The organism is Rhodococcus sp. P1Y, from assembly GCF_003641205.1.
Taxonomy (GTDB): domain Bacteria; phylum Actinomycetota; class Actinomycetes; order Mycobacteriales; family Mycobacteriaceae; genus Rhodococcoides.
The window spans coordinates 113,912-343,179 of record NZ_CP032762.1 but is presented as its reverse complement, the minus strand read 5'-3'; the positions used below and the strand labels follow the sequence as shown (position 1 = coordinate 343,179).

General features: G+C 63.3%; 218 protein-coding genes, 3 tRNA genes, 1 other RNA gene and 2 pseudogenes (2 of these 224 running past the window's edge). 134 read left to right on the top strand and 90 right to left on the bottom strand.

Features of this window, described 5'->3' with window-relative positions; all coding sequences use genetic code 11:
• Nucleotides 1-791: the 3' portion of a MadC family VWA domain-containing protein gene (gene madC / locus D8W71_RS01650; protein ID WP_121110424.1), read on the top strand. The gene continues 709 nt to the left of window position 1, outside the view; the window shows 791 of its 1,500 coding nt (coding positions 710-1,500); its start codon lies off the left edge, out of view; its stop codon occupies nt 789-791.
• 14 nt (nt 792-805) lie between these two features.
• Here the strand turns inward: madC and D8W71_RS01645 are convergent, their stop codons facing one another.
• Together D8W71_RS01645 and D8W71_RS01640 are read right to left on the bottom strand one after the other, a co-directional pair.
• Nucleotides 806-2,026, bottom strand: coding sequence for an MFS transporter (locus D8W71_RS01645; RefSeq protein WP_121110422.1), 1,221 nt, complete (start codon nt 2,024-2,026; stop codon nt 806-808).
• Nucleotides 2,019-2,777, bottom strand: a complete 759-nt coding sequence (locus D8W71_RS01640; RefSeq protein ID WP_121110420.1) for a DeoR/GlpR family DNA-binding transcription regulator — start codon at nt 2,775-2,777, stop codon at nt 2,019-2,021. Before D8W71_RS01640 ends, D8W71_RS01645 begins: the two co-directional genes overlap by 8 nt.
• 108 nt (nt 2,778-2,885) lie before the next feature.
• Between D8W71_RS01640 and D8W71_RS01635 the strand changes: the two genes are divergently transcribed.
• The 4 genes from D8W71_RS01635 to D8W71_RS01620 all read left to right on the top strand — a co-directional run bounded on the left by D8W71_RS01635 (nt 2,886) and on the right by D8W71_RS01620 (nt 7,299).
• A complete protein-coding gene (locus D8W71_RS01635; RefSeq protein WP_121110418.1) occupies nt 2,886-3,839 on the top strand; it encodes a LysR family transcriptional regulator in 954 nt (317 codons plus the stop codon).
• A gap of 228 nt (nt 3,840-4,067) precedes the next feature.
• Nucleotides 4,068-5,039 carry a putative oxygenase MesX gene (locus tag D8W71_RS01630; protein WP_121110416.1) on the top strand — a complete coding sequence of 324 codons (972 nt, stop codon included), beginning with the start codon at nt 4,068-4,070 and terminating at the stop codon, nt 5,037-5,039.
• Between the two features lie 25 nt (nt 5,040-5,064).
• A complete protein-coding gene (locus D8W71_RS01625; RefSeq protein WP_121110414.1) occupies nt 5,065-6,093 on the top strand; it encodes a methionine synthase in 1,029 nt (342 codons plus the stop codon).
• A 57-nt stretch (nt 6,094-6,150) separates the two neighbouring features.
• Nucleotides 6,151-7,299: an epoxide hydrolase family protein gene (locus D8W71_RS01620; RefSeq protein WP_121110412.1), complete on the top strand. Its 1,149-nt coding sequence runs from the start codon at nt 6,151-6,153 to the stop codon at nt 7,297-7,299.
• A gap of 44 nt (nt 7,300-7,343) precedes the next feature.
• Here D8W71_RS01620 and D8W71_RS01615 read toward each other — a convergent pair whose 3' ends face one another.
• Nucleotides 7,344-8,561 carry a PucR family transcriptional regulator gene (locus tag D8W71_RS01615; RefSeq protein ID WP_161965378.1) on the bottom strand — a complete coding sequence of 406 codons (1,218 nt, stop codon included), beginning with the start codon at nt 8,559-8,561 and terminating at the stop codon, nt 7,344-7,346.
• A gap of 121 nt (nt 8,562-8,682) precedes the next feature.
• Between D8W71_RS01615 and D8W71_RS01610 the strand changes: the two genes are divergently transcribed.
• The 7 genes from D8W71_RS01610 to D8W71_RS01580 all read left to right on the top strand — a co-directional run bounded on the left by D8W71_RS01610 (nt 8,683) and on the right by D8W71_RS01580 (nt 16,172).
• The gene (locus D8W71_RS01610) at nt 8,683-10,347 is read left to right on the top strand and encodes an FAD-binding dehydrogenase (RefSeq protein WP_121118388.1); all 1,665 of its coding nucleotides are present in this window, start codon (nt 8,683-8,685) and stop codon (nt 10,345-10,347) included.
• Between the two features lie 112 nt (nt 10,348-10,459).
• A complete protein-coding gene (locus D8W71_RS01605; RefSeq protein WP_121118386.1) occupies nt 10,460-11,224 on the top strand; it encodes an SDR family oxidoreductase in 765 nt (254 codons plus the stop codon).
• Between the two features lie 177 nt (nt 11,225-11,401).
• Nucleotides 11,402-12,448 (top strand): ferritin-like domain-containing protein, encoded by a 1,047-nt coding sequence (locus D8W71_RS01600; protein ID WP_121110408.1) that lies wholly within the window; start codon nt 11,402-11,404, stop codon nt 12,446-12,448.
• Between the two features lie 23 nt (nt 12,449-12,471).
• On the top strand, nt 12,472-14,202 hold the full coding sequence (locus tag D8W71_RS01595) for an FAD-dependent oxidoreductase (protein WP_121110406.1): 1,731 nt from the start codon (nt 12,472-12,474) through the stop codon (nt 14,200-14,202).
• 2 nt (nt 14,203-14,204) lie between these two features.
• On the top strand, nt 14,205-14,573 hold the full coding sequence (locus D8W71_RS01590) for a hypothetical protein (protein WP_121110404.1): 369 nt from the start codon (nt 14,205-14,207) through the stop codon (nt 14,571-14,573).
• Nucleotides 14,574-14,642: 69 nt separating this feature from the next.
• Nucleotides 14,643-15,524 (top strand): RNA polymerase sigma-70 factor, encoded by an 882-nt coding sequence (locus D8W71_RS01585; protein ID WP_121110402.1) that lies wholly within the window; start codon nt 14,643-14,645, stop codon nt 15,522-15,524.
• A gap of 54 nt (nt 15,525-15,578) precedes the next feature.
• Nucleotides 15,579-16,172 carry an FKBP-type peptidyl-prolyl cis-trans isomerase gene (locus D8W71_RS01580; protein ID WP_236077662.1) on the top strand — a complete coding sequence of 198 codons (594 nt, stop codon included), beginning with the start codon at nt 15,579-15,581 and terminating at the stop codon, nt 16,170-16,172.
• A gap of 83 nt (nt 16,173-16,255) precedes the next feature.
• Here D8W71_RS01580 and D8W71_RS01575 read toward each other — a convergent pair whose 3' ends face one another.
• The 3 genes from D8W71_RS01575 to D8W71_RS01565 are packed head-to-tail and all read right to left on the bottom strand — an operon-like array spanning nt 16,256 to nt 17,701.
• Entirely contained in the window at nt 16,256-16,699 is a 444-nt protein-coding gene (locus tag D8W71_RS01575; RefSeq protein ID WP_121110400.1) for a hypothetical protein, read from the bottom strand.
• Between the two features lie 33 nt (nt 16,700-16,732).
• Nucleotides 16,733-17,152 carry a MarR family winged helix-turn-helix transcriptional regulator gene (locus D8W71_RS01570; RefSeq protein WP_121110398.1) on the bottom strand — a complete coding sequence of 140 codons (420 nt, stop codon included), beginning with the start codon at nt 17,150-17,152 and terminating at the stop codon, nt 16,733-16,735.
• Nucleotides 17,153-17,161: 9 nt separating this feature from the next.
• Entirely contained in the window at nt 17,162-17,701 is a 540-nt protein-coding gene (locus D8W71_RS01565) for a DUF2867 domain-containing protein (protein ID WP_121110396.1), read from the bottom strand.
• A gap of 87 nt (nt 17,702-17,788) precedes the next feature.
• On the opposite strand from D8W71_RS01565, the gene D8W71_RS01560 reads away from it, so the two are divergent.
• From D8W71_RS01560 to D8W71_RS01525, 9 genes and pseudogenes are all read left to right on the top strand, one after another.
• Nucleotides 17,789-18,358: a TetR/AcrR family transcriptional regulator gene (locus D8W71_RS01560; RefSeq protein ID WP_121110394.1), complete on the top strand. Its 570-nt coding sequence runs from the start codon at nt 17,789-17,791 to the stop codon at nt 18,356-18,358.
• A 342-nt stretch (nt 18,359-18,700) separates the two neighbouring features.
• On the top strand, nt 18,701-19,951 hold the full coding sequence (locus D8W71_RS01555) for an aminotransferase class I/II-fold pyridoxal phosphate-dependent enzyme (RefSeq protein WP_121110392.1): 1,251 nt from the start codon (nt 18,701-18,703) through the stop codon (nt 19,949-19,951).
• Nucleotides 19,948-21,150, top strand: a complete 1,203-nt coding sequence (locus D8W71_RS01550) for an MFS transporter (protein WP_121110390.1) — start codon at nt 19,948-19,950, stop codon at nt 21,148-21,150. Before D8W71_RS01555 ends, D8W71_RS01550 begins: the two co-directional genes overlap by 4 nt.
• A complete protein-coding gene (locus D8W71_RS01545) occupies nt 21,137-22,738 on the top strand; it encodes a carboxyl transferase domain-containing protein (RefSeq protein WP_121110388.1) in 1,602 nt (533 codons plus the stop codon). The genes D8W71_RS01550 and D8W71_RS01545 overlap by 14 nt, the downstream gene beginning before the upstream one ends.
• Before the next feature lie 7 nt (nt 22,739-22,745).
• Nucleotides 22,746-24,743, top strand: a complete 1,998-nt coding sequence (locus D8W71_RS01540) for an acetyl/propionyl/methylcrotonyl-CoA carboxylase subunit alpha (RefSeq protein ID WP_121110386.1) — start codon at nt 22,746-22,748, stop codon at nt 24,741-24,743.
• Between the two features lie 79 nt (nt 24,744-24,822).
• The gene (locus tag D8W71_RS01535) at nt 24,823-25,752 is read left to right on the top strand and encodes an SDR family oxidoreductase (protein WP_121110384.1); all 930 of its coding nucleotides are present in this window, start codon (nt 24,823-24,825) and stop codon (nt 25,750-25,752) included.
• A 70-nt stretch (nt 25,753-25,822) separates the two neighbouring features.
• Nucleotides 25,823-26,374 (top strand): annotated as a pseudogene (locus D8W71_RS28325) (LysE family translocator); the annotation flags it as partial.
• Between the two features lie 87 nt (nt 26,375-26,461).
• Entirely contained in the window at nt 26,462-27,322 is an 861-nt protein-coding gene (locus tag D8W71_RS28320; RefSeq protein ID WP_236077882.1) for an SDR family NAD(P)-dependent oxidoreductase, read from the top strand.
• 27 nt (nt 27,323-27,349) lie between these two features.
• Nucleotides 27,350-27,811: a MerR family transcriptional regulator gene (locus tag D8W71_RS01525; RefSeq protein ID WP_121110380.1), complete on the top strand. Its 462-nt coding sequence runs from the start codon at nt 27,350-27,352 to the stop codon at nt 27,809-27,811.
• Between the two features lie 16 nt (nt 27,812-27,827).
• Here the strand turns inward: D8W71_RS01525 and D8W71_RS01520 are convergent, their stop codons facing one another.
• Nucleotides 27,828-29,132: an aspartate aminotransferase family protein gene (locus D8W71_RS01520; protein ID WP_121110378.1), complete on the bottom strand. Its 1,305-nt coding sequence runs from the start codon at nt 29,130-29,132 to the stop codon at nt 27,828-27,830.
• Between the two features lie 252 nt (nt 29,133-29,384).
• Between D8W71_RS01520 and D8W71_RS01515 the strand changes: the two genes are divergently transcribed.
• Together D8W71_RS01515 and D8W71_RS01510 are read left to right on the top strand one after the other, a co-directional pair.
• Nucleotides 29,385-29,699, top strand: coding sequence for a cupin domain-containing protein (locus D8W71_RS01515; protein WP_201265224.1), 315 nt, complete (start codon nt 29,385-29,387; stop codon nt 29,697-29,699).
• Nucleotides 29,700-29,914: 215 nt separating this feature from the next.
• Nucleotides 29,915-31,243, top strand: a complete 1,329-nt coding sequence (locus tag D8W71_RS01510) for an FAD/NAD(P)-binding protein (protein ID WP_161965377.1) — start codon at nt 29,915-29,917, stop codon at nt 31,241-31,243.
• Here the strand turns inward: D8W71_RS01510 and D8W71_RS01505 are convergent.
• Nucleotides 31,229-32,122 carry a LysR family transcriptional regulator gene (locus D8W71_RS01505; protein WP_121110372.1) on the bottom strand — a complete coding sequence of 298 codons (894 nt, stop codon included), beginning with the start codon at nt 32,120-32,122 and terminating at the stop codon, nt 31,229-31,231. The two genes, D8W71_RS01510 and D8W71_RS01505, sit on opposite strands and share 15 nt — an antisense overlap.
• Before the next feature lie 72 nt (nt 32,123-32,194).
• Between D8W71_RS01505 and dapA the strand changes: the two genes are divergently transcribed.
• The 3 genes from dapA to D8W71_RS01490 are packed head-to-tail and all read left to right on the top strand — an operon-like array spanning nt 32,195 to nt 35,222.
• Nucleotides 32,195-33,172: a 4-hydroxy-tetrahydrodipicolinate synthase gene (gene dapA / locus D8W71_RS01500; protein ID WP_121110370.1), complete on the top strand. Its 978-nt coding sequence runs from the start codon at nt 32,195-32,197 to the stop codon at nt 33,170-33,172.
• 28 nt (nt 33,173-33,200) lie between these two features.
• Nucleotides 33,201-34,502: a lipase family protein gene (locus tag D8W71_RS01495; protein WP_121110368.1), complete on the top strand. Its 1,302-nt coding sequence runs from the start codon at nt 33,201-33,203 to the stop codon at nt 34,500-34,502.
• Between the two features lie 36 nt (nt 34,503-34,538).
• Nucleotides 34,539-35,222 carry a YoaK family protein gene (locus D8W71_RS01490; RefSeq protein ID WP_121110366.1) on the top strand — a complete coding sequence of 228 codons (684 nt, stop codon included), beginning with the start codon at nt 34,539-34,541 and terminating at the stop codon, nt 35,220-35,222.
• Nucleotide 35,223: 1 nt separating this feature from the next.
• Here the strand turns inward: D8W71_RS01490 and D8W71_RS01485 are convergent, their stop codons facing one another.
• The 4 genes from D8W71_RS01485 to D8W71_RS01470 all read right to left on the bottom strand — a co-directional run bounded on the left by D8W71_RS01485 (nt 35,224) and on the right by D8W71_RS01470 (nt 39,464).
• Entirely contained in the window at nt 35,224-37,254 is a 2,031-nt protein-coding gene (locus D8W71_RS01485) for a hypothetical protein (protein ID WP_121110364.1), read from the bottom strand.
• Entirely contained in the window at nt 37,251-38,492 is a 1,242-nt protein-coding gene (locus D8W71_RS01480; RefSeq protein WP_121110362.1) for an ATP-grasp domain-containing protein, read from the bottom strand. The genes D8W71_RS01485 and D8W71_RS01480 overlap by 4 nt, the downstream gene beginning before the upstream one ends.
• Before the next feature lie 115 nt (nt 38,493-38,607).
• A complete protein-coding gene (locus tag D8W71_RS01475) occupies nt 38,608-38,949 on the bottom strand; it encodes a DUF1801 domain-containing protein (protein ID WP_121118382.1) in 342 nt (113 codons plus the stop codon).
• Nucleotides 38,950-38,966: 17 nt separating this feature from the next.
• Complete coding sequence (locus D8W71_RS01470; protein ID WP_121110360.1) at nt 38,967-39,464, bottom strand: hypothetical protein; 498 nt, start codon at nt 39,462-39,464, stop codon at nt 38,967-38,969.
• Between the two features lie 176 nt (nt 39,465-39,640).
• On the opposite strand from D8W71_RS01470, the gene D8W71_RS01465 reads away from it, so the two are divergent.
• From D8W71_RS01465 to D8W71_RS01455, 3 genes are read left to right on the top strand one after another with little or no spacing between them, the layout of a single operon-like run.
• Complete coding sequence (locus tag D8W71_RS01465; protein ID WP_121110358.1) at nt 39,641-40,117, top strand: NUDIX domain-containing protein; 477 nt, start codon at nt 39,641-39,643, stop codon at nt 40,115-40,117.
• A gap of 55 nt (nt 40,118-40,172) precedes the next feature.
• The gene (locus D8W71_RS01460; protein WP_121110356.1) at nt 40,173-41,387 is read left to right on the top strand and encodes an acyl-CoA dehydrogenase family protein; all 1,215 of its coding nucleotides are present in this window, start codon (nt 40,173-40,175) and stop codon (nt 41,385-41,387) included.
• Nucleotides 41,384-42,409: a phosphotransferase family protein gene (locus tag D8W71_RS01455; RefSeq protein WP_121110354.1), complete on the top strand. Its 1,026-nt coding sequence runs from the start codon at nt 41,384-41,386 to the stop codon at nt 42,407-42,409. The genes D8W71_RS01460 and D8W71_RS01455 overlap by 4 nt, the downstream gene beginning before the upstream one ends.
• Before the next feature lie 62 nt (nt 42,410-42,471).
• Here the strand turns inward: D8W71_RS01455 and D8W71_RS01450 are convergent, their stop codons facing one another.
• Complete coding sequence (locus D8W71_RS01450; RefSeq protein WP_121110352.1) at nt 42,472-43,344, bottom strand: LLM class F420-dependent oxidoreductase; 873 nt, start codon at nt 43,342-43,344, stop codon at nt 42,472-42,474.
• A gap of 270 nt (nt 43,345-43,614) precedes the next feature.
• Between D8W71_RS01450 and D8W71_RS01445 the strand changes: the two genes are divergently transcribed.
• Nucleotides 43,615-44,565 (top strand): alpha/beta hydrolase, encoded by a 951-nt coding sequence (locus D8W71_RS01445; RefSeq protein WP_236077881.1) that lies wholly within the window; start codon nt 43,615-43,617, stop codon nt 44,563-44,565.
• Here the strand turns inward: D8W71_RS01445 and pdxR are convergent.
• The gene (gene pdxR, locus D8W71_RS01440) at nt 44,537-45,946 is read right to left on the bottom strand and encodes a MocR-like pyridoxine biosynthesis transcription factor PdxR (protein ID WP_121110348.1); all 1,410 of its coding nucleotides are present in this window, start codon (nt 45,944-45,946) and stop codon (nt 44,537-44,539) included. The genes D8W71_RS01445 and pdxR overlap by 29 nt on opposite strands.
• A gap of 48 nt (nt 45,947-45,994) precedes the next feature.
• On the opposite strand from pdxR, the gene D8W71_RS01435 reads away from it, so the two are divergent.
• Complete coding sequence (locus D8W71_RS01435; protein ID WP_121110346.1) at nt 45,995-46,456, top strand: carboxymuconolactone decarboxylase family protein; 462 nt, start codon at nt 45,995-45,997, stop codon at nt 46,454-46,456.
• Between the two features lie 49 nt (nt 46,457-46,505).
• Here the strand turns inward: D8W71_RS01435 and D8W71_RS01430 are convergent, their stop codons facing one another.
• The 4 genes from D8W71_RS01430 to prpD form a co-directional block, all read right to left on the bottom strand.
• On the bottom strand, nt 46,506-47,966 hold the full coding sequence (locus D8W71_RS01430) for an HNH endonuclease signature motif containing protein (RefSeq protein ID WP_121110344.1): 1,461 nt from the start codon (nt 47,964-47,966) through the stop codon (nt 46,506-46,508).
• Between the two features lie 139 nt (nt 47,967-48,105).
• Nucleotides 48,106-49,251, bottom strand: a complete 1,146-nt coding sequence (locus D8W71_RS01425) for a bifunctional 2-methylcitrate synthase/citrate synthase (protein WP_121110342.1) — start codon at nt 49,249-49,251, stop codon at nt 48,106-48,108.
• Nucleotides 49,248-50,159, bottom strand: a complete 912-nt coding sequence (gene prpB / locus D8W71_RS01420) for a methylisocitrate lyase (protein WP_121110340.1) — start codon at nt 50,157-50,159, stop codon at nt 49,248-49,250. Before prpB ends, D8W71_RS01425 begins: the two co-directional genes overlap by 4 nt.
• Nucleotides 50,159-51,661 carry a 2-methylcitrate dehydratase PrpD gene (gene prpD / locus D8W71_RS01415; RefSeq protein WP_121110338.1) on the bottom strand — a complete coding sequence of 501 codons (1,503 nt, stop codon included), beginning with the start codon at nt 51,659-51,661 and terminating at the stop codon, nt 50,159-50,161. Before prpD ends, prpB begins: the two co-directional genes overlap by 1 nt.
• A 151-nt stretch (nt 51,662-51,812) precedes the next feature.
• On the opposite strand from prpD, the gene D8W71_RS01410 reads away from it, so the two are divergent.
• Both D8W71_RS01410 and D8W71_RS01405 read left to right on the top strand, forming a co-directional pair.
• Nucleotides 51,813-53,210, top strand: a complete 1,398-nt coding sequence (locus tag D8W71_RS01410; RefSeq protein WP_121110336.1) for a short-chain fatty acyl-CoA regulator family protein — start codon at nt 51,813-51,815, stop codon at nt 53,208-53,210.
• 85 nt (nt 53,211-53,295) lie between these two features.
• Nucleotides 53,296-53,943 (top strand): HAD family hydrolase, encoded by a 648-nt coding sequence (locus D8W71_RS01405; protein WP_201265222.1) that lies wholly within the window; start codon nt 53,296-53,298, stop codon nt 53,941-53,943.
• Nucleotides 53,944-53,975: 32 nt separating this feature from the next.
• Here D8W71_RS01405 and D8W71_RS01400 read toward each other — a convergent pair whose 3' ends face one another.
• Genes D8W71_RS01400 through pnuC form a run of 3 tightly spaced genes read right to left on the bottom strand, consistent with a single transcriptional unit; the run spans nt 53,976 to nt 56,390 of the window.
• Nucleotides 53,976-54,674, bottom strand: coding sequence for an NUDIX hydrolase (locus D8W71_RS01400; protein ID WP_121110334.1), 699 nt, complete (start codon nt 54,672-54,674; stop codon nt 53,976-53,978).
• The gene (locus D8W71_RS01395; protein ID WP_121110332.1) at nt 54,671-55,759 is read right to left on the bottom strand and encodes an AAA family ATPase; all 1,089 of its coding nucleotides are present in this window, start codon (nt 55,757-55,759) and stop codon (nt 54,671-54,673) included. The genes D8W71_RS01400 and D8W71_RS01395 overlap by 4 nt, the downstream gene beginning before the upstream one ends.
• Before the next feature lies 1 nt (nt 55,760).
• Entirely contained in the window at nt 55,761-56,390 is a 630-nt protein-coding gene (pnuC, locus tag D8W71_RS01390; RefSeq protein ID WP_121118378.1) for a nicotinamide riboside transporter PnuC, read from the bottom strand.
• Nucleotides 56,391-56,569: 179 nt separating this feature from the next.
• Here pnuC and D8W71_RS01385 point away from each other — a divergent pair, with 179 nt between their 5' ends.
• From D8W71_RS01385 to lpdA, 5 genes are all read left to right on the top strand, one after another.
• The gene (locus D8W71_RS01385; RefSeq protein WP_121110329.1) at nt 56,570-57,913 is read left to right on the top strand and encodes an MFS transporter; all 1,344 of its coding nucleotides are present in this window, start codon (nt 56,570-56,572) and stop codon (nt 57,911-57,913) included.
• A gap of 127 nt (nt 57,914-58,040) precedes the next feature.
• Nucleotides 58,041-59,144, top strand: coding sequence for a pyruvate dehydrogenase (acetyl-transferring) E1 component subunit alpha (gene pdhA, locus D8W71_RS01380; RefSeq protein WP_121118376.1), 1,104 nt, complete (start codon nt 58,041-58,043; stop codon nt 59,142-59,144).
• Entirely contained in the window at nt 59,141-60,139 is a 999-nt protein-coding gene (locus tag D8W71_RS01375) for an alpha-ketoacid dehydrogenase subunit beta (protein ID WP_121110326.1), read from the top strand. The genes pdhA and D8W71_RS01375 overlap by 4 nt, the downstream gene beginning before the upstream one ends.
• The gene (locus tag D8W71_RS01370; RefSeq protein WP_121110324.1) at nt 60,136-61,401 is read left to right on the top strand and encodes a dihydrolipoamide acetyltransferase family protein; all 1,266 of its coding nucleotides are present in this window, start codon (nt 60,136-60,138) and stop codon (nt 61,399-61,401) included. The genes D8W71_RS01375 and D8W71_RS01370 overlap by 4 nt, the downstream gene beginning before the upstream one ends.
• Nucleotides 61,398-62,738: a dihydrolipoyl dehydrogenase gene (gene lpdA / locus D8W71_RS01365; protein ID WP_121110322.1), complete on the top strand. Its 1,341-nt coding sequence runs from the start codon at nt 61,398-61,400 to the stop codon at nt 62,736-62,738. The genes D8W71_RS01370 and lpdA overlap by 4 nt, the downstream gene beginning before the upstream one ends.
• 68 nt (nt 62,739-62,806) lie before the next feature.
• Here the strand turns inward: lpdA and D8W71_RS01360 are convergent, their stop codons facing one another.
• Nucleotides 62,807-64,180, bottom strand: coding sequence for an FAD-binding oxidoreductase (locus D8W71_RS01360; RefSeq protein WP_121110320.1), 1,374 nt, complete (start codon nt 64,178-64,180; stop codon nt 62,807-62,809).
• 70 nt (nt 64,181-64,250) lie between these two features.
• Between D8W71_RS01360 and D8W71_RS01355 the strand changes: the two genes are divergently transcribed.
• Entirely contained in the window at nt 64,251-66,026 is a 1,776-nt protein-coding gene (locus D8W71_RS01355) for a helix-turn-helix domain-containing protein (protein WP_121110318.1), read from the top strand.
• Between the two features lie 48 nt (nt 66,027-66,074).
• On the opposite strand, the gene D8W71_RS01350 is transcribed toward D8W71_RS01355, so the two are convergent.
• Both D8W71_RS01350 and D8W71_RS01345 read right to left on the bottom strand, forming a co-directional pair.
• On the bottom strand, nt 66,075-66,881 hold the full coding sequence (locus tag D8W71_RS01350) for an alpha/beta fold hydrolase (protein WP_121110316.1): 807 nt from the start codon (nt 66,879-66,881) through the stop codon (nt 66,075-66,077).
• A gap of 78 nt (nt 66,882-66,959) precedes the next feature.
• On the bottom strand, nt 66,960-67,376 hold the full coding sequence (locus tag D8W71_RS01345) for a rhodanese-like domain-containing protein (RefSeq protein WP_121110314.1): 417 nt from the start codon (nt 67,374-67,376) through the stop codon (nt 66,960-66,962).
• A 94-nt stretch (nt 67,377-67,470) separates the two neighbouring features.
• Here D8W71_RS01345 and D8W71_RS01340 point away from each other — a divergent pair, with 94 nt between their 5' ends.
• The 3 genes from D8W71_RS01340 to D8W71_RS01330 all read left to right on the top strand — a co-directional run bounded on the left by D8W71_RS01340 (nt 67,471) and on the right by D8W71_RS01330 (nt 69,822).
• Nucleotides 67,471-67,932 (top strand): Lrp/AsnC family transcriptional regulator, encoded by a 462-nt coding sequence (locus D8W71_RS01340; protein WP_121118374.1) that lies wholly within the window; start codon nt 67,471-67,473, stop codon nt 67,930-67,932.
• A 111-nt stretch (nt 67,933-68,043) separates the two neighbouring features.
• Nucleotides 68,044-69,144 carry a GAF domain-containing protein gene (locus D8W71_RS01335; RefSeq protein WP_121110312.1) on the top strand — a complete coding sequence of 367 codons (1,101 nt, stop codon included), beginning with the start codon at nt 68,044-68,046 and terminating at the stop codon, nt 69,142-69,144.
• 135 nt (nt 69,145-69,279) lie between these two features.
• Nucleotides 69,280-69,822 (top strand): gamma carbonic anhydrase family protein, encoded by a 543-nt coding sequence (locus D8W71_RS01330; protein WP_121110310.1) that lies wholly within the window; start codon nt 69,280-69,282, stop codon nt 69,820-69,822.
• A gap of 55 nt (nt 69,823-69,877) precedes the next feature.
• Here D8W71_RS01330 and D8W71_RS01325 read toward each other — a convergent pair whose 3' ends face one another.
• From D8W71_RS01325 to D8W71_RS01315, 3 genes are all read right to left on the bottom strand, one after another.
• Nucleotides 69,878-71,278, bottom strand: coding sequence for an amino acid permease (locus D8W71_RS01325; protein ID WP_121110308.1), 1,401 nt, complete (start codon nt 71,276-71,278; stop codon nt 69,878-69,880).
• A complete protein-coding gene (locus D8W71_RS01320) occupies nt 71,275-72,207 on the bottom strand; it encodes a universal stress protein (RefSeq protein ID WP_121110306.1) in 933 nt (310 codons plus the stop codon). The genes D8W71_RS01325 and D8W71_RS01320 overlap by 4 nt, the downstream gene beginning before the upstream one ends.
• A gap of 117 nt (nt 72,208-72,324) precedes the next feature.
• Entirely contained in the window at nt 72,325-73,110 is a 786-nt protein-coding gene (locus D8W71_RS01315; protein ID WP_121110304.1) for an IclR family transcriptional regulator, read from the bottom strand.
• 156 nt (nt 73,111-73,266) lie between these two features.
• Here D8W71_RS01315 and D8W71_RS01310 point away from each other — a divergent pair, with 156 nt between their 5' ends.
• Entirely contained in the window at nt 73,267-74,028 is a 762-nt protein-coding gene (locus tag D8W71_RS01310; RefSeq protein ID WP_201265221.1) for a CoA transferase subunit A, read from the top strand.
• Complete coding sequence (locus D8W71_RS01305) at nt 74,025-74,654, top strand: 3-oxoacid CoA-transferase subunit B (protein WP_121110302.1); 630 nt, start codon at nt 74,025-74,027, stop codon at nt 74,652-74,654. The genes D8W71_RS01310 and D8W71_RS01305 overlap by 4 nt, the downstream gene beginning before the upstream one ends.
• A gap of 3 nt (nt 74,655-74,657) precedes the next feature.
• Here D8W71_RS01305 and D8W71_RS01300 read toward each other — a convergent pair whose 3' ends face one another.
• The gene (locus D8W71_RS01300; protein WP_121110300.1) at nt 74,658-75,221 is read right to left on the bottom strand and encodes an isochorismatase family protein; all 564 of its coding nucleotides are present in this window, start codon (nt 75,219-75,221) and stop codon (nt 74,658-74,660) included.
• A gap of 21 nt (nt 75,222-75,242) precedes the next feature.
• Nucleotides 75,243-75,716, bottom strand: a complete 474-nt coding sequence (locus D8W71_RS01295) for a hypothetical protein (RefSeq protein WP_121110298.1) — start codon at nt 75,714-75,716, stop codon at nt 75,243-75,245.
• A 173-nt stretch (nt 75,717-75,889) separates the two neighbouring features.
• On the opposite strand from D8W71_RS01295, the gene D8W71_RS01290 reads away from it, so the two are divergent.
• Nucleotides 75,890-77,008 carry a CaiB/BaiF CoA transferase family protein gene (locus tag D8W71_RS01290; protein WP_121110296.1) on the top strand — a complete coding sequence of 373 codons (1,119 nt, stop codon included), beginning with the start codon at nt 75,890-75,892 and terminating at the stop codon, nt 77,006-77,008.
• Nucleotides 77,009-77,017: 9 nt separating this feature from the next.
• Entirely contained in the window at nt 77,018-78,679 is a 1,662-nt protein-coding gene (locus D8W71_RS01285; RefSeq protein ID WP_121110294.1) for a dihydroxyacetone kinase family protein, read from the top strand.
• Here the strand turns inward: D8W71_RS01285 and D8W71_RS01280 are convergent.
• From D8W71_RS01280 to D8W71_RS01250, 7 genes are all read right to left on the bottom strand, one after another.
• Nucleotides 78,665-79,153 carry a GAF domain-containing protein gene (locus D8W71_RS01280; protein WP_121110292.1) on the bottom strand — a complete coding sequence of 163 codons (489 nt, stop codon included), beginning with the start codon at nt 79,151-79,153 and terminating at the stop codon, nt 78,665-78,667. The genes D8W71_RS01285 and D8W71_RS01280 overlap by 15 nt on opposite strands.
• A 9-nt stretch (nt 79,154-79,162) precedes the next feature.
• Entirely contained in the window at nt 79,163-79,333 is a 171-nt protein-coding gene (locus D8W71_RS01275; RefSeq protein ID WP_236077661.1) for a DUF1049 domain-containing protein, read from the bottom strand.
• 65 nt (nt 79,334-79,398) lie between these two features.
• Complete coding sequence (locus tag D8W71_RS01270; RefSeq protein ID WP_121110288.1) at nt 79,399-80,061, bottom strand: DUF998 domain-containing protein; 663 nt, start codon at nt 80,059-80,061, stop codon at nt 79,399-79,401.
• 204 nt (nt 80,062-80,265) lie between these two features.
• Entirely contained in the window at nt 80,266-80,670 is a 405-nt protein-coding gene (locus tag D8W71_RS01265; RefSeq protein ID WP_121110286.1) for a very short patch repair endonuclease, read from the bottom strand.
• A gap of 78 nt (nt 80,671-80,748) precedes the next feature.
• A complete protein-coding gene (locus tag D8W71_RS01260) occupies nt 80,749-81,576 on the bottom strand; it encodes a hypothetical protein (protein WP_121110284.1) in 828 nt (275 codons plus the stop codon).
• Complete coding sequence (locus D8W71_RS01255; RefSeq protein ID WP_201265345.1) at nt 81,573-82,721, bottom strand: DNA cytosine methyltransferase; 1,149 nt, start codon at nt 82,719-82,721, stop codon at nt 81,573-81,575. The genes D8W71_RS01260 and D8W71_RS01255 overlap by 4 nt, the downstream gene beginning before the upstream one ends.
• Nucleotides 82,722-82,826: 105 nt before the next feature.
• Nucleotides 82,827-83,813 (bottom strand): NAD-dependent epimerase/dehydratase family protein, encoded by a 987-nt coding sequence (locus D8W71_RS01250; RefSeq protein WP_236077660.1) that lies wholly within the window; start codon nt 83,811-83,813, stop codon nt 82,827-82,829.
• Between the two features lie 173 nt (nt 83,814-83,986).
• On the opposite strand from D8W71_RS01250, the gene D8W71_RS01245 reads away from it, so the two are divergent.
• Entirely contained in the window at nt 83,987-85,777 is a 1,791-nt protein-coding gene (locus tag D8W71_RS01245) for an ABC transporter ATP-binding protein (protein ID WP_121110280.1), read from the top strand.
• Nucleotides 85,770-87,608 (top strand): ABC transporter ATP-binding protein, encoded by a 1,839-nt coding sequence (locus tag D8W71_RS01240; protein ID WP_121110278.1) that lies wholly within the window; start codon nt 85,770-85,772, stop codon nt 87,606-87,608. The genes D8W71_RS01245 and D8W71_RS01240 overlap by 8 nt, the downstream gene beginning before the upstream one ends.
• 100 nt (nt 87,609-87,708) lie before the next feature.
• On the opposite strand, the gene D8W71_RS01235 is transcribed toward D8W71_RS01240, so the two are convergent.
• Nucleotides 87,709-88,032, bottom strand: a complete 324-nt coding sequence (locus D8W71_RS01235) for a hypothetical protein (RefSeq protein ID WP_121110276.1) — start codon at nt 88,030-88,032, stop codon at nt 87,709-87,711.
• 299 nt (nt 88,033-88,331) lie between these two features.
• On the opposite strand from D8W71_RS01235, the gene D8W71_RS01230 reads away from it, so the two are divergent.
• Entirely contained in the window at nt 88,332-88,847 is a 516-nt protein-coding gene (locus tag D8W71_RS01230; RefSeq protein ID WP_236077880.1) for a putative glycolipid-binding domain-containing protein, read from the top strand.
• Here the strand turns inward: D8W71_RS01230 and D8W71_RS01225 are convergent.
• A complete protein-coding gene (locus tag D8W71_RS01225; protein ID WP_442972006.1) occupies nt 88,820-89,773 on the bottom strand; it encodes a prephenate dehydrogenase in 954 nt (317 codons plus the stop codon). The genes D8W71_RS01230 and D8W71_RS01225 overlap by 28 nt on opposite strands.
• 69 nt (nt 89,774-89,842) lie before the next feature.
• On the opposite strand from D8W71_RS01225, the gene D8W71_RS01220 reads away from it, so the two are divergent.
• From D8W71_RS01220 to D8W71_RS01185, 8 genes are all read left to right on the top strand, one after another.
• Nucleotides 89,843-90,406: a tRNA adenosine deaminase-associated protein gene (locus tag D8W71_RS01220; protein WP_121110272.1), complete on the top strand. Its 564-nt coding sequence runs from the start codon at nt 89,843-89,845 to the stop codon at nt 90,404-90,406.
• Between the two features lie 2 nt (nt 90,407-90,408).
• The gene (locus D8W71_RS01215) at nt 90,409-90,861 is read left to right on the top strand and encodes a nucleoside deaminase (RefSeq protein WP_121110270.1); all 453 of its coding nucleotides are present in this window, start codon (nt 90,409-90,411) and stop codon (nt 90,859-90,861) included.
• 93 nt (nt 90,862-90,954) lie between these two features.
• Nucleotides 90,955-91,152, top strand: coding sequence for a CsbD family protein (locus D8W71_RS01210; protein WP_019662842.1), 198 nt, complete (start codon nt 90,955-90,957; stop codon nt 91,150-91,152).
• 59 nt (nt 91,153-91,211) lie between these two features.
• Nucleotides 91,212-91,302: transfer RNA gene (locus D8W71_RS01205), tRNA-Ser, on the top strand.
• 179 nt (nt 91,303-91,481) lie between these two features.
• A complete protein-coding gene (locus D8W71_RS01200; RefSeq protein ID WP_161965376.1) occupies nt 91,482-91,967 on the top strand; it encodes a GNAT family N-acetyltransferase in 486 nt (161 codons plus the stop codon).
• A 14-nt stretch (nt 91,968-91,981) separates the two neighbouring features.
• Nucleotides 91,982-92,698, top strand: coding sequence for a siderophore-interacting protein (locus D8W71_RS01195; protein WP_121110266.1), 717 nt, complete (start codon nt 91,982-91,984; stop codon nt 92,696-92,698).
• A gap of 244 nt (nt 92,699-92,942) precedes the next feature.
• Nucleotides 92,943-93,515: a TetR/AcrR family transcriptional regulator gene (locus D8W71_RS01190; protein ID WP_121110264.1), complete on the top strand. Its 573-nt coding sequence runs from the start codon at nt 92,943-92,945 to the stop codon at nt 93,513-93,515.
• Nucleotides 93,516-93,538: 23 nt separating this feature from the next.
• A complete protein-coding gene (locus D8W71_RS01185) occupies nt 93,539-94,027 on the top strand; it encodes an FBP domain-containing protein (RefSeq protein ID WP_121110262.1) in 489 nt (162 codons plus the stop codon).
• A 25-nt stretch (nt 94,028-94,052) separates the two neighbouring features.
• Here the strand turns inward: D8W71_RS01185 and D8W71_RS01180 are convergent, their stop codons facing one another.
• From D8W71_RS01180 to D8W71_RS01170, 3 genes are read right to left on the bottom strand one after another with little or no spacing between them, the layout of a single operon-like run.
• Nucleotides 94,053-94,514: a hypothetical protein gene (locus tag D8W71_RS01180; protein WP_121110260.1), complete on the bottom strand. Its 462-nt coding sequence runs from the start codon at nt 94,512-94,514 to the stop codon at nt 94,053-94,055.
• A gap of 19 nt (nt 94,515-94,533) precedes the next feature.
• The gene (locus tag D8W71_RS01175; protein ID WP_121110258.1) at nt 94,534-95,442 is read right to left on the bottom strand and encodes an alpha/beta hydrolase family protein; all 909 of its coding nucleotides are present in this window, start codon (nt 95,440-95,442) and stop codon (nt 94,534-94,536) included.
• Nucleotides 95,439-96,449 carry a PHP domain-containing protein gene (locus D8W71_RS01170; protein ID WP_121110256.1) on the bottom strand — a complete coding sequence of 337 codons (1,011 nt, stop codon included), beginning with the start codon at nt 96,447-96,449 and terminating at the stop codon, nt 95,439-95,441. Before D8W71_RS01170 ends, D8W71_RS01175 begins: the two co-directional genes overlap by 4 nt.
• Nucleotides 96,450-96,692: 243 nt before the next feature.
• Here D8W71_RS01170 and D8W71_RS01165 point away from each other — a divergent pair, with 243 nt between their 5' ends.
• Nucleotides 96,693-97,382: a YceI family protein gene (locus D8W71_RS01165; protein WP_121110254.1), complete on the top strand. Its 690-nt coding sequence runs from the start codon at nt 96,693-96,695 to the stop codon at nt 97,380-97,382.
• Here the strand turns inward: D8W71_RS01165 and D8W71_RS01160 are convergent.
• A complete protein-coding gene (locus D8W71_RS01160; protein ID WP_121110252.1) occupies nt 97,363-98,262 on the bottom strand; it encodes a sterol desaturase family protein in 900 nt (299 codons plus the stop codon). The genes D8W71_RS01165 and D8W71_RS01160 overlap by 20 nt on opposite strands.
• A 332-nt stretch (nt 98,263-98,594) precedes the next feature.
• Here D8W71_RS01160 and D8W71_RS01155 point away from each other — a divergent pair, with 332 nt between their 5' ends.
• The 6 genes from D8W71_RS01155 (at nt 98,595) to tgt (ending at nt 107,126) form a co-directional block, all read left to right on the top strand.
• The gene (locus tag D8W71_RS01155; RefSeq protein ID WP_121110250.1) at nt 98,595-99,050 is read left to right on the top strand and encodes an RrF2 family transcriptional regulator; all 456 of its coding nucleotides are present in this window, start codon (nt 98,595-98,597) and stop codon (nt 99,048-99,050) included.
• Between the two features lie 93 nt (nt 99,051-99,143).
• Nucleotides 99,144-99,776: a TetR/AcrR family transcriptional regulator gene (locus D8W71_RS01150; protein WP_121110248.1), complete on the top strand. Its 633-nt coding sequence runs from the start codon at nt 99,144-99,146 to the stop codon at nt 99,774-99,776.
• A 12-nt stretch (nt 99,777-99,788) separates the two neighbouring features.
• On the top strand, nt 99,789-102,092 hold the full coding sequence (locus D8W71_RS01145) for an MMPL family transporter (protein WP_121110246.1): 2,304 nt from the start codon (nt 99,789-99,791) through the stop codon (nt 102,090-102,092).
• Between the two features lie 83 nt (nt 102,093-102,175).
• Nucleotides 102,176-103,906, top strand: a complete 1,731-nt coding sequence (locus tag D8W71_RS01140) for an ABC transporter ATP-binding protein (RefSeq protein WP_121110244.1) — start codon at nt 102,176-102,178, stop codon at nt 103,904-103,906.
• A complete protein-coding gene (locus D8W71_RS01135; protein WP_121110242.1) occupies nt 103,903-105,810 on the top strand; it encodes an ABC transporter ATP-binding protein in 1,908 nt (635 codons plus the stop codon). The genes D8W71_RS01140 and D8W71_RS01135 overlap by 4 nt, the downstream gene beginning before the upstream one ends.
• A gap of 74 nt (nt 105,811-105,884) precedes the next feature.
• Nucleotides 105,885-107,126: a tRNA guanosine(34) transglycosylase Tgt gene (gene tgt, locus D8W71_RS01130; protein WP_121110240.1), complete on the top strand. Its 1,242-nt coding sequence runs from the start codon at nt 105,885-105,887 to the stop codon at nt 107,124-107,126.
• On the opposite strand, the gene D8W71_RS01125 is transcribed toward tgt, so the two are convergent.
• The 4 genes from D8W71_RS01125 to D8W71_RS01110 form a co-directional block, all read right to left on the bottom strand.
• Nucleotides 107,080-107,823 (bottom strand): MerR family transcriptional regulator, encoded by a 744-nt coding sequence (locus D8W71_RS01125; RefSeq protein WP_121110238.1) that lies wholly within the window; start codon nt 107,821-107,823, stop codon nt 107,080-107,082. The two genes, tgt and D8W71_RS01125, sit on opposite strands and share 47 nt — an antisense overlap.
• 175 nt (nt 107,824-107,998) lie before the next feature.
• The gene (locus D8W71_RS01120; RefSeq protein WP_442972035.1) at nt 107,999-108,748 is read right to left on the bottom strand and encodes a queuosine precursor transporter; all 750 of its coding nucleotides are present in this window, start codon (nt 108,746-108,748) and stop codon (nt 107,999-108,001) included.
• Nucleotides 108,749-108,809: 61 nt separating this feature from the next.
• Complete coding sequence (gene gluQRS / locus D8W71_RS01115) at nt 108,810-109,706, bottom strand: tRNA glutamyl-Q(34) synthetase GluQRS (protein WP_121110234.1); 897 nt, start codon at nt 109,704-109,706, stop codon at nt 108,810-108,812.
• Nucleotides 109,707-109,712: 6 nt separating this feature from the next.
• Nucleotides 109,713-110,693 carry a LysR family transcriptional regulator gene (locus D8W71_RS01110; RefSeq protein WP_121110232.1) on the bottom strand — a complete coding sequence of 327 codons (981 nt, stop codon included), beginning with the start codon at nt 110,691-110,693 and terminating at the stop codon, nt 109,713-109,715.
• Nucleotides 110,694-110,794: 101 nt separating this feature from the next.
• Between D8W71_RS01110 and D8W71_RS01105 the strand changes: the two genes are divergently transcribed.
• Nucleotides 110,795-112,207 carry an MFS transporter gene (locus D8W71_RS01105; RefSeq protein ID WP_121110230.1) on the top strand — a complete coding sequence of 471 codons (1,413 nt, stop codon included), beginning with the start codon at nt 110,795-110,797 and terminating at the stop codon, nt 112,205-112,207.
• Complete coding sequence (locus D8W71_RS01100; RefSeq protein WP_121110228.1) at nt 112,204-112,950, top strand: 3-hydroxybutyrate dehydrogenase; 747 nt, start codon at nt 112,204-112,206, stop codon at nt 112,948-112,950. Before D8W71_RS01105 ends, D8W71_RS01100 begins: the two co-directional genes overlap by 4 nt.
• A gap of 98 nt (nt 112,951-113,048) precedes the next feature.
• Here the strand turns inward: D8W71_RS01100 and D8W71_RS01095 are convergent, their stop codons facing one another.
• The gene (locus D8W71_RS01095) at nt 113,049-113,627 is read right to left on the bottom strand and encodes a TIGR03086 family metal-binding protein (RefSeq protein ID WP_121110226.1); all 579 of its coding nucleotides are present in this window, start codon (nt 113,625-113,627) and stop codon (nt 113,049-113,051) included.
• A gap of 122 nt (nt 113,628-113,749) precedes the next feature.
• Nucleotides 113,750-113,837 (bottom strand) — tRNA-Ser (locus tag D8W71_RS01090).
• A gap of 96 nt (nt 113,838-113,933) precedes the next feature.
• On the opposite strand from D8W71_RS01090, the gene ffs reads away from it, so the two are divergent.
• An RNA gene (gene ffs / locus D8W71_RS01085) (signal recognition particle sRNA small type) lies at nt 113,934-114,028 on the top strand.
• Between the two features lie 39 nt (nt 114,029-114,067).
• Complete coding sequence (locus D8W71_RS01080) at nt 114,068-115,354, top strand: aminotransferase class I/II-fold pyridoxal phosphate-dependent enzyme (protein ID WP_121110224.1); 1,287 nt, start codon at nt 114,068-114,070, stop codon at nt 115,352-115,354.
• An 89-nt stretch (nt 115,355-115,443) separates the two neighbouring features.
• Here D8W71_RS01080 and D8W71_RS01075 read toward each other — a convergent pair whose 3' ends face one another.
• Nucleotides 115,444-116,967, bottom strand: coding sequence for a DHA2 family efflux MFS transporter permease subunit (locus D8W71_RS01075; RefSeq protein WP_121110222.1), 1,524 nt, complete (start codon nt 116,965-116,967; stop codon nt 115,444-115,446).
• A 105-nt stretch (nt 116,968-117,072) separates the two neighbouring features.
• Between D8W71_RS01075 and D8W71_RS01070 the strand changes: the two genes are divergently transcribed.
• Together D8W71_RS01070 and D8W71_RS01065 are read left to right on the top strand one after the other, a co-directional pair.
• Nucleotides 117,073-117,768 carry a TetR/AcrR family transcriptional regulator gene (locus tag D8W71_RS01070; RefSeq protein WP_121110219.1) on the top strand — a complete coding sequence of 232 codons (696 nt, stop codon included), beginning with the start codon at nt 117,073-117,075 and terminating at the stop codon, nt 117,766-117,768.
• 179 nt (nt 117,769-117,947) lie between these two features.
• Complete coding sequence (locus tag D8W71_RS01065) at nt 117,948-119,255, top strand: lipase family protein (protein WP_236077659.1); 1,308 nt, start codon at nt 117,948-117,950, stop codon at nt 119,253-119,255.
• A gap of 19 nt (nt 119,256-119,274) precedes the next feature.
• Here D8W71_RS01065 and D8W71_RS01060 read toward each other — a convergent pair whose 3' ends face one another.
• Complete coding sequence (locus D8W71_RS01060) at nt 119,275-119,604, bottom strand: YnfA family protein (protein WP_121118364.1); 330 nt, start codon at nt 119,602-119,604, stop codon at nt 119,275-119,277.
• Nucleotides 119,605-119,772: 168 nt separating this feature from the next.
• Here D8W71_RS01060 and phoU point away from each other — a divergent pair, with 168 nt between their 5' ends.
• From phoU to D8W71_RS01040, 4 genes are all read left to right on the top strand, one after another.
• Nucleotides 119,773-120,426 (top strand): phosphate signaling complex protein PhoU, encoded by a 654-nt coding sequence (phoU, locus tag D8W71_RS01055; RefSeq protein WP_121118362.1) that lies wholly within the window; start codon nt 119,773-119,775, stop codon nt 120,424-120,426.
• A gap of 37 nt (nt 120,427-120,463) precedes the next feature.
• Nucleotides 120,464-121,267 carry a transglutaminase-like domain-containing protein gene (locus D8W71_RS01050; protein ID WP_121110217.1) on the top strand — a complete coding sequence of 268 codons (804 nt, stop codon included), beginning with the start codon at nt 120,464-120,466 and terminating at the stop codon, nt 121,265-121,267.
• Between the two features lie 36 nt (nt 121,268-121,303).
• Entirely contained in the window at nt 121,304-121,879 is a 576-nt protein-coding gene (locus D8W71_RS01045; RefSeq protein WP_201265220.1) for an HhH-GPD-type base excision DNA repair protein, read from the top strand.
• Nucleotides 121,880-121,954: 75 nt separating this feature from the next.
• The gene (locus D8W71_RS01040) at nt 121,955-124,252 is read left to right on the top strand and encodes a DNA polymerase III subunit gamma and tau (protein ID WP_121110215.1); all 2,298 of its coding nucleotides are present in this window, start codon (nt 121,955-121,957) and stop codon (nt 124,250-124,252) included.
• A 132-nt stretch (nt 124,253-124,384) separates the two neighbouring features.
• On the opposite strand, the gene D8W71_RS01035 is transcribed toward D8W71_RS01040, so the two are convergent.
• Complete coding sequence (locus D8W71_RS01035; protein WP_121118358.1) at nt 124,385-124,627, bottom strand: hypothetical protein; 243 nt, start codon at nt 124,625-124,627, stop codon at nt 124,385-124,387.
• Nucleotides 124,628-124,872: 245 nt separating this feature from the next.
• On the opposite strand from D8W71_RS01035, the gene D8W71_RS01030 reads away from it, so the two are divergent.
• Nucleotides 124,873-126,084: an acetyl-CoA C-acetyltransferase gene (locus tag D8W71_RS01030; protein ID WP_121110213.1), complete on the top strand. Its 1,212-nt coding sequence runs from the start codon at nt 124,873-124,875 to the stop codon at nt 126,082-126,084.
• A 9-nt stretch (nt 126,085-126,093) separates the two neighbouring features.
• Complete coding sequence (locus D8W71_RS01025; RefSeq protein ID WP_121110211.1) at nt 126,094-128,244, top strand: 3-hydroxyacyl-CoA dehydrogenase NAD-binding domain-containing protein; 2,151 nt, start codon at nt 126,094-126,096, stop codon at nt 128,242-128,244.
• Between the two features lie 74 nt (nt 128,245-128,318).
• On the opposite strand, the gene D8W71_RS01020 is transcribed toward D8W71_RS01025, so the two are convergent.
• The 6 genes and pseudogenes from D8W71_RS01020 to D8W71_RS00995 all read right to left on the bottom strand — a co-directional run bounded on the left by D8W71_RS01020 (nt 128,319) and on the right by D8W71_RS00995 (nt 133,610).
• Entirely contained in the window at nt 128,319-128,999 is a 681-nt protein-coding gene (locus D8W71_RS01020; protein WP_201265219.1) for a GntR family transcriptional regulator, read from the bottom strand.
• 60 nt (nt 129,000-129,059) lie between these two features.
• Nucleotides 129,060-130,220, bottom strand: coding sequence for a cation:proton antiporter (locus tag D8W71_RS01015; protein WP_121110207.1), 1,161 nt, complete (start codon nt 130,218-130,220; stop codon nt 129,060-129,062).
• 2 nt (nt 130,221-130,222) lie between these two features.
• Nucleotides 130,223-130,705 (bottom strand): cation:proton antiporter regulatory subunit, encoded by a 483-nt coding sequence (locus D8W71_RS01010; protein WP_121110205.1) that lies wholly within the window; start codon nt 130,703-130,705, stop codon nt 130,223-130,225.
• 58 nt (nt 130,706-130,763) lie between these two features.
• A complete protein-coding gene (gene mihF / locus D8W71_RS01005) occupies nt 130,764-131,078 on the bottom strand; it encodes an integration host factor, actinobacterial type (RefSeq protein WP_026347388.1) in 315 nt (104 codons plus the stop codon).
• 202 nt (nt 131,079-131,280) lie between these two features.
• A pseudogene (fadD5, locus tag D8W71_RS01000) lies at nt 131,281-132,824 on the bottom strand (fatty-acid--CoA ligase FadD5).
• 3 nt (nt 132,825-132,827) lie between these two features.
• On the bottom strand, nt 132,828-133,610 hold the full coding sequence (locus D8W71_RS00995; RefSeq protein ID WP_121110203.1) for an enoyl-CoA hydratase: 783 nt from the start codon (nt 133,608-133,610) through the stop codon (nt 132,828-132,830).
• Nucleotides 133,611-133,842: 232 nt separating this feature from the next.
• On the opposite strand from D8W71_RS00995, the gene D8W71_RS00990 reads away from it, so the two are divergent.
• Nucleotides 133,843-135,048 (top strand): TetR/AcrR family transcriptional regulator, encoded by a 1,206-nt coding sequence (locus D8W71_RS00990; RefSeq protein WP_121110201.1) that lies wholly within the window; start codon nt 133,843-133,845, stop codon nt 135,046-135,048.
• Here D8W71_RS00990 and D8W71_RS00985 read toward each other — a convergent pair.
• Nucleotides 135,045-135,989, bottom strand: a complete 945-nt coding sequence (locus D8W71_RS00985; protein WP_121110199.1) for a DUF808 domain-containing protein — start codon at nt 135,987-135,989, stop codon at nt 135,045-135,047. The two genes, D8W71_RS00990 and D8W71_RS00985, sit on opposite strands and share 4 nt — an antisense overlap.
• 95 nt (nt 135,990-136,084) lie before the next feature.
• Between D8W71_RS00985 and D8W71_RS00980 the strand changes: the two genes are divergently transcribed.
• Nucleotides 136,085-137,146: an alpha/beta hydrolase gene (locus tag D8W71_RS00980; RefSeq protein ID WP_121118356.1), complete on the top strand. Its 1,062-nt coding sequence runs from the start codon at nt 136,085-136,087 to the stop codon at nt 137,144-137,146.
• Here the strand turns inward: D8W71_RS00980 and D8W71_RS00975 are convergent.
• Both D8W71_RS00975 and D8W71_RS00970 read right to left on the bottom strand, forming a co-directional pair.
• Nucleotides 137,096-138,022 (bottom strand): oxygenase MpaB family protein, encoded by a 927-nt coding sequence (locus D8W71_RS00975; RefSeq protein ID WP_121110197.1) that lies wholly within the window; start codon nt 138,020-138,022, stop codon nt 137,096-137,098. The two genes, D8W71_RS00980 and D8W71_RS00975, sit on opposite strands and share 51 nt — an antisense overlap.
• 2 nt (nt 138,023-138,024) lie before the next feature.
• Nucleotides 138,025-139,521, bottom strand: a complete 1,497-nt coding sequence (locus tag D8W71_RS00970) for an aldehyde dehydrogenase family protein (protein ID WP_121118354.1) — start codon at nt 139,519-139,521, stop codon at nt 138,025-138,027.
• 138 nt (nt 139,522-139,659) lie between these two features.
• On the opposite strand from D8W71_RS00970, the gene D8W71_RS00965 reads away from it, so the two are divergent.
• Nucleotides 139,660-140,835 carry an acyl-CoA dehydrogenase family protein gene (locus D8W71_RS00965; RefSeq protein ID WP_121110195.1) on the top strand — a complete coding sequence of 392 codons (1,176 nt, stop codon included), beginning with the start codon at nt 139,660-139,662 and terminating at the stop codon, nt 140,833-140,835.
• Entirely contained in the window at nt 140,832-141,485 is a 654-nt protein-coding gene (locus tag D8W71_RS00960) for a GntR family transcriptional regulator (protein ID WP_121110193.1), read from the top strand. Before D8W71_RS00965 ends, D8W71_RS00960 begins: the two co-directional genes overlap by 4 nt.
• Before the next feature lie 47 nt (nt 141,486-141,532).
• Here the strand turns inward: D8W71_RS00960 and D8W71_RS00955 are convergent, their stop codons facing one another.
• The 3 genes from D8W71_RS00955 to D8W71_RS00945 are packed head-to-tail and all read right to left on the bottom strand — an operon-like array spanning nt 141,533 to nt 144,772.
• Nucleotides 141,533-143,887: an FdhF/YdeP family oxidoreductase gene (locus tag D8W71_RS00955; protein WP_121110191.1), complete on the bottom strand. Its 2,355-nt coding sequence runs from the start codon at nt 143,885-143,887 to the stop codon at nt 141,533-141,535.
• A 27-nt stretch (nt 143,888-143,914) separates the two neighbouring features.
• Complete coding sequence (locus D8W71_RS00950) at nt 143,915-144,172, bottom strand: acyl-CoA-binding protein (protein ID WP_121110189.1); 258 nt, start codon at nt 144,170-144,172, stop codon at nt 143,915-143,917.
• A 12-nt stretch (nt 144,173-144,184) separates the two neighbouring features.
• The gene (locus D8W71_RS00945; protein WP_201265218.1) at nt 144,185-144,772 is read right to left on the bottom strand and encodes a TetR/AcrR family transcriptional regulator; all 588 of its coding nucleotides are present in this window, start codon (nt 144,770-144,772) and stop codon (nt 144,185-144,187) included.
• Between the two features lie 53 nt (nt 144,773-144,825).
• Here D8W71_RS00945 and D8W71_RS00940 point away from each other — a divergent pair, with 53 nt between their 5' ends.
• Nucleotides 144,826-145,764, top strand: a complete 939-nt coding sequence (locus tag D8W71_RS00940) for an oxygenase MpaB family protein (RefSeq protein WP_121110185.1) — start codon at nt 144,826-144,828, stop codon at nt 145,762-145,764.
• Nucleotides 145,765-145,794: 30 nt separating this feature from the next.
• A complete protein-coding gene (locus D8W71_RS00935; protein WP_121110183.1) occupies nt 145,795-146,574 on the top strand; it encodes an alpha/beta fold hydrolase in 780 nt (259 codons plus the stop codon).
• Nucleotides 146,575-146,622: 48 nt separating this feature from the next.
• Here the strand turns inward: D8W71_RS00935 and D8W71_RS00930 are convergent, their stop codons facing one another.
• Both D8W71_RS00930 and D8W71_RS00925 read right to left on the bottom strand, forming a co-directional pair.
• Nucleotides 146,623-147,939 (bottom strand): class I SAM-dependent methyltransferase, encoded by a 1,317-nt coding sequence (locus tag D8W71_RS00930; protein ID WP_121110181.1) that lies wholly within the window; start codon nt 147,937-147,939, stop codon nt 146,623-146,625.
• Nucleotides 147,936-149,372: an FAD-binding oxidoreductase gene (locus D8W71_RS00925; RefSeq protein ID WP_201265217.1), complete on the bottom strand. Its 1,437-nt coding sequence runs from the start codon at nt 149,370-149,372 to the stop codon at nt 147,936-147,938. Before D8W71_RS00925 ends, D8W71_RS00930 begins: the two co-directional genes overlap by 4 nt.
• A gap of 258 nt (nt 149,373-149,630) precedes the next feature.
• Here D8W71_RS00925 and D8W71_RS00920 point away from each other — a divergent pair, with 258 nt between their 5' ends.
• A complete protein-coding gene (locus D8W71_RS00920) occupies nt 149,631-150,065 on the top strand; it encodes an SRPBCC family protein (RefSeq protein ID WP_121110177.1) in 435 nt (144 codons plus the stop codon).
• Here D8W71_RS00920 and D8W71_RS00915 read toward each other — a convergent pair.
• Nucleotides 150,062-150,712, bottom strand: coding sequence for a TetR/AcrR family transcriptional regulator (locus D8W71_RS00915; RefSeq protein ID WP_236077657.1), 651 nt, complete (start codon nt 150,710-150,712; stop codon nt 150,062-150,064). The genes D8W71_RS00920 and D8W71_RS00915 overlap by 4 nt on opposite strands.
• 124 nt (nt 150,713-150,836) lie before the next feature.
• Between D8W71_RS00915 and D8W71_RS00910 the strand changes: the two genes are divergently transcribed.
• From D8W71_RS00910 to D8W71_RS00895, 4 genes are all read left to right on the top strand, one after another.
• Entirely contained in the window at nt 150,837-151,547 is a 711-nt protein-coding gene (locus D8W71_RS00910; RefSeq protein ID WP_236077656.1) for a siderophore-interacting protein, read from the top strand.
• A 63-nt stretch (nt 151,548-151,610) separates the two neighbouring features.
• Nucleotides 151,611-151,949 carry a YbaB/EbfC family nucleoid-associated protein gene (locus tag D8W71_RS00905; protein ID WP_121110173.1) on the top strand — a complete coding sequence of 113 codons (339 nt, stop codon included), beginning with the start codon at nt 151,611-151,613 and terminating at the stop codon, nt 151,947-151,949.
• 1 nt (nt 151,950) lies between these two features.
• A complete protein-coding gene (gene recR / locus D8W71_RS00900; protein WP_121110171.1) occupies nt 151,951-152,559 on the top strand; it encodes a recombination mediator RecR in 609 nt (202 codons plus the stop codon).
• 132 nt (nt 152,560-152,691) lie between these two features.
• Nucleotides 152,692-153,720 (top strand): type IV toxin-antitoxin system AbiEi family antitoxin domain-containing protein, encoded by a 1,029-nt coding sequence (locus D8W71_RS00895; protein WP_121110168.1) that lies wholly within the window; start codon nt 152,692-152,694, stop codon nt 153,718-153,720.
• Between the two features lie 8 nt (nt 153,721-153,728).
• Here the strand turns inward: D8W71_RS00895 and D8W71_RS00890 are convergent, their stop codons facing one another.
• Together D8W71_RS00890 and D8W71_RS00885 are read right to left on the bottom strand one after the other, a co-directional pair.
• On the bottom strand, nt 153,729-154,436 hold the full coding sequence (locus D8W71_RS00890) for a type 1 glutamine amidotransferase (protein ID WP_121110166.1): 708 nt from the start codon (nt 154,434-154,436) through the stop codon (nt 153,729-153,731).
• On the bottom strand, nt 154,429-155,694 hold the full coding sequence (locus D8W71_RS00885) for a Mur ligase family protein (RefSeq protein ID WP_121110164.1): 1,266 nt from the start codon (nt 155,692-155,694) through the stop codon (nt 154,429-154,431). Before D8W71_RS00885 ends, D8W71_RS00890 begins: the two co-directional genes overlap by 8 nt.
• 96 nt (nt 155,695-155,790) lie before the next feature.
• Between D8W71_RS00885 and D8W71_RS00880 the strand changes: the two genes are divergently transcribed.
• Nucleotides 155,791-156,168, top strand: coding sequence for a nuclear transport factor 2 family protein (locus D8W71_RS00880; RefSeq protein ID WP_121110162.1), 378 nt, complete (start codon nt 155,791-155,793; stop codon nt 156,166-156,168).
• Nucleotides 156,169-156,208: 40 nt separating this feature from the next.
• On the opposite strand, the gene D8W71_RS00875 is transcribed toward D8W71_RS00880, so the two are convergent.
• Nucleotides 156,209-157,108 carry an EamA family transporter gene (locus tag D8W71_RS00875; protein WP_121110160.1) on the bottom strand — a complete coding sequence of 300 codons (900 nt, stop codon included), beginning with the start codon at nt 157,106-157,108 and terminating at the stop codon, nt 156,209-156,211.
• A 72-nt stretch (nt 157,109-157,180) separates the two neighbouring features.
• On the opposite strand from D8W71_RS00875, the gene D8W71_RS00870 reads away from it, so the two are divergent.
• Nucleotides 157,181-158,080: a LysR family transcriptional regulator gene (locus tag D8W71_RS00870; protein WP_121110158.1), complete on the top strand. Its 900-nt coding sequence runs from the start codon at nt 157,181-157,183 to the stop codon at nt 158,078-158,080.
• Nucleotides 158,081-158,154: 74 nt separating this feature from the next.
• On the opposite strand, the gene D8W71_RS00865 is transcribed toward D8W71_RS00870, so the two are convergent.
• The 4 genes from D8W71_RS00865 to D8W71_RS00850 all read right to left on the bottom strand — a co-directional run bounded on the left by D8W71_RS00865 (nt 158,155) and on the right by D8W71_RS00850 (nt 163,763).
• The gene (locus tag D8W71_RS00865; protein ID WP_121110156.1) at nt 158,155-158,532 is read right to left on the bottom strand and encodes an SHOCT domain-containing protein; all 378 of its coding nucleotides are present in this window, start codon (nt 158,530-158,532) and stop codon (nt 158,155-158,157) included.
• Between the two features lie 219 nt (nt 158,533-158,751).
• Nucleotides 158,752-160,563 carry a 2-isopropylmalate synthase gene (gene leuA, locus D8W71_RS00860; protein WP_121110154.1) on the bottom strand — a complete coding sequence of 604 codons (1,812 nt, stop codon included), beginning with the start codon at nt 160,561-160,563 and terminating at the stop codon, nt 158,752-158,754.
• A 175-nt stretch (nt 160,564-160,738) separates the two neighbouring features.
• Entirely contained in the window at nt 160,739-160,972 is a 234-nt protein-coding gene (locus tag D8W71_RS00855) for a hypothetical protein (RefSeq protein WP_121118350.1), read from the bottom strand.
• Between the two features lie 136 nt (nt 160,973-161,108).
• Entirely contained in the window at nt 161,109-163,763 is a 2,655-nt protein-coding gene (locus D8W71_RS00850) for a LuxR C-terminal-related transcriptional regulator (protein ID WP_121110152.1), read from the bottom strand.
• Nucleotides 163,764-164,175: 412 nt separating this feature from the next.
• On the opposite strand from D8W71_RS00850, the gene D8W71_RS00845 reads away from it, so the two are divergent.
• Both D8W71_RS00845 and D8W71_RS00840 read left to right on the top strand, forming a co-directional pair.
• Entirely contained in the window at nt 164,176-165,441 is a 1,266-nt protein-coding gene (locus D8W71_RS00845; RefSeq protein WP_121110150.1) for an aspartate kinase, read from the top strand.
• Between the two features lie 2 nt (nt 165,442-165,443).
• Nucleotides 165,444-166,466 (top strand): aspartate-semialdehyde dehydrogenase, encoded by a 1,023-nt coding sequence (locus D8W71_RS00840; protein WP_121110148.1) that lies wholly within the window; start codon nt 165,444-165,446, stop codon nt 166,464-166,466.
• A 55-nt stretch (nt 166,467-166,521) separates the two neighbouring features.
• Here the strand turns inward: D8W71_RS00840 and D8W71_RS00835 are convergent, their stop codons facing one another.
• Complete coding sequence (locus D8W71_RS00835) at nt 166,522-167,598, bottom strand: ABC transporter ATP-binding protein (protein WP_121110146.1); 1,077 nt, start codon at nt 167,596-167,598, stop codon at nt 166,522-166,524.
• Nucleotides 167,599-167,735: 137 nt separating this feature from the next.
• Here D8W71_RS00835 and D8W71_RS00830 point away from each other — a divergent pair, with 137 nt between their 5' ends.
• Nucleotides 167,736-169,484: a multicopper oxidase family protein gene (locus tag D8W71_RS00830; RefSeq protein ID WP_442972034.1), complete on the top strand. Its 1,749-nt coding sequence runs from the start codon at nt 167,736-167,738 to the stop codon at nt 169,482-169,484.
• A gap of 463 nt (nt 169,485-169,947) precedes the next feature.
• Nucleotides 169,948-171,837: an AfsR/SARP family transcriptional regulator gene (locus D8W71_RS00825; RefSeq protein ID WP_161965375.1), complete on the top strand. Its 1,890-nt coding sequence runs from the start codon at nt 169,948-169,950 to the stop codon at nt 171,835-171,837.
• 4 nt (nt 171,838-171,841) lie between these two features.
• On the opposite strand, the gene D8W71_RS00820 is transcribed toward D8W71_RS00825, so the two are convergent.
• Entirely contained in the window at nt 171,842-172,582 is a 741-nt protein-coding gene (locus D8W71_RS00820) for an LpqN/LpqT family lipoprotein (RefSeq protein ID WP_121110140.1), read from the bottom strand.
• Nucleotides 172,583-172,796: 214 nt separating this feature from the next.
• Here D8W71_RS00820 and D8W71_RS00815 point away from each other — a divergent pair, with 214 nt between their 5' ends.
• From D8W71_RS00815 to D8W71_RS00760, 12 genes are all read left to right on the top strand, one after another.
• On the top strand, nt 172,797-174,149 hold the full coding sequence (locus D8W71_RS00815) for a neutral zinc metallopeptidase (RefSeq protein WP_121110138.1): 1,353 nt from the start codon (nt 172,797-172,799) through the stop codon (nt 174,147-174,149).
• 120 nt (nt 174,150-174,269) lie between these two features.
• Nucleotides 174,270-174,851: a TetR/AcrR family transcriptional regulator gene (locus D8W71_RS00810; protein ID WP_121110135.1), complete on the top strand. Its 582-nt coding sequence runs from the start codon at nt 174,270-174,272 to the stop codon at nt 174,849-174,851.
• On the top strand, nt 174,848-176,335 hold the full coding sequence (locus tag D8W71_RS00805) for a flavin-containing monooxygenase (protein ID WP_121118348.1): 1,488 nt from the start codon (nt 174,848-174,850) through the stop codon (nt 176,333-176,335). The genes D8W71_RS00810 and D8W71_RS00805 overlap by 4 nt, the downstream gene beginning before the upstream one ends.
• The gene (locus tag D8W71_RS00800) at nt 176,332-178,020 is read left to right on the top strand and encodes a GMC oxidoreductase (protein WP_121110133.1); all 1,689 of its coding nucleotides are present in this window, start codon (nt 176,332-176,334) and stop codon (nt 178,018-178,020) included. Before D8W71_RS00805 ends, D8W71_RS00800 begins: the two co-directional genes overlap by 4 nt.
• A 3-nt stretch (nt 178,021-178,023) precedes the next feature.
• The gene (locus D8W71_RS00795) at nt 178,024-178,680 is read left to right on the top strand and encodes a hypothetical protein (protein WP_121110131.1); all 657 of its coding nucleotides are present in this window, start codon (nt 178,024-178,026) and stop codon (nt 178,678-178,680) included.
• 50 nt (nt 178,681-178,730) lie between these two features.
• Entirely contained in the window at nt 178,731-179,201 is a 471-nt protein-coding gene (locus D8W71_RS00790) for a Fur family transcriptional regulator (RefSeq protein WP_121110129.1), read from the top strand.
• Nucleotides 179,202-179,275: 74 nt separating this feature from the next.
• The gene (locus tag D8W71_RS00785; protein WP_121110127.1) at nt 179,276-180,793 is read left to right on the top strand and encodes a catalase; all 1,518 of its coding nucleotides are present in this window, start codon (nt 179,276-179,278) and stop codon (nt 180,791-180,793) included.
• An 87-nt stretch (nt 180,794-180,880) separates the two neighbouring features.
• A complete protein-coding gene (locus D8W71_RS00780; RefSeq protein WP_121110126.1) occupies nt 180,881-181,354 on the top strand; it encodes a Dps family protein in 474 nt (157 codons plus the stop codon).
• Between the two features lie 102 nt (nt 181,355-181,456).
• Nucleotides 181,457-182,134 carry an HAD family hydrolase gene (locus D8W71_RS00775; RefSeq protein WP_121110124.1) on the top strand — a complete coding sequence of 226 codons (678 nt, stop codon included), beginning with the start codon at nt 181,457-181,459 and terminating at the stop codon, nt 182,132-182,134.
• A complete protein-coding gene (locus tag D8W71_RS00770) occupies nt 182,131-183,915 on the top strand; it encodes a glycoside hydrolase family 15 protein (RefSeq protein ID WP_121110122.1) in 1,785 nt (594 codons plus the stop codon). The genes D8W71_RS00775 and D8W71_RS00770 overlap by 4 nt, the downstream gene beginning before the upstream one ends.
• Before the next feature lie 15 nt (nt 183,916-183,930).
• Entirely contained in the window at nt 183,931-184,731 is an 801-nt protein-coding gene (locus D8W71_RS00765) for an SDR family NAD(P)-dependent oxidoreductase (protein WP_121110120.1), read from the top strand.
• An 8-nt stretch (nt 184,732-184,739) separates the two neighbouring features.
• Entirely contained in the window at nt 184,740-185,711 is a 972-nt protein-coding gene (locus tag D8W71_RS00760) for an LLM class F420-dependent oxidoreductase (RefSeq protein WP_121110118.1), read from the top strand.
• Nucleotides 185,712-185,770: 59 nt separating this feature from the next.
• Here the strand turns inward: D8W71_RS00760 and D8W71_RS00755 are convergent.
• Together D8W71_RS00755 and D8W71_RS00750 are read right to left on the bottom strand one after the other, a co-directional pair.
• Nucleotides 185,771-185,844 (bottom strand) — tRNA-Pro (locus tag D8W71_RS00755).
• 18 nt (nt 185,845-185,862) lie between these two features.
• Nucleotides 185,863-186,786, bottom strand: a complete 924-nt coding sequence (locus D8W71_RS00750) for a metallophosphoesterase (RefSeq protein WP_121118346.1) — start codon at nt 186,784-186,786, stop codon at nt 185,863-185,865.
• 197 nt (nt 186,787-186,983) lie between these two features.
• Between D8W71_RS00750 and D8W71_RS00745 the strand changes: the two genes are divergently transcribed.
• Nucleotides 186,984-187,448, top strand: a complete 465-nt coding sequence (locus D8W71_RS00745) for a GatB/YqeY domain-containing protein (RefSeq protein WP_121118344.1) — start codon at nt 186,984-186,986, stop codon at nt 187,446-187,448.
• Between the two features lie 62 nt (nt 187,449-187,510).
• Here the strand turns inward: D8W71_RS00745 and D8W71_RS00740 are convergent, their stop codons facing one another.
• Nucleotides 187,511-189,871 carry a penicillin-binding protein gene (locus D8W71_RS00740; RefSeq protein ID WP_121110116.1) on the bottom strand — a complete coding sequence of 787 codons (2,361 nt, stop codon included), beginning with the start codon at nt 189,869-189,871 and terminating at the stop codon, nt 187,511-187,513.
• Between the two features lie 294 nt (nt 189,872-190,165).
• Here D8W71_RS00740 and D8W71_RS00735 point away from each other — a divergent pair, with 294 nt between their 5' ends.
• The gene (locus tag D8W71_RS00735; protein WP_121110114.1) at nt 190,166-190,489 is read left to right on the top strand and encodes a WhiB family transcriptional regulator; all 324 of its coding nucleotides are present in this window, start codon (nt 190,166-190,168) and stop codon (nt 190,487-190,489) included.
• Nucleotides 190,490-190,498: 9 nt separating this feature from the next.
• Here the strand turns inward: D8W71_RS00735 and D8W71_RS00730 are convergent, their stop codons facing one another.
• The gene (locus D8W71_RS00730) at nt 190,499-191,641 is read right to left on the bottom strand and encodes an ArsA family ATPase (RefSeq protein ID WP_121110112.1); all 1,143 of its coding nucleotides are present in this window, start codon (nt 191,639-191,641) and stop codon (nt 190,499-190,501) included.
• Nucleotides 191,638-192,645 carry an ArsA family ATPase gene (locus tag D8W71_RS00725; RefSeq protein WP_121110110.1) on the bottom strand — a complete coding sequence of 336 codons (1,008 nt, stop codon included), beginning with the start codon at nt 192,643-192,645 and terminating at the stop codon, nt 191,638-191,640. Before D8W71_RS00725 ends, D8W71_RS00730 begins: the two co-directional genes overlap by 4 nt.
• A 71-nt stretch (nt 192,646-192,716) precedes the next feature.
• Here D8W71_RS00725 and D8W71_RS00720 point away from each other — a divergent pair, with 71 nt between their 5' ends.
• Both D8W71_RS00720 and D8W71_RS00715 read left to right on the top strand, forming a co-directional pair.
• Nucleotides 192,717-192,884: a DUF4177 domain-containing protein gene (locus D8W71_RS00720; protein WP_121110108.1), complete on the top strand. Its 168-nt coding sequence runs from the start codon at nt 192,717-192,719 to the stop codon at nt 192,882-192,884.
• 2 nt (nt 192,885-192,886) lie between these two features.
• Nucleotides 192,887-193,339: a RidA family protein gene (locus tag D8W71_RS00715; RefSeq protein WP_236077655.1), complete on the top strand. Its 453-nt coding sequence runs from the start codon at nt 192,887-192,889 to the stop codon at nt 193,337-193,339.
• A 37-nt stretch (nt 193,340-193,376) separates the two neighbouring features.
• Here D8W71_RS00715 and D8W71_RS00710 read toward each other — a convergent pair whose 3' ends face one another.
• Complete coding sequence (locus D8W71_RS00710; RefSeq protein WP_121110104.1) at nt 193,377-194,240, bottom strand: Gfo/Idh/MocA family protein; 864 nt, start codon at nt 194,238-194,240, stop codon at nt 193,377-193,379.
• A 17-nt stretch (nt 194,241-194,257) separates the two neighbouring features.
• Here D8W71_RS00710 and D8W71_RS00705 point away from each other — a divergent pair, with 17 nt between their 5' ends.
• Nucleotides 194,258-195,037 (top strand): MBL fold metallo-hydrolase, encoded by a 780-nt coding sequence (locus tag D8W71_RS00705; protein ID WP_121110102.1) that lies wholly within the window; start codon nt 194,258-194,260, stop codon nt 195,035-195,037.
• On the opposite strand, the gene D8W71_RS00700 is transcribed toward D8W71_RS00705, so the two are convergent.
• Together D8W71_RS00700 and D8W71_RS00695 are read right to left on the bottom strand one after the other, a co-directional pair.
• The gene (locus D8W71_RS00700) at nt 195,034-195,708 is read right to left on the bottom strand and encodes a Crp/Fnr family transcriptional regulator (RefSeq protein ID WP_019662947.1); all 675 of its coding nucleotides are present in this window, start codon (nt 195,706-195,708) and stop codon (nt 195,034-195,036) included. The two genes, D8W71_RS00705 and D8W71_RS00700, sit on opposite strands and share 4 nt — an antisense overlap.
• 247 nt (nt 195,709-195,955) lie before the next feature.
• Entirely contained in the window at nt 195,956-196,207 is a 252-nt protein-coding gene (locus tag D8W71_RS00695) for a hypothetical protein (RefSeq protein WP_121110100.1), read from the bottom strand.
• 161 nt (nt 196,208-196,368) lie between these two features.
• On the opposite strand from D8W71_RS00695, the gene nth reads away from it, so the two are divergent.
• From nth to marP, 4 genes are read left to right on the top strand one after another with little or no spacing between them, the layout of a single operon-like run.
• A complete protein-coding gene (nth, locus tag D8W71_RS00690; protein ID WP_236077877.1) occupies nt 196,369-197,055 on the top strand; it encodes an endonuclease III in 687 nt (228 codons plus the stop codon).
• Nucleotides 197,052-197,711: a TlpA family protein disulfide reductase gene (locus D8W71_RS00685; protein WP_121110096.1), complete on the top strand. Its 660-nt coding sequence runs from the start codon at nt 197,052-197,054 to the stop codon at nt 197,709-197,711. Before nth ends, D8W71_RS00685 begins: the two co-directional genes overlap by 4 nt.
• Nucleotides 197,708-198,415, top strand: coding sequence for an NUDIX hydrolase (locus tag D8W71_RS00680; protein WP_121110094.1), 708 nt, complete (start codon nt 197,708-197,710; stop codon nt 198,413-198,415). The genes D8W71_RS00685 and D8W71_RS00680 overlap by 4 nt, the downstream gene beginning before the upstream one ends.
• Nucleotides 198,412-199,602, top strand: a complete 1,191-nt coding sequence (marP, locus tag D8W71_RS00675) for an acid resistance serine protease MarP (RefSeq protein ID WP_121110092.1) — start codon at nt 198,412-198,414, stop codon at nt 199,600-199,602. The genes D8W71_RS00680 and marP overlap by 4 nt, the downstream gene beginning before the upstream one ends.
• Nucleotides 199,603-199,613: 11 nt before the next feature.
• Here marP and D8W71_RS00670 read toward each other — a convergent pair whose 3' ends face one another.
• Nucleotides 199,614-200,537 carry an alpha/beta fold hydrolase gene (locus D8W71_RS00670; RefSeq protein WP_121110090.1) on the bottom strand — a complete coding sequence of 308 codons (924 nt, stop codon included), beginning with the start codon at nt 200,535-200,537 and terminating at the stop codon, nt 199,614-199,616.
• 15 nt (nt 200,538-200,552) lie between these two features.
• Nucleotides 200,553-201,056, bottom strand: a complete 504-nt coding sequence (locus tag D8W71_RS00665) for a phage holin family protein (protein ID WP_121110088.1) — start codon at nt 201,054-201,056, stop codon at nt 200,553-200,555.
• A gap of 206 nt (nt 201,057-201,262) precedes the next feature.
• Between D8W71_RS00665 and D8W71_RS00660 the strand changes: the two genes are divergently transcribed.
• Complete coding sequence (locus D8W71_RS00660; protein ID WP_201265216.1) at nt 201,263-202,636, top strand: MFS transporter; 1,374 nt, start codon at nt 201,263-201,265, stop codon at nt 202,634-202,636.
• A gap of 115 nt (nt 202,637-202,751) precedes the next feature.
• Here the strand turns inward: D8W71_RS00660 and acs are convergent, their stop codons facing one another.
• Complete coding sequence (acs, locus tag D8W71_RS00655) at nt 202,752-204,695, bottom strand: acetate--CoA ligase (RefSeq protein WP_121110084.1); 1,944 nt, start codon at nt 204,693-204,695, stop codon at nt 202,752-202,754.
• A gap of 429 nt (nt 204,696-205,124) precedes the next feature.
• Here acs and D8W71_RS00650 point away from each other — a divergent pair, with 429 nt between their 5' ends.
• From D8W71_RS00650 to D8W71_RS00630, 5 genes are all read left to right on the top strand, one after another.
• Nucleotides 205,125-206,753 carry a peptide ABC transporter substrate-binding protein gene (locus tag D8W71_RS00650; RefSeq protein WP_121110082.1) on the top strand — a complete coding sequence of 543 codons (1,629 nt, stop codon included), beginning with the start codon at nt 205,125-205,127 and terminating at the stop codon, nt 206,751-206,753.
• A 143-nt stretch (nt 206,754-206,896) separates the two neighbouring features.
• A complete protein-coding gene (locus tag D8W71_RS00645) occupies nt 206,897-207,823 on the top strand; it encodes an ABC transporter permease (protein WP_121110080.1) in 927 nt (308 codons plus the stop codon).
• The gene (locus D8W71_RS00640; protein WP_121110078.1) at nt 207,816-208,775 is read left to right on the top strand and encodes an ABC transporter permease; all 960 of its coding nucleotides are present in this window, start codon (nt 207,816-207,818) and stop codon (nt 208,773-208,775) included. The genes D8W71_RS00645 and D8W71_RS00640 overlap by 8 nt, the downstream gene beginning before the upstream one ends.
• A complete protein-coding gene (locus tag D8W71_RS00635; protein ID WP_121110076.1) occupies nt 208,772-210,490 on the top strand; it encodes a dipeptide ABC transporter ATP-binding protein in 1,719 nt (572 codons plus the stop codon). The genes D8W71_RS00640 and D8W71_RS00635 overlap by 4 nt, the downstream gene beginning before the upstream one ends.
• 140 nt (nt 210,491-210,630) lie before the next feature.
• Nucleotides 210,631-211,368 carry an oxidoreductase gene (locus D8W71_RS00630; RefSeq protein ID WP_121110074.1) on the top strand — a complete coding sequence of 246 codons (738 nt, stop codon included), beginning with the start codon at nt 210,631-210,633 and terminating at the stop codon, nt 211,366-211,368.
• Nucleotides 211,369-211,760: 392 nt separating this feature from the next.
• Here D8W71_RS00630 and D8W71_RS00625 read toward each other — a convergent pair whose 3' ends face one another.
• Nucleotides 211,761-212,594, bottom strand: a complete 834-nt coding sequence (locus D8W71_RS00625; RefSeq protein WP_121118342.1) for an HAD-IB family hydrolase — start codon at nt 212,592-212,594, stop codon at nt 211,761-211,763.
• A 370-nt stretch (nt 212,595-212,964) separates the two neighbouring features.
• Between D8W71_RS00625 and ssd the strand changes: the two genes are divergently transcribed.
• The 7 genes from ssd to D8W71_RS00590 are packed head-to-tail and all read left to right on the top strand — an operon-like array spanning nt 212,965 to nt 217,495.
• Entirely contained in the window at nt 212,965-214,050 is a 1,086-nt protein-coding gene (gene ssd / locus D8W71_RS00620) for a septum site-determining protein Ssd (RefSeq protein WP_121110073.1), read from the top strand.
• Nucleotides 214,047-215,228, top strand: coding sequence for a TadA family conjugal transfer-associated ATPase (locus D8W71_RS00615; protein ID WP_121118340.1), 1,182 nt, complete (start codon nt 214,047-214,049; stop codon nt 215,226-215,228). The genes ssd and D8W71_RS00615 overlap by 4 nt, the downstream gene beginning before the upstream one ends.
• Entirely contained in the window at nt 215,225-216,022 is a 798-nt protein-coding gene (locus D8W71_RS00610; RefSeq protein ID WP_121110071.1) for a type II secretion system F family protein, read from the top strand. The genes D8W71_RS00615 and D8W71_RS00610 overlap by 4 nt, the downstream gene beginning before the upstream one ends.
• Entirely contained in the window at nt 216,019-216,591 is a 573-nt protein-coding gene (locus D8W71_RS00605; protein ID WP_201265214.1) for a type II secretion system F family protein, read from the top strand. The genes D8W71_RS00610 and D8W71_RS00605 overlap by 4 nt, the downstream gene beginning before the upstream one ends.
• A 57-nt stretch (nt 216,592-216,648) precedes the next feature.
• Nucleotides 216,649-216,849 (top strand): DUF4244 domain-containing protein, encoded by a 201-nt coding sequence (locus D8W71_RS00600; protein WP_121110067.1) that lies wholly within the window; start codon nt 216,649-216,651, stop codon nt 216,847-216,849.
• A 20-nt stretch (nt 216,850-216,869) separates the two neighbouring features.
• The gene (locus D8W71_RS00595) at nt 216,870-217,157 is read left to right on the top strand and encodes a TadE family type IV pilus minor pilin (RefSeq protein ID WP_121110065.1); all 288 of its coding nucleotides are present in this window, start codon (nt 216,870-216,872) and stop codon (nt 217,155-217,157) included.
• Complete coding sequence (locus D8W71_RS00590) at nt 217,154-217,495, top strand: Rv3654c family TadE-like protein (RefSeq protein ID WP_121110063.1); 342 nt, start codon at nt 217,154-217,156, stop codon at nt 217,493-217,495. Before D8W71_RS00595 ends, D8W71_RS00590 begins: the two co-directional genes overlap by 4 nt.
• A gap of 40 nt (nt 217,496-217,535) precedes the next feature.
• Here the strand turns inward: D8W71_RS00590 and D8W71_RS00585 are convergent, their stop codons facing one another.
• On the bottom strand, nt 217,536-218,078 hold the full coding sequence (locus tag D8W71_RS00585) for an FAS1-like dehydratase domain-containing protein (RefSeq protein WP_236077654.1): 543 nt from the start codon (nt 218,076-218,078) through the stop codon (nt 217,536-217,538).
• Nucleotides 218,079-218,193: 115 nt separating this feature from the next.
• The gene (locus D8W71_RS00580) at nt 218,194-220,557 is read right to left on the bottom strand and encodes a DEAD/DEAH box helicase (protein WP_121110061.1); all 2,364 of its coding nucleotides are present in this window, start codon (nt 220,555-220,557) and stop codon (nt 218,194-218,196) included.
• A gap of 448 nt (nt 220,558-221,005) precedes the next feature.
• On the opposite strand from D8W71_RS00580, the gene D8W71_RS00575 reads away from it, so the two are divergent.
• From D8W71_RS00575 to D8W71_RS00550, 6 genes are all read left to right on the top strand, one after another.
• A complete protein-coding gene (locus D8W71_RS00575; protein WP_005248460.1) occupies nt 221,006-221,209 on the top strand; it encodes a cold-shock protein in 204 nt (67 codons plus the stop codon).
• A gap of 156 nt (nt 221,210-221,365) precedes the next feature.
• Nucleotides 221,366-221,953 (top strand): hypothetical protein, encoded by a 588-nt coding sequence (locus D8W71_RS00570; RefSeq protein ID WP_121110059.1) that lies wholly within the window; start codon nt 221,366-221,368, stop codon nt 221,951-221,953.
• Nucleotides 221,954-222,095: 142 nt separating this feature from the next.
• Nucleotides 222,096-225,113, top strand: coding sequence for a type I DNA topoisomerase (gene topA, locus D8W71_RS00565; RefSeq protein ID WP_121110057.1), 3,018 nt, complete (start codon nt 222,096-222,098; stop codon nt 225,111-225,113).
• 369 nt (nt 225,114-225,482) lie between these two features.
• Nucleotides 225,483-225,995, top strand: coding sequence for a DUF3558 domain-containing protein (locus D8W71_RS00560; RefSeq protein WP_153275282.1), 513 nt, complete (start codon nt 225,483-225,485; stop codon nt 225,993-225,995).
• A gap of 49 nt (nt 225,996-226,044) precedes the next feature.
• Nucleotides 226,045-226,584, top strand: coding sequence for a DUF3558 family protein (locus D8W71_RS00555; protein ID WP_121110053.1), 540 nt, complete (start codon nt 226,045-226,047; stop codon nt 226,582-226,584).
• Between the two features lie 45 nt (nt 226,585-226,629).
• Nucleotides 226,630-227,817 (top strand): DNA polymerase III subunit delta', encoded by a 1,188-nt coding sequence (locus tag D8W71_RS00550; RefSeq protein ID WP_121110051.1) that lies wholly within the window; start codon nt 226,630-226,632, stop codon nt 227,815-227,817.
• Between the two features lie 175 nt (nt 227,818-227,992).
• Here D8W71_RS00550 and D8W71_RS00545 read toward each other — a convergent pair whose 3' ends face one another.
• The gene (locus tag D8W71_RS00545; RefSeq protein WP_121110049.1) at nt 227,993-228,502 is read right to left on the bottom strand and encodes a CGNR zinc finger domain-containing protein; all 510 of its coding nucleotides are present in this window, start codon (nt 228,500-228,502) and stop codon (nt 227,993-227,995) included.
• An 87-nt stretch (nt 228,503-228,589) separates the two neighbouring features.
• Between D8W71_RS00545 and D8W71_RS00540 the strand changes: the two genes are divergently transcribed.
• Nucleotides 228,590-229,268, top strand: the 5' portion of a protein-coding gene (locus D8W71_RS00540; RefSeq protein ID WP_121110047.1) for an SDR family oxidoreductase. It continues 23 nt past the right edge of the window; only the first 679 of its 702 coding nucleotides appear in the window; its start codon is at nt 228,590-228,592; its stop codon lies off the right edge, out of view.

Sequence of the window (229,268 nt, the reverse complement as noted above, 5' to 3'; positions counted from 1 at the left end):
ATGCGGTCGAGGCGTTCGTCGACGCGATAGCAGCCACCGAGCGCAGCGTTGCGAGTACATCCGCGGCTCCCGAAGCCGATATGCCCTCCCGCGCAGAAGTGAACGATGCGTGCCGAGAAGTGCTGCGGCGCATGCGGGGAACACCCAGGCCGCGGCCGAGGGAGGCGACCAACGGTCGGCTGAACATGCGTCGAACGGTACGGGCAAGCATGCGCACCGACGGCATCCCGTTCCACCTCATGGTGGACAAGCCTGTACCGGAACGAGTTCGATTGCTCATTCTTGCCGACGTATCGCTGTCGGTGCGGCCGATTACAGCGTTCACGCTGCGCCTGGCGCAGGCGATGCGACACCGCGTCAGCAGGTGCACAGTCTTGGCGTTCGTGGACAGTCCGGTCGACGTCACGGATTTGCTTGCGCGCAGTACAGGTGACGACGCGCTCGCGTCGGTTCTTGCCGCGCCGGAACTGGATCTGGAGGCCAGCAGTGACTACGGGCGAACCTTCGAGGAACTCCTGACGACGCATGGCTCGAAGGTCACCTCACGAACCTCGGTATTGATCGTCGGTGACGGTCGGTGCAACGGTCTTCCTCCTCGCGTCGACAAGCTCGAGGAACTCGCCCGTAAGGTCCACCGTCTGGCGTGGGTCACTCCTGAGCAGGAGCGGTACTGGCATCAGGCGTCGTGCGCGATGGGCGACTACGCCGAGGCATGCGATGGAGTAGTCACGGCGAGGGATGCGCGCCAACTCGTCCAACACGCACCCGAGCTCGGAAATGCTCTGCGCTGAACCGACGATGCCTCTCACCCCCGAGTGGGAGTGTTCTCGGTGGTGTTCGTTTCGCCGATGGGGCGAAGGGCCTTCATGACTGCGAGCGAGCACAACAGAAGCAGGGCGACGAGGAGTAGCGCACGCAGGACGTCCCCGTGGCCTCCGAGGAATCCGATGAGAGGCGGACCGGCGAGGAAGGCGAAGTAGCCGATGGACGCCACGACGCTCACGCGGGCAGCAGCAGCGGCAGGTTCGTCCGCCGCTGCGCTCATCGCCACCGGGAAGCCGAGTGACACACCCGAACCCCACAGGAAGGCTCCCAGAAATGCAAGCGGCACAAACGGGCTGAACACGAACAGCACTACACCTACCGCGGATACAGCTGCGAGAACCCGAAGCACCGGGACGCGCCCGTACCGGTCGAGGAGCCCGTTGCCGAACCACCGTACGAGAGTCATGGCGACCAGGAACGTGGTGAACGCGAGTGTGCCGGTCACGGGAGAAGAGTCGTAGCCGTCGATCAACGCGATATTGAGCCAGTCGTTACCGCTGCCTTCGGCGAACGCAAAGGACAGAGCAACCAGACCGATGAGAAGGGTCCGCGGTTCCTTCCACCGTGCCAGGGCGTGCGGCTTCTTCGCTGGTCGAGAAGATTCGACCGGTTCCTGCGCTTCCTCGTCGAGAAACTTGCGCACTCCCAGGGGAATTGCGACGGCGATTATCGCCGCGACGGCCAGCAGGTGCACCGTGACCGAAATGCCCAGCGCCACCATCAATGCGCCGATCAAGGCCCCGAGAACCGTTCCGGCACTGAAGCCGGCGTGGAAACGCGGCATGATCGAACGCCCCAACTGCCGCTCGGCGACGGCCCCGTGCACGTTCATCGCGACATCCCAAGCGCCCATGGCGAAGCCGAGTACGAACAACCCTATGAGCAGCGGGACGACGCCGAGGAGATATCCCGTGGAGATGATCACCAAGCCGATCGCAAGTACGATCGACATCACAGTTACGGTGCTCCGGGAACCGAAGCGGTTCACGATCATTCCCGCTGTCGGAAGAGCGATGAGGGAACCGACGGCGATGGCAAGCAGCACAATTCCTAGATCGGCCGAGGTGAGCTCGAGTCGGTCCCGGACCTGCGGTATCCGCGACGCCCAACTCGCGAAAGCGCTTCCGGCTCCGATGAAAGCGACGTAGGTAGCTCGTACCGCCGACGTCGTACGGGCAGTTGCACGGACGAGCTCAGACACTGTGGACCACGATTCCGTTCTCCTTCAGTCGGGCGAGCGTTGCGGGTGGTGCTGTGCTGTCGGTGACGACGATGTCGTAGGTGGTGACAGGACCCACGACGGCCATCGCGGAACGTCCGAACTTCGACCCGTCGAGAACCAGGATTCGCCGTGTCGCCGCGGCACCGATTGCTTGTTTGACGGCGCAGTCGCCGAGGTCGTAGGCCGTGACGTCGCCGCTGTCGGTGACGCCGCAACAGCCAAGGACCGCAGTGTCGAAGCGAAGGGCGGCGATCGACGCGAGAGCCAGCGGCCCGGTCATGGTCAGCTCGCCCATCCGAACCTCCCCGCCCGGCAGTATCAGTCGGGTGTCGGCATCCGACGCCAACGCCGATGCCACGTGAAGCGACAACGGCATGATGGTCATTCGACGTCCCGACAACGCCCGCGCGACCTCGAAGGTGGTGGTGCCGCTGTCGAGCGCCACCGCTTCGCCGTCACCGATCAGTTCTGCGACCGCTTGCCCCAGCTTCTTCTTGGTCGAGGTGGACTCGATCGTCCGCATGGAGTACGGCAGCTCGTCCCCTCGCATCAGGGTGCTGACCGCGCCCCCTCGAACACGTCTCGCAACCCCACGCTCGACGAGTTGATCGAGGTCTCGCCTGATGGTCATCTCTGCAGTCCCGAACCGAACTGCCGCATCGGCGACCAGAATCCTGCCGTCGTGTCTGAGAATATCGACCAGTGCACTGGCGCGGTCGTGTGCGTCCATGGTTCGAATGGTACATCCATGATGTTCATACGCACTCGACAGGTGTTCGTTTGTGGGGGGTGTGGCTACCGTTCCTGGAGCTAGGCAGGAAGTGCAATAGTTTCTGCCATGGCACGGGACGTCGCGAGAACGGTGCGAGGCATTACCCTTCAGCAGTTGCGCTACTTCGTAGAAGTGGCCGCCGAGGGGTCCATCAGTGCCGCGGCGGACTTGCTTTACGTCGCGCAGCCGACCATGTCGGCCGCGCTGAAGGATCTCGAACGTCGCGTGGGTCGTACGCTCTTCGTTCGCTCGACGCGTGGGGTGACGCTCACTGAGGACGGGGCCGAATTTCTCGGCTACGCGCGCCAGGTGGTCGAGCAATCGGAACTCCTGGAACAGCGGTACCTCGGCCGAGGGCCCGCCCGCCGACTCTTGGCCGTCTCGACTCAGCACTACTCGTTCGTCGTCGACGCCTTCGTCCGCATGGTGGAAGCGTCCGAGGCTCCGGAGTATTCGTTCAGTCTTCGAGAGACCCGCACGTGGGACATCATCGAGGATGTTCGTACGCTCCGAAGTGAACTCGGTGTGCTCTATCGCAACGAATTCAATGCGAACGTCATCAACAAGCTTATTCGCGAAGCAGGGCTGGTTTTCACGCCGCTGTTTCTGGCATCACCGCATATCTTCATCGCCCGCACCAATCCCCTGGCGGGTCGAAAGAGCGTAGCGCTGAGTGATCTCGAAGATTCTCCGCGTCTCACGTTCGACCAGGGCGCGAACAATTCCTTCTACCTCTCCGAAGAGATTCTCTCGACCCGTTCGTCCAAGCGAGACATTCGGGTGAGCGATCGTGCCACCATCTTCAACCTCATGATCGGACTGGGCGGGTACACGATTTCCACCGGCATTGTCTCGGATGATCTCGATCCGTCCATTGTCGCCGTTCCGCTCGACGTGGACGATCGCATCGAGATCGGTTGGATCGGTCATGCCTCGGTGTCGTTGACCGTCCAGGCTCAGCGCTTCGTCGCGGAGATGCGCGACGTCGTTTCGGGCTTCGGTGTCGATCTGCTGACATAGCCTTTGCCTATAGCCAGTCATAATGTGCGGCAATTAGGCTATGCCTGCTGGTCTAGCTAGGTTGGTACTCAGTCCGCTTCGGACAGCCGCCTTCCCGTTTCTCGACCTGAGAATTCGGCCCGACCATCGAGTAGTTCGGTCGAAGTGCGCGAAGACTCAGGCAGTGAACCTGTGTGGTGACGCACTCGTCGCCGCACTTGCCGCAAGTGATTGGGGTTACTGGTCAGCATGACGACCGACTGTGCATTCAGCATCAGCACGACGCGCTTCGACGAGGATTACACCCCGTCGGCCAACTCGCGTACCACGACGAACTTCGCGAATCTCGCGCGCGGCGAGGGTGCCCGACAGAACTTGCGTAACGCGGTGACGATGATGGATGCCCGTCTCAACGAGCTTGCTCACCGGGACAATCCACGTGGCGACCGCTACGCACTCGAACTCGACATCATCTCGGTGGACCTGCATCTAGCGTCCGCTGGGGCCGGCGCCGCGTTTCCGATATTCGAAATTCTCGATGTCGACATAGTCGATACCACCACAGGCGCCCGCACAGAGGGCATCGTCGGAAACAACTTTTCCTCGTACATACGCGACCACGATTTCAGTATTCGGCTTCCCAAGCACCGCGCGGCGGGAATTCCCAGCGATTTCGGCGATGTGCACGGGCAGGTTTTTCAGCGTTTCGTCGATTCGCGCAAGTACCGTGAACGGTTCTCGCAACCACCGGTCATCTGTATCAGCGTGTCGACGTCCCGGACATATCGCCGACTCGCCAATCACCACCCGGTCCTCGGGTTCGAGTACGAGGCGGACGAGACGTCGATCACCGATCAGTACTTCGGGAAGATGGGTCTCGGGGTTCGCTACTTCATGCCTCCGGGGTCTGTCGCTCCATTGGCCTTCTACCACTGCGGTGACTTGCCCCGGGACTATTCGTTCCTGGCACTCGCGGGAACGATCGCGACGATGGAGACCTTCCAGAAAATCTATCGTCCTGAAATCTACAACGCGAGTACTGCGGCCTCGGAGGTTTATCAGCCGAGCCTCGACAACGAAAACTATTCACTTCCGCAGGTGAGCTACGACCGCGACGAGCGCACTCAACTCGCAACGACACAGGCACGGTTCACCGAAGTGAATCTCATGCAACCGTATGGCTCAGTTTTGGAGCGGTGGGCTTCCGAGCAATCCGCCTGACCGTGCGAAACCGAAAGGTAGTGGAATGAACCCACTCTTGCCCACCTCGATCGTCGGCAGCCTACCCAAGCCGTCGTGGCTCAGTGAGCCGGAGAAGCTCTGGTCGCCGTGGAAATTGCGAGACGATGAACTGCGCGAAGGGAAACTCGACGCGCAGGCGCTCGCCGCTCATGAGCAGCATCGTGCCGGGCTCGACATCATCAGCGATGGTGAACAGACGCGTCAGCATTTCGTGACCACGTTCATCGAGCATCTGGGCGGTGTCGACTTCGACCGGCGCGAGACCGTGCGAATTCGCGACCGATACGATGCGAGCGTCCCGACGGTCGTTGGCGCGGTGGGCCGCGAAAAATCAGTGTTTGCCGCAGATGCCTCGCGCCTTCGAGCAGCGACCGACAAGCCGATCAAATGGGCACTGCCTGGCCCAATGACCATGATCGACACGCTTTACGACGACCACTACAAGAGTCGCGAGAAGCTCGCCTGGGAGTTCGCGACTCTCTTGAACCAAGAGGCAAAGGACTTGGAAGCGGCAGGCGTCGACATAATTCAGATCGATGAGCCCGCATTCAACGTGTTTTTCGACGAGCTCGAAGACTGGGGAATAGCGACACTCGAGCGTGCAACAGAGGGCCTGAACTGCGAAACTGCCGTGCATATCTGTTACGGCTACGGCATCAAAGCCAACACCGACTGGAAGGCAACGCTCGGCGCCGAGTGGCGCCAGTACGAACGGTCCTTCCCACTGCTGCAACAGTCGTCGATCGACATCGTGTCGCTGGAGAGTCACAATTCGCGCGTACCTGTCGACTTGATCGAACTGCTTCGAGGCAAGAAGGTCATGCTGGGTGCGATCGATGTCGCAAGCGGTACCGTCGAGACTGCCGAAGAAGTAGCTGAAACCCTCAGTCGCGCACTTCCGTTCGTCGACGCAGACAAGCTCTACCCGAGTACCAACTGCGGTATGGCACCACTCGACCGACGCGTCGCACGAGACAAGATGGTCGCGCTCACCGCAGGCGCGGAACTCCTGCGGCGTCAGTTGTCCGAGTAACTCGGGACCTCCTATCGCGGACGGCGGTTGTCCGCAATTGCCGACATGCTATCGGCCATGACTCAAACAGATGCGGTGACGCCTTTCCTGATCGAGATCCATCAATCAGAGCTCGACGACCTCGCGGCCAGGCTCGAGCGCACTCGATTTCCGAGCCCGCTCCCCGGCGACGGCTGGGACACGGGTGTGCCTGTCGAGTACCTGCGCGAACTGGTCGCTTACTGGAGGAGTGAATATGACTGGCGTGCAGCCGAAAAAGAGCTGAACCGGTTGCCGCAGTTCACGACGACGATCGACGGCCAGCTGATCCACTTCCTACACATCCGTTCCTCGGCAGCGGATGCGACACCGTTGTTGCTGACTCACGGTTGGCCCGGATCGTTCGTCGAGTTTCTGGACTTGATCGAGCCTCTCACGGACCCAATCGACGGAGAACCGGCTTTCCATCTGGTGATTCCCACCCTGCCCGGTTTCGGATTCTCGAATCCGGTCGTCGAGTCCGGCTGGACCACAACCCGTATTGCTCGTGCGTGGGATGCGTTGATGGATCGGCTCGGATACCACCGTTACGGAGTGCAGGGTGGAGATATCGGCGCTGCCGTATCACCCGAGATCGCTCGACTCGTGCCGGACCGAGTGATCGGGGTGCACATCAACGGCAACGTAGGTGCGCCTGTCGACGGCGTGAGCGACGAAGAGAAAGAACAACTGTCGGAGATCGAGCGTGACCGTGTCGCGCGCATCGAAGCTTTCATGATCGAGGAGTTCGGCTACATCGCGATTCAGGGCACCCGGCCCCAAGTTCTCGCTGCGGGACTGACCGATTCGCCGGTGGGGCAACTGGCCTGGATCGTCGACAAGTTCAGACAATGGACGTATCCCCTTTCCGCGTTGCCCGACACGATCGTCGATCGAGACCGCATGCTGACCAATGTGATGTTGTACTGGCTCACCAGCGCTGCGGGTTCCTCGGCGTATGTGGGATATGCCAGCGACTCTTCGTGGGGTGCGGCCCCTGCCGTGTCGGGTGTGCCTACGGGTGTCATCGTCTTCGCGCACGACGTAGGCATCAGGCGCTATGCCGAGCTGGAACACAACATCACCCGGTGGACCGACGTCGAAGATTTGGGAGGGCATTTCGCAGCCCTCGAAGAGCCTGGCATGCTCGTCGACGACATCAGGTCGTTCTTCGCCGATCTTCGGTAGATCGGGAGGTCGAGTTCGCACTTATGCAGAGGAATACTGCAGTTTCACCTGCATAAGTGCGAACTCGGCGTGGTGCCGCGAGTGATGTGTTGCAACTGGATGGCAGTGTCGAACGCGAGTCGGTCCCAGGCGAGTCGAGGGTCCCGACCCGTCAGCTCGCGGGCACGTCGTAGCCGGTAACGCAGAGTCTGCGGATGAATGTGCAATGCGGCGGCGGCAGCAGTCGCGGTCCCGGAGGATATGAACGCAGCCACCCCTTCGAGGAGATGTTCGTTGGCGGCGTCGGTCAGGGCGCCGAGCACGGATTCGACCACAGCTGATGTGTCTGCGGTGGGCCGGGCCGTCAGCAACGCCAACAGCTGGCCGTCGCCTTCGTCGAGTACCGAGCGCTCGTGAAAGGCATGCGCCGGCGCGTTGTCGAGTGCATCCGAGGCCAGTCGAAACGATGTGTTGACACGGGATATCGCTTTCCCTTCGACGAGGCACCCATGCAGCAGAATTTCTCGGCACGTTGCGTCGACCACCGATCGTTTCGCGGTGAGCGGCAGCAACAGAACTGCGCGTCGACCACGGCGTGTGGCCAGATAGGCGGGCTTGTGGTGCCCCGTCGGACCGAGAGCGAGAAGCATCTTCTCGACGTTCTCGTCGGACACGAGGCCAGCAGGATCTTCCGGTTGCACGACTAGGAGGTGCGGGTGCGACGGCAATTCCAGGCCCAGTTCGCGCGTCCGATCGGCAAGTGCGCCGGGGGAGGTGCGGCGGCCTGCGATGAGATCGTCGAGCAGCGCCGCCTGTGCTTGATCTCGGTTCGACGTGATGTGCTCACGAGTGGCGGTGTACGCGTCGATGATCTCCTCGGAAATTGCCTCTATCGCTTCGAGTACGACGACGCTGAGCTCGGCAATGTCGGCGGGCTCCAGGTCTGCGGTGTGTTGCGCGACGACGTGCCGGACGAACACGCTCGACGCCACCCGATAGGCGCGGAGGACGTCGGTCAGCGGTCGTCCGTCAGCTGCCCGCGCTGCGCCGATGGCCCGGAAACGTGCCCGGTCCTGGCCGTCCATCGACTCCGAGCCAGTCGACCACAGCCCGATGAGACGTCGCATCGCCCAGCTCGCGATCGCCTCGACGTCGGCCAGCTGCGGGCCGTGGAGGTCTCGGTAGGCAGGGACTGCCACACGGATCGCATCGAGCGAAGCGTCGACGACGGAGCCCAGCTCGCCTTCGATTCGTGCGACGACATCGTGACGTTCGAGAGGCATGCGATTCTCCAGTCGGTTTGTCATTCGATGACAAACCGTATCGTCACTTCGCGCATTTCCGTTGAGTTCTTCCTCGATCATGAGCACAGTCGAGGACGACGGGTCGAGGAAAGAGTGGGTAATGGACGCAGACGTGATCGTGGTGGGCGCGGGTCTCGCAGGTTTGGTGGCGACTGCCGAGTTGGCCGACGCCGGTAAGAAGGTTCTGCTCCTCGATCAGGAGCCGGAGCAGAACCTGGGCGGACAAGCGTTCTGGTCGCTGGGCGGGTTGTTCATGGTGGACACCCCCGAACAGCGGCGTATGGGCATTAAGGACTCGGCGGATCTCGCCTGGCAGGACTGGCTCGGCAGTGCCACCTTCGATCGGGGCATCGACGATCCCGCAGGCGAGGACTACTGGGGTCACAAATGGGCGCGTGCCTATCTCGATTTCGCTGCGGGCGAGAAGCGATCATGGCTGCACGCGCAGGGTGTGCGATGGGTCCCGATCGTCGGTTGGGCAGAGCGAGGAGGCTATCTCGCCGAAGGGCACGGCAATTCGGTCCCACGCTTCCATCTGACCTGGGGGACGGGACCAGGCGTCGTAGCGCCGTTCGAACGTCGAGTGCGAGAGGCGGCAGACAAGGGCTTGGTGCGCTTCGGTTTTCGTCACCGCGTCGACGAACTGACCGACACCGATGGCGTCGTCGACGGTGTCCGCGGTGCGATACTCGAACCGAGTAGCTCCGATCGTGGCGCTGGAAGTACGCGGGTGGAAGTCGGCGACTTCGAGTTACGCGCAGGCGCGGTACTGGTGACGGCGGGCGGCATCGGCGCCAATCACGAACTGGTGCGGGCTAATTGGCCTGAACGCCTGGGGACGCCGCCTAAGTCGCTGATCTCGGGGGTCCCCGAACACGTCGACGGCAGGATGCTCGGTATCACCGAACGCGCGGGCGGGCGAATCGTCAACAAAGACCGGATGTGGCACTACACCGAGGGAATCAAGAACTGGAACCCGATCTGGAAGAACCACGGTATCCGAATCATTCCTGGGCCGTCGTCGATGTGGTTCGATGCACGTGGTCAGCGATTCCCCGTTCCGAACTTCCCCGGATTCGACACGCTCGGCACCTTGAAAGCCATTCAAGACAGCGGATACGAGTACTCGTGGTTCGTCCTCACGCAGAAGATCGTCGAAAAAGAATTCGCATTGTCGGGCTCGGAGCAGAACCCCGACATCACTGGCAAGAATCTCAAACTCGTTCTCGGACGCGTCCTCCCCGGTGCAAGTGAACCGGTCGAAGCATTCAAGAAGAACGGCGAGGACTTCGTCGTCGCAGACACTATCGCCGAACTCGTCGCGGGAATGAACAAGATAACCGGCGACGATCTGATCGACCTCGCGGATCTACAGCGTCAAATCACGGCCCGCGACCGTGAAGTCGACAATCCGTTCACGAAAGACCTGCAGATTTCCGCTATCCACAACTCACGACGATCCCGCGGTGAACGGATCGCACGTACGGCGTCGCTGCACAAGATTCTCGATCCGAAGTCGGGTCCGTTGATCGCGGTGCGCCTGAACATCATCACCCGAAAGACCCTCGGCGGAATCCAGACCGACCTCGACGGACGAGTACTCGACACCGATGGTTCTGTGGTTCCCGGACTGTGGGCGGCAGGGGAGATAGCCGGCTTCGGCGGCGGTGGTGTGCACGGGTACCGATCGTTGGAGGGCACGTTCCTCGGCGGCTGCATCTTCGGCGGGCGCCAGGCCGGACGTGCGTTGGCTGGCCAGGTCTGAGGGTTCGACCAGCAGAAACTACAACGCTTGTCACACAACGATGGGCTACCCGGTCATTACGTACGACCGGGTAGCCAGAAAGGCCTCCGGCGACCAGCGGGAGGAACTACCCATGAAGATCGTTGTCATCGGCGGCACTGGACTCATCGGCTCCAAGCTCGTCACCAAGCTGGGCGAGCACGGGCACGAGGCAATCGCCGCATCACCGAACTCCGGCGTGAACACACTGACCGGTGAGGGCCTCGCCGAGGTGTTGACGGGTGCCGACGTCGTTGTGGACGTTTCGAATTCTCCATCGTTCGAGGACGCTGCCGTACTCGAGTTCTTCACCACGGCTACGACGAACATCCTGGCGGCAGAAGCCGTCGCAGGCGTCGGACATCATGTCGCCCTCTCGGTCGTCGGCACCGAGCGACTGACCGACAGCGGCTACATGCGTGCAAAGGTCGTGCAGGAGAGCCTGATCAAGGAATCGAAAATCCCGTATTCGATTGTGCATGCGACTCAGTTCTTCGAGTTCTTCAAGTCCATTGCTCGCGGCGCAACCGTCGGCGACGAGGTTCGACTTTCTCCGGCTCGAATCCAACCGATGGCCGCCGACGATGTGGCGAGTGCCGTCGGACGCGTCGCGGTCGGTGCACCCCTGAACGGAACCGTCGAGGTCGGTGGACCCGAGGTGTTCCAACTCAACGACTTCGTTGCTCACGGTCTGAAGGCCCACGGCGATCCGCGGACGGTGGTTGCCGACACCCAGGCTCGTTATTTCGGAGCGCTCTTGGCTGACAGGGAACTCATTCCCGCAGACGATGCCACGCGCGCCGAGACATCGTTCGAGTCGTGGCTGGCGGTCGACGTCGTCAGCGGCCCCAAGCCCTGATCGAAAGACACCCACAGAACCTGCAGTCCGGACGAAGTCGTGACGTAGGAGCGGGCACACCGGGTTTCAGACGGCCTTTCAGTTCAGGCATGCGTCAAGCAGATCGCGATTGGTCCCACCCGCCGTCGGACGCAGAAGTTTTCGTAATTCGAATAGCCACACGAAATGAGGTAATCCGTGGACACCCTTGACGCGGCTCGGATCGAGACGGTGTCTGATCTCCGTGAGCATTTGCAATGGGCGATCGAACTCGAGCACGCCACGATCCCGCCGTACATGTATGCGCTCTATTCTTTGGACCTCAGTCGTAATGCCGAGGCCGCGCAGGTGATCAGCAGCGTGTTCGTGGAGGAGATGCTGCACCTGGCTCTTGCAGCCAACCTGTTGAATGCTGTTGGTGGACAACCGAGGATCGATTCCCCCGACTTGTTGCCGGTGTACCCGCACTCGCTGCCACACAGTGACGGCTCGGTACACGTGAACTTGGCGCCGTTCGGACACGATGCGCTCGAACTGTTCATGCAGATCGAGAAGCCGGCATCTGCCACTGCACCAGCGCAATCCGACGGGTATCGAACCATCGGACAGTTCTACGCGGCTATCGAGGTCGGAATCCGCACGTTGTGTGATTCTCTCGGCGAGGACGTAGTGTTCTGCGGCGACCCTGAACGCCAGCTCCACGAGATCCACTTCAGCAGCACTGCGGGAAACATTGTCCCGGTAACGAATCTCGCGTCCGCGCTGTCGGCCTTGAAAGAGATCGTCGAGCAGGGCGAGGGTGCTGCGCGGACCGATGCCTGGGATGGCAGCAAAGACGTCTTCCATCCGCAGCTCGATGAGGTGGCACACTACTACAGATTCGTAGAGCTCAAGAACGGCAAACGATTTCGAATAGGCGACACGCCGCAGACGGGTCCGACAGGTGGCGACATTGCAGTGGACTTCGACGGGGTCCGCCCGCTACGAACCAATCCGACGGTCGGTGACCACGCGCCGGGGAGCGCAATTCGTCTGGCGCAGGAGGAGTTCAACAACTCTTACTGTCTTGTGCTCTACCTCTTGGACGAGACCTTCAACGGCAATCCGAGGGAGATGAACACGGCGATCGGTGCGATGTTCACGCTCAAAGCGCAAGCGCTGGCATTGACATCGATGCCGACGGGCGACGGGCACACGATGGCTGGACCGACTTTCGAATACGTACCCGTAGAACAGCGGACGTAACACCAACGGCACGAGGAGCAGTCATGAAAGCCACAGAGCGGAGCGTCTCGACCTCGGTGTTGGTCATCGGGTCCGGCGGATCGGGCCTGCGAGCAGCAATCGAATTGTCCGAACACGGAACTGACGTGCTCGTTGTCGGCAAACGGACGAAGATGGACGCGCATACTTCGCTCGCTGCGGGAGGGATCAACGCTGCGCTGTCGACGATGGACCCAGAGGACTCCTGGCAGCAACACGCTGCGGACACACTGAAGGAAAGCTACTTTCTCGCCAATCCCCACACGGTCCAGATCGTCGCGGAGGGCGCCGAACGCGGCATTGCCGACCTCGTTCGGTACGGAATGCCGTTCGCGCGGGAAGAGGACGGACGCATCTCGCAGCGATTTTTCGGCGCTCACACCTACCGTCGAACTGCATTCGCAGGCGACTACACCGGTCTCGAGATTCAGCGAACCCTCATCACACGCACCGAGGCACTCGGCATCCCGATCCTCGACAACGTCTACATCACGAAGCTTCTCGTGCAGCACGATACGATCTTCGGTGCCTACGGGTTCGATCTGACGACGGGCGATCGGTACGTCGTCCACGCAGATGCGGTCATTCTCGCCGCAGGTGGTCACAATCGAATCTGGCGACGGTCGTCCTCGCGCCGCGACGAGAATACTGGTGACTCGTTCCGTCTGGCAGTCGAGGCGGGAGGTCGAATTCGCGACCCCGAGCTGGTTCAATTTCATCCGTCGGGGCTGATCGAGCCCGAAAACGCGGCGGGCACCCTCGTGTCGGAGGCCGCGCGCGGTGAGGGCGGCATCCTGCGCAACGCCCTTGGCGAGCGGTTCATGAAACGCTACGACCCGGAACGAATGGAACTGTCCACCCGTGACCGTGTCGCGCTTGCGGCGTACACCGAAATCCAGGAGGGAAGAGGTACCGCCAACGGCGGTGTTTGGCTCGATGTCTCGCATCTGGATCGCGAACTCATCATGCGCAGGCTTCCGCGGGTCTATCAGACGCTGATGGAACTACAGATGCTCGACATCACTACCGACCCGATCGAGATCGCTCCTACCGCGCACTATTCGATGGGTGGGGTGTGGGTGCGACCCGAGGACCACAGCACCGACGTCGCTGGCCTCTTCGCAATCGGTGAGGCGTCGAGTGGTCTGCACGGCGCCAATCGGCTCGGTGGAAATTCGCTCATCGAGCTCCTGGTGTTCGGACGAATCGTCGGACAAGCTGCAGCGGCGTATTCGGAAAGTCTGGATGCGCAGGTGCGTTCGCACGGTGCAATCGTCGAGGCAAGGGCCGAAGTCGATTCCTTGCTGGCGGCGGACGGACGCGAGAACGTCCGCGCACTTCAGCGAGCAGTCCGCAACATCATGACCAAGCATGCAGGTGTGGTTCGGGACGAGGTGGGCCTCCGAGCAGGCCTGGTCGAGCTCGACGATGTCGAGCGACGCGTCGCCGAGGTCGGAGTGCATCCGGATATCGCAGGGTTCGCTGACCTCGCTCATGCTTTCGATCTGAAATCGGCTGTACTCGCCGCTCGGGCCACGTTGGAAGCAGCCCTCGAACGCCGCGAGAGCAGAGGCGCTCACAACCGGTCCGACTATCCGGACCTTGACGAATCGCTTCGGGTCAACCTCGTCTGGTCGGGACCGGGGAAGATATCGCACGAATCGATTCCGCCGATTCCACCGGAGATCGAAGCCCTCATTCGTACCGTCGACACCACCGGCAAGCTCGTCGAATAGGGATGAGAAGCGATACCTCCCACGACGAGGTCGTCTTCGCGTTGGCTGCCGCATGTCGAGATGGGGCGATCAGGGTGATCCATGAGCTGCTGGCAGCGGGCGTCGTTGCGATAGTCGATGGCCGGGGCCAATATTCCGGTCGTACGGCGGTCGGTGCTCTTCTTCTCGACACGGCCGCGAGGGGCGATGCGGTGAGTATGGAATCGGTCAACGGCCGGGCCGGGTTGGTGTACCGGAACGGTACGCGTGTATTCGGAGTGTCGACCTTCTCCATCGGCGTTGGGTCGATCGATCGGACATGGCTCGTACTCACCCCCGAGAAGCTGCATCAATGGACTCATTCGATCGGCCGAGAGGAAGGACGCTCGTGACGGAAGAACCGGCACGTGTAACACTGTCCGGATACCAAGGGTGTTCTGCCTGCGTAGGAGTTGACCTGCATGCCTGAGAGTAGTCGGTCCGAGCTCGACGATGTCGCAATCGTTTTCGACTCCATTCGTCCGCGTTTGTTCGGAATTGCCTATCGTATGCTGGGCAGCGCGTCCGAAGCCGAAGACGTCGTGCAGGACGCGTGGCTGCGGTGGCAGACGTACGATCGATCGAAGGTCGAGAGACCGGTAGCGTTTCTGTCCACCACCACGACACGGCTTGCGATCAATGCCGTTCAGTCGGCTCGGGCGCGTCGTGAAACCTACATCGGCCCTTGGCTTCCCGAACCAGTCGACACCAGCGCCGACCCTGCACTGGGCGCCGAGCGAGGTGAGGCGTTGAGTTTTGCAGTGCTGCTCTTGCTGGAGAAGTTGTCTCCGACCGAGCGCGCTGCGTACGTTCTGCGCGAATCTTTCGAGTATCCGTATCGGCAGATTGCCGACACCATCGAGGTGTCGGAGGCCAACGCGCGTCAACTCGTCACTCGGGCGCGCAAACACATCGCAGCGGGCAGTAGTGCGTCGGTGAGTACCGAGGACCACCGACGGTTACTCGCTGCGTTCGTCGACGCCGCACAGAACGGAGACCTGGCAGGTCTGACTGCGCTGTTCGCCGAGGACGTCGTCAGTTCGTCCGACGGCGGGGGTGTCAAGGACGTTCTCGCGGCTCGTATTTCGGTCGAAGGCGACGTGCGCGTCGCGAAATTCGTCGCGGCATTCTCGTCGCACTTCTGGACCGCCGCCACGATCACGTGGGTGCAGGCCAATGGTGCGCCCGCGATCGTTCTTGCACGCGAGGGGATTCCCTACACACTGCTGACGATCGCGCCGACGCCGGCGGGGATAGCGCAACTGCACTGGGTGATGAACCCGTCCAAACTTGGTGCGTTCTGACCCAGCACCGTGCTCGGGATAGTCACCCACGGCCATGTCTGTACCGTGGTCGCCGTGAACTCAACCCGTGTATCGATGTCCCGAGCCCTCGTCGCAGGTGCTGCGCTAGCCCTGACGCTTACCGCGTGCGGGTCCGATTCGGAGTCCGCTCCGGCCGGTTCCACCACCGCGTCGGCGGCTGCAGCGAGTACGTGCCCATCAGCTGCTCCTGATGATGCGGGTGACCCGGAATGGACGCTCGACGGAACCACGGGGAGCGTCTCAGTGATCGGATCCACGGATTCGGCGTCCCCGGTGGTCGACGTCGAAGCGCCGTTCGCAGTGGCGGAGACTCAGGTCCAGACGCTGCAGGCCGGCGATGGACCGGTCGTGGCAGACGATGCAGAGGTGTCCGTCTGCTACATGGGCGTCAACGGTCGGGACGGGTCGGTGTTCGACAGCAGCTACGAGAGCGGCGCGCCCGTCGAATTCCCACTCGGAGGCGTCGTACCGGGATTCCAGAAGGCGATTGCAGGACAGACCGTCGGATCCACGGTGGCCGTCGCAATGAATTCCGCCGACGGCTACCCGGACGGTCAGCCTCGCGCAGGCATCGAAGCCGGCGACAGTCTCGTCTTCGCGATCAAGATCCTCGACGTCACCGGCTAGCCGAGTTTGTACTTGTGCAGGCGAAAATACCCAATTCGTCTGCACAAGTACAACCTCGCGGGTTCGCAGATTGTGCCGGAAGCTCATGCGTAGCTCGATCCAGGGCGCACGATCATGAGGACGACGACGATCACCCATAGCAGGTTGAACACGCCGGAACTCATGCCGATCATCTTCATTTCTCCTGTGCTGCTGCCTGATTCGAGCGCATCTTTCTGTAGCGGAGCGATCAGCAACGCCAGTAACCCGCCGGCAACTACCGTCAGTACCAAAGCCGTTGTGATCCATACTTCGCCGATTCGGCCCTGCACGGCTGCAAGTATCAGACCGACCACCGGAACGACGATTGCCAACAATCCGTAGACGCGGGTGATGCGATGCAACAGCTGAGCGATATCGGCTTTGCGTTCGGCGCTCTCACGCCCCGCGACCGGCGCATAGCGGGGGAACAGACTCGTCACCACAGCGACCGGGCCGACGAAGAGGATGCCCGCCACGACGTGGATGGACAGAAGCAACGATTCCATACCTTCAGGCTAACTGAAGGTTGCGCGAAGTCGTCAGTCGGTGGGCGACATCACCCGACGCATATGGGCACGCAGGGCCTCCGTCAGTTCGGGATGCTGAGCGGCGAACTCGCGGTCCAAGGTGTCGACCACTGCGCCTGCCCTGGTCAGCAGGGCTTCGCCCTCGGGGGTGATGCGTAAGGTCGATGCAGCCCCGGCCTGCGCTGTGGCGTCGTCGACCAGGCTGGACGCCACGAAACTGGCTACGACGCTGTGTGCACTCTGCACGGTGATGCGCGAACGCCGAGCAAGCTCACTGAACGAGATACCAGGGGTCCGCCGAATGTGCCCCAGCAGCCCGTATTTGCGGGTCGTCAGTCCGAGCGGTTTGAGTGCATCCGCATACTCCGATTCCCAGACGCGTCCGACCGTCAGCAACGTGATGGTCGGGCTGAACGGAAGCGGGTCGGACATGAGGGAAGGTTACCCAGGCGGGATCTCTCGTGCGATGGCGGCAATGGCGTCGGTCAGTACAGACGGCGCGAGTCGGCGATGAACTGCAGACAGCGGAGTCCACATCCATTGCCCGAGAGGGCGGTCGTAACGGACGAGCGTCGTCAGCTGGAGTTCGTTCGGTAGCACGACGACGACGAGATTTACCGTCAGCGAGTGGGAGCCAGTCTCCAGTCTTATCCATTCCGGTGAACGTTCTACGATCTGCCAGCCGGCTACGGTGTCCGGTGACTCTCCTGGGCTCAGGCGAAGTTGTAGCAGTCCGCGCCAGATGAATATCTCCGAGGTGGTTGGAGTATCGCCGAACATGGCACGGGCATACTGCTCGGGCGTCGCGCGGGTTTCGACTGTCCGTGTGAAGTGGTCGGCGTAGTCGGGGGACAGGGGTGAGCGTGTCAATGCCTCGTGGGGGACCTCGTTCAGGCCTACCGACGCTGATGTGAGCGAAAATGCATAGCCTGCTGTGTATTTCCGTTCACGGGAGGTCTGGGGTTCAGGGTGGTCGGTCATCGCTGGCTCCTTGCTGATATACGGTGGCGTACAGAAGGCACGCTACCCGTTTTATACGGTGCCGTATAGATCTATCGTGGAGGAAATGTGGGTACCGCACGCACAACGCGAGAGCGCTGGATCGACGAGGGATTGGCCGCGTTGGTGGCGGGCGGTCCGGATGCGGTTCGGGTCGAAGTGCTGGCCAAGCGTATCGGCGTAACCAAGGGCGGCTTCTATGGCTATTTCGCGGATCGGCAGGCTCTGCTCGACGCGATACTCGATCGATGGCGAGCGGACAGCGTCGACGACGTGCTTGCAGCCGTCGAACGTACGGGAGGGGAGCGGACCGCACAGGCAGTCCTGGCGGGACAGCTGACGTTCGGTGACAAGGTCTTACCGATCGACATGGCAGTTCGAGAATGGGCGCGGCGGGACGTTGGCGTCGCCGAACGTTTGCGCGATGTCGACAACCAGCGCATGAACCTGCTGAGGCGAGTGTTCGCGGACCGCTGTGCAGACGAGGACGAGCTCGAAGCGCGGTGCCTCATCGCATTTTCGGTGGCGATCGGTAGTCGCCTACTCCATGCCGACCATGGCGGTCGTAGTCGAGAACAGGTGCTGGAAACGGTCACGCGCATGATTGTCGACCCTGTCACCAAACCTGAGTCCGACTAGTTCAGCCGAGCGCAACCGGAAGTAGTCCGCGAGGAGTCTGCGATTGCACCCGGACCGAGTGGGCCGCGGACGCAATACTTGCGATCACGCTGATTCGAAATTGTCGTCTGTTGCTGTGACACAGGACATTCCGAGACGAATAGCCGAAATTTCTAGTTCAACTACCCGCCCGGTAGTGCGCAAACGCAGTTCTCGAGATTCGAACCGGAGGAACGAAGCGGACCAAACGGACGGTCGAAGGAAAAGCGCAGGCGGTACTTGTTGACAGAACTGCACTCTCGCAGTGTTATTCATCTCGTAAGCGGCCGGAACACGAACGAGAAACGTGATGAGGGTGCACCGATGACATCAACCGATTCGGCAGCGTTGCCGAACGCGGAACGAGTCAAGAACAAGTACTCCAATATCCGACGAGCAGCAGATCTGAGCAACCCGTTCTGGGACCGCGCAGTGCTGGAAGGTCTCGCCGATATAACCGCGGACAAGGTCGCTGGGTTCGCTCAGACGACCACCGACGACGTCGACATTCATAACTTCTCGACCTATTCCTATCTCGGGCTCGACACCGACGACAGGATCCGCGCCGGAGCGATCGAGGCCCTGGAACGCGAGCGAACGCTCAACAGTTCCATCTCGCGGATGCGAGTGCATTCGAGGCTCCTCGACGACACCGAAGCGGGCCTGGGCGAACTGTTCGACGCCCACGTGCTCACTCTCGGGTCCGCGGCAAACGCGGCATGGTGCTTGTTGCCGCTGGTGGCGTCTGGGTTGTTGACGGGTGGGACGCCGCCGTTGATGGTGTTCGACAAGAACGCGCACTTCTGCCTCAACGCCATGAAGGCGAGCGTCGCCGACGAGGCGGACGTCGTCACCATCCGTCACGACGATGTCGATGAGCTGGAATCGTTGTGCCGGAACAATCCTCACGTCGCCTACGTGGCCGACACCGTCTACAGCACCGGCGGCAAAGCCCCACTGAAAGAACTGTTCGCGCTACAGGATAAGTACGGACTGATCTTGATCCTGGACGAGGCTCACAGCACCTCGGTCCTCGGTGCCCGCGGGCGTGGGGCCGTCATCGACGAGTTCGGCCCGCTCGGCGACCGCACGTTCTTGTTAACATCGCTGAACAAGGGGTTCGGTGCGTCTGGCGGCGCAATCATATTGGGCCGCAGAGGTATCAACGGAACCAGGAACCGCGACGCGGCACTACGATTCGGTGGTCCACTGACGTGGTCTCAGCGCGTCAACGTTGCCGGTCTCGGTGCGATTTCCACCTCCACCCAGATCCACCTCAGCGGTGAGGTCGAGGTTCTTCAGCAGCGGCTACGCGATGTCGCCGCGCAATTCGACAATCTCATCGCCACTCCGGCGGCAGGCGATGGTCTACCGATCAGATTCGTGACTCTGAAGGAAGAGGAAAGAACGATCGATGCCGCGCAGAAGCTGCTTGCCGGTGGCTTCTACACCTCGGCCGTGTTCTTCCCCGTGATTGGACGAGGCAAGGCGGGTCTGAGGCTGATGCTTCGTGCAGACATGTCCGACGAGATCATCGAGGCCTTCGCTCGTGAATTGAGCGATGCGACGTCATGAGCACATCCTCGGAGAAGTCGATTACCCCTCTCGCCTGCGCCATCGTGTTCATGGCGCAGATGGCCACGACCATCTACCTACCGTCGCTGCCGGACGTTGCCATCGACCTCGGGGTCTCCGAATCGGTGACCAAACTGTCGGTGACTCTGTTCGTCATCGCTGCGGCGCTTCCCGTCGTCGCCTGGGGAAGGGTCGCAGACCGGTACGGGCGTCGAACCGCATTGCTCTCCAGCCTCGGAATCTTCTTGATCGCCTGTGTTGCCCTGGCATTCGCGTCCAACGCAGCTGTTCTGCTCGGTGGACGGATCGTGCAGGGTGTGGGTGCGGGAGGGGCCGCAATCGTCGTCCGCATGATCGTCAAAGACCGCTTCGCCGGTGATGAACTTGCCGCGAAATTGTCATTGTTGTCGATGGCGTTCGTCGTCGCGCTCGGCGGAGGACAGCTCGTGGGAGGCGTCATCGCGTCGTTCGGTTCGTGGCGAATCGGATTCGTGGTCCTCGCGGTGGTCGCGGCCCTCGCGTTCGTCGTCTCCTCGCGCACCGATAACCACAAGGTCCTGATCAAGGGCGAGCAAGCGGTGTCGTGGCAGACGATCGTGCTGAACTCGAAGTTCTACAAACCTGCCATCGCAGGCGGACTCGGGTTCGGGGCGATCGTGCTGGTGCAGCAACTGAGTCCGTTCCTCTTCGCCGGTAGATTCGGGTTGCAACCGTGGGCGTTCGGGGCCTTCGGAATCCTGTACGGCGGTGCGTATTTCGCGGGTGCGGTGTACGTCAACCGATATGCGAAGAAGATCGGCTCCAGGCCGGTCATGAAGCAAGGTGTCGTCATCATGGTGGCGGCAGGAGTCCTACTCGCTGCCATCTGGTACCCGCCCATCGGCGGACACACACTTCTCGTGTTGTTCGTATTCGGCTATATCGCTTTGACTTTCGGGCAATCACTGCTGTTCCCCAACTCGGCGGCGACGGCAGTGACGCACTTCGCGCAGGGCGGCGCTATCGCGGTCGCCTACTGCGGGCTCGTTCAGCAGGGACTCGCAGGGGTTGCGTCGGTGATCGGACCCCTCGCCTCCGACGAGCGGGTATGGACAGCAGTGATCGCAGGCGTCACCGTCCTCGCAGCCGCACTGGTGTTCACCCTTCGCGACGTCACCACATCCACCACGGCAGGAGCTGGCGCAGATGCCCGTCATTGACGACGTCACGGTGATCGGATTCGACACCGAGGAAGAGAACCGGCTCTCCTACAAAGCCATTCGAGCACGGGTCAGCACCGCGCGGAATGCCTCTGTTCGCGGCGGGTCGGACCGTGCAATTGCCAAACACCGGTCGCGCGGCAAGCTGACGGCACGTGAACGAATCGACGTCTTGCTCGACGTCGAATCGCCGTTCTTCGAGATCGGCCAAATCGCAGGATACGAGGTCTACGACGACTCGGTACCCTCGGCGGCGTTGGTCACGGGCATCGGCACAGTCCGTGGCTCGCTGTGTGCAATCTTCGCCAACGACGCGACCGTCAAAGGCGGCACCTACTACCCGTTGACGGTGAAGAAGCAGCTTCGCCTGCAGGCGGTCGCACGCAAGCTGCGTCTGCCGTGCGTGTACCTCGTCGACTCCGGCGGCGTCTTTCTTCCGATGCAGGACGAGATCTTCCCGGACGAGCATCATTTCGGCGAGATGTTCAAGAACATTGCCGAGATGTCCGCCGACGGCATCGTCCAGGTCGCAGCCGTCATGGGGCAGTGCACCGCAGGCGGTGCCTACATCCCGGCGATGTGCGACGAGACGGTCATCGTGCGGGGCACAGGAACGATCTACCTGGGTGGACCCCAGTTGGTCAAAGCAGCGACAGGTGTCGACGTCGAGCCCGAGGAACTCGGCGGAGCCGATGTACACGGCGTGGTCAGCGGGGTCGTCGACCACATTGCAGGTGACGACCACGAAGCGCTGTCGATCGTTGCCGACATCGTCAGCAGAGGGGAGCGGCGTGAGGTTCGTTCGCCCGCACGTCTCGCCCAGCAACCCCTCCATTCCCCCGACACACTCGAGTCGATAGTTCCGTCCTCGTCGAAGACACCGATGATCGCACGCGACATACTTGCGCGTCTGCTCGACGGCAGTGAATTGGTCGAGTACAGGGCCAATTACGGCCGCACGATCGTGTGCGGGACCGGCCACATCGAGGGCTTCCGAGTCGGGGTCATCATCAACGACGGAGTGCTGTTCTCCGAGGACTCGCTGAAAGCCGCGAACTTCGTCGAACTGTGCTCACAACGCGACATCCCACTGTTGTTCCTGCACAACATCAACGGATTCATGGTCGGCAAGCAGTACGAGGCCGAAGGTATCGCCAAGCACGGCGCCAAACTCGTCAATGCGGTGTCGTGCGCGCGGGTACCCAAACTCAGCATCGTGATCGGCGGTAGCTACGGCGCAGGCAACCTCGCGATGTGCGGGCGGTCGATCGGTCCAGACTTCATGGCGGTGTGGCCCAACGCCAAGACGACGGTTGTCGGTGCCGAGCAGGCTGCATCGGTGATGGCGCTGATGAAGATCGAGTCGGCGCGAGCGTCGGGTAATCCGTTGACCGAGGACGAGATCGAAGAGATCAAGCGGCCGATCCGCGAGAACTACGAGCGTCAGGGCGAATCGGTGTACGTGGCATCGAGGCTGTGGGTCGATGCGATCGTGGATCCGGTCGACACTCGATCGTGGATCGGTTTGGCCCTGTCAATGCTCCCCGTCAATCATGGACCGACGCGCTTCGGCGTGTTCAGAATGTGAGCCCGCAATGACTCGATTGCTGATAGCGAACCGTGGGGAGATCGTGGTTCGGATCGCGGCCACCGCGCGCAGACTCGGCCTCTCGGTGGTCACGATTTCCTCTGCTGCAGACGCGAATGCGCCGTGGCACAGCGTCGCCGACGACACCGTGGTGTTCGACGCCGACGCGTCCTCGGCAACCTACGCCAACCGGGATGCCGTGATCGCGGCCGCTCTCGAAACCGAATGCGACGCGATCCATCCCGGCTACGGATTCCTCTCGGAGGACGCGGAGTTCGCGTCGGCCGTGGAACGGGCAGGTCTCGTCTTCGTGGGGCCACCCGCAACGGCAATCGCGTTGCTGGGTGACAAGGCTGCGGCGAAGACGGCGGCGGCAGCGCTGGGGATTCCGACGCTCGACGCTTTCGGCTCGGCGAGCGCCGACGTCGACACCATCGTGCAGGATCTCGCCGGTGTGAGCGATCCCGTTCTGCTCAAGCCGGTGTACGGCGGCGGTGGTAAGGGCATGGTTGCGGTGCATCCGGGAGACGATGTCCGCGAGGCCGTATCCTCGGCAGTTCGATTGAATCAGCGCAACTTCGGTCGTGGCGACGTCATGATCGAGCGATACGTACCGCGACCACGGCACGTCGAGGTGCAGGTGTTGTTCGATTCTCACGGACACGGAGTGCACTTCTTCACCCGCGAGTGCTCGCTCCAGAGAAGAAATCAGAAAGTCATCGAGCAAGCACCCGCATCGTCGGTGCCTGCCGCCGTGTTGGACTCACTGCAGACCGATGCGGTGGCGCTCCTGGACAGTGTGGGATACGTCAACGCAGGCACAGTCGAGTTCCTCGTCGACGACGCGGGAAAGTACTACTTCCTGGAGGTCAATACCCGACTGCAAGTGGAGCACACCGTCACAGAGGAAGTGACCGGAGTCGATCTCGTCGAGCTACAACTCGACGTAGCACTCGGACGTGCTTTGCCCTTGGCTCAGAATGACATCGAGGTCAACGGATTTGCAATCCAAGCCCGCATCTACGCCGAAGACCCCCTGGATGATTTCAGGCCTGCACCGGTAGTCGACGTGTTCACCGAATGGCCGTCGGACACCAGGGTCGACGCGGCTTTCACCGGGCCCGGCTCGGTACCTCCGTTCTACGATCCGATGCTCGCGAAGGTGATCGCGACGGGCAAGACCCGCGCGGTCGCCCTCGAAGCGCTCGACAGAGCTCTGCTCGCAACCCGATACTTCGGCGGGGCGTCGAACATCGGTTTTCTGCGGGCTTTGCTCGCCGACCCCGCTGTACGAGCGGACGATGTGCACACGAGCTATATCGACACCACCATTCGCAGCCTCCTGCCCGACGTCGACGATCTACGCGAGAAGGCAGCCGCCGTCGCCGTGGTCGCCTACGCCGTCGGTATCCGCTCTGCCGACACCACATCCCCGTGGGCGGGTGCGGCAGGGACGCTGGACCGCAAGCATCTACGCTCGGCGCACCCCGAGCCGTCGGGAACAGACGTCGAGGTCGACGGTGTTCTCCTCACGCTCTCGGCGGTTCGTGTCGACGAATTGAGGTGGACGGTCGACATCGGCGAACGTCGTGTGTTCGTGACGACCGAGGCCACGGTCGAGTCGAGTTCTCGTCGAACAACGATCGTCGGGACCGCAGACGGTGTGGACTTCAGCGCGCGGTCGAACGGAACCGAGAGCTGGGTGTCCATCGCGGGATGGTCCCACCGCGTGGCAAAGCGGCTCTTCTCCGGCGACGGATCCGACGCTGCAGGCGACGGCATCACCTCGCACATGCCTGGCACCGTCATGTCGGTGTTGGAGAGCGGATCACGCGTGTCCGCGGGTGATGTGGTGGCTGTCGTCGAGGCAATGAAGATGGAGTCCGCGCTACGAAGTCCAGTGGACGGCGAGGTGGTCGAGGTGACCGTCAAACCAGGCGACGTGGTCGATGCCAACAAGACGATTGCCAGGGTCGTCGCGGTGATGGAAGCAGTTCCCGCGTGAGCTTGGCAATCGCGCCTGTGGTCAGGGTAGAGCTGACGATTCCTTGTCATTCCCGTCGTCGTCTGGGAGTCTGGCGACCATGGCCGAGTCATGGTCGCCGAACGTCGACGCTCTTCGGGGGCGCGTCGCGGTAGTTGCTGGGGCCACCCGAGGAGCAGGCCGAGGGATCGCGGCCGCTCTCGGAGAGGCCGGTGCCACCGTTGTCTGTACCGGTCGGAGCAGCAGCGTCACCAGATTGAAGTCTGATTACGATCGGCCGGAGACGATCGAGGAGACCGCCGAACTGGTGACTTCGCTCGGCGGCGTGGGAATCGCTGTTCCGGTGGACCACCTGGAATCCGATCAGGTTGCAGCTCTGGCCGAGCGCGTGCGGACGGACTTCGGGCACATCGACATTCTCGTCAACGACATCTGGGGTGGCGAGGTCCTCAAAGGCCCACCACCGCAGTGGAACACGCCGTTGTGGGAACTGGATCTCGACGACGGGTTCCGGATTCTACGATTGGCGATCGATACCCACATCGTCACCTCTCATCATCTGCTTCCGCTGATGATCGACCGCCCCGGTGGCCTGGTTGTCGAGATGACCGATGGCACAACCGAATACAACGCGTCGAAGTATAGGATCTCCGTGTTCTACGACCTGGCCAAGACTGCGGTCAACCGCCTCGCATTTTCCCAGGGCCATGAGCTTGCGCAGTTCGAAGGGACGGCCGTCGCTTTGACCCCGGGGTGGATGAGATCGGAGATGATGCTCGAGGCGTTCGGCGTCGAGGAAAGTTCTTGGCGTAAGGCACTCGATCCAACTCGAGGAGACGGGCCGACCGCGCCACCGGGATTCGCGCAGTCCGAGTCGACCCGTTTCGTCGGACGTGGTGTCGCCGCGCTCGCCGCCGACCCACAGCGGGCCAGATGGAACCAAAGTTCGGTCACAGTTGCCCGATTGGCGTCGGAGTACGGCTTCACCGACCTCGACGGTACGCAGCCCGACGCCTGGGCGGATATGTGAGGTCCCGCGGGGGAGTTGTTTGCAACCTGAGTTCGGTGAGCACGCTCTCGGGGTAAGGGGGCGTGTTCGTATGGAGTTGTCGCTGCTGGCTGGTTTCGTGGGTGTGGCGCTAGTGGCCTACGCGGTTCCAGGGCCCGATTGGCTGATGGTGCTGCGCGGGGCGACCGAAGGCCCGCGTCACGGCGCGGTTACTGGGCTCGGATCCCAGGCCGGGCTTCTTGTACACGGCCTGCTCGCGACGGCAGGCGTGTCCGCGTTGATTGCCGCTGCGCCGCAGGCGCTGGTGGTCATTCAGGTTATCGGCGCGCTCTACCTCCTCTACCTGGCCATCGCCGGTGTTCGGCGAAATACGTCCGAGGGCGATGTCAGCTCGGTTGGATGGAAGCAGGCGTTCGTCACCAGCATCACCAACCCGAAAGTCATCGTCTTCTTTGTCGCAATCGCGCCTCAATTCGTGACGCCGGGACAACCGGTCTGGGTCCAGATGCTCGCGCTGACCCTCGTGGACGTCGCCCTCGGCGTGGTCTGGTGGACCGTACTCGCCTACGCCGTGAGTCCCGTTGTAGTTCGCGTCGGTACCGCGCGAATCAACGTCGTCGCGTCTATCGCACTGGGCGTGATCGCACTCGGTTTCTGGTCTTCACCGTCGTCGAGAATGTTTGATCTCGCGCTTGCGTTGGAGCGCGCTCGAAGGCATAGCTTTTCCGTCATGACACAACGACACTGGATCATCACCGGGGCATCATCGGGATTGGGCAGGGCGCTCGCAGAAGCGGCGTTGGACAGCGGTGACACCGTGGTAGCCGCGGTACGTAGGCCCGAGCGTCTCGATGATCTGCTCAGCCGGTACCCCGAGTCGATCTTGCCGGCCAAGTTCGATGTTCGGGACATACCGGCGGCCAAGGACCTGGTCAGCGCGGCAACGGAGCGATTCGGGCCCGTCGATGTGCTCGTCAACAACGGAGGCGTCGGGCAGATCGGCGCCGCCGAGGAGGTCGACGACGCGCAGTTGCGGGACATGCTGGAGCAGCACCTCTTCGGTCCCGCTGCCCTGACACGCGCGGTGCTGCCCGGTATGCGTGAGCAGCATCGAGGGACCATCGTCCAGATCAGCAGCCAGGGAGGACGAGTTTCCTTCCCCGGTGCAGGTTCGTACTCGGCGGGCAAGTTCGCTTTGGAAGGCTGGTCGGAAGCATTGGCGGGAGAGGTCGCCCAGTTCGGCATCAGGGTCCTCATCGTCGAACCCAGTCGTTTCCGAACGGGATTCAACGACGCCGACGTCCTGAAGATCGCCGCGCCGTCCGACGTGTACGCGGATCTACTGAATGCTGTTCGAGCCGACATGCGCGCGGTGAGCGGACGGCAGGAAGGAGATCCGATTCGGGCTGCCGAGATCATTCGTGGCTTCGTCGATGCCGAGTCGGCACCGCTACGAGTCCCTCTGGGGCGCGAAGCTGTCCGCCGGTTGAGGGATGGCTACCGGCAGAATCTGGCAACCGTCGAAGAGTTGAGCGACATTGCGGCCGACGCGGACTTCCCGGGCCTTGCGGAATCCGTTCGTCCGGTCTGAGCAGCGAAGCAGGGTTAGGTTGGGCAGATGGCCACAGTGGATTTGATGGGTAGAGCCCTGGCCGCGTCGGCGGGGTCGGACACGGCTATCGACGCCCTCCACGGGCTGATCGACACCGGTGAAATAGTCACGCCCATAGGTATCGCGGAGGCGGCAGAACTCCTCGATGTCACAGCGCACACGCTGCGCTACTACGAGCGAGCCGGGTTGATCGTCGTCGATCGGGACGGCCAGGGTTACCGGCAGTACGACGCCAATGCCGTGCGCAGGCTCGTCTTCATCTCGCGAATGCGACTGTCGGGTATGCCGATGCGAGACCTGCAGCATTACGTCGAACTGGTCGATCGTGGTGATTCCACTGTGCCGGAGCGGCTCGAGTTCCTCGTGAAGCATCGCGAGACGATCCGTCGTCGAATCCAAGAACTCCAGTTGTCGCTTGCCGCAACGGAGTACAAAATCGAGACCTACGGCGGTGCGACAGGACCGTAGAACCGCCGCTCACGCGTCAGGAGCCTGCGAGCACAGCCTTGATGGACGCGTCGAGGATGTCGATGCCGTCGTGGAGTTCGTTCTCACTTGCGGTCAAGGGAGGCGCGATGCGGAAGATACCGCCCATACCGGGGAGTTGGACGATGTTGAGATGCAGGCCGCGTTCGAGGCATGCGGTGGTGACGGCTTGGCCCAGTGCATCGGCCGGTGCTTTCGTCGCCTTGTCGGTGACGAACTCTATGCCGCGAAGCAAACCGCGACCGCGAACATCGCCGACCACCTCGTACGTATCACGAAGCGCATCAAGCCGATCCGCTAATTGCTCACCGAGCTTGGCTGCGCGTTCCGCGAGCGATTCGCGCGCGATGACGTCGAGAACAGTGTTCGCGACCGTCGCAGCCAGAGGATCCGACGCGTGGGTGGTGAGGAAGAGAAACCCGCGTTCTCGGCAGCGAGCTTCGATGTCGTCGCCCGTCACCACCGCGGCTACCGGCAGGCCCGCGCCGAGTGTCTTCGAGAGCGTCAGAATGTCGGGTACGACGCCGTCGCGCTCGAACGCATACATCTGACCGGTGCGGCCCAACCCGGTCTGCGCTTCGTCGAGAATCAGCAGCATCCCGCGTTCGACGCACAGCTCCTTGAGCCGGGCGAGGTAACCGAGCGGCGGATCGATGATGCCGCCCGAGGACAGGATCGGTTCTATGAGACAGGCGGCCAGCGCGCCGGTGGACTGCCTGTCGATCAGCGAGAACCCGTAGGAAAGCTCCGATTCCCAATCGTACGAACCGTCGGCGTTGCGAAACTGCGGCCTGTACGAATCGGGTGTGGGCAACACCAGGTTGCCCGGCATCGTCGGTCCGTATCCTCGGCGACCTGCGGAGAACGTGGCTGCCGCGGCGCCCGACGTCATCCCGTGCCAGGAACGGTCGAAGGAGACAACCTCGTATCCGCCGGTGTAGAGCTTCGCCATCTTGAGCGCAGCCTCGTTGGCCTCGGCGCCCGTGGTGAGCAGCAGCGTGCGGCTCAAGGTGGGCGGGAGCGTCGCAGCGAGTTTCTTCGCCAGATCGACAACCGGCCTGCTCAACATGCCGCTGAACAGGTGATCGAGCGAGGCCACCGACCCCGAGACCGCCTTGACGATGTCCGGATGGGAATGGCCGAGGACCGCGCTCATCTGACCCGAGGTGAAGTCGAGGATCGCGCGCCCGTCGCTGTCGTACACGTACGAACCCGCGGCCCTCTCGATGATGCGCGGGGTGAAGCTCGCGCCGTAACGAATCAGATGACGATCGGCGTCGTCCCAAAAGGTTTCTGTACTCACGGCGACTCCTCGGTGGCGGCAGAACAACCACAGACTATGTCAATCGCCCCTGCTCCGCCGGGTATATAGGTCTCCCAATGCAATTAGAACACAGCAGATTTCACCGCAACGGCTGATCGATGACGGTGTGGAACGACGCGCCTGAGTCTTGCCGGACCGATGCGGCGAGCAAGCCGTGTTTACGACTTTCTCGACGTAGGGTCGATCAGGCGTCTATCTTGTATACATTTCATATACAGATTGGAGATCGGCGTGGCCGGAAAGCCAGAACTCGAATTTCACACCCCTCAGGCTCCGTGGCACCGTCCCGACGGGTCCGCCGACGGGGTCTGGGAGCAGGAACTCGCACGCGACGAGGCCGACGGTTCGGCGACGGTGTTACAGCGCTACGACCCTGGAGTCGACGCCACCCACCTCGGTGTTCTCTCGCATACGTTCTGGGAGGAGGTCTACCTCATCAGCGGACACCTCACGGACGTGACACTAGGGCAGACGTTCGGGCCGGGAACATACGCGTGCCGCCCGCCGGGCATGCGGCATGGACCGTACTCCAGTTCGGCGGGATAGCTTGATGCTGGTGACGATCCGGACGGTATGACGGGCCGGTCATCTCGCGTGGGACTGATTGCCCACAATTCCCAGATTCGCAGGGGAAACCCGACGCTCGCTGAAGTATCGGGCAATCAGGCCCACACAGCCCGAGCGTAATCACCTCAGGCCCCCACACCTTCGATGGCCGACCGCAGCACCACCGAGGGCGCACGCCCACTACTGTCAGCCAGGTGGAGACTGTGATCGTAGGTGGAGGCGCTGCAGGCGTCATCGCCGCGCTGACCCTGCTCGACCGTGCGCTTCCCGGTGACCGGGTGCACCTGGTGGAGCGGTCGGAGCAGGTGGGCGCTGGTGTCGCCTATTCGACGATGGTTCCGGTTCACCGAGTGAACGTCCCGGCCAACCGAATGAGCGCATGGCCGGACTTCCCGGACCACTTCGTCCGGTACCTCGAATCGACCGGGCAGGGTTCGGAGTTCACCTACGCCTCGCGGCACGTGTATGGAGAATATCTGCGCCACTCACTGGAATCGGCCGTCTCCGCATCCTCGGGAGACTTTGTGCAATGGCATGATTCGGTGGTCTCGGTCGACAGCACTCTCGGTGTACACCTGGCGTCGGGCGTCACGATCGCAGCCGACAACGTCGTGCTCGCTGTCGGTCACGGCGCCTTCTCGGTACCGGTCGCCGCTGCTCGCGAAGTGGTCACTCATCCTTGGCGTGTAGACCTGCACGCGGTGGTCGACGATCTCGACGCTCGGAACAAGCCCATCGTCGTAGTCGGAACCGGCTTGAGTGCCGCAGACGTCGTCGTCGAACTCGATACCTACGGCTGCACCGACATCACGGCGATCTCTCAGCGTGGTCGGTTCCCGGAGGCGCAACTCGTCGAACCCGAGCAGCCACTTCTGTACGAACAGGTTCAGCATCTCGTCGGCGCAACCACGGCAGCCGAGATCATCCGAAAGACGCGGTTGGTCTTCGACGAACACGCCGACCTCGACTGGCGTCGTGTGGTCGACGGTCTGCGCCTGGTCATTCCCGAGATGTGGCCCGAGGTGTCGGATGCGGAGCGAGACAAGCTGTTTCGACGGGTGCTGCTGATCTGGGAACAGCACCGCAACCGGATGCCGCCGGAAACGGCGGAGGTGTTGGGCCGCCTGATTGCGGATGGATCGTTGCGCCTGGTGTCGGGACGTGTGCACGAGCACAGCGACGGCGTGGTGGGAGTTCGCCGATTCGAGGAGTACTGGACCGAACCCGCGGGCCTCGTGATCTGCTGCACCGGGCCGTCGATGTTTGCGCGAAAGATGGAAGAACCGCTCGTCGACGATCTTCTCGACGCCGGGTTCGCACGTCCTGGCCGAACGAATATCGGCTTGGACACCGATTTCGACGGAAGGGTGACGGGCCCACTCGAAGCGCAATTGTGGGCAGTGGGCTCGCTACGGCGCGGATCGAACTGGGAGAGCTTCAACATCAGCGAAATCCGCACGCAGGCAGAGGTAGTCGCCTCTCTGATAGCTGCGAATCGCGACGTTACGCTACAGGCTTTCTAAGCGGGCGATCAGTGCCCGAATGGACGGGCTCGAATCCGCGCTTCGACGCCACACCGCGTGCACGTCGCGCTTCGGCGGGCGCGCCAAGTCGAGAGCGACGAGATCGTCACCCAACGGTGGGCGAGCCAGTCGCGGAATGAGGGCGACGGAATCGGTCGACGCCACCAACGCCAGTTGGCTGGAGAAATCGTCGACGAGGTGGCGAACGTCGGGTGGATCGTCGAGCTCGGCGACCACCTGCCGAAACCATTGATGGCACACCGTTCCCGGAGGACTCGTCACCCATGTCCGGTCGTTCAGCGCAGCAGTCGGTATCGGCGTCGAAACCTGAGCCAATGGATGGCGCCGGTGAACGACTATGTCGCCGAAGTCGGTGTGGAGTGCATGGCTACGCACCGACTCCGGTAGCGGCGCGGGTAGTCCATCGGCGTCGTGAATCAGCGCGACATCCGCGGTGCCCGCATCGACACTGTGTAGAGCCTTGTCCGGGTCCTGTTCGGTTATCAGGACGACCACGTTCGGGTAGTCCGCAGTGAACCGATGCAGCACCGGAGCCAGGAGTCCGCGAATGGCGGTGGAGAAAGCCGCGACGCGCACGGTGCCGCGAGGGGCGCCCTCGGCTACCGATCGCGCGGCTTCCTCGCAGCGTTCCAGAGCGTCGAACACGTCCGGCGTCGAGTCGACCAACGCTCGACCCGCCGGGGTGAGGACGACGCCGCGTCCCGACGGCGCCAGCACCTGCACCCCGAGCTGGCGTTCGAGCCGTTTGATCTGCTGAGACACAGCCGAGGCGGTGAAGCCGAGTTCGTCCGCGGCGCGCGCAAGGGTGCCCAGCGCTGCAACGGACCGGAGGGACTGCAACGCGGCGACATCGATCATGAAGTCAGGCTAATTGGTATTGGTGAAAAACCATCGCTGGACCGCAGGAATCTTTCGCCCCACACTCGTGAAATGACCACAGAGCAGCTCTTCGGCACCAACCTCGTCGCGATGGTGACTCCGATGCGATCCGACGGGACTCTGGACGCTGCAACAGTGGGCAGCCTCGTCGAACACCTGATCACGACGAGGTGCGACGGACTGGTCGTGGCCGGCACGGCCGGCGAGGCCCCGACTCTGTCGGAAAGCGAGACGCGCTGGCTCGTCGGCGAGGTGGTGACGAGGGCGGCGGGACGCGCGAGAGTGATTGCAGGCGTCGGGACCAACGACACTGCGTCCAGCATCGCGCGTGCGGGCCAGGCCCACGACGCGGGTGCCGACGGCCTGCTCGTCGTGTGTCCGTACTACTCGCGGCCCACCCAGGCGGGAATCGCCCAGCACTGCGTTGCGGTTGCGGATGCCACCGATTTGCCGGTCATGCTCTACGACGTGCCGGCCCGCACCGGCGTCGCGATGGAATCGGCGACGTTGGTCGAACTCGCGAACCATCCGCGCATCAGAGCGGTCAAGGACGCGAAAGGTGATCTGTACGAGGCGATGGCCGTCATGTCGAAGACATCGCTCGCGTACTACTGCGGCATCGACGAGTTGAATTTGCCGTACCTGGCGAGCGGTGCGGTGGGACTGGTCAGCGTGGTGGGGAACATAGTGGCCGACCGAAACGCTGATCTGACTCATGCGGTGAGTCTGGGCGATCTGGACACAGCCCGACGAATCCAGACCGAGCTGCTGCCGTTGATCGATGCCGTGATGCGCACGTCTCAAGGCGCGATCATGGCCAAGGCGGCACTGCACGCATCGGGAATCATAGACTCTGCCGCAGTGAGGCTTCCGCTTCTTCAGTCGCCGCCCGAGCATCGTGTTCGGCTTCAGGATGCGCTGACGGATTCTCGGGTTCTGAGTGCCGATTCGACGTCGCTGAGTGCGACCACGGCGACCGGTGTTTCACCCCCGCCGAGAAGAGGTGACAGCTGCGCGGGGTTAGTGTGACGGAAAGACTCGGACAAAGGGTGTGGGGATGAGCGTCGACAGAGATACCGGCAGTGCGCCGTGGGAAACCGAGGAATCACCTCGGCCGAAGCGGGCAATACTGCCTGGCGACGACCCGTTCTACAGCCCACCAAACGGCTTCGAGGCTCTCGAACCGGGCACCATTCTTCGCAGTCGTGAGGTCGAGATAGCGCTGTACGGCTCGATCCCGCAGCAGGTCGACGCGTGGCAGTTGCTCTACCGAACCAACGATCTCCACGACGAGCCGCAGGTCAGCGTTACCACAGTGCTGATGCAACGCGGAAGCGTCGCCGAGACGCCGCGCCTGCTGTCGTATCAGTGTGCGATCGATGCGGTGTCTGCGACCTGCTTTCCGTCGTATGCGCTCCAACGCGGCGCCAAGGCGTTCGGCTCGGTGCCGCAGTTCGAATTCGTGCTCGTGCTCCACGCGCTCCGACGAGGTTGGGTCATTTCCATCCCTGACCACGAGGGACAGGACGGGCACTGGGGATCGCCGCGAGAGCCCGGTTTCTGCACGCTCGATGCTGTGCGCGCATCGTTGCGTTTCGCGCCGCTAGGACTGTCCTACGACACCAAGGTAGGGCTGTGGGGCTACTCCGGCGGGGGTCTTGCGACGTCGTGGGCTGCGGAGATGGCACCGGAGTACGCGCCGGAGATCGAACTTGTGGGGGCGGCCCTCGGCTCACCCGTCGGCGATCCGGCGTCTGCGTTCACCCGGCTCAATGCGACGCTCCATGCTGCGCTGCCCACCTTGGTCGTCGAGGGGCTTCGTCGGACGTACCCCGATCTCGATCGTGTGGTCCGGACGCATGTCAACGCGGACGGCCTCGCATTGCTCGAATCCGTCGACGATCTCACCACCGTCGCGGCTGTCCGAAAGCTCGCCAAGCACGACCTCGACAACTACATCGACATTCCGTTGGCGGACCTGCTCGCCAAGCCCGAGATCCTGCAGGTCTTTCAGGACATCCAGCCCGGCCGCACTGCGCCCACAGTCCCGCTCCTGGTCGTCCAGGCCGTCCACGACCAGATCATCGCGGTCGACGACGTCGACGGACAAGTCGATCGTTACCTCGAGAACGGCGTGCACGTCACGTACCTGCGCGACCGCCTGAGCGAGCATCTGTCCCTGCACCCGCTTTCGGCCCCGTTGACACTCGACTGGTTGGAGGACCGTTTCGACGGCAAGCCGCCTCCGCCGTCGGGCGTCACAACGGTCTGGTCGACGGCCGCCTCCTTCGGGGCCGTCCGTGATCTTCTCGCGCTGGCCTGGTCTACCACGCTGGCGTTGCTCGGCCGGAAGCTCTAGGCGCTCCGCGGTAGCGAGGCCGCCTATGGTTTCCGCATGAACGACACGACGGACGCTCAGGTCCGCTCACCGTGGCTCCTACTGGTCCTGTCGTTCGGGGCAGGGGCCACCGATGCCTTCGCGTTTCTCGCGCTCGGTGGGATCTTCACCGCGAACATGACCGGGAACCTGGTGCTCGTCGGGCTGGTCGGGCGCGAGGACTACCTGGCGACCCTGATCGGCGCTGTCGTTGCGATCATGGTGTTCCTTGTCGTGCTGCTCATCGGCTTCCGGTACGCGCATAGGTCGACGAAGCAGCCCGCGCACGTGACGACGGTTGTACTGTCAGTCGCGGCTGCGATTCAGGTCGGCACGCTGGTGGCATGGTGGATTCTGGACAGCCCGACCGGAGAGATCGTCATCGACGTGCTCGTCGCACTGTCGGCGTCCGCTATGGCGTTGCAGACGGTCGTGGCGCGTACGTCGGCGGTAGGCGGAGGGCTGTCGACGACCTTCGTCACCGGAACGATGGTGAGCATCGTCGACGATCTGGCCAGTGGCAACACCGAGTACCTTGCGCTGCGTGTGGGGGCCATCGCTTCTCTGGTCGCAGGATCGTTCGCGGGAGCCGTGTCCATTCTTGCGGCGCCGGAGCACGGCCCCGTCGTGTCGGCCGCAACGGGATGTATTGCGCTGGTGCTGAGCGTATTCGGAGCTCGCCGCCGGGTGAGTCGACGGTGAGCTAGCTGTCGGCCGCAGGCATCCGATCCGCACCCCAGCTTCGCTGGATGTACCCGATGACGTTGTCGATGTCGGCGGACGGAATCTTGTCCGGCTCGCCGTGCTCGAGTGGGTCGGTGTGGTAGATGTACAGCCGAGATACGAACTGCTCGAACGGAAGTGAGCCTTCCCCTGCCCGTTCGCCGTTACCGGCCGTCCCGACGACGACGCCGTCGCCCCAGTCCTGTCCGCTGTCGTTGTTCGGATTGAAGAAGTAGACCCGAGTGACGGCGTCGGGATCGACGGCGACACGCAGGATGGTGATGGCGTGCCAGCCGATATAGCGGGCAGCGCTGTCGGTGACGGCAACTCCCGCGGGCTGCGGGTGGATCAGCGGTTGACCACCGTTGAAGTCCAAGTGGTACGACGCATAGAACGCGCGAAGGAAATCGTCGAGATCGATCAAATTGCCCGTCGCCACATCGACATTGATGTGGAAGCCGCGAGCGGACCACCAACCGTGGAACTCGGGGTTCACCCATCGATGCGGGTCGCCTGGTCGATCGGCGCAGCGTCGACCCATTTCGGCGTAGATCCGGTCCAGGTGCGGTACCAACAGTTGCGACACCGGGTCCAAGTCGACGGGCGAGGACGTAGCGACGCCGCCCTCACTGTCCTTCGAGGACAGCGACTGCCCTTCGAAGTGCATGACGATCTCGTCGTCACGTGCAGCCCAGACGACCATCTGCAGCAGGTAGTCCGGGTCGTTGTACGCCCACATCGACAACGCCCGCGCAGACTGGCACGTCGGGTTGTCGCCCTGTCCGATGCCGAGAGGCTGTCCGAGCATCGACAACAGCCCGCCCAGAAGTCGCGCTTCCGGATCGGGAGTCGGGCCGAAGATGTCGATCAAACGCTGGCGAACGCCCGGCTCGAGCCGCAGGGCCAGCTGGCGCCACAGCGACGGGACGATGGGCGGTTGATGCAGAATTCCGCGGTCGAGCATCAGCGCGATTCCGTAGAGACATTGTGCCGATTCCGGGTGCACTGCCTCGTTGATGATGCAGTGCACCAGTTCTGGATACCGCTGGAGGCACGTCCGGCCGGTCTCCGAGACACCGAGTGCCTCACCGAGCAGGTACGTGTTGTGCTCGATCAGAAAACGCACCAGCGTCGCGTGATATGGCGACACCAATCCGGTGTCGTGCATCGCACGAGCGAATCCGCGTGCTTCGAACTCGAGGCCCTCGGAGTCCATTGCGCCGAGGCGTGAGCGATAGACATCGACGCCCGGATCCTCGCGGCACGCTTCCGTCGGCCCGAACAATGCGGAGATCAGTCGGTCGAGACCCTGGCCGGATGCGCCGAGGTCGACGTCCGGGTCCTCGCGGTACACCGCGATACGGGTGACCATCGCTTTGACGTTGTCGACCTGAATCGGCCTCTGCCGCAACACTCGCCAGATCTCGTCGCCGAGCTCCTCCAGCACGCTGTCGTAGCCGATCTGGTCGGCGACATAACCGAACAGATCCCGAATCAGGTGTGCGACGGGACCTAGCCGGACACGCTCTGCCTCGGACGGTGAGGAGAAAAGCGCCTCCAGGTTCATGGCCAGGACCTGGGACAGGAATCTCTTCGCGTCCTCAGCACTGATCGACGAGTGCGCGTACTCGCCGGAAGCTATTGCCACCAAGCGCAGTTCGCTCGTCGCTTCGAGTATCACCGTGTCGATGACGCCACTGCGCAGCGAGGGTCCGACGAACCCGGGCACAAGAATATCCGGATGCGCCCAGTCCGTCCCGGCGAACAATCCTGCCCCGTCGAGGGCGGCGGCACGGCTGCGAACGGCCGCGCAGCCCCCGGGCCTCGTGAGCACCCGGTGAAGCGAGTCGAGGACCCGTCGCACCTTGGTGTTCTTGGAGAAGTCGGGCGCAGCCCCCAGCGCCTCGGTGGCATGGTCGAGTTGCGCCAGTCTCGTGACGAGCGCCTGGTCGACGGGTGGGTCGAGGGTCTGCGACGGACCGTGAGATGCGTTCCCGAAATCTTGCCTCACACGTAGAAGTCCAGTTCTTCCTGGTGCTTGAGCAGGTCGCGCATGCGATACGGATCGTCGCCGAAGAAGTACAGCAGACCCCAGTGGGTGCCGAAAGCTGTTCGCTTGGTGACGGTTTCCTCCATCGGTGCGGCCAGGTCGTTCGTCTCGTAGTAGTCGTGTTCGGATGTTTCGGTGGGGATTTCGAGATTGCTGACAACGCGTCGCCGCGGGTACACACCGAAACATCCTGCGACACCGGTGGCGTCGACGACTTCGGTCGGGAAGAACGCGTCGATCTCCTCCTCGGTGGTCTTGGGGTCGAACGCCAGCGCGAGACCCTGGTAGGCGTTGAAACCGTAGGCGCGCTCGAGCAGTTCGAAGACCTTGAAGCCCGGCGGCCGGTACGCGACCTCGCCGAAGTACATCTCGCCGTCGCTGGTCACGAAGTACTCGGGGTGAATGAAGCCGAACTCGATGTCGAAGGTCTTGATGAGCTTCTCGATCTGAGCTGTGATCGCCGGACGATACTTCTCCAACTCCGGTGTCGCTGGAACGAATACGGAGTATCCGAGCGTCACGTATTCGGAGATGTTGAGGAACTTGATCTTTCCGTTGTGGATCCAGGCCTCGACCGCGAACTCCCAACCGTCGAGGTGCGATTCCATCAGGACCGGGAATTCGTCGTCCGGGATGGAGTCGACTTCGTCGGGGGTCCTGATCACGCGATGCCCGAGGCATCCGGCTTTGTCGAACGCCTTGAGGTGAATTGGGTCGTTGGGGTCACCGTCGAGCTTGAGCAACGTCTGATTGACGCGCCGTAGAAAACGGATGACGTCTTCGCGGTCGTGCGCCTCCTCGAAGATGCCGACGCGGATGCCGCCGAGCTGGGCGCGGCGCTTCATCAGCGACTTGTCGCGCAGCAGCATCGCCTGGCCGAACAGCCGCGGGTTGCCCAGCAGTACGGAGTTGATCGCGCCCGCCCACTCGACGGTCTCCTCGTACAGCGGGATCGCGACGTCGACGCCCTTGTCCTGCAGCGTCTCGGCGATCTCCAGCGACCGATCGTTGAGGCGTTCGAAGTTCCACGGGAGGTAGGGAATGTTGTGCTCGGTGCAGTATTCCTCGGCCCATTCGGGGGCTACCACCAGGTAGCGCCGGTCGAATGCGTCCAGAGCCTCCACCGCAGCCAGGCTCCAGCCGAGTAATGCGACGTAGCCCTTCTCCGGATTCTTCTCCAGTCGTGCGGGCTGCGGCATACAAGGTCCTTTCCATCGACGAAATCGAGTCAGGTCAGTCTTTCCCACCGTACAGACGGGTCACGGCGGCGTAACGGAAGGGCCGAGGTCGTCCCACTACGTGACGAGCTGACACTCAGCGTCTATTGACATCGACGGCCTTGCGGACGAGGTCGGCGAAAGCATCGAAGTCCAGGGCGTCGCCGGCGTGAATGTCGATCGCTCGACGTGTTCCGGCGTCGAGACTGGCGTTGAAGATGTTCGACGGGTCGTCGATGGAAGCGCCCTTGGCGAAGGTCACCTTGACCTTGTCCTTGTAGGTCTCGACGGTGCACAGCAGCCCGTCGAGACTGAAGGTCGGCACGCCGTCGGGATTGGACGCCTTGCGCCACTTGGCCTCCTCGGCGACGCCGGGTGCTGCGGTGCCGATCACAGTGCGAATCGCATCCACGGTCTCGCTACGCCAGTCTCCGGTCATGGTTGGAGACACTACTGTCAGGGCCGGCTCCACAGGCGGCGGAGGAGATAGAAGTCCGCGGCGAGCAATGCCAGGTACGGAAGGACGAACGCTGCGGTGCCGAGGCTGGTCACTGCGAAGACCATCGCAGGCGCACTGGTGCCCGCGGGCGCGACGAGGTCGGAGGCACCGGCGTAGATCAACACCGCGGCGCACACGCACATAGCCAGGCTGCCCATCGACGAGATCCATCGCCCTGCGGTGAAGTTCGAGATCATGACCAGTGCGCCGATACTGCAGACGACCATGATGGGCGCGTACACGACAAGTCCGAACACCGCGTAGAGGTTCCAGTTGCTCAGCGTCTCGGACAGAAATCGCCCGCGGTGGTCCATGATCGCCACCGGCGGCACGGTCAACGCGAGCGCGAGCAACGGGGACAGACCTACGGTGAGCACCCACGTGACATCCCGAGGGCTGCGCGCTGGACTGAATCCCGCGAGGGCCTTTTCGGGGTTTTTGTCCGCTTCGTGCACCGACTCAGACTGTCATAGTCGCTGGTGAGAGCGAAACGCTTCCGTCGATGGTCGAGGTCGTTCTCTGCGACAATCGACCAGTGGTCGTACATGCGGCTGCCTTCGACGCTCTAGCCCGCCGAGTGTGCGGGTGGTGCACGTGGCGCATCACCTCGGTCGAGTGACAGGGTGGACCGATGGTCAACAGAAGCGCAGGCATATTGCTCCACCGAGTGCAGGACGGTACCCGGCAGGTGTTGATCGGCCATCCGGGCGGGCCGTTCTGGGCGAAGAAGGACGATGGTGCCTGGTCGGTCATCAAGGGCGAATACAACGACGAACATCCTGAAACCGCTGCCCGACGCGAATTCCGCGAGGAAACGGGCATCGATCTACCGGATGGGACGTGGGTCGAACTTCCGGAGATCAAACAGAAGAGCGGCAAGCTGGTGACGGTGTTCGCTGTAAATGCCGACCTCGACATCAGCGGCTTCGCCAGCAATACCTTCGAGATGGAGTGGCCACCGAAGTCGGGCAAGCAGCAGTCGTTTCCCGAGATCGATCGAATCGAATGGTTCTCGGTGGAGGACGCCCGGGTGAAGTTGCTGCCCGCGCAGGTGAATCTGCTCGACGCCCTGGGCGCGCACCTTGACCAGGAACCTGGGCCCGTGTAACCCTGGGCATCTAGCGACCGAGCGATCGCTCGGTCCGGACGCGGAGGAGTTTTGCGTGACGATCGATCTGTCGTACTCGCCCGAGGTCGTGTCGCTCGTCGACAAGACCCGCACGTTCGTCCGTGACGAGGTCATGCCGATCGAGGACAAGTTCCTCGGGAACATCGCGGACGCAGGTGGCGACGATCTGCGGGTGTCGATGCAGCGCGCAGCGAAGGACGCAGGCGTGTTCGCCCCGCATGCGCCCGTCGAGTACGGGGGAGCGGGCCTCAACATGAGTGATCGGGCCCCGGTGTTCGAGGAGGGTGGTTACTCCTTGTTCGGACCGCCCGCCCTCAACATCGGCGCTCCCGACGAGGGCAATGTGCACCTACTCGCCCACGTCGCGTCGGCTGCGCAGAAGGAGCAGTTTCTCGCTCCGCTCGCTGCCGGTGACGTCCGGTCCGCATTCGCAATGACCGAACCGGCACCCGGGGCAGGCTCCGACCCGGCGGCCTTGACCACGGCTGCGGTCAAAGTCGACGGCGGTTGGAAGATCGACGGACACAAGTGGTTCATCACCGGCGCAGATGGCGCGGCGTTCTTCATCATCATGGCTCGCACCGCGGGCGCACCGGGTGACCGCGGAGGGGCGACGATGTTCCTCGCGCCGGCGGACACACCGGGGATCAAGGTCGGACGCCACATCGGAACGCTCGACAAGGCAATGATCGGCGGCCACTGTGAGGTGTTTTTCGACAGCGTTTTCGTGCCCGACGAGAACGTGCTCGGAGCCGTGGACGAGGGATTCTCCTACGCCCAGGTTCGCCTGGGTCCTGCTCGCATGACCCACGTGATGCGGTGGCTCGGTGCTGCACGCCGCGGACACGACATTGCCGTCGCACACGTCGCGCAGCGTGAAGGTTTCGGCTCGAAGCTCGGCGATCTCGGCATGATTCAGAAGATGGTTGCCGACAACGAAATCGACATCGCCGCGACGCGTGCACTTCTGGTTCAGGCGTGCTTCGCGCTCGACCAGGGTTCGCATGCGTCCAACGAAACCTCGATCGCGAAAACATATGCGGCCGAGGCTATTTTCCGAATCGTGGACAACAGCATCCAGATGTGCGGTGGTCTCGGGGTATCCGACGATCTTCCGCTTGCGAGGCTCTCGCGCGAAGTGCGCCCGTTCCGGGTCTACGACGGACCCTCCGAGGTTCACCGCTGGGCAATCGCCAAGCGGGTCGTCGGCGCAGCGAAGAAGGCCGCCAGAGAGGCTGCGGCGAAATGACCGAACTACCGGGTATGGACACGCCGGCACTGGCTCAGTTCCTGGTGGAGAACGGAATTTCTCTGGCGGGAGATCTGAAGGTCGAGCTGATCAGTGGCGGCCGATCCAATCTGACGTTCAAGGCATTCGACGACAACTCGGCGTGGGTGGTTCGCCGGCCGCCGACAAGTGGGCTCACGCCGTCGGCCCACGACATGGCCCGTGAGTGGGCTGTGACGTCGGCGCTCCAGTCGACCGATGTGCCGGTAGCGAAGACGGTGGCATTCGATGCGGAGGGCACGGTGCTGGGAGCTCCGATGACGGTCGTCGAGTTCGACCCGGGGGCGGTCATCCGTACGCGCGAGGATCTCGAAAGCCTGTCCGACGCCCAGATCGCTTCCAACACCAGCGAACTGATCCGGGTTCTCGGTCGCTTGCACAGTGTCGACTTCGAGGCCGTGGGACTCGGATCGTTCGGCAAGCCGGCAGGATTCGTCGGGCGTCAGGTGAAGACCTGGTCGCGTCAGTGGGAAGCCGTCAAGACGCGCGAGTTGCCCGATGTGGAGACGCTGCGAGACAAGCTTCTGGACGCGGTGCCATCGTCGTCTGCGGGTTCGATCGTGCACGGAGACTACCGCGTCGACAACGTCATCCTTCGTGCGGGCGATCCCGGTTCCGTTGCTGCCGTGGTGGATTGGGAGATGTCGACTCTCGGTGACCCGCTCACCGATGTAGCGCTCATGTGCGTCTATCGTCAGCCGATCTTCGACGACGTACTCGGCGTCAGCGCGGCGTGGACGTCGCCGCGATACCCGTCGGCGGACGAACTGGCCGAGATGTACAGCCGCGACACCGGAACCGAGTTGGCGCACTGGAACTTCTATCTGGCGTTGGCCAACTTCAAGCTCGGCGTCATCGGCGAAGGCATCACGCACCGCGCGCTCGCCGGATCCGATTCGGGTTCGGGAGCTGCGGCTGCTGCCGAAGCGACGCACGAGTTCATGGCGGCGGGGCTCCGGGCGATCGACAACCGCACCGCTTGAATGGTCCATTCATACGGACAGATGGCTTCGAACGCACATTCAAGCGATGACGGCCGGGCGGATCACCACTCGGCGATTACTGGAATCACCTGCTTACCGAGGATGTCGAGCGGCGTGATCGACGCGACCTGAGGTACCCAGCCGTGGACGTGGGTGACTCCGAGCTTCGACAGACCCTCCAATTGCGTGAGGATCGTGTCGACGTTGGCGCCATCGGCACCTGGGTCGAGCGGGAACATGACGGTTTTCTCGATCGCGTCGTAGTCGGTGCCCAGGGTGTCGCAGTGACCCTTCAAGACCTCCAACTTGTGGGCGACCTCCGGGCCACCGAACAGGTTGCACGCCTGCGCGTACTGCGCGACCAGGCGAAGTGTCTTCTTCTCTCCGCCGCCGCCGATGAGGATCGGCGGATGCGGCCGGCGTAGCGGTTGGGGGACGTTCATCGTGCGCCCGAGTTGGTAGTGCTTGCCCTCGAATGGTCCTTCGTTCTCACTCCACATCTGCAGACAGATCTGCAGTGTTTCCTCGAGGCGTTCGAACCGCTCGGCGGTGGGAGGGAATCGCAGGCCCATGCCGACGCTTTCGTCCTCGTTCCAGGCTGCGCCGATACCGAGGTACGCCCGACCCTTCGACAGTACGTCGAGCGTGGTCACGGCCTTTGCGAGCAGTCCTGGCTCGCGATAGACGGTGGCCGTGACCCACGCGAGCAGATCGACCTTCTTCGTCACGGCCGCGAGAAAGCCGAGGGCCGTGTAGGCCTCGAGCATCTCGGTGTCGATCGGACCGACCGGCTCGATCTGCCACAGGTGGTCCATGACGCTGATTTTCGCGAAGCCGTTGTCCTCGGCGGCCACCGCCACACGCTCCAGGTCGTCGGCGAGGGTGGTCGGGCCACCAGGAAAGGTGAAATCGGCAATGTGCAGTCCTAGTTCCATGACTCCACGGTAGGCCGGTGACCGCGACTTACCCAGGGATCGTCGGTACCACCCTCGCCCGGACATACCGGTCCGCAGGTCTGTGTACATTCCGGTATTCGGTCCTTAGAACTGTTCTGGCGGCTATAGGAAGCGGCACGTCGGTATTGTTCGCCTCTGTTTGTGCGATGTTGCGTAACAGGCACTTCCGTGTGCAAAACTCCTCTCAGCGCGGCCGCGTGGGCTGCTTGTAGGGCGGGGGCTTAAGTGATCTTCTGGCGTCGAACAATGATGGTCGTGTCGGTGCTTCTGCTCGGAAGCGCGGCGTCGGTCGGAGTGGTGCACGCCCAGCCCGGGTCTGCCACCGTCGAGCATCTGGAACCCTCGAGCCCCACCTTGACCATGCTGTCGGTCCACTCGCCCAGCATGGACCGGACCATCGATGTCCAGGTCCTGACGCCGGAGGTGAAGAAGGGTCCGCGGCCCACCCTGTACATGCTCAGCGGGATCGGCGAGGAGGACCCGTCGAACAGTATGTGGTTGCGTAAAGGTGGCGCCGCAGAGTTCTTCCGCGACAAGAACGTGAACGTCGTCCTTCCCCTCGCGGGCCCGGGAAGTTTCTATGCCGACTGGCAGAAGGACGACCCGAAACTCGGCCGCTACCAGTGGGAAACCTTTCTCACCCAAGAGCTTCCGCCGCTGATCGACGAACAGTTCGACGGCAACGGCCGCAACGGCATTGCGGGACTGTCGATGGGCGCGCAATCGGCGATGATGCTCGCCTCCCGCAATCCGGCACTGTACTCCGCAGTCGCGGCCTACAGCGGATGCTTCGCGTCGGCCGAGCTGGCCGGGCAGGGCAGCATGCGTGGGATCGTCTCGGCCTTCGGCGGCGACGCGAACAACATGTTCGGCGGACCGCTCGATCCCGATTGGGCTGCGCACGACGTGTTGGTCAACGCAGAAGGATTGCGTGGCAAGTCGATCTACGTCTCGGTGGGAACCGGCCTTCCTGGGCGCTACGAGAAGTTCGAGACCGCCAAGGACTGGGACATCGTTCTTGTCGGAGGTGCCATCGAAGTCGGTGCCAACTACTGCACGCACCGGCTCGACGACCGTCTACGTCAGCTCTCGATCCCTGCCACGTTCGACTTCGAAACCGTCGGTACCCACTCGTGGGCGTACTGGGTCGACCAACTTCCGAAGAGCTGGCCTACCCTCTCCGCCGGTTTGGGTCTGTAGAGGCGAGGACACCGACGAGGGCGTCCACTGCGGCGGCGTAGGAATTGTCGCTGGGTGCGGCGAAGCCCGCGAGTACACCGTCGCCGATATCGTCCCGGGTGTTCGGGTGTCGAAACCAGGCGAGTCCCTCGAGCGCGATTCCCACCTCGCCTGCCCGCGCGAGGACCGCGTCCTCGGTGTCCTCGGGCAGGGTCAGTACAGCCTGCAGCCCAGCGGAGATGCCCATGGTTCCAATGTGCGGTGCCCGCTCCTCCAGCGCGTCGACCAACATGTCTCGACGGCGTCGATACTTCAGGCGCATCGCGCGGACGTGACGGTCGTAGGCTCCGCTGGCGATCATGTCCGCGAGTGTCAGTTGATCGATGACACCCACGGTGGCCTCGCGCACACCTTTGACCGCAAGGATTGCGTCGAGAAGGTGCTCGGGTACGACCATCCAGCCCACACGGATGCCGGGAGAGAGGCTCTTGGACGCAGACCCGATGTACAACACACGATCCGGATCCAGACTTTGCATCGCGCCGACCGGAGTTCGGTCGTAGCGGAACTCGCCGTCGTAGTCGTCTTCGACTATCAGCCCGTCGTGTTCCCTGGCCCACCTGATGGCTTCGGTTCGTCTCGCGGGATGCAACGGCGAGCCGGTAGGAAACTGGTGACTCGGAGTGAGAACGAGCGTGCGGGCATCGGCGAGCTCCAGTTTGTCGGTGCAGCAACCATTCTCGTCGATGTCCACGGGGCTGGTCGCGCCGGCCTTCTCGAACACCATGCGGTGGTAAGGAAGTCCGTAGGATTCCAGCGCGAACGGGCCGGTCGCTCGTAGCTGCGTCAGGATGTCGGCTGCCTGCGAGAATCCGGAGCACACGACGATGCGGCGTGGATCGACTTGGACTCCTCTAGTGCGTGCAAGGTAGTCGGCGAGCGCTCGCCGTAACTCTATGCGGCCGTGCGGATCTCCGGGTCCGAAAGCCTCCGTCGGAGCCCCGTTCACCGCCCGTTTGGACGCCGCGAGCCAGACCGACCTCGGAAATCCGCCCGGGTCCGGCCGCCCCGGGCGGAGATCGTATCTAGGGCGTATCTCCGGACGCGGAATCGCGGTCGTCGACGTCACTGCTCGTGCCCGGTGGGCGACGCGTGTGCCGGATCCTTGCCGCGCTTCGAGCCAGCCTTCGGAAACGAGTTCGGCGTAGGTCTCCGCGACGGTGTTGCGTGCAATCGACAGGTCCCGGGCAAGTGTTCGATAGGACGGCAGAGTGGTGCCGGGTTCGAGTCGACCCGAGGTGACGGCATCGCGCAGGGCTGCGCCGAGTGCGGCTCTGCGTGAGCCATCCTGAGCGAGATCGAGGTGTAGATCGATTCCCGAATTGACCTCGATTTCAGCCATGTGATTGAACCTTACAGGGGGTCACCTTCACTGGTTAGCGTTCTCTTCATGACAACACGAATCAATCTCCCGTCCGTCTCACCCGCCGTCTACAAGGCAATCGTCGCGCTCGACGCTGCGAGTCGAGAGGGTATCGACCCGGTACTGGCCGAGCTGATCAAGATCCGGGCGTCCCAGCTCAACGGATGTGCATTCTGCCTGCATATGCACACGAGCGACGCACGCGCAGCAGGCGAGAGCGAGGAGCGTCTCGCCCTGATCTCGGTATGGCGTGACGCCACCAACTTCTTCGACGAGAAGGAGCAAGCCGTACTTGCTTTCACCGAGCAGGTCACGCTCGTCTCGCAGGGCGGTGTGTCGGACGAGGTTTACGACCGAGTCGCTGAGCACTTCGACGAGCACCAGATCGGTCAACTTCTCGCCCAGATCATCACCATCAACGCGTGGAATCGAAATGCGATTTCGACCCACATGGTGCCTGGAGTGAAGAACGTGTCGGCCGCCGTGTAACGCGCTCGATCAGCGCAAGCGCACTGGCAGGCACCTTGCGTCACGTCCGCTATGCGGCGGGACGTCGTTGTCGGTGAAAGCTGGGTATCGGTTTTCGTTCGGGGTCGATGGTGGCGGGTGGGATGACGCAAGGGTGGCCGTCGTCGCCGAACTTCACACCCCATCCATGGTTGTGGACGAGTCGGTGGCAGTCACCGCAGAGGAGGACCAGGTTGGTCAGATCCGTCGGGCCTCCGTCCTCCCAGAACACGATGTGGTGCACTTGGCACCAACGTGCGGGCATACCGCACCTGATGCAGCATTTGTCGCGGACAGTGACCGCTGCGCGTTGTCCAGGTGTGGCGAGTCGGACTCGGCCTCCCATGGACAGCGGAACATCGTTGTTATCCAGCACTATTGGGTGCAGATCAGCGTCGCAAGCAAGGAGGCGGGCGAGGCTGTGGCTGATCGGCCCGGTCCATTCGAGGTTGAACGGCCAGTCGGGATCACCCATGGACGGTGCGGATTTGCTCGCTTCGCCCCCGCTGGGGTGAGTTACTCCAGGGTCGGGACCGTCCGACGCGGAGAACCTGTCTGCAAGCAGGTCTCGCAGGTTGACGGTGACGTTGACCGTAGCGGGTGGTCTGCCCAGCCCTGCTGAGTGTCCTTCGCCGCTGCGTTGATCGAGTAACTGCGACAGCGCGTCGGCTCGTCGTTTCGAAGCACTTCTGGGATCGCGGGTGCCGTCGGGTGCCGGTTGAGGCTTCGAGAACGGCGAGAGCGATGCGTGAAGTTTCTGGGCGAGGACTGTGTCGACGTCGCCTCTGATCGTCGTACGTCCGTTGGACTGGAGGTAGAGGTCGAAGGTGTTCAGCGCCGCGTTTTCCGACACCGGTACCGGCGGTGGCTTGACGAGAAGTTCCTCGTCATCGTCGTCATCTTCGTCGGTGTCGGGCACGGGCTGGCCTTGTTCCTCCGCTGCCTGTTCGGCGCGCTCGGCGGCTTCGCGTTCGGCGCGTTCGCGCTGTCTTCGTAACGCCTGTTCGTAGCGTGCGCGGACGTCGTCAGCGGCAGCGTGACCGAGCACTTGCGCTCGGTGCTTGACTTGGCCTGCAGTGCTCTCGATTGCGGTCGCGAGAAGATCGGCGACGGCCACGCCCAGGCGTTCTTCGGTCAGAGTTGGGTCCGACTTGCGGATGGTGTCGTGGCCGTCGTAGATCTCTTTGACGTGCGCGTCGTGGATGTCGCTGTTGGAGAGCGCTTCCAGGACGGTGGGGTGCCGAGTGAGCCAGGCTGCCGTGTCGATTTGTCGGCTGGCGTTGCCGAGGGCGACGCGTGTGCCTGCGGCGAGGTAATGCGATGCGCTGGAGTGCCCGGCCCTCAGGTTCAAGCCTCGTCGGGCGAACTGTTCGAGGAGTGCGTATTTGTCGGCGGAAGCCTGGTTCTGGATATGGACGACCTGAGTCAGTGCCGTCGCGACCTCGATGTCCGAGAGTGCGTCGACGCCCTTCAAGTCCCCCAACTTGTGCATGGGAAGGAAGCTACAACGACCCTCCGACAAGTTCGGGTGGAAGCACGACAGAGAATGCGCCGTTCCAAGGCTGCAACTCCGGATACCGATGTAGGCGAGGGTTCGCCGCGGGCGTCTGGACTCGGTGCCGCAATGCTCGTCAGGCCACCACGAAGCGCTGAGCCACCCCGGAGTACTCGCTCAGCGGCCGGATCAGTGCGTTGGACGCACCTTGCTCGATGATGTGTGCGGTCCAGCCGGTGATACGGCTCATGACGAAAATGGGCGTGAACACCTCGATGTCGAAGCCCATCAGGTAATAGGTCGGCCCAGTGGGGAAATCGAGATTCGGCTTGATCCCCGTCGCGTCGTTCATCGTTCGTTCGAGCACGTCGTACATCCGTACCCATTTGCGCCCGTTGGTCACCTCGGCGACCTCGTGGAACGCCGCACGCATCGTCGGGACGCGGGAGTCGCCGTTCTTGTACACCCGGTGTCCGAAGCCCATCACCTTGTCCTTGGCGGCGAGCTTGCCCAAAAGCCACTGCTCGGCGAGATGCGGTTCGGAGATCTCGAGCATGTCGTGCATGACGGCTTCATTGGCGCCTCCGTGCAGTGGGCCCTTGAGCGCACCGATCGCTGCGGTGACCGCGCTGTAGATGTCCGACAGAGTCGAGGTGACCACGCGGGCCGCGAACGTCGAGGCATTGAAGCTGTGCTCGGCGTAGAGAATCAACGAGACCTCGAAGGCCTTGACGATCTTCGCGTCGGGGACACTGCCGAAACACATGTAGAGGAAGTTCTCGGCGAAGCCCAAATGTGAGTGAGGCGCGATGGGATCGAGCCCGTGCCGTCGGCGATGATCCGCAGCGACGATGGTTGGCAGCACTGCGGTCATGCGCAGAGCCTTGAGCAGATTGGCCTGCGGCGAGTTGTCGTCCTCGGCAGGGTCCTCGGCGCCGAGGTAGCTGATCGCGGTACGCACCACGTCCATCGGATGGCAGTTGTCCGGCATCTTGGTCAGCAGTGACAGCATCGACCTGTCCGCCCGGCGGAAAGCCCGCTCGCGTTGCGAGAACAGTTCGAGCTGCGCGGGATTGGGAAGTTCACCGTTCCACAACAGATACGCAACGTCTTCGAAGCTGCAGTGCTCGGCGAGGTCCTGGACGGCATACCCCCGGTAGGTCAGCGAGTTGGTCTCGGGTACCACCTTGGAGATTGCCGTGCGGTCGACGACGACGCCCGCCAGTCCCTTGTGGATGGTCGTAGTTTCGGCGAGTAAGGCTCGGGTGGTCGGGTAGCTCATCGCGCATCCCTCGGGTAGGTGAAAATTCCTTGGTCGAACTCGTTGTAGCGTTCGTAGTCGAGTAGTTCGTACAGCCTGCTGCGGTGTTGCATTCGGTCGATGGACGCGGCCTGCGTTCCGGTGGAGGCGATTTCGCGGAGGCCGTTCTCGACGGCGAACATCGCCAATCGCAGCGTCGTGACGGGATAGATCACCGCGTTGTAACCGAGCTCCTGCAGTACGTCCGCGCCGATCAGCTCGGACTTGCCGAACTCGGTCATGTTGGCCAGCAACGGTGTGTCGACAGCACCGCGGAACTTCGCGAATTCCGATTCGTCCGTGAGCGCCTCGGTGAAGATGAGATCGGCCCCGGCGTCGGCGTAAGCCTTGGCGCGCTCGATCGCGGAATCGATGCCCTCGATGCCCGCAGCATCGGTGCGAGCGCAGATGACGAAGTTCGGGTCGCGCCGAGCGGAGACCGCGGCCCTGATGCGCTGGACCATGAGATCCGGCGGGACCACGGACTTACCGTCGAGATGCCCGCAGCGCTTGGGGTTGACCTGGTCCTCGAGATGGCAGCCGGCAATACCCGCGTCCTCGAGAACGGTGATCGTCCGTGCAGCGCTCATCGGTTCACCGAAACCGGTGTCGGCGTCGATGAGTACCGGGAGATCGGTGACGCGGGCGATCTGTTGACCGCGGTCGGCCACTTCGGTGAGCGTGGTCAGCCCGATGTCCGGTAGGCCGAGATCGGCCGAGACGACGGCTCCGGAGACGTACACACCCTCGAACCCGATCTCCTGCACGAGCTTTGCCACCAGCGGTGAAAACGCACCAGGTAGCCGCTGAATCGTCCCCGACGTCAGTCCGGTCCTGAAGTCGATGCGCTTCTGCTGTGCGGAGGTTGCTGCGGCAATCAGACCCGACATCAGAAGATGCCCTTCGGGGTCTTCGGCGCTCGTGCGAGCACATCTTCGGAGACGGTGAACGTAAGTTGATCCAGTTCGCCAGCGGCCAGGTCGAGAGTGTCCTGGGCCGCGTCGAGGAAACGGTCCTGCTCGTCGGGGGCGACGACACCGTCGGCCAGTGTCCGGAACTTGGCAACGTACTGCTCACGCGTAAATGGCTTGGCACCCAGAGGATGTGCGTCGGCAACCGCGAGTTCGTCGACGATGACCGTGCCGTCCTTCAACGTGATCTCGGCACGGGCGCCGAACGCCTTCTCGTCGGGATCCTGGGAGTGGTATCGACGGGTCCACTCGGGGTCCTCTGCAGTGGAGATCTTCTGCCACAGAGCAACTGTGCCGGGCCGCTGCGCTCGTTCGGGTGCGTACGATCGCTCGTGATGCCACTCGCCGTCCTCCAGCGCGACGGCGAAGATGTACATGACCGAGTGGTCGAGGGTCTCGCGGGACGCCGTGGGGTCGAACTTCTGCGGGTCGTTGGAGCCGGTGCCGATGACGTAGTGCGTGTGGTGGCTGGTGTGCAGGACGATTTTCTCGATCTGATCGAGATCCTCGATGGCCGAACGCATCCGACGAGCGAGATCGATGGGTGCCTGGCTCTGATACTCGGCGGAGTGCTCCTTGGTGTAGCTGTCGAGAATTCCACGTTTGTATTCACCCGGGCCGGGCAGTGGCACATGATATTCGGCGTCGGGACCTCCGAGAAGCCACGCGATGACACCGTCCTCGCCCTCCCAGATCGGCGACGGTGCGCCCTCGCCACGCAATGCGCGGTCGACTGCTTCGACGGCGACCTTCCCGGCCAGTGCCGGGGCGTACGCCTTCCAACTGGAGATGGCGCCCTTGCGTGACTGGCGGGTAGCCGTCGTCGTATGAAGTGCTTGTCCGACGGCTTGGTAGATGGTCTCGGTGTCCAGGCCGAGGAGCGTGCCGATGCCTGCCGCAGCGGAGGGACCGAGATGTGCGACGTGATCGATCTTGTGCTCGTGCAACGAGATTGCTCGAACAAGATCGATCTGGATCTCGTACCCGGTCGCCAGGCCTCGGATGAGGTCGCGCCCCGACCGCCCCGCGTGCTGCGCGACCGCGAGGATCGGTGGAATGTTGTCGCCGGGGTGCGAGTACTCGGCGGCCAGGAAGGTGTCGTGGAAGTCGAGTTCGCGGACCGCGACGCCGTTCGCCCACGCTGCCCATTCAGGCGAGTAGTTTCCGGCGATGCCGAACACAGTGGAACCTGGACTGTAGGGATGAGCCTGTGCCTGGGATCGCGCGCTGGTGACCGGCTTCCGTGCGATGGATGCAGCGGCGACGGCAGCGTTGTCGATGATGCGGTTGACAATCATCTCGGCTGTTGCCTCGGGTACGTCGACGGTGTCGGCCGCGACTTCGGCGATCTTCCACGCGAGGTGCTCCGACCGAGGAAAGTCCTCGGCCGATCGGCGGGTACGAACGAGATGGGTCTTCACCGTGAAACCTCCGTGGTATGTCGTGATTACGCTCTGTTCGCAACGCTACTGCGGGGTTCTGAACTGGGGAAGATGTTGCAGATGCCGATCTTTGTGGGGCGTAGGCTGCAATGTTGCGAACCTTGCGAATGTGCCGCGTTACGCTGCTGGGGTGCAGAAGATCTACGCGGGGAGCAGGCTCAGGAGGCTGCGGGAAGAACGACGCCTGACTCAGCTGGCGTTGGCGAAGACGCTCGGCCTCTCACCCAGCTATCTGAACCAGCTGGAGAACGATCAACGTCCGCTGACCGTCCCGGTTCTGTTGAAGCTGAACTCGATGTTCGAGCTCGACCCCACGTTCTTCGCCACTGATACCGATGCTCGGCTCGTTGCGGATCTGCAGGACGTGCTCAGTGAGACCACTGATGCGGTGTCCTCGGCCGAGGTGCAGGAGTTGGTGTCCAGAATGCCAGCTGTGGGGCACACGCTCGTCGAACTTCATCGACGTCTGTATGCCGCGACCGAACAGATCGAGCGCATGTCCTTGGGGCTCGAGGGAACGGTCGTAGCCGACTCGGGCAGGGTGCCGATGCCCTACGAGGAGGTTCGTGACTTCTTCTATGATCGTCGAAACCACGTAGCGGAGTTGGACTCTGCGGCGGAGGGTATGTTTCGGGGGCGTGGGCTGAGCATCGGTGCCCTGGATCTGCAGTTGTCCGAGATCATGTCGCGTGAGCACGGGGTCACCGTGTCGATTCGTGACGATCTTCCGGGTGCATTGGGCCCCAAGCGTTCCTACGATGGGAATACGCTTCTTCTTGCTCGCAGGCTCACAGCGGGTCAACGTGCCTACCAGATCGCAACCCAACTTGCGTTTCTCGCGCATTCGGCGTTGATCGACACGCTCGTCGATCAAGCAAACGGCCTGACACCGCAATCGCGCGAACTTGCTCGGGTCGGTCTCGCCAACTACTTCGCGGGTGCACTGTTGTTGCCGTACAGCACGTTTCTCGCTGCCGCGGAGTCCCTGCGATACGACATCGATCTGCTTTCGCTGACCTTCGAGGTCGGGTTCGAGACGGTGTGCCACCGGCTGTCGACGCTACAGCGGCCAGGGAGCAAGGGCGTTCCATTCTTCTTCGTGCGTACCGATCGCGCCGGCAACATCTCCAAGCGTCAATCCGCGACAGCGTTCCATTTCTCCCGGGTCGGTGGAAGCTGCCCGCTGTGGGTGGTGCACGACGCGTTCGCCACCCCGGGGCAGATTCGCACCCAGGTCGCCGAGATGCCCGATGCCAGAACGTACCTGTGGATCGCGCGCACGACCCGAAGTGGCGGACTTGGCTATCGCGCACCGGAGAAGAACTTCGCCATCGGACTCGGGTGCGACATCGCGCACGCGAGCAAACTCGTGTACGCCGACGATCTCCCCGGCGCGGTCACACCCATCGGTCCAGGGTGCAAAGTGTGCGAGCGTCATTCGTGCGCGCAGCGTGCCTTTCCTCAGTTGGGTAAATCGTTGCTCGTAGACGAAAGCGTGAGCACGGATCTGCCGTATCCGTATTCCTGAGGGCGGCTTCGCCGCACGTGAACGAAAATTTATAGTGGGCTACGCATTTTCGTTCACATGCCGCAGGCTCGCTAAGCTCTCCGGCATGACTTCGAGCCTGATCATGGCGGATCTCGATGGGACACTCGTCGATCGTGACGCGGCTTTCTCTCGCTCGGTGGCTCGTTTCTGCGAGCATCACGGACTCGGAAGCGAGGTGGTGCCGTGGGTCATGGACCTGGACGAGGGCGGGTACGCGCCACGTGATCGAGTCGCATACGCGATATGCGTTCGATTTCCCGAACTCCGTCCCTCGGACTGCTGGAGCCTGCTCGACGACGGCGGTTGTGAGGATGTCGAGCTTGCCGATGATGTGGCCGCGGCGCTCGATAGTTTACGCGCGGACGGTTGCCGCATCGTGGTCGTCACCAACGGTCCGACATCGATGCAGGAGCGCAAGATGTTCCGAATCGGTCTCGATCGTTTTGTGGACGGGTGGGTGGTGTCCGGAACGGAAGGCGTGAAGAAGCCTGAGCCGGAGATCTTTCGTATCGCTGCCAAGCGGGTTGGGTCGACTCTCGACGGCGCGTGGATGATCGGCGACAACCCAGAGGCAGACATTCGAGGTGCACATGTGCTGGGGTGCCGGAGCTCGTGGATCAGTCGAGGCCGCACGTGGCCACACGAGGACTTCGCGCCGACCCGAGTCGATACCGATGTCGCGTCCGCTCTCCTCGGAGTGCGAGCCATGTGAACGAAAGTACATAGTGGGCTATGCATTTTCGTTCACATGGGTGCGCGCAAGATCGGCGGATGTAGGGACTCGGCACGGCCCGGTCGGTATACCTGAGCATTGCGCCCACGCCTGCCCGTGGCCGTGGTGACTCCGTCGACGGGTTCGACGAATCCCGTGGTTCCCAGAACCTTGCGCCTGAAGTTCGCTCGGTCGAGTGTTGTTCCCCAGACGGTTTCGTACACGCACTGCAGATCCCTGATGGTGAAGGGATCGGTGACGAAGTTGGTGGCGAGGGTCGTGTACTCCAACTTCGACCGGACCCGTTCGATGGCGTCGGCCAAGATCGTGTCGTGGTCGAAGCCCAGATCGCGTACGTCGTCGACCGACATCCAGGACGCCGCTGCTGCGTCCGTTCCGGCGACGGGTTCGGGAAGATCGGGAGCGAACGCGACATAGGCGATGGAGACGACGCGCATGCGGGGATCACGGTCGGGTTCGCTGTAGGTTCCGAGCTGTTCGACGTACCCAGGGAAAATACTGAGACCGGTTTCCTCGCTCAGTTCCCGGGATGCGGCGTCGGCGGCGGATTCGTCGGGTCGTACGAATCCGCCAGGAAGAGCGCGAGTTCCCCGAAACGGTTCTTCCCCGCGCTCGACCAGCAAAACGCTCAGCGCACCGTTGCGCAGCGTCAGAGCGACGAGGTCCACTGTCACTGCGAACTGGGGGTACACGGTCGGGTCGTAGGTCATGGCACTCCCAGCGGATCGGTGAACGTTGTGCGCCTGCGCAGTTCCTGTTCTGCCACACGAACGGCTAGGGCAATCCTGTCGTCTGCACTTCCCGTCAGCATGACCCATGATCGACCGCTGCGGGTGAGCGCGTCGACGAACCAGCCTGTCATATCGGCACGGATCGATTCTCCGTCGCGGATTCCGTCCTGCACGAACGGTACGTCCACGTGATCGGTGAGTAGATACACCGCATGTCGATCGACCAACTCCTGTTCCGCGTGTGCCGAGCCGGGACCGAGATACCGACGCTCCCAGACCGTTGTCGCGAACGCGTCGGTGTCGCAGATCAGTATCGGAGAGCCGGTGCGTGCTGCGTCGTCCTCGTGGGCCTGTTGAGTTCGAGCAATGCGACCGAAGTCCTCGCCGGTCCACACGATGTCGTTCACATCGGCTACTGGCCGCGTCCGACGGGCATTGTCGAGTTTGTCCAGGGTGTCCTGTCGGCCGAATTCTTCGACGAGTCCGGTCCGGGCCCACACTCCTCCACGCGCTCGAAAATGCTGTGTCAGTCCGACACTGATCGTCGTGGTCCCGGTGGACTCGGCCCCGAGGACGACAATGCGTGTCGTCGAACCAGCCCGTGCCGGAGCGTCGAGTAGATCCCACGACGCCGCAAGGTCGTGCCGGCAGCTCGTACCGGAAACGGGGAAGAACGCACGATCGGGGTCGAAGGGCACATGGGTGGCATCGAACCACCGCGACAGTTCGTCCCCGTAGGATTCGCTGCTGACGACGGCGTCGACCGGGACGTCCGTTACCTGGTCGACGGCGGCTTTCATGCAGGCCACCTGCGCAGCCCAGACGGCCCGAGAGGTGTGGTCGATGGGGGCGTCGCACACGATGCCGGTGACGGTGACCGAGAGGTCCTTTGCGTGCGACTCGGTCATCCACGACACTCGTTCTACCAGCGGTATCGATTCGAACGCCGAGGACATGACGACCACGGTGACGCGACGCGCAAGTCCAGCTGCATATCGAACCATTGCGTGATGGCCGAGGTGCGGTGGGTAGAACTTCCCGATGATCAGCGCGTGCTCGTACATTTCACACCTCCACCAGTTCGGCGTCGCGCATGGATTTGGTCCATGCGATCAGTCCGCCGATGCACAGCGCGATGAATCCGAGGTAGAGAGCCGCGGTCAGAACAAGATCCTTGTAGAGGTACAGCGGTACGTAGATGACGTCGGCGGCGATCCAGAGAAACCACGATTCGCGACGCTTGTTGATCTGGCCCCAGGTAGCGAGGAGGGAAAGCGTCGTCGTGAGGGCGTCCCAGAACGGGACGACCGATTCTGTTGCAACACTGAGCAATACAGTGATGGCGGCGACGCCGGCTACCCCCGCCGCCGCCAGACGTAGCCACTCCTGGGCGCTGGTGCGCGTAACGACGAGCGCTTGTCTTTCTCCGCCCGAGGTCCACGTCAGCCAACCCCAAACGGCCAGGGCGATGTAGACGAACTGCAGTGCCGAGTCGGCGTAGAGGCCTGCGCCGAGAAACAGCACCACGAATGCCACGTTGTTCGCTATTCCGATGGGCCAGTTGAAGATCGACTGACGGGCGACCAGAACGACACACAGTGCTCCCGTCAGGAACCCGATCACTTCGACCCAGGATGTCGGGGCACCGAACGAGACGAACGCGGTCGATGCGAGCCAGTCGGAGAGTGTGCGCATGGCCATTCCTTTTTGTAGTCGTAATGACTACTAAAAACTAGCACGGCGATCGAATCGGTGGAAGTCCGGTCGAAACATACGGGCGGATGGTCGCAGAGTGGTTGGTTCCTCCATAGCTCGCACGTCGACAAGCAAATAACGTGGTGCGCGTCACTTTCTTTCTATGAGAGCCGAGTCCCATGCCTGCAGACACCCTCACGCCCGAGATCGAATCGCGAGTCGTAAAGAAGGTTGCCCGACGGATCATCCCGTTTCTCGGACTGGCCTACTTCGTCAACTATCTCGATCGCACCAACATCGGTCTCGCCAAGCTCACGATGAGTGACGAGCTGGGCCTGACCGAGACGATGTTCGGCCTCGCGTCGGGCTTGTTCTTCATCGGATATCTGCTGTTCGAGGTGCCGAGCAACTTGGCATTGCACAAGTTCGGTGCCAGGCGCTGGATTGCACGCATCATGCTGACGTGGGGAATCATTGCGGCCGCCATGGCCTTCGTGCCCACCGCGGAATGGCTCTACGGGCTTCGGGTTCTGCTGGGTATCGCGGAGGCGGGCTTCTTTCCCGGAGTCCTTCTCTACATGACGATGTGGTTTCCCCGCGCCTACCGAGTTCGGTTGATGGGCCTGTTCTTGCTGGCGCTACCGATTTCCTCGGCCCTGGGTGCGCCGTTGTCCAGTGCGATCATCCAGTACTGGGACGGGTTGTTCGGACTTTCGGGTTGGCGCGTGATGTTCCTGGTCGAAGGTATTCCAGCAGTTCTGCTCGCCTTCGTCACCTGGTTCTATCTGACGGATCGGCCATCGCAGGCCACATGGCTCGACGACGACGAAAAGGCCTGGTTGACTGCGGAACTGGAGTCAGAGGACTCCGCGAAAGGTGGTCACATCAGCGGCTCGGTCAAGCGGGCACTTCGCGACGTCCGCGTCTGGATGCTCGGCTTGGTCTACTTCGGTATCACCTATGGTTTGTACTCCCTCAGCTTCTTCCTGCCGAGCATCGTGGCCGGGTTCAAGCAAACGTTCGACACCGACTTCTCGCTCGTCACGACCGGTCTCATCGTTGCAATCCCGTTCGCGATCGGCGCCCTCGCGATGGTGATGTGGAGCCGTCACTCGGACAGAACCGGTGAACGAATCTGGCATGTGGCGCTGCCGACGCTGATCGGGGCGATCTCGATCCCGTTCGCTCTCTACATGGATTCTCCGTTCACGACGATGCTCGCGGTGACCGTCAACGCGGTCGGTGTGTTCTGCGCTCTACCGGTGTTCTGGTACCTGCCCAGCACCTTCCTCACGGGTGCGGGTGCCGCGGCGGGAATTGCGATCATCAACTCAGTGGGCAACATGTCGGGTTTCGGCGCCCCGTACGTGACTGGGTGGCTACTGGACGCGACCGGGAACGCTCGCGCGGGACTGTGGGTCGTCGGCGCGGTCATGTTGATGGCAGTGCTCTTGGTCGTCGTACTTCGTGGTCGGGTGGGGGCCAAGTCCGACTCCGACGCGGATGCCGCGATGAGTCACTAGGCACAGGTTGAGCACGTTTCCGTGACCCAGAACCGTGCAGGATGCTCAATTTGAAAAGCATCTATTGCGCTTGATGATGATTCTTGATTGTGTTCCAGGTAACAGTGCAACCTGTATGGAGGCCGAGATGGACACCGCAATTTCCAGGACGAGCGATGACGACCTCATCCAGATCGTCACACCCGAGGGCAAGCGAACCGAGCCCTCGGAGTACAGCCGGACAGTCGAGGACATCACGATCGACAAGCTCCGCGATCTCTACGAGGACCTCGTCGTCGTACGCCGCATCGATGCAGAAGCGACGGCCCTTCAGCGACAGGGCGAGCTCGGACTGTGGGCGCCACTACTCGGTCAGGAGGCCGCCCAGGTGGGCTCCGCACGGGCTCTGCACGCCGACGACTTCGTGTTCGGAAGCTACCGCGAGCACGGCGTCGCGTACTGCCGTGGCGTCGACCCCACCGAGATGCTGCGCTTCTGGCGCGGATCCACTCAGTCCGGTTGGAACCCTTACGAGTACAACATGACTACCCCGGCCATCATCGTCGGCGCGCAGGCTCTGCACGCCACCGGCTACGGACTCGGAATGAAGTTCGACGGGGCCGAGGGCGCGGTCATCACGTACTTCGGCGACGGGGCCACCAGCCAGGGCGACATCTCCGAAGCATTCGGCTTCGCAGCAAGTTTCGGTGCCCCGGTCGTGTTCTTCTGCCAGAACAATCAATGGGCGATCTCCGAGCCGGTGACGCTGCAGACCCACATCACCATCGCGGAGCGTGGGCGCGGATTCGGAGTGCCGTCGCTCAGGGTCGACGGGAACGACGTCCTGGCAGTGCTCGCTGCCACCCGTACTGCTCTCGCCCGAGCCCGTGAAGGTAGCGGTCCGACGCTCATCGAAGCCGTCACCTATCGCATGGGACCGCACACGACGTCGGACGACCCGACGCGTTACCGCCCAGCTGCTCTCGACGACGAGTGGAAGCAGAAGGACCCGATCGACCGCATCGAACGACTGCTCGACGCGGAAGGCGCCATGGACGCCGCCTTCCGAGCACGCGTCAAGGATCGCGCAGACCACACCGCAGCCGAACTGCGCCGCGGATGTCTCGGAACCGTCGAACCGACGGCAATGTCGTTGTTCGACAACGTCTACGCCGATCCGCACCCGCTGATCGCCGAGGAGCGCGACGCCTACGCCACCTACCTCGCCGGATTCGAAGGAGTTCAGTCATGACCGCAACTCTCGCGCCGACCCTTCCGCTCGGCAAAGCTCTGAACGCTGGGCTGAGGCGGGCAATGGAGGACGATCCCAAGGTGGTTCTCCTCGGTGAGGACATCGGCAAGCTCGGTGGTGTCTTCCGCATCACCGACGGACTGCAGAAGGACTTCGGGCCGAATCGCGTCATCGACACCCCGCTGGCCGAGTCCGGAATCATCGGCACCGCAGTTGGTCTCGCCTTCCGCGGCTATCGACCGGTGGTCGAGATCCAGTTCGACGGATTCATCTACCCGGCATTCGACCAGATCGTGTCGCAGGTCGCCAAGTTGCACTACCGAACCGGTGGCAACGTCAAGATGCCCATCACCATTCGGGTGCCGTACGGCGGTGGGATCGGCGCCGTCGAGCATCATTCGGAATCACCGGAAGGCTACTTCGCGCAGACGGCAGGTCTGCGTGTGGTCAGCTGCAGCAACGCAGCCGACGCCAACGTGATGCTGCGACAGGCAATCGCGTCCGACGATCCGGTCCTGTTCTTCGAGCCGAAGCGTCGCTACTGGCAGAAAGGCGAAGTGGACGTCGCGCGCCCGATCGACGACGCCTACCCGCTGCACAAGGCCAGGGTGGTCCGCGAAGGAACCGATGCGACGATCATCGCCTACGGACCGCTGGTCGTCACCGCGCTGCAAGCGGCCGACGTCGCCGCGGGGGAGGGCCGGTCCATCGAAGTCATCGATCTACGATCTCTTTCGCCGCTCGACATGGACACGATCGCCACCTCCGTACGTAAGACCGGCCGACTCGTCATCACGCACGAGGCGGCAACCTTCATGGGTATCGGAGCGGAAATCGCTGCACGCGTGCAAGATCAGTGCTTCTACAGCCTCGAAGCTCCGGTCCAGCGAGTCGGCGGCTTTTCCACACCGTATCCGGCGGCCAAGGTGGAAGAGTTCTTCCTCCCCGACGCGGACCGAATTCTCGACGCAGTGGACAGGACATTCCCCGCATGACGAAAAGCTTTTTGCTCCCCGATCTCGGCGAAGGGCTCACCGAGGCCGAGCTGATCACATGGCTCGTCGAGGTCGGTGACACCATCGAACTCAATCAGGTGATCGCGGAGGTCGAGACCGCCAAGGCATCCGTCGAACTGCCCTCCCCGTATGCCGGAACAGTGGTGGCGTTGCATGCACAAGAGGGCACGACCATCGAAGTCGGCAGCGCCATCATCGACATCGCGGACGATTCAGAAGAAGCCGCGGTGGTAGAGCCCGCCGAGAAGGAAGAGCGCATCCCGGTTCTCGTTGGATACGGGGTTGCAGGGGAAGGCGTAAGCCGTCGTAGCGGCCGTACGTCCAGCGCTCCTGTAGCGAGTGCGCCGGTGTCGAGTGCTCCGGTGTCGACCACGCCGTCGAACGGTAGGCCGCTTGCGTCCCCACCTGTTCGGTTCGTCGCTCGTCAGGAAGGGATCGACCTGGCCGACGTCCCCGCCACCGGTTCGCACGGCGAGGTCACGCGCGACGACGTCGCAACCTACCTGGCCAAGCCCGAACCCGCGGCGGCCGAGTCAGCGAAGAACGAGACCCGCACGCCCATCAAGGGCGTCCGTAAACACACGGCCGCGGCGATGGTGGCGAGTGCGTTCACCGCACCGCACGTCACCGAGTTCATCACTGTCGATGTGACACCAATGGTGGAACTCATCGACAAGCTCCGCGCCACCAAGCATTTTCGCGACATCAAGCTGACACCGCTCGCGCTCGTCGCGAAAGCACTTCTCGTTGCGCTGCGATCCAATCCGAGCCTGAACTCGGAATGGGACGAGGTCAATCAAGAAATCGTGACCAAGGGGTACGTCAATCTCGGCATTGCCGCGGCGACCCCTCGAGGTCTCATGGTGCCGAACATCAAGGAAGCGCACACCCTCGGTCTGAAAGATCTCGCGCAGGCCCTGACGAATTTGACGGTGACGTCGAAGGAGGGCAAGACCGGACCGAGCGATCTCGCCGAAGGGACCATCACCATCACCAATGTGGGTGTGTTCGGTGTGGATTCGGGGACGCCTATCCTCAACCCCGGTGAGGCAGCGATTCTGTGCTTCGGCGCAATCCGTCGTCAGCCCTGGGAGTTCGAAGGCGAGATCGCCCTCCGGTCGGTGACGACGTTGAGTCTGTCCTTCGACCATCGTCTGGTCGACGGTGAGCAGGGATCGCGCTTCCTTGCCGACATCGCGTCCATTCTCGCCGATCCGATGAACCTGGTGGCTCTGGCATGAGCGACGTTCTCATCCTGGGTGGCGGGTCAGGCGGTTACGCGTGTGCGTTCCGGGCCGCCCAGCTAGGTCTGTCGGTCACTCTGATCGAGAAGGACAAGGTCGGCGGAACATGCCTGCACCGCGGATGCATCCCGACCAAGGCACTGCTGCATGCAGCCGAGGTAGCAGACACCGCTCGCGAGAGTTCGTCGGTGGGAGTGAGAGCGAGCTTCGAGGGCATCGACATCGCCGGGGTGCACGCATACAAGGACGGCGTCGTATCGAAGCTGTACAAGGGCCTTCAGGGTCTGGTCTCGGCGCACAAAGTCGAGATGATCAGCGGCACAGGTCGATACGTCGGCAACAGAACCGTCGAAGTGGACGGACGACGGATCACGGGCAAGTCCGTGGTGTTGGCGACCGGCTCGCACGCGAAGATGCTGCCGGGAATCGAGCTCGGCCCACGAGTACTCACCAGCGATACGGCGTTGACACTCGATTACGTTCCGAAGAAGGCAATCGTGCTCGGCGGCGGGGTCATCGGCGTCGAATTCGCTAGTGTCTGGGCGTCGTTCGGGGTGGAGGTGACCATTGTCGAGGCGCTTCCGCGACTGGTTGCTGCCGAGGACGAGTGGGCGTCGAAGCAGCTCACCCGGGCGTTCAAGAAACGCGGGATCGCGGCAAAGACGTCGTCGCCGTTCACGGGCGTGAAGGAAACACCCGACGGTGTCACAGTGACACTCGAATCCGGTGAGACGCTCGAAGCCGACGTACTGCTCGTGGCGGTCGGACGAGGGCCGAATACCCCGGATCTGCAGGGAATTTCGCTCGATAACGGGTTTGTGTCCGTGGACTCCACCTTGATGACGTCGGATGCAGGCGTCTATGCCGTCGGCGATGTCGTTCGCGGTCCGCAGTTGGCGCACAGAGGTTTTCAGCACGGAATCTTCGTCGCCGAGCAGATTGCGGGCCTGAAGCCGGTTGCTGTTCCCGACGCCAACATTCCACGTGTCACGTACTCGAATCCGGAGATCGCGTCGGTGGGACTCACCGAGGCGCAAGCCGCCGAGCAGCACGGTTCTGCCGATGCCGTCGTGTACGACCTTGCGGGCAACGGCAAGAGTCAGATTCTCGGCGCGTCCGGAGGGGTCAAGCTCGTCCGAGCCGGTGGCGCTGTCGTCGGGATACACATGGTCGGTGCCCGAGTGGGCGAGCTGATCGGGGAGGCCCAACTCGTCGTGAACTGGGGCGCGTATCCGGAAGAAGTGGCGCACCTCATCCACGCGCATCCGACGCAGTCCGAGGCATTCGGCGAGGCCCACCTCGCCCTCGCTGGAAAGCCGCTGCATTCTCACTAGGCGCCTCCCCCCAGTGGCACGGTTAAGTGCCCTTGCGGGCGCTTAACCGTGCCACTGGCGGGTACCGCCTACATGGCGAAAACTTTGCCCGGATTGAAGATCCCCTGGGGGTCCAAGGCGCGTTTGATCGACCGATGCATCTCCAGGACGACGGGGTCGAGTTCTTGTACCAGCCCGTCCATCTTGAGTAGGCCCACGCCGTGCTCGCCGGTGACAGTGCCACCGAGTTCGAGTGCGGCGTCGATGATCTCGGCGAATGCGGATTGCGCGCGTTCGCGGGCCGGAAGATCGTCGTGCGGGGTGATGAGCAGAGGATGCAGGTTGCCGTCACCCGCGTGCGCGATGTTGGAGATGGTGGTGTCGTACTTCAGGCCGATCTGTTGGATGCGTGAAAGCATCTCCGGCACATGCTTCTTCGGGACACACACGTCCTCGGTCAGGACAGGGCCCAGCCGTTCCATCGCCGGGTAGGCGAGTCGTCGAGCGGCGAACAACGCGTCGGCCTCTTCCTGATCGGTTGACACCGCGGACCACGTGGCGCCTGCCTCCTCGAAGCAGGACAACATCTTCTCGGCTTCCTGGTCACCGATGAGGCCGGGATCGTCGATTCGCCCGAGCAGAACGACGTTCGCCTCCACCGACAGGCCCATGTTCTTCCACGCGTCGACCGCGATGAGGCACTGCTTGTCGATCAACTCCAGCGCCGACGGCGTCAATCCCGCGGCAGCGACCGCTGCCACAGCGCGTCCGGCGTCGACGATCGAGTCGAAGTAGCCGGCGACAGTTCGTTGCGGATCCTGGAGCGGTCGAAGTTTGACGGTGACCTCGGTGATGATGCCGAGTGTTCCCTCGGAGCCGACCATGAGCCCTGCGAGGTCGTATCCAGCAACACCTTTGGCGGTCTTGCGGCCCAAGCGGATGAGGTCGCCCGTTCCCGTCACGACCTGCATACCCATGACGTAATCGCGGGTGACGCCGTATTTGACGCAGCAGAGTCCTCCGGCGTTGGTGGCGACGTTGCCACCGATGGTCGACCAGGGTGCGCTCGCGGGATCCGGTGGGTACCACAGTCCCTGGTCCGCGCAGGCTGCGCGCAGATGATCGTTGACGACGCCTGGTTCGACCACGGCGTAGCGCTCGAGCGAATCGATTTCCTTGATGGCGTCCATCCCGTCGAGAGCAATCACGACGCAGCCCTCGGTGGCGTTGGCTCCGCCGGAGAGCCCGGTACCGGCTCCGCGGGTGACAACTGGGGCGCCATGTGCCAGGCACGCTCGCACCACGGCTTGAACTTCCTCGGCTGTGCGAGGCCGCACTACTGCCACCGGAACCGCGAACGGAGCCCATTCGGCCTCGTCGTGTTGGTACGAAGCAATGACGTCGGGGTCGACGACTATGCGGTCCGTGGGAAGAGACTCCAGCAACTGTTCGACGAGCGTCATGGACCGAGTTTAGCTGTGAGCTGGGTCTCGGCCAATGTACGTTCTATCCATGGCAGAAGAGCGATCATGGATGGATCTGCTGCTCGACGACGCTTCGATCGACGTGCTGGAGGCGCATCGCCTGGCGTCTCCCGGTCCGGACGCCCACGCGGCATTGCGGCTACGCGCATTGCTCGACCAGCGCCGTCAACGCAGTACGGAACTGGCGGCCCTCAACGACATCGCGGTTCGGTTGACAACGGTCCGCGACAATCGGGTGCTGCTACAGGAAGTCGTCGATCAAGCGCGCAGACTGTTGGGAGTCGATCTCGCCTACATGGGATCGGTGTACGAGGACGAGTTCGTCATCGAGGTCGCGAGCGGTGCTCTGACGCCGAAACTGATAGGCCTCAGGTTGGCGCAGGACGAAGGCCTCGTCGGCTTGATCGTGCGCGGTGCGTCGCCCTCGTGGACCCCCGACTACCAGAGCGAGCCTGCATTCCGGCACATGACCGGGGCCGACAGTGCGGCGCGGTCGGAGAACATGCGAGGTTTGCTCGGAGTGCCTTTGAGAGTGGGTGACCGAGTGATCGGGGTGCTGTTCGCCTGCAAGCGCCAGGAGCGGGACTTCGCCGAAAGCGAGATCGCATTGCTCTCCGCGCTCGCCGCGCATGCCGCTATCGCCATCGAAAACGTGCGCGCGATCGAAAGACTCGAATCGCTGAACCTGGAACTGTCCGTCCGTACAGCAGAACTGGAGCAGACCCTGCAATGGGACAGGACTTTGACGCAGGTCGTGCTCCGCGGCGGTGGCGTCGGGCGGCTCGTACGGGAGGTTGCGACGCTGTCCGGCCGACCGGCGTACTTTCTCACCGACGAGGCCACCGTCCCCGAACTTCTCGAAGACCGAGTCACTGAGGTAGGCAGTGCATTTCGGCAATGCCGCGACGGCGCAGAAACCGTCGCCGACGGTTCCATCACCGCCCACCGGGTCGCAGCCGCGGGCATCTTCCTGGGTGTGCTGCTCTCCGTCGGCCCGGACGATCAGCAGACGCGGTTGCTTCTCGACCGTGCGGTGCCGGCGATCGCGCTGTCTCTCGCGGAGGAACGTGCGGCAGCGGAGGCTGCACGACGAGCCCAGGACGCGTTTCTGGTCGACCTGCTGTCGCACCCGGCGGGTTCGCCCGACGACGAGCGTCGACAACTCCGACTGGCAGGGCTGACTCCCAGCTCGTCGTACTGCATTGCCGTCGCGCAGGGAGATGTGTCGCGGGCCGCGCTGGGAGTCGCGCAGTTTCCCGCCGGAACGGTTGTTGCCGAGCATGGTTCGAGGGTGTTGGTGGCAGTTCCCGCGCAGGAGTCCGCTGTGGTCCGGCCGATGTTCACGACGGGTGCGACGGTGGGGATTTCCGAGCCGGCTCGCGGAGCGCTTGCGCTCGCCTCGGCCTACCGCGAAGCACAGCAGACGGTCGACGTGCTGACCACCCTCGGCCGTGACGGTGAGGTCTCGTCGGCACGCGGTCTCGGAATCTACCGAATCCTCTTGAGTCACATGGCCCGCGAGCATCTCGACGAACTCACCGAAGAACAACTCGGACCACTGATGGCCGAGCAGAGCAAGAGGGGCGTTCCGTTGCTGGAATCACTGTCGGCGTATCTCGCGCACGGGCGTCACCATTCGGCCACCGCCGCGGCCCTCGGCGTGCATGTCAACACTCTTTACCAACGACTCGACGCGATCGACCGGCTCATCGGCACGCAGTGGCGTGATCCGGACAAGGCGCTCGATCTTCAGGTGCTGATGCGATTGCGTAGGAGCGCCGACCTTCTGGGGCGTGGGCATGGTGCACCGATTGTCCGCGAATGAACGTGGGATCCCCCGTCCTTGCCGTGACGATCGGTGCACCGTGCCCAGCTATCCGAGGAATTCGAGCAGCGCAGCGTTGAATTCCGTCGGCCGATCCATGTTCGACGCGTGGCCACATTTCTCCAGCACCACCGAGCGGCCGAGTGGATTCCCCGTGACCGAGTCGGCTGCATGCGTGGATGGCCAGAACTGACTGTCCCTGCCCGCGACCATCAACACCGGAACGTCAGCTGCAGCAACAACGTCACGCCAATCCGCAAGAGCGTGATCCCGCAGCAGTGCTCTCATCGGCGGAGTATCGGGCGAGACCATCTTCGGCATCGTTCGAAGCTTCACCACCATCTTCAGAACTGGCAACAGGGATTTTGATTTCCATTTCGGCAGGCCTTTGCCGGTGTCGGGGACGCCGTTGGCGAAGAACGTGTCCTTGTTGGCGTCGGTGAGCCCGTAGAAACCGTTGGACCAGTGGGCGTCGTTGATCATTTTCGGTGTCTGGTCCACGGATACAACGGCCTTCACCCGTCCGGTTCCGAACTGCGAAATGTACGACCAGATGGTGCTCGCTCCCATCGAACCACCGCACAGGACGGCGTCGTCGACACTCAGTGCTCGCAGAAAGTCGTCGATGTCCGCGCCGTGCCTGGCCATCGTCGCCCCGTGCTCGGGAGCCTCCGAGTCGCCGTGTCCCCGCCGGTCGAGTGCGAGGACCCGATATCCGGCGTCGACCAATGCCTTCTGCTGCAGCACCCATGTCGTGGCGGGTGCGCAGAATCCGGCGATCAGGACCACGACGGGTCCGCTGCCCTCGTCGATGTAATTGAGGGTCACGTTGTCGTTGGTGACGACGGTTGGCATGGTGGCTCCTTCTTCTCACCCGCGATGCAACCACGAATCCGACGCGACCGACATGGAGGTTCCCTCCACCGAAGTGGATCAGGTCGGCGTTGGCGCCGTCAGCTCGTCGACCGGGCGACGGCTGCGGCCAGTCGCGGACTCGATGGCGAGCCCTTCGCGTGCCCAGTACTCGAATCCGCCGATGAGTTCGCGGACATGGGTGTAGCCGAGTTGGGTGAGAGCCAAGGCCGCACGAGTCGAGCCGTTGCAGCCCGGACCCCAGCAGTAGACGACGATGTCGGCGTCACGATCGGGGAGCTCGTCGATAGCTCGCCGGGGGAGATCCGCCGTCGGAATGTGGAGAGCACCCGGAATGTGGCCCTGGTCCCAGGCCTGGTGATTGCGGGTGTCGACGACCACCGGAGCCGTCCCGGACGCACGTGCGGCAGCGAGGTCGGAGGGGTCTGTTTCGTAGTCGAGCTTCGCGGCGAAATGATCGAGTGCTGCTGTGTTCATGGCCTCCAGTTCACTGCATGGATGGCCCGTTCAGAACGTGCAAATGATGGCGTTGGCCGGGATTTGCCAGAGAATCGACGGTATCTTTCGGGGCATGCCGTCGAAATCGCAGATCGTCCTCGATGACACCGATTGCCTGATCGTCGCGGAACTTCAGCGTGACGGCAGGCAGAGCGTCGCCGAGCTCGGGCGTGTGATTTCGATGTCTGCCAGCGCGACCGCCGACCGGGTGCGTCGGCTGACCGATCACGGCGTCTTGACGGGATATGTCGCCACAGTCTCGGCAGAGGCACTCGGGTACGACATCGCGGCCTTCGTGCGGCTGGCCTACCCGTCGGGCAATTACAAACCGCTGCACGAGGTCATCGACACCACTCCCGAGGTGATCGAAGCCCATCACACCACCGGTGACGACTGTTTCGTCTTCAAAGTCGTTGCCCGCAACATGCGTGACCTCGAACGAATCACCGGCAAACTGGCCACCCTGGGCAGCATCACAACCAGCGTCGTCTACTCGAGCACGTTGCCGGGCCGGCCGATCGCTCCGGCCCGGTAGGTAATTGGTGGATGACCAGGTCTGACGCCCGTTATCAGTTGGGACGTGGACCAAAACGTGGACCCAGGGTATAGGTATTCGTAACGGTTGGTTCGCATTAGTGTTGTATGGGTGAACTCCGGGGCGACGACGTACTCCAGTCAGAATCCTTCGCGTCCGTCGTGGCTGTTGGTCGAGACCATTCACGCCGATCGCGCGTCCGTGGTGTCCCTCGGAGGCAGGGCGCGCGAAATGTCGTCTTTGCCCCGCGCGATCAAAGCCCTGGTGGGAGGCAGATCATCGACGCAGGTGGTCGGCGAGGTGGGGAGATTGCTCGAACGCGTGCGTGCAGACGCACGCAGTGTGGACGTCACCGTTCCCACCGGCGCCGTGCGAACCAGGGTTCTCCTGCACCCCGTCCTCGGTCCAGGCCGCGGTGTACACGGAGTGTTCGTGTGGATCGGTGATGCGAGTCTGGTCCCGGATCCGGTCCCGATTCAGGCCTTGGCCGTGACATTCGAGGTGGATCGGCGCTCGTTCGTGGTCGACCCCGACCAGCTGCGTCATGTCGTCGGCGAACCGGGGATCGACGGACGAACCAGTTTCACCTCGCACGAGGTGTTTCGATACGTCGACGTCGACGACGCAGTGACGGCAATCGGTGCCCTGCTTTCGCCGCAACCCGAGGACGGTGCCACTTGGAGTGGGCTGGCGACTGCACGTGACGCCCGGTTGCACGTCGTATTCACGGTGACGCCTGATCCCTCCAGGTGGCGAGGGTTGATTCACGCAGTTCAGTCCGACACGGTCTCGACGCCACGCCTGGAATCCGTGGCATTCGCCGCCCTCGGTCAGGTGTCGCCTCAAGTGGCGCTCGTCCTGATGGACGTCACCCACAATCGGCTCATTCGATGGCTCACCGATCCGCCTCCTGACATTCAGTGGAAGGGCATCGTCGACGATCGGGACACCCCGCATCCCGACGACGTCGAGCGGATATTCGCGGCAGCGTCCGGACTGTTCGCCGGTACCGCCACGAAAGGCTCCGTCGACGCCGTCAGGCTCCGCCGGTTCGGTGGCGGGTGGACGATAGTGGACGCGCAAGGTGTCCTCCTGCCGAAAGAACCGGGTGGGCCCGGGCTCATGCTCGTGCAGCTTGTCGTCGTCGGCTCGAGCGACGATCCCGATCCTGTGTCGCCGGACGACACCGGGAGTTCGCACTCCCGAACCTGAGCGCTGCGTGGCTACTCGCCCGAACATCCACCGGATTCGATCGATCTTCGAGGCACGCGGTGGGTTGAACGGCGAGTAGTAAGTCGGATCGGGCAGAGTGGGCGTGACTCGAGACGTACGAGGAAGGGCAAGAACATGACGGACGATCGAACGACGGTTGGACCACTGTGGGCGCTGGAGGGCGGAAGCCCGAACATCGACTCCGAGGCCTGGATCGCGCCTACCGCGACAGTGGTGGGTCGAGTGAACGTCGAGGCGTCGTCGGGAATCTGGTACGGCGCAGTGTTGCGCGCCGAGTTCGAGGACATCACCATCGGCGAGGGCAGCAACCTGCAGGACGGCGTCGCAGCGCATGTCGATCCGGGCTTCCCTCTGACGGTCGGCAAGAACGTCAGCGTGGGCCACAACGCGGTGCTGCACGGCTGCACGATCGGCGACGGCACTCTGGTGGGCATGGGCGCCATCGTCATGAACGGCGCAGTCATCGGCGAGGGAAGCTTGGTAGCGGCCGGCGCACTCGTCCTCGAAGGCACCCAGGTACCGCCGCGCTCACTCGTCGCTGGTGTGCCCGCCAAGATCCGCCGCGAGCTCACCGAGGACGAAGTGAACCACAACGGGCTCAACGCGGCGGTCTACCGAGAACTGCTGAAGCAGCATCGATCCGCTAGGCCGGTGTAGCACTACGTAGTGGCACGATTAAGCGCCCTCGGCGGCACCTGACCACACCACTGGGTTATACGTTCAGGCGCGAATGATGCCGTGAATAGGTGAAGTACAGGACCGTCGTCAGTGCGAGCCAGATCGCGAACAGAAGCCATGTCTCCCAGTGCAATGTGGAGATCAGATACAGGCACGCGACGATGGACAGCACCGGGAGCACGGGGTACAGCGGCACCCGAAAACCGCGCTCCAGATCTGGTTCGCGCCTGCGCAGGATGATGACGCCCGCCGACACCACGGTGAACGCGACGAGGGTGCCCATGCTCACCAGGTCGGCCAGGAAGTCGAGTGGCAACAGCCCCGCCATCAAGGCAACGACGAACGCGACGATGATGGTGTTGGGTATGGGGCTGAGCGTCTTCGGGCTGACATCGGAGAAGACCTTGGGGATCATTCCGTCTCGGCTCATCGCGAACAGCACACGAGTCTGCCCGTAGAGCGTGACGAGCGTGACCGAGAAGATCGAGACGACGGCGCCGGCGGACAGGATGATCGACGGCCACTCGGTGCCGGTGACGTTCTGCAGGATTTCCGACAGGCCCGCTTCCTGGCCGTCGAACTCGGTGTATTTCTGGGCGCCGATCGCGGCGAAAGTGACGATCAGATAGATGGCCGTCACGACGATCAAGGCTGTGATCAGCGCGATCGGCAGTGTCTTCTTGGGGTTTTCGACTTCCTCGCCGGCGGTGGACACGGCATCGAGGCCGATGAAGGTGAAGAAGATCATTCCCGACGCAGCGCCGATGCCTGCAACGCCGAAGGGCGCGAAGGGTTCGAGGTTGGAGATGTCGAAGCCGAAGAACGCAATGACGGCGAACATGGCCAGCACACCGATCTTGGTGACCACCATGATCGCGTTGACTCGTGCGGACTCGCTGGTTCCTCGGATCAGCAGTAGCGCGCAGAGTGCAACCAGAACGATTGCGGGAACATTGATTCCGAATCCGAGACCGTCACCCGGTGCGTGGCTGAGCACGTCGGGTATCTGGAATCCGAACAACCGATTGAGCAAGTCGTTCAGATACTGGCTCCACAGCACCGACACCGCGGCGGTCGAGACCCCGTACTCGAGAATGAGACAGGCGCCCACGAGCAGCGCGACGAACTCCCCGAGGATCGTGTAGGCGTAGGTGTACGTCGAACCGGAAGCCGGAATGCTCGACGCCAACTCCGCGTAACAGAGCGCGGTCAATCCTGCGGTGATCGCGGCCAGAATGAACGAGAAGATCACCGCGGGTCCGGCCAGCGGAACAGCGTTGCTGAAAATGAAGAAGATGCCGGTGCCGACGGTGGAACCGACGCCGATACACGTCAGCTGAAACGTGTTCATACTCCGCTTCAGCTGTGTCCCACCGTGATCGGATTCGAGGGCGGCGATGTCGCCGATCGGCTTGCGCCGCAGCAATGTACTCATTGTTCCTCCAGATTCGCGCGTAGAGAACTGCCGCGGGGCACGACGAGCATGGGCACCTTCGCATAACGGATGATCTTCGACGCCGAGGACCCGAGAAACACGCGGGCGATCGGACCGAGGCGCGACGAACCGACGACCAGGAGATCGGAATCGGTGAACGCGGCGGCGTCGACCGCTGCCTCCCAGCCGTGTCCGGCCACGGTGGCAGTGTCGACCTCGAGATCGGAACGCGTCGAGAAGAGTGCAGCCCTGGCGTCGGCGAGCAGGCTCTCGGCCTGTTGCTTCCACCCAGCGCTGACCACGTCCTCCGCGCCGTAACCACCCAGCGGCGGAAAGGATGTGGAGGCGCGTGGCGCGAACGCGATGAGTCGAAGCGGCACCGACCATGCTGCGGCCAGCACGGTCGCTGTTCGCAGTGCGTCCTCGGACTGGGAGGTGCCCACGTATGCGCAACTGATGCGGCCGATGGGCTTCACTGTCTCGCGTGTGCCGCGGGGAGCCAGTGCGAGTGGAACTGACGAAGAGTGAAGCAAGGAGTCGGTGGTGCTGCCCGGTGCGAAACGGCCTGCAGGGCCATCCGCGCTGCCGAGTACGACGATGTCCGCGTCGTACTGTTTGGCCGCTTCGTTCAAGCCCGCACTCTCGGCGGTGTTGGTGACGTAGAAGGCAGCAGGGTCGGCCGTTCGCACACCCAATTCCGCGATTGCCGCCTGGGCGGCACGAACAGCGGAAACGCCGTGCTCGGACAGCCAGCGTTGGTACTCGGCGTCCACCTTCGCCATCGACGGGAAGGGCCACGATTGGGGCAATACCGTGCAGGTTCGTACAGCAACGCTGCCCGATGCGGCGAACCTGGCTGCGAGCGCGAGGGCGTCGTGCCCTGAGTCGTCGGGAATCCAGCCGACGAGCGCACTCATGTCGATCCCCATAGCGCCTCCGTGAGACGAGCCGCCTCCGCGAAAAAGGAGTACAGCAAGATCAAAACAGTATGAGACCGAGGTAGCGATCGCGCAGGGGAAGTGGATCAGTCCGCTCCGCTCGAGTCGTCACGGGACCGGGTGGTGACTTCGCCCAACCGGCCGGGGTCGCAGCAGACCGGTCAAGACATGCGCCTGTTCGAGCAACAGCGTCCCGAGTTCGCGATGACGTTCGACTCGAAACCGAGTCTCGACTCCGGTCAAGCTCAGCGCCCACGCCGGCATGCCGTTTCGATCGAACACCGCGGCGCCGATTCCCCAGCTGCCCTCGACGAGCAAGCCCGGATTGACGGCGTACCCGGTTTCGCGAGTCGCACCGATCCTGCCCGCCAGAGCGTCGGGTGAGTGCTGCGGTCCCCAGTCCGGTTGGAGTTCGGCTCTCGCAAGGTAGTCGTCGACCTCTCGGTCGGGAAGGTGCGCGAGGATGACCAAACCGGCCGACGCCACCCCGAGCGGCAATCGGATTCCCTCGTACAAGACGTGCGAGCGCAGAGGAAAGCTGCCGTCCTCACGCAGGAGACAGACGGTCTCGTCGCCGCGCCGCGCGGACAGGAAGGCGCTCTCGCCGCTGGCTGCGGCCAAGGTATGCACGACGCGCCGTGCGTGGTCGGTGATGTCGTACCTGCTCGCAGCCGCCGATCCGAGTAGATACATCTCCGGGCCGAGGGTCCAGCGGCCGGTTGCGTTGTCGCGGTCGAGAAAGCCCTCGGACGCCAACGACGTCAACAGTCGATGTGCCGTGGGCCGTGCCAATTCGGTGGCCCGGGCCAATTCGGTGGTCGACGCTCCTGCCGGCTCGGCGCTACCGACGGCACGGAGTAGTGCGGTGGTGCGAGCGACGACGTTCGGCGGCATATCGCGAGTCTATCGGAGCGTTCACTCAATGAACGTTTTAGCTCTTTGGGTTCGGTCTCCGACCACTTTCCGGCGTTCGCTTTGACGATCAGGCTGCAAAGGATCTACTACTGCAGAGCTACAGCACGTTCGCTGTATGGACGTAAGGAGATTCACGTGGCAGGAAAGGTGTACGAGTCGGCAGCGTCCGCGGTCGCCGACATCGGTACGGGTGCTCGGATCGCGGTGGGAGGGTTCGGCCTATGCGGAATTCCCGACGCCTTGATCGGCGCGATCGGGGAGGGCGAGGCGACGGATCTCGAGGTCTTCTCCAACAACTGTGGCGTCGACGACCATGGCCTGGGAATTCTGTTGTCGATCGGGCGCATCGCTCGGGTGACGGCGTCGTACGTCGGTGAGAACAAGGAATTCGCGCGGCAATATCTGGCCGGTGAACTGGAAGTCGAGCTGACCCCGCAGGGAACCCTCGCCGAGCGGCTCCGCGCAGGCGGTACCGGTATTCCGGCGTTCTTCACCCCTGCCGGTGTCGGTAGCCCGATCGCCGACGGAGGTATGCCATGGCGCTACAACGCCGACGGCTCCGTCGCGATCTCGTCGCCTCCCAAGGAAACTCGCGTGTTCGGATCGAAGCGGTACGTACTCGAAGAGTCCATCACCGCCGATTACGCACTCGTTCATGCCTTGGTGGGTGACACCGAAGGCAACCTGGTGTTCGACAAGACCGCGATGAACTTCAATCCACTGGCGGCCATGGCAGGCAGGATCACGATCGCACAGGTCGAGCGCCTCGTCGAGCCTGGCGAAATCGATCCGGGCGCAGTGCATCTGCCGGGGGTCTTCGTTCAGCGGATCGTCGAGACCGGGCCGCAGGACAAGCGCATCGAAAAGCGCACCATCAGTGCAGGAGGACAGGCATGAGCTGGACCCGCGAGCAGATGGCCGAACGAGCCGCAGCCGAAATGGTCGACGGTGAATACGTCAACCTGGGAATAGGTCTACCCACGCTGATTCCCGGCTACCTGACGAATGACGTTCGAGTGACACTGCATTCGGAGAACGGCATCCTCGGCACGGGACCGTATCCCACCGAGGAAAACATCGACGCCAACCTCATCAATGCGGGTAAGGAGACCGTCACCGTCAATCCCGGTGCGGCGTTCTTCGATTCCTCGTTGTCCTTCGGCATGATTCGCGGTGGCCACATCGACACCGCGGTCCTCGGCGGTATGCAGGTCTCGCGTTCAGGAGATCTCGCGAACTGGATGGTGCCCGGCAAGATGGTCAAGGGCATGGGCGGGGCGATGGATCTCGTTCACGGTGCTGCGCGCGTCATCGTTGTCATGGAACACACCGACCGCGAGGGCAATCCGAAGATCCTCGACACCTGCACCCTTCCACTGACGGGCCAGGGCGTCGTCAACCGCATCATCACCGACCTTGCCGTCATCGACGTCGTCGGAGACGGATCGCTCGCGCTGGCCGAGCTGGCACCCGGCGTAACGCGCGAGGAAGTGGTAGCGGCGACCGGCGCGGTGCTGAGCTGACGGTCATGCCAGGAGGTCGGCGGCGGTGACCACCGTGGCGAATTCACCGTGAAGGTTGGTTGCGGTGATGTGGGCCAACAGGTCTGCGTCCACGGTGGTGCCGTCGGGAGCTGCTCTGTCGAAGGTGTGGGTGGCGTCGAGTGTGAACGCAACGTCGTAACCGAGGTTGCCCCCGACGCGCGCGGTGGTTTCGCAGCAGTGATTGGTCGTGATGCCGCACACGACGATCTGCTCGATGCGGTGTTCGTCGAGCCACTGCTGCAGGTCGGGACTGCCGTGGAAGGCGGAGTTCACCCGTTTGGACACGAGGAGATCGGGCTCTCCGGTGAGAAACTCCGCGAATGCGTTGCCGGAGTTGGACGGGTGAAGCGGCGACGCCGTGTTCTCGGAGTCGTGTCGAACGAACACCAGCGGGCGTCCCGTCGTCTTCCAGTGCTCCACGAGTGCAGCGATGTTCGACTCGCACTTAGGATTGTTCCGCCGCCCCCAGAACTCGGCGTCGGAGAATGCGCGTTGGACGTCCACCACGATCAGTGCAGCCCGAGGTCCCGGTTTCCAGTCGCTCACGTCGGCGAGCGTAACCGGTGCTCAGATCGCGGGAACCTCGAACGTCGGACTCGGTGCGTGAGCGGTGCGAGTGGTGAACGTGACGGTGACCGGACCTGCTCCGGTATCGATGTCGACATACGGGTTGCGAATGTTGGGACCTTGGAATCGCCAGCTGGCAACTTGGTGCGCGAGAACTCCGCTTGCACCGGTCGTGTGGTTTCTCCACGCTGCATCGATCGTCAGGAAGCACTCATAGTTCGCCGAACCCGACCACGCAGGGTTGTACAGGTGGGTGGTGAAGTCCGCCGCAATGATGTTCGGCCTGGAGTCGTTGCGATTCACCTTGACGTCGACGGTGCCGCCCAGACACTGGGGTTGCTCGGCGAGGGTGTAGATCCGCTGCTCGGGCGAGAAGTAGAACTCGGTGGCGTGGCCGGTGCCGGCGCCCGCGAGCACCGATCCGGCCGCGAGTGCTGCAACTGCAGTGCTTCGAACAACGCTCCGCTTGTTCATGAAACTCCCTGACGGTGGTGTGGCCCGGCCCGGGGTTGAGGACCGGTGGTGAGCACGGCGGACCATCGAAAAGGTAACACCGATCTCCGGGTCGTTTCGTCCGTATTGTCGTCAGTTGACACCCGAATGTGACATCGGGGTCAGTGTGCACTGACCCGTGCCACTATGGCGGGGTGGAGCAAAACTCGAACACTGGTCCGCTCGCGGGCCTCGTCGTCGCCGACTTTTCGCGTGTCCTTGCTGGTCCGTACGCGACGATGATGCTCGGTGACATGGGCGCCGACGTGATCAAGATCGAGCGTCCCGGCGACGGGGACGACACTCGATCCTGGGGTCCGCCATACGACTCGACTGGTACTGCAACCTATTTCGCCTCGGTGAACCGCAACAAGACCTCACGCGCAGTGGACTTGAAATCCGCGGCGGGGATCGCCGAAGCACGGGAGATCGTAGCCGGCGCCGACATCGTGATCGAGAACTTCCGTGCGGGCACGATGGACCAACTCGGCCTTGGATATCGCGAGGTGTCGGCTGATCGGCCTGGATTGATCTACTGCTCCATCACGGGGTTCGGCACCGGGGGAGGGGCGTCGTTGCCCGGGTACGACCTGCTGGTCCAAGCCGTCGGCGGACTGATGAGTGTCACCGGACCGGATCCGCACACACCCACCAAGGTCGGCGTCGCCATGGTCGACATCGTCACCGGGCTGCACGCACTGACCGGTATTCTTGCTGCGCTGCATCACCGTTCGGTGTCGGGACGAGGCCAGCACGTGCATACATCCTTGATGTCGTGTGTGCTGTCAGCGCTCAGTAACCAGTCTGCTGCCTTCCTGGGCGCAGGCGTCGTCCCGACAGCGATGGGCAACAAGCACCCGTCGGTCGTGCCGTACGAAGTCTTCGAGACCGCCAACCGGCCGCTCGCGCTTGCGGTGGGAAACGATACACAGTTCGCGACGTTGGCCGAGGTGTGCGGACTCGATTGGTTGGCGAACGACGATCGCTTCGTGGGCAATTCGAACCGAGTGCAGAACCGGGACGCGCTGATCGACGAGCTGACCGCCGCATTCCGAACCCGCTCGGCCGACGAGTGGCACCGTACACTGTCGAGTCGCGGCGTCCCCGCAGGGCCGGTCAACACCATCGACGAGGCGTTCGCGTTTGCGGAATCCATCGGTCTGAATCCGCGGGTGAACGTCCCAGGAACCGTGACCCAGGGTGTTCGCAATCCCATCGACTTCTCGGCCACGCCCGTCGGCTATCGCCTGCCGCCCCCGGCCATGCCTGGCTAGGGTGGAGGAATGTTCGTCAACTCGCCGTCCACGTTCGTTGCCGACGCCATCCGCGGCCTCGTCGCCTCCTCCGGTGACATCGCATGGCATGCCGATCCAGGGTTTCTCACCCGTAAGGAACCTCTGCCGTCCGGCCGTGTCGCACTACTGTCCGGCGGTGGAAGCGGCCACGAACCGATGCACGCGGGATTCATCGGTCGCGGGATGCTTGCGGGTGTATGCCCGGGGTTGGTGTTCACGTCGCCGAACTCGCTGCAGGTCCATGTTGCGTCCAAGGCAGTCAGCGTCGGAGGCGGTGTGTTGCACATCGTCAAGAACTACACCGGTGACGTGATGAACTTCCAGGTCGCCCGAGAGTTGTTGTGCGAGGACGACATAGAAGCCGACTATGTGCTCGTCGACGACGACGTTGCCACCGAACGAGCAGACGGAGACGGTCCTGGACGTCGGGGAACCGGCGCGACGGTCATCGTCGAAAAGATCTGCGGCGCAGCGGCGGAGCGTGGTGACTCACTGGCAGACGTCGTAGCGATAGGACGGCGAGTGGTCGCCAACGCACGCAGCATGGCTGTTGCCCTGCGCCCATGTACCTTGCCTGGCTCCAGCGAACCGTCCTTCGACCTGCCCGACGGTGAGATCGAACTCGGCATCGGGATCCACGGCGAACGAGGGACGTCGCGCGTCCCGGCGATGGCTGCCCAGGACATCGTCGCCGCGCTGGTCGACCCCATCGTCGACTCCCTCGGACTCCAGAAGGACGAGTCCGTCATCGCCTTCGTCAACGGGCTCGGGGCGACGCATCCGATGGAACTGCAACTGCTGTACGGCGAACTGGCAGAGATGCTGTCCGACAAAGGAATCAACGTAGCAAGACCGCTCGTAGGAAGCCTGGTCACCGCGCTGAACATGGCGGGCGCGTCGATCACGCTCGTCCGGGTCGACGAAGAAATGCTCGAACTCTTCGACGCCCCCACCGATGCACCGGCGTGGCCCAACGCGCACGCTACCGGCGACTCGGTACTGGGCGAACGCGAAAGCTTCGGCCCGAGTTTCGAACCGAGTGACACTGCCAGCGAACGTAGCCCGTTCGTGTCGACGTGGATCGCAACCTGGGTCGAGAAGGTACTTGCCGAGGAGCCGGCGCTCACCGAACTCGACCGGCGCGCAGGCGACGGCGACTTCGGGACCAACATGGTCTCCGCCCTCGAACAGCTCGACCTGCCAAGTATTCGCGAAACCTACTCAGCACAAACAGTATTCGAGGCAGTATCCGAAGCGTACCTGGGACACGCCGGAGGGACGTCGGGCGCATTGTTCGGAATCTGGTTCCGCCAGTTCTACACCTCTCTCGAATCAGTCGACCTCGCCTCCATCACCGCCGCCGCGCGTGGTGGGCTGGACAAGATCGTCCAACTCGGCGGTGCGCACGTGGGCGACCGAACAATGGTCGACGCCATCGCCCCGGCCGTCGATGCCCTCGAAGGTGCGGCAACTTTGCAGGAAGGTCTACAGGCCGCAGCGGCTGCAGCGACCTCCGGAGCCCAATCAACCGAGCACCTCACCGCCAACCGAGGACGCGCCTCCTACCTGGGTGAGTCGGTGGTAGGCGTCGAGGATCCGGGGGCGGTGGTGATGGCGTGGTTCTTCGAGGCGGCGTCAGACGCTCAGTGACCTGACGAATACCTGCGCGATCGCTTCGAGACCGGCCTGGTCGTCGGCGTCGAAGCGGTCGGGGATGGGGCTGTCGAGGTCGAACACGCCGACCAGTGTGTCGCCGTCGTAGAGAGGTACGACGAGCTCGGAGCGGGTTGCTCCGTCGCATGCGATGTGTCCGGGGAAGGCGTGAACGTCCGGCACGCGCTGTGTTTCCCTCGTGGTCGCGGCGGTTCCGCATACTCCTCGGCCCAGGGCGATCCGTACACACGCAGGCTGTCCTTGGAAGGGGCCGACGACGAGTTCGGTACCGTCAAACAGGTAGAAGCCGACCCAATTGACGTCGGACAATGCATGATTGACGAGCGCGGATATGTTCGCGGCGTTGGCGATTCGATCCGATTCACCGTCGACAAGCGCCCGAGCTTGCTGCGTCAGCTGCTCGTACTGCTCGGCCTTGGTGCCTTCGAGTGTGGTTGCGGTGAACGACATGCACCGAGTCTATTTGTTGATCGCTCTCCGTCGAGCGCTCAGGCGCCCGGCGGCAAAACCGACGGCGAACAGCACCAGCAGAATCAGCCACAACGGCGACGTGATCTTCAGCCAGAACAGCTCAATGGTAGTGCGGTACCGATTCTCGGCAATGAACACCACCGCGAGGATCACCAGCACGATAGGTATCCAGTGTGTCTTCAGAATGCTCAGAGCTCGATTTCTACCCGACATACATCAGCAAATTACCCGGTCAGCGCTGGCCTTCGACCCAGAACCGAACAGCCGAGTACGACGAGATACAGCGACATCCCGGACACCTGAATGCGCTGCGCAATGCCGAGTCCGTAGGAGCCGGGGAGGTTGTCCGCGATCATCAGCCACAAGGTTGCGGTCGACGTGAGGATCAGCACCGCAAGCCCGAGCGTCCTGAGCAGCGGAAGCGTGCGATAGCGGAAAGCCGCAACAGTGAACGCCACCATCGCGGTGAACACTGCGAACACCGCAATCGTGCTGGTCAGTGCGTGAACGTGGTGGAGCTGCGGGAACAACCCGCTCGGCTCGACGGGGCAGGATGGATCGTTTTCGGCGACGCATTCGATGGGAAGTTGCGAGTCCGCGATGGTCGCCGCACCGAACACTGCAATCGCAATCCAACCCGTGGTCGTGAGGGCTCGACGATCCAGGACGCTGCCCAGTCCCGCCGCCGCGATCAACAGAACGCCCGTAATCGCGTCCGCGGTGCTGAAGAAATGCCGATACGGCTGATCCGCTGCGTCGAGTTCACTCAGAAACGAATGCGCAGGGTCGAGGCCGGTGTCGAGAAAGAACTCCGCCACCCACGCCGAGTACAAAACCCCGGCCAGCACCAGTAACACCGTCGTCGCGGTGACTCTCCGTCGCGTCACTCCAGCAACAGTAGTTTGCCCGGTCGGCGGCCCGGGGGGGGAGACCGAATGAGACATTCGTTCGCTTGGGAGACCGAATGAGACATTCGCGCACTCTGAGTGACTGAAACAGACATTCGTTCACGTGGGAGACCGAAACAGACATTCGCTCACCCGGTAGGAGACCGAAACAGTCATTCGGTCAGGCCGAGGCCCGGTCCGTACTCAGCCCAGCGCGTGTACGACCCTGTCGGCTGCATCGGATGCAGGTTCGTGCTCCCACACGCGTACGACGGTCCAGCCTTGAGCGGCCAAACGGTCGTCGGTGTCGCGATCCCGGGCGACGTTGGCATCCAACTTGTCCGCCCACCACTGGGCGTTGTTGCGCGGCTTCGTCGCGTGGATCGGGCAACTGTGCCAGAAGCATCCGTCGACGAACACGGCGACCTTTCGTCGGGGAAACACGAGATCTGCCCGACGCCTCATCCCCTTCAGCGGTGCGCGATCGACGAAATATCGCAGGCCTCGACGGTGTAGTTCCTGCCGAAGTGCAACTTCTGGCTTGGTATCGCGTCGCCGCTGCTTGCTCAGCCGCGCACTGGTCGCAGCATCGGTCACCGGTCTGCCCACAAACTCCAAACTAGCCCCATCCGGTCATTCCGCAGGCTCCACTCCTAGCCGAGCCGGGTCATTCCGCAGGCTCCACTCCTAGCCGTCTTCGCTGTCCTCGGGCTCGGACCAGGTCGGGGCAAACTTGTTGCGACGCTCGACCTCGCTGTGGACGACCGCGGTGAACTCCTCGAACGTCAGGGTCTGCGAATCGGAGGGCCGGCCGTTGCGCGGAGGGGATTCGTCGACGTCGAAGAACCGGACCTCGCCGTCCGGGTTGTAGAGACCGATGAAGACCTTCTCGAACAAGTCGTAGCGGGTGTCCTCGGCTCCGAGGTCGACCCACATCTTCGCGGTTCCACCGAAAACGGCCCGTTTGCCCCGACCGGACCGTTTGGACAGCGTTGTGACGTGATGCGCGAACGACGACTTGCCGATGTCACTGGCTTTCGATGCATCACCGTCGTCGCACGTGGCGAACGGGGTGAACATGACGGCGATCAACACGCTGTACGGCTGGCGCTGGTGCAGAACCATTGCCTCGCCGCGTAATTCGTGGTCATTCCGGACGATGTTCTTGGTCCAGCGGCCGAACTTGCCGGTCCGCGGACTGAAATCGCGGAAGCTGTATGTCTTGATGGACACACACAGAATCAAGCCGAGCGTCGGATCGAGGGCCTTGACGTCGAGCCGCTTGCGCCCCTTCGCGACGTCGACCTGCGCCTCCTGCCCGACGCCCATCGCGTCGGGAGTGATGTTCGGATAGTGCGGCCGCAGGGCGTCGGCGACGGTCTGCGCCAGATGATTCGACAGTCGCTGCGCGTAGTTCTTCTTGTCGCTTCTATCGGCGTCGGGTGCCGGTTTGGAGCCCGCGAGTGCTAGCGGGCGAGCCAGCGCCGGCGGGTCTGGAAACAGCTGATCGCTCATGCGGCCCTTGGGTTCGGGTGTCCGCCCATACGGTCGAGGTGGGATTCGACGTCGTCGAGGAATCCAGGGACGAAGCGAAGATTGCCCATGCGCGCCCGCTTCAAGAAACCAGCGGTTGCTCGCGCCGAGAGCAGTTGCGAGTCCTCGAGGAAATCGCTGAGGTTCTCGTACGGCTCGTGGACAGGCCACGTCGAGCGGTGGACCTTGAACGCCGAACCCTTCGCTCCCCAGGCCGCGGCGGGCCAAGCCTGACCGGGCACCATCTGAACGTCTTCGGACGCATCGTGCACCTGCGGATGCTCCAGCTGCGACGCAACCCACGACGCCATCCGGACACTCACCGCATTCCCGACGAGTTTCCACCGATGGCCGGCCCGAACTCCGGGCACCGACACAGCGGGAGCCGTCCAGTCCGGATCGAAGCCCTGCAGTCGCTCAGCACTGACGATGCCAGGCGTGACGATCTCACCGGACGGCAGACGAACGGCCGGCGGACTGGCGATGCCGATGGACGATCCGCCCTTCAGCGTGGGGACCGCATTGACTGCCCACCCGAGACCACGAGTGCCTTCGGTCCAGTAGAAGCCACACGGTTGCTCGGACGGGTCACCGTCGGGTAGCGGCCCTTCGTCCTGCGAGAACAGAATCTCGCGAGGATCTTCGGTCCGTGAGGCCAGCATCAGCACACGTTGGCGGCGCTGCGGAAGTCCGAACGACCGGGCGTCGACGACGCGGTACGCCCACATGTATCCGAGATCGGACAGGGCATCGGTGATGTGCCGCATTGCCGCGCCGCGCCCGAGCTGCAGCATGAATGGAACATTTTCGATCAACAGCCACCGCGGCCCGTTGCGTCGTTTGACGAGCCGAAAAACCTCGTCGACCAGACCTGAGCGGTCGCCGGTGATACCGGCCGTCCGACCTGCCTGCGAGAGGTCCTGGCACGGAAAGCCGGCAGCTACCAACTCGGTGCCCGACGGTAACCCGCGCAGTTTGGTGACATCACGATGAAGCGGAACGTCGGGAAAATGGGCACCGAGAACAGCACCGGCGCCGGGGTCGATTTCGCACAGCAGTTCGCTCGACCAGCCCTGCTCCGAGAGCCCCAACTCGAGCCCGCCGATTCCGGCGAACAGCCCGACCATCGATCGCGAACCCACGCGCACCCTTCTCTCCCGAAGCGAAAACTCTTTGGAGAACGTTACTCGAGAACTCCGACAGGTTTCGCCAACCGTCGCGGTGCGCCTGCGTCAGCTGAGTAGTTCCTTTTCGATTTCGGGAGGAAGTCCGTGCACCGGCCGGTCCGGTCGATGCGCGGGCATACCCTCCCGGCGTATCCAAGCCCAGGTATCTCGGACCGTCGACGCGGCGGGGCGGCACACCAACCCGGCCGCGACCGCCTTGGACGTGTCGGCCTTCAGAAATCCGGCGAACTCACCGGACGGAGGCACCCAGCACGGCAGATGCGTCCACGGCTGCGCCCCTGCCGCAGCCAGACGGGCCTCGTCGATCCACACGAGCTCGGCGTCGGATCGCACAGTGTCGATGCATGCGGTCAGAAGCTCGGACATCGACGCATGCCCGGATCTACTCGCCACGTCGTGCGGGCCGACGGCTCCGCGCTCGAGCCCGGAAAGAACGAACGACGCGGCATCACGAGCATCGACATATTGCAATGGTCGATCGGGTGCCCCCGGCGCGACGACGCGGCCACCCGCAGCGATCCGGTTCAGCCACCAGGGTAGGCGTCCGATGTCCTCGTGCGGCCCGAGGATCAAACCTGCCCGAGCCAGGAGTGCGTCGGGAAACGAGGCGAGGATGCCCAGCTCGGCGCCGCGTTTGCTCGCTGCGTAGTCGGCGCCGCCCGACGAGGCATCCACCACTGACGAGACATCGACCACTGGAGAACTTTCGTCGACGTGCAAACCCCATCGGTACACGGACACACTGGAGATGTACGCGTAACCAGGGACGTGCCCCGTCAGCGAGAGCGCGTTGTCGGTGGCGACCTCCGGAGGTCCATCCCAGGTGTCGACGACGAAGTCCCACTGCCGACCGGCGACTGCGTCGTCGAATGCTCGTCTGTCCGTCCGATCGGCCCGGACGAGCTCCACCCCAGCGGGCACCGAACCGGTGACGCCACGATTGAGCATCGTCACCTCCCAGCCGCGGGCGATACCGTCGTCGACGATGGCGCGGCCTACGAACCGCGTTCCTCCCAAGACCAACATCCTCATGACGAACATGATCGCCGTCGCTGAATCCTGTCGACAACCGTTTCGGCTCAGAGCAGATTTGACCTGAACCATAGTTTAGGTTCGAGGATGGAATGTGCCGGCAGAAAAATCGGTTGGCCTTAGGGCTGTGGGAATGAAATCATTCATTTCACAGCAGGTGAGGAGAACGAAGAGTGTCCACGGGTGTGCTCGAACCGCAGATGACCACGCTGGATCAGCCGAACCCGAAGGCCGCCCAACCGAGTTCGTTGGCCCGGTTTCTGCCGTTCCTGGCGCCGTACAAGTGGCATTTCATCTTCTCGATCACAGCGTCACTGATCGCGACGCTCACCGGCCTGGTCATACCGCTCGTGATTCAGGGAGTCATCGACGGACCGATCACCGACGGTAATTTCGCGGGCGTGTGGTGGCCCGCCGCGCTGGTGCTGCTGCTGGGAACGATCGACGCTGTCGGTATCTGGATCCGTCGTTACCTGGTGTCCGGGCCGTCGAGCCAGTTCGAAATATCAGCTCGCGCAGCCGTATTCGAAAAACTTCAACGGTTGTCCGTCTCAGCCCATGAGGGCTGGGAGTCGGGACAGCTGCTGTCGAGGGCCATCGCGGACCTGTCCTCGCTACGGCGGTTTGTCGCATTCGTCGGACCGTTCATCATCATCAACACCGTTGCATTGATAGCGGGTCTCGGCGTGCTGTTCGTACAGTCGTGGCAACTAGGCCTCATCATGGCGGTGACGGGCATTCCGCTGGTGATCATCTGCACCAGGTTCGAGACGTTGTATCGGATCGTCGCACGCGACGCTCAGGACCAGGCAGGCGACGTCACGACGACCGTCGAGGAGTCCATTCAGGGCATCCGGGTTCTGAAGGCGTTCGGTCGCAGTGCGCACCTCGGTCGCCGATTCATCCGCGAGGCCGCAACCCTGCGTAGCACCGAGATGACGAAGGTGCGGTACCTGGCGATCTTGTGGGCGCTCATCGTCGGCATTCCACCGGTCGGCATCGGCGCCATGCTGGCATTCGGCACGTATTCGATCGTTCAGGGCACCATGACGGCAGGCATGCTCGTCGCGGTGATGGCGATCGTGGCGTTCCTGCTCTGGCCCATCGAATCGTTCGGTTTCCTACTCGCCGAGCTGAACAATGCGCGCACCGCGGCCGATCGTTACTGGGAGATCATGGACACTCCCGAAACGATTACCGGACCCGCGAATCCTGTTCCATTGCCGCGTGATGTGCACGGGATACTCGAATTCCACAGCGTTGGATTCACGTTTCCCGACGCCTCCGCCCCGCTGCTGACCGACGTCGAGTTCCGCATCGAACCGGGCGAGACGGTCGCTCTGGTCGGCGTCACCGGGAGCGGCAAGACGGCGCTGACGAACTTGGTTCCGCGGTTGTTCGATGTGACGAGTGGTGCCGTCACGATCGATGGCATCGACGTCAGGACACTGTCTTTGGCCGATCTGCGGTCGGTGGTGTCGGTGGCTTTCGAGGATCCGGTTCTGTTCTCGGCGAGTGTCCGCGAGAACATCGCCCTCGGTAGGCCTGGCGCATCGGACGCCGATGTCGATGAAGCGTTGGACATCGCACATGCACGAGACTTCGTCGAGACCTTGCCATGGGGACTCGACACTCGTATCGGCGAGCAGGGAATGAGCCTGTCCGGTGGGCAGCGTCAGCGACTGGCTCTTGCCCGAGCCGTGCTCGGCAAGCCGAGGATTCTGGTGCTCGACGACCCACTGTCGGCGCTGGACGTCAATACCGAAGCGCTGGTGCAAACAGACCTACGACGAGTCCTGACGCACTCGACGACATTGCTCGTCGCGCATCGGCCGTCCACTGCCGCACTCGCAGACCGAGTGCTCTACCTGGAGAACGGAAGAATCGTGGAACAGGGCACGCACGAACGCCTGTTGGCGACCTCGTCGAAGTACCGCCACGTGATGGGATCCATCGATGACTGAGCAGGGCGAAAAGGACTGGCGAGGAGTAGGAAACGAGGAGTCCGACGTCGACCCGACCGGCAACCTGGTTCTGGCAGGCAGGTCGCGGCGGCTGCTGTTCTCACTCGTCCGGCCGTACAAGAAGCAGGCGTTGCTGGCTCTCGCGATCATCATCGTCGACAACCTTGCGTTCGTCGCAGGCCCGTTGTTCATCGCGTACGCGTTGGACAACGGCATCTCCGCCGCGGTCGGTGGCAACTGGACGCCGTTGGCGTGGACGGTGTTCGGCTATATCGCCGTGGGCATCCTCGGTGCGATCACCACGTATACGTTCCTGATGGTCTCGGGCAGTTTGAGCCAAGCAATCCTGTTCGATCTGCGCAAGCGTGTGTTCAAGCATGCACAGTTGCTGAGCTTGTCTTTCCACGAGAAGTACACATCGGGTCGGCTGATCTCGCGGATCACCAGCGACGTCGAATCGCTTCAGACGTTGCTCGAAAGTGCGTTGAACGACGCCTTGTCGGCGGTCCTGTCGATCGTCAGCATCGCGATCATTCTCGTGTATCTCGATCTGCCGCTTGCGTTGATCGTTCTTGCGGGCTTCGTGCCGCTCGTCCTGGTGACGCGATGGTCGCAGCGTCGTCAGCGCACGGGGTACCGGCGAACTCGTGTGGCGATCGCCAGGGTCGTCGTGCACTTCGTGGAGTCGATGGGCGGGATTCGGGCGGTTCAGGTGTTCCGGCGGGAACCTCGGAACGACTCGATTCTGAAGACCGAGGACTCCGAGTATCGCGACGCGACGACTGCTGCGCTGCGCGGGATGGCCAGTTACACCGGCATCGTCCGGTGGATCGGCAATCTCACGCTCGCGATCATCGTCGTATTCGGAAGTTACCGAGTGATCAACGGACACATGGATATCGGCATTCTCGCCGCATATGTGCTCTATCTACGTCGGTTCTACGGGCCGCTCGACGAGCTGGCCATGGTGTTCAACGCCTACCAGTCGGCCGCAGCAGCGCTGGAGAAGATCTCCGGTGTGCTGGAGGAGGAACCGTCGGTGCTGGCACCTCGGAATCCGGTGCGGCTCGAAAACGCGCGCGGGGACATCGACTTCGACACAGTGCAGTTCGCCTACAACGCCGACCGCATCGTGCTGCCCGAGTTCTCGCTGCACGTTCCGGCCGGTCAGGTCGTCGCCATGGTCGGGGCCACAGGCGCCGGAAAGTCCACTCTGGCGAAGCTTCTCGCCAGATTTTACGACCCGACGGAAGGCTCGGTCAGTCTCGACGGCATCGACCTGCGGACCCTGGGTGACGAGAACATGCGTGAGCACATCGTGATGGTGACGCAGGAGTCGTTCTTGTTCTCCGGTTCCGTCGCGGACAACATCCGGCTCGGCAAACCGTCGGCGACGGATGCCGAGGTGGCGGCCGCGGCAGAAGCCGTCGGGCTGACGGAGTTCATCGCCACGCTGCCGGACGGGATCGACACCGATGTGCGCAAGAGGGGCGGGCGGCTCAGTTCCGGTCAGCGTCAGCTCGTCGCGTTCGCCAGGGTGTTCCTGGCGGCACCTGCGGTGATCGTGCTGGACGAGGCGACTTCGAGCCTCGACATCCCGAGCGAACGACTGGTTCAGCGCGCGTTGGAAACGGTGCTGCAGGGAAGAACGGCGTTGATCATCGCGCACCGGCTGTCGACGGTTGCCATCGCCGATCGAGTGCTGGTCATGGAGGACGGCGCCATCGTCGAGGACGGGTCGCCCGACGATCTCATCGCCCGGCACGGACGGTTTGCCGATCTCCACGACGCGTGGGAGGAAACGATGCCTTCGGCACCCGTGCGCGGGTAGTGACACAGGAGCGTAATTACGCACTCACGAGCAGCTCAGGAGCCGTGAGTGCGTAGTTACGACGGGCGGTAACTCTTCACGCACGGGCGGCGAAGCCGCACTACCACGGCGTGATCGGCGGCTTCACCCACATGATCTTCTCGTCGGCGTGTGCGGGGCGCGCAGACGGGTGATCGGGGTTGGCGGCCGCCCATTCACTCTTGCGGTCGAGTAGTTCGGCGGCGATGGTCCACGTTTCCAAGGTGCTCGGGGGAGTGATGCCGGCAGATCGGGCGAGCTTGCGCCGCGATGTGTCGGGCAGTGCCAACAATTCGGAGCTGTCGATCCCCAGATCCCACACGTAGCGCGCGAGGGCCGTCGCCTTGTCCTGTCGAGCTTTCGCAGCCTGCTCGGAATGCGCGAAGTCGAAGCCACCTGCAGTCACAGCGTCCAAGACTAGTGAGCGTGAGCAGTCTCAGGCCAGAGGGCCCGTGTAACGGCCACCACGCGGATCGGCGGGAAATGCGTCGTCCGAGGGGTAGAAATCTCACGAATCGGGTAGTGGATTGCGCCAGCGGGAGCAGAAAAGTCAGCACCGCTTGATCTGGCAACCCCTCTGTCGCTTACCGTAGTCGGGTGACCACTCCAACATCGGGTGCAGAACGCGCTTCCACCCCAGCGCCACCTCCGTCGACGCCGCCCTGGCCGGCGATCCTGACGTGGCGCGCGCACGATGCACCTCGCATGGAGTCGGTCCGCGTACAGCTCAACGGAAATCGCATCAAGGCTGCCGGCCGCATCGTTGGTGGCGCTTGCTCGGAGCATCCGGCGTTCAGTGCGTCGTACGACCTGGTAACGGACGAGAACGGCGTCACCCGTCGTCTGTCGTTGCGTACTTCCGTGGCGGGCGGGGAGAAGCAGGCATCCGTCAGCCGCGACGACGAGGGCTACTGGATGATCGAGAACTCGACCAACCACCAGCGTTCGACGTATCACGATGCACTCGACGTCGACGTCGTGTTCAGCCCGTTCTTCAACACGCTGCCGATCAGGCGCCTCGGCCTCCACACCGACTCGACCGATGTCGAGGTTCCCGTCGTCTACGTCAACCTGCTCGATCTGAGCATCCAGGAAGCCGGCCTCACCTACAGCAGCGGCGCCGACGGCATCCACGTGCTCTCGCCGGTGTCCAGTTCCTCGGTGACCGTTGACGCCGACGGCTTCGTCCTCGACTACCCCGGACTCGCCGAGCGGATCTGACGCACGACGCCACCGCGTCGTCCGGCGGCTCTGTATTTCTCCAGCCAGCCGTCGTCACCCGGTTCGACACCGGTGATGTCGAACCTTTCGTGCTGCTCGTACAACGTCCGTGCGTTGTGGCCTGCGGTGACGAGTGTCTTGGTCGACCGTTCGTCGACCAGTTCCTCCCGTGCCCTGTTCAGGAGAGCCAGCGTCTCGTCGAGGGCCTGGACGAGTGCGTCGGCGTTGCCCTCGCACATCGCTCGAACGAGCTCGGGTGACGACGACGCCACCCGAGTCCCGTCGCGGAACGATCCCGCGGCCAGGCCGAGCGCCAACGGGCTCGCCGCGCCGACCAGGGCGAGCGTCTCCGCCAGCACGTGCGGGAGGTGAGAGATGCGTGCGACGGCGCGGTCGTGCTCACCGCTTTCCACTGGTACGACGACGGATCCGCAGTCCAACGCCAGCGACGCAACCGCGCGCCACGCGTCGGGGTCGGCCCCGTCGTCGACCCCGACGACCCAGACCGCATCGGTGAACAGGTCAGGGTCAGCGGCTGACCAGCCGGACTGATTCGTTCCCGCCATCGGATGGCCCCCGACGTAGCGTGCGCCCAGCCCGTGCCGGTGCACAGCCGCGGCGACCTCGGCCTTGACACTGACGACATCGGTGACGGGATTGTTCGGCGCATGCTCCGCGATGGCGTCGAGAATCTCGTCGAGCGCGAACATCGGAACCCCGATGACGATGAGCGCGTCGGACTCGGCGGCACGGGTGAGTGCAGCGGTGAGATCGGTGCCGGTGTCGTACCCGGCTTGGATCGACCCGGCGATCGCGTCGGCGGAACGGTTGTATCCCCACGCAGTTCTGCCAGCACGAACGGCAGCCTGAAGTACCGATCCTCCGATCAGTCCTAACCCGAGTACACAGACGGGAGCAGTAGTCACAGGCTCTAGTTTCACAGGTGAGCACGGTGGACTTCATTTCGAGGCGGTCTGGCGACTACCGTTGCGCGCATGGCTGCACAGCGCGGGAGTAACAACTCCGCCAAGGCGAAGAAGTTCGACGGTCCGGATAGCAACGCCTTCGACGATCTCGAGGGCTTCGGTGTCGCGGTGGTGCACGAGGACGGCAAGTGGAAAGTGACTCCTCTACCGTCCAGCGCGTTGTTGTCACTTTCGGCGGCCGAGACCGAACTGCGCGAGATGCGAAGCTCCGGGGCTGTCTTCGGTTTGCTCGACGTCGACGACGAGTTCTTCGTCGTCCTCCGGCCCGCGCCGTCGGGCACGCGCCTTCTTCTGTCCGACGCCAGTCTTGCAGGCGAGTACGACATCGCCGCGGACGTGCTGGACGAACTCAACATCGACATCCCCGATTTCGACGAGGACGAGCTGGACGACATCGAGCCGTGGCCAGAGGGGGACATGGGCCTTCTGACCGACTTGGGCCTTCCTGAGGCCGTCATGGGCATCATCGTCGCCGAGACCGACCTCTATCCCGACGAGCAACTCGGATCCATCGCTCAAAGGCTCGGTTTTCCCGACGAGCTCGCAGCCGTCCTGGACAAGCTTCCTCGGTAGCGGTGAACGATCTCGAGCTCGTCCGCGCTGCGTTGGCGGCTGCGGGAGATGCCTCCCCGGCCGATGTGCCGGTGGGAGCCGTGGTCTTCGACGCGGACGGTCACGAATTGGCCCGCGCTGCGAATGCCCGTGAGGCAACCGGCGATCCGACGGCTCATGCCGAGGTCCTGGCCCTGCGGGCCGCAGCGCGAGTGCACGGCGACGGCTGGCGGCTCGAAGGATGCACCCTCGCGGTGACGTTGGAGCCCTGCACGATGTGCGCGGGCGCGCTGGTTCTCGCCCGAGTGTCTCGAGTGGTGTTCGGGGCGTGGGAGCCCAAGACCGGCGCGGTTGGATCGCTGTGGGATGTGGTTCGGGACCCGAGGCTGACCTACAGGCCCGAGGTTCGCGGAGGAATTCTCGAGGACGAGTGCGGCGCAGTTCTGCGTGACTTCTTCGTGTCCAAACGCTTATGAACTTCTCATGTTTGTCGGGGTAGGCGGTGGGTAAGCCGTGTGCGGGGAACGCGGAAATCGTGTTCCTAAGTGACGCATCCTCAGGAGGCAAAAATGGGACTCGACGACAAAATCGGTAACAAGGCCGAGGATCTGGGCGGCAAGGCCAAGGAAGCCACAGGCGCAGCCACCGGTAACGAAGAGCTTCGCCAGGAAGGCAAGGGCGATCAGCTCTCCTCCGCAGTGAAGGACGGCGCGGAGAAGGTCAAGGACGCAGCCTCCAACATCAAGGACAAGCTCACCGGTAACTGACGGAAGCTGCTCGACCAGGCGATTTAGCCTCAGGCCGTTGCTGCGGTATTGTTCTTCGCGGTGGCGTGTCCGAGCGGCCTAAGGAGCACGCCTCGAAAGCGTGTGACGGGTAATCCCCGTCCGAGGGTTCAAATCCCTCCGCCACCGCCAAAACTCCCCATCCGATTCGTCGGGTGGGGAGTTTTTTGTGTCCACGCTGTGGTTCGCCCACGTTCCGGTTGTCTGGAAGGTGTGCGGTTGCTTCGAAGGTGTGGGCGCGCGCGTGTTCCAGCCCACGCGCGCGTTGCAACCCGCGCCTGGGCTGGAACCCGCGCGTGGAAGGGCCGGGGGTGACCGAATGGGTCATTCGGTCACCCCCAGGGGCGGGCGGTAGCGTCGACCAGGTGGAAATCCGTCGCCGACGCCTGAGTGATCTGCCCGAATGCGTCCGGGTGCTGCGGGAAGTCCACGAAGCCGACCGGTACCCCGATCGTTGGCCCGAGGATCCGCAGGCGTGGCTGTTGCCCGACGCGGACAGTTGGATCGCCGTGACCGACGGCAGAATCCTCGGTCATGTCAGCCTCGTCGACCGAGACGACGCACTGTGGGTGTCGAGGTTGCTGGTTCGTCCTGGCACGCGCGGTCAGCAGATCGGCGAGTTGCTTCTCGAAGCGGCACGGACCAGGGGGACCCTGATGCTCGACGTCATCGAGCATTCCGAGCACGCAATTCGGCTTTACGAACGCACCGGGTGGACTTTGATCGACACCAGGCCCGCGAATTGGATCATGGCCGACGGAACCAGACCGGTCGAGCACATTTACACTTCGAATTAGGTTACCCTTCCCTTATGGGCAGAGGCGTTGAAGGCATCATCATGAAGGCGTACAAGACGGACGACTACAAGTTGACCGTCACGTCGAAAGAACCAGTGACCGACAAGTACATCCGTATCGGATTCACCGGCGGTGGTCTGCTCCAGAACCATCCAGTTCATCCGACGCAGTGGGTGCGAGTGTGGTTCGACGACGGGAACGGCAAGGAAGGCCAGCGCGGCTACACCCTGGTGCGGCAGAACCCCGAGGAAGACACGTTCGCCATCGAATTCGCCGTGCATTACGGTCCCGCTTCGAGGTGGGCCGAGAACGCCGAGCCGGGCGATGTACTCGAAGCAACCTTGATGCGAGGTAGCAACGGATCGAGCTTCACCATCCCGGACCCGACGCCGTCGGAGTTTTTGATCTTCGGGGACACGGCATCGTTGCCCGCGATCAACACCATCCTCGATGCGATCGGTGACACGCCCGCAAAGGTGTGGCTGGAATGGCAGTACGACTCGGACGTGACTCTGCCCGTCCACGCCGGTTCCGCTACTGAAGTGACCTGGCTACAACGAATCGACGACGGCAGACTGCTCCGCGAGGCCGCCGAGGAACTCTCGCCCGCGCCGGGAGCATTCGCATGGGTCGCGTGCGACGGTAGGTCTACCCGCTCGATCGTCAAGACGCTCAAGACGAACCACGGGTTCCGCAAGGAATCGATCAAGTCGCAGGCGTACTGGAAATGATCGCTTGAATGGTCCATTCATGTTGACAGGCAATATGAATGGACCATTCAAGCGATGGTGCACGGGTTCGGCCGCTGCTTGAATGGACCGCCGAAGCTATCTGACCGTATGAATGGACCATTCAAGCGATCGAGGCCGTCCTGTATGGAGGCCGGAACAACTCGGTGGCGTCGCCGGTTGGAGTGGCCTATGGTTCCTAGTGTGGCTAGGAAATAGACCACTGGAACTAGGCTGGAGGTAGTGGATGGCGCGCGCCGGCATCACCGTCGCTCGCTTGACCGAAGCGGCGTCGGACATGGCCGACGAGATCGGGTTCGACAACGTCACCGTGCTTGCGCTGGCGAAGTCGTTCGGGGTCAAGGATGCGAGCCTCTATTCGCACATCAAGAACCTGCGCGACTTACGTCAGCGTGTTGCGGCAGCGTCGTTGTCGGAGCTGGCAGACCGGGTGTCCGACGCCGTGGCCGGTCGCGCAGGTAAGGACGCGCTGGTCGCGTTCGCAGGTGCATATCGCGACTACGCGCGTGAGCATCCAGGGCGGTATGCCTCGACGCAGTTCGAGCTCGATTCGGAGGCGGCCTCGGCGAGCGACGCGCACAAGCACTCGCACATGTCGAGGGCGATACTGCGTGCCTACCGCCTGACCGAACCCGACGAAACCGACGCAGTACGACTGCTGGGCAGTACCTTTCACGGATTCATCGCGCTGGAGGCGTCGGGCGGATTCAGTCACGGCAACGGGCGTGAGTCCGAGCAATCGTGGCTACGTGTGCTGGATGTGCTTCATCATGCGCTCGAGAACTGGCCATCGCGCTGAACAACGTTGTAGGAGAGAAGATCATGAAACCGATAACCGAGAAAGAGATACGAGCGTCGTTCGTCAACTGCTCGAAAGGCGACGCCAAGCGACTGAACGTACCGAAGAATCTTGCTGATACACAATGGGATCAGCTCGACTTCCTCGGGTGGTCCGACCCATCCTATGCAGGGCGGAGCTACATCGTCGTCCCTGGTGACGACGGGCTCGTCGGCATCGCGCTGAAGCATGAAACCGGTGGATCGGATCGTGCTCAGATGTGCACGATCTGCACGACGACCCACGGACGCGGACACGTTTCGCTCATGACGGCGAGCAAGGTCGGAGAATCTGGACGGAAAGGTAACACCGTCGGCACCTACATGTGCAGCGACCTGGCATGTTCGCTCTACGCGCGCGGCACCAAGACACCGGCGATCGGAAATCGGTACCGCGAGAACCTCACTCCCGACGAGCGGGTCGAGCGTGCGAAGGAGAACCTGAACGCATTCGTCGGGCGGCTGTATTCGTAGAACGATCGGGCAGTTGTACCGCGCATCAGCAACGACCGATCCCGGCGGCGTCGAGACCGCGCAGCATCTGCTGTTGATCCTCGGGAGGAACTGTCGTCCAGCTGGGGTTTGCTTGGAGCTGTGCGGAGATACCGTCCGCAGCTTGCTCGCGAGAGGTCAGCCCGGTCGCTGCGAGTGCGTCGATCGCCGTGACGAACTGCTGACAGGTCTCGACGTACAACTGCTCACCCGTCGGCCGATCGGAACCGAGCACGGGATCGATCGGGTCGGGCGTGGGTGCCTCGGGAGGCGCGACGGCGTCCTGCGTCCCGGCGGCCTCCGACTCGACCGGGGGTGCAGGCGTCGGGGATGCGGGTTCGACGGCAGCTGCCACCGACGACGTTTGTACTGGCGTGGTCGACGCAGGGGGAGCGAGGCCAGGGTCGTCGTCGCTGCATCCGGCGAGCACGACAATCGCGAGAACACCGGCACAGAGCATCCGCTTCATGGGCACTGTGTACCAGAGGTCACGGCAGGGTGGCCGCGTGGGCGGCGATCGTGTCGACGGTGGTCGTCCAGGCCGGGGTCCCGGCGTCGGTGAAAGCGCCGTGCCCGGCGCCTGGCAGGATCACCAATTCAGCGCGGTCGCCGGCGGCTGTGGCTGCCTCCACATATGCCTTGCTCTGATTCACCGAGACGGTCTTGTCCTCATCCCCGTGAATCGCAGTCACCTCGGTGCCGATCGGCAGGTGTGCGATGGGTGAGGCGACGAGATAGCGGTCGGGAACTTGGTCCGGCATCCCGCCGAGGAATGCGGGCACGAGCGCGTCGCCGCCGATGTTCGCGGCACGGGCCATGTCGAAGACGCCGGCCATGATCGTCGCGCTCCGAGGCCGGATTTTCGGCTGGGCACCCGGCGCCGACGCATCGAGCGTGTGTCGCCCGGCGAGCCACGCTGCAAGTTGACCGCCTGCCGAGTGGCCGGCGACGTGCACACGGTCGAGATCGAGCCGGCCGCCCGCGGCTTCCTGGACTGTGGTCGCCAGAGCTTCCGTTGCGTTGTCGACGTCGGCCAGGGTGTTCCGATAATCTCCTGTGCCTCGGCGGTATTCGATATTCCACACCGCGATTCCGCGATCGGCCACGGCCTCGGAGATCGGGCCGAAATACGTCATGTCGTATTTCTGCTGCCACCCTCCGCCGTGAACCATCACGACCACGGGAATGGGATCGGCGCCGTTGTCGGGTAGATACAGATCGCCGACGTTGTCCTTGTCGGGCCCGTACTGAACACGGATCGGAGGGTCGGACAGTGCAGGGACGAGTGCGGGCGACGGGGTCGGAATCGGCGGCGGAGTCGAGCGGACTTCGGTGCCGGAACACCCTGCGAGAACGACGAACACGAGCAGAAGTGCAAGGCAGCGAAGAGATTTCACCGATTGCCGCCCGTCCAAGCGAGGAGGTCCGTCATGGACCACGTGTTGATAACGCGCTCGGCCGGCACACCCCGAGCCTCCGCCCGGACTGCGCCGTAACCCCGCCAATCGAGCTGACCCGGGGCGTGGGCGTCGGTGTCGATGGAGAACAGGCATCCCCGTTCGAGTGCGACGTCGATGAGCCGTTCGGGTGGGTCCTGGCGTTCCGGACGAGCATTGATCTCGACGGCGGTGCCGAACTGTGCGCACCCCTCGAACACCACCTCGGCGTCGAACTTCGATTCGGGTCTGGTTCCGCGCCCGCCCTCGACGAGACGGCCCGTGCAGTGGCCGAGCACATCGACGTGGGGGTTGGCGACAGCATTCACCATCCTTCGGGTCATCGTGTCCGAATCTGCTCTGAGGTTCGAATGTACGCTCGCGACAACCACATCCAACTCGGCGAGAAGGCCTTCGTCCTGATCGAGGCTACCGTCGTCGAGTATGTCGACCTCGATTCCGGTCAGGATCCGGAATGGTGCCAGCTGCTCGTTGAGTTCGGCCACGACATCGAGCTGACGACGAAGTCTCTCTGCGCTCAGCCCGTTCGCAACCTTCAGCCTGGGGGAGTGATCGGTGAGCGCGCAGTACTCGTGTCCGAGCCGTTTCGCGGTCCGCATCATCTCGTCGATCGGACTGCCGCCGTCGGACCAGTTCGAGTGGGTATGTAGATCGCCCTTGAGCGCCGCGAGGAGGTCGTTCTCACCGATCGGTTCTGCCTCGTCTCGCTTCTCGACGAGGTAGTCGGGTACTTCTCCCGCGACTGCCTGACGAATTATCAGTGACGTCTTTGCTCCGATTCCAGGCAATGCTGACCAGGTGTCGGTACGTTTACGTTCGGAAAATGCTGTCTCGCTTAGGTTTTCGACCACATCGGCCGCCCGTCGGTACGCCTTGACTCGGTGGGTGTCCGCGCGGGAGCGCTCGAGCCAGTAGGCGATCTCGCGGAGGGCTTCGATCGGGTCCATGTCGCTATTGTCCAGTAATGGGGTGCGGTTCGATCAACCCGGTGCTCGGTTGCACGTCCGCACGAGCGCCCATGACGACGACGCCGACCGCACGGCCCTGCGGAATGACCCGGGTGTCAGGAGTGGAGCCTGCGGAATGACCCGGGTGTCAGGAGTGGAGCCTGCGAAACGGACAAAATTCTCAGCAAGTTGACAGGAGCTGGGACTCCTTTTCTGTTGAAGGTGCAACTACCATTGTCGGGCATGACCAAGAAATGGTGGATCGTCGGCGCGGTAGTCGTCGTGGTGATTGCTCTGGGTGCGTTCTTCGGCCCCAAGATCTATGCGTCCTTCCAGGGTGACGACGCCCCAGCGGCGACGGTCTCGACGTCGGGCGCGCAAGCTGCCACAACGGACGACCTCAACGGCACGTGGACCATCGTCCCGGGCGACGCGTCCAACACGACTGCGGCGGGCTACACCGTCGACGAGGTCCTGAACGGATCCGATGTGACCGTCGTCGGGTCGACCACCGAGGTCAGTGGTGATGTCACGATCAGCGGGGATTCCCTCACTGCGGGTGAGGTAACCGTCCAGACCAACTCGATCACCACCGACAGTGACCGTCGCGACGGCCAGTTCCGCGGCAACATCTTCGACACCGCTACCTACCCGACAGCGACGTTCACCTTCGACTCGCCCGTAGATCTGTCGGCACTCCCCAAGGACGGGACGACGACGACCGTGACGGCCGAGGGCACGTTGACGCTCAAGGATCAGTCGCGTCCGGTGTCCGTCGACATCGAGATCTTGCAGTCGGGTGACACGTTGATTGCGTCGGGGAGTATCCCGACGACATGGACCGACTTCGGAATCGAGCCTCCGTCGTTGGGATTTGTCACCGTCGAGGGCGCAGGTTCGGTCGACTTCCTGATCAACTTGAGCTCGAACTAGTTTCCTTCGTTCCGGTTCTGCTCGGCGTCCACCCCGGTGGGCCCAGAACGAATCCGACGCGTTCACGCCATGACCGCGATGCCGCTACATCCCTTGCGATGGAGCGGTATTCGTGTGTCTGGAGGGTCCAGATGTTGTACGTGTTCACCGGCTTGGTCAGACCGTAGTGTGGTCTGTCGATCTCGTCGGCGTAGCTGCCGAACAGCCGATCCCAGACGATGAAGATGCCTCCGTAGTTCTTGTCGAGGTACTGCGGATCGTTGCCGTGGTGAACCCGGTGGTGCGACGGAGTGTTGAACACGAACTCGATCGGTCGGGGTAGCTTGTCGATCCGCTCGGTGTGGACCCAGAACTGGTACACAAGATTGATCGAGAATCCGACGAACACCATCCACGGCGGAACCCCCAACAGCGGCAATGGAAGCCACATCACGATTTCGCCGCTGTTGTTCCATTTCTGGCGCAGTGCGGTGCTGAAGTTGAAGTACTCGCTCGAGTGGTGAGCTTGATGCGTCGCCCAGATGACGCGCGTTCGGTGCGCGATCCGGTGGTACGCGTAGAACAGAATGTCGACGCCGAGAATCAGGATCACCCACGTGTACCAGGCATCTGCGGGTAGATGCCACGGCGCGACGTACACGTACAGGGCGGTATAGCCGACCAGCGCGAGCGTCTTCCATGCAGTGGTCGTGGCAATCGACACCACGCCCATCCCGAGGCTGGCGCGCGCGTCGGAACCCTTGTAGCTGCCCCTAGTTCCGTCTTCGAGCTTGACCGCTGCGAACCACTCGATGGCAAGTAGAAGTGCGAACGCCGGAATCGCCAGGGCAACCGGATCGCGCAAGGGTTCGGGCAGCGCGTTCCAGGCCGAACCGATCATCTCGACGCCTTCCTGCGTGACACTTTGGATCGAAGTGTAACGCCAAATTGTGTGCGGGGCCATAGTTGGGTGCTCGAAGGTGACCGAAAGGGACATTCGCACACTCTGAGTGACCGAAAGGCTCGTTCGCGCACTCTGAGTGACCGAAAGGCTCGTTCGCTCCGGTGAGGTGACCGAAAGGCTCGTTCGCGCACTCTGAGTGACTGAATGGGACATTCGGTGCGGGGAGGTGACGGAAAGGCTCGTTCGGTCACCCCTGAGTACGGAGATTCGCCTATTTCCTATTAAAATGGTAGGAATTAAAGGTCTACAACTGACAAGGGGGAATCGCCGTGCACATTACTGCCAAGGCGGACTATGCCGTGCGAACTCTGCTCGAGTTGGCTGCCGCAGGTGGTGCGCCAGGCAAGGCCGAGGCCCTGGCAGGTGCGCAGAATATCCCTCACAAATTCTTGGAATCGGTGCTGTCGGATTTGCGCCGGGCGGATCTGGTTCGCAGCCGGAGAGGGCCTGACGGGGGTTATTGGCTGGCACGACCTGCCGCGGAAATTTCCGTCGCCGATGTGATTCGGGCAGTAGAAGGGCCGCTGGCGTCGGTCAGGGGGCAACGGCCCGAGGATGTCGACTACCCGGGCCCGGCCAAGCCGCTTCAGCTGGTCTGGCTCGCGGTGCGTGCCAACATGCGTGCGGTTCTCGAGGAAGTGTCCCTGGCGGACATCGTCTCCGATGAGGTTCCGGAGTTCATTGCCGAATTGACGGCTGATCCGGCGGCGTGGGCTCGTCGCTGATTGTGACCTGACACGTGGTTGCCGTACCGGTGTGACCAAGTCGACAAAACTGCACATCTCTGCAACATTGCAGAACTCTGCACATTCCGTAGCTTGGAGTGTGTGACCGCACCTACTCCCGGCCTTCGCGATCAGAAGAAGGCCGCTACACGCGACGCCCTCGGCGTGGCGGCAGTCACGCTGGCCAAATCTCGCGGACTCGATGCCGTCACCGCCGACGCCATAGCGGCCGAGGCAGGCGTTTCCACCAGGACCTTCCACAATTACTTCGCCAACAAAGAGGAAGCAGTCCTGCACCACATCGAGGTGTCGGCGCTCGAATGGTTCGACATGCTCCGCACGCGCCCTGCCGGCGAGCCCATCTGGGCGTCGTTACGCCATGTTGCGGTGTCGATCGTGTCCGATCCCGACCGCGACCTCACCGAAGCATTTGCCGCCGCACAGTTGATCGAGTCCACTCCGAGCGTCGTCGCGAAAAAGCTCGAGGTGCACCACTCGCTGGTTCGGGTCCTGGGTGAGGCGATCGCCGAGCGCACCGGCACCGATATCGACCGAGACCTGTACCCCAACCTCCTCCAGTCCGCGGTCGGTAACGCCGTCACTGCCGCTCTGAACATCTGGACAAACGACTCAGAAGGAGCCCTCTCGCCGAAACAGCTTGTCGAGGACGCATTCGACCAACTGCAGGCCGGACTCCCGGACCCGCGCGAACAGAACACCAACTGAGGAGCTTCGCCAATGGCCACCTATCTATACCGAATCGGAAAGTTCGCCTTCCGGCGAAAAGGCATAGTCCTTCCCTTGTGGCTTGCGATTCTCGTCCTCGCGGGCGTCGGAGCGGCAACCCTGTCCGGCCCGACAGCCAACTCGTTCTCCATCCCGGGCACACCGGCGCAGTCCGCGCTCGACCTGCAGAGTGAGCGTTTCGGCCAGGCCGAGGATCCACTGAGTGCCGTCTCGGCGCAGTACGTGTTCAAAGCACCCGACGGTCAGACTCTCGACACCCCGGCCTACACCGCAGCCATCGGCGCGACGATCGCAGACATCGACAAGATCGAACAGGTCGATGCGTCCGCTAAGCCGGGCGGGCAGAAGCCGTTGGCCGACCCTGTTGCAGGCAATACAGCCATCGTCGAGCAGTACAACAAGCTCGCCCAGGAAGACGGAACTGCGCCTGACGTTGCCGCTGCGAACGCGGCCGCACTGTCGCCGCTGAATCCGGAGGGCAACGTCGGCACGATCGAGGTGCCCATCTCCGTGGAGCTGGCGGACGTCACAGACGATCTCCGCACCCAGCTCGACGAAGCTGCTCAGCCAGCTCGGGACGCCGGGCTGACCGTCGAACTCGGCGGCACCGTCGCCCAGAGTGCGTCGCCTCCGGGTGGTACCTCCGAGATCGTCGGTCTCGCCGTTGCAGCCGTCGTACTACTGATCATGTTCGGATCGGCCGCCGCGGCCAGCCTCCCCCTGATCACCGCCATCGTCGGTATCGGAATTAGCTCGCTTGCCATCACCACGGCGTCGGGCTTCGCCGATCTCTCGACGTTCACGCCCATCCTCGCGATCATGATCGGCCTGGCTGTCGCGATCGACTACTCGTTGTTCATTCTCGCGCGCTACCGACACGAACTGACGCTCACCGACGACCGGGAGGAAGCCGTCGGACGATCGGTCGGAACGGCAGGCTCGGCCGTCGTCTTCGCCGGCGCGACGGTGTTGATCGCCCTGGTTGCGTTGCGCGTCGTCGGAATTCCGTTCCTGTCGCAGATGGGCCTTGCCGCCGGTTTCGCTGTGCTGATCGCAGTCTTGATCGCCCTGACCTTCTTGCCTGCGATGCTCGGGCTCTACAAGGGCAAGGCATTTGCGGGCAAGCTCAAGTTCGTCAACACGACCGACCCCGAGGACCCCAATGCAACGCCGACCAACGGTCTGCGCTGGGCCCGTGCACTGGTCAAGCGGCCTGCCATCGGCCTCATCGGCGGCATCGTTCTGCTCGGCGTAATCGCCGGACCCACCACCGGCTTGTCTCTCGCACTTCCCAGCATCGCGACGTCCGACCCGGCAACCTCGGCTCGCAAGGCCTACGACCTGATCGACGAAGGATTCGGTCCGGGTCGCAACGGACCGCTCCTGGTCATCGCCGACGCCAGTGCCGCGCCCGAGGCCGATCGCGCAGCAGGATTCGGCAAGGTCGTCGACTCGATCTACGAAGAGGACGACGTCACCAACGCGCAGATCATCGCCGTCAACGAGGCCGGTGACACCGCACAGATTCTGGTGACACCGTCGAGTACCCCGAACAGCGACGCGACGAAGAACCTCGTGTCGAACCTGCGCGCCGCAGAACCTGGCTTCGCCGAGAGCGACGGGGTTTCCTACGGCGTGACCGGTCAGACTGCGCTCGAGCTGGACGTGTCCGAACGCCTGCAGGACGCACTCGTGCCGTATCTGGCCGTGGTCGTCGGACTCGCGTTCATCCTGTTGATGCTGGTGTTCCGGTCGATTCTCGTGCCGCTGACGGCGACGGTGGGCTTCCTGCTCAGCGTGCTCGCAACCTTCGGCGCGACGGTGTTCATCTTCCAAGAAGGCGGACTCGGGCTGATCAGTAACCCGCAGCCGATCGTCAGCTTCATGCCGATCTTCCTGATCGGTGTCGTGTTCGGTCTTGCGATGGACTACCAGGTCTTCCTGGTATCGCGAATGCGCGAGGAGTACGTGCACGGCGCGGCAGCCAAGGATGCCGTCGTGAACGGTTTCAAGTACGGGGCGCGCGTTGTCACGAGTGCTGCGGTCATCATGATCTCGGTGTTCGCAGCGTTCATGGCCGAACCGGACTCGTTCATCAAGTCCATCGGTTTCGCCCTGGCCGCCGCCGTGTTCTTCGACGCCTTCGTCGTCCGCATGGTCATCATCCCGTCGGTGATGGCGCTGCTCGGTGACAAGGCCTGGTGGTTGCCGAAGTGGCTGGACAAGATCTTGCCGAACGTCGACATCGAGGGTGCCAAGCTGAAGACAGCCACCCCCAAGGTCGACGCAGCCTGATCAGCGTCGATGGCCGAAGATTCTCGTGCCTACAACAAATTGTGGAGACTGTTACCCATGTGTACGAGTAATCTTCGGCCATCATGCTGATCCCGCTTCTCAGGACGTACCTGGCCCCGTACAAACGGCCGATCGCAGTACTGATCGCTCTGCAGCTCGTGGCGACCGCAGCGTCGCTGTACCTGCCGAGTCTCAACGCCGACATCATCGACAACGGTGTGACGCGCGGCGACACGAACTACATCCTCACCACCGGCGGTTGGATGCTGCTGGTGTCGCTGGTGCAGATCGTGTGCTCGGTGGCGGCCGTACTCATCGGCGCGAAAGCCGCGATGGGCGCCGGACGCGACCTACGCAAAGCCATTCTGCATCGGGTCGGAACGTTCTCGGCACGTGAAGTCGGGCAATTCGGCGCGCCATCGCTGATCACCCGCAATACCAACGACGTTCAACAAGTTCAGCTTCTGATCGTCATGGGATTCACCATTGTCGTCATGGCGCCGATCATGTGTATCGGCGGTGTCGTGATGGCCCTGCGCGAGGACATCGGACTGTCCTGGATCCTGTTGATCGCGGTACCGGGCCTGGCCATCTCGATGGGGCTCATCGTTGCGAGAATGGTGCCCGGATTCAGGTCCATGCAGGTCCGAATCGACGCGGTCAATCGGGTTCTGCGCGAGCAGATCACCGGCATTCGCGTCGTTCGCGCATTCGTCCGCGAGCGCAACGAGATCGATCGATTCGGCGTCGCGAACGATTCGCTCACCGAGGCAGCGCTGCGCGTCGGCCGCTTGATGGCCTTGATGTTCCCGACGGTCATGATGATCTCCAACGTCACCAGCGTTGCAGTCATCTGGTTCGGCGGCCACGCGATCAACAACGGCACGATGGAAATCGGTGCGCTGACGGCACTTCTCAGCTACATCATGCTCATTCTGATGTCCGTGATGATGGCGTCGTTCATCGCGATGATGGTTCCGCGCGCGTCGGTGTGCGCCGATCGGATCAGTGAGGTGCTCGCAACGGAATCTTCGGTAGTACTCCCGATCGAGCCGCAGCCCTTCCGGGCCGATCCTGGCATCGTCGAACTCAGGAATGCCGAATTTTCCTATCCAGGAGCCGAGTTCCCGGTCCTGTGTGGTGTGAACTTCCGAGCCGAGCCAGGCAAGGTAACTGCGATCATCGGTGGAACCGGCTCCGGAAAGTCGACGCTGATCAATTTGATTCCGCGATTGATCGACGTCACCGCCGGCCAGATTCTCGTCGGAGGCACCGATATTCGCGAGCTCGACATCGACGCACTGCGACAGGAGATCGGGCTCATCCCGCAAAAGCCGTATCTGTTCTCGGGGACCATCGGTTCCAATCTCCGGTACGGCAAGTCCGATGCCACGGACGAAGAACTGTGGGACGCACTCGAGATCGCGCAGGGCGCGGAGTTCGTCCGCAAGATGCCCGAGGGCCTCGAGACCGAGGTCTCGCAAGGCGGCACCACGGTCTCGGGTGGTCAACGGCAGAGGCTCGCGATCGCGCGGGCGCTCGTGCGTCGACCGAGCATCTACCTGTTCGACGACTCGTTCTCCGCCCTCGATCTGACCACCGACTCGAATCTCCGTGCCGCGCTGAAGCCGGTCATGAAGGACGCCTGCATGATCGTTGTAGCCCAACGCGTCTCGACCATCATCGACGCCGACCAGATTCTCGTACTCGACGACGGCAAGCCGGTCGGGCTCGGCACACACAGCGAATTGCTCGCGACCTGCCCGACGTACGCGGAAATCGTCGACTCCCAGCACGCAGTAGCGGCGTCATGACGCGTCCAGGGCCAGGTGCCGCGCCGGCCGCGGGAGTTCCGGGCACGAAGGCGCAGAACTTCAAGCCGTCGTTGAAGAGGCTTCTCGGACTGTTGCGGCCCGAAAGGGCACTGCTGGGAACGATGCTGGTGTTCGCGCTCGCCAGCGTCGTGCTCTCCGTCGCGGCACCGAACATCCTGGGACACGCCACCAACCTCATCTTCAACGGTGTCATCGGAAAGCAGTTGGAGCCGGGACAGTCGAAGCAGGAGGCCGTCGAGCAGCTTCGGGCCGGAGGGCAGGGCACGTTCGCGGATCTGGTGAACGGCATGGACGTCACGCCGGGCGTCGGAATCGATTTCACGGCCGTCGGAAACGTCCTGCTGTTCGTGCTGGCGCTCTACCTCGTCTCCGCGGCGCTTGCATGGGCACAGGGATACATCCTGAACATCGCGTTGCAGCGGACCGTTCGTAACCTCCGCGCGAGCGTGGAACGCAAGGTTCACCGGCTTCCACTGAAGTACTTCGACTCCCACACCCGCGGCGAGTTGCTCAGCCGAGTGACCAACGACGTCGACAACGTCTCGACGAGTCTGCAGCAGACTTTGAGCCAGTTGATCACCGCCGTGCTGACGGTGGTGGGCATTCTCGGCATGATGATCTGGATTTCGCCGTTGCTCGCTCTCGTTGCAGTGCTGACGGTTCCGGCATCGTTCGCGGTGACAGCCGTGATCGCAAAGCGTTCGCAACCGCACTTCGTCAACCAGTGGAAGTACACCGGAAAGCTCAACGGTCAGATCGAAGAGACCTACACCGGCCACGAACTCGTCAAGGCATTCGGGCGTCAGCGGGAAGTGGAACGAGAATTCGGCGAGCGCAACGACAAGCTCTTCGAATCCAGCTTCCGCGCGCAATTCATTTCCGGAATGATCATGCCCGCCATCATGTTTCTCGGCAACGTCAACTACGTGATCATCGCCGTTGTCGGCGGGCTGCGAGTTGCATCCGGCACGCTCAGTCTCGGAGAAGTGCAGGCGTTCATCCAGTACTCGCGTCAGTTCACGCAGCCGCTGACCCAGGTGGGGTCGATGGTCAACCTCGTGCAATCCGGCGTCGCATCGGCCGAGCGCATCTTCGCCCTGCTCGACGCCGACGACGAGGACGCAGATCCGGTCAAGCCTGCAATCCCAGCGACGAACCACGGCCGCGTCGCGTTCGAGAACGTGTCGTTCCGGTACCGCGAGGACCAGCCGCTGATCGAGGACCTTTCGCTGGTCGCAGAACCAGGCCATCTCGTCGCCATCGTCGGTCCGACCGGTGCCGGCAAGACCACCCTGGTCAACCTGATCATGCGGTTCTACGACATCGACTCCGGACGCATCACCGTCGACGGTGTGGAGACGCGGGATATGACGCGCGACGAGCTCCGCGAGCGGACCGGCATGGTTCTGCAGGACACCTGGCTGTTCGGCGGAACCATCCGCGACAACATCGCATACGGGGACCCGAACGCTTCCGAGGAAGAGATTCTCGAAGCCGCACGGGTCAGCTACGTCGACAAGTTCGTCCATTCGCTGCCCGACGGTTACGACACGATCATCGACGAAGAGGGCAACAACGTCAGCGCCGGTGAGAAGCAGCTCATCACGATCGCGCGTGCGTTCTTGTCCAAGCCGCTGATCCTGATCCTCGACGAGGCCACCAGCTCCGTCGACACTCGCACCGAGCTGCTCGTGCAGAAGGCAACGGCTGCTCTGCGCAGCGATCGAACCAGTTTCGTCATCGCCCACAGGCTCTCCACCATCCGCGACGCCGACCTCATCGTCGTCATGGAGGACGGCCACATCGTCGAGCAGGGGGATCACGACTCCCTCGTCGGCGCGGGCGGTGCGTATCACCGGCTGTATTCGTCGCAGTTCAGCTAGCCCCAGTGGCACGCTTAAGTGCCCCAAAGGGCACCTTTTCGTGCCACTGGAGCGAAGCGCCTAAGGTTGGGCCGGTGAGCGCTCCGAACGACCCCTTCTTCAGCATCGACACCAGGCTCGAGGATCGGCTCGGCCGAACCGGGACGATTCATACCCCGCACGGCGACATCGCGACTCCCGCGTTCATTGCCGTCGGAACCAAGGCGACGGTCAAGGCTGTTCTGCCCGAGGCGATGAAGGAACTCGGCGCCCAGGCTGTCCTCGCGAATGCGTATCACCTGTATCTGCAGCCCGGCCCGGACATCGTCGACGAGGCGGGCGGACTGGGTGCGTTCATGAACTGGGACGGCCCGACGTTCACCGACAGCGGCGGCTTCCAGGTCATGTCGCTTGGAGTGGGTTTCAAGAAGGTCATTTCGATGGACGTCACCCGCGTCGAGTCGGACGACGTCATCGCCGCGGGCAAAGAGCGTCTTGCGCACGTCGACGACGACGGCGTCACCTTCAAATCTCACCTCGACGGTTCGAAGCACCGATTCACGCCCGAGGTGTCGATGCAGATCCAGCATCAACTCGGCGCGGACATCATGTTCGCGTTCGACGAGCTGACGACGCTGATGAACACCCGCGGCTACCAGGAATCGTCGGTCGACCGAACGCAGGCGTGGGCTCAGCGTTGCGTCCTCGAGCACGAGCGGCTGACGGCAGAACGCGTCGGGAAGCCGTATCAGGCGTTGTTCGGTGTGGTGCAGGGGGCGCAGTACGAGGACCTTCGACGCAAGGCTGCACACGATCTGGAGACGATCACCGGTGAGACCGGCCGTGGATTCGACGGCTACGGCATCGGCGGGGCACTCGAGAAGCAGAACCTCGGCACGATCACGCGTTGGGTGAACGAGGAACTGCCCGAACACAAACCGCGTCACATGCTCGGTATCAGCGAGCCCGACGATTTCTTCACGGCCATCGAGAACGGAGCCGACACGTTCGACTGTGTCAATCCGTCACGCGTGGCGCGAAACGCAGCGATCTACGTTCCGACGGGCCGGTTCAACATCAACACCGCCAAGCATCGTCGCGACTTCACCCCGATCGACGAGAACTGTGACTGCTACACCTGCGCGAACTACTCGAGGGCGTACATCCATCACCTGTTCAAAGCCAAGGAGATGTTGGCCTCGACGCTGTGCACCATCCACAACGAGCGCTTCACCGTCAAGCTCGTCGACGACATTCGAGCCTCGATCCAGCAGAACAGATTTCACGAGTTCAAGGACGAGTTTCTGGGTCGGTTCTATTCTGCAAAGCAGCGGTAAGGTAGTCCCCGAGTTCTCGCTGAAGATTGTCGTCCAGGGTGCGGGCGAGGGTCGCAGCGACGGAATGTACTGCCAGCGAACGCATCTTCATGAGCATGTCCGCGGTGACGCCGACCTCGTCCTCGCCGGGCAACCACCCGTCACCGTGCTCGTCGACGATGTGCTTCTTCGCGGTCCCGATCATGTCCTTGGCGATGCCGTCGACAGCGGCGTGAATGCGTTCGTGCACGTCGATGAGCTGGCCGATGGTGAAGCCGTACTCGGTCAACGACGAAAAGCCGCGGAGCAGTTCAGGATCGGTGAAGACACAGGACTCGCCCTCGATACGAGCAAGGCCTAGGGCCTGCAGGCGCGTCAATTGATCACTGTCGCCGAGGTATTCGTCGACCAGTGTCAGTGGAATCTCGACCGAATCGTCGCGTGACCATTGCTCGGTGACCGCATTCTGCAACCCGAGTACCTCGGCGAGGTCTTTGCCGTTCTCCCAGCCGACGATGAAATCGCTGATGTGCGACGTCGTGAATCCGCGCTGGAGAAGTATGTCGATCAATCTCAGACGCGCCAGGTGTTTGTCGTCGTAGATCCCGACGCGTCCCCGCTTGTGCGGAGGGGGAAGCAGACCCCGCTCACGGTAAGCGCGAACATTGCGGGTGGTCGTACCGGCGGCATGGGCAAGATCGTCGATCCGATACTCCACCCGTACATTCCTTCCGCCGGCACGACTTCTCTCGCCTACACCGTAGTCCTGCCCGTGTCGCACCGGTTCCAGACATCCGCACAGGTTGCAACGCGCGCGTTGCGCTGGAGGGTGTGCGGTAGCGGGCCTGGGGTGACCGAATGAGTCATTCGGTCACCCCAGGCCGACGTGCGAATTACACCCCGACGGACTCCTGATAGCTGGGCTCACGCTTCTTGATGTACGAGATGACTCGGTAGGTGATGGGCATGACGAGGATTTCGACCAGCGTCTTCCAGATGAACCCGACGATGACGTAGTTGATGAAGTCTTCCCACGTCGATATGCCGATGACTCCGGCGGCGATGGAGCAGAAGATCAGCGTGTCGAAGAATTCACCGACGATGGTCGAGCCGATCAGTCGCGCCCAGAGGTGCTTCTCCTTGGTTCGCTCCTTGATGGCGACCAACACGAGCGAGTTGAGCATCTGCCCGACGAAGTACCCAGCGAGACCAGCAATAACCAGGCGCGGAACAACCCCGACGACGGTCTCGAGAGATTCCTGGTTCTCGTAGAAGCTGGCCGATGGCAGTTCGATGGTGATCCAGAAGCACACTGCCGCGAGGATGATCGAGCCGAAGCCGAGATAGATCGCGCGTCGCGTCGCCTTGAAGCCGTACACCTCGCTCAGGACGTCGCCGAGGATGTAGGCAAGGGGGAAGAGGAAGAATGCGCCGTCGGTGTTGATCGGCAAGACCTGGAACGGGCCGAGGAACAGGTCGCTGTCACCGAAGAACGCAACGCCCTTACTGGCGGTCACGTTGGAGATGATCAGCGTCGCCGCGAACAGGGCCACGATGGTGGGATAGTAGCCACGGCTGACGTGCGCGAACTGCGCCACGGCACCGGGTTTTTCGTCGTCATTCTGAGCTGTCACGTGGTTTATCCAAACACGGGGAATCCCCAGGTCCGAATCGGTCCTGCAAGGAACGCGGCGCTGGTGTCCGTTATGTCTCGAAGACCCAGGGTGTGCGCGGTAATGAAATGGGGTCCCAGCGCGCGAGCAGGTCGTCAGGAGTGACAGGTTCGCCTTCTCGTGCCAGCTCCAACGATCGCGCGAGTATCCCGAGCACGTCGAGAGGCCCGAGACCCATGGCAGCCTGGTCTTCCAGCGTCACAGCCCCGTCGCGTTTGGCCAATCTTTTGCCTTGGGAGTTGAGCGCGAGGGGCACGTGTGCGTAGGTGGGCGTTGGTAATTCGAGCAACGACGCGAGATATGCCTGACGTGGGGACGAGGTGAGCAGGTCGTCGCCACGCACGACCTGATCTATGCCCTGCGCACCGTCGTCGACGACCACCGCGAGGTTGTAGGCGGGCACGCCGTCGACCCGCCGGAGGACGAAATCGTCGACCTGGCCGTGAAATCTGCCGAGTACGTCGTCGTCGATCGAGAATTCGGTCACTTCGGCGCGCAGCCTCAGCGCGGGAGGTCGTGCTTTTCCAGCGCGTTCGGCGGCCGTCAGGTTCCGGCAGGTGCCGGGGTAAGCGCCGTCAGGGGCGTGTGGCGCAGACGCGGCCTCCAGAATTTCCCGACGCGTGCAGAAGCACTCGTAGGTCAGTGACGCTGCGGTGAGGCGGGCGATGGCGTCGTCGTACAGTGCTGTTCGCTCGGACTGGCGGACGACGGGGCCGTCCCAGTCGAGGCCGATGGCACTCAGGTCGGCAAGCTGCCTGGCCTCCGCGCCCGCTCGAACCCGGTCGAGGTCTTCCACGCGCATCAGGAATTGTCGGCCGGTCGATCGGGCGAACAGCCAGGCGAGCAGGGCAGTCCGCAGATTTCCGAGGTGGAGGTCGCCGGATGGGCTCGGGGCGAATCTGCCGGCCCCACGTGTACGAAAATCCATAGTGGGCTATGTATTTTCGTTCACGGGGCGGTGACCTACATGGCCGAGCAGGGCTTCGCGCTGATCTGTCGCGGACGTTCGGATGGCGTCGACGACATGCGCCACCTCCGGGCGTCGCAGCGTCTCCGCCCGTGAGACCAGCCAGTAGTCCAGACGGACGGAGACCTCGTCGGGCAGCACCCGGACGAGGTCGTCGTGACGATCAGCCATGAAGCAGGGGAGCAGTCCCACTCCTGCGGCTGCGCGAGTGGCTTCGACGTGCACGAACACGTTGGTGGACGTTACCGACTCGCGCATGGATGGCGCGAACCCTGGCGCGATGTCGAGATCGTCGACCTGAAGCATCGAATCGATGAAGTAGATCAACGGATAGTTCTGCAGATCCTCGATATCTGCAGGCCGGCCATTGGCGCGTAGATACTCGCGCGAGGCATAGAGACCCAGGTGGTAGTCGCCGAGTTTGATGGCCTCGGCCCTGTGCACCTGTGGCTCGCCGACGACGATCTCGACGTCCATGCCCGATCTCTGCTGTGATGCGCGCCTGGTCGTTGCGACTATCTCCACCGAAATACCCGGATGTCGACGCCTGACCTGGGCGACGGCGGGTGCGACGACGTACGCACTGAATCCGTCGGTCGCCGAGACGCGGACGACACCTTCGGCCTGGTCGCTCGGCCCGATGAGCGAGCGGACTGCGGCGTCGATGCTCTCGGCTGCGGCCAGCGCGTCCTTGCCGCGTGAGGTCAGTTCCCACCCGGTGCCCGACTTCGCCAGCACGCGACCGCCGAGGCTTGCTTCCAACGCGGCGATACGCCTCGAAATCGTGGTGTGGTTGACGCCCAAGTCGTCGGCAGCGGTGTTGTACCTGCCGGTGCGGCCGACCGCGAGGAGGATCAGGAGATCGTCGGCGCTGGGCAACCGTCCGTGATCGGGATGACCGAGGGGCACATCTGCATTCTTGCAGATTGCACATGCGTTGTTGGGCATTGCGGGCGCGGGCGATCTGCATCGATACTCAGCGATACCAAGATGGTGTGGTTCTCGTCACAAGCGGGACTCTCCGTCTGCCCGATCACATGAGGAGCATTATGAGCGTGGACGAACGCACACAGCCGGGAGGTCCGGACCCGGACGCGACTCCGACCGGATTGAAGAAGGTCGTCGGTGCGTCGATGGCAGGCACCATCGTCGAGTGGTACGAGTTCTTCCTCTACGGGACCGCAGCCACGCTGGTGTTCTCCAAGATCTTCTTCGCTGCGGGAACCAGCGAACTCGACGCCATCCTCGCCGCGTTCGTGACCTACGCGGTCGGCTTCGTCGCGCGGCCGCTCGGCGGCATCGTGTTCGGGCACTACGGCGACAAGTACGGCCGAAAGAAGTTGCTGCAGTTCAGCCTCGTCCTCGTCGGCGGCGCGACTTTCCTGATGGGCTGTCTGCCGACGTTCGACCAGATCGGGTATTGGGCGCCCGCTCTGCTTGTTGCCCTCCGATTCATCCAGGGCTTCGCGGTCGGTGGCGAATGGGGAGGCGCGGTTCTCCTTGTCGCAGAACATAGTCCGAACAAGAGCCGCGGATTCTGGGCCAGCTGGCCGCAGGCCGGTGTGCCCGCCGGAAACCTCCTGGCTACCGTCGCGCTGCTCGTTCTCACCACCACCCTGTCCGACGAGGCTTTCCTCAGCTGGGGCTGGCGCGTCGCCTTCTGGCTCTCCGCGGTCATCGTCTTCGTCGGTTACTACATCCGCACCAAGGTGTCCGATGCTCCGATCTTCCTCGAGGCGCACAAGCAAGCCGAGGTCATCAAGGCGGCGTCGTACGGCGTCTTCGAGGTCGTCAAGCGTTATCCCCGTGGCGTTTTCACAGCTATGGGCCTGCGTTTCGGTGAGAACGTCATGTACTACCTCGTCGTCACGTTCACCATCACCTACCTCAAGGTCGAGGTCGGTACCGACACCTCGACCATCCTGTGGTGGATGCTTGTGGCGCACGCCGTGCACTTCTGCGTGATTCCACTGGTGGGCAAGCTCGCCGATCGGGTCGGCCGACGTCCGGTCTACTTCTTCGGTGCCGTGACGGCAGGTACGTGGGGATTCTTCGCGTACCCGATGTTCAACAGCGGACACAACGCTGTGATCATGCTCGCCATCATCATCGGTCTGGTGTTCCACGCGTTCATGTATGCGACGCAGCCGGCGATCATGGCCGAGATGTTCCCGACGCGTATGCGCTACTCCGGTGTGTCCCTCGGGTATCAGGTCACGTCGATCGTTGCGGGTTCGCTGGCGCCGATCATCGCGGTCTGGCTGCTGAACCGCTTCGATTCGGCGATCCCGATCGCGTGGTACCTGGCTGCGTCGTGCGCGATCACATTGGTTGCCGTCATCGCCGCTCGTGAAACCAAGGGCCTGGCATTGGAATCCATCGACATCGCCGACGCGAAGAACCTCGCTACCGAGGCAGAGTTGTTGAAGGCAGGCCTGCTCGATCAGGATGTGAAGCGATGACCGATCTGTCCGGACGGTCCGCGCTGGTCACCGGCGGAGCTTCGGGGATCGGGGCCGCATGCGCTCGTGAACTGGCCTCGCGCGGAGCGAAGGTCACCATCGCCGACGTCGACGAGGTGGCCGCCAAAGAATTGGCGTCCGAACTGCACGGTGAGGCGTGGGCAGTCGATCTCCTGGACGTGGCGGGGTTGGAGAGGTTGGACCTCGATACCGACATCCTTGTCAACAACGCTGGGATTCAAACTGTTTCGGCGATTGTGGATTTCGACCCGGCGGCGTTCCGTCGTATTCAGACGCTGATGGTCGAAGCGCCCTTTCTTCTGATCCGAGCAGCGTTGCCTGGTATGTACGCTCGCGGATTCGGCAGGATTCTGAATATCTCGTCGGTGCACGGACTGCGTGCCTCCGAGTACAAGGTGGCCTACGTGACCGCCAAGCATGCCCTCGAAGGCCTGTCCAAGGTGACAGCCCTGGAAAGTGGTGCCCACGGCGTCACCAGCAACTGCGTCAATCCGGGCTACGTCCGAACACCGTTGGTGGAGAAGCAGATCAAAGATCAGGCCGCCGCACACGGGATCGACGAAGACCAGGTTCTCGAGCAGGTCATGCTGACCGAGAGTGCCATCAAGCGGCTGGTCGAGCCGGCCGAAGTCGGCTCGCTCGTCGGGTGGCTGGCGTCGGCGGATGCAGGCATGGTCACGGGCGCGTCGTACACGATGGACGGTGGTTGGTCGGCGCGGTGAGTGCGCCCCGGCCCGTGCGTGCGTAGTGACACTGCGATGTCACTACGCACGCACGAGCTGGTCAAGGATCGTGAGTGAATAAGTACTGCGGGCGGTAATTACGCACGCACGGGCGGCGAAGCCGCATCCCGGCCCAACTGCGCCAACACCTTCGTCTGCCGATCGGAATCCTCCGGGACCTCGACGGCCGGGCCGCACACGCCCTCCATTCGGATGTTGTCGCCCATCTGCGCGATGAAGGCTTCGACGAAATCGAGGTCCTGGCCGTCGATGACGCTGTCGACCCCGGCCGGATGGGCGACGTCCCAGGCATGAACGATCAGGTCCAGGCTGTAGAACGACCCGATCGACGACGCCAGATCGGTTCGTCCGAAATGCCCGTCGTACTCCAGGTTCGCGCGAGCCGGGTCGTCGAGAATCTCCTGCATCGCATCGCGTGTGTGCGCCCACGCAGCGGCGGGATCGTCGTCGACGGTCGGCCCGTCGGGAATCGACAGTCCAACCGGCTTCAACGCGCCCTTCTCGGTGTCGATGATGTGGCGCACGACGTCGCGGACGCTCCAGCCGTCACATGTCGATGGAATATCCCATTTCTCGGACGGCACCGCGTCGATACGCGTGGTGAGACCGGATGCAAGCCTGCGGTAACGATCAGCGGTTGTTTCGGAGTTGGTCATGGACGCAAATTCTGCAGTACCGGCGTCCTGAAGGGGATCGAATATTTCGGACTCGTCGACGGCGAGACGTCGCCCTGCCCGAAAACTAACAAAGCCCCTGTGAACGAGTCACAGGGGCTTCGTGGCGGAGGATAGGGGATTTGAACCCCTGAGGGCGTTAACCCAACCCGCGTTCCAGGCGAGCGCCATAGGCCACTAGGCGAATCCTCCGTGGGGAAGCATACCGGGTTACCCCCTCCATCTCCCAAACGGGGCACGGCTCGGGGCCGCTCGCGCATCGCAGCCGTCGGTACGGCTACACTCTCCAATGGATCCCGCGCGGCGCGCATCCTGTGAACTCCCCCAGGGCCGGAAGGCAGCAAGGGTCAACGGGCTCTGCCGGGTGCGCGGGGTCCCCTTTACTTTCAGGGGAAACTACAGTCACCGAGAGGCCGCTCCACATGCCAGCGCAAACCCAGTTGGGGTTGATGAACCATGAGGAGCTCGCCTCAGAGCACGAGCGCCAGAGCGCCAAGTACGAGCAGCTGAAAGCCGAGAAGCTCACCCTCGACCTCACCCGTGGCAAGCCGTCGCCCGAGCAGCTCGATCTTGCTGCCGACCTGCTGACGCTGCCCGGCGAGGATTTCCGCGACGGCAACGGCACCGACTGCCGCAACTACGGTGGGCTTGCGGGTCTGCCGGAGCTGCGCGCAATTTTCGGCGAAATTCTGAACATCCCGGTGAAGAACTTGCTCGCCGGCAACAACGCCAGCCTCGAGATCATGCAGGATCTCGTCGTGTGGGCCCTACTGCACGGCCTGCCCGACTCGCCCCGCACGTGGTCCGCAGAGCCGAACATTCGATTCCTGTGCCCGGCCCCCGGATACGACCGTCATTTCGCGATCACGGAGAGCTTCGGGATCGACATGGTCTCGATTCCCATGCTGCCCGACGGCCCGGACATCAACGAGATCACTCGGTTGGTGGCCGCGGACCCGCAGATCAAAGGCATGTGGGTAGTCCCGAACTACGCAAACCCGACTGGCGCTGTGTATTCGGAGGAGATCGTTCGCGCATTGGCGTCCATGCCGACCGCTGCACCTGACTTCCGCCTCTTCTGGGACAACGCCTATGCGGTGCATCCGCTGACCGACGAGTTCGCCCCGTCGTACGACGTGTTGGGTTGGGCTGCGGAGGCAGGCAACGCCAACCGGCCGTTCGTGTTCGCGTCGACGTCGAAGATCACCTTTGCGGGAGCGGGCGTCAGCTTCTTCGGGAGCTCGGACGACAACCTCGCCTGGTATCAAAAGCACCTCGGCAAGAAGAGCATCGGGCCCGACAAGCTCAATCAGCTTCGCCACCTGCGGTTCTTCGGCGATGCCGACGGCGTCAGAGCTCACATGGCCAAGCATCGTGAGCTCCTGGCACCCAAGTTCGCGCTGGTTCAGCAGATCCTCGACGACCGACTCGGTGCTTCGAAGATCGCATCGTGGACCGAGCCGAAGGGCGGATACTTCATCTCGCTCGACGTGCTGGAGGGCACTGCCGCCAGGTCTATCGCGCTGGCCAAGGACGCGGGAATCGCTTTGACGGCCGCAGGTTCGGCCTTCCCGTACAAGAACGACCCCGAGGACCGCAACATCCGGTTGGCCCCGAGCTTCCCGTCGCTCGGCGAGCTCGAGAAGTCCATGGACGGCGTCGCGACCTGTGTGCTCCTGGCCGCGACCGAAAAACTGCTCGAACGCTAGCAATCACCAGTGGCGTGGTTGGGTGCCCGGGGAGGCACTCAACCACGCCACTGGCGCGTCGCGCTTAACACGCCACTGGCGTGTCTGGCCTAGTGGCCGACGACTACTGCACCTTCGGGAGCCTCGGGCAGTAGACCCGGTCGCATGAGGAAGGCCGAGATGACTGCGCCGAGAGCGAAGATGCCCGTCGCCCACCAGAAGGTCGTCGTGTAGCTGGCGATTTCGGCGTTGACCTGCAGGACAGCCGCGCTCGACGCGGTGGCCATGTTGTCGGTGACGTACGACGTCGCCGCGCTGGCCGCGACGGTGCTGAGGAGCGCCGTTCCGATGGATCCACCGACTTGCTGCATGGTGTTGACCGTGGCCGAGGCGACACCGGAATCATCAGGATCGACTCCCGAGATTGCGCCCTGCATTGCCGGGGCCATGGTGGCGCCGAGTCCGAGGCCCATGACGACGAGTCCCGGCAGGATGTGCAGTGCGTAGGTGCTGTCTGCTGTGATCTGCGTCAGGAGGCCCATGCCGATGGCGGCGACGATCAGCCCGGTTGTCATCAGCACGCGAGGCCCGAAGCGAGGCAGAATGACTGCCGTCGAGACGGTGGCGGTGAGGATGAGACCCGCGATCATCGGCATGAACGCGAAGCCGGTGGTGATCGGGGTGTAGCCCAGTGTGCTCTGTAGGTAGTAGGTCAGGAACAGGAACACGGCGAACATGCCTGCGCCCGTGATGAACACTGCGATGAAGGACCCTGCGCGGGTGCGATCGAGAATGATGCGCAGCGGCAGCAACGGATGTGCGACGCGCTTCTGCAGGGCAACGAAAACGCCCAACAAGGCGGCGCCGACGATCAGGAACGCCAGGGTCACGGTGTTGGCCCAGCCATCGGATTCTGCGTGGGCGAATCCGTAGACGATCGAGAACAGCGCAGCCGACACGGTGACCGTTCCCGGGATGTCGAGCTTCGGCCGTGTGGTGACATTGTGCTTGGCGAGGAGGATGAACCCGGCGACGAAGGCGATGCCTGCGAAGATCAGGTTGACGTAGAGGGCCCAACGCCACGTGGCCCACTCGGTGAGAACGCCGCCGAGAAGCAAGCCGAGTGCGCCGCCGCCGCCTGCGATGGCACCGAAGATGCCGAATGCCTTGGCACGTTCCTTCGGATCGGTGAACGTGGTGGCGAGCAGCGACAGAGCTGCAGGCGCCAGTAGAGCTCCGAAGACGCCCTGGCCGGCGCGAGCTGCGACGAGCATGCCGAAGTTGATGGCCGCGCCGCCGACGGCGGACATCACCGCGAAGCCGACGAGCCCGATGAGGAACGTGTTGCGACGTCCGAACAGATCGCTGAGCCTGCCGCCGAGCAGCAGGAGGCTACCGAAGGCGAGTGCGTACGCGGTGACGATCCAGGATCGGTTGCTGTTGTCGAAGCCGAGATCGAGCTGAGCTGCGGGCAGAGCGATGTTGACGATGGTCGCATCGAGCACGACCATCAGCTGGGCCAATCCGAGCGTTGCGAGAATCAGCCAACGGGTGCGGTGCGACTTGGCCTCGGCGGTTTCCTCCGAGGCCAGTGACGTCGATGTCTCGACGTCATCCGGAGACAGTGCGGTCATGTTCGTCCTCTGATCGGTATCCGGAGGTGTATCCTCCGGTTATAGAACGAAGGTAGCAGCTAAGTGGAGGTATGTCCTCCGCTTATCGGGTGAAACGGACATCGAATGAGTGTGAGAGCCGACACAGCGGCGCAGAAGTCCAGCAATTGCGGCCCTGGTAAACCTCTGCGCGCAGATGCCGAACGCAATCGCCGACGCATCGTCGATGCTGCTCGAGAGCTGTTCGCGTCGCGCGGAATCGACATCACGCTCGACGACGTCGCCGCCCACGCCAAGGTTGGCGTAGGCACCGTCTACCGGCGGTTCTCGTGCAAGGAAGAGCTCATCGACGGCGTGTTCGAGCAGCGAATGCAGGACGTGCTCGCCAACGCCGAAGAGGCGTTGGAAGTCGAGGATCCGTGGGACGGGTTCGTGATGTTCATGACGAGTGTCTTCGAGGGGATCTCCGCTGACAAAGGCCTGGGCGAGGTCGTTCTCGGCACCGACGAGGGGTGCAACGGGATCGCACAGATGCGGGAACGAATCGACCCGTTCGTCGCCAAGATCGTGCTGCGCGCACGCGAATCCGGCCAGCTGAGGCCTGATGTCGAAGTGAACGACTTCTTCCCGCTGATCGGCATGGTCGGAGCTGCCGCCGACTTCATGAGTGCAGTCGAACCGTCGAACTGGAAGCGTTACTTCGCGATCGTGCTCGACGGCTTACGTGTTCAGCCCAACTCCGTCGATGTGCTCCCCGGTCGGGCGCTGACCACGGACGAGATCGTAACCGCCAAGGCAGAAATGCATCGCCGCCGACGCTGATCGGCACGCGCGGTTTCTGCTCGATCAGGCGACCGCCCGTCGCGGGCTGGGGTGTTCGCGCCGACGACTGTCGACACCCGCGCTTCCGTGATGTGGCCCTGATCACGTATGTTCCTTCACGAGTGTTATTACCGCCGAGTACGACGCGGTCACAGTGAGAACTTCCGGGGGTCTACAGCATGCGAGTGTCACGGGTATTGGGAACTGCGATCGGTGCCGCGTTGGTGGCAGCGACGGTGATGACGCCGTTGGCGTCGGCGCAGCCGCCATCCGGATCGTCGACGGGTTCCACTGGCGAATCGGATTTCTACAATCCGCCCAGTCCGCTGCCTGCGGGTTCGCCGGGTGACGTCATCCGAACCGAACCGTCGCCCCTCGCGCTCTCCGTACCCGGTATCGGAGGGCAGCTCCCCGGCGTGGCGACTCGAATCATGTACCGCAGCACCGACTCCAACGATGCGCCCAATGCCGTCACCGGAACGTACATCGATCCCGCAGCCGAGTGGACAGGCCCAGGCCCGCGCCCTCTCGTCGTACTGGCGCCGGGAACTCAGGGCCAGGGTGACCAGTGCGCGCCGTCGAGAATGCTCAACCGTCTCATCACCTACACGCCACCGCTCGGCGCGATGGTCGAGTACGAGGTCCTGGCCGCGTATTCGCTACTGTCGCAAGGCTATGGCGTCGTGATCACCGACTACGAGGGCCTCGGAACGCCGGGCGCCCACACCTACGTCAACCGCGCCTCCGAAGCCCATGCAGTGCTCGACGCGGCTCGCGCCGCCCAGCGTCTGCAGGGCACGAAGATCACCGCCGACGGACCCGTCGGAACCTACGGTTACTCCCAGGGCGGCGGCGCCACCGCTGCGGCAGCTGAGTTGGCGGGTGAGTACGCCCCCGAACTGGACCTCGTGGGCACGTACGCAGGCGCGCCGCCTGCCGACCTGAAACAGACCCTCGATCAGGTCGACGGCACAATCCTCACCGGAGTCGTCGGGTACACGCTGAACGGTCTGCTCAACTCCGATCCGGATCTTCAGCAACTCCTCGACGAGAACATCAACGACGCTGGACGGGCGATGTTGAATCAGGTCGCGAATCAGTGTGTCGGCGAGACGATTCTGACCGTCGGTCTGCACAACACACGGGAGTACACCAATACGGGTGAGCCGATGTCGATCGTGCTGGACCGGTTGCCGAAGGCTCAGGAGATACTGGCCAAGAACAAGATCGGTGAACGCACGCCCACCGCACCTGTGCTGATTCAGTCGGGTACCTCCGACGACATCGTTCCGCACGGTCAGGCCGTAGGGCTAGCTGCCGATTGGTGCGACAAAGGTGCAACAGTCCAACTGAGCGCAGCTCAGGTGCCGGCCATCGTCCCGGGTTCTGGTGCAGGGCACCTCATCCCGGACATCCTTGGACTCGGTGAGGCCCAGAACTGGATGAAAGACCGTTTCTACGGAGTGCCGGCACCGACCAACTGCTGACCGAGAACGGCCCGTGTTCTCAGCGCGGGCCGTACATGATCACTCCGACGCCGACGAGACAGACCGTCGCGCCGACGATGTCCCACCTGTCGGGGCGGAAACCGTCGGCGACCATGGCCCACACCAGTGAGCCCGCGACGAACACGCCGCCGTAGGCAGCGAGGATGCGGCCGAAGTTGGCGTCGGGCTGAAGCGTCGCGACGAATCCGTACAGACCGAGCGCGATGACGCCTGACCCGACCCAGATCCACCCGCGGTGTTCACGGATGCCCTGCCATACCAACCACGCGCCGCCGATCTCGAAGACCGCCGCAACTCCGAACAGCATGATCGACTTCAGTACCGTCATGGTGTGCAACGATCCCACGTAGTGCCGTCGAGTGTAGAAAGATGCAACCCGGGGTAATGACGGTCGGGCGGGCGACGGTGAGGAACTTGGTTCACATGGTGAATGCGGGAGGACAGCGCGCGGCTTCGGCTCGGCTGTGTCGAGTGCGACCGAACAGAAGGTTCCGTCGTGCGTGAGAACTACAACGACAAGCTCGACTCGGTGCGGTCGGATCTGGCCGAGATGTGCAAACTCGCCGAGCAGGCTATGGCGTCTGCATCCGCTGCGCTGTTGAACGCCGACCTCGCGCTGGCCGAGCAGACCATCACCAGCCGCGAGGACATCGACGCACTGGCGTTGGACTGGGAACACAAGGCATTTTCGCTCCTGGCGCTTCAGGCTCCGGTCGCTCTCGATCTTCGCATCATGGTGAGCGGTATTCACATAGTTGCGGATCTGCAGCGAATGGGTGGTCTGGCCATTCATATTGCCGAGCTAGCCCGTCGGCGCCATCCGGCACACGTGCTGCCGCCCGAGGTCGAAGCGGTCTTCGCCGAGATGGGCCGCGTCGCAGTCGAACAGGCCGAAGCGACGAGAGAAGTCTTGCTGACCCGCGACACCGGCTTGGCGGCAGAACTGAAGACCGCCGACGAGGAAATGGACGAGCTGCATCGAAGCTTGTTCGCGCTCACGGCATCCGACGACTGGCCCCACGGTGTCCCCGCAGCGGTGGACACCACTCTGCTCGGCCGCTTCTACGAGCGCTATTCCGATCACACCGTCGAGGTCGCCAAGCGCGTCATCTTTCTCGTCACGGGAGAATTTCGATCCGAATCAGCTTGATCAGCACAAAGCTCCGACTGATGGCAGGATCAGCACGATGAAACGAGACGTCTCGGCCTACCTCGACGTGGATGTCACCGAGGCAAGCACTCTCGAATTCCAGATTGCCGTGGCACCGCACCCCGGCACCGACGTATGGGAAGCGCTGTCGTTCACACTCGACGGGCAGCCGGTGGAAGTCCAGGAGATCAGCGGTGCGCACGGCACCCGTATCCACAAGCTGCACGCAGGCGTCGGCAAGCTGGAGGTCTCCTACTCGGCGACGATCTACGGCAACACCGACCCCGCACCTGTATCGGACTACGATCTGTCGCTCTACCTGCGGCCGAGCCGGTACGCGGAGGCGGACAAGTTCTTCGGCTTCGCGGCCACGGAATTCGGGTCCTACGCGCCGTCGGAGAAGCTGCTCGCGGAGGTGTCGTCCTGGGTCGGCGCCAGGCTCAGCTACGTCCCTGGCAGCAGTGATCCGATCGACGGTGCAGTCGACACCCTTCTTGCCGGCGCCGGAGTCTGCCGGGACTACACGCATCTCGTCGTGGCGTTGTTGCGGGCAGTCAACGTTCCGGCGCGGCTCGTTGCGGTCTACGCGCCCGGCTGCGATCCGATGGATTTCCACGCGGTCGCCGAGGCTTTCGTCGAGGGTCAATGGCGGGTCGTCGACGCCACCTGCCTCGCACCTCGGTCGACACTCGTGCGTATCGCGACCGGTCGTGACGCTGCGGACACCGCATTCCTCGACAACCACGGTGGCTCGATCACGTTGAACAGCGCGATCGTCGGCGCAGTCGTCGACGGACCGCTCCCGTTCGACGACATCACGCAGTTGGTGTCCATCACCTAGGTGGCTCGAGATCGAGGCGGTGGCATGATCGGTGCCATGTCTCCCACACTGCACTTGACCGGTGACGCAGAAGCCGACGCACTGTTGGCCGAGGACCCGTTCGCACTGCTCATCGGGATGCTGTTGGATCAGCAGGTTCCGATGGAGTCGGCGTTCGCCGGGCCGAAGAAGCTGGTCGACCGGCTCGGCGACCTGAAGGTCGACACCATCGCCCGAGCCGACCCGGAGGAATTCGCCGCCGTGTGCGCGACAACGCCTGCCGTGCATCGGTTCCCAGGATCGATGGCCAAACGGATTCAGGGTCTCGCCGAGTTCATCGTCGAAAACTACGACGGCAAACCCGACCAGATCTGGCGACGCGAGGATCCCGACGGCGCCGAGGTACTGAAGCGCTTGAAAGCATTGCCCGGGTACGGAGACCAGAAAGCTCGGATCTTCCTGGCGCTGCTCGGAAAGCAGATGGGCGTAACACCCGACGGGTGGCGCAAGGCTGCAGGCGCATACGGCGACGACGGGTCACGACGCTCGATCGCCGACGTCGTCGACGAGAAATCTCTCCTCGAAGTTCGCGAGTTCAAGAAGGCCGCGAAGGCGGCTGCGAAGAACAAGTGATCGCCCCGCCGTTCTCGCCGAGAAGATCCACGGGGCATTGATGCCGGTGTCGGTGCGCGCCGGTACCCTCCTTCCGTGGCTCTCTACCGGAAGTACCGTCCTGCGACGTTCGCTGAGGTCGTCGGACAGGAGCACGTCACCGAGCCGTTGAGTGTTGCGCTCAACTCCAACCGGATCAATCACGCGTACCTCTTCTCCGGGCCTCGCGGTTGCGGAAAGACCTCGTCGGCGCGCATCCTCGCGCGCTCGCTCAACTGCGCCGAAGGGCCGACGTCGACTCCGTGCGGTGTCTGCAACTCGTGTGTAGCCCTCGCGCCGGGAGGCCCAGGAAACCTCGACGTCGTCGAGATGGACGCGGCAAGCCACGGCGGCGTCGACGACGCCAGGGATCTGCGAGACAAAGCGGTCTACGCGCCCGCCGAATCGCGCTACGTCATTTTCATCATCGACGAGGCCCACATGGTCACGACGGCAGGCTTCAATGCGCTGCTGAAGGTTGTCGAGGAACCGCCGGAGCATCTGGTCTTCATCTTCGCGACGACCGAGCCCGAAAAGGTGTTGCCGACCATCAGGTCCAGGACGCACCACTATCCGTTCCGCTTGCTGCCGCCCTCGACCATGCGCGGCTTGTTGGAAAAAATCACCGCTCAGGAGAGCGTTGCCGTCGAGGATCCGGTCTATCCGTTGGTGATCCGAGCCGGGGGTGGCTCGCCGCGCGACTCGCTCAGCGTCCTCGATCAACTCCTCGCCGGTGCCGGCCCAGAAGGCGTCACGTACCCGCGTGCGTTGTCGCTGCTCGGAGTCACCGACGTCGCGCTCATCGACGAAGCCGTCGACGCTCTGGCAGCCGGTGACGGTGGCTCCCTGTTCGGTACCGTCGACAAGGTTGTCGACGCAGGTCACGACCCCAGGCGGTTCGCGACGGACCTCCTCGAACGGCTCCGCGACCTGATTCTCATGCGGGCGGTTCCCGACGCAGGGGAGCGAGGTCTCGTCGACGTACCCGGTGACGTCCTCGAGCGCCTGCGCGACGAGTCCGAACGTATCGGGTCCGCCACGCTGGCTCGCTATGCCGAAATCATCCACGCGGGTCTCGGTGAGATGCGCGGGGCGACGGCGCCGCGCCTGTTGCTCGAGGTCATGTGTGCGCGCATGCTTCTGCCGTCCGCGTCGGACGCCGAATCGGCTGTGCTGCAACGGCTGGAGCGCTTGGAGCGACGTCTCGACGTCACGCTCCCCGCCGGTGAGCAGGCTGCCGTCGATCAGATCGCGTCGCCGCGGCGGGCCGAACCCACTGCTGCGGCTCCCGTCGACGACACCCCGGTCAAATTCGTGCGTCCCTCTCAGCGGGCCGCCGAGGAACCGTCGCCGCCTCCCGCTGCGCCTCCTGCCGCAACTGTCCCGACGCCTCCTGCCGCAACTGTCCCGACGCCACCACCCGCGTCCGTCCCCGAGCCGGAGCCGGAGCCTGCACCTCGGCCCGTCCCAACGCCGGAGCCTGCGCCTACGCCGGAGCCTGCGCCTACGCCTACGCCGGAGCCTGCGCCTACGCCGGAGCCTGCACCTACGCCTGAACCTGTCCCGGCACCGGAGCCTGAACCGACACCCGAGGCTGAACCGACGTCGGAGTCTGTCGCGGAGCCCGAGCCTCAGCCCGTCTCGACACCTGAGCCTGCACCTGCACCGGAGCCAGAGCCGGCGCCATCGTTGGTTCCGGAACCCCAACCCGAACCGGAACCCCAGCCCGAGCCCGTTGCGGCGTCGAACCAGCCTGATGCTGCTGCGGTACGAGCGGTCTGGTCCGAGGTGCGCGGCAAGGTGCGCGAGCGGAGTAGGACTGTCGAGGTGATGTTGTCGGGCGCGTCGGTACGAGCGGTGGACGCAGATTCCATCACTCTGGGCCACGATTCGGCGCCACTGGCCAAGCGGCTTCAGGAGGCTCGGAACGCCGACGTCATCAGGGACGCGCTCAAGGATGTCTTCGGAGTCGATTGGGCAGTGACGTGTGTCGTCGGAGCAGCTGCACCGGCGGGAGAAGCACCGGTGACGAAAGGGGCACCAGAGGCCCCGAAAACTCCGCCGACCAAGTTCTCCCGTCCGAGCCAGAGCAACAAACCTGCCCGGACGACGGACGATGCGTTCGGCTCGGCAGGCGACGGCTCGTCGTACGACGACATTCCTCCGCCCGAGGCTCCCGACTACCCGGATGACCCCGAGCCGGCCGGACCGCCGCCGCCGGAGACACCCGAGGACGAAGAAGAGCTGATGAAGGCTGCAGCCGAGCCGGCCGATCCGTCGATCAGGCGTGATCCGGAGACTGTGGCGATGGAGCTACTTCAAACACAGTTGGGTGCGACGCCCCTCAAGGAATGAGTCGCTGGCCCCAGACCTGACACACCCGTTGTCGACCTGACACCCTTTTTGCGGACCTGGCACACCTGTTCGCGTCGTAGAAGGTGTGTCAGCTCGGCAACAGGGGTGCTAGCTCCCCCGAAAAGATCGGCGTCAGGACGCTTCGATGTCGTCCGGGTCGACGAAGACCAGACGACCGTCGTCCAACGCGACGGCGTAGCGGTGGGCCAGAGCCCAGGTCCGCCCGGACACGTCCGCCATCTGCTCGCCGAAGTCTTCCTTGATCACGCCCAATTCCTTGGACCATTGATCGCGAGGAATCGATTGGTCGGAGCTGTAGCGCACCTTGACGGTAGCGCCGACCGCAAACGGCTTGTGGGTGTCCATGGTCATCATCTCCGTTGCTGCCAAGCCCGAGTACATCTCCAGGCTCCACTCCATGCCCCCCCAGTGGCGAGGATAGTTCTACCCCGCTCCGGTCGAACCCAAACGAACGAACCGGTCACGGACCGCGCTCGTTTCGGTCCTTACAAGTCAATGCAACGCGTTCTAATCTGAGGGAAGCCGAGGTGTATTCCTCGCGTCCTGCGGCGCCGGGTGGTGCCGCCGAACCTTGAAGTACGTGGAAGGACGACCGCGCTGTGACTACAGAAGCGTTCATTTACGAAGCCATCAGGACCCCGCGTGGCAAGGGGAAGAACGGCTCGCTGCATTCGGTGAAGCCGATTTCTCTGGTCACCGGTTTGATCGACGAACTCCGTCGTAGATTTCCCGACCTGGACGAGAACCGCATCTCCGACTTGATTCTCGGCGTCGTGTCTCCCGTGGGTGACCAGGGCGCCGACATCGCGCGTACTGCGGTACTCGCGGCGAAGATGCCGGACACCGTCGGTGGATTCCAGCTCAATCGCTTCTGCGCCTCGGGCCTCGAAGCCGTCAACCTGGCTGCGCAGAAGGTGCGTTCCGGGTGGGACGAACTCGTGATCGCAGGCGGCGTCGAGTCGATGTCCCGCGTTCCCATGGGCAGCGACGGCGGAGCTTGGGCAATGGACCCGGCCACCAACTACGACACCTACTTCGCTCCGCAGGGCATCGGTGCCGATCTCATCGCGACGATCGAGGGGTTCAGCCGCGAAGATGTCGACGCCTACGCCGTGCAGTCGCAGGAGCGCGCCGCCGCAGCATGGTCGGGTGGCTACTTCGCCAAGTCGGTCGTACCCGTCACCGATCAGAACGGCCTGCTCATCCTCGACCAGGACGAGCACATGCGTCCGGGCACTACCGTCGAATCGCTCGGCAAGCTCAACCCGGCCTTCACCGGCATTGCCGCGATGGGCGGATTCGACGACGTCGCTCTCCAGAAGTACCACTGGATCGAGAAGATCGATCACGTCCACACCGGCGGCAACAGCTCGGGCATCGTCGACGGCGCAGCCCTCGTGCTCGTCGGTAGTGAGCAGGCAGGCAAGGACCTGAACCTGGTTCCGCGTGCACGCATCGTCGCGACCGCCACCTCCGGCGCCGACACGACGATCATGCTGACGGGCCCGACACCCGCGTCGAAGAAGGTCCTCGCGACCGCAGGATTGACCGTCGACGACATCGATCTCTTCGAGCTCAACGAGGCGTTCGCATCCGTCGTCCTCCGCTTCCAGAAGGATCTTCAGATCCCGAACGAGAAGCTCAACGTCAACGGCGGCGCCATCGCGATGGGCCACCCACTCGGTGCCACCGGCGCCATGATCACCGGAACCGTGCTCGACGAGCTCGAGCGGCGCGGCGGCCGGTACGCCCTCATCACCCTGTGCATCGGCGGCGGCATGGGCGTTGCCACCATCATCGAGCGAGTCTGAGGCTGAGACATGACAAACACTGAAACCGCCACAAACATGATCAAGTGGGACCAGGATTCCGACGGCATCGTCGTACTGACGCTCGATGACCCGAACTCCAGCGCCAACACGATGAACCAGATCTACAAGGACTCGATGGGCGCGACCGTCGACCGGCTCGAAGCCGAAATCGACACCGTCAACGGCGTCGTCATCACGTCCGCGAAGAAGACGTTCTTCGCAGGCGGTGACCTCAACAGCCTCATCACCGCGCAGCCCGAGGACGCGCAGCGCGTGTTCGACGAGGTTCAGGAAGTCAAAGCTCAGCTGCGACGCATCGAGAAGCTGGGCAGGCCCGTCGTGGCCGCGATCAACGGCGCTGCGCTCGGCGGCGGCTTGGAAATCGCGCTCGCTACGCATCACCGCATCGCGGCGAACGTTTCCGGCGTCCAGCTCGGACTGCCCGAGGTCTCCCTCGGTCTGCTGCCCGGCGGCGGCGGAGTCACCCGCATCACGCGTCTGCTCGGTATCCAGAACGGGTTCATGACGGTGCTTGCGCAAGGCACCCGATTCCGTCCCGAGAAGGCACTCGAAATCGGCCTCGTGCACGAACTCGTCGACAGCGTCGACGCACTCGTGCCCGCAGCCAAGGCATGGATCAAGGCCAACCCCGAGGGTGGCGTCGCACCGTGGGACGTCAAGGGTTACAAGATCCCCGGCGGCACCCCGTCGAACCCGAAGTTGGCTGCGGTTCTGCCTGCGTTCCCGTCGAACCTGCGCAAGCAGATCAAGGGTGCGCCGATGCCGGCGCCGCGTGCGATTCTCGCGGCCGCGGTGGAAGGCGCTCAGGTCGACTTCGACAACGCGTCGACCATCGAGTCGCGGTACTTCACCGAGCTCGTCACCGGCCAGGTCTCGAAGAACATGATCCAGGCGTTCTTCTTCGACCTGCAGGCGATCAACGCGGGCAAGTCGCGTCCGGACGGCATCGAGAAGACGACGTTCACGAAGGTGGCCGTTCTCGGTGCAGGCATGATGGGCGCCGGTATCGCGTACGTCTGTGCCAAGGCCGGAATCGACGTCGTGCTCAAGGATGTCGCGCTCGAGTCCGCGCAGAAGGGCAAGGCGTACTCCGAGGCCATCGAGGCCAAGGCACTCTCGCGTGGCAAGACGACGCAGGAGAAGTCCGACGCGCTGCTGGCACGTATCCATCCGACCGCGGACGCCAAGGACGTCGAGGGCGCAGACCTCGTCATCGAGGCAGTCTTCGAGTCCGAGGAGCTCAAGCAGAAGGTCTTCCAGGAGATCGAGGACCTCGTCGACCCGACGGCGCTGCTCGGTTCCAACACCTCCACGCTTCCTATCACGAGCCTCGCGAAGGGCGTGAAGCGTCAGGAAGACTTCATCGGAATCCACTTCTTCTCACCCGTCGACAAGATGCCGCTCGTGGAGATCATCCGCGGCGACAACACGTCGGACGCTGCGTTGGCCAAGGCCTTCGACCTGGTGCAGATCATCAAGAAGACTCCGATCGTCGTCAACGACAGCCGCGGATTCTTTACCTCTCGCGTTATCGGGACGTTCATCAACGAGGCCATCTCGATGCTGGGCGAGGGCGTCGAGCCGTCGACAATCGAGCAAGCAGGTCTGCAGGCCGGCTACCCAGCAGCACCTCTGCAGCTGTCCGACGAGCTGACGCTCAACCTGATGCAGAAGATCCGCAAGGAAACCTACGACGCAATCAAGGCGGCAGGCGGAACTCCTCCCGAGGATCCGGCAGGCGCCGTCATCGACAAGATGGTCGACGAGTTCGAGCGTCCGTCGAAGGCGAAGGGTGCGGGCTTCTACGAGTACGCCGACGGCAAGCGCACCGGTCTGTGGCCGGGTCTGCGTGATGCCTTCAAGTCGGGCTCGGCCGAGATCCCGTTCGAGGATCTGATCGAGCGCATGCTGTTCATCGAGGCCATCGAGACCCAGAAATGCTTCGACGAGGGTGTCCTGAACACCACCGCTGATGCCAACATCGGCTCGATCTTCGGCATCGGTTACCCGGCCTGGACCGGTGGCGTCCACCAGTACATCGTCGGTTACCCCGGTGGGCAGGCGGGCTTCGTGAAGCGTGCCGACGACCTGGCTGCGAAGTACGGCGAGCGTTTCACCGCGCCTGATTCTCTGCGCTAGCAACACTGCCCAGTGGCGTGGTCGAGTGCCCTCTGGGGCACTTCACCACGCCACTGGCATGAGAGCCGCCGGGGTCAAGCGCCCCGATGCTCTATCAAGCGTTCGGCCCCGTCGGTGAACTGCTGGCGCGTGAGAGAACACGCCAGCTCGACGTCACCGACGCGAAGGGCGTCGATCAGGTCCGTGTGATTGCGGACCGCGGCGCGGCCCCAGTCCGGATCCGAGGCGTAGAGCCGGGTTGGGGTGTAGCGGGTCGCATTGTTGAGAAACCAGGCGAGCTTGTTCGCACCGGTCAGTCGGTTGAGGACGCGGTGGAACTCGAATTCGCTGAGTTCGACTTCCTCGGCCTGATTCTTCTCCACCGCCGTGGCCAACGATGCGTTGAACTTCTCGAGCTCAGCGATCACGTCCTCGGTGATCTTCGGCGCCGCCCGCCGCACCAGCTCGACTGCGATCTGGCCTTGAAGCCAGAAGATGTCGACGATGTCGTCCGGCGTCAGCGGAGAGACGACGTACCCACGATGCGGAACGAGCTCGACCATTCCCTCGCCGCGAAGTGTCAGCAATGCCTCCCGGACTGGCGTCACACTGACTCCCAGTTCCGCGGCCGTCTCGTCGAGCCTGATGAAGTCCCCTGGCCGAACTTCGCCGGACATGACGATGTGACGGACGTGGTTGGCGACGTCCTCCGACAACTGGGGGCGTCGGCGCAGTGTCGGTGCACTGTTCGATACCGGTCGACGCCTCTGAGCCATTCGATCAGCTTATGCGGCGACGCCGCCCGTGCGCGCGTAGTTACGTCCGGCGGTGTCTCTTCACGCACGGGTGGTGAAGCGGCCCAACGGCTCGACCACCCGCGCGGCCACCGGCCCGAGTACCGCCATGAGCAGCACGTACGCGGTGGCGAGGGCGGCGAGCTCGCCTTCCACCGCCCCGGCTGCGACTGCGAGCCCCGCGATGACGATCGAGAACTCTCCTCGCGCGACGAGCGCGGCGCCTGCTCGTAATCGTCCCGGTCTGCCGATGCCCTGACGTTTCGCAGCCCAGGCCCCCGTCATCACCTTGGTGATGGTGGTGACGACGGCCAACACGACGGCCCAGCCGAGGACCGGGGGAATGGTCGCGGGATCGGTAGCAAGCCCGAACACTACGAAGAACATCGCCGCGAACAAATCCCGAAGAGGTTCGAGCACCCTGGTTGCGTTGTCGGCCGTCGACCCCGAGATCGCGATACCGAGCAGGAAGGCACCGACAGCTGCGGACACCTGCAGTTCCGACGCAATTCCGGCGACCAGTAGGGCCGATCCGAGGACCTTGAGCAGGACGACCTCGCGGTCGGGGCTGTCGACGATCGCCGAGACGAACCTGCCGTACCGCAGGGCTACCACCAGTACGAACGTGATGACGAACAGCGAGATTCCGAGCGCTTCGAGACCACCGAGGAAGCTGACGCCGCTGAGGACGGCTGTCAAGATCGGCAAGTAGATCGCCATCGCGAGGTCCTCGAACACCAGAATCGACAACACGACGGGCGTCTCGCGGTTACCCAGCCGGCCGAGGTCGGTGAGAACTTTCGCGATGATTCCCGACGACGAGATGTATGTGACGCCGCCGAGTACGAGTGCTCCGACGCCGCCCCATCCGAGCAGGAGCGCGACAACGGCCCCCGGTGCGAAGTTGAGGACGATGTCGACGATGCCCGCCAACCACGACCTGCGTAGGCCGGTTACGAGCTCGGTCGCGGTGTACTCGAGCCCGAGCAGCAACAGCAGAAGGATGACGCCGATCTCGCTGGCGATTTCGCTGAACTCGTCGATACCGCCGAGCGTGACGAAGCCTCCGTTGCCGAAAGCAAGGCCACCGAGCAGGTAGAACGGAATGGGGGATACGCCGATCTTGCCCGCGAGGCGCGCGAGTAACCCCAGTGCGAAGAACACGGCGCCGAGCTCGGTGAGAGCGAGCGCGCTTTCCGCCATCGTCAGTGATTGCCGAGCAATTTGGTTGCTGCGTCGAGTCCGTCTGCTGTACCAACAGCGACCAGCAGATCGCCGGCTGAAAGTGTGAAGTCGGGAGTGGGCGACGGTTGCACCTGGCCGGCGCGCATGACGGCGACGATGGACACGCCGGTCTTGGTGCGCATGGCGGTGTCGCCGAGAGTTCGGCCGTCGAATCGCGAGCTTTGCCTGATGGGGAGCTGGCGAGTGTTGATTCCGGGGAGATCGCGATGTTCTTCCCCGAGCTGAGCAATGAGTTGCGGCGTGCCGAGCAGATTGCCCAGCGCCGCCGCTTCCTCATTGCTCAGGGTGATGGACGCCTGTGTTGCGTCGGGGTCATCTTTGCGCGAGACGATGAGCTCGTTCGCGCCGTCTTTCCGAGTGATGACTCCGATGCGACGCCCGGATGCGAGGGCGAAATCCTTCCGCACCCCGATCCCGGGCAGCAGGGTCACTTCGACGTTCATGGGGGAATGCTAACCCCGACGAGTGTGTAGAAACCCTGCAAGTCGTAGAAGTCCTATATCAGGACGCGACAGCCGCCAGCAGTGCCTCACGCTGGTTTGCGCCGAGGCCACCGATGCGGCGGGTATCTGCGATGGACAGCTGCTCGAGCAGCTGAGCGGCGCGCACCGAACCGACACCCGGAAGTGCCTTGATCAGGGCGGACACCTTGGTCTTCTTGACGATTTCGTCGTTCTCGGCCTTCGCGAGAACGTCAGCGACGCTGAGCTCGCCGGACTTGACGGCGGCCAGCAGCTTCGACCGGGCAGTGCGTGCCTCGGCAGCCTTGGCGAGAGCCGCGGTGCGCTGTTCCGGAGTCAATACTGGTAAAGCCATGGCCTGTTCTCCTCGATTGTGGTGACCCCGTCGCTTTGTTGACGTGGTCTTCGACCCTCTTGCATCGTGCCTGGTGGCTCCGACAATCTATCGAACCAACACGCGTGTCATTCGATGAGAGCCACCGTTCCTTCCCCGTCAGGCTACGTGCTTTGCGAATCCGGGTGTGCCCCGACCAGCAGTTGGGCCCAAGGAGGGCGGCCTAGGACCGACCGCCATGGGACTTGCGTAGTGCAACTTTCACGACTTTTCCGCTGGCATTGCGGGGGAGCGCGTCGACGACGACGAGTTCCTTGGGGTGTTTGAACCGGGCAAGGTGGTCGCCGAGCCACACGAGCAGTTCGTCGAGCGTCAGGTCTGGGCTGTCCGCACTGTCGTGCAGAGCGACGACGGCGACGGGAACCTCGCCCCACTTGTCGTCGGCTCGGCCGATGACCGCGGCCTCGAGGATCCGAGGATGCTCGAACAGCACGTTCTCCACCTCGGCGCAGTAGATGTTCTCGCCGCCGGAAATAATCATGTCTTTCTTGCGGTCGACGACGAACACGAAACCTTCGTCGTCCTGTCGAACGAGATCGCCCGAGTGGAACCAACCCCCGTGGAAGGCATCGGCGGTGGCGTCGGGATTCTCCCAGTACTCCTGCATGAGAGTCGGCCCGCGGTAGACGATTTCGCCGATCTCACCCAGGGCGACGTCGTTCATCTCGTCGTCGACCACGCGCGCGGAAATGGTGGGTATGACGCGTCCGACGGACCCGAGTTTGCGCACCGCGTCCTCGCCGTCGAGAACGCACGTGATGGGCGACATCTCGGTTTGGCCGAACACGGCGACATTGAGCGCCGCGGGAAACGTTGCGGCCACGGCTTTCAAGATCGTGTCCGACGCCGGTGCCGCGCCCCAGGAGATGACGCGAAGGCTGAGGTCCCTGGGCCGTCGCGACTGCTCGGCGCACATGGCCTGCCATTGCACGGGAACGAGGAACAGCGTGGTCACACCCTCGGCGGCGAGCACGTCGAGAAGCGTGGCCGGGTCGAATGCGCCGACCGGGTAGATCACGGTCGGTATGCCCAGTTGAAGACTCGGCGCGAGAGAGCCGAGTGCTGCTATGTGGAACATCGGTGATGCGCAGAATCCGACCTCTGAGGCGCCGTGCATTTGCAGTGCTCGAATACAGGTCAGTGCCTGCGCCTGCATGTTCGCGTGGGTCAATACCGCGCCCTTGGGCCTGCCCGTGGTGCCCGAGGTGTACATGATGAGCGCGGGTGCGTCGTCGGGCACGTCGACGGCGTCGGCCGGCTCCGACTCGGCGAGGAGGGCTTCGTACTTCTCGCCGACGACGATGGCTGCCTCCAGCGAATCGACCTGTGCTGCAACCGCATCCGCGAGGGTGACAGGGTGTCGTCGGTGACCACGATGCGTGAGCCGCTGTTGCGCGCGAGGAACGCCACTTCCGGCGGTGTCATGCGGAAGTTGACCGGGACGGCCAGCGCGCCGAGTGCATTGACGGCGAGTACGGCTTCGAGATACTCGGGCCGGTTGAGCATCAGAATCAGTACGCGGTCTCCCGAGCCGATCCCTCGTCGGCTCAGGACACCCGCGAACCGACTCACACGATCGGCCAGTTGCGCCCACGAGATCGACACGCCCTGAAATCGCAGCGCGACGGCGTCGGGTTGCATCAGCGCATGGCGTCGAACCTGGTTGTTCCAGTTGTTGGCGCGGGAGCGCTGTGGTTCGTCGAGCATTGTCTATGTCCTCTTCTGCATCGATGCGAATGCGGTTATGCGCGAGACGAATTCGGGGGATGTCAGCAATTCGATCTGCCCCTCGGTTTCGCGGCGCAAAGCGTCGTCGAGCAACGACAGGGTCGAACCGGTGAGGGACTTCTTGGTGAGCTCGAGTGCACGCCGCGGACTTCTGAGCAGTTTCTTCGCCACTTTCTCGACGCGGTCACTCAGCTCGGACGCGGGCACTACGTCGTTGATCAGTCCCACCGCGAGTGCCTCCGAGGCGGGCATCCGCTCGGCCAGGAGCATCAGCGCGCTCGCTCGTGCGCGTCCGATGGCGGCGGGAACAAGGAGGCTGCTCGCTCCGTCGGGCATCAGTCCGATCCCCGCGAAGGCGAACAGGAAGTAGGCGTCCTCGCTCGCGTAGATGAGATCCGACGCCAATGCGATCGACGCTCCGATCCCGACTGCAGGGCCGTTCACCTGCGCGATCACCGGTAGTGGGCACGAAATGATCGAGGAAACCAACGCGCCCGCGCGGCGCATCGTGTGCTCTGCTGCTTCGGTTGCCGCGCGCTCGTCGACGGGTGTATCGGTTGCCATGTCGACGATGTCGGCGCCGGCGCTGAACGAGCTGCCGCTGCCGGTGAGCACAACCACCCGCGCATCGGCGGTACCGGTGAGCAGTGTGTCGATGATCGCGGAGCAGGTGGCGTCGTCGAGTGCGTTGAGTCGTGCCGGTCGATCGATGGTGACGCGCAGTATGCCGTCGGACAAATCGGTTCGAAGCCCTGGAGCTGTCATGACGGAAGCCGTTCGGTCGAAGTTTCTTCGGTGGAGCGAACACGAGCAGAATGCGAATTGCGGCTAACTTAGCACTCGAATCATCTGGAATGTCAAGGAATCCACGACATGGTCGGGTTGCCTGGGGGTAGATTCACCTGGCTCGACGCCAACGCCGGCAGCGCGGTGCGCCGCGGCGAGTAATCTGGACTGTCGGAGCGATCACGCGCAGGTGGGTAGGGGGAGGTGAACGATGACGAACGCACGCCGCAGCACCGGGGCCGGGGCGCTACCGGTCACTCCGCGGCGACGGCCGAAGGATCGAAAGGCGCAGATCCTGACGGCTGCAGCCGAGGCGTTCAGTGAGCGCGGCTATCACGCAGTGGGGATCGACGATATCGCCGCGACACTCGGCATCTCCGGGCCTGCTCTGTACCGGCACTTTCCGACGAAGTACGCCCTGTTCGTTCACACCGTCATGCGGTTGTCCGGAACATTGCTCGCCGCAACCGATCTGGACGATAGTCCCGATCCACGGGACAAGCTCGATGCGGTCATGACGGCTGTCATCGACACCACCATCGACAATCGACGCACCGGCGGGCTGTATCGGTGGGAGGGTCGGTATCTGCTTCCCGGCGACCGAATCACTCTGCGACAGTCGGTCACGATCTTGAACGGGAGGGTCCGTGCGCCCCTGATGCAGCTGCGGCCCGAGCTGTCCGAGGCAGACGCGTCCACCATCGCTGCCGCGGCTATCAGTGTCGTCGCGAGCATCACGGCGCACAGATCGGTGTTGTCGGCCAAGCAGATCGAGAGCCTACTGCTGTCGACTGCGCGGAAGGTGTTGGCGACCGATCTGCCCGAGGGCGTCGACGCCCCGCCGCCGGGCAAGGCGGAGATCGCACACAACTCGAAGCGGGAAACGCTGCTCCACGAGGCGATCCTGCTGTTCTATCGGCACGGGTACCACAGTGTGAGCATCGAGGACATCGGTGCGGCCGCTGGTATCAATGCCTCCAGCGTCTACCGTCACTTCGCCAGTAAGGCCGACCTGCTCGCCGCCGCGTTCGGTCGTGCGAGCGACAGGTTGACCGTCGCTCTCGACGAGGCGCTTGCTCAGTCGAAGACGCCCGAAGAAGCCATTGAGACGCTGGTGTACTTGTACGTCGAATTGTCCTTCGAGCAAAGCGAATTGATGGCAGTGTACTTCGCTGAGATCGGAAATCTACCGGCCGAGCAGCGTTCGTCGCTGCGCAATGTCCAGCGTCTCAACATCGAGAAGTGGGCCCACCTGGTGTGTGAGGCCCGCCCGGATGTTCCTGCGGTACAGGCGAGGTTTCTGGTTCACGCTGCGCTCGGACTGGTGTTCGACATGGGCAGACTCGTGCACTTCGATCTCGCGCCCGGCCCTGCGGGACGAGTGCGCCGGCTGATGCTGACCACCCTCCTCGGTTAGTGGGCTGCGGCCTTTCGCTTGTGCAGGACCTTGCTGACACCGAGCTGACCCAGGACCACAATCACGCCGACGATTGCACCGAGAATGGCCGACGCCACGGTGTTGACGATCCATGCGAGGACCGGGCCGATCCCGGCGACACCGCGCACTGCTTCTTCACCGTGGTGGACGAGCTCGTACAGCGGGTGGAAGCCGAGTTCGTCGATGCCGACCAGAAGGATATGGCCGCCGACCCACAGCATCGCTGCGGTACCGACGACGCTGAGGAAAGACATCACCTTCGGCATCGCGTTGACCATTCCGCGTCCGAACTTCTTGGCGAAGCCCGACGACGTCTCGGTGAGTTTCAGACCGATGTCGTCCATCTTGACGATGAGGCCGACGACGCCGTAGACGACGATGGTGATGACGACGGCGACGACGGCGAGAATGATGAGTCGACTCCAGAAGCCCTCGGAGGCAATGGTGTCCAGTGCGATGACCATGATCTCGGCGGACAGGATGAGGTCGGTCCGAACGGCCCCGGAGACGACGGAGTCTTCGTCCCTCGGCTCGTCTGCGGCCTCGGCGTGGTGGTCACCGTGACCGAACAACGCGCCCCAGATCTTGTGGGCCGCCTCGTACGCGAGGTAGCAACCGCCGAGCATCAGGATCGGCGTCAGAAGCCATGGCAGGAACTGGCTGAGCAGCAGCGCTATCGGCAGGATGATGAGGAGCTTGTTGCGTAGCGAGCCGATCGCGATTCGCTTGATGATCGGTAACTCGCGCTCGGCAGCGAGGCCGCGCACGTACTGAGGCGTCACGGCAGCGTCGTCGATCACTACGCCTGCTGCCTTGGCCGTCGCCTTGCCTGTCGCGGCGCCCACGTCGTCGATCGAGGCGGCCGCCAGGCGCGCGAGCGCAGCGACGTCGTCCAACAGGGCAACAAGTCCACCTGCCATTGCTGGCCTCCTCTTGATCGATCACAGCGTTCGGTAGAACGATACCGCCTGCTTAGGTAATGCTTTGGTCAAGAATGATTGTTAGCATTCCTCACGTGACCCCGACCAGAAATCTCCTAGCAGGACTGTCCGCCTCACTACTGGTATTGGCGAGTGGCGCGACGGCGACCGCCGCGCCGATCAACGTTCCGTGGTCACCGGACGGCTCCCTCGATTCCGAGGTGGAGTTCGTCTCGAACGGTTCGACGCTGTACGGCAGTGTGCGTACTCCGATCGGTGAACCCCGCGGTGCCGCTTTGCTCATCCCCGGAAGCGGCCCCACCGATCGCAACGGAAACCAGGCAGGCGGTGTCACGCCCAACACGCTCGCGTACATCGCCGACGCTTTGGCCGAGCGCGGCATCGCGACACTTCGCTTCGACAAGGTCGGCAGCGGCCGAACAGGAGCGACGGGCATCGACCCGAGCGACCCGCCCGGGTTCGTCGACGGAATCGACGCTGCCGAGGCGGCATTGGAGGTGTTGAGTCAGCGAACCGGGTTCACAGGCGACGATCTTGCCGTCCTCGGGCACAGCGAGGGAACGTTGACGGCACTGTCGTTGAAGGAGCGAGGTGCCGATTTCGGACCGATCGGGTTGCTCGAACCCGCGGCGTTGCGCTTCCTCGATCTGCTGACGGTTCAGATCGACTCGAACCTCCGCCACGGAGTTGCGGCTGGTCAGCTGACGCCGGAGGCTGCCGACGCTGAACGTGCTCGTCTGGCCGAGACGGTCGACGCTCTCCGCAACGATCGGCCGCTGCCGTATCCGGATGATCCGTCTCTGTCCGCGCTCGGCATTCGAGAGATCAACGCCAAATACCTCACCGAAGTCGACGCCGTGGATGCTCGTGAGATTGCAGCCACGCTGCCGTCGTCGACGAAGGTCCTGTTGACCTGTTCGGAGAAGGACCTCAATGTTTCTTGCGACCAGATCGATGGGTTGTACGACGCGCTGGACGGGACCGATGTCGACTACGCCAAGTTCGCAAACAGTTCCCACTTGCTGTCGGAGCTCGGTCCGCTGCCTGCGACCCAATTCGACATCTACGTTCCGCTGCCGCAGTCGTCAGAGTTCCGCGGTGTGCTCGATGCGTGGGCGGACAGCGCTTTCAGCTGACGAGAAAGGGCATGTCGCGACGCCTAGGTCTTCGGGTCGATAGCCCACTGGGTAGCCCGGGTAGGTGTGATTCCCGGGGTCATCGGTGGTGCGTGACGAAAGGCGTTTCGGCATGAAACGTTCACCGCGCGCTTTGAGTCGTAAGCCGGCCACCGCCGCTTTTCGCAGCGTCGGGGAGCCCGCGGGGAACCCGAACGCCCCTGCCATCCGATCGTCCATCAGGGCATATACGCCCTGCTGGACCGCGGGCTGCAGGGCCTTCGGAAACCATGAGCAGAACAGGTCGAGGGTGTACGTGCCGACCTTGTGGTTGTCTTCGGTGTACCTGAACGTGCGTTCTTCGTAGTCGAGCTTGAACTGAGCGAACTCGGTGTAGGACTCCGGAATGTTCTTGATGCCCATCCGGATTCCGACCTGGCGGTAGAAGTGGAACGTCGCGAGCCGTTCCTTGGGATGCAACCTGCGCCACCCGTAGGTGTCGATCCATTCGATCGGCTCGTAGATGAACGTCGTCAGCACGTACAGCATGTCGTCGCCACTGATCGAGTACTTGCCGTGCATCCGGTTGACGGTCCGGAGTGACTCACGCCCTCGCTCGGAGTCGTACCCGTGCTCGAGTATCTCGGCCATCAGCAGTGAAGTGTCGTCGTACCGCTTCTGTGGACGATTCCCGAATTCGCCGGTCTTCTCGAGCAACGCCGAGATGGTCGGTACGCAATACGTTCGGAACAGCGCGAATTCGAGCGCCCGTTGGTAGTCCCAGGGGAACTCGTACCCGGCGGTGATGCGGTGAATGGCATGACAGTCCGATACCGGGTCCAGTTCCTCGATTCGGCGAAGCCAGCCGTAGCGGCCGCGCTTCGGCGTGAGCTCCATTCTCAGCCTCTCCCGTGGCGAAGCTTGAGGACGAGCGCAGAAATCTTCAGGTCACGAGCCTTGCGCGTCATCGTCAGGAGATTCAGCGGCGCAGCAAACCTCTGCACGGCAAGCGATTTGACGGTGCTGAACTCGCGCAGGCCGTCGGCGCCGTGAATGCGTCCGAAGCCCGAGTCGCCGGTGCCGCCGAACGGCAGAGCTGGAATTCCTGCGAACCCGAGAACCGAGTTCACGGTGACGACGCCGCAGTCGAGCTTCTCGGCTGCTCGGCGCCCGGCGGCGTTGTCCTTGGTGAACACCGAAGCGCCGAGACCGTAGGACGACGCGTTGGCCCGCTCGATGCCCTCGTCGAGGTCGCGTACCTTGTTGACGACGACTGTCGGGCCGAACGTCTCTTCCGTTATGGCGGTGGAGGTTTCGGGTACGTCGGTGAGAATGACGGGATCGATGTACGGGCCGTGCAGCGATTCCAGCCCGCCGAGTACCGCTCGGCCACCCTTCGCCAGCGCGTCCTCGATCTGCGAGCGCACGATGTCGCTCTGTTTGCCGAGCGTCATGGGGCCGTACGACGACGTGCCTGCGCCGCCGGGCTTCAGAGCCTTGACCGACGTCGTCAGCTTTCCGATGAAGGCGTCGTACACCGGGGCGGCGACGTAGATCCGCTCGACGCCCGCGCAGGTCTGTCCCGCATTGCCCATCGCTCCGAACGTCGCGAACTCGACGGCTGCATCGATGTTCGCGTCGGCGCCGACGATCATCGCGTCCTTGCCACCGCATTCGGCGACGAGGGGAGTGAGGGATTGCGCGCACGTCGCCATGACCTTCTTGGCTGTTGCGGTGGATCCGGTGAAGGCGATCTTGTCGACGCCTGATGTGCACAGGGCAGTGCCGGTGGAACCGTCGCCGGTGACCGTCTGGAACACCGGATGGGGGGCGGCGAGTGATTCCCACTTCTCGGCCAGCCAGACGCCTACTCCCGGGGTGAGCTCACTGGGCTTGAACACCACTGTGTTTCCGGCGGCGAGTGAGTATGCGATCGATCCCATCGGTGTGTAGAGCGGGTAGTTCCACGGTCCGATGACGCCGACTACTCCGAACGGCCGGTAGCCGACGTAGGCAGCCTGGTTGGGGCTGATCAGTCCCGAGGAAACCTTGCGCTGCTTGAGGATCTTCTCGGCATTCCGTGCGGCCCAGTCGATATGTTCGACCCCCAGCATGACCTCGAGCAGGGCGTCTTCGTCGGGCTTGCCGCTTTCGGCTGCGATGACGGTGGCAAGACTCTTCGCGTCACGGGCGATGGCACTCTTGAACTCGAGAAGCCACCGTTTACGTCCGGTGAAGCCCTGAATGTCCCACCAGCGGGCCGCGGACCGGGCTCGGTCGACGGCAGCGTGTACCTCGGTCTCGCCCGTGATGGGGTAGCTCGCGAGAACGGCGCCCGTCCGTGGATCGAGGCTGTCGAAGGTGCGGGCTTTCGTCTGTACGACCTGGTCCGTCATGAACTTCTTCCTCTTGGTCTTAAATCGCATCACATATATTTGATGTGATTTACTGTCGTGGAGCTCACACTATGCGCCGCATCCCACCGAAGACAACCCCTCGGTTGCCGTCCGGGCCCCTACCGTCTGGAGCACATCATGAGTACGGACTTCACCCCGGAGCAAGCGTCGTTCGCGAAGGCCGTCGAGGCGTTCTGTGCTCGCGAGGCGGGCACCCGCGAGCAGCGTGATGCACTGACCGATCACGGAAAACACAGCCACAACCAGGCCCTCTACGAGAAGATGGCCGGTTCCGGCTGGATCGGCGCCACGGTAGACGAGGAGTTCGGCGGTGCAGGCGGCAGCACCGTGGACCTGTGCATCCTGCTCGAGCAAGCAGCCAAGGGGATGGCGCCGATCGGCGGAATCGGACCGACCCTGATCACTGGCGCGGCGTACGACAAGTTCGGCACCGAATCGCAGAAGCGCGCCGTACTGGGCGGAATCGTCGAGGGCAAGTGCTACTCGATCTCGATGTCCGAGCCCGAGGCAGGCTCGGACGTCGGCAATCTGAGCTGCAAGGCGGAGAAGATGGACGGGGGTTGGCTGATCAACGGGCAGAAGACCTGGTGCTCGAACGCGCATTTCGCGGATCGGATCCTGCTCGTCGCGAGGACGGGCAGGAGCGCAGCCGGCGGAGTGACCCGACAAGACCGCGGCGAAGGTAAGCATGAGGGCCTGACGATGTTCGATGTGCCCGCCGATATCGAGGGTCTGTCCATCGTCGGGATCGACACCATGGGCGGCAAAGAGGTCAACGACCTTTACTTCACCGATTGTCATCTTCCCGAGGACGCGGTGATCGGCGTCGAAGGTCAGGGCTGGTCACAGCTGATGACGGGCCTGAACATCGAGCGGCTGATCCTCGCGGCGATGATGCTCGGCACCGCGCAGAGAGCGTTCGACGACACGTTGGCATTCATCACCCAGCGTAAGCAGTTCGGACGCCCCGTCGGTACGTTCCAGGCGTTGCGCCACCGCGTGGCTGATCTTGCGACCGAGATCGAATGTGGCCGTCTGCTGGTTTACCACGTCGCCAGGCTCGTCGACGAGAACCCGGGGATGCTGTTTCCCCGCGAAGCGTCGATGGCGAAGTTGAAGCTGACCGAAACCGCCAAGAAGGTCGCACTCGAAGGAATGCAGATGATGGGCGGCTACGGTTACGCCACCGAATTCGACATGGAAAAGCACGTACGCACCACACTCGTGTCGTCGATCTACGGCGGTACCAACGAGATTCAACGCGACATCATCGGCAAGACCTACGGGCTGTGACCGCGACGGGGCTGACACGGCGACCACAGCTGTCGGAGGACGTCGCGACTCACTTGCGCGGTCAGATCATGTCCGGGGTGCTGGCCGCGGGCTCGTTCGTCCGCCTCGAAGAGACAGCGGCCGAACTGGGCGTCAGTGCCACTCCAGTGCGTGAGGCGCTGGTGACCCTTCGCGGGGAAGGGCTCGTCGAACAGGTGCCCAATCGTGGCTACCGCGTAGGCGGGCTCTGTCGCGAAGACATCGAGGACATCTTCTGGTTGCAGGGCACCATCGCCAGCAAACTCGCTCGGCGTGCAGCCCGGATCATCACACCCGCTCAGATCGAGCAGCTGAGCGCACTCAACGCGTTACTGCGTGATTCTGTGTCGAGGGCCGACGTCGAGGCTGTCGAGGCCTGCGAATTCGAATTCCACCGGTTCATCAACAAGGTTGCGGGCGGAAAGAAGCTGGCGTGGTTCCTGTTCGGAGCAATCCGCTACACGCCCGCAAGGCTCTACGCATCGGATCCGGCGTGGGGAGAAGAATCCGTACGCAGTCACGACGCGTTGATCGCGGCGTTCACGTGGGGTGACATCGAGTCGGTCGGGGAGCTCATGCGTCGACAGTTCGTCGACGGGGCCGAGCGTTTGGTCGCGTTCCGCTCCATGTGAACGAAAATACATAGGGGACTACGTATTTCCGTTCACATGGTTAGCGCCTAACTCAGATGATGCGGCTGCGGGTGGTCCTTGTGAACCTCGTCGGATCCGACTTCGTCCTGGTGCCCGGATTCGACGTTCGACGTCGACGACCCGGCGCGAACCAGCTGAATCACAACGGATTTCGATGTCGGGCAGTTGCTGTCGGTTGCCGTCGAATCGAGTGGAACCAGAGGGTTGGTCTCCGGGTAGTACGCAGCTGCACACCCACGCGGGGTGTCGTACTCGACGATGCGGAAGTCCGACGCGACGCGCTCGACGTCGTCGTCGTCCCACCTGGTGACCAGGTCGACGAAGTCACCGTCGTCGAACCCGAGTGCAGCGATGTCCTCTCGATGGACGAACACGACGCGCCGGCCGCCCTCGATGCCGCGGTATCGGTCGCTGAGCCCGTAGATCGTCGTGTTGAACTGGTCGTGGCTTCGAAGCGTCTGCAGTAGCAGGTGGCCCTCGGGAACGTGCAGTACGTCGATGGGCGACGTCGTGAACTCACCTTTGCCCGACTTCGTGTCGAAGGTTCGTGAGTCGCGCGGCGGATGCGGAAGTACGAAACCGCCCGGGCGTCGCACGTTCACCTCGTACCCCTCGCACCCGTGCACGACGCGAGAGATGTGCGTGCGGATGTTGCGGTAGTCCTCGCGCATGCCTTTCCAGTCGATCCCGTAGCGATCTCCGATGGCCGCCTCGGCGATACCCGTCAGGATGGCGACCTCGGATCGCAACTGATCGCTCGCCGGCTTCAGTGGTCCCTTGGACGAATGAACCGAGCATGTGGAGTCCTCGACCGAAATCCATTGCGGCCCAGACGCTTGAACATCCTTCTCGGTTCGACCCAGTGTGGGCAGGATCAGGGCGGTGTCTCCGGTCACCAGGTGCGATCGGTTGATCTTCGTGGAGATGTGCACCGTCATGGACAGTTTCCGCATCGCTGCGAACGTCACGTCCGAGTCCGGCGTCGCCTGCACGAAGTTGCCGCCGAGTCCGAGGAAGAAGCTCGCCTTGCCGTCGCGCATCGCTCGGATCGAATCGACGGTGTCGAGCCCGTGCTCGCGTGGTGGTTCGAAGCCGAACTCCTTTTCGATGGCATCGAGAAAGTGCTCGGGCACTCTCTCCCAGATGCCCATCGTCCGGTCGCCCTGGACGTTCGAATGACCGCGAACCGGAAGCAACCCGGCACCTGACTTACCGATATTGCCCTGTACGAAAGCAATATTGGTGACTTCTTTGATGGTGGCGACGGCATTGCGATGCTGCGTCAGCCCCATCGCCCAGCAGAACACCGTGGCTTTGGAGTCGCGCAGCATCTTCGCCGCATCAGTGATCTGATCGCGGGTGAGGCCAGTGGCGGCGAGTACGACATCCCAATCCACAGCAGCGACATTCGCGCGCCAGGACTCGAAACCTTTCGTGTATTCGTCGATGAACTCGTGATCGATGGCGTCCCACTCCACCAACAGTGATCCGATGGCCTGGAACAACGCGAGATCGCCGTTCACCCGGATCGGAAGGTGACAGTCGGAGAGATCGGTTCCCGGACCGACCATCCCGCGCGGAGTCTGGGGGTTCTTGAAATTCACCAGACCGGCTTCACGCAGCGGATTGATCGAGAGGATCTTCGCGCCGTTCTGCTTGGCCTTCTCGAGCGCGGAGAGCATCCGTGGATGATTGGTGCCCGGATTCTGTCCGGCCAGGATGATCAGTTCGGCGTTGTAGACATCGTCGAGGGTGACACTGGCCTTGCCGATGCCGATCGTTTCCTGCAGCGCGATCGACGTCGACTCGTGACACATGTTGGAGCAGTCGGGCAAATTGTTGGTGCCGAACGCGCGGGCGAAGAGTTGGTAGGTGAACGCCGACTCGTTCGACGCGCGGCCCGAGGTATAGAACAATGCCTCGTTCGGATCGGCCAGGGACTTCAACTCGTCGCCGATGAGACGGAAAGCGTCGTCCCATTCGATGGGTTCGTAGTACTTTCCTCCGGGAAGCTTGACCATCGGGTGCGTGATGCGGCCCTGTTGTCCGAGCCAATGTTCGCTGCGCGCATCCAGTTCCGCGATGCTGTGCTGGGCGAAGAACTCGGGTGTGGCGCGGGTCGTCGTCGCTTCTTCGGCGACCGCCTTGGCGCCGTTCTCACAGAACTCGGCCGCATGGCGGTGGCCGGGATCGGGGTCCGGCCACGCGCAACTCATGCAATCGAAGCCCTCGGCCTGGTTGAGGTCGAGGAGAGTCTTGGCGGTGCGAATCGGACCCATGTGTCCGAGTGCCCGTTTCATCGAGACCGCGACGGCTACCGGTCCTGCCGCGTGGGTCTTGGGCTTTTCGATCTTCAGGTCGGCTTCGTCGTAATCGCTCACGCGGTCCCCTTCATAGCTCGGTGAGCGCTACCCGAGCAGTTTTGCGACCAGGTCGACGTAGGACTGCTTCGCCGAATCCTGGCTGGTGCCTTCGAGTTTTGCCCAGGCGTCGTACTTGGCGCGGTTCACCATATCCAGCCTTCCCGGACGCTTACCCTCGGCGTCGCCCTTCGAACCCTGCTTGAAAAGCGAGTACAAGCTCAGCAGGTCGTCGTTGCTCGGCTTCGAAGTCAGCGTCTTGACGTCGATCTGGGCTTGCTGGAAGGACTGGTCGAGATCGGACATGTGCGATTCCCCTCAGGCTGTGTGGTGGTCGGTCCTCTCGATCATGGCACGTTCGGCTGCGCTGGAGACGACTCGAACACAGTGAGCCAGGAACTTGGTGCGGGTCACCGCTACGGTTCCGTCCAGGTAAGCCATGAACAGCGCGGTGAGAGCTCCGACGACTCCGACTGCGACGAGCTGTTGGTCCTCGGGTTCGAGGGCCGACAGTTGCGCGCGGACCAGCTCGACGAAGCTGGGAACGAGGGCGACGCCGCTGCCGCCGATGGCCGGTTCGGTCAGCGGTGCCAGCAGAAGGACTCGCCCGACGCACGGGTTGTCCAAGACCAGTTCGACGAATGCGCGGACGGGAGCCTCCACCCGGTCGGGTGCATGGGCTGCCCCTGCAATCGCTGTTCGTGCCTGCTCGCCGACGTGTGCGTACACAGCTCGCACGTAGCTGTCGCGGTCGGTGAAGCTTTCGTAGAAGTAGCGCTCGGTCAGTCCGGCTGCCCGGCATGCAGCTCGCACGCTCACCGCAGGCCCTTCGGCCGCGCCGAGCAAACCGATGCCTGCGGCGAGTAAAGCGTCGTACCTGCTTGTGCGTCGTTCCTCGATGGTCACACAAGTTCTCCCGCCCATTGACTACATGCGTTGTCAGATTCTAGTCTGACAACATGCGTAGTCAGTCGGGCGACGAGCGGCCTGTCCCATTGGGGCCGGATTCGCTGACGTGGAGGTACTTCGGCGACTGGCGGGGGATGCTGCAAGGCGTCTGGGCCGGTTCGATGCAGAACATGCACCCCGGGCTCGGCGCAGGCGTCGAAGAGCACTCGATCTTCTTCGACGAGCGTTGGCAGCGTCTCTATCGATCCCTCTATCCCATCGGCGGGGTGGTCTTCGACGGTGACCGCGCGGAACAGACGGCGCTGCAGGTGCGGGGGTATCACCAGAACATCAAGGGTGTCGACTCTCGGGGCCGCCGCTATCACGCGCTGGATCCCGAGACGTTCTACTGGGCCCACGCGACGTTCTTCATGGGCACGATCCTCACCGCGGATCACTTCATGGGCGGCGTCACCGAGGCGCAGAAGCGTCAACTGTTCACCGAGCACATTCAGTGGTATCGGTTGTACGGCATGAGTATGAAACCGGTACCGGAGACTTGGGAAGACTTTCAGCTGTACTGGAAGCGCATGTGCTGTGAAGTGTTGGAGGACAACAAGGCAACGCGGGACGTGTTGGATCTGTCGGGCCTCGGCCCGCCGCCCTACGCAACCTGGATTCCCGACGCCCTGTGGGCGATTCTGCGGGTGCCGATCGCGCGTGGCTTCGTCTGGCTGACGGTCGGTATGTACGACGAGCCGGTTCGAGAGCTTTTGGGATACAAATGGTCTCCGCGCGATCGAAGGCTGTTCGAGGTGGTCGGCGCAGGGGTCAATGTCGCTTTCAGGCTCGTCCCGCGTCGGTATCGCATGCACCCCAGGGGCCGGGCGGGATGGGACAGGGCTCTAGGGCGTCTACCTTCGGACTCGGCGTTGCCGCAGACCCCGGCGCGCAATCTTCCGCCGGTGGAATCTCGCGAGGATCCGGGGCACTACAGCCCCAAGGTGTAGCTCGGCAGGCTCACGGGTACTGCTGCGTGCATGCATCACGTGAGATCAGGCTCCGGAAGACCCGTCGTGTTGGTTCACGGCCTCGGTTCGAGCTACCGAAACTGGGACCCCATCGTGGGCGCGCTGAGCGCTGAACGGGAGGTCGTGGCCGTCGACTTGCCGGGCTTCGGGCAGACACCGCCGCTGAAGACCGTGACTATAGCCTCGCTCACCGACGCGCTGCGTGAGTTTCTCGACGCCGAAGGGCTTTCCGACGCAGACATCGTCGGAAGTTCCATGGGCGCGCGCATGGTCCTCGAACTTGCGCGTCGGGGTCACAAAGGAACAGTCGTCGCGTTGGATCCGGGTGGCTTCTGGAACGACCGCCAGGTCAAGGTCTTCGGTACGACGATCACGGCGTCGGTGGCCCTTGTCAGCCGCATTCAGGGGTTGCTTCCGTTCGTGACGGGCAATCCCGTGACGAGAACCCTTGCGCTCGCTCAGTTCTCGGCCGCACCGTGGAAGCTGCCGCAGGATCTCGTTTTGCGTGAGCTCAGAGGTTTCTCCGATGAAACGTCCCCGTCGCTGTCGGATGCGCGTAAAGCGCTGATCCACGGGCCGCGCCAAGAAGGTGCGGCGCCGGGGAGTCTGCTGTGCAAGGTGGTCATCGGATGGGGTCGTCAGGACCTGGTCACGCCTGCAAGCGAGGCGAAAGTCGCAGTGGAGCGCTTTCCTGATGCCGAACTGCACTGGTTCGACAAGTGCGGCCACTTCCCGCACTGGGATCAGCCCGAGAAGACGGTGGATCTGATTCTGAGCGCTACGCGCTAGCGGCGCGATTGAGTGCCCCGGAGGGCACTTAATCACGCCACTAGGAGATCAGCCCTCCCACCAGGGGCGGAGTGGGACATGGGCCTCGCCTTTGGGGCCGAGCTTGACGCCTAGAACCTGATGCAGCTGAACCACGTTGCGCTCGAAACCCAGTCGCGACCCGGCCATGTACAGGCCCCACACTCGTGCGGTACCTTCACCGGCCTCGGCGACGCAAGCATCCCAATTGTCGACCAGATTCTTGCACCAGGCCTTGAGAGTCAGTGCATAGTGCTCACGCAGGTTCTCCTCGTGGCGAACTTCGAGGCCGACGTCCTGCATCTCGGTGATGATGCGTCCGGATCCTGTCAGCTCGCCGTCCGGGAAGACGTAACGGTCGATGAACGACCCCGCCTTCGCATGAGATCTGTTGTCCGGACGGGTGATCGAGTGGTTCAGTACGCGCCCACCTACGCGGAGTTTCGACTTGATCGCGTCGAAGTAGGACGGGTAGTTGTGAACACCGATATGTTCGGTCAGTCCGATCGAGGACACCGCATCGAACTCGGACTCGGCTATGTCGCGATAGTCGGAGAAACGAACCTCGGCAAGATCCGACAAACCCTCGTCGGCGATTGCCTTCTGCGCCCACGCAGCCTGCTCTCGCGACAGCGTCGCACCGATTGTCCTGACGCCGCGCCGAGCGGCATAACGCACCATTCCGCCCCAGCCACAGCCGATGTCGAGAAGGCGGTCGCCTTCCTTCAGGCCGAGTTTGTCGAACACGAGGCGGTACTTGTTGTCCTGCGCTGCCTCCAGCGTGTCGTCCTCGGAGGTGTACGCCGCGCAGGTGTATGTCATCGACGAGCCGAGTACGTGTTCGTAGAACGTATTCGAGACGTCGTAGTGGTGCGAGATGGAGTCGGCGTCGCGTGTCTTCGAATGGCGAAAGCCCTCGGCGACCCGACGCCACCGCGGAACCACTTCCTGCGGCGGAGGTGCGATGGGACGCAGCAGGTCCCATCCGAGAGATCTGGTGATGGTGGCGAGTGTCAGCGCGCTGGGGCGTCGAAAGTGCAGTTCGTCGCCCATGATTCGAAGCAGATCGTACGGGTCGCCCGGATGGACGCCGACGGCTTCGAGATCGCCCGATACGTACGCACGCGCCATGCCGAGATCGCCTGGAGCAGTGGCGAGGTAGGTGGCTCCGCGCGGGCTCTTGAGATCGAGCCCGATCTTGGCATCTTCCGGACCTGCGGCGCTCCCGTCGTACGCGGTGAAGCGAAGCGGGATGTTGCCGTCGGAGAGGATCTCGAGGATCTCCGAGATGGTCAGCTTGTGAGTGCGGTTCAGCTCCCGCGATCCGGGATCCTTGAACGTCGTCATTTTCCTTGCACCGCCTTCGAATACATGTCCAACAACCGTGATTGAGGGTCGTAACGCTTCTTCAATTCGTGGAACTTTTCGCCGCCGTAGAGCGCAGCAAACTCCGACTCGGTGTAGTAGGCGTCCGAGTAGAGCGACTTGTGGCCGTCGAATTCGGTGACCTTGTGCTCGATGGCGCGGTTGGTCGCACCTTCGGGTTCACCGGCGACGATGGGAACGGAGGACCAGAAACCGATGTTGACGTAGGTCTTCTTCGGTTCGAGCGGGTACAGCGGCCATGGTCGTGCAGCGTCGGCTCCGGCAGGTGCGGGTTCGCGAAGACGCAACGGACACAACCACAATGGCTCGATAGGTACCTCGCTCAGGAACCATCGCAGGAACGACGCGGTGTTCTCGATGGGTACTTCGACATCCTGCACGACGCGTTCGCGCGGCGGGTTTCCCTTACGAGCTTCAAGCCGGTCGGCGATGTCGTACTTGCGGTCGAGCGCGATGAGCTTCCAGTAGAAGCTGGACCGTCGGTACTTCTTCGGCCAGAAGCGACGAATCTTCGGGTTCTGTGTCCCGAACGCACGTGAGCACCAGAACCAGTCGGTGTCCCAGCGCCAGAGGTAATCGTGGATGGACAGACGGTCGGTGCTCTTCTGTTGAATCGAGCGATAGAAGATGTCCGATCCGCTGTGGTAGTCGCTGACCGGTCCGGGCTCCGCCGTCTGAACCCCGAGCGTCAGGTAACTCTCGTCGTCGGAGAAGACGACCCCGTCGAGGTACTGGACTTCGATTCCGTCGTACGAACGGTCGCGGACGATCTCGTCCATGCTGTGCTGCATCGAATCCAGGTCGTGGAACCTGATGTGGCGCAGAGCGACGTACGGCAGAACGGGTTCGAGCTGAATCTTCAGGCGTGTCGCGTATCCGAGTGTTCCGTACGAGTTGGGGAACCCCCAATAGAGGTCGGCGTCCGGACCGTCGGGGGTTGCCGTGACTATGTCACCGCTGCCGGTGAGTACGTCGATCTCGAGAACGGATTCGTGGGGGAGGCCGCTGCGGAACGACGTGCTTTCGATTCCGAGACCGGTGACGGCGCCGCCGAGGGTGATCGTCTTGAGTTGGGGGACGACGAGGGGAGCGAGCCCGTACGGGAGGGTCGCGTCGACCAGGTCTTCGTACGTGCACATACCGGCGACATCGGCGGTTTTGTCCAGCGGGTTGACCGAGATGACGCCCGTGAGGCCCGACACGTCCAGTCCGGGAGCGGTGCGCGCGGCGCGGGCGCGAAACAAGTTCGAGGTCTTCTTCGCCAGGCGAACAGTCGCAGAATCCGGGATGGCGCGATAGCTCGCGAGCAGCAGGTCCACGCCGACACGATGAGCGGCGAATCCGCTCTCTCGAGGTGCGGGCCGTCGTCTCGGAAGCGCTATCGCTGATGCCACAGGAAGACGCTATCTCCACGACTCGCCGAGAGCTACCGAGAATGCCGCCCCGGGTACGAAACTTCACGTAAATGTTGCCGTCGAACGAGGCAATTCGGACAAATGTATGCACCACGCATCTCATTTGCGCAGCTACATATTTTCCGGGTGAACCCAGTCACAACTGGAGCTCGCACCTTCTCGGGGCCGCCGCGGGTGGGGGCAGGATGGGAGGGGAGGCGTCGAACAATTCGGCACACGAACTTCAGGAGGCTACAAGTGGCACAGGTAAGCGCCAGCAGCTCGATCACCATCGCCAAGGCGCCGGATCAGGTGTTGACGGCATTGGTCGACTACGAGACCGTGCGCCCGCGCATCCTTCCCGAGCAGTACCTCGACTACACCGTCATCTCGGGCGGCCAAGGAAACGGAACCGTCGCGGCGTGGACGCTGCAGGCAACCTCCAAGCGCTCGCGCAACGTCAAGGCCACGGTCACCGTGGAGGGATCGAAGATCGTCGAACGTGACGCCAACTCGTCGCTCGTCACGACCTGGACCGTCGCACCTGCTGGTTCAGGCAGCGAAGTTACGACGACGACCGAGTGGAAGGGCGCGGGCGGGATCGGCGGGTTCTTCGAGAAGACGTTCGCGCCTCTGGGATTGAAGAAGATCCAGGCTGCGACTCTTGCAAACCTGGAAAAGGAAGTTCACTAGTACAGACCGAACCGCGGGTGGTCGATGATCGTCGTTGCGCCCATGATGACGGCGCGCATCGACCACTCGAAGTTCGTAGCCGCGCTGCGGACCTTGCCGTCCACCGTCAGCGGAATCAGCGTCAGATCGGTTCGTGCCAACATGGCCGCGTCGTCGTCGGGCGCTGGGTCTGCGACGTGTACCAGTTCGGCGAGGGCCACCGCGTGCTCAGCCACGGTGGTCACTGCCCAGCGCGCCTGCATCGGGGAGAGCTCGAAGAGCGTCGAGTATCGCTGCTGAACTCCGTCTATCCGACCGATAGCCATCGGAGACTCCGGTCCGATGTTGACCAGATAGTGCGCAATGCCCGGGTTGCGATGAACCAGAGATCTGAGGCCGAGGCTCAAGTTCATCAGCGCTTCTTCGAACGTGTCGGCATCTGTGGGCATCGGAAAGTCCCACCGTCGGAGAATCTCCTCCGCTACAGCCGTCTTGAGTGAATGCAGATCCTCGATGTTGTTGTAGACCGCTACGATGCTGACTCCGAGTTGCTCCGCCACTGCTTTGACGGTCAATTTCTGCAAGGTCAGCGCGATTCCCGCCTCGATGAGGTTCGCCTCGGTCACCCGCTTGCGGCGAGGCGAGATCGGACGCTCCAGATCGTGCACGAACTCAGCTTACGAGCGGACGACGTCACAATTCAAAAGCGGTACCGACCCCCTGGGTGGCTACTTTCTGGCAAAGTTTAGCCTTACTCAAGTTCGGCAGGATCGGCGCGGAAAGGGAGTTGTCGTGCAGCTACCTGAACCTGGCCTGGTGCCGGAGCCACACACGATGCAGACACTGGCGGTCGCCCGACCGAGACCCGGTGTGGTTCGGATGACGTCCTTGCTGTCCTCCGACTGCTACAGACCTGGCTGGGACGAACGGGCGATTGCCGCACATTTGCGGTTCCCGGGTGTGCCGACTCGCGACTTCGAAGTCCGCAGATTCGATGCCGAGCGCGGAATCCTCGACGTCGACTTCACCCCTACTGGAGAAAAGTCCATCATGCGATTGTGGCTTGACTCTGTCGAGGTAGGAACGCGGACGCGGATCGCCGGGCAGGATTCCGACAGTTTCCCGAACTTCGTCGGCGGGAAGCGGGTACTGATGTTCGTGGACGAGGCATCGGTGCCTGCAGCGGCGGCACTCCTCGAGAACTGGCCGCCGTCCGCGCAGGGCACCCTGTGGATCGACACGGCTCAACCGCTCGACATTGCAGAACTACCTGCAGCCGACGGTGTCACTGTCGTCAGCTTCCACGTGGAGATGGGTTTCGACCCGCTGATCACTGCCGCTCGCCGCGTCGAACTCGATTCGAGCACCACTGTCTGGGCTGCGGGTGAACGCTCTCGAATGGATGCAATTCGAGCCACCTGCGTGGCCGCAGGCCTTCCCCCCAACGACATACGGGTTTTCGGGTACTGGTCGGCCGAGCTGCACTGCCGCCAGCAGGCGTGAATGAAACCGGTGTGATCCGTCGCCGTAGGCTGGAGTGGACATCCAACCGAGAGGACGAAGCCCGTGCAACCCGGTGAACAGCCCGATATCGCTTCGATCATGCAGCAAGCCCAGCAGATGCAGCAGCAGTTGATGGCTGCGCAGGCGGAAATCGCCGAAGCCGAGGTATCGGGTCAGGCAGGTGGGGGACTCGTCACCGCGACGGTCAAGGGCACCGGCGAACTGGTGTCCCTCGTGATCGATCCGAAGGTCGTCGACCCCGAAGACGTCGAGACTTTGCAGGACCTCGTCATCGGAGCGATCGCCGACGCGTCGAAGTCCGCTTCAGCCGTAGCGGCGGAAAAGCTCGGACCCCTTGCAGGCGGGCTCGGCGGCGGATCGCTCGGCCTCCCCGGCTTCTGACGTGTACGAAGGTCCTGTTCAGGATCTGATCGACGAGCTGGGCAAGATGCCAGGCGTCGGCCCGAAAAGCGCACAGCGCATAGCTTTTCATCTCCTCGGCGTCGAACCGCCCGAAGTGGAAAGGCTGATCAAGGCACTCCAGCGAGTTCGCGACGGAGTTCAGTTCTGCACGATGTGCGGCACTGTGTCGGACAAAGAGCTGTGCAGAATCTGCGCAGATCCTCGCCGTGATCGCAGCATCATCTGCGTAGTGGAGGAGCCCAAGGACGTGCAAGCCGTCGAGCGCACCCGTGAATTCAAGGGCAGGTACCACGTTCTCGGTGGAGCCCTTGATCCGCTCAACGGCGTGGGGCCCGACCAACTCCGGATCCGCGAGTTACTGATGCGCGTCGGAAATCAGGACGACGGCGTCGATGTCGCCGAGGTCATCGTTGCAACCGATCCGAATACCGAGGGTGAAGCGACCGCGACTTACCTCGTCCGAATGATGCGCGATTTCCCAGGGTTGTCGGTCACCCGGCTTGCCTCCGGCCTCCCGATGGGTGGGGATCTCGAGTTCGCGGACGAGCTCACGCTGGGACGTGCGCTTACGGGTCGTCGGCCGCTGTAGGCCGCTACTTCCAGTGGCACGGTTAAGTTCCCTACCGGGGCCTTAACCATGCCACTAAAGTTATCCACAGCCTGTGGATAACTCGGTTTTTTTCGGCGTTCCGAAGACACGCGTCCGGCACGATGTCGAGTCATGAACGGTCACCGGTTCGATCCCGATATCTTGGACCCACAGCACGGCATCTTGACCACGGTCCAACTCCGAGCGGGTGGCGTCTCGCCCAAGGCCATTCGTCATCAGGTCGAGTCGGGCGCATGGCTACGCGTGTTCAGGAACGTCATTGCAGTGACCAACGGACCTCTGACGTGGGAAATGAAGCTACGCGCTGCGCTTCTCTACGGTGGCCGCGGTGCACTGATCAGTCATGACACCGCCGCGTTCGAATGGGGCATGTCTCGAAAGTCGGACGGACCGATCCATGTGACGGTTCCGCGCGGATGCTCCGCGATCAACCAACCCGCGGTACTGCGCGCCAACCAGGCCAGGCCCACGTCCGTGCACAACCTGGAGATTCATCCGGGGGTTTCCATGCATCGATCCCTTGCCATCGAGCACATCGGCGTCGATTTCGATCCGCCGCGAACGAGCAAACCCGATACCGCGATGGATCTCGCTGTAGCCGCCGAGACCGCGAAAGAGGCGACGGTGCTCTTCGTGGATGCTCTGTCGGCCGGCGGGGTCTCCGTGAGCACTATGCGCAAGAAGATCGAGCTCAGGCGCCCGAGGCGCTACCGGCGGGCACTGCTCGACGCCTTGGTCGTGCTCGCGGACGGAATCCAGTCGGTGTTGGAGTATCGCTACGCCATGGATGTGGAGAGTGCGCACGGACTGCCCAGGGGTACTCGCCAGGCGCCCGTGCACGTCGGCGGACGAACGTTGTTCGAGGATGTCGAGTACGGCGCTGGGCGGCTGACCATTCGACTCGACGGTCAACAGTTCCACTCGGCCAGGCAGGTTCGGTTTCGAGATCGTGCTCGAGACAACGCTGCGGAGGTCGACGGTCGGGCCAGGCTTTCGTATGGCTGGGACGAGGTCGCTCACGACCCGTGCGGCGTATACCGCGAAGTCCGCGACGTCCTCATCCGCGAAGGTTGGTCGGACTCGTCTTTTCCGTGCGATCGATGCTCAGTGGCACGATTAGGTGCCCAGGAGGGCGCTTGAACGCGCCACTAGCGACGAAGCCGCTCCCGCCTCAGCTGCGTGACCTCCGGGAGTTCCAGGGGCGGCAACGGCGTCCCCACCGCCTGCTCCAACAGGTAATCCGCGAGCTCGGGGTTCCTGGCGAGGACGGGACCGTGCATGTACGTACCGATCACCGACCCCTGTACGACGCCTTCTCGGCCGTCGCCGACGCCGTTTCCGACGCCGTGGGTGACCTTGGCCAACGCGGAGGCGTCGGGTCCGAGGGTCGTTCCGCCGCGATGGTTCTCGAAACCGGACAGCTTCTGGGTCAGCCCGGCCAGTGTCGGCTCGGTGACCACTTCGCCGATCGAACGGGTCTCCTGCGGCGACGTCGTCACGTCGAACAGGGATATGCCGTCGACCTTTTCGCCGGACGACGTCTCGTACCAATGTCCCAGGACCTGGATGGCGGCGCAGATCGCCAGAACCGGAACGCCGCGTGCGGCGGCCTTCTGCAGGCCCGGATGCTGAGTCAGGTGCCGGGTGGCCAATCGTTGAGCGGAATCCTCGGCGCCGCCGAGGGTGTAGACGTCGAGGGATTCCGGAACCGGGTCACTGAGCGTGATGTGCACGACCTCGGCGTCGATGTCACGCATGCGTAGTCGCTGCCGCAGGATCAGTGCATTGCCGTTGTCGCCGTAAGTACCCATGACGTCGGGCAGTACGAGGCCGATGCGGACGGTGGACTCAGACATCGTTCACCTCACGAGCCAGCGCGCGCCCGAGATCACGGAACGCGGTGTAGTTGGCGAGCACTTCGATCCGCCCGGGCGGGCAGGATGCGATGGCCTTCAACGGATCTGCGACGGTGGTGTGCGACGAACCGGCGTAGAGCAGGCGCACACCCAGGTCGGTGGCGCGCTCTCCCGATGCGACGACGGCCACGTTCTCGAAATGCTCGAACCGTACGTCCCACAGCCAAGAGAGGTCCTCGCCGTCGGGCACCTGCCCGTTGACGGCGATGACGAGACCGTCGGCGGTAGGGTCGATCATCGACAGCGCTTCCTGCCAGCCGGCGGGGTTTTTCGCGAGAAGCATTCGGACGGAATGGGATCCGTACTGCACTGTCGAATATCGGCCGGCAACCTCGTCGACACCGGAGGCTGCAGCGACGGCATCTGCCGGGGTGGCCCCGAGCGTCACGGCCGCCGCAACGGCCTGGGCTGCATTGCCGCGGTTGGCTTTACCCGGTAGCGCCAAAGACATCGGTATTTTCAAACCATGGGGACCGTAGAGGTTCGTCTCGTCGAGCCACCAGTCCGGGGTGGGTCTGGCGAAGTCGCTTCCGGTCGAGTACCAGTGGTCGCCGTCGTGGAGGATCGGTTCACCGGTGCGCGGACAGCTGACGGAGTCGCCTGCCCAGCCGCCGCCGGCCGCCACCCACACGACGTTCGGGGCGTCGAACGCAGCCGAGGTGACGAGTACGTCGTCACAGTTGGCGACAACGACGGTGTCGGGATGCCTCGCGAGCCCGGCGCGGAGCTTGCGCTCGATCATGTTGATCTCGCCGACACGGTCGAGCTGGTCGCGGCTGAGATTGAGCAGCACGACAGCGGCGGGGGATACCGCGTCGCATACGTGCGGCACATGCAGCTCGTCGACTTCGAGCGCCGCCAATGGTGCATCGAAGTGAGCGTGCAGCGCGGCGACGATGCCCGCGTCCATGTTGGCGCCGTCGGCCTGCGTGGCCACCTCGCCGAGCGTGGAGAGCGCGGCAGCGGTCATACGAGTCGTCGTCGATTTTCCGTTCGTCCCGGTCACGACCACCGTGCGGCGACCCGATCCGAGCCCGGTGAGTATGTCCGGATCGATCTTCAGAGCGACGAGGCCGCCGATCATCGATCCTTTGCCTCGGCCTGCCTTGCGTGACGCCCACGTGGCAGCCTCGGCCGCCCGTAGTGCCAGCCGGCCGCGCGCCCCGATTGCTGCCCTGCGCTCACCCGCTCGAACCATGCGCCGAGTCTGGCACACACTATTGCGGCAACTCTCCTCGGAAGGACGGACAGCCAGCTAAGTTCGACTGAAACGTGTTACAGAAAGGAGCGTCGGATGACGCCAACGCCCGAGGCCATCGAGAAGACCGTCGACGCATATGTTCGTAGTGTCGCGCACGGAACCGTCGACGACATCCTCGCCCTCTACGCCGAAGGCGCGACGGTAGAGGATCCTGTGGGATCCGAGGTCAGGGCCACCGAGGCGTCGATCAGGGAGTTCTATGCAGTGCTGGAACCGCTCGACCAGAGCGCTGAACTCGTCACGTTGAGGATCGCAGCGAACAGTGCGGCCTTCCAGTTTCGCCTCACCACGACGTTCGGCGAGAACACGTTCGAAGTCTCGCCCATCGACGTGATGGAGTTCGACGACGAGGGCAGGATCACATCGATGCGCGCCTACTGGTCACCGGGGGATCTGAGGCAGGTTTCGTAGTGGCGCGGTTACGTGCCCCACGCGGCACTCGGTCGTGCCACTAGACGCGGAGCGGTTCGGCGAGCGGGGCCGGAGTGCGGCGAGTAGCCATCCCTCCCAGACACCCCGCGATGACGACGGCCGCCCCGATCAGCGACAGTGCACTCGGGTTCTCGTCGAGGAAGATCCACGCGCCGGCGATGCCGACGACAGGCACCAGCAGTGAGAACGGGGCGACGATGCCTGCGGGATGCCGGCTGATCAGGATCGTCCACAGACCCGACCCCGCGATCGTGCCCAGCAGCACGATGTAGCCGAGACCGACCAAACCGGGCCATCCGTCGGCGCTGAACGACGAGCCCAAGGCATGCCATCCGGTCATGGGGCCCTCCGCTGCAGCGGACAGAATCAGCATCGGAATCGGCGGAACGACGCACATCCACAGCATGAGCCGCATCGGTTCCGTCGACTTGGCAAGTCGGTTGCCGAGATTGCCGAAAGCCCAGCCGAGACCCGCCAGCAGAGTCAGTACGACGGGAATCAACGAGGCAGCCTGGGACCGGTCGTATCCGATGAGCGCCATGCCTGCGATCGCAACGGTGATTCCGAGAATCTGACGCCTCGTCACGTTCTCGCGAAGGAGCAGCGCGCCGAGAACGATGGTGAACGGTGCCGAGGATTGCAGAACGAGTGAGGCGAGCCCGGTCGGCATTCCTGCGTTCATCGCGGCGAAGAGAAACGCGAACTGCAGGAATCCGAAGCCGAAGCCGTACAGCAATAGCCATTTGAGAGGCACATTCGGGCGGCGGACGAACAGGACGACCGGCACGGCAATGACGAGAAATCGGAAGCCCGCGAAGAAGAACGGGGGGAAGTGGTCGAGTCCGACGCGGATGGCCAGAAAGTTCAGTCCCCACAACACGGCGACGGTCAGTCCGATGAGGCGATCTCTGGTGTTCACGCGGTCAATCGTCTCCGTGTCGAAGCATCAACACAATCGAATATTTTCGCATCAACAGTTAATGTTTTCTACATGAATGTCGAGCGGCTCAGGATCCTGCGGGAACTGGCCGACCGGGGCACTGTCGGAGCGGTGGCTGCGGCCCTGTCACTGACGCCGTCCGCGGTGTCACAACAGCTCAAAGTACTGGGGAAAGAAGCCGGGGTTCGGCTGCTCGAGCCGGACGGTCGACGCCTACGCCTCACCGACGCCGGCGCCGCGCTGGTGCTTCGAGCCGACGAGGTCCTCGGGGCGCTGGACCGAGCCGCCGCCGAAATGGCGTCGTACGGTGCGTCACCGAGAGGTCGGGTCCGCGTCGCGCTGTTCCCCTCGGGGGCGGCCTTGTTACTGCCCGGAGTGCTCGATCGTCTACGACACAGTGGCACGCACATCGACGCGAGCGACGAAGATCTTCCTGCTTCGTCTGTTCCCGCCCTGCTGGCCGACTACGACGTCGTGCTGACTCATCGCGACGATCGGGCCGCGGTGACGGCGGGACCTCGGATCGAGGTTCGTGGCCTCATGCGCGAACCGATCGACCTGGTCCTCCCGCCTGATCACGCTCTAGCCGGTCAGGACTCGGTGGACTTGCGACAGCTCTCCGACGAGCAGTGGATCAGTGTGCGCGGCGGATTCCCGGTCGACGACGTACTGCTGTCGGTGGCCGCCGTCACCGGTGTTCGGCCGCGAGTGGTGCAGCGAATCAACGACTTTCGCGTCACCGAGGTGCTGATCGCACGCGGGCACGGTGTGGCTCTGATGCCGCGTTATGCCGTCGTGCATCCCGGTCTGGTCAGGTTGCCGCTGTCCGGCGTGCGCGCCGGGCGAGTGTACGAACTGGCGACACGAGTTGGCGCACATGCTCTTCCAGCGGTAGCGGCCGTGATCGATGCGTTCGTCGCCGAAGCTGCTCGGGTGAGTGAAAACACGTGAAATCGGTGCTCAGCGCCCAGTGGCGCGGTTAGGTGCCGTGGCAGGCACTTAATCGCGCCACTAGGCGCAGCCGCCTAGCGAAGCGCCTTTTCCTTCAACTGCGAGAACTCCTCGTCGGTGATGGTTCCAGCATCGAGAAGCGCTTTTGCGTGCGCGATTTCCTCGGCGGACGTCCGACCGGCGACCTGCTTGATGTACTGCTCCTGCTCGTCTTTCGCGTGCTGCACAGCGCGGACCTGGCGCTTGGTCATGTCTCCGCCCTTGGCGATGATATAGACCAATGCGGTGAGGAACGGGGCGACGATGAGGAAGAAGACCCAGATCGCTTTGACCCAACCGGAGGTCTTGTGGTCCCGGAAGAGGTCACCGATTATCGAGAACAGCACCATGAGGTAGGCGACGAACGCGAAACTCACGATGATCAACCAGAGGAAGTCCCAGAACGAGTCCACGATTCAGTGCTCCATTTCGGCAGTTGCATGACCTTCGGGTACATGCTCGCACTGCGTGGGAAGCAAGATCATCATCCGAAACAGGTGAATTCACCCGCACGGGGTGATGTGGCCCAGGGTCGGTCGGGCGCACCGTGGATCGACAGGTCCCCCGGGGCGGTGGAACCACACGGGCCCCTCGTCGAAAGCATGCGACGAGGGGCCCGAGTGGGTCACGGTCTATTTCAGTGCGCGGTTGACTGCCGATACGACGGCGCGCAGTGATGCTGTGGTGATCGAGGTCGCGATTCCCGCGCCCCACACCGTGACTGCCGTTCCTTCGGGTCCGGTGACGGACGCCTCGACGTACGCTGCGGCCTGTGCGTCGTCGCCCGCCGACATGGCGTGCTCCGAGTAGTCCAGGACGCTGACGTCGTATCCGACGGTGGACAACGCATCGACGAACGCGGCGAGCGGCCCGTTTCCTTCGCCTGCGATGTCCTGCTCGACGCCGTCCAGCTTCACCGTCGCGACGATATGGTCGGTGCCGCCGTCGGTTTCGGCCGCAGTGACGCGTTGCTTGATTCGCTCGAGTGGGCGGATCGGGCTCAGGTACTCCTCGGCGAAGACATCCCACATCGCCTTCGGCGACACCTCGCCGCCCTCACCGTCGGTGATGCGCTGCACGGCTTGCGAGAACTCGATCTGCAGCCGACGCGGCAGCGCCAGACCGTGATCGGACTTCATGATGTACGCGACGCCGCCCTTGCCGGACTGCGAGTTGACGCGGATGACCGCCTCGTAGGTGCGGCCGACGTCTTTCGGATCGATCGGCAGATACGGCACCTGCCACGTGATCTCGCCGATGTCCGAACCCTGTTCGTCTGCCGAGACCTTCATCGCGTCGAGGCCCTTGTTGATGGCGTCCTGGTGGCTGCCGGAGAAGGCTGTGTAGACCAGGTCGCCGCCGTACGGGTGGCGCTCGTGAACCGGCAACTGGTTGCAGTACTCGACGGTGCGGCGTACTTCGTCGATATTGGAGAAGTCGATCTGCGGGTCGACGCCGCGAGTGAACAGGTTGAGTCCCAGCGTCACCAGGCAGACGTTGCCGGTACGCTCACCGTTGCCGAACAGGCATCCTTCGATACGGTCCGCGCCCGCCTGGTAGCCGAGTTCGGCTGCGGCGACGCCGGTTCCGCGGTCGTTGTGCGGGTGCAGCGACAGGATGATGCTGTCACGCCGGTTCAGATTTCGGCTCATCCATTCGATGGAGTCGGCGTAGACGTTCGGCGTCGCCATCTCCACTGTGGCAGGCAGATTCAGGATGACTGGCTTGGCCGGAGTCGGATCGATGATGTCGACGACGGCGTCGCACACCTCTTTTGCGTATTCCAGCTCGGTTCCCGTGTAGGACTCGGGGGAGTACTCGTAGCGCCAGTCCGTGTCGGGGTAGTTCGCCGCGACTTCGAGGCATTTGCGCGCACCGTCCGTCGCGATCTTCTTGATCACGTCGCGGTCGGCTTTGAACACCACGCGGCGTTGGAGGATCGAGGTGGAGTTGTAGAAGTGCACGATGACGCTACGGGCACCCTCGCAGGCGAGGTAAGTGCGCTCGATCAGTTCCGGGCGGCACTGCGTGAGGACCTGAATGGTGACGTCGTCGGGAATTGCGCCGTCCTCGATGATCTCGCGGACGAAATCGAAGTCGGTCTGGCTGGCCGACGGAAATCCGACCTCGATCTGTTTGTAGCCCATGCGGACCAGCAGATCGAACATACGACGCTTACGCGCGGGGCTCATCGGGTCGATGAGTGCCTGATTGCCGTCACGCAGGTCGACCGCGCACCACTGGGGTGTGCGATCGATGATCTTGTCCGGCCACGTGCGGTCCGGCAGGGTGATCGGTTCGACCTCTTCGGCGAACGGGCGATACCTGTACGTCGGCATCGAGGAGTTCTTCTGCGTGTTCCACACGGGCTGGTCGCTCGGTGCGGGACGAGAAGGGGGCGTGATGGTGCGTGAGCCTGAGGTGAATGCGTCGGCTGGTGACATGGCTTTGATCTCCGGGGTTACGTCGCTGCAATATGGATATCGACCGGCGCGATGAAACCCCGCGACGGGAAGCCAGTCTCGATCAGACCCCGTCGCGGCGATCAAGGAGAAGCGCGCGCTGCATGAATGCGAGTGTACTACCGACCATGGGCACTCCACGTCCGGGTTCGACAGGTCAGTCCGGCAGTCTCCGCAATTCGATGACGGTGAGGCCGAGCGCATCGAATCGGGCGAGCATTCCGCGCAGAGCCGTGTCATCGTCGATCGGCCCGAACAGACGAGTGAAGGTCGCTGGAATCGGGGCGACAGCGAGATCGGGGAAAGCCGCCTTTGCGCGCTCGGACAGGTCGCCGTCGACGACGAACTCGTAGCGGATTCCGTGCGCATACTGCCCGGAGGGGTGAGCCATGTCGATCGCTCCTGCACTCTTCTCGTACCGAGCAACCTCCGCGAGCTCCATCGATGGACCTTGCGTGCCGATGCCGTAAGTACAGCGTCCGTTACGCCGACGGCTCAGGCATCACCCGAACATGATGAATGCGCTCTCAGAGCAGACCGAGTTCGTGTGCGGCGGCAATGGCATCGCGCCTCGACCGCACTTCCAGCTTGCGGTAGATACCCCGCAGATGGGTTTTGATCGTGTTCACCGATACGAAATGGTCGGCGGCGATCTGCTCCGCGGTCCGCCACGACGGCAGTTCGCGGAGCAGTTCGAGTTCGCGGCGCGTGAGGGTCCCGGTGGTGGGCCGGTCGGCGGACGTGTTCTGGTGAGGAACGCAGGCCCGCGCGCGGTCGGCGAACGCTTCCAGGAGTCCGAATCGTCCGTGGTTGTGCGTCAGGATGTCCCGGACGCGGCTGCCCGCTTCCACGAACGGGAGCAGAATCGATTCCGGTTCTGCCAGGGTCAGCGCGCGAACGACCATGTCGAAGGCGCGGATGGGATGCTTCCTTGCCGCCGCGATGGACGCGGCCGCGAGGAGAGCCCGCACCGTATTCACCGGACTGATGCACTGCTTCGTGCCGTCGACGATCGTCGACAGCTCGTTCTCCGCGTTCTCGACTCGCCCGTGTGCACGATGGATCTCGGCGACGAGGAGTGCGACGTCCCCGGTACGGCCGAGACGTCGGGCGGTGACCTCGACGAGCTCGGTCGCACGATGGATTTCGCCGAGGGCGAGGTATCGACGCTGGATCATCGGCGCGAACAGGGCTTCGAATCCAGCCAGTGCAGGGCGATCGAACTCGAGCCACTCCCGGTCGTCGTGGCCGAGCCGGGCTGTGGTGGCGTTCAGCGCCCAACTTGCCCTGCGCCCGTAGTCCGCCACCGCCGGGTCGTGCGATCGTGCGATGTCGATCCACACGTCGTGGGGGATCTGAGTCGACATAGGGGCGACGTGCAGTGTGTCGATGAGGAGTTCGAGCGACTGCACGACGGAGGAGAGCGGTGATTCGGTCAGGCTGTGCAGCCTCGAGTAGTCACGCGCTTCCTGTGCCGTGGCGAGAGCGTCGTCGAAGTGAGCTGCGAGAAACTGGGTTCCCGCGACCGTGGCCATGCAGCCGAGCGCGGTGAGATGGAGGTTGCCGGCGCGTGCGTTTGCGGTCGCGTCGGCGAGATGATGCAAGGCGCCTGCAGTGCGCCCGAGGTGAAGTTCGGCGAGGCCGGTGACCATCAGGGTGTACGAATCGAGTTCGGGTGAACCGGACTCACCGATGTCGAGTTGCATCATGCGAGCGAGGGCGCCGGCGATCTTCCCCGTATGGATCGACGCGTGGACTTCCAGTGCGCGCCGGAGCATTTCGGCGTCGAGATCGACTCGCGTAGTGCGGTCGGTGACGGGTGTGGTGGCCGACCGTCGCAGCGTGGACAGAATCGACACCGCGGGCGCAACGGTCCCCTCCGTCAGAAAGGCTGCTGCGCTGATCAATTGAGAGATCGGGTGCCTTCGGACCTCGTGGGGGCTCCGGCTCATGGCGGTCAATACCTGAGAGCCGTCGCCGCGCAGAACCATGCCGAGGCCGGAATCGCGGAGGGTGTCGATGATCGTCGCGGAATCGCCTGCGTGAACGCTGTGCTGGAGTGCCTGCAGCGGTTGGCGATAGGCGTTGAACCACGACGCGGCGACGCGTTCGAGGTTGCGGATCTGCTCGACTCCGAGACGGGCGATCTCGGCACGAAGATATCCGCGCATGAGCGGATGATATCGATAGACGGGCTCCGGCCCAGGCACTCTCTCGATGAGAAAATTCTGCGCGAGGAGACCATCGATGATGTCTTGTGCGTGGTTCTCGCCGGTCAGCCTCTCGGCGAGATCGGTTGTGAACCAATCGGGTACGGATGTCTCGACGAGAAAGGTTCGTACATCCTTCGGTAGGTGCGACAGTACTTCGCCCACCAGGTAGTCGGCGACGGTGTGCTGTGTCCCAGTGAAGGCGTCGAGTACGTCGGAGGGCTGTGCGGAGCCCGTCAGCATCATCCCGGCGAGGCGTAGCCCGGCAGCCCAACCCTCGGTGCGATTCATCAACTTCGACAGATTGTCCTGTTGCAGAACGAGTCCCGATCTCGCAAGCATCTCGGTGGCCTCGTCGGGTGTGAAGGCGATGGTGGACGACGAGATGTCGTGAACCAGCCCGTCCAACCGCAATTTCTGCAACGCGAGCGGCGGCTCGAATCGTCCGGCGACAACGATGCGTACGTTGCGCGGTGGCCACCGGAGGAAGGCTCCGATCAGCCCGAGAACCTCTCGGTGGTGCAGTAGGTGGCTGTCGTCCAGAACCAACGTGATCTGCTCGTCGACCGACTCGAGGGCCTCGACGAGAAGGCCGCTGAAGTGCTCGTAACCCGGATCGTTCTCGGACGGGAGTGAAGCGATGGCATCGGTCAGCGCGGCCGACCCGGCGTGAGCGAAAGTGAAGGCGACACGTGTACGCAGTCCCGCGACGTCGTTGTCGGACTCGTCGACAGTGAGCCACGCGACGGATCCGAGATCGAGGCCCCGCGCATCGATCCAGTCGACAAGCAGCATCGTCTTGCCGGAACCCGCTGGTGCGGTCAGAAGTGTGACGGAGCCGGAATTCCACGCGCGGTCGAGCTCGTCGAGGAGGCGGTGTCGACGAATCGTCGCGCCGTTGAGGGTGGGAATGCGACTGCGCAGTAGAGGTGCGGGCGGTACCGAGGGCGCAGACAAGGGCAACGTGGTCATACACGACCCTTTCCTGACGAAAAATCGCACGTGAGATGCGATGGACGGGCCAATAGTATTCCCTTCCTTGCGATTTCGGGCACCTTACGGAAGCATTCGAACTGATCGGTATGTAGCAGGCGCCATCTCCGTAGGGCTATCGGTTTTTGCTCGATCGGTCCGAGATCGACGCCGGTTTAACCGCTGAAAAACAAGCAAGAGAACGTGATGTGGGCCGCCGTGAAGTCGATGCGGGCGGCGACGGCGATACTCACTGGCGCGATCCTGCAGAGCCTCCGCGCCGATCGGCCGCCGTAGCGTCGATCACCGCAGGTGAGAGGCCATGCCGAAGTACCCGCAGCACGTCACGGGCCTGCGTCTGACGTAAGGTGGACAGGCCCGATCACCCAATTTGCAGTGGAGGTACACACGCGTGGCTCTCATCGTCCAGAAGTACGGTGGATCGTCGGTGGGCACCGCCGAACGCATCCGACGCGTTGCTGAACGAATCGTCGAGACCAAGAAGGCGGGCAACGACGTAGTAGTAGTCGTCTCTGCCATGGGTGACACCACCGACGAGCTCCTCGACCTGGCCCAGCAGGTATGCCCGGCCCCTCCGGCTCGCGAGATGGACATGCTGCTCACCTCGGGTGAACGCATCTCCAATGCGCTCGTCGCGATGGCCATTCATTCGCTCGGCGCCGAGGCGCGCTCGTTCACCGGCTCGCAGGCAGGCGTCGTCACCACCAGCGTGCACGGCAACGCCAAGATCATCGACGTCACGCCAGGCCGCGTACGCAGTGCGCTCGACGAAGGTTCCATCGTGCTCGTCGCAGGGTTTCAGGGCGTCAGCCAGGACAGCAAGGACGTCACGACGCTCGGCCGCGGTGGCTCGGACACCACTGCCGTCGCGCTTGCAGCGGCTCTGAACGCCGATGTCTGCGAAATCTACACCGACGTCGACGGCATCTTCACCGCCGATCCGCGCATCGTCCCCAACGCGCGCCATCTCGACACCGTTTCCTTCGAAGAGATGCTGGAGATGGCAGCGTGCGGCGCCAAGGTGCTTATGCTGCGCTGCGTCGAGTACGCGCGTCGCTACAACGTTCCCGTACACGTTCGGTCGTCGTACACCACGAAACCCGGAACCATCGTCTCCGGATCTATGGAGGACATCCCAGTGGAAGAAGCCATTCTCACCGGCGTCGCGCATGATCGCAGCGAAGCGAAGGTTACCGTCGTCGGGATTCCCGACTCTCCCGGTTATGCCGCCCAGGTCTTCCGCGCAGTTGCCGACGCAGAGATCAACATCGACATGGTGCTCCAGGGTGTGTCGAAGATCGACACCGGCAAGACCGACATCACCTTTACATGCCCCAAGGCCGACGGCCCGACGGCAGTGGAGAAGCTCACCGCGCTGCAGGCCAAGATCGGTTTCGCGCAGGTGCTCTACGACGATCACATCGGCAAGGTCAGCCTCGTCGGTGCAGGAATGAAGAGCCACCCGGGCGTCACCGCTACGTTCTGTGAGGCACTTGCCGACGCAGCCATCAACATCGACCTCATCAGCACCTCGGAGATCCGAATTTCGGTGCTGGTCAGCGACACTCAGCTCGACGACGCCGTGCGGGTTCTGCACGAGGCGTTCGATCTCGGCGGCGAGGAAGAAGCTGTCGTACACGCAGGGACAGGACGATAACCATGACCGTAGTTGCAGTCGTAGGCGCCACCGGGCAGGTCGGCGCCGTCATGCGAACCTTGTTGGAGGAGCGAAACTTCCCGGCCGACACCGTTCGATTCTTTGCATCCGCACGTTCGGCAGGCAAGAAGTTGCCGTTCCGCGGTGAAGAGATCATCGTCGAGGACGCATCCACCGCGGACCTCGCCGGCATCGACATCGCGTTGTTCTCGGCCGGCGCAACGCTCTCTCGTGAGCAGGCACCGCGCTTCGCTGCAGCGGGCGCTGTCGTCATCGACAACTCCTCGGCATTCCGCAAGGACCCCGAGGTTCCCCTCGTCGTCAGCGAAGTGAACCCGGACGAGGCCAAGAACCCGCCCAAGGGCATCATCGCGAACCCGAACTGCACCACGATGGCCGCGATGCCGGTCCTGAAGGTGCTGCACGACGAGGCCGGTCTGCAACGTCTCATCGTCTCCAGCTACCAGGCGGTCTCGGGCAGCGGCCTCGCCGGCGTCGAGGAATTGGCCACCCAGGCACGTGCCGTCATCGACGACGTGGAAAAGCTCGTGCACGACGGCTCGGCGGTCGACTTCCCGGCGCCGAACAAGTACGTCGCGCCCATCGCGTTCAACGTCCTGCCGCTGGCAGGCGCGCTGGTCGACGACGGATCGGGCGAGACCGACGAGGACCAGAAGCTCCGGAACGAGTCCCGCAAGATCCTCGGACTGCCCGACCTGCTCGTCAGCGGCACGTGCGTGCGAGTGCCGGTCTTCACCGGGCACTCCCTGTCGATCAACGCCGAGTTCGCGAACCCGCTGTCGGCGGAGCGGGCTCGCGAGATCCTCGCAACGGCTCCCGGCGTGGAGTTGGTGGACGTTCCGACCCCGCTGAATGCCGCAGGCAAGGACGTGTCGCTGGTCGGCCGCATCCGTCAGGACCCCGGCGCTCCCGAGGGCCGTGGGCTGGCGCTCTTCGTCTCGGGTGACAACCTGCGTAAAGGTGCTGCACTGAACACCATCCAGATCGCCGAACTGCTGGTGTAGAGCCAGTGGCGTGAATAAGTGCCCTCCACGGCACTTATTTCACGCCACTAGGTGTTCAGCTGAGCCTGACGCCCTCGCCGGAGCCGTCGAAGACGTGGGCATGGGCTTCGTCGAAACGGATGCTGACCACGTCTCCCTTCTGCGGCGGGTCACGCCAGTCCGCGCGCGCGACGATGGTCTGCGTGGTGCCGTTGATGTCCGCGCGCCCGAACACGAAGGCTTCCGAACCGAGTTCCTCGACGACGTCGATCTCGAGCTTCACGCCCGAGGACACGATCTCCACGTGCTCGGGACGAATTCCGAAGACGACCTCGCTCCCGGTGGACCCGGAAAGGGTGCCGCGCGACACCGGAACGACCTGGTCACCGATCCGCACGCCACCGTCGGTGACGGGCACGCGGAAGAGGTTCATCGACGGTGACCCCATGAACCCGGCCACGAAGACGTTGGTCGGCGTCCGGTAGAGCTCTCGCGGCGACGCGCACTGCTGCAGGACGCCGCCTTTGAGGACTGCGACCCGGTCACCCATGGTCATGGCCTCGACCTGGTCGTGCGTGACGTACACGGTCGTCGTGGCGAGTCTGCGCTGCAGTTGAGCGATTTGCGTACGAGTCTGGACACGTAGCTTGGCGTCGAGGTTGGACAGCGGTTCGTCCATGAGGAACACCTGCGGTTGACGAACGATGGCTCGTCCCATGGCAACTCGCTGACGCTGCCCTCCCGAGAGCGCCTTGGGCTTGCGGTCGAGATACTCCTCCAAATCGAGCAGTTTCGCTGCCTCGAGGACGCGCGTGCGAATCTCTTCCTTGTTCGCCTTCGCGAGTTTGAGCGCGAACCCCATGTTCTCGGCGACGCTCATGTGTGGGTAGAGCGCGTAGTTCTGGAACACCATCGCAATGTCGCGATCCTTGGGTTCGGAGTTGGTGACGTCCTTGCCGCCGATGAGAATGCGGCCGCTGTCGACCTCCTCCAGTCCGGCGAGCATGCGCAGGGATGTCGACTTCCCGCAGCCCGATGGTCCGACGAGTACGAGAAATTCACCGTCGGCGATCTCGAGGTTCAAAGCGTCGACCGCGGGGGAGTCGGAGCCGGGAAAAAGCCTGGTGGCGCGTTCGAATGTGATCGAAGCCATGACGAAGTAGATCCCTCCACCGGCAGGAACGTGCCGGACGATCCGAGTGGGGTGTCGACGGGTGCCGACGGCTCAACATAGTATGTCCACCATCACATCAAGGGAGGTAGAGGGTGGAGGGACTGTCACGACGGTCGATGTTCCGTGCCGCCGGTCTCGCGGCCCTCGCTGGAGCCGCGGTTATCCCCGCAGGAAGTGCCGCTCGCCGCGCGTTCGCCGACGACATCTTCGGCGGCAACAGCCCGCTTTTGTTTCACTCGCCCCCGCTACAGCCGTTTCGTGACGAGTTGCCGAGGTTGCCTTCTCTCACGGGAACTTCGTTGGAATTGAGCGCGCGCAGCGCTACCCACGCCTTTCACGCCGATCTCGCGCCCGCCCCAACCTTCGGATACGGCGATCTCGACTATCTCGGCCCGACCATCGAAAGCGTTCAGGGCCAGCCGTGGACGCTGCGCTACACCAACACCACCGATTCGAACCCGCTCGCCGCAGACGTCGATACGTCGCTGCACGGCATGAGTGAGCACGACCGTCATCTGACGCCGACGTCGTTGCACCTGCACGGGGCGATCACCCGGCCCGACAGCGACGGGCACTCCGAGATGTTGGTTCGACCGGGCGAGTCACTCACGCACAGCTTTTCGGGCCTGAACGACGCCGCCGGGTTGTGGTACCACGACCACGCGATGTCAATGACGCGCATCAACGTCTATGCGGGGCTCGTCGGTGTCAATCTCGTTCGGGATCAATTCGACTCGGGACTGCCCGACAATTCGCTCGGACTACCGTCGGGAGAATTCGAAGTACCGCTGGTGCTGCAGGAAAAGATCATGAATCCCGACGGGAGTATGAGCATCCGATCCAATATCACTGTCCCGCAGGGGAAGTGGGAGGGTGGCGGAACCGGCGACGTCGGTGTCGTCAACGGCAAGATATGGCCGACGATGGAAGTAGCGCGTGGTCTCTACCGCTTCCGCATCGTCAATGCAGGCTCGTACAGTGTGTGGAATCTGTTCCTCTCCAACCGGCAGAAGTTCTGGGTCATCGGGAACGACGGAGGTCTGCTCGACGCACCCGTACTGACCGACAGCATTCGGTTGGCGCCTGCTGAGCGCGTGGACGTACTGGTCGATTTCGGCGCTCTGCAGCCCGGTGAACTGGTCGAACTGCGCAACGACGAGCCACCGCCGGCGCAGGCCGCGTCGCTGGGTGCGGTGCCGATGCCGCTGTTCTGCCAGTTCAGGGTGGCGTCGGGGCGTGGTTTCGCTGGAGACGTCATGACGATGTACCGGGGTGGCAAGGGACAGCCGGCGTTGCTGCCTGCTCTGCCGCCGGTGCAGGCGCAGCGGACTGTCACGGTCAATCAGCCGTCGGCCGGCTTGTCGCTGGCGCCGCCGATGATGACGCTCAACAACCTGCGCTACAGCGACCCCGACATCGAGATGCCCGCTCAGGGGGCCGTCGAACAGTGGAACATCGTCAACACGACGTTGGAGCCGCATCCGATTCACCTGCATCTGGTGCACTTTCGGACGATCGGCCGGGCCCCCGTGGACCTCGTCGCGTACAACCGCGACAACCCGCGACCCGATGTCGGGGTGAAGTGGGCGCCCGATGTGGAGCGCTACGTCACCGGACCGACTGGGCCGCCGGCGCCGTGGGAAGCCGGGGCGAAGGACACCGTCAACACGTACCCGGGCACCGTGACGCGCATCCTCGTCCGGTTCCCGACGGCGGACGAACTCGGATTCGACCCCGACGCAACATTTTCCGCGGCATCGAGCCATCATGGGATGAGTGCGGAGCTGCAAGGCTACATGTGGCACTGCCACATGCTCGACCACGAAGACCACGAAATGATGCTGAGGTATCGGGTGGTGCGCTGACGCGCTCAGGCCAGCCGTCGGGCTCTCGCCTGAGCCGCCTCCTCGGGATGGTGTTTGTCCTGGTACCGCCGCATAGGCCAGAACAGCACCCAGGCAAGAAAAAAGCACACTGCGCACACTGCAACGTAGAAAACCCAGAATGGGTAAAGAACTAGTAAAAGCAATTGCATTAGTTGCTTTACTATTATTGGATATCCGTTTGCCTGGGAAACAATTCTGGCTAAATTTATTTTGCGAAAGTACCTACGTGGTTCCGAGTAGGGTTCGTCAGCGCTGAAACCCAAGCCCCGCCGTCCATCTGTGCTGGTCATCGCCATTCCTTTGCCATAATACAAACGAATACGAACGATAAGCGATAACGGTTGGAATTCGATTGGATCGTCGGCCGTGCGCGAATGCACTCGGTGTGGCTCAATTGTTTTCTCTCGGCTGTCGGGGCACCCCACCCACTATGGAGGTCTGCGTGGAGTACAAGCTACTCGGACCGACGCGTGTGCTCCGGGACGGTGAGTCGCTCCCACTCGGGGGCCCGAAGCAGCGTGCCGTGCTGGCCGTACTTCTGTTGTCTCATGGCCGTGTCGTCGAATTCGAGGCAATGATCGACGCAGTGTGGAACGGCGTGCCCCCGGTCAAAGCAATCAGCTCGGTGCGCGCGTACGTTGCGAACCTGCGTCGTGTGCTCGGACAGGACGCGTTGATCACCACGTCGTACGGATACCGTCTCGAACTGGGTCCGAGTGAGCTCGACGTGGATCGGTTCGAAGCTCTGGCATCTGAGGGGCGCAGCGAAACCCGGGCCGGACATCACTCGCGGGCCTGCGAATTGTTGAGCGAATCGCTGGGAGTGTGGACAGGTTCTCCTCTCGAGGACCTCCGCGATCTGGATGTCGCGGCACACGAGACCGACAGGCTGCACGAACTGCGCGCGGACATCGTCGAAACCTACTTCGACTGCAGACTGACTCTCGGTCACCACGTCGACATCGTGGGCCCACTCGAACACCAGATCGTGTTGTCCCCGTTGCGCGAACGACTGTGGTGGCAATTGATGCTCGCGCTGTATCGCGCGAATCGGCGGGTGGATGCTCTGCGGGCATTCGGGCGAGCGACGCGGCTGTTGCACGACGAGCTCGGCATCGAACCAGGCCCGGCCCTCAAATCGCTGGACACTGAGATCAGGCGTGAGTCGACTGCGTTGAGCTGGCAGGAGGAGCCCGGTGCGCGCGATGCGCCCCGCGCCGAAAGACCGCCACTGTTCGGCCGAGAGGCGGAATTGCGCCGGGTCGAGGACGCCCTCGCCGCTGCTCGCGGCGGAGTGGGCCGCGTTGTCGTACTCGTCGGCGACTCAGGCAGCGGTAAGACGTCGATAGCGGGCGAGGCGGTAGCGAACGCCGAATCTGCCGGGTTCACGACGGCATGGTCGTGCCCACCGGACGGGATGAGGCAACCGTCGTTGTGGTCGTGGGTGCAGGTGCTGCGCGTCCTAGGCGACAACGTCGGGCGCGGGCAACTGGCGCGTGCCGCCGAGGTGATCGAACCTGGGTTGCTGGAGATGCTGCCTGGGTGGCCGGTTCCGTCGACGGCCAGGTCGGACTCGCGTGCCGATTTCCTCGTACTCGACAGCGTGGTCCTCGCACTCCATCGTCTGGTGGAGGGCCACCCGACCTTGGTGGTGCTCGACGACCTCGACCGCGCAGACAGGGCCAGCCGCGAGGTGCTCCAACTCGTGGTCGGGAATCTGCGTCAGCTCCCGCTGGTTGTCGTTGCGAGTTGGAGCGCGCACGGCGCCGGTCGAGGGCCGGGGCGAAGCTCGCTCGGTCGCCTCACCAACACAGGTGATTCGACGGTGCTTCGGCTCGGTCCACTCACGGTCGAAGCGATCGGCCGGATGCTGGAGCGGGAAGGCGTGGCCGGTGCCGGCGATGAACTGGCCGGGTACGTGCACCACCGCACGGCTGGAAACCCCTACTACGCAACCGAAGTCATCCGTAGCCTGATCGCCGACCCCGGGATGCGAGAGAAGGTACCCGAGTCGGTGTCGGCATCCATCCGTGACTGCGTTTCGAGATTGCCCAAGACCACGAGTCGTGAGTTGCGCACGGCCGCTGTGCGTACCGACAACGTGATCCTGCTGCGGGGAAAGGATGTCGAATCGGCGATTGCAGCGGGGCTTGTCGTGTATTCGGCCGATTCCGGGGGCTTCGCCTTCGTATGCCCGCTCGTACGTGATGCGATAGCAGAGCACAGTTCACGCACCGAACGCGTCGATGCGGCCCGACTCGATGCCACCCGTCTGGTGCGGGTGGCATCGACGTCGCCGGATCGGTGGCAGCAGCAGCTGACCACCGGGTGAGCTGCTAGGGCGTGATCGTCGTGTCGTTGTCCACCGTCTCGGTTGCACTGGCGAGAAGATCGAGCTGATCCGACGTGCCGTCGACGTTGATCTGCAGGATGTAGAGACCGTCGGAGCCGGGAATGACCGCCGTCTTCTGCGCCGACACCAGTTCCATGCCGTCCTCGCCGGTGTAGGTTCCCGAGATTTGATATGCGGGGAACCCTGCGAGTGTGGATGTCGTGCCTTCGCCCACCGGTGCGTATCCGGGCAGGTTCTGCACTTCGCCCGCGGAATAGTCGATGAGCTTCTGCGGATCTACGTTGCCTTCGAGTTTGGACACGATAGCGATCATCGACGGTGTGTAGTCGGCACTTTCGGGCCCGGTGTAGATGATGGCACCGTATGCCCACTCCGGCGTCTGATCCCCGGCGTCCTCCCAACCGTCCGGGAACGGCAACACGATCTGCGGTGCGCCGGGGTCCCCGGGGTATATCGGTGTCTCCACGATCCCTTCGTCGGCGATGTAGTCGGCGATGGTGTAATTCGGTCCCGCCGCCGGAGCGGTGGTGGTTGCAGGGGCGAGCTTGTTCTTGCTGCTCGTGGTGGAAGCCGACTCGGTGGTGGTGCTCGCAGCGGCGGCCGAGGTGGATTCGCTCGACGCGGACCCTCCGGAATCGCTGCTGCAGGAAGCTGCCAGCCCTACCACCACGGTCAGAGCCGCAGTCGCCGCGGCAACGCGTGCACCTATGGTCGAACGGTTCATGTGTCCTCGTTTCCATGAAATTTTTAACTGCGGGAAGTTCTTGACGTGCGAGAAATTTTGACGTGCGGGCAATACGGTCCGACCCGACCCGACCTCGATCGATGGCAGAGCCTAGAGCGGCAGTGTTGGAATTCGATTGGAGCACGAGAGATCCAATCGAAATCCAATCGCCGCTCACTACGGTCGAGAACCGAAGGCGAGACGAGGAGCGGGCATGAGGCGTCGTACATCTGTTCTGGCAGTTCTGGTCCCGGTGCTCGTCGTCGCCGGGTGTGGTGGGTCTTCGGAGTCCGGTGAGGCGGCGCCGTCGTCGGTTGCAGGCATGCAGAAGGCCACATCGGGCTCGGACATGGTCGGTGACGCCTCGGAACCCGTCAACCAGATAGTGGCTGCCGCGATCGACGACCTGCAGAGCTACTGGGCGCAGACGTATCCGACGCTGTACGGCTCCGAATATCAACCGGTGAGCGGTGGGTTCTACGCCGTCGAGCCGTCCTCGGGCGAACTGCCGCCGTGTGCGTCCACGCCAGAGGACATCGCAGGAAACGCGTTCTACTGCCCCGGTGAGGACGTCGTTGCGTGGGACAGCGAGGGCCTGCTGCCTGATCTGCGAGAACGCTTCGGAGACTTCGTTATTCCGGTCGTCATGGCCCACGAGTGGGGGCACGCAATTCAGGCCAGGGCGCAGTTCGAGGGCATGACCGTCACCCGCGAAATACAAGCAGACTGCTTCGCCGGGGCATGGGCGTCGCACGCGGTGGACGAGGCGTCGCAGTTCGACCCGACCCCCGCCGAATTGGATTCGGCGCTCGCAGGTTTCCTGTACCTGCGTGACGAACCCGGCAGTGCAGCAGACGATCCCAGTGCACACGGCAGCGGATTCGATCGAGTCGGGTCGTTCCAGACCGGATTCCAAGAGGGTGTGGAGTCGTGCAAGGGTTACGAGGACGGTTCGCCGCAGGTCTTCGAGCTCCCGTTCTCCTCCGCTGCCGACGCATCCCGCGGGGGAGACGCACCGCTCGAGCAGATCGTCGAGGGCGTCCCCAAAGACCTGGAGGACTACTGGAGTGCGCTATATCCCGAACTGACCGGTGAGCCGTGGACACCGCTGAAGCCGTTCGCCGCGTTCGACCCGGCGGATGCTCCTGACTGCGGTGGATCCTCAGTCGCGGAGTACTCGCTGTTCTACTGCGTGCCGGACGATTACGTCGGTTTCGACGCGGTGAACGCGATGCCGCAGTTCTATGCGCAGGGCGGCGACTTCGCGGTCGCGGCGTTGATCGCGACGCAGTACGGCCTCGCCGGTCTGTCGCACCTCGGAATAAACGCCGACGACCAGGACGCGTCGCTTCAGGGTGACTGCATGGCGGGTGGGTGGACAGCGAGCGTGTTGCTGCAGAACCGTCCGACAAGCGGCTACACGCTGTCGCCCGGCGACCTCGACGAGGCCATTGCGGCTCTGCTGCTCTTCCGCGGTGGAGGCGACGAGGAGCGCCAGGGGAGTGGGTTCGTGCGCGTCGAGGCCTTCAGGCACGGAGTCATGGATGGTGCGGAGGCGTGCATCTGAGGTGGCTTCCCCACCCGTGCGCGCGTAGTTACGTCGGGCGGTAACTACGCACGCACGGGCGATGGAGCGCATTTACAAGCAGTCTGGACTGTTTGTTGAATTCGCGATAGTCTCGCTTCTGTGACCCAGAGCACTGATGCCCCCGAGCGGCGTACGCAAGCCGAACGAACGGCAGGTACGCAGGCCAAACTGCTGAATGCGGCGATCGAATGCCTGGTCGAGCTCGGTTTCGCCAAAACGAGTACCCAGGAGATCGCTCGCCGTGCCGGGGTGTCGCGCGGCGCTCAGCTCCACCACTTTCCGACGAAGGAAGCTCTGGTGACTGCGGCTGTCGCGCACCTGGTGGACCGGCGCCTCGAAGAGATTCTGGCTACCAACCCCGATCCTGAACGAGGGGTCGAGGTACTCATCGAGGGATTCTCGGGGCCACTGTTCTACGCGGCGCTCGAACTATGGGTGGCCGCCCGAACGGACCCGGCGTTGCACGAGGCGATGGTCCCTCTCGAACGACGCATATCCGAGGCAATCATGGGCGGAGCCACGGCCATCATGGGCAGTCGGATGTCCGCCGAATCCATCGAACTATCCGTCGAACTCGCACGCGGACTCGCAGTGTCCGCGTTGTTCAGAACGCCGGAAGCAGACGTCGAACTACGAAACCGGCTGTTGCCGGCATGGGAAGCGAAGGTGTTGGAATGGTGAACCTCCCGGAGTCCGTCCGAGTGCTCGTCGTCGGCGCAGGGTTCGCCGGAATCGCGGCGGCATCGAGAATTCTCGACGAGGACCCCGGCGCCGACGTGGTCATCATCGAACGAGCCGGCGACGTCGGCGGAACCTGGCGCGACAACACGTACCCCGGCTGCGCCTGTGACGTGCCGACGTCCCTGTATTCGTTCTCGTTCGCACCAAGCCCCGACTGGACGCACACGTTCGCGCGGCAACCGGAGATCTACCGATACCTGCGGGGCGTGGTCGACAAGAGCGGCCTGCGTGACCGCATCGTCACCGACTGCGAATTGACCGGTGCCACCTGGGACGGGGTGAGGTCGGTCTGGAACGTCGAGACTTCGAAGGGCAGCGTGACGGCCGACGTGGTCGTCGCCGCCACGGGTGCGTTGTCGACGCCCAAGTTCCCGCAGGTTCCGGGGGTGGAGAAGTTCGCCGGGACCATGTTCCACTCGGCCACCTGGAACCACGACCACGACCTCACCGGCGAGCGAGTCGCGGTCATCGGCACCGGTGCCTCGGCGGTGCAGTTCGTCCCCGAAATTGCAGACCGCACCGCTCGGCTCACGGTGTTCCAACGCACCCCGGCGTGGGTGGTGCCGCGGCTGGACCGAACCCTCGGACGCATCGAGAAAGCGTTGTACCGACGATTCCCCGCCAGTCAGAAGGCCGTTCGAGGAGTCATCTACGGTTACCGCGAGGCCTATGTGACTGCGCTGGCTCACCACCCGAAGGTCCTACCGCTCGTGACCAACGTCGCCAAGGTTCATCTGCGGCGACAGGTGAAGAATCCGGCCAAGCGCGCCGCTCTCATGCCGGACTTCATGCTCGGATGCAAGCGCATGCTGCTGTCCAACGACTGGCTGAAGACGCTCGACCGCGACGATGTCGACCTCGTGGCAAGCGGACTCACGGAGATCACCGAGAACTCGGTGATCGACGCCGACGGAAACGCTCACCAGGTGGACACCATCATCTTCGCAACGGGGTTCACTCCGACCGAGCCGCCGGTCTCGCATGCGCTCGTCGGTACCGACGGTAGGACGCTTGCCGAGCACTGGGCGGGAAGCCCGAACGCATTCAAAGGCACGACGGTGCACGGATTCCCGAATCTGTTCCTGATGTACGGACCCAATACCAACCTCGGACACAGTTCCATCGTGTACATGCTCGAATCCCAGGCCAACTATGTCGTCTCCGCGCTCGCACAGTTGGAGGAGCGCAGGTTGGCGTCCGTCGAGGTGACCGAACATGCGCAGCGACAGTACAACTCATGGATTCACGACTCACTCGACGGAACGGTCTGGAACACCGGCGGATGTTCCAGCTGGTATCTGGACTCGGAAGGAAAGAACCCGGTGATGTGGCCGACGTACACGTTCCGGTTCCGCAATTCGACCCGCACATTCGACATGTCTCAGTACACGGGTGTACCGGCCAAGGAAGGTCAGCAGGTATGAGCGACTACGACGTTCTCGTCATCGGATCAGGCTTCGGCGGAAGCGTGGCTGCGCTTCGAGCGACCGAGAAGGGCTACCGCGTCGGCGTTCTCGAATCCGGGCGACGCTTCGCCGACGACGAGCTTCCGAAGACGAGTTGGCGGCTCCGCAAGTACCTCTGGGCCCCGGCCATCGGATGCTATGGCGTGCAACGCATCCACCTGCTTCCCGACGTCCTCGTGATGGCGGGCGCAGGCGTGGGCGGTGGATCGCTCAACTACGCGAACACGCTCTACCAACCCCCGAAGCGGTTCTTCGAGGACCCGCAATGGGGCCACATCACCGACTGGCATCGGGAGCTTGGACCGTACTACGACCAGGCGAAGCGCATGCTGGGCGTCGAGACCAATCCGACGATCACCCCGTCGGACAAGGTCATGAAGGAAGTCGCCGAGGACATGGGCGTCGGCGACACCTTCACGAGCACACCGGTCGGAGTGTTCTTCGGGACCCCTGGCAAGCAATCGGCCGACCCGTTCTTCGGAGGAGTCGGCCCGGAGCGTACCGGCTGCACCGAATGTGGATCATGCATGACAGGATGTCGTGTCGGTGCCAAGAACACACTCGTCAAGAACTACCTGTACCTCGCCGAACAAGCTGGGGCAGAGGTTCTTCCGCTCACCACAGTCACCGAGGTCAGGCCGCGATCAGGTGGCGGTTACGAGGTGGTGACTCGGCGGACGGGCGGCAAACTCAGGCGAACCGAGTCCGTCCTGACGGCCGATCAGGTGGTCTTCGCCGCCGGAACCTACGGCACGCAGAAGTTGCTTCTTGCGATGAAGGAGACAGGTCGACTACCGGGACTGTCGAACCGAATCGGGAGCCTCGTCCGCACCAACTCCGAGGCGGTGCTCGCTGCCACCGCCCGCGGACGCGAGATCGACTACACCGAAGGCGTCGCGATCACTTCGTCGTTCCATCCCGACGATCACACCCACATCGAGCCGGTTCGATACGGCAAGGGCAGCAACGCGATAGGGCTGCTGCAGACAGTCTTGAGCGACGGCGGCGGTAAGACGCCTCGAATTCTCAAGACGCTCGGCGTCGCGCTTCGGCATCCAGGAGCCGCCGTGCGTAGTTTGTCGGTGCGTAGATGGTCCGAGCGGACTGTCATCGCTCTCGTCATGCAGACCGACGACAATTCGCTCGAACTCGGCTCGAAGAAGGGCTTCTTCGGGCGGCGGCTGACGAGCCGTCCCGGACAGGGCGACCCACCACCTCAGTGGATCCCGCAGGGGCACGAAGCAATCCGGTTGCTGGCCGACAAGATCGGCGGTGACCCGGGCGGTTCCATGGCGGAGATCGTCAACATCCCGATGACGGCCCATTTTCTGGGCGGATGCGCCATCGGGGATTCCCCCGAGTCGGGCGTCGTCGACGCGTATCACCGGGTCTACGGTCACGAAGGTCTGCACGTCGTCGACGGCTCTGCGGTGAGCGCCAACCTCGGCGTCAATCCGTCGTTGACCATCACCGCTCAGGCCGAGCGCGCATTGGCGCTGTGGCCGAACAAGGGGGAGCAGGACAAGCGCGCGACTCTGGGTGAGAACTATCGCGAGATCATGCCGACGCAACCCCGTCGGCCAGTGGTTCCCGCGGCAGCGCCCGGAGCCTTGCGGCTGCCCCTCACCGTGAAGGGAGCCTGACGCATGTGGAGCGTGAGTGAATCGGAGTCCGAGCGCACCGACTGGCCGGAGAGCCCTCCGCCGCCGTGGCCGGCGGATGTGCGAGCCACGATCTGGTGGCATCGCGCAACGTCCGAGGGACGCGCCCTTCTCCCTCAGAAGAGTGTGCCCGTGACGCTGGTGATGGTCGTCGACTATCTGAGCTCACCGGTCGGTCCGTACCGCGAGATCCTGGCCAGCCCGGTTCTGCGTCGGCCCGGCAACGGGCTAGGTGCGCTGCCGAGGATGTCGGTCCCGTTCATCGCCGTCGACTCCGATGTCTCCGTTCACGGCGGCAGGACGCATTGGAACCTACCGAAGGTGCTCGCCGATTTCGGCGGAGACGTGCTCGGATCGTCGTCGGCATCGGGAGACGGATGGGCGGTGCACGCCGACGCGAAGGGGATCGGTCCTGCGTTTCCGATCAAGGGCGCTCTCGGGTTCGCTCAACCGGTCGACGAGGAACTGGCTCTGGCCGGCGCGAAACTGACGGGCAAGGCGCGGCTTGCCCGTGTGAAGGTCGACGCGCACGGCCCGTCGCTGACGTCGTGGCTTCGTCCGGGTACGCATTTCGGCCTGCAAATCGTCTCCGGGAAGATGGCAACCGGGCCTGCGGTGCTGGTCAGTGATGTCGAGGTGTAATTAGGGTTCCTTTTCTTGACTTACTCCAGAAAAGGGGCATACTCGAATTCATGCCCGCAGACGACCTGACGACAGACCCGGTAGCGCTCTTGCGCTCGGTAGGTCTGCGCGTCACGAGTCCGCGCGTCGCGGTACTGAATGCGGTCGCAGCCCGGCCTCATTCGGATGCCGACGACGTGGCAGCGGCGGTCAGAGCCGATGTCGGGTCCGTATCCACGCAGGCCGTGTACGACGTTCTACGCGCGTGCGTAGGCGCTGGTCTGCTGCGCCGCATCGAACCTGCTGGTTCACCCGCACTGTACGAAACCCGGATCGGCGACAATCACCATCACCTGGTGTGCCGTCGATGCAGCACAGTGGTCGACGTCGATTGTGTCGTCGGCGCGTCGCCGTGCCTCGACCCGTCGGAGTCCAGAGGATTCATCGTCGAGGAAGCCGAGGTCGTGTTCTGGGGTGTCTGCCCCGACTGCGCTACGCAGGACGGTTCAGCCGCGCCGGTTCCGGCTATATCTGCCCACTGAGCATCTACCAAGAGACACGTCTTCCGAGTCAGCCCCTCGGAAGGCGACCACATAAAATTCAGGAGGCTTTGCACATGACCGAGCCCGCCACCACCAGTAACTCCGGAATCCCCGTACCCAGTGACGATCAGTCGCTGACCGCGGGAACTCAAGGCCCGATCCTGCTCCACGACCATTACCTCATCGAGAAGATGGCGCAGTTCAACCGTGAGCGTGTCCCGGAGCGTGTTGTGCACGCCAAGGGTGCAGGTGCATTCGGCGTCCTCGAGATCACCGAGGACATCTCCAAGTACACGAAGGCTGCTGCTCTGCAGAAGGGCGTCAAGACCGAAGCTCTTGCGCGCTTCTCGACCGTCGCAGGCGAGCAGGGAAGCCCGGACACCTGGCGCGACCCGCGCGGGTTCTCGCTGAAGTTCTACACGACCGAAGGAAACTGGGATCTGGTCGGCAACAACACGCCGATCTTCTTCGTCAAGGACCCCATCAAGTTCCAGGACTTCATCCGCAGTCAGAAGCGCATGCCCGACTCCGGCTTGCGCGACCACAACATGCAGTGGGACTTCTGGACTCTCTCCCCCGAATCCGCACACCAGGTGACGTGGCTGATGGGCGATCGAGGGATCCCGAAGAGCTACCGTCACATGGACGGATTCGGCTCGCACACATACCAATTCATCAACGACGCAGGCGAGCGGTCCTGGGTCAAGTTCCACTTCAAGACTAACCAGGGCATCGATTTCCTGACGCAGCAGAAAGCCGACGAGCTCGCGGGCACCTCGCCCGATCATCATCGCCAGGATCTGTTCGGGTCGATTTCCGAGGGCGACTTCCCGAGCTGGGACTTCTACATCCAGGTCATGCCGTACGACGAGGCAGAGAACTACAGGTACAACCCGTTCGATCTCACCAAGGTCTGGTCTCAGACGGATTACCCCAAGATCAAGGTCGGAAAGCTGACCCTGAACCGCAATCCCGAGAACTTCCACGCCCAGATCGAGCAGAGCTCGTTCGAGCCGTCGAACCTCGTGCCCGGAATCGGTGCGAGCCCCGACAAGATGCTGCTCGGCCGCATCTTCTCGTACGCGGACGCACATCGCTACCGGATCGGTGCCAACTACGCACAGCTTCCGGTCAATGCGCCCAAGGCTCAGGTCAACTCGTACTCCAAAGACGGTTCGATGCGATACGCGTACAACTCGCCGAGCACGCCGGTGTATGCACCCAACTCCTACGGCGGCCCGCATGCGGACACCGCGAAATACGGTGACGACGGGTCTTGGGACTTCGAGCCTCGCTTCGTGCGCACCGGATACATCGAGCACCCCGAGGACGGCGATTTCGTCCAGGCAGGGATCCTCGTCCGGGAGGTCATGGACGACGATCAGCGAGAGCGCCTGGTAGGCAACATCGTCGGGCATGCACTGAACGGTGTCACCGAGCCGGTGCTGCAGCGGGTCTTCGAGTACTGGACCAATGTCGACGCCGACCTCGGCAAGAAGGTCGAAGAAGGCGTCAGGGCAGGGCAGGGCAACACCGCTCCCACGACGAGTCAGTCTCCGACCACTCCCGGTGACGAAGCCGAAGAGGTCTGACGCGAGGCACATCACCCGGCCGCACGGAACACTGCGGCCGGGTGTGTCGTTGAATCTTTCGAAGCACAGCCGAAGGAGGTACGAGACATGACCAACCCCATCACCAGCACGCTCGATGCAGGGCAACAGAAGATCGCCGGAGATGCCCTGCAGGGCACTGTGGTCGACCTGATCGATCTCTCGTTGATCGCGAAGCAGGCGCACTGGAACGTCATCGGAAGAAATTTCCGATCGGTCCACCTGGCTCTCGACGAACTGGTCACCGCCGCACGAGAGTTCACCGATCAGGCCGCCGAGCGAGCCACGGCCATCGGTGTGAGCCCGGATGGTCGGGCTGCAACCGTCTCCGCAACGGCGAGCACGAAGGGATTCGGCGACGGATGGACGAAGGATGAGCAGGTCACTGCCGCCATCGTCGACAATATCGCTGCCGTCGTCGACCGTCTGCGCGCTCGTATCGCGGACACTGAGGCTGCCGATCCGGTGACACAGGATCTCCTGATCGCCATCACCGCGCGTCTCGAGCAGCTGCACTGGATGTGGCAGGCTCAGATCGACTGAACCATCTGCACGTGAAAAGGGTCACCTCCCAGCTGGGAGGTGACCCTTTTCGTGTCGAGCACCTTGTGTTTCACGCGCTGGTAGGGCGGGTAGCCGACCGGCATGACTTCGACTCCTGGCGCAGTTCTCTTCGATATCGACGGCACCCTGGTGGACTCGAACTATATCCACGTCGACACCTGGTCACGGGCATTCGCCGACGCCGGAGTGACCGTCCCGTCGTGGCGAATCCACCGGTGCATCGGAATGGACGGCGACAAGCTGTTGGAGACCCTCGTCGGCTCGTCGGACAGCGCGGTCGCGCTGGAGGCGAAGGACTTGCACACGAGCTACTACGAAGAGGCCACAGACCGGTTGCAGATCCTCCCGGGAGCGCGAGAGTTGCTGCAACGCTTGAACGACCAAGGCTTGACCGTCGTACTGGCCACATCGGCACCCGAGAAGGAACTTGCCTATTTGCGGGATCTCCTGGATGTTGAGGATGTCGTGTCGGTCGTGACGTCGGGTGAGGACGCCGATGTAGCCAAGCCGAGCCCCGAGATCGTCGAAGTCGCGTTGGAACGCGCGGGTGTAAATGCAGGCGACGCCGTCATGATCGGCGACAGCGTCTGGGACATGAAGGCGTCCGCGCGCGTAGGAGTCGCTGCCATCGCGGTTCGATGCGGAGGCGTCCCCGAAGCCGATCTGCGTGCAGCGGGGGCCGAGGCAGTGTACGAGGACCCGGCGGATCTGCTGGAGCACTTCGCGGACAGCCCGATCGCGCGGCTCAGCGTCGCATGAGTCGTGAAAATGGTTATGCGGCAATCGAAGACTATGCCGCGATCGGCGACGGTCGCACTGTGGCGCTGATTGCGCTCGATGGCCGTATCGACTGGTTGCCGATCCCCAATCTCGATTCGCCTCCTCCCTTCGCAGCTTTGCTCGACGCCGAAGCCGGCGGGACGTTCGCACTCGCACCGACGGGTTCCTTCTCCGTCGATCGCTCGTTCGTCGACGGCACGAACGTATTGACCTCGACATATCGCACCGACTCCGGGACCGTGCGTGTGACGGATTCGCTCAATACCGGTGTGGCGGGCAGGCTTCCGTGGGTCGAACTCGGACGTCGCGTCGAGGGCATCGACGGTGCGGTCGAAATGGCGTGGCAAGTTGCGCCGGGTTCGATGCTCGGCAAAGCGTCGCCGTGGGCGTACGGTACCGAACATGGCACCGTCCTTCGCGCCGATGGCTTGACGATGGCAGTGCGAACACTGCGCGCCGACGACGTCACCGTCGGGGATCAGGAGATACACGGCACGTTCGTCACGAGTGAGGGGTCGAGACACCTCGTCGGGCTGGTTGGTACGGAGAACGAACCCTTGCACCTACCGGACCCGGTGAAGGTGGACGAGGGAATCGACCGCACAGTCGACAACTGGCGGGTGTGGTCGAACGAATTTCACTACGACGGGCCGTGGAACGAGCATGTGGCCAGGAGTGCTCTGGCGTTGAAACTGCTGTTGCACAGTCCTTCCGGGGCGATTGCTGCCGCGGCGACGACATCGTTGCCGGAGAATCGTGTGGGTGGCAAGAACTGGGACTACCGGTACGCCTGGGTGCGCGACACCGCGTACACCATCAGGGCACTCAGCAGGTTCGGTGTGCGAGAGGAAGTGCACGCCGCGGTTGCGTGGTTGTTGAAGGTCATTCGAGCGAATGATCCGCTGGTCAACGTGTTCTACACCCTCGGTGGTGAGCTACCGGGTGGCACCGAGCAACCCGATGTTCCTGGATGGCGCGGAATCGGGCCTGTCGTGAACGGAAACGCCGCCGCGAACCAGCTGCAACTGGGGATTTTCGGTGACCTGTTCGCGATCGTCCGACTGTACGTCGAAGCCGGCAACATTCTCGATGCGGAAACCGGCAGGCTGCTCGCCGCCATCGCCGACGAAGCGTGCGATTCCTGGCAACGGCGCGACGCGGGCATCTGGGAGCTCGAGGACGAACAGCACTACACGAGTTCGAAACTGGGATGTTGGCAGGCGTTGGACTGCGCGGTCCACCTCGCCGACGCGGGCCAGATTCCCGGCGTCGCAGACAGGTGGCGCGCCGAGCGTGAACGCATCAGGCGGTATGTAGAGGAGAACTGCTGGTCGGCGGAACGCCAGGCGTACCTGGCGTATCCGGGCGCGACAGGTCTCGACGCATCGGTTCTGCTCGCCGCAGAGATGAACTTCGATCGCGGCGAACGAATGTCGTCGACCATCGATGCGCTCGGCGCCGAACTCGGATCGGGTCCGCTGCTGTACCGCTACACCGGCGTCGACAAGGAGGAAGCGACCTTCGTCGCGTGCGCGTTCTGGCGGGTGACGGCATTGTCGTGCGTCGGTCGTGACGACGAGGCGTCCGAACTCATGGACCAGTTGGTCGAGATGTCGAACGACGTCGGTCTCTACAGTGAAATGATCGATGCTTCGGACGGATCGTTTCTGGGTAACTTCCCGCAGGGCTTGAGTCATTTGGCCTTGGTCAACGCAGCATTGACCATCGCTCACGCGCACGACGCCACGAACAGTCGGTGAAAGAGGTAGGTAACAATGGATCTCGGTATACGAGGCAAGAAGGCGCTCGTGACGGGTGCCGATTCCGGAATAGGCTGGGAGACAGCGCGATTGCTTCTGGCCGAAGGCGTCGAAGTGCTCATCAGTGACAAGGACCAGGAGTCCCTCGACGAGGCCGCACGCGCACTCGACGCCGACCCCGATCGGTTGCACGCCATCGCCGCCGATGTCACCGACACCGCCAGCGTGGAGAATTTGGCCGCGCAAGCCCAGAATGTGTTGGGCGACATCGACATCCTCGTTCAGTCCTCCGGAGTGACCGGTGCCCAGGGTCTCTTTCACGAGATCGACGAGGAGGGTTGGCGTAGCACGCTCGACGTCGACCTCATGGGTCCCGTTCGACTGCTCCGGGCCTTTCTACCCGCGCTGAGGCGTGGGGGTTGGGGACGGATCGTGCTCCTGACCTCCGAGGACGCGGTTCAGCCCTACGACGACGAACTGCCCTACTGCTCCGCCAAGGCCGGCGTGCTGGCGCTCGCCAAGGGATTGTCCCGCAGCTACGCATCCGAAGGTCTGCTGGTCAACGCAGTCTCCCCCGCCTTCATCCACACGCCCATGACCGACGCCATGATGGACAAGCGCGCGGACGAGAAGGGAACAGATCGGGACGGGGCGATCGAGAGCTTCCTGGTCGAAGAACGTCCTTACATGGAACTCGGACGGCGAGGTGAACCCGAAGAGGTGGCGTCCGTCATCACCTTCCTGTGTTCCGATCGAGCAAGCTTCGTCAACGGATCCAACTACCGGGTCGATTCCGGTTCCGTAGCAACGATTTGAGGAGAACCATGACCAACTTCGGATACACACTGATGACCGAGCAGAGCGGTCCCAAGGAACTCGTGAACTACGCGGTCGGCGCCGAGAACGTCGGCTTCGATTTCGAGGTAGCGAGTGACCACTATTCGCCCTGGCTGTCCTCGATGGGCCACGCGCCCTACGCGTGGACCACGCTGGGAGCCGTCGCACAGGCAACTGAGCGCGTCGAGCTGATGACGTACGTGACGTGCCCGATCATTCGGTACCACCCCGCCGTCGTCGCGCAGAAGGCTGCGACCATGCAGATCCTCGCTGACGGACGATTCACCCTCGGTCTCGGTAGCGGCGAGAACCTGAACGAGCATGTCGTCGGCGAAGGCTGGCCGTCCATCGACAAGCGTCAGGACATGTTCGTCGAGGCGCTCGAGATCATCAAGCAGCTGCACGCTGGAGGGCTCGTGACCTACGAGGGCAAGCACTTCCGCGTCGACTCCGCGCGAATCTGGGACCTACCCGAAGGCGGGGTGCCGATCGGTATCGCGGTGTCGGGCGAGAAGTCGATCCAGAAATTCGCAGCTCACGGTGATCATCTCATCGCCGTCGAACCCAACGGCGATCTGGTGCAGCAGTGGGCTCAGCATCACGACGGTCCGTCTCGGACCATCGGTCAGATCCCTATCTCCTGGGATCCGGACAAGGACGCGGCGATCGATCGTGCCCATGACCGGTTCCGCTGGTTTGCCGGCGGCTGGGCCGTCAACGCCGACCTGCCTACGACCGCCGGCTTCGCGGGTGCGACCCAGTTCGTCCGCAAAGAAGATGTGGCACAGACGATTCCATGTGGCCCCGATCTCGATGCCATCGTCGAGGCCGTCAAGCCGTACTGGGAGGCCGGGTTCACCGACATCGCACTCGTTCAGGTCGGCGGCGAGACGCAGGAACGCTTCCTCGCCGAAGCCGCTGGACCGTTGCTGGAGAAATTGCGCGCTGCGTCGAGCTGATCGACTCCGCCAAATGTGAAAGACCCGCCTGAGTGATCAGGCGGGTCTTTCACATGTTGTCGGGGTGGCGGGATTCGAACCCACGACCTCTTCGTCCCGAACGAAGCGCGCTACCAAGCTGCGCCACACCCCGTGTACCGCGAGCAGAAGTCTAGCTTACGACCGCCTCCGAACGCGAAACGTCCTCGTCCGACCCTTCTTTGTCGCCCTTGCGCGGTGCGGGAGTGAGCGTGAGGAGCGTGGCTTCGGGCCTGCAGCAGAAGCGAGCGGGCGCGTACGGCGACGTCCCGATGCCTGCAGAGACGTGGAGTTGCGTGTGCGCGCCCCACTTCGACGGACCCTTGACGCGGGAGCGGTCGATCTCGCAGTTGGTGACCAGTGCGCCGTAGAACGGCAGGCACAATTGGCCGCCGTGCGTGTGGCCCGCGAGGACCAGGTCGTAGCCGTCGTCGGCGAACTTGTCGAGCACCCGAGGCTCGGGGGAGTGCGTGATGCCCAAACGTAGATCCGCGAGTGGGTTGGGCTGTCCGGCGATCGTGTCGTAGCGGTCGCGCTTCAAATGGGGATCGTCGACGCCAGCCGACGCGATCCTGACGCCCGCAACCTCGAGTTCACGACGCACGTGAGTCACGTCGAGCCAGCCGCGCTCGGTGAACGCAGCGCGCAGATCTCTCCAGGGAAGTGATTCACCGAGAACACGCTCGTGGTTCTTCTTGAAGTACTTCAGCGGGTTCTTCGGCTTGGGCGCGAAGTAGTCGTTGCTGCCGAAGACGAACAGACCCGGCCGCGACAGAAGTGGTCCGAGGGATTGCACGACGGCAGGGACTGACTTCTGATGCGACAGGTTGTCGCCGGTGTTGACGACGAGATCGGGCTCCAACCGGTCCAGCTCTCGGAGCCAGTTCTGCTTGAGGCGCTGGTTCGGCATCATGTGGAGGTCGCTGATGTGGAGCACACGCAGCGAAGCCGATCCCGGTTCCAACACGGCCATGGACGCCTCACGGAGGGTGAAGGCGTTGCGTTCGATCAGCGTGGCGTAGCCGAGTCCGAGCGCTGCCGCACCTGCGGTAGCGATCGCCGTGGTTCGGACGGGGGCCTCTGCGGCACCGCGACGCGCACGCGACGCTGCCGCGCTGAGACCTGCGTGCAGGAGCGGAGCCTGCGAAGCGGCCAGGCGAGATGCTGCTTTTTTCACTGACACATGGTCCACGATACGGCAGGCGGAGGAATCGACGTGCGGACTCTTCCGTGGTCCGCGTAGCGTTTCCTACCATGTCCGAACTCAAGTCCCAGCTCCGATCCGACCTCACCACGTCCATGAAAGCCAGGGACAAGCTGCGCACAGCCACCATCCGCATGCTTCTCGCTGCCATTCAGACCGAAGAAGTCTCCGGGAAGGAGGCCCACGATCTGACCGACGAGCAAGTACTGAAGGTGCTCGCCAAGGAGTCGAAGAAGCGCGGCGAGTCGGCCGAGATCTACACCGAGAACGGCCGAGGCGAACTGGCCGCTAACGAGCGCGCCGAAGCTCAGATCATCGACGAATACCTACCGACTCCGCTGACGGACGCCGAACTCGCCGACGTCGCGGACACCGCGATCGCACAGGTGGCCGAGGAGCTCGGTGAGCGCCCGTCGGTCAGGCAGATGGGCCAAGTCATGAAGATCGCCTCCGCCCTCGCAGCAGGCAAGGCCGACGGGACGCGAATCTCGAAGGCAGTGAAAGATCGCCTGTAACCATCAGTGGCGTGGTTGAGTGCCCTTCCGGGCACTCAACCACGCCACTGAGGGGAAGCGGCCTACCGCGGAACCGTCAGTCCCGGAATCGCCGGAATCTGGATGTTCGGTGGGATCGCCGGGATCTCGATGCCGGGCGGCAGACCCGGGATGGCGGGCGCCGGAGGAGCTTCGCGCACCGACCCGTCGCTCACGTAGATCGTGATGGTCGAGCCGGGGATCGCGGAGCCCGACGGCGACACACCGGTGACGGTTCCGCGCGACGCCGACGCTGCCGTCGTCGCGACGGAGACCTGGAATCCGGCGCCTTGCAGGGTCGAAGTCGCCGAGCTCTGGCTCTGACCGGTCACGTCGGGAACCTGACCGTTGGCGGACCCGCGTACGTACTTCTGGTCCACCGGCGGAAGCTCGACGGAACCGAAGTTGTTCGCTACGGGATCGATCGCGTTGTACCAGGTACGAGCAGGTTCGTTACCGCCGTACAGGTTGCCCGATCCACACGGGCGGAGTGGGAACGAGCAGATCTCGCCGGGCGTCGGAGAGTCACCGTAGGTGTACACCGCCGCTGCGTAACGGTTGGTGAACCCGAGGAACCCGGACGACATGTGCGACTCGGTGGTACCGGTCTTGCCCGACATCGGAAGCGTCCACCCGACCGAACCTGCAGCCGAGGCCGACGTGCCGCCGGCCTGGTCGTCCTTGCTCATCGCGTTCGCGAGGGTGTTGGCCAGACCGGGCTCCACAACCTGCTCACACGCCTGCTGCGTCACGGGAACCTGCTTGCCCTCCCGGTCGAAGACCGAGTCGATGGGCGTCGGCGGGCACCACTTGCCGCTCGACGCCAACGTGGCAGCGACATTGGACAGCTCGAGGGGATTGACCCATGTGGGTCCGAGTGTGTACGAACCGAGGTTCTGGCTCTTCTGGAAGTCGGCCATGCTCTGCTCGTCGAATCCAGAGGTGTTCGGGTCCGCGTACGAGCGCAGGCCGAGCCGCACCGACATGTCGACCGTCGGGGTGACTCCAACCGATTCGATCAACTTGACGAACGCGGTGTTCGGAGACTGCGCGAGGGCGTCGGTGATCGACAGCGACGCCGGATAGTTTCCTGCGTTCTCGACGCAGTACGTGTTGGCGGGGCAACCACGAGCTCCACCGTCGCCCAGGCCTTTGACCTCGGCGCGGCGCGGAACCTGCAGGGTTGCGCTCGTACCGAGTCCTCGTTCCATGGCCGCGGCGGTGGTGAACACCTTGAAGATCGACCCGGCACCGTGTCCGACGAGCGAATAGGGCTGAGGCTGAACGGTTTCGTCGGCGTCGGCATCGAGCCCATAGGTTCGACTGCTACCCATCGCAAGGATGCGGTGTGAATCCTGACCAGGCGCGATGACGTTCATGACGGTGGCTACACCGTTGAGATCGGGGTCGGTGTTGGCTGAGAGAGACGCCTTGGTGGAATTCTGAACCGCAGGATCGAGCGTGGTGCGGATGAGGTAGCCACCCTTGTCGATCTGCTCGCGGCTGATGCCCGCGTTGGCAAGGTATTGGAGCGCGTAGTCGCAGAAGAATCCTCGGTCACCGGCTGCGATGCACCCACGGGGGAGTGTCTGCGGCACTGGGAGGACCCCGAGAGGCTCGGTCTTGGCCTGTCGGAACTCGTCGGCGCGCTCGGGAATGTTCTGAATCATCGTGTCCAGCACGATGTTGCGCCGCTCGGTGACGCCCTGTTCGTTGGTGTACGGATTGAGCGCGGAGCTGGACTGGACCATGCCGGCGAGCATTGCGGCCTGCTTCGCGTCCAACTGGCTTGCGTCGATGCCGAAGTAGGTCTGAGCCGCATCCTGGATGCCGAACGACGAGTTACCGAACGGAACCAGGTTGAGGTAGCGGGTGAGGATCTCGTCCTTGGTCAGTTCTTTGTCGAGCGTGAGCGCCATACGGATCTCGCGGATCTTGCGAGCGGGCGTCGTCTCGATGGCTGCGCGGCGTTCGGCGTCGGTCTTCGCGACAACGAGCAGCTGATAGTTCTTCACGTACTGCTGATCGAGCGTGGACGCGCCCTGCTCCACCTGGCCGCTGGTCGTGTTCGTCAGGAACGCACGCAACGTGCCCTGCCAGTCGACGCCTTGATGCTCTGCGAAGCGCTTGTCCTCGATGGAGACGATGGCCAGCTTCATCTCGTTGGAGATCTTGTCGCTCGGCACCTCGAAACGGCGCTGCTCGTAGAGCCACGCGATCGGATTGCCTGCCGCGTCGACCATCGTGGAGACAGCAGGAACAGCGCCCTCGACCAGTTCGGCCGAAACATTGTCGACGGTGTCGGCGGCCCGGTTCGAGGCGTAGCCGAACCCACCTGCCAACGGGAACATCACTCCGGCCAACAGCGCACCTGCGAGTGCGGAACATCCGGCGAGCTTCGCCACGGTTTTTCCAACGGACACGAAGCACAGCGTACGTGGACGCGCGCTCTACCCCCACATGTCTCGGGTGCTGACGCACTGAACCGCAGGTCGGGACGGCCGTACCAGAAAGTTGGGCTGCCCGTCTTGCGTTCGCCGCCGGTTTTACCTAAATTATGAGCACGGTGTGATTCACATAACACTTGTATATGAATGTGGGGCAGCTCCTAGATCCATGTGCTTCGAGCAGTGGAAATCAGGGTCCGGGAGCTTGTGGAGCGTTCAACGAGGACGTTCGAACTGCAAAGGGGATCCGCAATGCACATGACAGCAGCGCCTACGCGGCTAGATGTGGAAGAAGCAGAAGCACGTATTGCGTGGGTTGCGCAGGCGCGGTGCAAGGGGACTGACCCGGATCAGCTGTTCGTCCGGGGTGCGGCGCAGCGAAAGGCAGCGACAATCTGTCGGCACTGCCCGGTACTCATGCAGTGTGGGGCAGACGCACTCGACAACCGTGTCGAGTTCGGTGTCTGGGGCGGAATGACCGAGCGTCAACGACGCGCACTTCTCAAGCAGCATCCCGAGGTCGACTCCTGGTCGGAATTCTTCGAGTCCCAGCGTCAGCAGCAAGCTGCGATCTAGCCCGCTCGGCTAGGCCGATCGGGTCAACTGGTCGGCCACGGCCCGCAGAGCGTGTAGATCCGACACCTCGAACGGCAGCGACGGCACTCCGACGATCGGGACTCGTGGATGCGCCGAAGTGAAGCGCCGCAGCAGCCGGAGCTCTCGGGCGGCGGTGACCGCGCGCGCGGCGTGAATCCTCAGGACTGCGGCCGTCAGGGCCGCACCCGCATCTTCGGAGTCGTCCAATTGATCGGCGGCTGTTGCCGCATGTTCGGCAGGGAGTGACGCCAGGGTCGGGTGGGTCCGGTTGAGTACGAGGCCCGCCAGCGGCATTCCTTCCCCGCTGAGGCGGTCGACGAAGAACGCAGCTTCGCGCAGCGCATCGGGCTCGGCCGCAGCGACCACGATGAAACTCGTGCCGTTCTCCCGGAGCAGTTGGTACGTCCGTGTCGCGCGCTCCCGGAATCCGCCGAACATCGAATCCAAAGACTGGACGAACGACGAGGCATCGGTGAGCATCTGGCTACCGATAACCGTCGAGACGCCTCGGAGTGCCAACCCCATGGCACTGGTGACCATCCTGGTAAGGCCGCGGCCGGGCGCCATCAGCAACCGAATGAACCGGCCGTCGAGGAACGAACCGAGCCGCTGCGGGGCATCGAGAAAATCGAGGGCGTTACGCGACGGGGGAGTATCGACGACGATCAGATCCCACGTCGAATCCGACGCCAACTGCCCGAGCTTCTCCATCGCCATGTACTCCTGCGTGCCCGAAAACGACGACGCCACAGTCTGATAGAACGGGTTGGCGAGAACCTGCTCGGCCTTCTCCGGCGTCGAATGCTCGATCACCATCTCGTCGAACGTTCGGCGCATGTTGAGCATCATCGCGTGGAGTTCACCCGTCGCACCTGCGGGCAGTTTCACCGGCTGGGGAGAGTTGTCGAGCTCACCGACGCCGAGCGCCTGAGCGAGGCGCTTCGCCGGATCGATGGTGAGCACCACGACCTTTCGGCCCTGCTCGGCAGCTCGCATCGCCATGGCGGCCGCCGTCGTCGTCTTCCCGACGCCACCTGCCCCGCACACCACGACTATGCGTGACGACGCATCGAGCAGAATCCTCTCGATGTCGAGCACCGGGGCGGCTTTCGGGCTGCTGGGACGTGTCATTTCACACCCTGTTCCTTGAGTACCGCGGCGAGTTCGTACAGGCCGCCGAGGTCCACGCCATCGGCGAGCATCGGAAGGTGAAGCCGCGCCGTGTCGAGTTCGTGAAGTTGAGATCCGCTCTCGACCTGCGCTGCCAATGTCGAGGCGTGTTCGATCGTCTCGGTGAGCAGCCCGGCGAAATCACTGTCCGACAGCGCGATTCCGACTTTGCTCAGACCTGCCTTCAAGGCGTCCACGTCGACGGTTCCCTGGGCGGCGTTCTCGAGCGAGTCCGACGCCAGATATGTCGGTTCGGTGCGGTTGACGATGACGGTTCCCAGACGCAGGTCGGCTGCTTCCAGTTCGCGGACGGCGTCGGCGGTCTCCTGGACAGGAAGTGCCTCGAGGAGCGTCACCAGATGGACGACGGTCTCCGCCGAATGCAACAGACGGACGACGCCTTCGCTCTGGCTGCGGACCGGCCCGCCCTTGGCGAGGTCTGCCATGGCTTTGGTCACGTCGAGAAAGTTGCCGATTCTCCCCGTCGGAGGCGAATCGACGACGACCTCGTCGTACAGGCGTTTTCCGGTCTTGTCGGTCCGAACGACGCACTCTTTGACCTTGCCGGTCAACAGGACGTCACGCAGACCCGGTGCGATGGTGGTCGCGAACTCGATGGCACCGATCTTGCGCATCGCACGCCCAGCGAAACCGAGGTTGTAGAACATGTCGAGGTACTCGAGGAATGCGGTTTCGATGTCGATGGCCAGCGCGTAGACCTCGCCGCCGCCGTCCGCGGTCGCGACCCGTGTCTCCACCGGCGGCAGCGGCGGGACGTCGAAGAGCTGCGCGATGCCCTGACGTCCTTCGACCTCGACCAGCAGAACTCGTCTACCGTCGGCGGCCAGTGCAAGAGCCAACGCGGCAGCAACCGTCGACTTGCCGGTTCCACCCTTGCCCGACACGAAATGCAGCCGCGCGGTGTCGGCCTTGTCCGGCCAACCTTCTGAACTCGATGTGCCCACACCACGACCATATAGACGAATCGAGCACGACCTCCGAGGAACCAACCATCCGCCGACTAGGCTCACCTTCCATGAGCGAAAAGATCACCTGGGAGTACTTCACTGCGCCGGTCCTGATTCACGCGACCAAGCAGATTCTCGACAACTACGGCGCCGAGGGATGGGAGCTCGTGACCATCATGTCCGGGCCGAACGGCGGCGACACGCTCGTGGCCTACTTCAAGCGTCCGAAGGTCTAGTCGTGACGTGGAGTGAGCGCCTCGCCGAGCTCGGAATCGAACTTCCGCCCGTAGTCCCTCCGCTGGCCGCGTACGTTCCCGCTGTACAGACGGGTTCGCTCGTCTACACCTCGGGCCAGCTACCTCTTGTATCCGGTGAGCTGACCTCGACCGGCAAGGTCGGGGCCGAGGTCACGGCCGAGGAAGCGACCGCTGCGGCGCGGATCTGTGCGCTGAACGCCCTCGCGGCAATCAACTCGCTGGTCGGAGTCGACTCGATCAAGCGCGTGGTCAAAGCCGTCGGCTTCGTCGCGTCGGCCCCGGGATTCACCGGGCAGCCCGGCGTTGTCAACGGCGCATCGGACGTCATCGGGGAAATCTTCGGCGATGCGGGCAAGCATGCGCGCTCGGCCGTCGGAGTCGCCGAACTGCCGCTGAATGCTCCCGTCGAGGTCGAGCTGATCGTCGAGGTCTGACGCGACCAGTGGCACGGTCAAGTGCCCCAGAGGGGCCTTAACCGTGCCATTGGGCCAACGCGCCCTCGAGTACTTTCTGCAGGTGAAGGCCGCGTTGGACGGAGCAGGAATGCTCCGTGCCCGCCTCCAGGGATGCCAGGAACTCGTCGAGCAGCAGTTCGAAACAGTCGACGGCAGACGTCGACCGGTCCGCCAGTGACACCACCCCGTCGCTGCCACTTAGCTCGACCCTGAACACCGACGGCTGGACCGGGGTCGCCAGCGACAGCTGCGAACTGCTCACCGCGCCGCCGTCGTGTTCGAGCACCACGGTCCAGGCGTCCGAAGACTCGCCCCGACGACACAGCGCGACGTCGACGATCGAGCCGAGCGTCACGTCGAGCAGATCGAACACGTGCGGGCCGACGTCGAACAGCGCGCCGTCGTGATGCCTCCACGGCGAGTTCGAGTACTCACCGCCCAACACGGCACCGGACAACCACGTCGCCGCGCCCGCGCTCCATTTCCTGCCCAGGGTCTCGTCGAGAAACGCTCGTGTTTCGGGTGCGAATCGACGTGTCAACGCAACGATCGATCGGACGCCTGCATGCCCCACGGCCTCGGCCAGGCGCGTTGCATCATCGAGTGTCGCGGCAATGGGTTTGTCGAGGACCACGTGCTTGCCTGCCTGGGCCGCCGCCGTTGCCATCCCAGCTTGTACTTGCGGGGGTACCGCGAACGCCACGGCCTCGACGTCGGCAAGGAGAGCGTCGTAGCTCTCGAAGACCGGTGCGCCCAGGTCCGCGGCCGCCTCGGGTCGCCGAGCCCACACGCCGGCGAAGTCGACGCCCGGATGCGCGGCAAGGGACGGTGCATGTGTGGCGCGGGCCCATGGACCCGCGCCGACCAAACCGATTCTCATGCTCCTAAGGTACGACTATGACTTCCTCGCATCCGGCTTATGGTCAGCTTCGACAGGTCACCTCGTCAGCGTCGGTTCTACTCGCCGACAACCCGGGCAAGATGACGCTCGACGGTACGAACACGTGGATTCTGCGGGCGCAGGGAAGCGACGATGTCGTGGTGGTCGATCCAGGTCCCAAGGACTCCGGACATCTCGACGCCGTGGCCGCGACCGGAAATGTCGTGCTGGTCTTGGTGACCCACCGCCACAAGGACCACACGGGTGGGCTGAAGAAGTTCTACAAGAAGACCGGTGCGCCGATCCGTGCGTCGTCGGAGCACTTCGTCCGCGACAGCACGCCGCTGAAGGACGGAGAGGTAATCGACGTGGCGGGCCTGAAGATCACGGTGCTTGCGACGCCCGGGCATACGGCGGATTCGCTGAGCTTCGTGCTCGATGACGCTGTTCTGACGGGTGACACGATCCTCGGACGAGGAACTACCGTGCTCGATCCGAAAGACGGCACCCTTGCCGATTACCTTGCTTCGCTGGATCGGCTCGAAGCCGTCGGGAGCGGGAAAGTGACGCTACCGGGCCACGGGGCCGAAGTGGCCGATACCGCCGAGATCGCGCGCTTCTACCGAACACACCGGTTGGAGCGGCTGGACCAGATCAGGGCAGCCGTCGAAAAGATCGGACCGAATGCCAAGCCCATGCAGGTGGTCAAGCGTGTCTACTCGGACGTGGACAAGAAGTTGTGGCCAGCTGCGCGCATGTCGGTCAAGGCGCAGCTGACCTACCTCCGAGAGAACTAGCGGGCCCTGCGCGCGAGACGCTCGGAATCCGAGATCAGCACGCTCTTGCCTTCGAGGCGCAGCCATCCGCGGTGAGCGAAGTCGGCGAGGGCCTTGTTGACCGTCTCGCGGGATGCGCCGACGAGCTGGGCGATCTCTTCCTGCGTGAGGTCGTGCGTGACACGAAGAGATCCGGCTTCCTGCGTGCCGAAGCGCTGCGCAAGCTGAAGCAGAGCCTTCGCGACGCGTCCGGGAACGTCGGTGAAGATGAGGTCTGCGAGGTTGTTGTTGGTACGACGAAGACGACGTGCCAACACGCGCAGCAGTTGCTCGGCGATCTCGGGGCGCTGGTCGATCCATGCCTTGAGCGCGTCGCGATCCATGCTGACCGCCCGAACCTCGGTGACCGTGGTGGCCGTCGACGTGCGGGGGCCGGGGTCGAAGATCGAGAGCTCACCGAACATGTCCGACGGGCCCATGATCGTCAGCAGGTTTTCACGCCCGTCCGGAGAGCGGCGACCGAGCTTGATCTTGCCGGAGACGATGATGTACAGCCGGTCACCTGGCTCGCCCTCGTTGAACACCACGTGTCCACGAGGGAAATCGACAGGCTGCAGCTGCTTGGTCAGCGCCGCTACCGCGGAGGGTTCGACTCCTTGGAAGATGCCGGCCCGTGCCAGGACGTCGTCCACTTGCGCTCCTTTTGGGATGTCGTCGGCGTGGTCACCCGCGTCGACGAAGGCGTTTCTCGCGGCCCGGATTCGTGCGTCTCACAACAACTCGAATCCGTGCCAGTAATCAAACATGACAATTATCTCGGTGAAGTCTACTTCGCCGAGATCCAAACCGAGTGATCGGCGCCACCGGAACGTCGTGAAGGATTCGCACGAAAGCGTTCGTTCACCGCGAATTCACCTTCGAATACGACATTTCGGGCTATCAGCTCGCCCGCTGGTCTGCCATCTCCTCGGCGATCGGCGTACGACGCTTTCGACTGTTGAAACGGGCGAGCGCGTGCGGCATGCCCTCGTTGGCGAGTGTGGCGACCTCGGATTTACTGGCGTGGTCGAGGAATTCCTGCACCTCTTGTTCGCGAACACCCAGCTTGCTCAGGCGGAACTCCACGCGCTCCATGGCGAGCGCGAACAGCATCAGGAGCACAGGAAAGAGCACAACGGCGAGTCCTTGCATACCGAGCAGTAAACACCGGAAAGGTCTCGATAAGAACACAGGGCTGATTCGTTGCAGATTCTTGTCCGTACAGTTGTGGAGTGAAATCGACAGCGCCCTCTGCGCTCGACGTGCGTAAACGCGAAGAGACGAAGTTGGGGCTCACGCGTCGAGCGCGACGCATGAATCGCGAGTTGGCGCGGGCGTTTCCGCATGTGTACTGCGAACTCGACTTCACCAATCCGCTCGAACTCGCCGTGGCAACGATCCTGTCCGCGCAATGCACCGACAAGCGCGTCAATCTCGTCACGCCCGCGCTCTTCGTGAGATATCGCACTGCGCGGGACTATGCGGAGGCCGATCGCACCGAGCTCGAGGAATACATTCGCACCACCGGCTTCTACCGGAACAAGGCCAACTCGCTCATCGGCCTCGGCTCAACGTTGCTCGAGAAGTTCGACGGCGAGGTTCCCGCGAATCTGAAGGACCTCGTCACGCTGCCGGGAATCGGTCGCAAGACCGCCAACGTCGTGCTGGGAAACGCGTTCGATGTTCCGGGCATCACCGTCGACACTCATTTCGGAAGGCTCGTTCGTCGGTGGCAGTGGACCGAGGAAGAAGACCCGGTCAAGGTCGAGCACGCGGTCGGAGCGCTGATCGAGCGCAAGGAGTGGACTCTGCTCTCGCACCGGGTGATCTTTCACGGCCGCCGGGTCTGCCACGCCCGCAAACCGGCCTGCGGAGTGTGCATCCTCGCGAAGGACTGCCCGTCCTACGGGCTCGGTCCGACAGACAAGGTTGCCGCAGCTGCCCTGGTGAAGGGTCCCGAAACCGAGCATCTGCTCGCGCTTGCCGGCATCGAGTCATGACTGGATCTTCGGCTCGCTGGTCGTTGGCGGCCCTGCTGGTCGTCGCGGCCCTCGTTTTCGCAATCTGGCCGCGTGGGGAGGACTTGCCGGCTGATACGGCCGCGCCGGGTCAGGGTGCTCCGATTTCCGAGGAGCGCCGCTCGGTGGACACGGCAGAAGCGCTCGCACCGCTTCGGGAGCGGGCCGCGCTCGACGGATGCCCGACGCCACCTCCAGCGGCCACCTCCAGCGGTCCACTGACCGGGATCGTGCTCGAGTGCATCGGCGACGGCTCGCGCGTCGATCTCGGCCAGGCATTGGCGGGTACGCCGGCGCTGATCAACCTGTGGGCGTACTGGTGCGGGCCGTGTGCGCAGGAGTTACCGCATCTGCAGGAATACGGCGACCGAATGGACGGCCGCATAACCGTGCTCACGGTCCATCAGGATCGAAACGAGTCGAACGGTCTGACGAAGCTGGCCGACTACGGTGTCACGCTGCCAGGAGTTCAGGACGGAACCGGTCGTATAGCAGCAGCGCTCGGCGCGCCGAGCGTGCTCCCGGTCTCGATTCTCGTCGGCGCGGATGGCACTGTCGCAAAGGTGTTGCCGCAACCGTTCGACAGTGTCGACGAAATAGACGAGGCCGTGTCCACGAACTTGGGCATTGCCCTATGACCACGCCGCAGTGGCTCGGACAGGTCGTCGATGCGGCCGCCGGTGAACACGGGCTCGTCGATTCGACCGGCACCAACCCGGTCCTCGAACGCGTGTCCCCCGACGGCGCGACCACGCGTCAGGCAGCAGTATTGGTCCTGTTCGGAGGATCCGAAGACGCCGACGCGACCGCTCGCGGCGGATTGCCTGCCGATGCAGATGTTCTGCTGACCCAGCGGGCCGCGACGCTACGTCAACACAGCGGTCAGGTTGCGTTCCCCGGCGGGGCCACCGATCCGGGCGACGATTCTCCCGTCGCGACGGCTCTGCGTGAAGCCGAGGAGGAGACGGGCCTGGACCCTACCGGTGTGCAACCGCTGGCGACGATGCCCGGCATCTATGTTCCGCCTTCGCAGTTCGACGTGGTTCCCGTGTTGGCGTACTGGCGCGCACCGAGTGCTGTGGGCGTCGTCGACACGGCCGAGGCCGCGCGGGTGGTGCGCGTGCCGATCCGATCGCTCCTCGATCCGGACAATCGTTTTCAGGTCAGGCACCCGGCCGGCTACCAGGGGCCGGCGTTCGCCGTCGACGGAATGCTGGTGTGGGGCTTCACCGGCGGTATCCTGGCAGGCCTGCTCGCGGTTTCCGGATGGGAAACCGAATGGGACACGAGTGACATTCGCGATCTGGAGGCGAGCTTGGCAGCGGTAGGCGGTTCAGTGTGACGGGCTCCACGTGGGTCGACGTCGTCGTTGTCGGGGTAGCGTTGCTGGCGGCGTCCTCGGGGTGGCGACAGGGCGCGGTGGCGTCGGCGATGGCGTTTCTGGGTGTCGTGCTCGGTGCCGTCGCGGGAATTCTGATCGCACCGCACGTGCTCGAACACGTCGACGGGTCCAGGTTGCGAGTGTTCGTCGGCATCGGATTGATCGTGGTCCTCGTGATCGTCGGCGAAGTGTCCGGCATGGTGCTCGGGCGTGCGCTGCGCAGCGGAATGCATTCCCGCGGAGCGCGATCGGTCGACAGCGTCGTCGGAGCCGGCCTGCAGGCCGTAGCGGTCCTCGCGGCCGCGTGGCTGCTGGCGATTCCGCTGACGTCGTCGTCTCAGCCGGATGTCGCAAGCGCCGTGCGTGGTTCGAAGGTGTTGGGGAAGGTCGACGAGGCTGCGCCGCAATGGCTTCGGGAAGTTCCGAAGGAATTCTCGGCGTTGCTCGACACCTCGGGTCTTCCCGACGTCATCGGACCGTTCGGACGCACCCCGGTCGCGAACGTCGAGCCGCCCGACCCCGCTCTGCAGGCGAGTCCGGTTGTCCAACAGCTTCACGAGAGCGTTCTCAAGATCAGCGGCGTCGCACCGAGCTGCCAGAAGGCGCTCGAAGGTTCCGGTTTCGTCGTCGCACCCGAGATGGTGATGACCAACGCCCACGTCGTCGCGGGCACCGACGGCATCACTGTCGACTCGCTCGGAACTGTTCTCGATGCCGAGGTCGTGCTCTTCGATCCGGAGGAGGACGTCGCGATTCTGCGTGTGCCGGGTCTGCAAGCGCCGGTGCTGAACTTCGTCGACAACCCAGCAACATCTGGGGAGAGCGCAATCGTGCTCGGCTACCCAGGCGGAGGCCCGTACACGGCGAGCCCCGCACGAGTTCGTGAAGTACTGAACCTCAGCGGACCCGACATCTACCGCACCGGCACCGTCGAACGGCAGGTCTACACCGTCCGCGGAACCGTTCGGCAGGGCAACTCCGGCGGACCACTCGTCTCGGAGAACGGACAGATTCTCGGCCTCGTTTTCGGTGCAGCCGTCGACGATCCCGACACCGGCTTCGTCCTCACAGCCGACGAAATCGCCGACGAACTGCAGCAGAGTCTGTCGAGTCCGGTCCCCGTCGGAACGGGAGCCTGCATTCTGTAGGCGCGTAGCGCCTAGAGCAATTCCTTCAGCTGCTCGGTGACCTCGTCCGGTGCTTCCTGGTGCGCGTAGTGCCCGGCACCGAGGACGGTGTGGAGCCTGCGTCGAGGTGCCCACCGGGCATCGCCCTCGACCGTACGGGCCAGGACGTACGGATCGAGCTCGCCGCGGATCTGCAGAACAGGGATCTTCAATTCCTCGTCCATTGCCTGCATGAAGCGTCGGCCGTCCGAGCGGAACTGGCTTCTGAACGCCCAGCGCTGATACTCCAGCGCACAATGTGCGGCACCGGCGATCCGAATTGCGGACCGCATGTGCGTCGACGCATCGGCGAATTCTTCGGTGCCCTGCCAAGACGGGCTCGTGCGCGACCTGAAGAGCTGTTCGACCGCGTCGCCCCCGGCCTTCGTCAGCGTCCGCTCCGGAACGAGCGGTACTTGGTAGCGCAGGAAGAACGGCAGCAGGGCCCGTCGTTGAGCCTTGTTCTTCAGGACAGCCCTGCGTAACGCGATTGGATGAGGCGAGCCGACCAACCCGATGGACGTGACCATCCGGGGATGAAGCGCAGCCGTCGCCCAGCACACGAGTCCGCCGTCGGCATGCCCGACGAGCGTGGCCTGTCCGTAACCGAGTGCGCGAATGAGACCGACGACGTCACCGGCGAGCGTCCAGCCGTCGTATCCGCGTGGTGGTTTGTCGGTGTCCCCGTATCCGCGAAGGTCGACGGCCACCGCGCGATAGCCCGCGGCCGACAGTGCGGTCAGCTGGTGGCGCCACGACCACCAGAAATCAGCGAAACCGTGGAGCAACACCACCAGCGGCGCGTCGGGCGGAGCGGTGGCCGTCTCCACGACGTGGAAGCGGATTCCATTCGCGTGGATGTCGCGGTGCGTCCACGGACCCGCGAAGCGGACGGTCGACGGGTCTGGCTGGATCATGATGTGAGCGAGGCGCTACTTCTTGTAACCGGGGATGCCGGGGGTGGACTCGTGCTGGTTCGGCAGTACGGTCGACGCCTGCTTGAGCGAATCGATCGTCTTCTCGGGCTTGCGCAGCTTCTTGACCCGGAGATAACCGAGAAGGCCGAAGATCGCAGCGGTCAACAGCATCACCACGAAAACGATCAGGAACGACGCCCATCGGGGCAGCCAGATGTCGAGGGTCTCGGCTGCGAAGAAGAAGAAGAAGAAAGCGCTGAAGATCAGAACGGCGAGTGCGAGAAGAAAGAACAGGCTGCCCTGCAAGCCCTTCTTGATCTCACCGGTGACCTCGGCCTTGGCGAGTTCGACCTCGGCGCGTACCAGGGTGGAGACCTGCGTCGTCGCGTCCTTGACGAGGTTGCCGATAGTCCCGGTGCCTGGCGCGCGGTAGTCGACATCCGACAGCGGGATGGACGAAATTGTGTTCGGTACTCCGTCTCGGTAGCCCGCGCTACTGCCGCGATTGGTCTCGCTCAACTTCTCGACCCCTCCACTTGCTGGTGCTCATCGTTTCTCGTCGGTCTTCGCCGTAACACTAGTGCCGATCCCGGCGACCTTGCTTCGTGGCTACGTGAACTCGAACCGGAATCGAGTATGAAGATAAATTCTCAGGTTCTCATCAGGTAACTTCACCTGACGTTCCCATACCCCATTCTCTCGACCGCAATCGCAGGAGCACAACCGTGAGTACTACCTCGGCCGTCCCAGGAGACGGCTCAACTGCACCGGCGCCGGAGGTACCACGGTCTCGCATCGTCGTCGCTTCCATGGTCGGCACGTCGATCGAATTCTTCGACTTCTACATCTACGCGACGGCCGCGGTTCTCGTCTTCCCGAAGCTGTTCTTTCCGGCAGGCAACGACACGACGGCGCTGCTGGCGTCGTTCGCGACGTTCGGTCTCGCGTTCATCGCGCGTCCCATCGGATCGATTCTGTTCGGCCATTTCGGCGACCGAATCGGACGCAAGGCGACACTCGTGGGCTCGTTGCTGACGATGGGCGTCGCAACCTTCTTGATCGGCCTGTTGCCCACGTACGACTCGGTGGGACTGCTGGCGCCTGCACTGTTGGCGGTCATGCGCTTCACCCAGGGCGTCGGTCTCGGCGGTGAGTGGAGTGGAGCAGCATTGCTGGCCACCGAAACCGCGAAGCCAGGAAAGCGTGCGTGGGCGGCGATGTATCCGCAGCTCGGCGCCCCCATCGGCTTCTTCTTCGCCAACGGCATCTTCCTGCTGATCGTCACGATCACCGGTTACGACGCCGCCAACTCCGGCACCGATCATGCGTTCCTCAGCTGGGGTTGGCGCATCCCGTTCCTGCTGAGCGCGGTCATGGTCATCATCGGTCTGTACGTCCGTCTCAAGCTCGAAGAGACCCCGGTGTTCAAACTCGCCGTCGAACGCGGTCAGAAGGTCAAGACACCGCTCGCGGAGGTCTTCAGGACCAGCTGGCGTCAGCTGATCATCGGCACGTTCGTCATGCTCGCGACCTACACGCTCTTCTACATCATGACGACGTGGGTGGTCAGCTACGGCACCGGCAAGGTCTCGGACGTGAACGGCCCGAAGATCACCATCGCGTACACGGAGTTCCTCGAACTGCAGCTCATCGCGGTGCTCTTCTTTGCCGCGCTGATTCCGGTCGCAGGACGGCTCGCCGACAAGTACGGGCGGCGCCCGACGCTCATCGTCATCACCAGCGCGATCGTCGTGTTCGGGTTGTCGTTCAACTGGTTCGCAGCGCCCGAGAGCGCATCGGCCGGACGCATGCTGGTCTTCATGTGCGTCGGTCTAGGGCTGATGGGTCTGACATTCGGACCGATGAGCGCCGTTCTGCCGGAGCTGTTCCCGACCAACGTGCGCTACACGGGTTCGGGAATCTCGTACAACACCAGCTCGATCCTCGGTGCCGCTGTGGCGCCGTTCATCGCCACCTGGCTCGTGTCGAGCTACGGCGTCGGCTGGGTGGGCGTATACCTCGCCATCGTCGCCGCGCTGACGCTCGCAGCGTTGATCGTCATGAAGGAAACCAGGGATCAGCAGCTCGAGAACGTCTGACGCCGAGTGAAAAATACCCCCGCGTTGTGCGGATCCAGGAGTCCTGGGCGCACAAAGCGGGGGTATTTGCGGGCAGGAGCGGAGCCAGCGGAGCGACCCGACGAGCCAGCAGGAACTAGCGGCCCTTCTTGATCGACTCGAACACCTTCGGGTCGACGAGGGTGGAGACGTCACCGAGTTCGCGGCCCTCGGCTACGTCGCGCAGTAGGCGACGCATGATCTTGCCGGAGCGGGTCTTCGGGAGTTCGGGGACGATGGAGATTTCTCGTGGCTTGGCGATCGGTGAGATCTCCTTCGACACTTGATCTTTGAGTTCCTTGATCAGTGCGTCGCCAGTGTTCTCCACTCCCGCGCGCAGGATGACGAACGCGACGATGCCCTGCCCGGTGGTCTCGTCCGCGGCGCCCACGACCGCTGCTTCGGCGACGCCGTGGTGGCTCACCAGTGCGGATTCGACCTCGCTCGTGGAGATGCGGTGGCCGGAGATGTTCATGACGTCGTCGACGCGTCCGAGTACCCACAGGGCGCCGTCGTCGTCGTACTTGGCGCCGTCACCGGCGAAGTACCAGCCCTCTTCGGCGTACCGGGACCAGTAGGTGTCCTTGTATCGCTCCATGTCACCCCAGATGCCGCGGAGCATCGACGGCCACGGCTGGTCGAGGACGAGGTAGCCGTTTCCGCCGTTTCCGAGCGGCTTGGCGTCGTCGTCGACGATCTTCGCCGAGATGCCTGGTAGCGGGGTCATGGCCGAGCCGGGCTTGGTGGCGGTGACGCCGGGGAGCGGGGAGATCATGATCGCGCCGGTTTCGGTCTGCCACCACGTGTCGACTATCGGTGCCGTGCCGCCGCCGACGACGTCGCGGAACCAGCGCCACGCCTCGGGGTTGATCGGCTCACCGACCGAGCCGAGCAGACGGATCGAGGACAGGTCGTGTGCCTCGGGAATCTCCTTGCCCCACTTCATGAACGTACGAACCAGGGTGGGGGAGGTGTAGTAGATCGATACCTTGTACTTCTCGATGACGTTCCAATGGCGGTGCTCGTCAGGAGAATTCGGGGTTCCCTCGTAGACCACCTGAGTCGCGCGGTTCGACAGCGGTCCGTAGACGATATAGGAATGCCCTGTCACCCAGCCGATGTCGGCGGTGCACCAGTAGACGTCCTTGCCCGGCTTGTGGTCGAAGACGTTGTGATGGGTGTACGACGTCTGGGTCAGATAGCCGCCCGAGGTGTGGATGATGCCCTTGGGCTTACCCGTCGTACCGGATGTGTAGAGGATGAACAGAGGATGCTCGGCCGGGAACGGCTGCGCTTCATGCTCTTTCGACGCCTGGGCGACGGTCTCGTGCCACCACAGGTCGCGGCCTTCGGTCCACGTGACCTCGGAATCGGTGCGCTTGACCACCAGAACGTGTTCGATGGAGGCTGCCCCGTCGACAGCTTCGTCGACGGTGGCCTTGATGGGAGCAGGCTTGCCGCGTCGCCACTGGCCGTCGGTGGTGATGACGAGTTTGGCTTCGGCGTCGTCGATGCGTGAGCGCAGTGCGGTGGCGGAGAAGCCTGCGAAGACGACGGAGTGGGTCAGTCCCAGGCGTGCGCAGGCCAGGATCGAGACGATGGCCTCGGGGATCATCGGCATGTAGATCGCTACGCGGTCGCCGGAGACGAGGCCAAGTTCGGTGAGGGTGTTGGCGGCCTGGCTGACTTCGGCGAGCAGGTCGGAGTAGGTGACGTCGCGGCTGTCGCCGGGTTCGCCTTCCCAATGGATGGCGACCTGATCACCGTGACCGTCGACGACATGGCGATCCACGCAGTTGTAGGCGACGTTGAGTTCTCCGTCGCCGAACCACTTGGCGACGGGTGCGTCCGACCAGTCGAGGACCTCGGTGAACGGGGTGTGCCAGTGCAGCCTGCGAGCCTGCTCTGCCCAGAACGCCAGGCGGTCCTGTTCGGCTTCGTCGTAGAGACCGGCGGTCGCGTTGGCCTGCGCCGTGAACTCCGCGGAGGGCGGGTAGGAATCCGCAACGCTCTCGTGGGCTCCGGAGGTACTGGTCGTCATCTTCGAATTGCTCGCTTTCGTCCGTCCATTACAACGCTCTTGCAGCCTTAGTGAGGGTAGTCACATGTGAGCGCTGTCGCATCGTTGCAGCGGGGTGCAACCCTCTGATCTGCGGTGATCGGTTGGTTTGGCGCGGTGGGCGGTACCGGGCACTGTTCGAATGGGCAGGTCTCGGCGGAGGGGCCGACAGATCTCGGGAAATGACTTGCCGAAACGTTTCGGACATGTTTCGTGCCTACTCGCCGGTCAGCTAAATGCGGGGGAGTTCACATGATCGTTTCAACGTGTGTCTAAAGTCCTCGTTATTGAGATCGTTGCCACCCGCCATGCGTGGGGTGGCCGGCGGTCGCCCCACAGAACCCCGTGGGCGTGACGCCCGTGGGGAACGATCACGGCGAACCCGTGATCAACCGATAGAGAGGATTTGTCTTGCGTAGAACACGCATTGCGACAGCTGCGATAGCAGTTGTCGTAGGAGCGGCGCTGGTCACGGCGTGCTCATCGAGTGACTCGTCCAGCGGAGGTGGATCCGGAGACGGCTCCGCCATCATCAACGCCTGGAGCGGCGAGCCCCAGAATCCGCTCGTTCCGACGAACACCAGCGAGAACACCGGTGGACGAGTCGTCGACTCGATCTTCGCAGGCTTGGTCTCGTACACCCCGGAGGGCGGTGTCGAGAACGAGGTCGCCGAGTCCATCGACACCACCGACGGCCAGAACTACACCGTCACCCTGAAGGACGGCTGGACGTTCACCGACGGCACCCCCGTCACGTCCAACTCGTTCGTCGACGCCTGGAACTACGGCGCTCTCTCGACCAACGCGCAGCTGCAGGGTTCGTTCTTCGATCCGATTGCCGGCTACGACGAGGTTGCAGCCGAGAACCCGACGGTTCAGACGATGTCCGGTCTGAAGGTGGTCGACGACAAGACGTTCACCATCGAGCTCAAGCAGCCCGAGGCAGCGTTCCCCGATCGTCTCGGCTTCGCCGCGTACTACCCGCTGCCCGAGGTCGCCTACACCGATATCGCTGCATTCGGCGAGAACCCGATCGGCAACGGCCCGTACAAGTTCGCCCAGGAGGGCGCTTGGCAGCACAACGTGAAGATCGATCTGGTCACCAACCCGGATTACGACGGAAACCGTAAGCCGGCCAACGGTGGTATCAGCTTCATCCTCTACAGCAACCTCGACACCGCGTACACGGATCTGCTGTCGAACAACGTCGACGTTCTCGACAACGTTCCGTCCTCGGCCGTGACCACCTTCGAGACCGATCTGCCCGGACGCACGGTCAACCAGCCGTCTGCCAGCATCGAGACCTTCACCATCCCGTCGCGCCTCGCGCACTTCGGCGGCGAAGAAGGCGTGCTGCGTCGTCAGGCGATCTCCAAGGCGATCAACCGCGACCAGATCACCGAGCAGATCTTCAACAACACTCGTACCCCGGCCAAGGACTACACCAGCCCCGCTATCGAAGGCTGGACGGACTCGCTCGAGAACGAGACCAACGTCGAGTACGACCCCGATGCCGCAAAGGCCCTCTGGGCTCAGGCAGACGCCATCGCACCGTGGACGGGCACGTTCGCCATCGCCTACAACTCCGATGGCGGACACCAGGAATGGGTCGACGCAGTCACCAACAGCATTCGCAATACGCTCGGCATCGAGGCGCAGGGCGCTCCGTACCCGACGTTCGCGCAGCTGCGTACCGAGGCCACCAACCGCACCATCCCGACGGCGTTCCGTTCGGGCTGGCAGGGTGACTACCCGCAGCAGTATGGCTTCCTGGCGCAGAACTACCAGACCGGCGGCAGCTCCAACGACGGTGACTACTCCAACCCCGAGTTCGACCGACTGCTCCGCGAATCCGCGAGTGAGACCGACAAGGACAAAGCGCAGGAGCTGGTCAACCAGGCTCAGGCGATCCTTCTCAACGACCTTCCGGCAGTACCGAACTGGTACCGCAACGCAGCAAGCGGTTGGTCCGAGAACGTCACCAACGTGAAGATCGGCTGGGACGGAATCCCGATCTACAACGAGATCGAGAAGAACTGATCTTCGCTTTCCCATCTTCACGAGACCGAGCAGGGCGGTAGGTCTTTCACCTACCGCCCTGCTCGTGTGCTTGTCCCTCACTATCTTTCGACGCCCCGGCTCAGGCTCTGTGACGTCCACCTTCCTCCAAAGGAGGTGATCCGATGCTCTGGTACATCGGACGCCGAATACTTCAGATGATCCCCGTCTTCATCGGGGCAACATTCTTGATCTACGCCATGGTCTTCCTACTACCCGGCGATCCCATTGCCGCGCTCGCGGGAGACAAAGCCATCAGCCCGGCCGTCGCCGATCAGCTTCGGGCCCGCTACAACCTCGACCAGCCGTTCATCGTGCAGTATCTGCTGTACATGAAGGGCATCTTCACCTTCGACTTCGGCATGTCGTTCTCCGGCAGACCGGTCAGTGAAGTTCTCGCACAGGCATTTCCGATCACGATCAAACTTGCCGGCATGGCCCTGGTCATCGAAGCGATTCTCGGCATCGGGTTCGGCCTCATCGCAGGCCTGCGCAAGGGCAAGTTCTTCGACAGCACGGTCCTCGTGTTCAGCCTCGTTCTGATCGCCGTACCGATCTTCGTCATCGGCTTCCTTGCGCAGTTCTTCATCGGTATCAAGTGGGGGTGGGTGCCGCCTACGGTCGGTGGCAACACGAGCTTCACGAACCTTCTGCTCCCCGCGTTCGTTCTCGCCTCGACGTCGTTCGCCTACATCGTTCGGCTCACCCGTACTTCGGTGGCCGAGAACTTGAGCGCCGACTTCGTCAGAACCGCTACCGCCAAAGGTCTTTCACGGCGGCGCGTGGTCAACACTCACGTACTTCGGAACTCGTTGATTCCGGTCGTGACGTTCCTCGGTACCGATCTGGCAGGTCTGATGGCCGGCGCGATCATCACCGAGGGAATCTTCAACATCAACGGCGTCGGCGGCACCATCTACCAGGCCGTCATCCGAGGTGAAGCGCCGACCGTCGTCTCCTTCGTGACGGTCTTGATCGTGGTCTATCTGGTCGCGAACCTCGTCGTCGATCTCCTCTACGCAGCGCTCGACCCAAGGATCCGCTATGCCTGAGCCAACCACCCCGAACGGCCGCGCCGTGAGGCAAGCCCGTTTCGTCGAGCAGGACGAAGTGATCGACGTCAGCCAGACCGACGCTGTCAACATCGACGAGGCCCCCGCCAGCATCTGGAAGGACGCCTGGCACAGCCTGCGCAAGCGTCCGATATTCATCGTCTCGGCACTCATCATTCTCGCGGTGATCGTCGTCGCGGCAGTACCGAGCTTGTTCACCAGCGCCGATCCTCGTTATTGCAACCTGGATTTCAGCATGCAGGGCCCGCAGTCCGGACACATCTTCGGCTTCGACCGTCAGGGCTGCGACATCTACGCCCGTACCATCTACGGAGCTCGCGCATCCGTGGTCACCGGCGTCGGAACCACCTTCCTGGTTCTCGTCATCGGCGTGCTCTTCGGCGCGTTCGCCGGGTTCTACGGTGGATGGGCGGATTCGTTGCTCTCGCGCCTGACGGACATCTTCTTCGGTGTTCCGCTGATCCTCGCGGCTATCGTGCTGATGCAGCTGTTCACCGACCGCACCATCTTCACGGTCATCCTCGTGCTTGCGCTGTTCGGCTGGCCGCAGATGGCTCGAATCTCGCGCGGCGCAGTGTTGTCGGCGAAAAACAACGACTACGTCATGGCCTCACGCGCACTCGGCGTATCGAAGGTGCGCACGCTGATTCGGCATGTGCTGCCGAACTCGATGGCTCCGATCATCGTCGTGACGACCATCTCGCTCGGCACGTTCATCGTCGTCGAGGCGACGCTGTCGTTCCTCGGCATCGGCTTGCCGCCCACCGAGGTCTCGTGGGGCGGCGACATCAGCGCAGCGCAGGTCACCCTGCGTCAGGGATCGACCATATTGTTCTATCCCGCTGCAGCACTGGCAATCACGGTGTTGGGATTCATCATGATGGGTGACGCTCTCCGCGACGCCCTCGACCCCAAGGCGAGGAAGCGATGACCTCCAACCTCGACAAAGCGGAACAGCCTCTGCTCGACATCAAGAACCTGGAGGTCTCGTTCAAGTCCAACTCCGGTCCGGTACCGGCGGTTCGAGGCGTCAGTCTGACCGTGTATCCGGGGCAGACCGTCGCGATCGTCGGAGAATCGGGTTCCGGTAAGTCGACGACGGCTCACGCCATCATCAACTTGCTGCCCGGCACCGGAACGGTGACGGCAGGCGAGATCTGGTTCGACGGCCAGGATCTCGCACAGGCCAAGGAAAAGGACTTCGTCGAGATCCGAGGCAGTCAGATCGGTCTCGTTCCACAGGACCCGATGTCGAACCTGAATCCGGTGTGGAAGATCGGTCATCAGATCGAAGAAGCATTGGACGCCAACGGTATTGCCAAGGGTAAGGCGGCCAAGGCTCGTGCCATCGAGCTGCTCGACGAGGCAGGCCTGACGGACTCCGAGAAGCGCGTCAACCAGTATCCGCACGAATTCTCGGGTGGTATGCGCCAGCGTGCCCTCATCGCGATCGGACTTGCGGCGCGCCCGAAACTGCTGATTGCGGACGAGCCGACCTCGGCTCTCGACGTCACGGTCCAGCGTCAGATCCTCGACCACCTCGAGGGCTTGACGAAGGATCTGGGAACCGCTGTTCTGCTCATCACACACGACCTGGGCCTCGCGGCCGAACGTGCCGAGCACCTGGTCGTCATGAGCAAGGGTCGGATCGTGGAATCCGGACCGGCACTGGAGATCCTGCAGGATCCCCAGCATCCGTACACCAAGAAGTTGGTGTCGGCAGCTCCGTCGCTCGCGTCGCAGAGGCTGAAGTCTTCGGTGGTCCGCAAGGAGATCGTCGAGCATGCCAAAGAGGTGGCCGAGGAGGTCGCCGCAGAAGAGACCGGGACCGCATTCGAGCCCACCAAAGACACGGTGCTCGTCGTCGACAAGTTGACCAAGCAGTTCAAACTGCGCGGCAGCAGTCCTTTCAAGTCGACACTGTTCACCGCCGTCAAGGATGTGTCGTTTCAGGTCGAATGCGGCACGACGACGGCCATCGTCGGCGAGTCGGGATCCGGCAAATCGACGGTCGCGCAAATGGTTCTGGGACTGCTCGAGCCCACCGAGGGTTCGGTGCAGTTCGACGGCCGCGACGTTGCCGGTCTCAGCAGCAAGGAAGCGTTCGCGTTCCGCCGTCGGGTACAGCCGATCTTCCAGAACCCGTACGGTTCGCTCGATCCGATGTACTCGATCTTCCGGACCATCGAGGAGCCGTTGCGGACTCACGGTGTCGGTACCAAAGCCGAACGCGAGGCACGCGTGCGTGACCTGCTCGACAAGGTGTCTCTGCCGACCTCGGTCATGCGCCGATTCCCGAACGAGCTGTCCGGTGGGCAGCGTCAGCGTGTGGCCATCGCACGTGCGCTCGCGTTGCAGCCGGAAGTAGTCATCTGCGACGAGGCGGTGTCCGCGCTCGACGTACTCGTCCAGGCGCAGATCCTTGCACTGCTGAACGATCTGCAGGCCGAACTGGGACTGACGTACCTGTTCATCACCCACGACTTGGCCGTCGTTCGTCAGATCGCCGACGACGTCCTCGTCATGCGCACCGGTGAAATCGTCGAGTCCGCCAAGACTGACGAGGTCTTCGACAATCCGAAGCAGGAGTACACGCAGCGCCTGCTCTCGGCCATCCCCGGAGGGTCCATCTCGCTCGGGGCCTGAGCGTGGGGCCTGAGCGTGGGGCCTGAGCCAGGGGATTCAGCTCGGGGATTCCTACAACACCACCGTGCGTTTGCATCCGATATTTCGGTTGTAGACGCGCGGTGGTGTTGTGAGGAGAGCTCACGGTAGCGTCGTCAGGCGTGACCGATCCTCTCGCACCGCTGCTCGAACTACCCGGCGTCGTAGATGCAGCCGAGCGCGCGCGTGACGCACTCGGCGCCGTCCATCGTCACAAGGCGAACCGACGCGGGTGGCCCGCCACTGCAGCCGAGGCTGCTGTGCGTGCGGCGCGATCGTCTTCGGTGCTCGAGGGCGGTTCGATGGACTTTCCGCGTGAAGGCGAGGTCGGCGATCCGATACTCGCGGGTTCGCTTCGCGTGGCGTCGGCGCTCGACGGTGACGCATTGACGAACATTCTCCCCGTCTGGAAGCGTGCGCCGCTGCAGGCGCTCGCTCGTCTTCATCTGCTCGCCGCAGCGGACTTGGTCGACGACGATTCTCAGCTCGGCAGGCCGCGAGACGGCGTCGGCAATCGGCTCGATTTACTGGCACAGCTCGTCACGGGTGGAACCTCGGCACCTGCGCCCGTCGTAGCAGCCGTCGTACACGGTGAAATCTTGACGCTGAAACCGTTCGGTTCGGCCGACGGCATAGTTGCGCGTGCAGCATCGCGGTTGGTGTCTACTTCGTCGGGCATGGATCCGCACAATCTCGGCGTTCCCGAGGTCGGTTGGATGCGCCGTTCGCAGATCTATCGCAGCGGCGCCGAGGGATTCGCGTCGGGAGAGCCGGCCGGTGTCGGCAGTTGGATCATCTATTGCTGCGGCGCAATCGAAGCTGGGGCCGCGGAGGCGACGTCGATAGCTGACGCGCAGTAGGCGGACGTGCAGTAGGCAAACGTATAAGGGCGAACGTAAAAGGGCGGCGCCGCCGACCTGAGTCGACTTCGCCGCCCGTTAGCACGGATTATCTGGTTACCAAGCGTGCAAAGGTGGGCTGCGGCGATCAATGATCGCGAGGCCTCGGCGTAGATCCGGTGAAGGAGGAGGTCATCCCTGCAACCGGTGCAGGGTTCTTGCTGCTACTTCCCGAAACTCGCAGGCCCACAGCGCTTCTGCCATTTCAGCGGCGCGCTCCGCGTGGGTGCCTGATATCCGTGCTGGGAATCCTGGTCGGGAGAAACGAACCTTCTCTTCCGGTTCGAACTTGGCCTTCCGTTCTTCCGTACGTCATTTGTACCCCGTGACGCCGCTCACATCAAGGGGTTGCGTCAACGTTTCTTTCGGAGTAGCCCATACGTCACCGCGCCGGCGACCAAGGCGCTGAATCCGACTGCGGCACTTGCAGCTACGGTCGTTCCGGATGGAGTCTGGAAACGCGCTCGGAGCGAGACCGGGTTGGAGAACGTCAGAATCGGCCACCCGACGGACGCGGCCTCCTTGCGCAGGGCACGGTCGGGGTTGACGGCAGTCGGGTGCCCGACCGCGTTCAGCATCGGGAGATCGGTGATGGAATCGGAGTATGCGAAACACTGTGACAGGTCGTAGTTTCGAGATTCGGCAAGTACGTTCATCGCCTCGACTTTTCCGTCGCCGTAGCAGTAGAACTCGACCGTTCCGTTGTACCGACCGTCCTCGACCTCCATCCTGGTGGCGGTACTGACGTCGGCGCCGAGTGCTTCGGCGATGGGTCCGACGATTTCCTCGCCCGACGCCGACACCACGACGATGTCGTGACCGCGCAACTTGTGATCGGCGATGAGATCGGCGGCTTCGGCGAAGACGAGCGGATCCACTATGTCGTGCAACGTTTCTGCAACGATCGATCGGACCTGTTCGACGTCCCATCCAGCGCACATGTTGGCAATATGCGCCCGCATCCGCTCCATCTGATCGTGATCGGCACCGGAGAGCAGGAAAAGAAACTGGGCGTAGCTACTCTTCAGTACGGCTCGTCGGTTTATCAGACCCTGATCGAAGAACGGCTTGCTGAAAGCGAGCGTGCTCGACTTGGCGATAATTGTCTTGTCCAAGTCGAAGAACGCGGCAATTCTTCCGACGGGACGCAAGGATTCGGCGTCGTCGATACTGGCGCTGGTGGTCACGCTCCCTACGATAGATGCCGCAGGTGTCTCGCTGGTGTCGCGGCCGCCGATCGACACGCAAAACGGCGAATGTTGAACTTGCAAACGGTGTGCGCGCCGGGTGTAGTATCGGTGCAGTCCGATTCGTTCGGACGTGTTCAGCCCGACCCCCCGGGGCTGAACCCGACGACCCTCGCCTCCTCCCCCCCTGGCGAGGGTCGTCCTCTTTTCTCACCAAATTTTTTGGTACGTACGTCCAGGAATTCATCCACATCCCCTCGTTTCATCCACAATTCGCAGATCGATCCGCGAATGTGGTTGTTTCGCAGCGAGGCTTGGACCTATGGAATTCGACGGAACCACACCCCGTGCAGGTCGCCCGTGTCTGCTGATGACCGGGGACCCCGCACTGAATGCAGAGGTTCTGCGAATCGCAGCCGCAACGGATTGTGTTGTGCTGGAACGGGACCTACCAGTCGGTAATAGCACGCGGCCAGCGTCGTCGCTGCGCTTGGAATGGGAGGATGCGGGAGTAGTTCTGCTCGACGCCGCGAGCGCGCACTGCGCGAACGCCCTTCGAATGCCGCGTCGTGACGGTGTCGTCGTTCTGGCCTCGGCCGAGGCAACGGTCGAGCACTGGCGATCAGCGGCTGCGGTCGGCGCGAGCCGCGTGCTGGAACTCCCGGGTGACGAGGAAGGACTGATTCTTCTCCTCGGCGCCGACCGCGACGAGATGACCTCGGGAGGCGGCGTCATCTCGGTGGTCGGCGCCAGGGGCGGGGCAGGGGGATCGACGCTCGCCGCCGCATTGGCACTGTCGGCGTCGGCCGCAGGGGAACGAACTCTGCTGGTCGACGGTGACCGCTACGGCGGCGGCATCGATCTCCTACTCGGGTGGGAAGACATTCCGGGTTTGCGATGGCCAGGTCTCGTGGTGGAATCGGGACGAATATCAGGGGAGTCTCTGCACGGCGCGTTGCCGACACGGGGATGTCTGTCGGTGCTGTCGGCCGGACGTGTGATTGCCGGATCGGTGGGCGGTTCCGGGGCCGTGTCGAGTGCGGCCGTCATCGATGCAGGTCGTCGCACCGGAGACCTGGTGGTATGCGACGTGCCCAGAATTCCGGGGCCGGACACCGAGGTGTTCCACGACGCAGCGGACCTCGTCGTGCTGGTGGTTCCCGCAGACATCGGGTCGGTGGCGGCCGCCGAGAACATGACGGATTTTCTGGCAACGCGAAATTCCAACATCGGACTCGTCGTGCGGGGGCCTGCGCCCGGCGGATTACGAGCTACGGACATTGCCGACGCTTTGCAACTTCCGTTGCTCGCCAGCATGCGGCCCGAGCCAGGACTCGCGCGACGCGTCGAGACAGCGGGGGTTCGTCTCGCGAAGCGTTCACCGCTCGGGGCCACTGCGGCGAGAATTCTCGCCACGTTCGCTCGCAAGCCGGCATCCGGGAGGTGGGCGGCATGAGTGCTGTGGTCACCGGTGAACTGCTCGACCGTGTTCGTGACCGTCTCGCGGGCTCGGTCGACGACCCGACCCCGACGACCGTCGCCGCTGCGATCCGGATCGAGGCCGGGGGCGTACTCAGCGACACCGATCTGCTTGCAGCGCTGCGGGTACTGCAGACCGAACTGACCGGCGCAGGTCCTCTGGAGCCGCTCCTGAACGACCCTTCCGTCGCCGATGTTCTCGTCACCGCACCCGACGAGGTCTGGGTCGACCGGGGCGCCGGACTCGAACGCACCGCAATCAGTTTCGCCGACGAGTCCTCCGTACGTCGGTTGTGCCAGCGACTCGCCTTGTCGGCAGGCAGGCGTCTGGACGACGCCCAACCCTGGGTCGACGGTCAACTTCCCGGCGTCGGCGACGGCACGTTCGGGGTTCGACTCCACGCCGTTCTCGCTCCGGTGGCGCGCGGTGGAACCTGCCTTTCTCTTCGGGTACTGCGACCCACCACCCAAGGTCTCGATGCGCTCGCCCGCCGCGGCGCAATCGAAGCCGGGGCGCTCGTCCTGTTGCGCAGAATAATCGCAGCGAGACTTGCCTTTCTGGTGGTCGGGGGAACCGGCGCGGGCAAAACCACGTTGCTCGCCGCTCTGCTGGGGGAGGTCCCACCCACCGAGCGCATCGTGTGCGTCGAGGACGCCGCCGAGCTCGCACCCTCGCACCCCCACGTGGTCCGCATGGTTGCCCGAGCCGCAAACGTGGAGGGGGTCGGCGAAGTGACCGTTCGACAACTCGTCCGCCAGGCATTGCGAATGCGCCCCGACAGACTGGTCGTCGGTGAGGTACGCGGAGCCGAGGTGGTGGACCTGCTGACCGCCCTCAACACCGGTCACGACGGTGGTGCCGGAACCATTCATGCCAATTCACCTGCGGAGGTCCCCGCGCGCCTGGAAGCGCTTGCGGCACTGGGCGGGATGAGTCGTTCGGCCCTGCACAGCCAACTCGGCGCCGCTGTGCAAGTTGTCCTGCACGTGCAGCGTGCGGCCGACGGACGACGACGGCTTCGTGAAATCGCGGTTGTCGCGGCGGACGAATCGGGGCGGGTCGCAGTTGTGCCCGCCTGGACGGTGTCCGGCGATGCTCATTCCGGCCGAGCGATACTCGACGCTCTACTCGACAGCCGTTCGGAGCGAACGTGAGCGGGGTCGCGCTTCTGCTGGGCGCGGCAGCGCTGTTCGCTGCCCCCAATCCCAAAGTGCGGCTGCAGATACTGGGACGGCCGGCGCTCGGTATCGGTCTCGGAATTCGTCACCGCGCTGCTGTACTGGTCGTTTCGGTGATCGGCGCCGCCGTTGTCCTTGCGTTCAGCTGTGGAGTGTCGGTGGCGCTGGCTGCCGCGATCGTGGCAGCAACCTTGTGGACGAGGCGGCGCGCCGCAGTTAGGCGTCGTACACACAGGGCCGAGGTGGAGTCCTTGGTGGCGGGTCTCGACACGATCGTCGGTGAACTCGGAGTAGGGGCGCACCCGGCCACTGCGGCGAGCGTGGCCGCGTCCGAATGCTCGGGAACGGCTGCAGCGGCATTCGGCCGAGCGTCCGGACGAGCACGCCTCGGCGGAACGGCCCACGACGGACTGCGCGTGAACGATTCGCCGGTGTCGGACGAACTGGCGATTGTCGCGGCAGCATGGCAGATCTCCGACGACCACGGACTCGGTCTGGTCGGTCTCCTCACCGCTGCGCGGGCTGACATGATGGCACGCAGTAGGTTTCGAGATCGAACTCATGCGTCGTTGGCTGGTGCGCGTGCGACGGGAACGGTGCTGGCGTGTCTCCCGGTCGTAGGCGTCGGGCTAGGGCAGGCCATGGATGCCTCGCCGATCGGAGTGCTGCTTGGTGGTGGTCTCGGCGGTGTTCTCCTCGCAATCGGGTCGGCCCTGGTGTGTGCGGGGTTGCTGTGGACCGATGCCATCGCCGACAGGGTGTGCCGATGACCGGCGCGGCATTGCTGTGTTGGGCTGCGGCGTTGGTGTTCGTGCCTATCGGTTTCGGCCCGCTCGGGAGGTTGAGTCGAGCGGATGCGCCGCACGGAGCGGAGGCTAAAACCGATTCGGCCGACCCGCACGCCACGGCAACTACTTTCGACATGATGGCAGCCTGCCTACGGGGCGGACTACCTGCCGGAGCGGCCGCCCACGCGGTGGCAGCGATCGCGCCGGGCGCAGCGTCCGTCGCCCTGCGGACCACGGCGGATCTGCTGAAGCTCGGCGCAGACCCAGATCTCGCGTGGGCGCCGGTGGCGGCAGAACCACGTATCGAAGCACTCGCACGGATGGCCCGGCGGTCCGCGAGATCGGGTGCTTCCTTCGCCGACGCCGTATCCGAACTAGCTCTCGCAGAACGGATCAGAGCAGAAGATGCAGCCGCAGCCGCGGCCGAGCGAGCAGGAGTGCTCATCAGTGGACCGCTCGGACTGTGCTTTCTCCCCGCGTTCGTGTGCCTCGGAATCGTTCCCGTGGTCGTGGGTCTGGCAAGAAACGTACTGGGCGGCGGACTGCTGTGAGCAACCAAGACTTCCGAAGCGGGGCCGCCGTTTCGGAGAACCAGGAGGGGAATCAGCATGAACAACGTACTGTCTCAGGTCAAGACTCGGCTGCTGTTGGCAGTGGTCGAGGACGACGGAATGTCGACGGCCGAATACGCGATCGGCACCATCGCCGCTGCTGCGTTCGGAGCGATTCTGTACACCGTGGTCACGGGAGGTTCGATCGTGGGCGCGCTGACGGGAATCATCGAGCGCGCGCTCAACACCGCTGTGTAGCGGACAACGGGTCGGCGACGGTGGAGGCCGCGATCGCATTGGCGTCCATCGTCACCGTCGTCGTGACGTGCATCGGTGCGATCTTGGCTGTGTCACTGCATGTTCGGTGCGTCGATGCGGCCAGGGAGTCGGCTCGGCTGGTGGCGCGGGGTGACGCTGCGTCGGAGCAGCTGTTGCCGGAAGGTGCGGCCATGACCGTGTCCGAGCAGGATGGTTTCATCACGGTGAGGGTCGAAGCGGACACCGCTCTACCAGGATTGACGGTGAGCGCCGAGGCGGTCGCGGTGGCTGAAGAACGCCCCGAATGAGGGCGAAAGACGAAGGCGGCGTGACCGTTCTGGCTGCATTTGCGTTGACTGCGCTTCTGGTTGTGGTGATTGCTGTCGTGCACGTCGGTTCTGCGGTGAGTGCGCGACACCGAGCGCAGTCCGCAGCTGATCTGTCTGCGCTGGCTGCCGCGAGTGCGCTGGACCGGGGCGCGGCCGATGCGTGTTCCACAGCCGAAGAACTTGCTGCGCGCATGGAAGGAACGTTGTCCGACTGCGTGATCGACGGGTGGGACGTCGTGGTCGAGGTATCCATCTCGGTCCCGTTGGGCCGCTTCGGTGTTCGCGACGCCGTTGCCTCGGCGCGGGCGGGGCCGTGATGGCACCTCGGCAGCGGGCGACTGGGGGGCTCGGGCTAGCCTATCCGCCTCGGCGCATGATGCCGTCGAGAAGGTCGCCGAATCCGCCGTCGTCCCCACGTCCACCCGTACGGGCGACGAAGGTGGTCTTCGTCGTTGCCACTGGTTCGCCGAACTCGTCCGTTATGTCGTTCGCGGTGACCATGATGTCGCTGCCGCCTGCCTGCCGGAAGGCCTCGAGGCAGAGATCGCTGGTGAGAATGTCGCCGACTCGGATCGGCCGGTGAAGAACCATCTGCTGATCGGAATGGAGAATGTCGCCGAGCCCGTAGCCGATGAGCAAGTTGGCGAACAGTTCGGGCAGTACGGCGGTTCCGATGATGCTGACGAACGTGACCGGCGCGATGATTCCGCCGTGACCCAATTTCCTGGCTGCTTCGTCGTCGGTGTGGGCGGGGTGGTCGTCGTGGACCGATCGCGCGAATTCTCTGATCTTCTCGCGGCCGATCTCGTAGGCGCTTGCCGCGATGTGGTGTTTGCCCACCATGTCCCAAATGGTCCGTGGCGTCGGGAGTTCGAATTCGGTCAAGGCAATCGTCGACATAGTCCACCCCTGTTCGTCGTCGATGCCAAGTCCACCAGCCGCAGAGCCGATGTGCTGAGTGGATCGGGCAAGTCTTAGACAACTTACAAATGCCCGCCCAGCGTGGTGTGCCCGGTCACGAGTGTGCCGCGTCCAGGACTGCCTGCAACACGATCACCGCACCGGCCTTGTCGAGTGGATCGTTCCCGTTTCCGCATTTGGGCGACTGCACGCACGAGGGACAGCCGGTGGGACATTCACACGCGGTGATGGCGTCGCGTGTCGCCTCCAGCCACTCGACAATGGCTCGGTGACCTCGGTCTGCGAAGCCGGCGCCGCCGTCGTAGCCGTCGTAGACGAAGACCGTCGGCAGTCCTGTGTCCGGATGCAGCGCGGTGGAGACCCCGCCGATGTCCCAGCGGTCGCAGGTGGCGACGAGCGGTAGTAGTCCGATTGCCGCGTGCTCGGCCGCGTGTAGCGAGCCAGGAAAGCGCTCGGCTGGAATACCTTTGTCGATGAGTAGTTCTGGAGTGATCGTGTACATGACGGCCCGGGTGTCGAGGGTCTGTTCGGGCATGTCGAGTTCGATCGAATCGAGAATCTCACCGGAATGCAGCCTGCGTAGGTACCCCACGACCTGATGGGTGACGTTCACCTGGACGAGCGCGACGGTCACCTCGCCCAGGATGCGCTGGGAATGCACTGCGGTGACGGCGATGTCGGTGGTCTCGCGCGCCGACGTGTGCCAATCCGGTTGCTCGGCGTGGACGAGCGCGAGTCCGTCCTCCAGATCGAGCTCGTCGACGACGAACGACTCGCCCTGGTGGATGTGAACAGCGCCGGGATGTACTGTGCCGGGAGCCTTTCCGGAGTCGACGGTCCCCAGCATGCGCCCCGATCCACCGTCGACGATCGCCACCTGGGTTCCGGTGCCGCCTCGGATGTTCACCGATGCGTGCGGTGCGTACTTCTGCCCTTCCGGGGTGATGAACCAGCCGTGCGGCCGCTTTCGGACGAGCCCGTCCGAGGCGAGTCGGTCGAGGACGGCGCCGGCTTGAAACTCGCGCGCTTCCTCGGTTGTGATCGGTAATTCGGCTGCTGCGCACAGCATCTGGGGTCCGAGTAGGTACGGGTTGGCGGGATCGGTGACGGTCGCCTCGATCGGCTTGTCCAACAGTGCGGCCGGGTGGTGGACGAGATAGGTGTCGAGTGGGTCGTCGCGGGCGACGAGTGTCACGAGCGAACCCTCACCGCGCCTGCCCGAGCGGCCCGCCTGCTGCCAGAACGACGAGACCGTCCCGGGGAACCCGGCCACGACCACGGCGTCGAGACCGGCGATGTCGACGCCCAGTTCCAGCGCGTTGGTGGTCGCGACTCCGAGGAGGGTGCCGTCGGAAAGGTTCGACTCCAGTGTTCGGCGGTCCTCGGCCAGGTACCCGGCGCGGTAGGCGGCGACACGATTCGGAAGGTCTCGGTCGACATCGGCCAGGAGTCGCTGGGTGCCCAGGGCCGTCACCTCGGCGCCTCGCCTGGACCGGACGAACGTCAGCGTCCGCGCACCTTCGATCATCAGGTCGGCCATGATGCGCGACGATTCGGCTCCGGCGGATCTCCGGACCGGAGCACCGTTTTCGCCGGTGATCTCCTTCAGCAGCGGTGGCTCCCACAGCGCGACGGTGCGGGGGCCGTGCGGCGAACCGTCCTCGGTGACCTCCTCGCACGGAGCGCCGACGAGTCTGGACGCGGCAAGGCCTGGGTTCGACGTGGTGGCGCTTGCAAGGACGAACGTCGGTGACGCCCCGTAGCGGGCACAGATGCGACGAAGCCGTCGAAGTATCAGTGCCACATTGGAGCCGAAGACGCCGCGGTAGTAGTGGCACTCGTCGACGACGACGAATCTCAGGTTCCGGAGGAACCGCGCCCAGCGTTCGTGAGCGCCCAGGATGCCGATGTGGATCATGTCTGGATTGGTGAAGATCCACCGCGCATTCGCCCGTGCCCACTGCCGGATCTCTATCGGAGTGTCACCGTCGTACGCGCTTGCGAAGACCTCGGCCAGTTCCGGTGCATCGCCGCGTAACTCGTCGGTGATCGCGACGGTGTTGCGCAGTTGGTCGGCGCCGAGTGCTTTGGTGGGAGCGAGATATAGCGCGGTCGCGCGTGCGTCGCCGAGAAGGGTGGACAGGATCGGCATCTGGTACGCCAGTGACTTTCCCGATGCGGTGCCGGTTGACAGGACAACGTGATGACCGTCGTTGGCCAGGGTGGCGGCTGCGGCCTGATGTGTCCAGGGGCTCGGTATGCCGCGCGATTGCAGTACCGCCCGCACTTCGGGCTTCAACCACGTTGGCCAGTCCGCGAATTGGGCGACGCGTCCAGGTAGCTCCGCGACGTGGGTGAGCGGGTGTTCGCCCTGCGGGGTGCCGGCGAGTACTCGATCGAGGAGCGATCGACCGTAACTGCTCGATGGACCCTGATTCGACGGATCCGGTTGGGTCACTGCTTGTCTCCATGTTTCGTCCTGAGTTGCGGGTCGTGATGGCCGTTGGCCGCGACCTGCGCTTTTCATGGTATCGGTCCCCGTGTTCGATGGCCGAGGCGGCAGGGCATCACCGCTGGTGGGAATGATTGAACGATTCAATACACCGGGTCGGAAAGCACAAGATCAACAAAATGCGCGAAAACTTGTTTTTTTCGACTGTTGGAAACGACCAAGTCATGGTTCACTTGAGCTGGTCGCAGCTTCTGTGTTCGTTTTCGCGCTCGCAGGATCTAATGTTGCGAGCGGTGTGCTTTTGGAGCGTTTCCTGAAGGGGTCTCGTCTCGGCAGTATCTGTCGGACAGGGGTTCCGCCTGAGGGGGAATTCAGGAAGTACAACGGTCGGAACCGGCCCGGTGGACTGTAAGCGCTGCCCACCGCATCCGGTGTTAGAAAGAGAAGGAAAAGCATGGCACAGGGAACTGTGAAGTGGTTCAACGCCGAAAAAGGCTTTGGATTCATCGCACCAGAAGACGGCTCCGCGGACGTTTTCGTTCACTACTCCGAGATTCAGGGCAGCGGTTTCCGCACCCTCGAGGAGAACCAGCGCGTCGAGTTCGAGGTCGGCCAGGGAACCAAGGGACCCCAGGCAACCGGAGTTCGCGCGGTCTGATCGACACTTCGCTCTCGGGCGAAATCGACACATCATCCCCCTCTCGTGCTCGGGTTCACCCGATCGCGGAGGGGGATGAGTCGTTTGTAGGACTCGCCTCGCGGACACATGCTCAGAACTGGTCCGTTTTCGTCGGGATGTCCTACTGTCCACATTGTGAACCAGCTGTCCTTCTTCTCTGCAGAGTCGTTGCCGCCTTCGGTGACCGACTTGAGTGGACTGCTGGCGTCGACAGGGCAGGTCGTTCTGTCGGCCGCGGGCGCTCGCATCTCGGTCGTCGTCGACGCATACTGGCGAGCCGAGGCGATCGCCGATCTCATCGCCGAGTGCGGTTTGGTCTCCGAGGTCGGAAGATCGGAAGAGGATCGCCCGCTGGTTCGCACCGCGTCGGTGCCGGAACTGTCGGCCTTGGCATCGCAGTGGACGAAAGGCGCAGTCAAGGCGATGCCGCCTGGATGGGTGCCCGGATCGCGTGAGCTTCGCGCGTGGGTCTTGGCGGCCGGCCGGCCGGAAGCAGAGGGCGAACGGTATGTTCTCGGCCTGGATCCGCACGCGCCGGAAACCCACGCACCACTTGCTCAGGCGCTGATGAGAGCGGGAATCGCACCCACTCTCATCGGTACGAGGGGCTCGATGCCCGGGTTGCGCATCACCGGTCGCCGAAGGATGCTGCGGTTGGTCGAGAACGTCGGACGAGCTCCCGAAAACGCGGACGCCTGTACCAGTTGGCCGACCGCCGAGTAAGGGGATTGGCGACTGATCTGCGAGTATTTTGGCGTCGTATGCCACTCTGTTACCAGGCGGACCGGCAATATGTCGGATTCGACGGGTAGTAAGTACCCGCAGAGTGATCTGAGAACGCAACGAGGGAAGGTTCGGCAGCAAGGTGGCAACACGAAAGAACGGCACGGGGGACACCACCACCGGCGGATCTGTCGAGCCACGCCGCCTTGTCATCGTCGAGTCCCCGACGAAAGCCAAGAAGATTGCCCCCTACCTGGGCAAGAACTACGTCGTCGAGGCATCCGTAGGGCACATTCGCGACCTTCCGCGTGGCGCTGCCGATGTGCCGGCCAAGTACAAGGGCGAGCCGTGGGCGCGCCTCGGTGTCGACGTCGACCATGACTTCGAAGCCCTCTATGTCGTATCGCCCGAGAAGAAGGGCAAGGTCGCCGAGCTCAAGAGTTTGCTCAAGGACGCCGACGAACTCTTCCTCGCCACCGACCCCGACCGCGAGGGCGAGGCCATCGCATGGCACCTCCTCGAGACCCTGAACCCCAAAATCCCTGTTCGACGGATGGTCTTCCACGAGATCACCAAGCCGGCCATCCTCGCCGCTGCCGCCGACACCCGTGAGCTCGACCAGGACCTCGTCGACGCGCAGGAAACCCGCCGCATTCTCGACCGCCTCTACGGGTACGAGGTCAGTCCGGTGCTGTGGAAGAAGGTCATGCCGAAGCTGTCGGCTGGCCGCGTCCAATCCGTCGCCACCCGAATCATCGTCCAGCGCGAACGCGACCGGATGGCGTTCCGTAGCGCGGAGTACTGGGACATCTCCGCCACCCTCGATGCAGGCGCCGACGCGTCGCCGCGCAGTTTCGGTGCTCGTCTGGTCAACGTCGACGGCTCGCGGATCGCCGCAGGTCGCGACTTCGGGGCCGACGGCAAGCTGAAGTCCGAGGGCGTCACCGTCATCGACGAACCGCGTGCCCGACGCCTCGCCGAGGCGCTGGAAGGCGTCGACCTCACCGTCGCGTCGGCCGAGGACAAGCCGTACACGCGTAAGCCCTACCCGCCGTTCATGACGTCGACGCTGCAGCAGGAAGCGGGCCGCAAGTTGCGGTTCTCCTCCGAACGCACCATGCGTGTTGCGCAGCGCTTGTACGAGAACGGCTACATCACGTACATGCGTACCGACTCGACCACGCTGTCGGAGTCGGCCATCGCGGCAGCGCGTTCGCAGGCAACGGAGCTGTACGGACCGGAGTACGTGCATCCGACTCCGAGGCAATACACGCGCAAGGTGAAGAACGCGCAGGAGGCGCACGAGGCCATCAGGCCTGCAGGTGACGTCTTCCAAACCCCGGGCCAGCTGCATTCCGCTCTTCAAACCGACGAGTTCCGGTTGTACGAGCTCATCTGGCAGCGCACCGTCGCGTCCCAGATGGCCGATCTCCGCGGCACGACGCTCACACTGCGTATCACCGGCACCGCGGCGACCGGGGAAGACTGCACGTTCTCCGCTTCGGGCCGCACCATTACGTTCGCGGGCTTCCTCAAGGCGTATGTCGAGAGCGTCGACGACGAGGCAGGCGGCCAGTCCGACGATGCCGAGTCGCGTCTACCTGCGTTGAAGGCAGGCGCCGCGGTGGTGGCCACCAAGCTCGATCCCGACGGCCACACGACCAACCCGCCGGCGCGCTACACCGAGGCTTCGCTCATCAAGACCCTCGAAGAGCTGGGTATCGGCCGCCCGTCGACCTACGCGTCGATCATCAAGACCATTCTCGATCGTGGATACGTCTACAAACGTGGCAGCGCGCTCGTGCCGTCGTGGGTTGCGTTCTCGGTGATCGCGCTTCTCGAAGCACACTTCGGAAGACTGGTCGACTTCGACTTCACCGCGGGCATGGAAGACGATCTCGACGCCATCGCCGGTGGTCGCGAGCGTCGTGGCAACTGGCTCACCAACTTCTACTTCGGCGGCGACACCGGCGCCGAAGGCTCGGTCGCCCGATCCGGCGGCTTGAAGAAGATGGTCGGGACCAATCTCGAGGACATCGACGCGCGCGTCATCAACTCGATCAGACTGTTCGACGACGACCAGGGCCGCGAGATTCACGTTCGCGTCGGCCGCTACGGCCCGTATCTCGAGCGGATGGTCAAGAATGACGACGATCCCGACGGTGATCCGATTTCGCAGCGCGCCAACCTTCCCGATGATCTGCCGCCGGACGAGTTGACCCTCGAATTCGCCGAGAAGCTGTTCGCGACCCCTCAGGCAGGCCGCAAGCTCGGAGCCGATCCGCTGACGGGCAACGAAATCGTCGCCAAGGAAGGGCGTTTCGGTCCGTATGTAACCGAGATTCTGCCCGAGCCGGAACCGGAGCCGACGCCCCCCGAGCCGGACATCGTGCCGATTCCCTCGGACGAAGGTGGCGGCGGTACGAAGACTGCGACCAAGACGGCTGCGAAGAAAGCGCCGGCCAAGAAGGCTGCGAAGAAGGCCACCGGCCCCAAGCCGCGCACCGGTTCGCTGCTCAAGTCGATGGACCTGGCCACCATCACGCTCGAGGATGCGCTTAAGCTGCTGTCGTTGCCGCGTGTGGTCGGACTCGATCCGGAGTCCAAGGACCTCATCACCGCGCAGAACGGTCGCTACGGCCCATACCTGAAGAAGGGCACTGATTCTCGTTCGCTGACGGACGAGGAACAACTCTTCACCGTCACGCTCGAAGAGGCGCTCAAGATCTACGCCGAACCCAAGCGTCGCGGGCGTCAGGGCGAGGCCAAGCCGCCGCTGCGCGAACTCGGAGTCGACCCGATCAGCGAAGCGCCGATGGTGATCAAGGACGGCCGCTTCGGTCCCTACGTCACCGACGGCGAGACCAACGCCAGCCTGCGCAAGGACGACGACGTCGCCACCATCACCGACGATCGTGCGTCGGAACTGTTGGCGGACCGGCGTGCTCGCGGTCCGGTGAAAAAGAAGGCCACCAAGAAGGCGACGAAGAAGGCAACCGCCACCAAGACGGCGACCAAGAAAGCTCCGGCGAAGAAGGCCGCAGCGAAGACAACTGCTGCAAAGAAAACGCCCGCCAAGAAGGCTCCGGCGAAGAAGGCTGCATCGAAGACTGCGGCTTCCAAAACTGCTGCGGCGAAGAAGGCTCCGCCGGCCGAGTAGGCCCGCGGGCCGAGTTGGTTCCGCGGGTCGTGTGGGTCCGCGGGGCGTGCGGGTTCCGCGGGGCCTGTGGTTCCGCGGGTCGAGTGGGTTTATCGCTTGAATGGTCCATTCATGCTGTCTGTCAGCATGAATGGACCATCCGATCGATGGCGATAGTCGGCGCGCTCCGCTTGAATGAGTCCTCGTAGCTATCAGATCGTATGGATGGACCATTCAAGCGATGGCGACTGTCGGCGCGCTTCGCTTGAATGAGCCCTCGTAGCTATCAGATCGTATGGATGGACCATTCAAGCGATGCGGTCGGCGGGTCGACGGAACCGGCAGCGCACCCCGTGCGTCCAAGTACGTGTGAGGAACGAATTCGCGATCATGTTGTCTGCACTCGTGCTGGCAAGTTGTGCGCAAGGATGCTCGACCGATGTGGCCGGCAACGCCACGACGTCCGTCGAGGCTGCAGGGGCGTCGTCGATCACCGAGATGGTGCCGGCCGAGGCGGCCGGATTCGATCCGTGTGACCTACCGACAGAGTTGCTGGAGGACCTGAATCTATCCGGGGTGGTGCCGACCAGCGCAGGCCCTAGCGGCTGCATCTGGGGCAACGACCGATTCGCACTCGGTGTTCTTCTGGTCGAGGACACCACGATGCTTCCCGACCCGTCGAGCAGTCCTGTGGTGTCCCGACTCGAGACGTTGTCGGACGGGGGCTACGTGACACATCTATTCGTTCTCGACGAGGACACCTACACGACTCAGACCATGACGCGAGACGGTGCCGTAGTTCTCAATGCAACGGTGGCGGGCAGCGATTCGATGGAGTCCGAACGCGATTCGCTCGTCGACACCTTCAGGACCGTATTGCCGTACTTTCCTGCGCCGGAATGACTTCGGGCCCGTGCGGAACCAGTGACGACTCCAGTGCGTCGAACATGATGTGAAGAAGAAACTGCTCGTTCTCCTCTGCTTCTTGGCCCTGTCCGGTTGTTCGGAGACCGTGAAAGGGAAAGCAACGGTGGAGGACGTGTGGCGTGGACAGGGCGTCGTGTCCTCGAAACCGACCACGACCGCACCTCACTCTGGCGCACCTCACTCTGGCGCGTCGAACCGCCCCTCGTCTTTCGATCCGTGCGCATACGACGACTCGGTTCTCGAATACTACGTCGAGGTGGATCCATCGACGAAGGTCGAACTGCCAGGGGGATGCCAGTGGCGAGGTGAGGGACTCGCCTTCACGGCCGCTGCCCTCCGGGACGAGGACGTGGACGTGCTTGCAGCGGACCCGAATGTAGACGAGCTGGCCGAGCTCGAATCGGCAGGCCGAACTGCGCGTGTGTTCGTTTTCGACGACAAGATGTGCATGGCGTTGACCGAGATCGATGAAGGACTTGCGCAGTTCATGCTGATCGAAGCCCGGTTCGATCCGTCCTGTTTCAACTTTCGAGTCGTACTCCGGCTGCTGCTGCCGGAGCTGTGACACCGACGCTCGGTTCTGTCCTACCCGCCGACTAGGCTGCCTTCCATGGCGGGAGTATTCGGTCGACTGATCGGCCAAGAGGATGTCGAGGCTGAACTGACGGGTGCTGCCGTCGGCGCCAGGAACGGTGACACCGGTTCGGCCATGACGCACTCTTGGTTGTTCACCGGGCCTCCGGGTTCGGGTCGATCGATCGCCGCGCTCTGCTTCGCCGCTGCGCTGCAGTGCACCACCGAAGGAGTTCCGGGGTGCGGTGAATGCCACGCATGTACGACGACGATGGCAGGAACCCACGGCGATGTTCGACGCATCATCCCGCAGGGCCTGAGCATCAGCGTCAAAGAAATGCGAGAGATCGTGCAAATCGCGGCACGACGGCCGAGCACCGGCAAGTGGCAGATCGTCGTGATCGAGGACGCGGACCGCCTCAGCGAAGCCGCGGCCAACGCGTTGTTGAAGGTCGTCGAAGAGCCGCCTGCTCGAACCGTCATGCTGCTGTGCGCGCCGTCGACCGATCCAGAAGACATGTCTGTGACGCTTCGATCCCGTTGTCGACACGTGCATCTCGTCACCCCGACAGCGGCTGCCATTGCGCACGTGTTGCAGACGCGAGACAAGCTCGATGAAAAAACCGCGGAGTGGGCTGCGTCGATCAGCGGCGGACACGTCGGTCGTGCTCGCAGGCTCGCCAAAGACGAGGACGCTCGTTCCCGACGCACCCGCGCGCTCGGTCTCGCATCTGCGGCGGCGAGGCCCAACCAGGCATACCTCGCGGCCGAGGAGATGGTGAAGGCGGCCGAAACCGAGGCGGCCGAGATCAGCGCCGCGCTCGACGGCGTCGAGATGGAAGAGTTGCGAACCGCGCTCGGTGCAGGTGGAACGGGCAAGGGCGCCGCGGGCGCACTGCGCGGATCGGCGGGCGTCATCAAGGAGTTGGAAGCTCGGCAGAAGTCGCGTCGCACCCGAAATCTGCGTGATTCGTTCGACCGGGCTCTCATCGACCTCGCCGGACTGTATCGCGATGCACTGGCGCGTTCCTACGGGTCCACGGCTGTGCTCAACCACCCCGACATGTCCGAGCAGATCGAGCGCATGGCCCGCGGCGCGTCGCCGGAGGCGCTACTGAAGAGTATCGAAGCCATTCTCGAATGCCGAGAAGCATTGGCGCTGAACGCGAAACCCAAGTTTGCCGTCTACGCCATGGTCGCTCAGCTGGGCGCTGCGCTGCGCTGAGCTGCATCCGTTCGACTTTGGTTGCGCGCGCCCTGATCGCTTGAATGGTCCTTTCATACGATCAGATGGCGTGGGTGGACCATTCAAGCGATCAGCGCGATTCCGACGTTCCGCTTGAATCGTCCATTCATACGACCGGATAGCGTGGGTGGACCATTCAAGCAGGAGCGCAGGGCTATTCGGACTTCCGCCGAGCCCGGGACGCTCGGAGGTTCGCTTGGTTGCCGCAGGTTTTGACGTCGTGCCAGACGCCGCTGTTGTTGCGGGAGCGGTCGTAAAATGCGGATCCGCACAGCTCGTTCTTGCACCGCTTCAGTCGCCGCCAGGTGTCGGCACGTTGTGCCAGAAGGATTTCCGACCAGATTTCCGAGGCAACATATTTCCATCCTCGTCCCGACGGCCGAAGTTGCACGACACCGGCGTCGTCCGGCTCCAGTGATGCCGCGACCGACACTGGCGAGGGTGCAATTCCGGCGATGAGTTCCTCCACGACGTGACGGAGATCCCGTAGCTGCCCCGCATCGGCGTCGCTCAATTCAACGTGGAGTGCTTTGGAAGCCGTGGCCCCGTCCGCGAGCAAATCCGGAAAGTCGTACACGCCGATCGCCCGTGTGTTGAGGAGATCCTGGACGCGACCCAGACCGTCGGGAGCGGGCGCGAGGTGAAAGCGCGACGTTGGTGACATAGCCGAATGCTATTTGACTATGTCAACGGAAGCAAGTATGACTGACATAGTCAAAAGCAGTTCAGTTATGTCGGAGAGGTGAGTCGGATGGTTGCAATCGAAGGTGCGGTCGTGTTGGTGACCGGTGGGCAGCGCGGCCTGGGCAAGTCGATCGTCGACGAGTTCGTGGCGCGTGGGGCAGCGAAGGTGTACGCGACGGCTCGGTCGCCCAAGCCGTCGGACGACGCGCGAATAGTTTCCGAGCAGCTCGACGTCACGGACCCGCACTCCGTCGGGGCGCTGGCCGAGAAGCTCACCGACGTCACGATCGTCGTCAACAATGCAGGTACGACGGGGTCCGAGCCGCTTGTGGCGACGTCGCTCGATGCGGTCCGTACGGTGTTCGAAACCAACTTCTTCGGAGCACTGCTCGTTGCGCAGTCCTTTGCTCCGACGCTGCAGAGCAACGGCGGGGGAGCGCTCGTCGACATTCATTCGGCGCTGTCGTGGGTGAGCGGTGCAGGCGCGTACGGGGCGTCGAAGGCGGCGCTGTGGTCGGCGACCAATTCCCTCAGGCTCGAGCTTGCGCCGCAGGGGACCCTCGTGACCGGCGTGCATCTGGGGTACACCGACACCGACATGATCGCTGACCTCGACGTCCCCAAGAACGATCCGCGGGATGTGGCGAAGGCCATCGCCGACGCCGTCGAGAAGGGTGAGACCGAAGTCCTTGCCGACGACGTGAGCAGGTACTTCAAGTCCATTCTCGCCGGTCCGGTCGAAGGGC

Excerpts from the sequence above, each read along its gene's own strand:
- D8W71_RS00840 (WP_121110148.1), top strand. The coding sequence starts at position 165,444 with ATGACCGTAGTTGCAGTCGTAGGCGCCACCGGGCAGGTCGGCGCCGTC.
- pnuC (WP_121118378.1), bottom strand. The coding sequence starts at position 56,390 with ATGCGCACACTCTCCGACTGGCTCGCATCGACCGCGTTCGTCTCGTTC.
- D8W71_RS00575 (WP_005248460.1), top strand. The coding sequence starts at position 221,006 with ATGGCACAGGGAACTGTGAAGTGGTTCAACGCCGAAAAAGGCTTTGGA.
- D8W71_RS01605 (WP_121118386.1), top strand. The coding sequence starts at position 10,460 with ATGAAGATCGTTGTCATCGGCGGCACTGGACTCATCGGCTCCAAGCTC.
- D8W71_RS00820 (WP_121110140.1), bottom strand. The coding sequence starts at position 172,582 with ATGAACCGTTCGACCATAGGTGCACGCGTTGCCGCGGCGACTGCGGCT.
- D8W71_RS01230 (WP_236077880.1), top strand. The coding sequence starts at position 88,332 with ATGGAGTCGGTCCGCGTACAGCTCAACGGAAATCGCATCAAGGCTGCC.
- D8W71_RS00800 (WP_121110133.1), top strand. The coding sequence starts at position 176,332 with ATGAGCGACTACGACGTTCTCGTCATCGGATCAGGCTTCGGCGGAAGC.
- D8W71_RS01060 (WP_121118364.1), bottom strand. The coding sequence starts at position 119,604 with ATGACGGTACTGAAGTCGATCATGCTGTTCGGAGTTGCGGCGGTCTTC.
- D8W71_RS00770 (WP_121110122.1), top strand. The coding sequence starts at position 182,131 with ATGAGTCGTGAAAATGGTTATGCGGCAATCGAAGACTATGCCGCGATC.
- D8W71_RS00640 (WP_121110078.1), top strand. The coding sequence starts at position 207,816 with ATGCCTGAGCCAACCACCCCGAACGGCCGCGCCGTGAGGCAAGCCCGT.
- D8W71_RS01525 (WP_121110380.1), top strand. The coding sequence starts at position 27,350 with ATGGCCACAGTGGATTTGATGGGTAGAGCCCTGGCCGCGTCGGCGGGG.
- D8W71_RS01035 (WP_121118358.1), bottom strand. The coding sequence starts at position 124,627 with ATGATGACCATGGACACCCACAAGCCGTTTGCGGTCGGCGCTACCGTC.
- D8W71_RS01280 (WP_121110292.1), bottom strand. The coding sequence starts at position 79,153 with ATGTCGTTCACCGCAACCACACTCGAAGGCACCAAGGCCGAGCAGTAC.
- D8W71_RS01635 (WP_121110418.1), top strand. The coding sequence starts at position 2,886 with ATGGCACGGGACGTCGCGAGAACGGTGCGAGGCATTACCCTTCAGCAG.
- D8W71_RS00985 (WP_121110199.1), bottom strand. The coding sequence starts at position 135,989 with ATGGCAGGTGGACTTGTTGCCCTGTTGGACGACGTCGCTGCGCTCGCG.
- D8W71_RS01555 (WP_121110392.1), top strand. The coding sequence starts at position 18,701 with ATGACATCAACCGATTCGGCAGCGTTGCCGAACGCGGAACGAGTCAAG.
- D8W71_RS01405 (WP_201265222.1), top strand. The coding sequence starts at position 53,296 with ATGACTTCGAGCCTGATCATGGCGGATCTCGATGGGACACTCGTCGAT.
- D8W71_RS01570 (WP_121110398.1), bottom strand. The coding sequence starts at position 17,152 with ATGTCCGACCCGCTTCCGTTCAGCCCGACCATCACGTTGCTGACGGTC.
- D8W71_RS28320 (WP_236077882.1), top strand. The coding sequence starts at position 26,462 with ATGACACAACGACACTGGATCATCACCGGGGCATCATCGGGATTGGGC.
- D8W71_RS00685 (WP_121110096.1), top strand. The coding sequence starts at position 197,052 with ATGACTGGATCTTCGGCTCGCTGGTCGTTGGCGGCCCTGCTGGTCGTC.
- D8W71_RS00935 (WP_121110183.1), top strand. The coding sequence starts at position 145,795 with ATGCATCACGTGAGATCAGGCTCCGGAAGACCCGTCGTGTTGGTTCAC.
- D8W71_RS00615 (WP_121118340.1), top strand. The coding sequence starts at position 214,047 with ATGAGTGCTGTGGTCACCGGTGAACTGCTCGACCGTGTTCGTGACCGT.
- D8W71_RS01540 (WP_121110386.1), top strand. The coding sequence starts at position 22,746 with ATGACTCGATTGCTGATAGCGAACCGTGGGGAGATCGTGGTTCGGATC.
- D8W71_RS00855 (WP_121118350.1), bottom strand. The coding sequence starts at position 160,972 with ATGGCTCACCCCTCCGGGCAGTATGCGCACGGAATCCGCTACGAGTTC.
- D8W71_RS00930 (WP_121110181.1), bottom strand. The coding sequence starts at position 147,939 with ATGACGACGTTCAAGGATCCCGGATCGCGGGAGCTGAACCGCACTCAC.
- D8W71_RS00600 (WP_121110067.1), top strand. The coding sequence starts at position 216,649 with ATGAACAACGTACTGTCTCAGGTCAAGACTCGGCTGCTGTTGGCAGTG.
- D8W71_RS01505 (WP_121110372.1), bottom strand. The coding sequence starts at position 32,122 with ATGATCGATGTCGCCGCGTTGCAGTCCCTCCGGTCCGTTGCAGCGCTG.
- D8W71_RS01355 (WP_121110318.1), top strand. The coding sequence starts at position 64,251 with ATGGATCTGCTGCTCGACGACGCTTCGATCGACGTGCTGGAGGCGCAT.
- D8W71_RS01110 (WP_121110232.1), bottom strand. The coding sequence starts at position 110,693 with ATGCCCAACAACGCATGTGCAATCTGCAAGAATGCAGATGTGCCCCTC.
- D8W71_RS00990 (WP_121110201.1), top strand. The coding sequence starts at position 133,843 with ATGACGAACGCACGCCGCAGCACCGGGGCCGGGGCGCTACCGGTCACT.
- D8W71_RS01220 (WP_121110272.1), top strand. The coding sequence starts at position 89,843 with ATGGCTGCACAGCGCGGGAGTAACAACTCCGCCAAGGCGAAGAAGTTC.
- D8W71_RS00785 (WP_121110127.1), top strand. The coding sequence starts at position 179,276 with ATGACCGAGCCCGCCACCACCAGTAACTCCGGAATCCCCGTACCCAGT.
- D8W71_RS00720 (WP_121110108.1), top strand. The coding sequence starts at position 192,717 with ATGAGCGAAAAGATCACCTGGGAGTACTTCACTGCGCCGGTCCTGATT.
- D8W71_RS00590 (WP_121110063.1), top strand. The coding sequence starts at position 217,154 with ATGAGGGCGAAAGACGAAGGCGGCGTGACCGTTCTGGCTGCATTTGCG.
- D8W71_RS01100 (WP_121110228.1), top strand. The coding sequence starts at position 112,204 with ATGACCGATCTGTCCGGACGGTCCGCGCTGGTCACCGGCGGAGCTTCG.
- D8W71_RS01185 (WP_121110262.1), top strand. The coding sequence starts at position 93,539 with ATGAAACCGATAACCGAGAAAGAGATACGAGCGTCGTTCGTCAACTGC.
- D8W71_RS01140 (WP_121110244.1), top strand. The coding sequence starts at position 102,176 with ATGCTGATCCCGCTTCTCAGGACGTACCTGGCCCCGTACAAACGGCCG.
- D8W71_RS00885 (WP_121110164.1), bottom strand. The coding sequence starts at position 155,694 with ATGGTTCGAGCGGGTGAGCGCAGGGCAGCAATCGGGGCGCGCGGCCGG.
- D8W71_RS01590 (WP_121110404.1), top strand. The coding sequence starts at position 14,205 with ATGAGAAGCGATACCTCCCACGACGAGGTCGTCTTCGCGTTGGCTGCC.
- lpdA (WP_121110322.1), top strand. The coding sequence starts at position 61,398 with ATGAGCGACGTTCTCATCCTGGGTGGCGGGTCAGGCGGTTACGCGTGT.
- D8W71_RS00815 (WP_121110138.1), top strand. The coding sequence starts at position 172,797 with ATGAGGCGTCGTACATCTGTTCTGGCAGTTCTGGTCCCGGTGCTCGTC.
- acs (WP_121110084.1), bottom strand. The coding sequence starts at position 204,695 with ATGACGACCAGTACCTCCGGAGCCCACGAGAGCGTTGCGGATTCCTAC.
- pdhA (WP_121118376.1), top strand. The coding sequence starts at position 58,041 with ATGGACACCGCAATTTCCAGGACGAGCGATGACGACCTCATCCAGATC.
- D8W71_RS00895 (WP_121110168.1), top strand. The coding sequence starts at position 152,692 with ATGAACGGTCACCGGTTCGATCCCGATATCTTGGACCCACAGCACGGC.
- D8W71_RS00950 (WP_121110189.1), bottom strand. The coding sequence starts at position 144,172 with ATGTCCGATCTCGACCAGTCCTTCCAGCAAGCCCAGATCGACGTCAAG.
- D8W71_RS01260 (WP_121110284.1), bottom strand. The coding sequence starts at position 81,576 with ATGAGCGATCAGCTGTTTCCAGACCCGCCGGCGCTGGCTCGCCCGCTA.
- D8W71_RS00970 (WP_121118354.1), bottom strand. The coding sequence starts at position 139,521 with ATGACGGACCAGGTCGTACAGACGAAAGCCCGCACCTTCGACAGCCTC.
- D8W71_RS00780 (WP_121110126.1), top strand. The coding sequence starts at position 180,881 with ATGACCAACCCCATCACCAGCACGCTCGATGCAGGGCAACAGAAGATC.
- D8W71_RS01625 (WP_121110414.1), top strand. The coding sequence starts at position 5,065 with ATGAACCCACTCTTGCCCACCTCGATCGTCGGCAGCCTACCCAAGCCG.
- D8W71_RS01340 (WP_121118374.1), top strand. The coding sequence starts at position 67,471 with ATGCCGTCGAAATCGCAGATCGTCCTCGATGACACCGATTGCCTGATC.
- D8W71_RS01160 (WP_121110252.1), bottom strand. The coding sequence starts at position 98,262 with ATGATCGGTTCGGCCTGGAACGCGCTGCCCGAACCCTTGCGCGATCCG.
- D8W71_RS01080 (WP_121110224.1), top strand. The coding sequence starts at position 114,068 with ATGCCAGCGCAAACCCAGTTGGGGTTGATGAACCATGAGGAGCTCGCC.
- D8W71_RS00890 (WP_121110166.1), bottom strand. The coding sequence starts at position 154,436 with ATGTCTGAGTCCACCGTCCGCATCGGCCTCGTACTGCCCGACGTCATG.
- D8W71_RS01565 (WP_121110396.1), bottom strand. The coding sequence starts at position 17,701 with ATGACCGACCACCCTGAACCCCAGACCTCCCGTGAACGGAAATACACA.
- D8W71_RS01015 (WP_121110207.1), bottom strand. The coding sequence starts at position 130,220 with ATGGCGGAAAGCGCGCTCGCTCTCACCGAGCTCGGCGCCGTGTTCTTC.
- D8W71_RS01640 (WP_121110420.1), bottom strand. The coding sequence starts at position 2,777 with ATGGACGCACACGACCGCGCCAGTGCACTGGTCGATATTCTCAGACAC.
- D8W71_RS01490 (WP_121110366.1), top strand. The coding sequence starts at position 34,539 with ATGAACGACACGACGGACGCTCAGGTCCGCTCACCGTGGCTCCTACTG.
- D8W71_RS00880 (WP_121110162.1), top strand. The coding sequence starts at position 155,791 with ATGACGCCAACGCCCGAGGCCATCGAGAAGACCGTCGACGCATATGTT.
- D8W71_RS00705 (WP_121110102.1), top strand. The coding sequence starts at position 194,258 with ATGACTTCCTCGCATCCGGCTTATGGTCAGCTTCGACAGGTCACCTCG.
- D8W71_RS01630 (WP_121110416.1), top strand. The coding sequence starts at position 4,068 with ATGACGACCGACTGTGCATTCAGCATCAGCACGACGCGCTTCGACGAG.
- D8W71_RS01095 (WP_121110226.1), bottom strand. The coding sequence starts at position 113,627 with ATGACCAACTCCGAAACAACCGCTGATCGTTACCGCAGGCTTGCATCC.
- D8W71_RS01105 (WP_121110230.1), top strand. The coding sequence starts at position 110,795 with ATGAGCGTGGACGAACGCACACAGCCGGGAGGTCCGGACCCGGACGCG.
- D8W71_RS01400 (WP_121110334.1), bottom strand. The coding sequence starts at position 54,674 with ATGACCTACGACCCGACCGTGTACCCCCAGTTCGCAGTGACAGTGGAC.
- D8W71_RS00735 (WP_121110114.1), top strand. The coding sequence starts at position 190,166 with ATGCACATGACAGCAGCGCCTACGCGGCTAGATGTGGAAGAAGCAGAA.
- leuA (WP_121110154.1), bottom strand. The coding sequence starts at position 160,563 with ATGTCACCAGCCGACGCATTCACCTCAGGCTCACGCACCATCACGCCC.
- D8W71_RS01385 (WP_121110329.1), top strand. The coding sequence starts at position 56,570 with ATGCCTGCAGACACCCTCACGCCCGAGATCGAATCGCGAGTCGTAAAG.
- D8W71_RS01065 (WP_236077659.1), top strand. The coding sequence starts at position 117,948 with ATGCGAGTGTCACGGGTATTGGGAACTGCGATCGGTGCCGCGTTGGTG.
- D8W71_RS01165 (WP_121110254.1), top strand. The coding sequence starts at position 96,693 with ATGACCAAGAAATGGTGGATCGTCGGCGCGGTAGTCGTCGTGGTGATT.
- D8W71_RS01575 (WP_121110400.1), bottom strand. The coding sequence starts at position 16,699 with ATGGAATCGTTGCTTCTGTCCATCCACGTCGTGGCGGGCATCCTCTTC.
- D8W71_RS00790 (WP_121110129.1), top strand. The coding sequence starts at position 178,731 with ATGCCCGCAGACGACCTGACGACAGACCCGGTAGCGCTCTTGCGCTCG.
- D8W71_RS00670 (WP_121110090.1), bottom strand. The coding sequence starts at position 200,537 with ATGATCCAGCCAGACCCGTCGACCGTCCGCTTCGCGGGTCCGTGGACG.
- D8W71_RS01350 (WP_121110316.1), bottom strand. The coding sequence starts at position 66,881 with ATGCCAACCGTCGTCACCAACGACAACGTGACCCTCAATTACATCGAC.
- mihF (WP_026347388.1), bottom strand. The coding sequence starts at position 131,078 with ATGGCTTTACCAGTATTGACTCCGGAACAGCGCACCGCGGCTCTCGCC.
- D8W71_RS01170 (WP_121110256.1), bottom strand. The coding sequence starts at position 96,449 with ATGGACCCGATCGAAGCCCTCCGCGAGATCGCCTACTGGCTCGAGCGC.
- D8W71_RS01535 (WP_121110384.1), top strand. The coding sequence starts at position 24,823 with ATGGCCGAGTCATGGTCGCCGAACGTCGACGCTCTTCGGGGGCGCGTC.
- D8W71_RS01250 (WP_236077660.1), bottom strand. The coding sequence starts at position 83,813 with ATGAGGATGTTGGTCTTGGGAGGAACGCGGTTCGTAGGCCGCGCCATC.
- D8W71_RS01595 (WP_121110406.1), top strand. The coding sequence starts at position 12,472 with ATGAAAGCCACAGAGCGGAGCGTCTCGACCTCGGTGTTGGTCATCGGG.
- D8W71_RS01305 (WP_121110302.1), top strand. The coding sequence starts at position 74,025 with ATGAGCTGGACCCGCGAGCAGATGGCCGAACGAGCCGCAGCCGAAATG.
- D8W71_RS00995 (WP_121110203.1), bottom strand. The coding sequence starts at position 133,610 with ATGACAGCTCCAGGGCTTCGAACCGATTTGTCCGACGGCATACTGCGC.
- ssd (WP_121110073.1), top strand. The coding sequence starts at position 212,965 with ATGACCGGGGACCCCGCACTGAATGCAGAGGTTCTGCGAATCGCAGCC.
- D8W71_RS01370 (WP_121110324.1), top strand. The coding sequence starts at position 60,136 with ATGACGAAAAGCTTTTTGCTCCCCGATCTCGGCGAAGGGCTCACCGAG.
- D8W71_RS01480 (WP_121110362.1), bottom strand. The coding sequence starts at position 38,492 with ATGCCGCAGCCCGCACGACTGGAGAAGAATCCGGAGAAGGGCTACGTC.
- D8W71_RS01330 (WP_121110310.1), top strand. The coding sequence starts at position 69,280 with ATGACGGACGATCGAACGACGGTTGGACCACTGTGGGCGCTGGAGGGC.
- D8W71_RS01375 (WP_121110326.1), top strand. The coding sequence starts at position 59,141 with ATGACCGCAACTCTCGCGCCGACCCTTCCGCTCGGCAAAGCTCTGAAC.
- D8W71_RS00745 (WP_121118344.1), top strand. The coding sequence starts at position 186,984 with ATGTCCGAACTCAAGTCCCAGCTCCGATCCGACCTCACCACGTCCATG.
- D8W71_RS00585 (WP_236077654.1), bottom strand. The coding sequence starts at position 218,078 with ATGTCGACGATTGCCTTGACCGAATTCGAACTCCCGACGCCACGGACC.
- D8W71_RS00550 (WP_121110051.1), top strand. The coding sequence starts at position 226,630 with ATGGCGGGAGTATTCGGTCGACTGATCGGCCAAGAGGATGTCGAGGCT.
- D8W71_RS01550 (WP_121110390.1), top strand. The coding sequence starts at position 19,948 with ATGAGCACATCCTCGGAGAAGTCGATTACCCCTCTCGCCTGCGCCATC.
- D8W71_RS01255 (WP_201265345.1), bottom strand. The coding sequence starts at position 82,721 with ATGGTCGGGCTGTTCGCCGGAATCGGCGGGCTCGAGTTGGGGCTCTCG.
- D8W71_RS01435 (WP_121110346.1), top strand. The coding sequence starts at position 45,995 with ATGACAACACGAATCAATCTCCCGTCCGTCTCACCCGCCGTCTACAAG.
- D8W71_RS01325 (WP_121110308.1), bottom strand. The coding sequence starts at position 71,278 with ATGAGTACATTGCTGCGGCGCAAGCCGATCGGCGACATCGCCGCCCTC.
- D8W71_RS01240 (WP_121110278.1), top strand. The coding sequence starts at position 85,770 with ATGACTGAGCAGGGCGAAAAGGACTGGCGAGGAGTAGGAAACGAGGAG.
- D8W71_RS01345 (WP_121110314.1), bottom strand. The coding sequence starts at position 67,376 with ATGAACACAGCAGCACTCGATCATTTCGCCGCGAAGCTCGACTACGAA.
- pdxR (WP_121110348.1), bottom strand. The coding sequence starts at position 45,946 with ATGGCTGAAATCGAGGTCAATTCGGGAATCGATCTACACCTCGATCTC.
- D8W71_RS00730 (WP_121110112.1), bottom strand. The coding sequence starts at position 191,641 with ATGACACGTCCCAGCAGCCCGAAAGCCGCCCCGGTGCTCGACATCGAG.
- D8W71_RS01315 (WP_121110304.1), bottom strand. The coding sequence starts at position 73,110 with ATGCCGCCGAACGTCGTCGCTCGCACCACCGCACTACTCCGTGCCGTC.
- D8W71_RS00870 (WP_121110158.1), top strand. The coding sequence starts at position 157,181 with ATGAATGTCGAGCGGCTCAGGATCCTGCGGGAACTGGCCGACCGGGGC.
- D8W71_RS01450 (WP_121110352.1), bottom strand. The coding sequence starts at position 43,344 with ATGGAACTAGGACTGCACATTGCCGATTTCACCTTTCCTGGTGGCCCG.
- D8W71_RS01135 (WP_121110242.1), top strand. The coding sequence starts at position 103,903 with ATGACGCGTCCAGGGCCAGGTGCCGCGCCGGCCGCGGGAGTTCCGGGC.
- D8W71_RS01430 (WP_121110344.1), bottom strand. The coding sequence starts at position 47,966 with ATGCACAAGTTGGGGGACTTGAAGGGCGTCGACGCACTCTCGGACATC.
- D8W71_RS01620 (WP_121110412.1), top strand. The coding sequence starts at position 6,151 with ATGACTCAAACAGATGCGGTGACGCCTTTCCTGATCGAGATCCATCAA.
- D8W71_RS01190 (WP_121110264.1), top strand. The coding sequence starts at position 92,943 with ATGGCGCGCGCCGGCATCACCGTCGCTCGCTTGACCGAAGCGGCGTCG.
- D8W71_RS00965 (WP_121110195.1), top strand. The coding sequence starts at position 139,660 with ATGAGTACGGACTTCACCCCGGAGCAAGCGTCGTTCGCGAAGGCCGTC.
- D8W71_RS01295 (WP_121110298.1), bottom strand. The coding sequence starts at position 75,716 with ATGAACAAGCGGAGCGTTGTTCGAAGCACTGCAGTTGCAGCACTCGCG.
- D8W71_RS01615 (WP_161965378.1), bottom strand. The coding sequence starts at position 8,561 with ATGCCTCTCGAACGTCACGATGTCGTCGCACGAATCGAAGGCGAGCTG.
- D8W71_RS01025 (WP_121110211.1), top strand. The coding sequence starts at position 126,094 with ATGACAAACACTGAAACCGCCACAAACATGATCAAGTGGGACCAGGAT.
- D8W71_RS00545 (WP_121110049.1), bottom strand. The coding sequence starts at position 228,502 with ATGTCACCAACGTCGCGCTTTCACCTCGCGCCCGCTCCCGACGGTCTG.
- D8W71_RS00645 (WP_121110080.1), top strand. The coding sequence starts at position 206,897 with ATGCTCTGGTACATCGGACGCCGAATACTTCAGATGATCCCCGTCTTC.
- D8W71_RS00830 (WP_442972034.1), top strand. The coding sequence starts at position 167,736 with ATGTTCCGTGCCGCCGGTCTCGCGGCCCTCGCTGGAGCCGCGGTTATC.
- D8W71_RS00835 (WP_121110146.1), bottom strand. The coding sequence starts at position 167,598 with ATGGCTTCGATCACATTCGAACGCGCCACCAGGCTTTTTCCCGGCTCC.
- D8W71_RS01020 (WP_201265219.1), bottom strand. The coding sequence starts at position 128,999 with ATGGCTCAGAGGCGTCGACCGGTATCGAACAGTGCACCGACACTGCGC.
- D8W71_RS00760 (WP_121110118.1), top strand. The coding sequence starts at position 184,740 with ATGACCAACTTCGGATACACACTGATGACCGAGCAGAGCGGTCCCAAG.
- D8W71_RS00680 (WP_121110094.1), top strand. The coding sequence starts at position 197,708 with ATGACCACGCCGCAGTGGCTCGGACAGGTCGTCGATGCGGCCGCCGGT.
- D8W71_RS01360 (WP_121110320.1), bottom strand. The coding sequence starts at position 64,180 with ATGACGCTCGTCGAACAGTTGCTGGAGTCTCTTCCCACGGACCGCATA.
- D8W71_RS01475 (WP_121118382.1), bottom strand. The coding sequence starts at position 38,949 with ATGACCGGAGACTGGCGTAGCGAGACCGTGGATGCGATTCGCACTGTG.
- D8W71_RS01395 (WP_121110332.1), bottom strand. The coding sequence starts at position 55,759 with ATGTACGAGCACGCGCTGATCATCGGGAAGTTCTACCCACCGCACCTC.
- D8W71_RS01180 (WP_121110260.1), bottom strand. The coding sequence starts at position 94,514 with ATGAAGCGGATGCTCTGTGCCGGTGTTCTCGCGATTGTCGTGCTCGCC.
- D8W71_RS01195 (WP_121110266.1), top strand. The coding sequence starts at position 91,982 with ATGGGCAGAGGCGTTGAAGGCATCATCATGAAGGCGTACAAGACGGAC.
- D8W71_RS01210 (WP_019662842.1), top strand. The coding sequence starts at position 90,955 with ATGGGACTCGACGACAAAATCGGTAACAAGGCCGAGGATCTGGGCGGC.
- D8W71_RS01455 (WP_121110354.1), top strand. The coding sequence starts at position 41,384 with ATGACCGAACTACCGGGTATGGACACGCCGGCACTGGCTCAGTTCCTG.
- nth (WP_236077877.1), top strand. The coding sequence starts at position 196,369 with ATGAATCGCGAGTTGGCGCGGGCGTTTCCGCATGTGTACTGCGAACTC.
- dapA (WP_121110370.1), top strand. The coding sequence starts at position 32,195 with ATGACCACAGAGCAGCTCTTCGGCACCAACCTCGTCGCGATGGTGACT.
- D8W71_RS01610 (WP_121118388.1), top strand. The coding sequence starts at position 8,683 with ATGGACGCAGACGTGATCGTGGTGGGCGCGGGTCTCGCAGGTTTGGTG.
- D8W71_RS00795 (WP_121110131.1), top strand. The coding sequence starts at position 178,024 with ATGTGGAGCGTGAGTGAATCGGAGTCCGAGCGCACCGACTGGCCGGAG.
- D8W71_RS00940 (WP_121110185.1), top strand. The coding sequence starts at position 144,826 with ATGCGTAGTCAGTCGGGCGACGAGCGGCCTGTCCCATTGGGGCCGGAT.
- D8W71_RS00635 (WP_121110076.1), top strand. The coding sequence starts at position 208,772 with ATGACCTCCAACCTCGACAAAGCGGAACAGCCTCTGCTCGACATCAAG.
- D8W71_RS00695 (WP_121110100.1), bottom strand. The coding sequence starts at position 196,207 with ATGCAAGGACTCGCCGTTGTGCTCTTTCCTGTGCTCCTGATGCTGTTC.
- D8W71_RS01075 (WP_121110222.1), bottom strand. The coding sequence starts at position 116,967 with ATGACCGCACTGTCTCCGGATGACGTCGAGACATCGACGTCACTGGCC.
- D8W71_RS00605 (WP_201265214.1), top strand. The coding sequence starts at position 216,019 with ATGACCGGCGCGGCATTGCTGTGTTGGGCTGCGGCGTTGGTGTTCGTG.
- D8W71_RS00775 (WP_121110124.1), top strand. The coding sequence starts at position 181,457 with ATGACTTCGACTCCTGGCGCAGTTCTCTTCGATATCGACGGCACCCTG.
- D8W71_RS01465 (WP_121110358.1), top strand. The coding sequence starts at position 39,641 with ATGGTCAACAGAAGCGCAGGCATATTGCTCCACCGAGTGCAGGACGGT.
- D8W71_RS00560 (WP_153275282.1), top strand. The coding sequence starts at position 225,483 with ATGTTGTCTGCACTCGTGCTGGCAAGTTGTGCGCAAGGATGCTCGACC.
- D8W71_RS00765 (WP_121110120.1), top strand. The coding sequence starts at position 183,931 with ATGGATCTCGGTATACGAGGCAAGAAGGCGCTCGTGACGGGTGCCGAT.
- D8W71_RS01010 (WP_121110205.1), bottom strand. The coding sequence starts at position 130,705 with ATGAACGTCGAAGTGACCCTGCTGCCCGGGATCGGGGTGCGGAAGGAT.
- D8W71_RS01050 (WP_121110217.1), top strand. The coding sequence starts at position 120,464 with ATGAAACGAGACGTCTCGGCCTACCTCGACGTGGATGTCACCGAGGCA.
- D8W71_RS01145 (WP_121110246.1), top strand. The coding sequence starts at position 99,789 with ATGGCCACCTATCTATACCGAATCGGAAAGTTCGCCTTCCGGCGAAAA.
- D8W71_RS01445 (WP_236077881.1), top strand. The coding sequence starts at position 43,615 with ATGGTCGTGTCGGTGCTTCTGCTCGGAAGCGCGGCGTCGGTCGGAGTG.
- D8W71_RS00975 (WP_121110197.1), bottom strand. The coding sequence starts at position 138,022 with ATGGAGCTCACGCCGAAGCGCGGCCGCTACGGCTGGCTTCGCCGAATC.
- D8W71_RS00710 (WP_121110104.1), bottom strand. The coding sequence starts at position 194,240 with ATGAGAATCGGTTTGGTCGGCGCGGGTCCATGGGCCCGCGCCACACAT.
- gluQRS (WP_121110234.1), bottom strand. The coding sequence starts at position 109,706 with ATGGATTTTCGTACACGTGGGGCCGGCAGATTCGCCCCGAGCCCATCC.
- prpB (WP_121110340.1), bottom strand. The coding sequence starts at position 50,159 with ATGTCGGGTCTGATTGCCGCAGCAACCTCCGCACAGCAGAAGCGCATC.
- D8W71_RS01545 (WP_121110388.1), top strand. The coding sequence starts at position 21,137 with ATGCCCGTCATTGACGACGTCACGGTGATCGGATTCGACACCGAGGAA.
- D8W71_RS01495 (WP_121110368.1), top strand. The coding sequence starts at position 33,201 with ATGAGCGTCGACAGAGATACCGGCAGTGCGCCGTGGGAAACCGAGGAA.
- D8W71_RS01285 (WP_121110294.1), top strand. The coding sequence starts at position 77,018 with ATGTTCGTCAACTCGCCGTCCACGTTCGTTGCCGACGCCATCCGCGGC.
- D8W71_RS01070 (WP_121110219.1), top strand. The coding sequence starts at position 117,073 with ATGAGTGTGAGAGCCGACACAGCGGCGCAGAAGTCCAGCAATTGCGGC.
- D8W71_RS01320 (WP_121110306.1), bottom strand. The coding sequence starts at position 72,207 with ATGGGGATCGACATGAGTGCGCTCGTCGGCTGGATTCCCGACGACTCA.
- D8W71_RS01585 (WP_121110402.1), top strand. The coding sequence starts at position 14,643 with ATGCCTGAGAGTAGTCGGTCCGAGCTCGACGATGTCGCAATCGTTTTC.
- D8W71_RS01045 (WP_201265220.1), top strand. The coding sequence starts at position 121,304 with ATGTCTCCCACACTGCACTTGACCGGTGACGCAGAAGCCGACGCACTG.
- D8W71_RS00850 (WP_121110152.1), bottom strand. The coding sequence starts at position 163,763 with ATGACCACGTTGCCCTTGTCTGCGCCCTCGGTACCGCCCGCACCTCTA.
- D8W71_RS01425 (WP_121110342.1), bottom strand. The coding sequence starts at position 49,251 with ATGAGCTACCCGACCACCCGAGCCTTACTCGCCGAAACTACGACCATC.